227 protein-coding genes and 2 riboswitches (1 of these 229 running past the window's edge) are annotated in these 230,686 nt (G+C 52.0%); of the genes, 170 read left to right on the top strand and 57 right to left on the bottom strand.

Annotated features, from left to right (window positions below):
- Positions 1-80 precede the first annotated feature (80 nt).
- Together M2108_RS00225 and M2108_RS00230 are read left to right on the top strand one after the other, a co-directional pair.
- A complete protein-coding gene (locus M2108_RS00225) occupies positions 81-1,175 on the top strand; it encodes an NADH:flavin oxidoreductase (RefSeq protein ID WP_277469031.1) in 1,095 nt (364 codons plus the stop codon).
- A gap of 169 nt (positions 1,176-1,344) precedes the next feature.
- Positions 1,345-2,535: a beta-ketoacyl-[acyl-carrier-protein] synthase family protein gene (locus M2108_RS00230; protein WP_277469032.1), complete on the top strand. Its 1,191-nt coding sequence runs from the start codon at positions 1,345-1,347 to the stop codon at positions 2,533-2,535.
- A 16-nt stretch (positions 2,536-2,551) separates the two neighbouring features.
- Here the strand turns inward: M2108_RS00230 and M2108_RS00235 are convergent, their stop codons facing one another.
- Positions 2,552-4,168, bottom strand: coding sequence for an alpha/beta hydrolase (locus M2108_RS00235; protein ID WP_277469033.1), 1,617 nt, complete (start codon positions 4,166-4,168; stop codon positions 2,552-2,554).
- A gap of 430 nt (positions 4,169-4,598) precedes the next feature.
- Here M2108_RS00235 and miaB point away from each other — a divergent pair, with 430 nt between their 5' ends.
- The 9 genes from miaB to M2108_RS00280 all read left to right on the top strand — a co-directional run bounded on the left by miaB (position 4,599) and on the right by M2108_RS00280 (position 14,580).
- Entirely contained in the window at positions 4,599-6,206 is a 1,608-nt protein-coding gene (miaB, locus tag M2108_RS00240; protein WP_277469034.1) for a tRNA (N6-isopentenyl adenosine(37)-C2)-methylthiotransferase MiaB, read from the top strand.
- Positions 6,207-6,230: 24 nt separating this feature from the next.
- Positions 6,231-6,683 (top strand): YlbF/YmcA family competence regulator, encoded by a 453-nt coding sequence (locus M2108_RS00245; protein WP_277469036.1) that lies wholly within the window; start codon positions 6,231-6,233, stop codon positions 6,681-6,683.
- A gap of 141 nt (positions 6,684-6,824) precedes the next feature.
- The gene (locus M2108_RS00250; RefSeq protein ID WP_090713630.1) at positions 6,825-7,595 is read left to right on the top strand and encodes an NUDIX domain-containing protein; all 771 of its coding nucleotides are present in this window, start codon (positions 6,825-6,827) and stop codon (positions 7,593-7,595) included.
- Positions 7,596-7,642: 47 nt separating this feature from the next.
- The gene (locus tag M2108_RS00255; RefSeq protein ID WP_277469037.1) at positions 7,643-8,191 is read left to right on the top strand and encodes a cysteine hydrolase family protein; all 549 of its coding nucleotides are present in this window, start codon (positions 7,643-7,645) and stop codon (positions 8,189-8,191) included.
- Positions 8,181-9,665: a nicotinate phosphoribosyltransferase gene (locus M2108_RS00260; RefSeq protein ID WP_277469258.1), complete on the top strand. Its 1,485-nt coding sequence runs from the start codon at positions 8,181-8,183 to the stop codon at positions 9,663-9,665. Before M2108_RS00255 ends, M2108_RS00260 begins: the two co-directional genes overlap by 11 nt.
- Before the next feature lie 411 nt (positions 9,666-10,076).
- Positions 10,077-11,087: a 2-oxoacid:acceptor oxidoreductase family protein gene (locus M2108_RS00265; RefSeq protein WP_277469038.1), complete on the top strand. Its 1,011-nt coding sequence runs from the start codon at positions 10,077-10,079 to the stop codon at positions 11,085-11,087.
- Positions 11,088-11,113: 26 nt separating this feature from the next.
- Positions 11,114-13,420 (top strand): thiamine pyrophosphate-dependent enzyme, encoded by a 2,307-nt coding sequence (locus tag M2108_RS00270; RefSeq protein ID WP_277469039.1) that lies wholly within the window; start codon positions 11,114-11,116, stop codon positions 13,418-13,420.
- Positions 13,421-13,616: 196 nt separating this feature from the next.
- Positions 13,617-14,222 carry a DUF1349 domain-containing protein gene (locus M2108_RS00275; RefSeq protein WP_277469259.1) on the top strand — a complete coding sequence of 202 codons (606 nt, stop codon included), beginning with the start codon at positions 13,617-13,619 and terminating at the stop codon, positions 14,220-14,222.
- A 118-nt stretch (positions 14,223-14,340) separates the two neighbouring features.
- Positions 14,341-14,580 carry a hypothetical protein gene (locus tag M2108_RS00280; RefSeq protein WP_277469040.1) on the top strand — a complete coding sequence of 80 codons (240 nt, stop codon included), beginning with the start codon at positions 14,341-14,343 and terminating at the stop codon, positions 14,578-14,580.
- Positions 14,581-14,657: 77 nt separating this feature from the next.
- On the opposite strand, the gene M2108_RS00285 is transcribed toward M2108_RS00280, so the two are convergent.
- From M2108_RS00285 to M2108_RS00295, 3 genes are all read right to left on the bottom strand, one after another.
- Entirely contained in the window at positions 14,658-15,173 is a 516-nt protein-coding gene (locus tag M2108_RS00285; RefSeq protein WP_277469041.1) for a MogA/MoaB family molybdenum cofactor biosynthesis protein, read from the bottom strand.
- A 62-nt stretch (positions 15,174-15,235) separates the two neighbouring features.
- Positions 15,236-15,694, bottom strand: coding sequence for a DUF6198 family protein (locus M2108_RS00290; RefSeq protein ID WP_277469042.1), 459 nt, complete (start codon positions 15,692-15,694; stop codon positions 15,236-15,238).
- Positions 15,691-16,137: a GNAT family N-acetyltransferase gene (locus tag M2108_RS00295; RefSeq protein WP_277469043.1), complete on the bottom strand. Its 447-nt coding sequence runs from the start codon at positions 16,135-16,137 to the stop codon at positions 15,691-15,693. Before M2108_RS00295 ends, M2108_RS00290 begins: the two co-directional genes overlap by 4 nt.
- Before the next feature lie 185 nt (positions 16,138-16,322).
- Here M2108_RS00295 and M2108_RS00300 point away from each other — a divergent pair, with 185 nt between their 5' ends.
- The 5 genes from M2108_RS00300 to M2108_RS00320 all read left to right on the top strand — a co-directional run bounded on the left by M2108_RS00300 (position 16,323) and on the right by M2108_RS00320 (position 20,176).
- The gene (locus M2108_RS00300) at positions 16,323-17,354 is read left to right on the top strand and encodes a CobW family GTP-binding protein (protein WP_277469045.1); all 1,032 of its coding nucleotides are present in this window, start codon (positions 16,323-16,325) and stop codon (positions 17,352-17,354) included.
- Between the two features lie 148 nt (positions 17,355-17,502).
- Positions 17,503-17,850 carry a four-helix bundle copper-binding protein gene (locus M2108_RS00305; RefSeq protein ID WP_277469046.1) on the top strand — a complete coding sequence of 116 codons (348 nt, stop codon included), beginning with the start codon at positions 17,503-17,505 and terminating at the stop codon, positions 17,848-17,850.
- A 189-nt stretch (positions 17,851-18,039) separates the two neighbouring features.
- Positions 18,040-18,963, top strand: coding sequence for an ATP-binding cassette domain-containing protein (locus tag M2108_RS00310; RefSeq protein WP_277469048.1), 924 nt, complete (start codon positions 18,040-18,042; stop codon positions 18,961-18,963).
- Positions 18,960-19,670 (top strand): hypothetical protein, encoded by a 711-nt coding sequence (locus M2108_RS00315; protein WP_277469050.1) that lies wholly within the window; start codon positions 18,960-18,962, stop codon positions 19,668-19,670. The genes M2108_RS00310 and M2108_RS00315 overlap by 4 nt, the downstream gene beginning before the upstream one ends.
- Positions 19,671-19,708: 38 nt before the next feature.
- Entirely contained in the window at positions 19,709-20,176 is a 468-nt protein-coding gene (locus tag M2108_RS00320) for a hypothetical protein (RefSeq protein WP_277469051.1), read from the top strand.
- A 91-nt stretch (positions 20,177-20,267) separates the two neighbouring features.
- Here the strand turns inward: M2108_RS00320 and M2108_RS00325 are convergent, their stop codons facing one another.
- From M2108_RS00325 to M2108_RS00335, 3 genes are all read right to left on the bottom strand, one after another.
- A complete protein-coding gene (locus M2108_RS00325) occupies positions 20,268-21,551 on the bottom strand; it encodes a winged helix-turn-helix domain-containing protein (protein WP_277469052.1) in 1,284 nt (427 codons plus the stop codon).
- A 113-nt stretch (positions 21,552-21,664) separates the two neighbouring features.
- On the bottom strand, positions 21,665-23,752 hold the full coding sequence (locus M2108_RS00330; RefSeq protein ID WP_277469053.1) for an ABC transporter ATP-binding protein: 2,088 nt from the start codon (positions 23,750-23,752) through the stop codon (positions 21,665-21,667).
- 80 nt (positions 23,753-23,832) lie between these two features.
- Positions 23,833-25,581: an ABC transporter ATP-binding protein gene (locus M2108_RS00335; protein WP_277469054.1), complete on the bottom strand. Its 1,749-nt coding sequence runs from the start codon at positions 25,579-25,581 to the stop codon at positions 23,833-23,835.
- Positions 25,582-26,107: 526 nt separating this feature from the next.
- On the opposite strand from M2108_RS00335, the gene M2108_RS00340 reads away from it, so the two are divergent.
- Positions 26,108-26,425 (top strand): HesB/YadR/YfhF family protein, encoded by a 318-nt coding sequence (locus M2108_RS00340; protein ID WP_277469260.1) that lies wholly within the window; start codon positions 26,108-26,110, stop codon positions 26,423-26,425.
- Positions 26,426-26,554: 129 nt separating this feature from the next.
- Here M2108_RS00340 and M2108_RS00345 read toward each other — a convergent pair whose 3' ends face one another.
- On the bottom strand, positions 26,555-27,070 hold the full coding sequence (locus tag M2108_RS00345; RefSeq protein WP_090713648.1) for an ADP-heptose synthase: 516 nt from the start codon (positions 27,068-27,070) through the stop codon (positions 26,555-26,557).
- A gap of 125 nt (positions 27,071-27,195) precedes the next feature.
- Between M2108_RS00345 and M2108_RS00350 the strand changes: the two genes are divergently transcribed.
- Positions 27,196-28,944: an ABC transporter ATP-binding protein gene (locus M2108_RS00350; RefSeq protein WP_277469055.1), complete on the top strand. Its 1,749-nt coding sequence runs from the start codon at positions 27,196-27,198 to the stop codon at positions 28,942-28,944.
- Positions 28,945-29,142: 198 nt separating this feature from the next.
- Here the strand turns inward: M2108_RS00350 and M2108_RS00355 are convergent, their stop codons facing one another.
- Both M2108_RS00355 and M2108_RS00360 read right to left on the bottom strand, forming a co-directional pair.
- Positions 29,143-29,586, bottom strand: a complete 444-nt coding sequence (locus M2108_RS00355; protein WP_090713652.1) for a DUF441 domain-containing protein — start codon at positions 29,584-29,586, stop codon at positions 29,143-29,145.
- A 20-nt stretch (positions 29,587-29,606) separates the two neighbouring features.
- Positions 29,607-30,590: a YpdA family putative bacillithiol disulfide reductase gene (locus tag M2108_RS00360; protein WP_277469056.1), complete on the bottom strand. Its 984-nt coding sequence runs from the start codon at positions 30,588-30,590 to the stop codon at positions 29,607-29,609.
- A 192-nt stretch (positions 30,591-30,782) separates the two neighbouring features.
- Here M2108_RS00360 and M2108_RS00365 point away from each other — a divergent pair, with 192 nt between their 5' ends.
- The 4 genes from M2108_RS00365 to rsgA all read left to right on the top strand — a co-directional run bounded on the left by M2108_RS00365 (position 30,783) and on the right by rsgA (position 34,422).
- Complete coding sequence (locus tag M2108_RS00365) at positions 30,783-31,382, top strand: DUF2087 domain-containing protein (protein ID WP_068720883.1); 600 nt, start codon at positions 30,783-30,785, stop codon at positions 31,380-31,382.
- 138 nt (positions 31,383-31,520) lie between these two features.
- Complete coding sequence (locus M2108_RS00370; RefSeq protein ID WP_277469057.1) at positions 31,521-31,976, top strand: DUF3939 domain-containing protein; 456 nt, start codon at positions 31,521-31,523, stop codon at positions 31,974-31,976.
- A 148-nt stretch (positions 31,977-32,124) separates the two neighbouring features.
- Positions 32,125-32,796, top strand: a complete 672-nt coding sequence (locus M2108_RS00375; RefSeq protein ID WP_277469058.1) for an HAD family hydrolase — start codon at positions 32,125-32,127, stop codon at positions 32,794-32,796.
- 528 nt (positions 32,797-33,324) lie between these two features.
- Entirely contained in the window at positions 33,325-34,422 is a 1,098-nt protein-coding gene (rsgA, locus tag M2108_RS00380) for a ribosome small subunit-dependent GTPase A (protein WP_277469059.1), read from the top strand.
- Between the two features lie 297 nt (positions 34,423-34,719).
- Here the strand turns inward: rsgA and M2108_RS00385 are convergent, their stop codons facing one another.
- Positions 34,720-35,346 (bottom strand): FMN-dependent NADH-azoreductase, encoded by a 627-nt coding sequence (locus tag M2108_RS00385; RefSeq protein WP_039873862.1) that lies wholly within the window; start codon positions 35,344-35,346, stop codon positions 34,720-34,722.
- Between the two features lie 327 nt (positions 35,347-35,673).
- On the opposite strand from M2108_RS00385, the gene M2108_RS00390 reads away from it, so the two are divergent.
- Complete coding sequence (locus tag M2108_RS00390) at positions 35,674-35,811, top strand: hypothetical protein (RefSeq protein ID WP_277469060.1); 138 nt, start codon at positions 35,674-35,676, stop codon at positions 35,809-35,811.
- 160 nt (positions 35,812-35,971) lie between these two features.
- On the opposite strand, the gene M2108_RS00395 is transcribed toward M2108_RS00390, so the two are convergent.
- Positions 35,972-36,211 carry a hypothetical protein gene (locus M2108_RS00395; RefSeq protein WP_039873859.1) on the bottom strand — a complete coding sequence of 80 codons (240 nt, stop codon included), beginning with the start codon at positions 36,209-36,211 and terminating at the stop codon, positions 35,972-35,974.
- Positions 36,212-36,382: 171 nt separating this feature from the next.
- Here M2108_RS00395 and M2108_RS00400 point away from each other — a divergent pair, with 171 nt between their 5' ends.
- Entirely contained in the window at positions 36,383-37,057 is a 675-nt protein-coding gene (locus tag M2108_RS00400) for a hypothetical protein (RefSeq protein ID WP_277469061.1), read from the top strand.
- On the opposite strand, the gene M2108_RS00405 is transcribed toward M2108_RS00400, so the two are convergent.
- Positions 37,044-38,777 carry an alpha-amylase family glycosyl hydrolase gene (locus M2108_RS00405; RefSeq protein ID WP_277469062.1) on the bottom strand — a complete coding sequence of 578 codons (1,734 nt, stop codon included), beginning with the start codon at positions 38,775-38,777 and terminating at the stop codon, positions 37,044-37,046. The genes M2108_RS00400 and M2108_RS00405 overlap by 14 nt on opposite strands.
- A gap of 371 nt (positions 38,778-39,148) precedes the next feature.
- Between M2108_RS00405 and M2108_RS00410 the strand changes: the two genes are divergently transcribed.
- The 7 genes from M2108_RS00410 (at position 39,149) to M2108_RS00440 (ending at position 46,987) form a co-directional block, all read left to right on the top strand.
- The gene (locus tag M2108_RS00410) at positions 39,149-40,171 is read left to right on the top strand and encodes an ABC transporter substrate-binding protein (protein ID WP_277469063.1); all 1,023 of its coding nucleotides are present in this window, start codon (positions 39,149-39,151) and stop codon (positions 40,169-40,171) included.
- A gap of 9 nt (positions 40,172-40,180) precedes the next feature.
- On the top strand, positions 40,181-40,960 hold the full coding sequence (locus tag M2108_RS00415; protein WP_277469064.1) for an ABC transporter ATP-binding protein: 780 nt from the start codon (positions 40,181-40,183) through the stop codon (positions 40,958-40,960).
- Positions 40,961-40,980: 20 nt separating this feature from the next.
- Positions 40,981-41,793, top strand: coding sequence for an ABC transporter permease (locus M2108_RS00420; protein WP_277469261.1), 813 nt, complete (start codon positions 40,981-40,983; stop codon positions 41,791-41,793).
- Between the two features lie 94 nt (positions 41,794-41,887).
- Entirely contained in the window at positions 41,888-42,874 is a 987-nt protein-coding gene (locus M2108_RS00425) for an aromatic acid exporter family protein (protein WP_277469065.1), read from the top strand.
- A 109-nt stretch (positions 42,875-42,983) separates the two neighbouring features.
- On the top strand, positions 42,984-44,075 hold the full coding sequence (locus M2108_RS00430) for an HD-GYP domain-containing protein (protein WP_277469066.1): 1,092 nt from the start codon (positions 42,984-42,986) through the stop codon (positions 44,073-44,075).
- A 291-nt stretch (positions 44,076-44,366) separates the two neighbouring features.
- Positions 44,367-44,924 carry an outer spore coat protein CotE gene (locus M2108_RS00435; RefSeq protein ID WP_277469067.1) on the top strand — a complete coding sequence of 186 codons (558 nt, stop codon included), beginning with the start codon at positions 44,367-44,369 and terminating at the stop codon, positions 44,922-44,924.
- Positions 44,925-45,478: 554 nt separating this feature from the next.
- Positions 45,479-46,987, top strand: a complete 1,509-nt coding sequence (locus M2108_RS00440) for a putative amidoligase domain-containing protein (protein WP_277469068.1) — start codon at positions 45,479-45,481, stop codon at positions 46,985-46,987.
- Between the two features lie 141 nt (positions 46,988-47,128).
- Here the strand turns inward: M2108_RS00440 and M2108_RS00445 are convergent, their stop codons facing one another.
- On the bottom strand, positions 47,129-47,938 hold the full coding sequence (locus M2108_RS00445; RefSeq protein ID WP_277469069.1) for a GNAT family N-acetyltransferase: 810 nt from the start codon (positions 47,936-47,938) through the stop codon (positions 47,129-47,131).
- A gap of 205 nt (positions 47,939-48,143) precedes the next feature.
- On the opposite strand from M2108_RS00445, the gene mutS reads away from it, so the two are divergent.
- From mutS to M2108_RS00510, 13 genes are all read left to right on the top strand, one after another.
- Positions 48,144-50,972 carry a DNA mismatch repair protein MutS gene (gene mutS / locus M2108_RS00450; RefSeq protein WP_277469070.1) on the top strand — a complete coding sequence of 943 codons (2,829 nt, stop codon included), beginning with the start codon at positions 48,144-48,146 and terminating at the stop codon, positions 50,970-50,972.
- Between the two features lie 310 nt (positions 50,973-51,282).
- Positions 51,283-53,367 carry a DNA mismatch repair endonuclease MutL gene (gene mutL, locus M2108_RS00455; RefSeq protein WP_277469071.1) on the top strand — a complete coding sequence of 695 codons (2,085 nt, stop codon included), beginning with the start codon at positions 51,283-51,285 and terminating at the stop codon, positions 53,365-53,367.
- A 37-nt stretch (positions 53,368-53,404) separates the two neighbouring features.
- On the top strand, positions 53,405-54,184 hold the full coding sequence (locus M2108_RS00460; RefSeq protein WP_277469072.1) for a class I SAM-dependent methyltransferase: 780 nt from the start codon (positions 53,405-53,407) through the stop codon (positions 54,182-54,184).
- Positions 54,174-55,124, top strand: coding sequence for a tRNA (adenosine(37)-N6)-dimethylallyltransferase MiaA (gene miaA / locus M2108_RS00465; RefSeq protein WP_277469073.1), 951 nt, complete (start codon positions 54,174-54,176; stop codon positions 55,122-55,124). Before M2108_RS00460 ends, miaA begins: the two co-directional genes overlap by 11 nt.
- Before the next feature lie 394 nt (positions 55,125-55,518).
- Positions 55,519-55,758 carry an RNA chaperone Hfq gene (gene hfq, locus M2108_RS00470; protein WP_068724967.1) on the top strand — a complete coding sequence of 80 codons (240 nt, stop codon included), beginning with the start codon at positions 55,519-55,521 and terminating at the stop codon, positions 55,756-55,758.
- Between the two features lie 138 nt (positions 55,759-55,896).
- The gene (locus M2108_RS00475; protein WP_277469074.1) at positions 55,897-58,551 is read left to right on the top strand and encodes a transglycosylase domain-containing protein; all 2,655 of its coding nucleotides are present in this window, start codon (positions 55,897-55,899) and stop codon (positions 58,549-58,551) included.
- 299 nt (positions 58,552-58,850) lie between these two features.
- A complete protein-coding gene (locus M2108_RS00480; RefSeq protein WP_068724970.1) occupies positions 58,851-59,405 on the top strand; it encodes a ribonuclease FAU-1 family protein in 555 nt (184 codons plus the stop codon).
- A 2-nt stretch (positions 59,406-59,407) separates the two neighbouring features.
- Positions 59,408-60,064, top strand: coding sequence for a YdcF family protein (locus M2108_RS00485; RefSeq protein WP_277469075.1), 657 nt, complete (start codon positions 59,408-59,410; stop codon positions 60,062-60,064).
- Between the two features lie 103 nt (positions 60,065-60,167).
- Complete coding sequence (locus tag M2108_RS00490; protein ID WP_277469076.1) at positions 60,168-61,127, top strand: AAA family ATPase; 960 nt, start codon at positions 60,168-60,170, stop codon at positions 61,125-61,127.
- A gap of 80 nt (positions 61,128-61,207) precedes the next feature.
- Positions 61,208-62,497 carry a GTPase HflX gene (gene hflX / locus M2108_RS00495; protein WP_277469077.1) on the top strand — a complete coding sequence of 430 codons (1,290 nt, stop codon included), beginning with the start codon at positions 61,208-61,210 and terminating at the stop codon, positions 62,495-62,497.
- A gap of 150 nt (positions 62,498-62,647) precedes the next feature.
- Entirely contained in the window at positions 62,648-63,901 is a 1,254-nt protein-coding gene (locus M2108_RS00500; protein ID WP_277469078.1) for a methionine gamma-lyase family protein, read from the top strand.
- 167 nt (positions 63,902-64,068) lie between these two features.
- Entirely contained in the window at positions 64,069-64,368 is a 300-nt protein-coding gene (locus tag M2108_RS00505; protein ID WP_277469079.1) for a hypothetical protein, read from the top strand.
- Positions 64,343-64,600, top strand: coding sequence for a hypothetical protein (locus M2108_RS00510; RefSeq protein ID WP_277469080.1), 258 nt, complete (start codon positions 64,343-64,345; stop codon positions 64,598-64,600). The genes M2108_RS00505 and M2108_RS00510 overlap by 26 nt, the downstream gene beginning before the upstream one ends.
- 89 nt (positions 64,601-64,689) lie before the next feature.
- Here M2108_RS00510 and M2108_RS00515 read toward each other — a convergent pair whose 3' ends face one another.
- Entirely contained in the window at positions 64,690-65,139 is a 450-nt protein-coding gene (locus M2108_RS00515) for an NUDIX domain-containing protein (protein ID WP_277469081.1), read from the bottom strand.
- Positions 65,140-65,577: 438 nt separating this feature from the next.
- Between M2108_RS00515 and M2108_RS00520 the strand changes: the two genes are divergently transcribed.
- On the top strand, positions 65,578-65,988 hold the full coding sequence (locus tag M2108_RS00520; RefSeq protein WP_019910684.1) for a MerR family transcriptional regulator: 411 nt from the start codon (positions 65,578-65,580) through the stop codon (positions 65,986-65,988).
- Between the two features lie 32 nt (positions 65,989-66,020).
- Positions 66,021-67,349 carry a type I glutamate--ammonia ligase gene (gene glnA / locus M2108_RS00525; protein ID WP_090712169.1) on the top strand — a complete coding sequence of 443 codons (1,329 nt, stop codon included), beginning with the start codon at positions 66,021-66,023 and terminating at the stop codon, positions 67,347-67,349.
- A gap of 540 nt (positions 67,350-67,889) precedes the next feature.
- On the opposite strand, the gene M2108_RS00530 is transcribed toward glnA, so the two are convergent.
- Complete coding sequence (locus tag M2108_RS00530) at positions 67,890-68,087, bottom strand: hypothetical protein (RefSeq protein ID WP_277469088.1); 198 nt, start codon at positions 68,085-68,087, stop codon at positions 67,890-67,892.
- 752 nt (positions 68,088-68,839) lie between these two features.
- Between M2108_RS00530 and M2108_RS00535 the strand changes: the two genes are divergently transcribed.
- From M2108_RS00535 to M2108_RS00570, 8 genes are all read left to right on the top strand, one after another.
- Entirely contained in the window at positions 68,840-69,532 is a 693-nt protein-coding gene (locus tag M2108_RS00535) for a hypothetical protein (RefSeq protein WP_277469089.1), read from the top strand.
- Positions 69,533-69,770: 238 nt separating this feature from the next.
- A complete protein-coding gene (locus tag M2108_RS00540) occupies positions 69,771-69,968 on the top strand; it encodes a hypothetical protein (RefSeq protein WP_068724987.1) in 198 nt (65 codons plus the stop codon).
- Entirely contained in the window at positions 69,961-71,220 is a 1,260-nt protein-coding gene (locus M2108_RS00545; protein ID WP_277469090.1) for a DNA polymerase IV, read from the top strand. Before M2108_RS00540 ends, M2108_RS00545 begins: the two co-directional genes overlap by 8 nt.
- A complete protein-coding gene (locus M2108_RS00550; protein ID WP_068724990.1) occupies positions 71,217-71,696 on the top strand; it encodes a YhjD family protein in 480 nt (159 codons plus the stop codon). Before M2108_RS00545 ends, M2108_RS00550 begins: the two co-directional genes overlap by 4 nt.
- A gap of 284 nt (positions 71,697-71,980) precedes the next feature.
- On the top strand, positions 71,981-72,367 hold the full coding sequence (locus tag M2108_RS00555; RefSeq protein WP_277469091.1) for a hypothetical protein: 387 nt from the start codon (positions 71,981-71,983) through the stop codon (positions 72,365-72,367).
- Positions 72,368-72,599: 232 nt separating this feature from the next.
- Positions 72,600-72,791 carry a sporulation protein Cse60 gene (locus tag M2108_RS00560; protein ID WP_068724993.1) on the top strand — a complete coding sequence of 64 codons (192 nt, stop codon included), beginning with the start codon at positions 72,600-72,602 and terminating at the stop codon, positions 72,789-72,791.
- Between the two features lie 269 nt (positions 72,792-73,060).
- A complete protein-coding gene (locus M2108_RS00565) occupies positions 73,061-73,282 on the top strand; it encodes a hypothetical protein (RefSeq protein WP_068724995.1) in 222 nt (73 codons plus the stop codon).
- 75 nt (positions 73,283-73,357) lie between these two features.
- Complete coding sequence (locus M2108_RS00570; protein WP_277469092.1) at positions 73,358-73,576, top strand: hypothetical protein; 219 nt, start codon at positions 73,358-73,360, stop codon at positions 73,574-73,576.
- 92 nt (positions 73,577-73,668) lie between these two features.
- Here the strand turns inward: M2108_RS00570 and M2108_RS00575 are convergent, their stop codons facing one another.
- Complete coding sequence (locus M2108_RS00575) at positions 73,669-74,007, bottom strand: L,D-transpeptidase (RefSeq protein WP_277469262.1); 339 nt, start codon at positions 74,005-74,007, stop codon at positions 73,669-73,671.
- Positions 74,008-74,127: 120 nt separating this feature from the next.
- Positions 74,128-74,754: a transcriptional repressor LexA gene (gene lexA / locus M2108_RS00580; protein ID WP_090712146.1), complete on the bottom strand. Its 627-nt coding sequence runs from the start codon at positions 74,752-74,754 to the stop codon at positions 74,128-74,130.
- Between the two features lie 230 nt (positions 74,755-74,984).
- On the opposite strand from lexA, the gene M2108_RS00585 reads away from it, so the two are divergent.
- From M2108_RS00585 to M2108_RS00605, 5 genes are all read left to right on the top strand, one after another.
- On the top strand, positions 74,985-75,398 hold the full coding sequence (locus M2108_RS00585) for a LysM peptidoglycan-binding domain-containing protein (protein WP_277469093.1): 414 nt from the start codon (positions 74,985-74,987) through the stop codon (positions 75,396-75,398).
- 121 nt (positions 75,399-75,519) lie between these two features.
- The gene (locus tag M2108_RS00590; RefSeq protein WP_277469094.1) at positions 75,520-75,723 is read left to right on the top strand and encodes a DUF896 domain-containing protein; all 204 of its coding nucleotides are present in this window, start codon (positions 75,520-75,522) and stop codon (positions 75,721-75,723) included.
- Between the two features lie 48 nt (positions 75,724-75,771).
- On the top strand, positions 75,772-76,299 hold the full coding sequence (locus M2108_RS00595) for a hypothetical protein (RefSeq protein ID WP_277469096.1): 528 nt from the start codon (positions 75,772-75,774) through the stop codon (positions 76,297-76,299).
- Between the two features lie 40 nt (positions 76,300-76,339).
- Positions 76,340-77,125 (top strand): HAD family hydrolase, encoded by a 786-nt coding sequence (locus M2108_RS00600; protein ID WP_277469097.1) that lies wholly within the window; start codon positions 76,340-76,342, stop codon positions 77,123-77,125.
- A gap of 146 nt (positions 77,126-77,271) precedes the next feature.
- A complete protein-coding gene (locus M2108_RS00605; RefSeq protein ID WP_277506170.1) occupies positions 77,272-77,472 on the top strand; it encodes a hypothetical protein in 201 nt (66 codons plus the stop codon).
- A 238-nt stretch (positions 77,473-77,710) separates the two neighbouring features.
- Here the strand turns inward: M2108_RS00605 and M2108_RS00610 are convergent, their stop codons facing one another.
- Entirely contained in the window at positions 77,711-77,938 is a 228-nt protein-coding gene (locus M2108_RS00610; protein WP_280776825.1) for a hypothetical protein, read from the bottom strand.
- Between the two features lie 216 nt (positions 77,939-78,154).
- Between M2108_RS00610 and M2108_RS00615 the strand changes: the two genes are divergently transcribed.
- The 15 genes from M2108_RS00615 to M2108_RS00685 all read left to right on the top strand — a co-directional run bounded on the left by M2108_RS00615 (position 78,155) and on the right by M2108_RS00685 (position 94,224).
- Complete coding sequence (locus M2108_RS00615; RefSeq protein WP_277469101.1) at positions 78,155-78,577, top strand: FixH family protein; 423 nt, start codon at positions 78,155-78,157, stop codon at positions 78,575-78,577.
- A 179-nt stretch (positions 78,578-78,756) separates the two neighbouring features.
- Positions 78,757-82,134, top strand: a complete 3,378-nt coding sequence (metH, locus tag M2108_RS00620; protein ID WP_481856889.1) for a methionine synthase — start codon at positions 78,757-78,759, stop codon at positions 82,132-82,134.
- A 207-nt stretch (positions 82,135-82,341) separates the two neighbouring features.
- Positions 82,342-83,271, top strand: coding sequence for a ribonuclease Z (gene rnz / locus M2108_RS00625; RefSeq protein WP_277469104.1), 930 nt, complete (start codon positions 82,342-82,344; stop codon positions 83,269-83,271).
- A 331-nt stretch (positions 83,272-83,602) separates the two neighbouring features.
- Positions 83,603-84,391, top strand: a complete 789-nt coding sequence (locus tag M2108_RS00630) for an HAD-IIA family hydrolase (RefSeq protein WP_277469105.1) — start codon at positions 83,603-83,605, stop codon at positions 84,389-84,391.
- A 47-nt stretch (positions 84,392-84,438) separates the two neighbouring features.
- Positions 84,439-85,254: an Fpg/Nei family DNA glycosylase gene (locus M2108_RS00635; protein WP_277469106.1), complete on the top strand. Its 816-nt coding sequence runs from the start codon at positions 84,439-84,441 to the stop codon at positions 85,252-85,254.
- Positions 85,244-86,092, top strand: a complete 849-nt coding sequence (locus M2108_RS00640; RefSeq protein ID WP_277469108.1) for a deoxyribonuclease IV — start codon at positions 85,244-85,246, stop codon at positions 86,090-86,092. Before M2108_RS00635 ends, M2108_RS00640 begins: the two co-directional genes overlap by 11 nt.
- A 2-nt stretch (positions 86,093-86,094) precedes the next feature.
- Entirely contained in the window at positions 86,095-86,439 is a 345-nt protein-coding gene (locus tag M2108_RS00645; protein WP_277469109.1) for a cyclic-phosphate processing receiver domain-containing protein, read from the top strand.
- Positions 86,436-86,768 (top strand): thioredoxin family protein, encoded by a 333-nt coding sequence (locus M2108_RS00650; protein ID WP_277469111.1) that lies wholly within the window; start codon positions 86,436-86,438, stop codon positions 86,766-86,768. Before M2108_RS00645 ends, M2108_RS00650 begins: the two co-directional genes overlap by 4 nt.
- Positions 86,769-87,545: an ABC transporter ATP-binding protein gene (locus M2108_RS00655; protein ID WP_277469112.1), complete on the top strand. Its 777-nt coding sequence runs from the start codon at positions 86,769-86,771 to the stop codon at positions 87,543-87,545.
- Between the two features lies 1 nt (position 87,546).
- Positions 87,547-88,614 (top strand): SAM-dependent methyltransferase, encoded by a 1,068-nt coding sequence (locus tag M2108_RS00660; protein ID WP_277469113.1) that lies wholly within the window; start codon positions 87,547-87,549, stop codon positions 88,612-88,614.
- A gap of 124 nt (positions 88,615-88,738) precedes the next feature.
- Complete coding sequence (locus M2108_RS00665; protein ID WP_277469114.1) at positions 88,739-90,265, top strand: serine/threonine protein kinase; 1,527 nt, start codon at positions 88,739-88,741, stop codon at positions 90,263-90,265.
- Between the two features lie 102 nt (positions 90,266-90,367).
- The gene (locus M2108_RS00670; RefSeq protein WP_277469115.1) at positions 90,368-91,921 is read left to right on the top strand and encodes an ABC-F family ATP-binding cassette domain-containing protein; all 1,554 of its coding nucleotides are present in this window, start codon (positions 90,368-90,370) and stop codon (positions 91,919-91,921) included.
- Between the two features lie 78 nt (positions 91,922-91,999).
- On the top strand, positions 92,000-93,055 hold the full coding sequence (locus M2108_RS00675) for a ThiF family adenylyltransferase (protein WP_277469116.1): 1,056 nt from the start codon (positions 92,000-92,002) through the stop codon (positions 93,053-93,055).
- Between the two features lie 17 nt (positions 93,056-93,072).
- Entirely contained in the window at positions 93,073-93,405 is a 333-nt protein-coding gene (locus M2108_RS00680; protein ID WP_277469118.1) for a Dabb family protein, read from the top strand.
- Between the two features lie 111 nt (positions 93,406-93,516).
- Positions 93,517-94,224, top strand: coding sequence for a winged helix-turn-helix domain-containing protein (locus tag M2108_RS00685; protein WP_277469120.1), 708 nt, complete (start codon positions 93,517-93,519; stop codon positions 94,222-94,224).
- A 34-nt stretch (positions 94,225-94,258) separates the two neighbouring features.
- Here the strand turns inward: M2108_RS00685 and M2108_RS00690 are convergent, their stop codons facing one another.
- Entirely contained in the window at positions 94,259-94,765 is a 507-nt protein-coding gene (locus tag M2108_RS00690; RefSeq protein ID WP_277469121.1) for a C40 family peptidase, read from the bottom strand.
- A gap of 275 nt (positions 94,766-95,040) precedes the next feature.
- Positions 95,041-95,682: a thiamine diphosphokinase gene (locus M2108_RS00695; protein ID WP_277469122.1), complete on the bottom strand. Its 642-nt coding sequence runs from the start codon at positions 95,680-95,682 to the stop codon at positions 95,041-95,043.
- A 180-nt stretch (positions 95,683-95,862) separates the two neighbouring features.
- Here M2108_RS00695 and M2108_RS00700 point away from each other — a divergent pair, with 180 nt between their 5' ends.
- Positions 95,863-96,327: a low molecular weight protein-tyrosine-phosphatase gene (locus M2108_RS00700; protein WP_277469263.1), complete on the top strand. Its 465-nt coding sequence runs from the start codon at positions 95,863-95,865 to the stop codon at positions 96,325-96,327.
- 176 nt (positions 96,328-96,503) lie between these two features.
- On the opposite strand, the gene M2108_RS00705 is transcribed toward M2108_RS00700, so the two are convergent.
- The gene (locus M2108_RS00705) at positions 96,504-97,235 is read right to left on the bottom strand and encodes an alpha/beta hydrolase (RefSeq protein ID WP_090712098.1); all 732 of its coding nucleotides are present in this window, start codon (positions 97,233-97,235) and stop codon (positions 96,504-96,506) included.
- A gap of 265 nt (positions 97,236-97,500) precedes the next feature.
- Between M2108_RS00705 and pdhA the strand changes: the two genes are divergently transcribed.
- From pdhA to M2108_RS00765, 12 genes are all read left to right on the top strand, one after another.
- A complete protein-coding gene (gene pdhA, locus M2108_RS00710) occupies positions 97,501-98,568 on the top strand; it encodes a pyruvate dehydrogenase (acetyl-transferring) E1 component subunit alpha (RefSeq protein ID WP_277469124.1) in 1,068 nt (355 codons plus the stop codon).
- A gap of 15 nt (positions 98,569-98,583) precedes the next feature.
- Entirely contained in the window at positions 98,584-99,561 is a 978-nt protein-coding gene (locus M2108_RS00715) for an alpha-ketoacid dehydrogenase subunit beta (protein WP_277469126.1), read from the top strand.
- A 121-nt stretch (positions 99,562-99,682) separates the two neighbouring features.
- Positions 99,683-101,335, top strand: coding sequence for a 2-oxo acid dehydrogenase subunit E2 (locus M2108_RS00720; RefSeq protein ID WP_277469127.1), 1,653 nt, complete (start codon positions 99,683-99,685; stop codon positions 101,333-101,335).
- Between the two features lie 3 nt (positions 101,336-101,338).
- Complete coding sequence (gene lpdA, locus M2108_RS00725; RefSeq protein WP_090712092.1) at positions 101,339-102,751, top strand: dihydrolipoyl dehydrogenase; 1,413 nt, start codon at positions 101,339-101,341, stop codon at positions 102,749-102,751.
- A 123-nt stretch (positions 102,752-102,874) separates the two neighbouring features.
- Positions 102,875-103,051, top strand: coding sequence for a hypothetical protein (locus M2108_RS00730; protein WP_277469128.1), 177 nt, complete (start codon positions 102,875-102,877; stop codon positions 103,049-103,051).
- Positions 103,039-103,149 (top strand): hypothetical protein, encoded by a 111-nt coding sequence (locus M2108_RS00735; RefSeq protein WP_277469129.1) that lies wholly within the window; start codon positions 103,039-103,041, stop codon positions 103,147-103,149. Before M2108_RS00730 ends, M2108_RS00735 begins: the two co-directional genes overlap by 13 nt.
- A gap of 202 nt (positions 103,150-103,351) precedes the next feature.
- Complete coding sequence (gene thyA / locus M2108_RS00740; protein WP_277469131.1) at positions 103,352-104,146, top strand: thymidylate synthase; 795 nt, start codon at positions 103,352-103,354, stop codon at positions 104,144-104,146.
- Between the two features lie 43 nt (positions 104,147-104,189).
- Positions 104,190-104,681, top strand: a complete 492-nt coding sequence (locus tag M2108_RS00745) for a dihydrofolate reductase (RefSeq protein WP_277469132.1) — start codon at positions 104,190-104,192, stop codon at positions 104,679-104,681.
- Positions 104,682-104,914: 233 nt separating this feature from the next.
- Positions 104,915-106,402: a glutamate synthase subunit beta gene (locus M2108_RS00750; protein ID WP_277469133.1), complete on the top strand. Its 1,488-nt coding sequence runs from the start codon at positions 104,915-104,917 to the stop codon at positions 106,400-106,402.
- A gap of 556 nt (positions 106,403-106,958) precedes the next feature.
- Complete coding sequence (locus M2108_RS00755) at positions 106,959-108,668, top strand: proline--tRNA ligase (RefSeq protein ID WP_277469134.1); 1,710 nt, start codon at positions 106,959-106,961, stop codon at positions 108,666-108,668.
- 113 nt (positions 108,669-108,781) lie between these two features.
- Positions 108,782-109,357 carry a GNAT family N-acetyltransferase gene (locus tag M2108_RS00760; RefSeq protein WP_277469135.1) on the top strand — a complete coding sequence of 192 codons (576 nt, stop codon included), beginning with the start codon at positions 108,782-108,784 and terminating at the stop codon, positions 109,355-109,357.
- A 203-nt stretch (positions 109,358-109,560) separates the two neighbouring features.
- The gene (locus tag M2108_RS00765; protein WP_277469136.1) at positions 109,561-111,861 is read left to right on the top strand and encodes a type IA DNA topoisomerase; all 2,301 of its coding nucleotides are present in this window, start codon (positions 109,561-109,563) and stop codon (positions 111,859-111,861) included.
- Positions 111,862-111,962: 101 nt separating this feature from the next.
- On the opposite strand, the gene M2108_RS00770 is transcribed toward M2108_RS00765, so the two are convergent.
- From M2108_RS00770 to M2108_RS00780, 3 genes are all read right to left on the bottom strand, one after another.
- Positions 111,963-112,724, bottom strand: coding sequence for a DsbA family protein (locus M2108_RS00770; RefSeq protein ID WP_277469137.1), 762 nt, complete (start codon positions 112,722-112,724; stop codon positions 111,963-111,965).
- 100 nt (positions 112,725-112,824) lie between these two features.
- Positions 112,825-113,577: an HAD family hydrolase gene (locus M2108_RS00775; protein WP_277469138.1), complete on the bottom strand. Its 753-nt coding sequence runs from the start codon at positions 113,575-113,577 to the stop codon at positions 112,825-112,827.
- A 55-nt stretch (positions 113,578-113,632) separates the two neighbouring features.
- Entirely contained in the window at positions 113,633-114,556 is a 924-nt protein-coding gene (locus tag M2108_RS00780) for an ArsR/SmtB family transcription factor (RefSeq protein WP_277469139.1), read from the bottom strand.
- Positions 114,557-114,699: 143 nt separating this feature from the next.
- Between M2108_RS00780 and M2108_RS00785 the strand changes: the two genes are divergently transcribed.
- From M2108_RS00785 to M2108_RS00805, 5 genes are all read left to right on the top strand, one after another.
- Complete coding sequence (locus tag M2108_RS00785) at positions 114,700-115,875, top strand: MFS transporter (RefSeq protein WP_277469140.1); 1,176 nt, start codon at positions 114,700-114,702, stop codon at positions 115,873-115,875.
- 90 nt (positions 115,876-115,965) lie between these two features.
- A complete protein-coding gene (locus M2108_RS00790; protein WP_277469141.1) occupies positions 115,966-116,691 on the top strand; it encodes a phosphonate ABC transporter ATP-binding protein in 726 nt (241 codons plus the stop codon).
- Positions 116,692-116,721: 30 nt separating this feature from the next.
- Entirely contained in the window at positions 116,722-118,011 is a 1,290-nt protein-coding gene (locus M2108_RS00795; RefSeq protein WP_277547224.1) for a hypothetical protein, read from the top strand.
- Entirely contained in the window at positions 118,004-118,702 is a 699-nt protein-coding gene (locus M2108_RS00800; RefSeq protein WP_068725065.1) for a response regulator transcription factor, read from the top strand. The genes M2108_RS00795 and M2108_RS00800 overlap by 8 nt, the downstream gene beginning before the upstream one ends.
- A complete protein-coding gene (locus M2108_RS00805; protein ID WP_277469143.1) occupies positions 118,699-120,144 on the top strand; it encodes a sensor histidine kinase in 1,446 nt (481 codons plus the stop codon). Before M2108_RS00800 ends, M2108_RS00805 begins: the two co-directional genes overlap by 4 nt.
- A 90-nt stretch (positions 120,145-120,234) precedes the next feature.
- On the opposite strand, the gene M2108_RS00810 is transcribed toward M2108_RS00805, so the two are convergent.
- Positions 120,235-121,458, bottom strand: a complete 1,224-nt coding sequence (locus M2108_RS00810) for a glucose-1-phosphate adenylyltransferase (protein ID WP_277469144.1) — start codon at positions 121,456-121,458, stop codon at positions 120,235-120,237.
- Positions 121,459-121,677: 219 nt separating this feature from the next.
- Between M2108_RS00810 and glgB the strand changes: the two genes are divergently transcribed.
- Positions 121,678-123,606, top strand: coding sequence for a 1,4-alpha-glucan branching protein GlgB (gene glgB / locus M2108_RS00815; RefSeq protein ID WP_277469145.1), 1,929 nt, complete (start codon positions 121,678-121,680; stop codon positions 123,604-123,606).
- 30 nt (positions 123,607-123,636) lie between these two features.
- The gene (gene glgA / locus M2108_RS00820; protein ID WP_277469146.1) at positions 123,637-125,061 is read left to right on the top strand and encodes a glycogen synthase GlgA; all 1,425 of its coding nucleotides are present in this window, start codon (positions 123,637-123,639) and stop codon (positions 125,059-125,061) included.
- A 502-nt stretch (positions 125,062-125,563) separates the two neighbouring features.
- Here glgA and M2108_RS00825 read toward each other — a convergent pair.
- Genes M2108_RS00825 through M2108_RS00835 form a run of 3 tightly spaced genes read right to left on the bottom strand, consistent with a single transcriptional unit; the run spans position 125,564 to position 127,929 of the window.
- On the bottom strand, positions 125,564-125,737 hold the full coding sequence (locus tag M2108_RS00825; RefSeq protein ID WP_481856888.1) for a DUF4334 domain-containing protein: 174 nt from the start codon (positions 125,735-125,737) through the stop codon (positions 125,564-125,566).
- Positions 125,738-125,769: 32 nt separating this feature from the next.
- Entirely contained in the window at positions 125,770-126,123 is a 354-nt protein-coding gene (locus M2108_RS00830) for a GXWXG domain-containing protein (RefSeq protein ID WP_277469147.1), read from the bottom strand.
- A gap of 48 nt (positions 126,124-126,171) precedes the next feature.
- On the bottom strand, positions 126,172-127,929 hold the full coding sequence (locus M2108_RS00835; RefSeq protein WP_277469148.1) for an alpha-glycosidase: 1,758 nt from the start codon (positions 127,927-127,929) through the stop codon (positions 126,172-126,174).
- A 392-nt stretch (positions 127,930-128,321) separates the two neighbouring features.
- Here M2108_RS00835 and M2108_RS00840 point away from each other — a divergent pair, with 392 nt between their 5' ends.
- From M2108_RS00840 to M2108_RS00855, 4 genes are all read left to right on the top strand, one after another.
- Entirely contained in the window at positions 128,322-129,140 is an 819-nt protein-coding gene (locus tag M2108_RS00840; protein ID WP_277469149.1) for a transporter substrate-binding domain-containing protein, read from the top strand.
- A 154-nt stretch (positions 129,141-129,294) separates the two neighbouring features.
- The gene (locus M2108_RS00845) at positions 129,295-129,954 is read left to right on the top strand and encodes an amino acid ABC transporter permease (RefSeq protein ID WP_277469150.1); all 660 of its coding nucleotides are present in this window, start codon (positions 129,295-129,297) and stop codon (positions 129,952-129,954) included.
- Positions 129,941-130,663, top strand: coding sequence for an amino acid ABC transporter ATP-binding protein (locus M2108_RS00850; RefSeq protein WP_277469151.1), 723 nt, complete (start codon positions 129,941-129,943; stop codon positions 130,661-130,663). Before M2108_RS00845 ends, M2108_RS00850 begins: the two co-directional genes overlap by 14 nt.
- A gap of 130 nt (positions 130,664-130,793) precedes the next feature.
- On the top strand, positions 130,794-132,323 hold the full coding sequence (locus M2108_RS00855) for a Ppx/GppA phosphatase family protein (protein WP_277469152.1): 1,530 nt from the start codon (positions 130,794-130,796) through the stop codon (positions 132,321-132,323).
- Here M2108_RS00855 and ppk1 read toward each other — a convergent pair.
- Positions 132,271-134,385, bottom strand: coding sequence for a polyphosphate kinase 1 (gene ppk1 / locus M2108_RS00860; RefSeq protein ID WP_277469153.1), 2,115 nt, complete (start codon positions 134,383-134,385; stop codon positions 132,271-132,273). The genes M2108_RS00855 and ppk1 overlap by 53 nt on opposite strands.
- A gap of 303 nt (positions 134,386-134,688) precedes the next feature.
- Here ppk1 and M2108_RS00865 point away from each other — a divergent pair, with 303 nt between their 5' ends.
- Positions 134,689-135,363, top strand: a complete 675-nt coding sequence (locus M2108_RS00865) for a 3D domain-containing protein (RefSeq protein ID WP_277469154.1) — start codon at positions 134,689-134,691, stop codon at positions 135,361-135,363.
- Between the two features lie 70 nt (positions 135,364-135,433).
- Here the strand turns inward: M2108_RS00865 and M2108_RS00870 are convergent, their stop codons facing one another.
- The gene (locus M2108_RS00870; protein WP_277469155.1) at positions 135,434-136,309 is read right to left on the bottom strand and encodes a polysaccharide deacetylase family protein; all 876 of its coding nucleotides are present in this window, start codon (positions 136,307-136,309) and stop codon (positions 135,434-135,436) included.
- A gap of 193 nt (positions 136,310-136,502) precedes the next feature.
- On the opposite strand from M2108_RS00870, the gene M2108_RS00875 reads away from it, so the two are divergent.
- The 10 genes from M2108_RS00875 to M2108_RS00920 all read left to right on the top strand — a co-directional run bounded on the left by M2108_RS00875 (position 136,503) and on the right by M2108_RS00920 (position 144,147).
- Positions 136,503-137,543, top strand: coding sequence for an NADH:flavin oxidoreductase/NADH oxidase (locus M2108_RS00875; RefSeq protein WP_277469156.1), 1,041 nt, complete (start codon positions 136,503-136,505; stop codon positions 137,541-137,543).
- Positions 137,544-137,629: 86 nt separating this feature from the next.
- On the top strand, positions 137,630-138,334 hold the full coding sequence (locus M2108_RS00880; RefSeq protein ID WP_277469157.1) for a dihydroorotate dehydrogenase electron transfer subunit: 705 nt from the start codon (positions 137,630-137,632) through the stop codon (positions 138,332-138,334).
- Positions 138,335-138,338: 4 nt separating this feature from the next.
- Complete coding sequence (locus M2108_RS00885; protein WP_277469265.1) at positions 138,339-139,271, top strand: dihydroorotate dehydrogenase; 933 nt, start codon at positions 138,339-138,341, stop codon at positions 139,269-139,271.
- A gap of 63 nt (positions 139,272-139,334) precedes the next feature.
- Positions 139,335-139,673, top strand: a complete 339-nt coding sequence (lpdD, locus tag M2108_RS00890) for a prenylated flavin chaperone LpdD (RefSeq protein WP_277469158.1) — start codon at positions 139,335-139,337, stop codon at positions 139,671-139,673.
- Positions 139,674-139,743: 70 nt separating this feature from the next.
- On the top strand, positions 139,744-140,412 hold the full coding sequence (locus tag M2108_RS00895; RefSeq protein ID WP_277469159.1) for a PspA/IM30 family protein: 669 nt from the start codon (positions 139,744-139,746) through the stop codon (positions 140,410-140,412).
- A gap of 126 nt (positions 140,413-140,538) precedes the next feature.
- Complete coding sequence (locus M2108_RS00900; RefSeq protein ID WP_068725298.1) at positions 140,539-140,949, top strand: DUF350 domain-containing protein; 411 nt, start codon at positions 140,539-140,541, stop codon at positions 140,947-140,949.
- A gap of 57 nt (positions 140,950-141,006) precedes the next feature.
- A complete protein-coding gene (locus M2108_RS00905; protein ID WP_090712033.1) occupies positions 141,007-141,513 on the top strand; it encodes a DUF4178 domain-containing protein in 507 nt (168 codons plus the stop codon).
- Positions 141,514-141,673: 160 nt separating this feature from the next.
- Positions 141,674-142,960 carry a molybdopterin molybdotransferase MoeA gene (locus M2108_RS00910; RefSeq protein WP_277469160.1) on the top strand — a complete coding sequence of 429 codons (1,287 nt, stop codon included), beginning with the start codon at positions 141,674-141,676 and terminating at the stop codon, positions 142,958-142,960.
- Between the two features lie 23 nt (positions 142,961-142,983).
- A complete protein-coding gene (mobB, locus tag M2108_RS00915) occupies positions 142,984-143,640 on the top strand; it encodes a molybdopterin-guanine dinucleotide biosynthesis protein B (protein ID WP_280776829.1) in 657 nt (218 codons plus the stop codon).
- A 156-nt stretch (positions 143,641-143,796) separates the two neighbouring features.
- A complete protein-coding gene (locus M2108_RS00920; RefSeq protein WP_277469162.1) occupies positions 143,797-144,147 on the top strand; it encodes a cupin domain-containing protein in 351 nt (116 codons plus the stop codon).
- 24 nt (positions 144,148-144,171) lie between these two features.
- Here M2108_RS00920 and M2108_RS00925 read toward each other — a convergent pair whose 3' ends face one another.
- Positions 144,172-145,053, bottom strand: a complete 882-nt coding sequence (locus M2108_RS00925; RefSeq protein WP_277469163.1) for a pentapeptide repeat-containing protein — start codon at positions 145,051-145,053, stop codon at positions 144,172-144,174.
- Between the two features lie 59 nt (positions 145,054-145,112).
- Positions 145,113-146,195 (bottom strand): tyrosine recombinase XerS, encoded by a 1,083-nt coding sequence (gene xerS / locus M2108_RS00930; RefSeq protein ID WP_277469164.1) that lies wholly within the window; start codon positions 146,193-146,195, stop codon positions 145,113-145,115.
- A gap of 124 nt (positions 146,196-146,319) precedes the next feature.
- Between xerS and M2108_RS00935 the strand changes: the two genes are divergently transcribed.
- Both M2108_RS00935 and M2108_RS00940 read left to right on the top strand, forming a co-directional pair.
- Positions 146,320-146,829, top strand: coding sequence for a GNAT family N-acetyltransferase (locus M2108_RS00935; RefSeq protein ID WP_068725105.1), 510 nt, complete (start codon positions 146,320-146,322; stop codon positions 146,827-146,829).
- Positions 146,830-146,851: 22 nt separating this feature from the next.
- Positions 146,852-147,955, top strand: coding sequence for an AbrB family transcriptional regulator (locus tag M2108_RS00940; RefSeq protein ID WP_277469165.1), 1,104 nt, complete (start codon positions 146,852-146,854; stop codon positions 147,953-147,955).
- Between the two features lie 389 nt (positions 147,956-148,344).
- Here M2108_RS00940 and M2108_RS00945 read toward each other — a convergent pair whose 3' ends face one another.
- A complete protein-coding gene (locus M2108_RS00945; RefSeq protein ID WP_277469166.1) occupies positions 148,345-149,292 on the bottom strand; it encodes a Gfo/Idh/MocA family protein in 948 nt (315 codons plus the stop codon).
- A gap of 229 nt (positions 149,293-149,521) precedes the next feature.
- Between M2108_RS00945 and M2108_RS00950 the strand changes: the two genes are divergently transcribed.
- Positions 149,522-150,484, top strand: a complete 963-nt coding sequence (locus M2108_RS00950; protein ID WP_346780552.1) for a helix-turn-helix transcriptional regulator — start codon at positions 149,522-149,524, stop codon at positions 150,482-150,484.
- A gap of 205 nt (positions 150,485-150,689) precedes the next feature.
- On the opposite strand, the gene M2108_RS00955 is transcribed toward M2108_RS00950, so the two are convergent.
- On the bottom strand, positions 150,690-151,919 hold the full coding sequence (locus M2108_RS00955; RefSeq protein WP_277469167.1) for an MDR family MFS transporter: 1,230 nt from the start codon (positions 151,917-151,919) through the stop codon (positions 150,690-150,692).
- 148 nt (positions 151,920-152,067) lie between these two features.
- Between M2108_RS00955 and M2108_RS00960 the strand changes: the two genes are divergently transcribed.
- The 3 genes from M2108_RS00960 (at position 152,068) to M2108_RS00970 (ending at position 156,028) form a co-directional block, all read left to right on the top strand.
- Entirely contained in the window at positions 152,068-153,864 is a 1,797-nt protein-coding gene (locus M2108_RS00960; RefSeq protein ID WP_277469168.1) for an ABC transporter substrate-binding protein, read from the top strand.
- Positions 153,865-153,967: 103 nt separating this feature from the next.
- A complete protein-coding gene (locus M2108_RS00965) occupies positions 153,968-154,855 on the top strand; it encodes an aldo/keto reductase (protein WP_277469169.1) in 888 nt (295 codons plus the stop codon).
- 177 nt (positions 154,856-155,032) lie between these two features.
- Entirely contained in the window at positions 155,033-156,028 is a 996-nt protein-coding gene (locus M2108_RS00970) for a cation diffusion facilitator family transporter (RefSeq protein WP_277469170.1), read from the top strand.
- 92 nt (positions 156,029-156,120) lie between these two features.
- Here M2108_RS00970 and M2108_RS00975 read toward each other — a convergent pair whose 3' ends face one another.
- On the bottom strand, positions 156,121-156,288 hold the full coding sequence (locus M2108_RS00975; RefSeq protein WP_167347615.1) for a hypothetical protein: 168 nt from the start codon (positions 156,286-156,288) through the stop codon (positions 156,121-156,123).
- A gap of 150 nt (positions 156,289-156,438) precedes the next feature.
- Here M2108_RS00975 and M2108_RS00980 point away from each other — a divergent pair, with 150 nt between their 5' ends.
- Positions 156,439-157,014, top strand: a complete 576-nt coding sequence (locus M2108_RS00980; RefSeq protein ID WP_277469171.1) for a histidine phosphatase family protein — start codon at positions 156,439-156,441, stop codon at positions 157,012-157,014.
- Positions 157,015-157,085: 71 nt separating this feature from the next.
- Here M2108_RS00980 and M2108_RS00985 read toward each other — a convergent pair whose 3' ends face one another.
- A complete protein-coding gene (locus M2108_RS00985; protein ID WP_277469172.1) occupies positions 157,086-157,502 on the bottom strand; it encodes a hypothetical protein in 417 nt (138 codons plus the stop codon).
- Positions 157,499-157,702: a helix-turn-helix transcriptional regulator gene (locus M2108_RS00990; RefSeq protein WP_277469173.1), complete on the bottom strand. Its 204-nt coding sequence runs from the start codon at positions 157,700-157,702 to the stop codon at positions 157,499-157,501. The genes M2108_RS00985 and M2108_RS00990 overlap by 4 nt, the downstream gene beginning before the upstream one ends.
- 350 nt (positions 157,703-158,052) lie before the next feature.
- Between M2108_RS00990 and M2108_RS00995 the strand changes: the two genes are divergently transcribed.
- Positions 158,053-159,276 carry an aminotransferase class I/II-fold pyridoxal phosphate-dependent enzyme gene (locus tag M2108_RS00995; RefSeq protein ID WP_277469174.1) on the top strand — a complete coding sequence of 408 codons (1,224 nt, stop codon included), beginning with the start codon at positions 158,053-158,055 and terminating at the stop codon, positions 159,274-159,276.
- Between the two features lie 49 nt (positions 159,277-159,325).
- On the opposite strand, the gene M2108_RS01000 is transcribed toward M2108_RS00995, so the two are convergent.
- Positions 159,326-160,075: a DUF4184 family protein gene (locus tag M2108_RS01000; protein WP_277469175.1), complete on the bottom strand. Its 750-nt coding sequence runs from the start codon at positions 160,073-160,075 to the stop codon at positions 159,326-159,328.
- A 27-nt stretch (positions 160,076-160,102) separates the two neighbouring features.
- A complete protein-coding gene (locus M2108_RS01005) occupies positions 160,103-161,458 on the bottom strand; it encodes an outer membrane protein assembly factor BamB family protein (protein WP_277469176.1) in 1,356 nt (451 codons plus the stop codon).
- A 179-nt stretch (positions 161,459-161,637) separates the two neighbouring features.
- Between M2108_RS01005 and M2108_RS01010 the strand changes: the two genes are divergently transcribed.
- Entirely contained in the window at positions 161,638-161,994 is a 357-nt protein-coding gene (locus tag M2108_RS01010; protein ID WP_277469177.1) for a hypothetical protein, read from the top strand.
- Positions 161,995-162,062: 68 nt separating this feature from the next.
- Here M2108_RS01010 and hisC read toward each other — a convergent pair whose 3' ends face one another.
- Positions 162,063-163,139: a histidinol-phosphate transaminase gene (hisC, locus tag M2108_RS01015; protein ID WP_277469178.1), complete on the bottom strand. Its 1,077-nt coding sequence runs from the start codon at positions 163,137-163,139 to the stop codon at positions 162,063-162,065.
- Between the two features lie 150 nt (positions 163,140-163,289).
- Complete coding sequence (locus M2108_RS01020; RefSeq protein ID WP_277469179.1) at positions 163,290-164,240, bottom strand: alpha/beta hydrolase; 951 nt, start codon at positions 164,238-164,240, stop codon at positions 163,290-163,292.
- A gap of 171 nt (positions 164,241-164,411) precedes the next feature.
- Here M2108_RS01020 and M2108_RS01025 point away from each other — a divergent pair, with 171 nt between their 5' ends.
- Positions 164,412-164,990 (top strand): hypothetical protein, encoded by a 579-nt coding sequence (locus M2108_RS01025; protein ID WP_277469180.1) that lies wholly within the window; start codon positions 164,412-164,414, stop codon positions 164,988-164,990.
- Positions 164,991-165,082: 92 nt separating this feature from the next.
- On the opposite strand, the gene M2108_RS01030 is transcribed toward M2108_RS01025, so the two are convergent.
- Positions 165,083-166,396, bottom strand: coding sequence for an amino acid permease (locus M2108_RS01030; RefSeq protein ID WP_277469181.1), 1,314 nt, complete (start codon positions 166,394-166,396; stop codon positions 165,083-165,085).
- A 119-nt stretch (positions 166,397-166,515) separates the two neighbouring features.
- On the opposite strand from M2108_RS01030, the gene M2108_RS01035 reads away from it, so the two are divergent.
- The 3 genes from M2108_RS01035 (at position 166,516) to M2108_RS01045 (ending at position 169,584) form a co-directional block, all read left to right on the top strand.
- Complete coding sequence (locus M2108_RS01035; protein WP_277469182.1) at positions 166,516-167,430, top strand: LysR family transcriptional regulator; 915 nt, start codon at positions 166,516-166,518, stop codon at positions 167,428-167,430.
- A complete protein-coding gene (locus tag M2108_RS01040) occupies positions 167,427-168,359 on the top strand; it encodes a tyrosine-type recombinase/integrase (protein ID WP_277469183.1) in 933 nt (310 codons plus the stop codon). Before M2108_RS01035 ends, M2108_RS01040 begins: the two co-directional genes overlap by 4 nt.
- A 253-nt stretch (positions 168,360-168,612) precedes the next feature.
- Positions 168,613-169,584, top strand: coding sequence for a glycoside hydrolase family 113 (locus M2108_RS01045; RefSeq protein ID WP_277469184.1), 972 nt, complete (start codon positions 168,613-168,615; stop codon positions 169,582-169,584).
- 227 nt (positions 169,585-169,811) lie between these two features.
- Here M2108_RS01045 and M2108_RS01050 read toward each other — a convergent pair whose 3' ends face one another.
- Positions 169,812-170,738 (bottom strand): L-lactate dehydrogenase, encoded by a 927-nt coding sequence (locus tag M2108_RS01050; protein ID WP_068725145.1) that lies wholly within the window; start codon positions 170,736-170,738, stop codon positions 169,812-169,814.
- A gap of 230 nt (positions 170,739-170,968) precedes the next feature.
- Between M2108_RS01050 and bcaP the strand changes: the two genes are divergently transcribed.
- The 16 genes from bcaP to murB all read left to right on the top strand — a co-directional run bounded on the left by bcaP (position 170,969) and on the right by murB (position 187,720).
- Positions 170,969-172,351, top strand: a complete 1,383-nt coding sequence (bcaP, locus tag M2108_RS01055; protein WP_277469185.1) for a branched-chain amino acid transporter BcaP — start codon at positions 170,969-170,971, stop codon at positions 172,349-172,351.
- A gap of 24 nt (positions 172,352-172,375) precedes the next feature.
- On the top strand, positions 172,376-173,671 hold the full coding sequence (locus tag M2108_RS01060) for a WD40/YVTN/BNR-like repeat-containing protein (protein WP_277469186.1): 1,296 nt from the start codon (positions 172,376-172,378) through the stop codon (positions 173,669-173,671).
- 138 nt (positions 173,672-173,809) lie between these two features.
- Positions 173,810-174,436 carry a pyridoxamine 5'-phosphate oxidase family protein gene (locus M2108_RS01065; RefSeq protein WP_277469187.1) on the top strand — a complete coding sequence of 209 codons (627 nt, stop codon included), beginning with the start codon at positions 173,810-173,812 and terminating at the stop codon, positions 174,434-174,436.
- Positions 174,437-174,598: 162 nt separating this feature from the next.
- On the top strand, positions 174,599-174,775 hold the full coding sequence (locus tag M2108_RS01070; protein ID WP_167360582.1) for a hypothetical protein: 177 nt from the start codon (positions 174,599-174,601) through the stop codon (positions 174,773-174,775).
- A gap of 206 nt (positions 174,776-174,981) precedes the next feature.
- Positions 174,982-175,374 (top strand): DUF2500 domain-containing protein, encoded by a 393-nt coding sequence (locus tag M2108_RS01075; protein WP_277469267.1) that lies wholly within the window; start codon positions 174,982-174,984, stop codon positions 175,372-175,374.
- 155 nt (positions 175,375-175,529) lie between these two features.
- Positions 175,530-176,285, top strand: a complete 756-nt coding sequence (locus tag M2108_RS01080; RefSeq protein ID WP_277469188.1) for an SDR family NAD(P)-dependent oxidoreductase — start codon at positions 175,530-175,532, stop codon at positions 176,283-176,285.
- A gap of 188 nt (positions 176,286-176,473) precedes the next feature.
- Positions 176,474-176,896 carry a cell wall hydrolase gene (locus M2108_RS01085; protein ID WP_277469189.1) on the top strand — a complete coding sequence of 141 codons (423 nt, stop codon included), beginning with the start codon at positions 176,474-176,476 and terminating at the stop codon, positions 176,894-176,896.
- 94 nt (positions 176,897-176,990) lie between these two features.
- Entirely contained in the window at positions 176,991-177,452 is a 462-nt protein-coding gene (gene gerQ / locus M2108_RS01090; RefSeq protein ID WP_277469190.1) for a spore coat protein GerQ, read from the top strand.
- Positions 177,453-177,762: 310 nt separating this feature from the next.
- Positions 177,763-179,079 (top strand): hemolysin family protein, encoded by a 1,317-nt coding sequence (locus M2108_RS01095; RefSeq protein WP_277469191.1) that lies wholly within the window; start codon positions 177,763-177,765, stop codon positions 179,077-179,079.
- A 170-nt stretch (positions 179,080-179,249) separates the two neighbouring features.
- Entirely contained in the window at positions 179,250-181,166 is a 1,917-nt protein-coding gene (locus tag M2108_RS01100) for an ATP-binding protein (protein WP_277469192.1), read from the top strand.
- Between the two features lie 92 nt (positions 181,167-181,258).
- Positions 181,259-182,011 carry a DsbA family protein gene (locus M2108_RS01105; protein WP_277469193.1) on the top strand — a complete coding sequence of 251 codons (753 nt, stop codon included), beginning with the start codon at positions 181,259-181,261 and terminating at the stop codon, positions 182,009-182,011.
- Positions 182,011-182,442, top strand: coding sequence for a disulfide oxidoreductase (locus M2108_RS01110; protein ID WP_277469268.1), 432 nt, complete (start codon positions 182,011-182,013; stop codon positions 182,440-182,442). The genes M2108_RS01105 and M2108_RS01110 overlap by 1 nt, the downstream gene beginning before the upstream one ends.
- A 225-nt stretch (positions 182,443-182,667) precedes the next feature.
- Positions 182,668-182,827: riboswitch (cyclic di-AMP (ydaO/yuaA leader) on the top strand.
- A gap of 135 nt (positions 182,828-182,962) precedes the next feature.
- Complete coding sequence (locus M2108_RS01115; RefSeq protein ID WP_277469194.1) at positions 182,963-184,780, top strand: APC family permease; 1,818 nt, start codon at positions 182,963-182,965, stop codon at positions 184,778-184,780.
- Between the two features lie 210 nt (positions 184,781-184,990).
- Positions 184,991-185,797: an ABC transporter ATP-binding protein gene (locus M2108_RS01120; RefSeq protein WP_277469195.1), complete on the top strand. Its 807-nt coding sequence runs from the start codon at positions 184,991-184,993 to the stop codon at positions 185,795-185,797.
- A gap of 36 nt (positions 185,798-185,833) precedes the next feature.
- Complete coding sequence (locus M2108_RS01125) at positions 185,834-186,652, top strand: (2Fe-2S)-binding protein (protein WP_277469196.1); 819 nt, start codon at positions 185,834-185,836, stop codon at positions 186,650-186,652.
- Between the two features lie 156 nt (positions 186,653-186,808).
- Positions 186,809-187,720 carry a UDP-N-acetylmuramate dehydrogenase gene (gene murB / locus M2108_RS01130; RefSeq protein WP_277469197.1) on the top strand — a complete coding sequence of 304 codons (912 nt, stop codon included), beginning with the start codon at positions 186,809-186,811 and terminating at the stop codon, positions 187,718-187,720.
- A 94-nt stretch (positions 187,721-187,814) separates the two neighbouring features.
- Here the strand turns inward: murB and ymzB are convergent, their stop codons facing one another.
- Complete coding sequence (ymzB, locus tag M2108_RS01135) at positions 187,815-188,156, bottom strand: protein YmzB (protein WP_277469198.1); 342 nt, start codon at positions 188,154-188,156, stop codon at positions 187,815-187,817.
- 179 nt (positions 188,157-188,335) lie between these two features.
- On the opposite strand from ymzB, the gene M2108_RS01140 reads away from it, so the two are divergent.
- The 10 genes from M2108_RS01140 to M2108_RS01185 all read left to right on the top strand — a co-directional run bounded on the left by M2108_RS01140 (position 188,336) and on the right by M2108_RS01185 (position 196,411).
- On the top strand, positions 188,336-189,076 hold the full coding sequence (locus tag M2108_RS01140) for a ZIP family metal transporter (RefSeq protein WP_277469199.1): 741 nt from the start codon (positions 188,336-188,338) through the stop codon (positions 189,074-189,076).
- A 76-nt stretch (positions 189,077-189,152) separates the two neighbouring features.
- Positions 189,153-189,196: riboswitch (PreQ1 riboswitch) on the top strand.
- Positions 189,197-189,274: 78 nt separating this feature from the next.
- Positions 189,275-189,775 (top strand): preQ(1) synthase, encoded by a 501-nt coding sequence (gene queF / locus M2108_RS01145; RefSeq protein WP_277469200.1) that lies wholly within the window; start codon positions 189,275-189,277, stop codon positions 189,773-189,775.
- Positions 189,776-189,806: 31 nt separating this feature from the next.
- Positions 189,807-190,469, top strand: a complete 663-nt coding sequence (queC, locus tag M2108_RS01150; RefSeq protein WP_068725175.1) for a 7-cyano-7-deazaguanine synthase QueC — start codon at positions 189,807-189,809, stop codon at positions 190,467-190,469.
- Complete coding sequence (locus M2108_RS01155; RefSeq protein WP_277469201.1) at positions 190,469-190,951, top strand: 6-pyruvoyl trahydropterin synthase family protein; 483 nt, start codon at positions 190,469-190,471, stop codon at positions 190,949-190,951. The genes queC and M2108_RS01155 overlap by 1 nt, the downstream gene beginning before the upstream one ends.
- Positions 190,944-191,666 (top strand): 7-carboxy-7-deazaguanine synthase QueE, encoded by a 723-nt coding sequence (queE, locus tag M2108_RS01160; RefSeq protein ID WP_277469202.1) that lies wholly within the window; start codon positions 190,944-190,946, stop codon positions 191,664-191,666. Before M2108_RS01155 ends, queE begins: the two co-directional genes overlap by 8 nt.
- A 216-nt stretch (positions 191,667-191,882) precedes the next feature.
- Positions 191,883-192,404: a cysteine hydrolase family protein gene (locus M2108_RS01165; protein ID WP_277469203.1), complete on the top strand. Its 522-nt coding sequence runs from the start codon at positions 191,883-191,885 to the stop codon at positions 192,402-192,404.
- On the top strand, positions 192,401-193,246 hold the full coding sequence (locus M2108_RS01170) for a VanW family protein (protein ID WP_277469204.1): 846 nt from the start codon (positions 192,401-192,403) through the stop codon (positions 193,244-193,246). The genes M2108_RS01165 and M2108_RS01170 overlap by 4 nt, the downstream gene beginning before the upstream one ends.
- 99 nt (positions 193,247-193,345) lie before the next feature.
- Entirely contained in the window at positions 193,346-194,482 is a 1,137-nt protein-coding gene (locus tag M2108_RS01175; RefSeq protein WP_277469205.1) for a zinc-dependent alcohol dehydrogenase, read from the top strand.
- A 130-nt stretch (positions 194,483-194,612) separates the two neighbouring features.
- Positions 194,613-195,527, top strand: coding sequence for a DMT family transporter (locus M2108_RS01180; protein WP_277469206.1), 915 nt, complete (start codon positions 194,613-194,615; stop codon positions 195,525-195,527).
- A gap of 47 nt (positions 195,528-195,574) precedes the next feature.
- Positions 195,575-196,411, top strand: coding sequence for a class I SAM-dependent methyltransferase (locus M2108_RS01185; protein WP_277469207.1), 837 nt, complete (start codon positions 195,575-195,577; stop codon positions 196,409-196,411).
- A 102-nt stretch (positions 196,412-196,513) separates the two neighbouring features.
- Here the strand turns inward: M2108_RS01185 and M2108_RS01190 are convergent, their stop codons facing one another.
- A complete protein-coding gene (locus tag M2108_RS01190; protein WP_277469208.1) occupies positions 196,514-197,410 on the bottom strand; it encodes a LysR family transcriptional regulator in 897 nt (298 codons plus the stop codon).
- A 252-nt stretch (positions 197,411-197,662) separates the two neighbouring features.
- Between M2108_RS01190 and M2108_RS01195 the strand changes: the two genes are divergently transcribed.
- The 7 genes from M2108_RS01195 (at position 197,663) to M2108_RS01225 (ending at position 203,457) form a co-directional block, all read left to right on the top strand.
- Positions 197,663-198,616, top strand: a complete 954-nt coding sequence (locus tag M2108_RS01195) for a phosphate ABC transporter substrate-binding protein (RefSeq protein WP_277469209.1) — start codon at positions 197,663-197,665, stop codon at positions 198,614-198,616.
- 144 nt (positions 198,617-198,760) lie between these two features.
- Complete coding sequence (pstC, locus tag M2108_RS01200) at positions 198,761-199,612, top strand: phosphate ABC transporter permease subunit PstC (RefSeq protein WP_277469269.1); 852 nt, start codon at positions 198,761-198,763, stop codon at positions 199,610-199,612.
- On the top strand, positions 199,609-200,505 hold the full coding sequence (pstA, locus tag M2108_RS01205) for a phosphate ABC transporter permease PstA (RefSeq protein WP_277469210.1): 897 nt from the start codon (positions 199,609-199,611) through the stop codon (positions 200,503-200,505). Before pstC ends, pstA begins: the two co-directional genes overlap by 4 nt.
- 22 nt (positions 200,506-200,527) lie before the next feature.
- On the top strand, positions 200,528-201,301 hold the full coding sequence (gene pstB / locus M2108_RS01210; RefSeq protein ID WP_277469211.1) for a phosphate ABC transporter ATP-binding protein PstB: 774 nt from the start codon (positions 200,528-200,530) through the stop codon (positions 201,299-201,301).
- 126 nt (positions 201,302-201,427) lie between these two features.
- The gene (locus tag M2108_RS01215; protein ID WP_277469212.1) at positions 201,428-202,150 is read left to right on the top strand and encodes an MBL fold metallo-hydrolase; all 723 of its coding nucleotides are present in this window, start codon (positions 201,428-201,430) and stop codon (positions 202,148-202,150) included.
- Complete coding sequence (locus M2108_RS01220) at positions 202,151-202,726, top strand: TetR/AcrR family transcriptional regulator (RefSeq protein WP_277469213.1); 576 nt, start codon at positions 202,151-202,153, stop codon at positions 202,724-202,726.
- Positions 202,727-202,776: 50 nt separating this feature from the next.
- On the top strand, positions 202,777-203,457 hold the full coding sequence (locus M2108_RS01225; protein ID WP_277469214.1) for an AlkZ-related protein: 681 nt from the start codon (positions 202,777-202,779) through the stop codon (positions 203,455-203,457).
- A gap of 88 nt (positions 203,458-203,545) precedes the next feature.
- On the opposite strand, the gene M2108_RS01230 is transcribed toward M2108_RS01225, so the two are convergent.
- The 3 genes from M2108_RS01230 to M2108_RS01240 all read right to left on the bottom strand — a co-directional run bounded on the left by M2108_RS01230 (position 203,546) and on the right by M2108_RS01240 (position 206,396).
- Positions 203,546-203,719, bottom strand: coding sequence for a hypothetical protein (locus tag M2108_RS01230; protein WP_277469271.1), 174 nt, complete (start codon positions 203,717-203,719; stop codon positions 203,546-203,548).
- A 181-nt stretch (positions 203,720-203,900) separates the two neighbouring features.
- Positions 203,901-205,130 carry an aminopeptidase gene (locus M2108_RS01235; RefSeq protein WP_277469215.1) on the bottom strand — a complete coding sequence of 410 codons (1,230 nt, stop codon included), beginning with the start codon at positions 205,128-205,130 and terminating at the stop codon, positions 203,901-203,903.
- 33 nt (positions 205,131-205,163) lie between these two features.
- Entirely contained in the window at positions 205,164-206,396 is a 1,233-nt protein-coding gene (locus M2108_RS01240; RefSeq protein ID WP_277469216.1) for an aminopeptidase, read from the bottom strand.
- A 167-nt stretch (positions 206,397-206,563) separates the two neighbouring features.
- Between M2108_RS01240 and M2108_RS01245 the strand changes: the two genes are divergently transcribed.
- Positions 206,564-206,839, top strand: a complete 276-nt coding sequence (locus tag M2108_RS01245; protein WP_277469217.1) for a hypothetical protein — start codon at positions 206,564-206,566, stop codon at positions 206,837-206,839.
- Between the two features lie 58 nt (positions 206,840-206,897).
- Here M2108_RS01245 and M2108_RS01250 read toward each other — a convergent pair whose 3' ends face one another.
- Positions 206,898-208,244: a TrkH family potassium uptake protein gene (locus M2108_RS01250; protein WP_277469218.1), complete on the bottom strand. Its 1,347-nt coding sequence runs from the start codon at positions 208,242-208,244 to the stop codon at positions 206,898-206,900.
- 152 nt (positions 208,245-208,396) lie between these two features.
- Between M2108_RS01250 and M2108_RS01255 the strand changes: the two genes are divergently transcribed.
- Genes M2108_RS01255 through M2108_RS01265 form a run of 3 tightly spaced genes read left to right on the top strand, consistent with a single transcriptional unit; the run spans position 208,397 to position 209,772 of the window.
- The gene (locus M2108_RS01255; RefSeq protein WP_277469219.1) at positions 208,397-208,750 is read left to right on the top strand and encodes a VOC family protein; all 354 of its coding nucleotides are present in this window, start codon (positions 208,397-208,399) and stop codon (positions 208,748-208,750) included.
- 46 nt (positions 208,751-208,796) lie between these two features.
- Positions 208,797-209,225: a GNAT family N-acetyltransferase gene (locus M2108_RS01260; protein WP_277469220.1), complete on the top strand. Its 429-nt coding sequence runs from the start codon at positions 208,797-208,799 to the stop codon at positions 209,223-209,225.
- Positions 209,226-209,265: 40 nt separating this feature from the next.
- Positions 209,266-209,772, top strand: a complete 507-nt coding sequence (locus M2108_RS01265; protein WP_277469221.1) for a GNAT family N-acetyltransferase — start codon at positions 209,266-209,268, stop codon at positions 209,770-209,772.
- 91 nt (positions 209,773-209,863) lie between these two features.
- On the opposite strand, the gene M2108_RS01270 is transcribed toward M2108_RS01265, so the two are convergent.
- Complete coding sequence (locus tag M2108_RS01270; RefSeq protein WP_277469222.1) at positions 209,864-211,180, bottom strand: hemolysin family protein; 1,317 nt, start codon at positions 211,178-211,180, stop codon at positions 209,864-209,866.
- 115 nt (positions 211,181-211,295) lie between these two features.
- On the opposite strand from M2108_RS01270, the gene M2108_RS01275 reads away from it, so the two are divergent.
- Positions 211,296-212,063, top strand: coding sequence for a DUF1836 domain-containing protein (locus M2108_RS01275; RefSeq protein ID WP_277469223.1), 768 nt, complete (start codon positions 211,296-211,298; stop codon positions 212,061-212,063).
- 81 nt (positions 212,064-212,144) lie between these two features.
- A complete protein-coding gene (locus tag M2108_RS01280; RefSeq protein WP_277469224.1) occupies positions 212,145-213,359 on the top strand; it encodes an MFS transporter in 1,215 nt (404 codons plus the stop codon).
- Positions 213,360-213,427: 68 nt separating this feature from the next.
- On the opposite strand, the gene M2108_RS01285 is transcribed toward M2108_RS01280, so the two are convergent.
- Positions 213,428-213,862: a hypothetical protein gene (locus M2108_RS01285; protein ID WP_277469225.1), complete on the bottom strand. Its 435-nt coding sequence runs from the start codon at positions 213,860-213,862 to the stop codon at positions 213,428-213,430.
- A 291-nt stretch (positions 213,863-214,153) separates the two neighbouring features.
- Here M2108_RS01285 and M2108_RS01290 point away from each other — a divergent pair, with 291 nt between their 5' ends.
- From M2108_RS01290 to M2108_RS01325, 8 genes are all read left to right on the top strand, one after another.
- Positions 214,154-215,953 (top strand): TerB N-terminal domain-containing protein, encoded by a 1,800-nt coding sequence (locus M2108_RS01290; RefSeq protein ID WP_277469226.1) that lies wholly within the window; start codon positions 214,154-214,156, stop codon positions 215,951-215,953.
- On the top strand, positions 215,954-217,273 hold the full coding sequence (locus tag M2108_RS01295) for an ATP-binding protein (protein ID WP_277469227.1): 1,320 nt from the start codon (positions 215,954-215,956) through the stop codon (positions 217,271-217,273).
- On the top strand, positions 217,270-219,468 hold the full coding sequence (locus M2108_RS01300) for a DEAD/DEAH box helicase (RefSeq protein WP_277469228.1): 2,199 nt from the start codon (positions 217,270-217,272) through the stop codon (positions 219,466-219,468). The genes M2108_RS01295 and M2108_RS01300 overlap by 4 nt, the downstream gene beginning before the upstream one ends.
- A 694-nt stretch (positions 219,469-220,162) precedes the next feature.
- Positions 220,163-221,548: an extracellular solute-binding protein gene (locus M2108_RS01305; protein ID WP_277469229.1), complete on the top strand. Its 1,386-nt coding sequence runs from the start codon at positions 220,163-220,165 to the stop codon at positions 221,546-221,548.
- A gap of 160 nt (positions 221,549-221,708) precedes the next feature.
- A complete protein-coding gene (locus tag M2108_RS01310; RefSeq protein ID WP_277469230.1) occupies positions 221,709-222,599 on the top strand; it encodes a carbohydrate ABC transporter permease in 891 nt (296 codons plus the stop codon).
- Between the two features lie 17 nt (positions 222,600-222,616).
- On the top strand, positions 222,617-223,441 hold the full coding sequence (locus M2108_RS01315) for a carbohydrate ABC transporter permease (RefSeq protein ID WP_277469231.1): 825 nt from the start codon (positions 222,617-222,619) through the stop codon (positions 223,439-223,441).
- Between the two features lie 81 nt (positions 223,442-223,522).
- Positions 223,523-225,289, top strand: coding sequence for a cache domain-containing sensor histidine kinase (locus M2108_RS01320; protein WP_277469232.1), 1,767 nt, complete (start codon positions 223,523-223,525; stop codon positions 225,287-225,289).
- Positions 225,286-226,494: a response regulator gene (locus tag M2108_RS01325; RefSeq protein WP_277469233.1), complete on the top strand. Its 1,209-nt coding sequence runs from the start codon at positions 225,286-225,288 to the stop codon at positions 226,492-226,494. The genes M2108_RS01320 and M2108_RS01325 overlap by 4 nt, the downstream gene beginning before the upstream one ends.
- Before the next feature lie 87 nt (positions 226,495-226,581).
- Here the strand turns inward: M2108_RS01325 and M2108_RS01330 are convergent, their stop codons facing one another.
- The 5 genes from M2108_RS01330 to M2108_RS01350 all read right to left on the bottom strand — a co-directional run bounded on the left by M2108_RS01330 (position 226,582) and on the right by M2108_RS01350 (position 230,520).
- On the bottom strand, positions 226,582-226,935 hold the full coding sequence (locus M2108_RS01330; RefSeq protein ID WP_277469234.1) for a DUF4190 domain-containing protein: 354 nt from the start codon (positions 226,933-226,935) through the stop codon (positions 226,582-226,584).
- Positions 226,936-227,037: 102 nt separating this feature from the next.
- The gene (locus tag M2108_RS01335; protein ID WP_277469235.1) at positions 227,038-227,823 is read right to left on the bottom strand and encodes a GNAT family N-acetyltransferase; all 786 of its coding nucleotides are present in this window, start codon (positions 227,821-227,823) and stop codon (positions 227,038-227,040) included.
- An 81-nt stretch (positions 227,824-227,904) separates the two neighbouring features.
- Complete coding sequence (locus tag M2108_RS01340) at positions 227,905-229,167, bottom strand: MFS transporter (RefSeq protein WP_277469236.1); 1,263 nt, start codon at positions 229,165-229,167, stop codon at positions 227,905-227,907.
- 88 nt (positions 229,168-229,255) lie between these two features.
- Positions 229,256-230,191, bottom strand: coding sequence for a LacI family DNA-binding transcriptional regulator (locus tag M2108_RS01345; RefSeq protein WP_277469237.1), 936 nt, complete (start codon positions 230,189-230,191; stop codon positions 229,256-229,258).
- 158 nt (positions 230,192-230,349) lie between these two features.
- Complete coding sequence (locus M2108_RS01350; protein ID WP_277469238.1) at positions 230,350-230,520, bottom strand: hypothetical protein; 171 nt, start codon at positions 230,518-230,520, stop codon at positions 230,350-230,352.
- 155 nt (positions 230,521-230,675) lie between these two features.
- On the opposite strand from M2108_RS01350, the gene M2108_RS01355 reads away from it, so the two are divergent.
- On the top strand, positions 230,676-230,686 hold the beginning of the coding sequence (locus M2108_RS01355; RefSeq protein WP_277469239.1) for an MFS transporter. It continues 1,210 nt past the right edge of the window; only the first 11 of its 1,221 coding nucleotides appear in the window; the start codon lies at positions 230,676-230,678; its stop codon lies beyond the right edge, outside the window.

The raw sequence follows: 230,686 nt of genomic DNA on the forward strand, positions 1-230,686 counted from the left end.
CCGCGCTATTTGCTTTTGATCCCGCCAGCCATCATAATATACTTACTTAAAGTAATTATATTATGTATTGGAGGACCGATATGAACACAGACCTATTGTTTACTCCTTTTCAGGCAGGAACGTTGTCCCTTGATAACCGGATTGTTATGGCTCCGATGACCCGTGCTTTTTCGCCGGAAGGTGTGCCCGGTCCTGATGTGGCTGCCTATTACCGCAAACGGGCGGAGGGCGGAGTCGGACTGATTGTTACCGAAGGTACGGCTATCAATCACCCGGCAGCTGTCAGTCATCCCAGCATCCCGAATTTCCACGGCGAAGCCGCGCTTGAGGGCTGGGCGGAAGTAGTCAGAGAAGTACACGCAGCCGGCGGCAAAATCATTCCGCAGCTCTGGCATGTCGGCATGGCCCGTTCCATCGGCGATCTGCCGAATGCGGATGCGCTGCCGGTCGGGCCGTCCGGGCTGAGCCTCTCCGGCGAGCCGGTGACAGAGCCGATGACCAGGCAGCAGATCGACGGCATTGTTGCAGCCTTCGCGCAAGCGGCAGCAGATGCCAAGCGAATCGGCTTCGACGGAATCGAGCTGCACGGGGCGCATGGTTATCTGATCGACCAGTTCTTCTGGGAGAAGACCAATCAGCGCATAGATGAGTACGGCGGTGATCTGGAAGCCCGTACGACCTTTGCTGTCGACATTATTGACGCCTGCCGCCGTGCTGTGGGTCCGGATTTCCCGATCGTGCTGCGGTTCTCGCAGTGGAAGAGCGGCGACTATACGGCCAAGCTGGCCCGTACACCGGACGAACTGGCCCGGTTCCTGACACCGCTGAGCAATGCCGGCGTAGACATATTTCACTGCTCCACGCGCCGCTTCTGGTTGCCTGAGTTCGAAGGCTCCGAGCTTAATCTGGCCGGCTGGACGAAGCAGATTACCGGCAAACCGGTAATTACCGTAGGCTCTGTAGGCCTGAACAGCGAATTTACAGGCGGTGCAGCAGACCAGCATGAGGAGGATAACCTCGACCGTCTGCTGGAGCGGCTGGAGAAAGGCGAATTTGATCTTGTAGCTGTAGGCAGAGCGCTGATCAGCGACCCCGAGTGGCCGGCCAAAGTACAGGACGGACGCAAGGATGAGATTATTCCGTTTACTCCGGCTGCAACCCGAACATTAAGCTAATTTATTTTCCGAATGCGTAAACAGCAATGAATAACAGCATCTGCGAAAAGAGCTTTAACCGTTTGCTTAAGATTCTGATCAGCCAGATCCCGGATCTGGCAAGCGGCGAAAGCTCTTTTTGGCGTGGTTCCCTAATAAAATTATTCTCCGGGAAAAAGGGTGAATCTGGATGAAGCAGCGTATAGCTGTAACCGGGTTTGGGGTTAAGGTGCCTAATGGTGAAAATTGTGATGAACTGCTGCAGAATCTGCTGAGCGGAGATTATAAGTTTACAGTACGGAAGGATCTTACCCCTGACGGGGCGGCGCTTACGGTTGGTGAAGTTAAACAGCCTCTCGGCTTATTGGATGATAAACAGTACCGGGTGCTGCCGCGGATAGCCAAACTTGCGATCAGCACCCTTACGGAAGCGCTCGAAATGTCACAGCTGGACCTTAAAGATCCAGAGACAAGTACAGGAATATTTATGGGAACGACCATGGGAGGGACCACAGAACTTGAGGAGATGGTCAGACTTTCGTCCGGAGATCTGTTCAAGGAAATGCCAATCTACTGCTGCGGCCTGGTGCACTATCACAGTCTGGCCTCGGCGGTTGCGGGTTATTTTCAGCTGGACGGGATTACCAAAACGGTGACCACTGGCTGTACCGCCGGTATAGAAGCTATTGAAGATGCAATGATGTATCTGCAAAACGGCCGGATCAATACAGCAATTGTCGGTGCAGCGGACAGCAGCAGCAATAAAGTAACCGTCTTCGGTTTTGGCAAACTGCGGGCCCTGCCGTTCAATCAGCGGGTGGAGGCGGCAGGGGCTCCTTTCAGCAAAAAGAGCAAGGGTTTTATTTTATCGGAAGGAGCTGCGGGCCTGATCCTGGAAACAGAAGAGCATGCGAAAGCCCGAAAAGCAGTGATCTACGGGTATATTGATGCTATAGCGACTAATAACGACAGTAAATCGGTAAACGGATATGATCCGGCAGGCATTAAAATGAAGCAGGCAGTAAGCCGTGTACTGGGCGGAAGAATACCGGATTATTACAACAGTCAGGCTCTCGGTTATGCTCCGAATGACAGTATCGAGGACATAGTCTCGCGGGATGTGTTCCAACACAAGGTTCGTCTGACTTCCATCAAAGGCCTGATCGGGCATCCGTTCAGTGTAAGCGGGCCTGCACAGATTATTGCCTCGCTGCTTGGTTTCCGGGAGCAGTTCATTCCCCGGACGATCCGTACGGACCAGTCAGGGTATGAGCATCTTCCGCTAATCACGGAGACCCTGCTGCAGCCATCCGCTAAAGTGCTGATCACGAGCCACGGTTACGGCGGCAACAATGCAAGCATGTATTTGACGAGAACCTGAGCCGAACACAGCCGTCCTACCGGGATCCGGGCTTCTCCGACGCAGGCTGCAGCATGGCCAGCTTGCTGCGCCATGTCCTGGCTTCCTGCTTTTGCTGGTTCAGCTCATAGAGCGCTGCAATCCGTTCATAGGCATCATACTCTTCCGGGTTGAATAGGACGACATATTTCAGGCAGGCGATTGCCCTTGTATATTTACCGAGTTTAGCCAGCACATCCGCCTCATAATGGGCCAGAGCAACCAGATCAATCTCCAGACGGGTCCGCAGATTCAGATTCCAGTCCTGATCCAGATTCCGGAAAAGCTCATCATCAACCTGCTGGAAGATATCCTGGATCAGGCTGTCTTTACGTACTGGGTCTGTTTCCTTAACCGCCAGCCTGGTATTCTCCAGCAGAGTCAGCAGGTCACAGTCTACCGGAGCCATCAGTGAAATCTGCTGGTTATCACTGTATAGCAGCTGCGTTTCTTCATTATTAAGCAGCTGCTTCAGGTGATTCAGGCAGACGCGCAGCTGGTTCCGGGCTTTGGTGTTCTCCATGTCCTTCCAGAGGTCCTCACACAGCTGATCCCGGGCAGCGGCCGGGTGCAGCAGCAGGTAAATCAGCAGATCTTTGGCACTTCTTCTCCCCCAGCCGCCCAGCACCTGTGTATCATCAAGGAAGACTTGAAAAGATTTCAGCAGCGTTACCTTTAGACGGACAACAGGAACAGCAGGGGCAGCAGGGGCAGCAGTGTCCTCAGGCTGCAACTCCCCGTTCACCAGTCCGATAAAATCGGAATGCAGCTCCAATAGATAAGGATCAAGCGGTGCCCGGTTACTTGTCTCAGTGTCAAAAAACATCCGGATTTGCTTATATGTCTCCTCCGGCTGGTCATAAAACAGCATGTTGGATGCATTGTAGACGGTCATAAAGCGGCAGTTCGGATTCGCCGAGGCAATCAGGCCGGACAGGTACGGCGGATACATCGGATCGCGTTCTCCTGTCAGCAGAAGAAGTGGTCCTGTATGCTTCTTGAACATCTCCATGATCTCATCGTGGGCCCCCGCAAAAAAATCCAGCAGCTCAATATAGCTATCAAAGCTTACTCTGGCGAATGCTGCATACAGCCTGCCGATTTCCGGTGTTCCAGGCTGAAAAAGCGTTGCATTCGGAATGACATGGCCTGCCAGGGCGCTCATGGACTGATGCTTCAGCAGATTTTTGCGGTAGTCTGCATACTTGCCGGCAGTGCTGCTTGAATTGAATAACGGCAGTGACAGCATGACATTGCTGCGTACTTTTGCAGGATATACTTTGGTATAGTAGAGGCCAATAATGCATCCTGCACCATGGGAGATGATATCAAATTGTTCAATCCCCAGCCGGCGCAACAGGCTGTCCAGATGATCTACATAGATCCAGGCCAGTTTGGACGGGGCGATGCTGTCTATGCCGCTTTGTCCGTGTCCGCGGAAATCGTATCTAAGCAGGTGGAATTCATCTTCCAAATAGGGAAGGATCCGGTCCCATGAGGTCAGGTCAAAGCCCATCCCGTGAATCAGGACAAGCGTACGGGTATTTTCGTGAGCCTGTTTGGCTTCTTTATAATCGTAATGCAATTGTAAACCGTTCTCCAAAGTATGCTTCATTTCAGTGCTCCTCTGTCTGACCGATTAATCTATGTATCTATATTGAACGAAAAAAAGCAGTTATTTTATCATAATATGCGGTTTTTTGTAGAAAAGTGTAACGTTAATGTAACGGTATGCTGATAGAATGGGATAAAGCTGAATTCACGGGGAGATGATTTGCTGAAATGAAGATGTTTTTCATCTGTGTCAAAAAATCCAAACTTGAGATGGTGTACCTGCGAATGTACATCTGCCGCAAATAATGATGCTCCGCACACTTCATATATCATTCTGAGCCTTCCTGCTGACTCCGGCCGGAAGGTTTATTCATTATGCCTGCATTGCCGGATGGATTGGCCTCCAACATTTATGCTATAATTTTTTATTGGCGATAATAAAATTAACCGATTTGATTACTGAAGCTTTCATTCATAAAGGACGTGAAAACATGACAATGGGGAATAACTCACCGGACTTAAAATCCGGCAAGGGCGGTTCGAAGGATTACTCGAAGTATTTTGATTTTTCTGATGCCAAAGTCATCAGTGAAGAAGAGGGAAAAACGACTTACCGGATAAAGGGGCGTACTGTACAAATCAACTCCAACCCGGATTATAAGGAAGGCAAGCGCCGGGGCAAGCAGGAGATCGAGGTTATTAATTTTGAAGATGCGGAAACCATCCGGATTATGGAGGAGTTCCGTGAAATGAACAGCCATAAACAGCAGTATTATTTCATTGCGACCTACGGCTGCCAGATGAATGAGCATGATACCGAAACGATGAAGGGCATGCTGGAGGAAATGGGCTATCAGCCGGTGGAAGACCGGAATGAAGCGGATATTATTCTGCTGAATACGTGCGCGATCCGCGAAAATGCTGAAGATAAAGTGTTCGGCGAGCTGGGTCACCTCAAAACACTGAAGCTGGAAAAGCCTGGGCTGCTATTGGGCGTCTGCGGCTGTATGTCCCAGGAAGAAGGCGTTGTGAACCGGATTATGGCCAAGCACGGGTTCGTGGACATGATCTTCGGTACGCATAATATTCACCGTCTGCCGCAGATCATCAAGGAATCGCTGTTCAGCAAGGAGCTTGTGGTCGAGGTCTGGTCCAAGGAAGGCGACATCATTGAGAATCTTCCCAAGAAGCGTGAAGGCATGCGCGCCTGGGTTAACATCATGTACGGCTGTGACAAGTTCTGCACCTACTGTATTGTACCGTTCACCCGCGGTAAAGAGCGCAGCCGCCGTCCGGAGGACGTAATCACCGAAGTACGCGAGCTGGCCCGCCTTGGCTTTAAGGAAGTAACGCTGCTCGGACAAAATGTGAACGCCTACGGCAAGGATTTTACGGATATTGACTATACATTCGGGGATCTGATGGATGATATGCGGGGGATTGATATACCGCGTATCCGCTTCATGACCTCGCATCCCCGCGATTTTGACGATAGATTAATAGAAGTGCTAGGCAAAGGCGGCAATCTGACGGAGCATATCCATCTGCCGGTGCAGTCCGGAAGTACGGCGGTGCTCAAAAAAATGAGCCGCAAATATACGCGTGAGGCTTATCTGGAGCTGGTCTATAAGCTGAAAGCCAGTGTGCCGGATGCCGTGCTGACCACAGATATTATCGTCGGCTTCCCCGGCGAAACGGAGGAGCAGTTTGAAGAGACGCTGTCCCTCGTCCGTGAAGTAGGTTATGATATGGCATATACCTTTATTTACTCGCCGCGTGAGGGTACGCCGGCTGCAGCAATGGAGGATAATGTTCCGCTTGAAGTGAAGAACGGGCGGCTGAAACGCCTGAATGATCTGATTAAGGAACAGAGCCGGGTAAGCAACGACCGGATGCTCGGTGAACTGGTGGAAGTGCTGGTGGAGGGGGAGAGCAAGAACAACGCTAATGTACTCTCCGGACGCTCCCGTGCCAATAAGCTTGTTCATTTCGAGGGTCCCAAGGAGCTGATCGGCAGCTTTGTGCAGGTAAGAATTACCGATACCAAAACCTGGTATATCAAAGGGGATTATGTAGCAGAGGCTGCAGCAGTCCTCTAATCATAGAGAAATGGGGCGAGAAGCATGAGCCAGGAGAGCTCGAATGTGAACAAATACGGCATGCAGAGCTACGATACCCGTGATCTGATTGTACGTGAGGATATTATGGGCAAAGCCAAGGAGCTTGCTGCACTGATCTCCACCAGTGAAGAAGTGCGGCATTTTCAGCAGGCGGAGCTCAAAATCCAGAATCACGAGCGGGTGCAGGGGCTGATTGCCACCATTAAGAAGAAGCAGAAGGAGATTGTCGCCTTTGAAAGCTTCGGCAATAAAGCAATGGTTGCGAAGATAGAGCAGGAAATTGAAGCGCTGCAGGATGAGATCGACGGCATTCCGGTGGTGAATGAGTTTCAGCAGAGCCAGAGCGACATCAATTACCTGCTGCAGCTGGTTGTTTCGGTCATCAGGGATACCGTCTCGGAGAAAATAAGCGTGGAGGCCGGCACGGATGCGCCGCCGTCTACCTGCGGAGATTGATTCGGGTTTAAGAGGGGGCGGATGAAGATCCGCCCCTTTATCTGCATCTGGTTCGCCCGGATTTGTTGATTTTAGAAGAGCGGGTTGGTACATTAAAGGATACGAACAGTAAACAATGACAGCGGCAAAGGATGATCTAAAGTGAGCGAGAACGTGGAACAAACCTACAACGCCAAAAAGTACCGCACCCCGGACGGAGTTCCGGCCGACATTGTGATGTTCACTTTGACGAAGCGGGAACGGAAGACGGTCACGAAGACGCTTCCCCTGCGCGAGCTGAAGGTAATGCTGATCCGGCGCAAAAAATGGCCGTGTGCCGGCATGTGGGCGCTGCCCGGAGGCTTTTGCCAGGAGGATGAGTCCATCTATGATGCGGCCACGCGGGAGCTGAAAGAGGAGACCGGGGTGGACGGCGGACATCTGGAGTATCTCGGTGTGTACAGTACCCCCGGGCGTGATCCGCGCGGCTGGATTATCAGCCATGCTTTTTTTGCGCTGGTGGAGGAATGGATGCTGGAGCAGAGACAAGCCTCGGATGATGCCGGCGAGGTCGGCCTGTTTACACTGCAGGAAGCGCTGGAAGAGCTTGAGCTTGCTTTTGACCATCGTGATATTATTAAGGATGCTTATCTGCGGATTCAGCAGCAGATGCTGCAGACGACGATTGCCCGGCAGTTTTTGCCCCGGCATTTTACACTAAGCGAGCTTTATCAGGTTATCCAGACGGTAGTGCCTGAGTTCAAAGAGCCGAATTTCATCCGCAAAATCACTTCAACACGCAGCAGGCAGGGTATATTAAAAGAAGTGCGTGATGAAGCAGGTAACCCGGTCAGCTCGAACCAGTATTCCCAGCGGCCTGCACAGCTCTACATGTTCACTGACCATGAGCCTTTATTATCTATTTATACTTGATATAGCGCTTCAATCACCGTCTTACTACACTAAAGGAGGCTTATCCAATGAAGGCATTGATCGTGATAGATTTCACCAATGATTTTGTTGACGGCAGTCTGCCGGTCGGACAGCCGGGAATCGATATTGCACCCAGAGTCAATAAATTGACGGAGCAGTTTGTACAAAGCGGCGATTACGTGGTCATGGCCGTTGACCTGCATGAGGCGGCGGATCCTTATCATCCCGAGAGCAGGCTGTTTCCGCCCCACAACCTGCGGGATACACCGGGACGGGAGCTGTACGGCGGTCTGAAGGCTGTCTATGAGGAACACCGGGAATCTATCTATTGGATGGACAAAACACGCTACAGCGCCTTCTGCGGCACCGACCTGGAGCTGAAGCTGCGTGAGCGCGGAATACAGGAACTGCATCTGATCGGAGTCTGCACCGATATTTGTGTGCTGCATACTGCGGTCGATGCCTACAACAAAGGATTCGGAATTGTGATCCATGAGGATGCAGTGGCCAGCTTTAACGCAGACGGCCATGCATGGGCGCTCGGGCATTTCCGGGGCAGCCTCGGAGCACAAGTGGTACGTGCCGATGCAGAATAAGACAGGTCTAGGAGATGAGGATTTGAGGAGAGAGCTTGCTCTACATACAGACAAGTATCAGATAAACATGATGTATGCCCATTGGGTGAATGGCACGCATAAGCGCAAGGCAGTATTTGAGGCGTACTTCCGCAAGCTGCCCTTCGGGAACGGTTTTGCCGTTTTCGCCGGACTAGAGCGCATAGCCCAATATATCAGAGACCTGCGGTTCACGGAAGATGATATCCGTTATCTGTCGGAGCAGGAGGAAAATTATGCGCCGGCCTTCCTGGAGGAGCTGCTGCAGTTCCATTTCAAGGGCGACATCCATGCCATGAAGGAAGGAGCGCTTGTCTTTCCGGATGAGCCGCTGGTACGCGTTGAAGGAACAATAATGGAAGCGCAGCTCGTGGAGACGGCGATTCTGAACTTTATGAATTACCAGACGCTGATCGCCACCAAGGCTTCACGGATCAAGCAGGTGGCTCCGAATGACATTCTGCTGGAGTTCGGTACCCGCCGGGCGCAGGAGGCGGATGCGGCTGTATGGGGCGCACGGGCGGCCTATATCGGCGGCTTCCACGCCACCTCCAACATGCTGGCCGGGCGGATGTTCGGCATCCCGACCAAAGGCACGCATGCCCATTCCTGGGTCCAGAGCTTCAGCAGCGAGCAGGAAGCATTCGACGCCTATGCCAAGGTGCTGCCGGACGGCGTTACTCTGCTGGTAGATACCTTCGATACCCTTCGCAGCGGTGTGCCGCATGCGATTAATACCGCCAAGAAGCTGGAAGCCGCGGGCAAGAAGATGAATGCCATCCGCCTGGACAGCGGCGACTTGGCGTACCTGTCCATCCAGGCGCGCAAGATGCTGGACGAGGCAGGACTTAATTACGTGAAGATTGTAGCTTCCAATGATCTGGACGAGAATACGATCATGGACCTTAAGCTGCAGGGTGCGGCGATCGATACCTGGGGTGTCGGTACGCAGCTCATTACAGCTGCTGATCAGCCTTCGCTGGGCGGGGTGTATAAGCTGGTAGAGATCGAGTCGGCTACCGGTGAGATGATCCCGACCATCAAGATCTCCTCCAACCCGGAGAAGGTGTCCACGCCCGGGAAAAAGGATGTGTTCCGCATTGTCGGCACAAACGGCAAGGCGATGGCCGATTACATCAGCTCTCCGGACGAGGCTGCCCCGCGCAACGGTGCCCGGATCAAGCTGTTTAATCCGCTTCATCCTTATTTGCGCAAGAATGTTGACAAGTACGAGGCGCTGCCGATGCTGGAACCGATCTTTGTGAACGGGTTCCAGGTATATTCCCTGCCGCCGCTTGAGGAAATCCGCCGCTATCATGAGCAGCAGCTAGACCTGTTCTGGCCGGAATATCTGCGTAAGCTGAACCCCGAGGTGTATCGTGTTAACCTCAGTGAGCAGGTATGGAACCGCAAGCAGCAGCTGATTGCCGAGCATATGCAGCTGGATCTTGAATAGCCTTGTTTTGCCCCAGAAGCCCATCCATCCGGATGGGCTTTTTAAGTTATCCTGACCGCCGGCTGAGGCTGGCTCTTGTGATAAAGATCATGTTTTATGTGACAAATTTAACATCTTAATTTTTAATTTTATAGCTAAATTAAGGGTGACATTGCTTCCGCGGGGAAGCCCGAAAATGACGGATTACACATAATTTTCACATTTTGCAATTTCTATGGCAGGTTACCTTCTGTTCAGGTGACGCAGCTCTGTCGCGTATAAAGAAATCGATCAAAATCTATAAATTATTGTGATTCCCGAACCCGTGGAAATGCAAGATTTGTCACATTCGTTATCATCAATATCACGTTACAATCATTGAAAAAGTCAAAAGGATTGTTTTATTCTTGACACTCGAAAGGGGTTATGTAGGTGGTACAACTACCAAAAGTAAACAGTCTGGGATTCTTTGAAATCCGGCTGGAATCCATTGGAGGGCTCGGGGCTAACCTGGCCGGTAAAATGCTCGCAGAAGCAGGTGTTGTCGGAGCAGGCTTGAACGGGGTCAGCTTCTCATCCTATGGCTCGGAGAAAAAAGGCTCGCCTGTCAAAGCCCATATCCGGTTCTGTGATCTGGAGACGCATATCCGTGATACATCTCCGGTAGAGCGTCCGCATGTGGTTGGCGTATTCCATGAAGCGCTCGCCAAGACTGTTAATGTAACAAGCGGGATCAGCGAAGACAGCACCGTTCTTGTGAACTCGGCCAAGACGCCGGAAGAACTCAAAGAACTCCTGAAGCTGAAAGCCGGAACCATTGCTGTAATTGATGCAACAAGCATTGCACTGAAAGAGAAAAACCGTGTAAATATGGCTATGCTGGGCGCGCTGTTCCGGCTCTGTCCGTTCCTTGACACGGAGACGATGAAGGGCGTTATCGAGAAATCGCTCGGCAAGAAATATCCGCAGGCTGTACAGTCCGCCATTACAACCTTTGAGCGCGGCTACAACGAAGTGAAGTTTATGCACTTTGAGCTGCCTGAAGGAGAGAGCATGCCTGAATACGTGCGCTCTGACATTTCGGCACTTGGATACGAAACCCAGCCGATGGGCGGATCGATTGTGAATCCAGGCAACAGCTTCCTGAAGAACCTCAGCATTTCCCGTTCCGGCATGATTCCGGCTTATGAGAACGAGTCCTGCATCAATTGTGCACAGTGCGATACCGTCTGTCCTGACCAGTGCTTTGTCTGGGAAGAACGGCTTGACCGCAAGGGGCGCTCGCAGATGTTCCTGCTGGGTATCGACTACCAGTACTGCAAAGGCTGCCTGAAATGTGTTGGCGCCTGCCCAACCTCGGCACTGTCCAGCATCCTTGAGAAGGAAGGCTATGCCGACAGCCACACTGTGAAACATACCTTTGATTTGGTCTCGCAATTATAAATCCGGTAAGAAGGGCGGAATGAACAATGGCTATTGATTATGAAAAAGAAATAGGCTCTGCCAAGGTAGAGCAGAAATTCCTGTATGAATCAGGCAATGAAATGGCAGCCTACGCTGCCCACCAGATCAATTATCATGTTATGGGATATTTTCCGATCTCGCCATCGACGGAGGTAGCCCAGTTCCTCGATACGATGAAAGCAAGCGGACAGCATGATATTATGCTCGTTCCTTCAGATGGTGAACACAGCTCGGCAGGGATCTGTTACGGTGCCTCGACAGCGGGCGGACGCGTATTTAACGCAACCAGTGCGCAGGGCTACATGTTCATGCTGGAGCAGCTGCCTGTACAAGCAGGTACGCGTATGCCTATGGTTATGAACCTGATCTGCCGCTCGATCTCAGGGCCCCTGAACATTCACGGTGACCACTCTGACTTGTATTTCGCACTTAATACCGGCTGGCCGATCCTGATGTGCCGTGACCCGCAATCGGTCTACGACATGAACCTGATGGCACTGAAGCTGGCAGAACATGCGAAGGTCCGTCTTCCGGTTATGGTTGCTTCGGACGGTTATTTCACTTCCCATCAGAAGCGCCGCGTACAGGCTTTCGCCCACCGGCAGGATGTCCACAAGTTTGTAGGTGAACAGCCTCCTGTAGGCTTCACCGATACGCTTGACCGGAACAATCCGGTTACGGTTGGTCCTTACATGAACGAACCGGATTATATCAACAACCGTTATCAGCAGTCCGTAGCGATGTACAACGCCGGTGAGGTGTTCGAAGAAATCGCCCAGGAATTTGCTGAACTGACCGGACGCCATTATGAGGTGATCGAGCAGTACCGGATGGAGGATGCCGATGTTGCCGTCTTCCTGATGAACTCTGCGTCCGAGATCATCAAGGATGTTGTCGATCAGCTGCGCCTGCAGGGCATCAAAGCCGGAGCGATCTCGCCTAACATGATCCGCCCGTTCCCGCAGAAGCAGATTGCGGAAGCGCTGAAGAATGTTAAAGCTATTACGGTCGGTGACCGTGCGGATTCCGTCGGCGGACACGGCGGTAATATGGTCAACGAAATCAAAGCGGCCCTGTTCACCTACGGCAATACAACAACCAAGGTCATCAGCCGGATCTACGGGCTGGGCGGCAAAGACTTCTATGCAGAAGACGGCCATCACTTCTTCCAGCTGGCTATGGATGCAGTTGTTGCTGACCGTGTGGAAATACCGTTTGATTACTACGGCCACAATCCGGGCGAAGCGGACAAAGCACCTAAGCGCCTGCTGAAGCCGATGGATTTTGATTCCCTGAAGTCCGGTCTGATTACCGTTACCAAGAATGAAGAAACCGGCAAGCTGGCGGTTAAGGTTCCGCCGGTGCGCAGCCTGATGAAGAAGCCGAGACGTCTGTCTCCGGGGCATGGCGCATGTCCGGGCTGCGGTATTTTCTCTGGACTCGAGCTGTTCTTCAGAGGGATTGAAGGAGATATCGTCGCACTGTATCATACCGGCTGTGCCATGGTTACAACAACCGGTTATCCGTATTCCTCCCACAAATCGACGTTTATTCATAACCTGTTCCAGAACGGTGCCGCTACCCTGTCTGGTGTAGTAGAGATGTTCTGGGAACGCAAACGCCGCGGTGAGCTGGACGGACTGGGCCTGAAAGACGACTTTACCTTCGTAATGGTCACCGGTGACGGCGGTATGGATATCGGGATGGGGCCGGCCATCGGTGCTGCCCTGCGCGGACACAAGATGATAATCCTTGAGTACGATAATGAAGGCTACATGAATACCGGTGCGCAGCAGTCGTATTCGACCCCGCTGGGCCACCGCACCTCCACATCCAGCATCGGCAAGACACAGCAGGGTAAAGTCACCCAGCACAAGGATACCGCGCAGATTATGGCGGCTACCAACATTCCTTATGTGTTCACCGGCTGTGAAGCCTATCCGCAGGATCTGCTGAAGAAAGCGGCGAAGGCACAGTGGTATGCGCAGAATGAAGGCCTGGTTTACGGCAAGATTCTGATTGCCTGCCCGCTGAACTGGATGAGCGAGGACAAGGAAGGAACGAATATCGTATCCCTGGCCGTTGAATCCTGCTTTTTCCCGCTGTATGAAGTGGAGCAGGGCGTTACTAACATTACCTACAATCCGGAAGAGAAGAACAAGCGGGTTGAGGTGTCTGCATGGCTGAAGACGATGGGTAAAACCCGCCATCTGCTCAAGCCGGAGAACGAGCCTGCACTGCGCAGCTTCGAGAGTGAGGTTCAGCGCCGCTGGAGCAAGCTCAAAGCGAAGCATGAGCATCCGGACCTGTAAGTAACTGCGGATTCATAACTTTTCATATCTCACAGCCTGACAGCATATTTGTCAGGCTGTGTTTGTGCTATCATGGCTGGCCTTAAATCTGATGCAGGGGAGTAGCTGCATTTTCGGCTGCATTTTGATAGAGTAGGATTGATGAATAGAGGAAGGCTTGGATATTCTATACAGCTGAATCCGGTAAAGGAGCGTGTTGGTGATGAAAAGGGTGGACTGGCAGGACGGAATCTGGAGCAATGAGCCGCATTCGGTTGCAGAGCAGAACGGTAAGCTGATTGTTCAGGCTGTGGAGGGCAGTGATTACTGGCAGAAAACCATGTACGGCTTTCAGCATGATAACGGGCATGCGCTGCTTGCTGCTTGGACAGAAGGGACTGCGGTAGAGGTCAGTTTTGATGCCGGAAGCCTTACCGAGCTGTATGACCAGGCGGGAATTATGCTGTGGCACAGCCCGCTGCAGTGGATCAAGGCAGGGGTCGAAATCAATGACGGCGTGCCGCATATAGGTGCTGTGGTAACAGATCAATACTCTGACTGGTCGCTGTCACCTGTTCCGGAATGGGCCGGGCAGATTGTGACCATCCGCGCTTCACGCCTGAAGGATGCCGTCATCCTCAGAGCCAGAACCGGCGCGCATCCATGGCGCACGATCCGGGTCGCCAGATTCCCTTATACGGGTGAGGTACAGGCCGGCCCGATGCTCTGTGCGCCGACCAGGCCCGGGCTCAGGGTGGAGTTCACAAGCTGGATCTCTACTTCGCCGGATACAGATGTTCATGATGAGCCTCCGGGGGAATGAGCTTGTCACCTGCTACTCTCTTTTGGATGCTTTCAGGATAGGCGGTATTTTACGTTTGCATAATTACCGTTTCTCTCAGCCATTCTAAGCATAAACATCCTGCTGGGAGGAAGCTTTGATGAGATTCCAGATTATACTGCTGGCTGCTGCACTGGCTGCCGGATTAGGAAACGCGGGTAATATCCCGCATAACTATATCAAGCAAGCATATATAACATCACCTGGAAGCCTGGAACAGTTCCCAGAGGGTTCTGCTGCCAGACTGTATACCTCTTTGAAGAAAGAGAAGGGCAAATACACGGATAAAGTAAAAGCACTGCTTAATCAGCTGATGGACGGACTGCATGCCTCACATTAGCCGCATGCGGGAAGCTCCATAATAAACAGGCCGGTAACTGCATCGACTGATGCGTTACCGGCCTGTTTGGGCTTCTGCTATTCCTTCTTATAAATCTCCCTCATCACATGCCGCAGTTCAGGAACGATCAGCCGGCTCATCGCCAGCCTGATGGCCCCCGTAGAGCCCGGCATCGAGAAGACCGCCGTATTGCCGATCGTGCCGGCGATAGCCCGGCTCAGGATGGCAGCAGAGCCGATATCCTCGGTAAAGCTGAGCAGCCGGAAGATTTCGCCGAAGCCCGGCAGCGACTTGTCGAGCAGCGAGGCGACAGCCTCATACGTGGTATCACGCGGTGAAATACCCGTGCCGCCGGTCAGCAGCACCGCTTCGATGCCGGAATGTACGGAGCTTTTGTAGACCAGCTCACGGATGTCCTCATAATCGTCTTTGACGATGGTGCGGCCAACGACCTGATAACCGGCCTCCTCCAGCATCGATACAAGGAGCTGGCCTCCGGTGTCTGTCTCCATGGTACGGGTATCCGAGACGGTGATGACATAGCAGGCTACGGTCTGTGGTGCTTGCTTACGGTGTTCTTCTACAGATGACATATAATACACTCCTAGAGTCCAAATCTATTCCCTATGTTCTTATTTACCCATAATACCAGTCTTTATAAGGGCTGTTCCAGTGAAATGCGGTTTAAGGCCTTCTCTGTAAGCGGCATAAAGAAATGAAGGATGAATCCGCCCAGACAAACGGTGAGCAGGGTACCGATCCCGATGGGCCCGCCAGAAATAAAGGCCGTCAGCAGGAACACAAAATAAAGGAGCGTACGGGTAAAAAAGATGCTGCGGACCGTCAGCTTTTGCAGCAATAGGGTTAGCCGGTCTAACGGGGAGGGAGCGAATTTGGCCTGCAGATACAAGGCCGTTCCCAGTCCTGTGACGATTAAGCCTGATGCAAAGCAAACCAGTCTGCCGGCCGGCTGTCCGGGTTCAATCCAGTCATTCAGCAAGTATAGCCATACATCGATCCCGAGGCCGGACTGTATGGTCAATGAAATTCCGAGCGTCAGTATTAATAATCCGCCGATGAACAGGAAGGCTGACGTCAGACGTGATCTGTTCATATATGTGAAGCAGAAATAGCTTTGGTCATTAAAAAGTGCGGGATGCCGTCTTCCATAAATTCTGCAGACAGGGTCTGATAGCCAAGCTTCTCATAGAATCCCCTGGCCTGTGACTGCCCGTGCAGTTTTACCCCGGAATAACCGTTTTGAACAGCGATTTCCTCAAGTGTAGCAATGATTTGTTTGCCTATTCCGAATTTACGGAAGGGTGCCAGAATGCAAATCCGCTCCAGCTTCCCTTTCCCCTCAAAAGCGCGAATCCGCCCTGTGCCCACCGGCTGTCCCTCATAATAGGCCAGAACATGCCGGCACTGACCGTCCAGTGTATCAAAATCATCAAATTCGTCAGCAAGCGGGACTCCCTGTTCCGCAACAAATACCTGCTTTCTGATCGAAAAAGCAGCTTGTAACTCCTCCGGCAGCATGATGGCCTGTACGTTCATTTTTCCCCAACCTTTCTCATCAAAAATCATTAGCAAAGTATATACAAAAATAGTATTGTTGTAAATGCAATAAAAATAAATGGGTCCTAAGCCTGCTTTAGGCGCTCTCCGCCATGTATCTTGCTTGTACACTCAGACTGTAGTACACTCGCTACCATACGGAATTTTTGGGGGAGCGATGAAACATGGAACAACAGGCCTTGCCGGTTTATATATTATCCGGATTTCTCGGAAGCGGTAAAACAACACTGCTGCAGCGGCTGCTGGATCACTGGAAAAGTCAGAATCTGCGTCCTGCGGTCATTATGAATGAGCTGGGAGAAGTGAATCTGGATGGGTTGCTGGTTGAGCAAGAGGTTCCGATGGCTGAAATGCTGGGCGGGTGCATCTGCTGTACAAGCCGCGGTGATCTCAGTACAGAGCTGACTACACTGGTCAAAAAAGAAAAACCCGATGTCGTGGTGATTGAAGCGACTGGTGCCGCGAATCCGCTGGAAATTGTTGATGCTGTAACGGAAACTTCACTGTATCAGCAGGTGGAGCTGAAGGGGCTGATTACTGTCGTTGATGCGGCGCATCTGCTGGAACTGTACCGCTCACAGCAGGGAGCCACCTACCGGCTGATGCAGGAGCAGATCCGCTGTGCATCTGTTCTGATTCTCAATAAGACGGACCGTATTACAGCAGAAGAAGCTGAAGAAATCTCAGCCATTTTGCGGAAATGGAATGCATATGCCGAGATTTTGCCGGCTGTGCGCTGTGCCCTTGAACCGGAAGATCTGCTTGGCGGCCTTGGCGGAGTGCATCTGGATGGAGAGAGTGCGGATGCAGGGACTTCTGGAGAGGATGAAGACCTAAGCGGGCAAGCTGCCGGACAACAGGTCAGGGCTCACCATACCCATGACCATGTCATGGCGTACACTCATTACTTCAAAAATGCGGTGGACAGTGAAGCGTTCGAGCAGTTTGTAAAAGAGCTGCCGCGTGATGTATACCGTGCGAAGGGTATCGTTACGTTCAGTGACACTGCAAGCCGTTTTTTGTTCCAGTATGCCTACAGGGAAGCTGATTTTATGAAAATCACTCCGCAGGGAGAGGTGCCGGATGTAGCTGTCTTTATCGGCGAGCATTTCTCGTCAGGCGAGCTGCGTACCCGGCTGCTGCAGCTGGAAAAGCGCTACTTCGGCCGGCCGGCGGCAGTCAAGCGGAGCCTGTAACCGGATCTCCCGGCAGGTCAACCGGAGCGGAGCAGCTAACTCCCGGACCTCCGGCAAAAAGCCTGTTCAGCGGTGAACTTGGTTCGTTCCTTTTCTTGCAGGTTAATACATAGGCATACCCTATACGAATTGCAGGAGGTTTAAGGCTATGACCCGAATCCAATATCAGGAATGTATCGATGCTTGTATTAAATGTATGAACGCCTGTAACTACAGCTACGTCTCCAGCCTGAAAGAATATGATCTGGCAGCACTACGCGAGAGCATCCGGCTTGACCGTGAATGTGCAGATATCTGTTCTTTTGCCGTGCAGGCGATGACCCGGCAGAGCCCGTTTGTCGTTGAAATCCTGCGCCTGTGCGCGGAGATCTGTGAACGCTGTGCTGACGAGAGCAGCCGCCATATGCAGACACACTGCCAGGATTGCATTGATGCCTGCCGCAGTGCCGCTATGGCCTGCCGTCTGATCAGCGGTGCTGTTGAAGTATACGCCTAATAACCCGAAACTTGAACAAACCAGACCGCCCGCAGTTTCGCCTGCAGCCGGATTCTGGTTTTTTTGTATGTTCATTTGCAGGAATCAGTGTCGGCAGGAAGGAAGGCAGCGCTGTTCTGACGAATATTAGAGAGGACAGCACCGGGCGGTGTCCCGGCTCGGAGTATTCCTGTAAGGAGAGATCACCGTATGAATCCATCCCGTTCTTTGATCAGCTTGACCGGTGCCACCAAAATATATGGAGGTAGAGCTGTGCTGAACGAGGTTTCCCTCACCATCGGAGCCGGGTCCGCTACAGCCCTGATCGGCCGCAACGGCTCCGGCAAAAGCACACTGCTTGCCGTGCTGGCAGGGCTCCTGCAGCTCTCATCAGGTATCCTGAAACGTTCACACCCTAAGCTCAGAATAGGCTATGCTCCCGAGGCTTTTACAGGAATGAAGCTTCCGGCAGAGCAGTATTTGCGTCACATGGGCAGGATTAGCGGAATTTCCCCGGCTGAGCTGGAGCGTCAGATCACAGAGCTGCTGGAGGCGTTTCATCTTCAGCCGTTCCGCAAGCAGCCGGTAATCAGCTACTCCAAGGGGATGCTGCAAAAGGTTAACCTCATCCAAAGCCTGCTCGGTGAACCCGAGCTGCTGCTGCTTGACGAGCCGTTGTCCGGACTTGATCTTCCGGCTCAGCACATTCTGATAGAACGCCTGCAGGAACTGAAGCGGAAAGGGACAGCGCTTGTATTCTCTGTACACGAACCGCTATGTGTGGAAGCGCTGGAAGCGGAGGTACATGTGCTTCAGGCAGGCTGGACTCACATGATTACCAGTGCAGACAAGCTTAGAGAGAAGTCTTCCTCCTGTCTGGTATGCACGCCACTAGAGTATCATGAGCAGCAAATCATGACAGGCATGCCCGGTTTTGTTGCTGCACAATCAGTCCATACCACTTTGGCAGGTAAGTGTACAGAGTGGACTGTCGACACTGCCTATGCGGATGATTTTTTGCGCTATATCCTCCAGTACGGCGGGTCAGTAATCTCTGTAGAGCACCGGAGCGGCCGTAATCGGCTTGAAGAATGGATGGACCCGAAACGCAGCGGGGAGGAGAATACCGGATGAGACCGCTCATTGCCTATATGCTGAAGAGCTATACGACCTCACAACGGTTTTTTGCGCCTGTTGCAGCAGTCGTGATATTATTGCTGTTTCTTTATACATACAAGCCAAATCCTGTAATGGGCAGCTATGCAGCGACCGGTGTGATTCTGTTTATCGGCTGCGCCTGGATGGGAATCAGCTTTCTGAACCATGAGCAGGCCGTGCAGCGGCAGGTCACAATCGTTCATCTGCGCAGCAGCATAAAGTATAGTCTCGGCGGCATACTGACGCTGGCTTTGCTTACAGTGGCGCTTACATTGCTGATGGTGGTTTATCCGCTCTTGACCGGGAGCTTTGCTGAGCCGGCCGGATTGTACAGGGTGATGGTGGCATTCACCGGACATCTGCTGCTGGGTATGCTCGGAGTCTCCATTTCACTGTTTCTGCAAGCTTCCTGGATTCCCAAGAGCAGCTATGCCACCGGCCTGCTCCTGATCATCCTGATTTTGTCCATTAGCGGCCTGAAGCTGGCTGAACTTATTTCCGGCCCGGTTGTGCCGGTGCTGCTGCCTCCTGCGGCGCTGTTAATGAATGCGCTGATGAAGACGGATGAATGGTCAATGCCAGCGGTGCTGGGGACATTTGCCCATGCACTAATTTACATATTGCTGCTCAGCGGAGTGTATTTGTACCGCTCCGGACGCATGGATTATGGCAAGCATTTGTGAGAGAATAGATCAATAAAGAGAGAACAGCGGGAGGAAAGATGAAGGATACACAAATACCGGAGAGTGAGCAATCCAAAGAGTTATTTGCTTATTTCGGACTGGCAGTCTATTACTGTCAGGCTTTGGAACAGCAGCTGACCAATCTGCTGCTGCTCACAAAGCTGTCTCAGGGAAAAACGCCTACAGAAGCAGATCTAGCTGATTTGTATCAGCGCAAACTCAGCAATTCACTCGGCCAGCTCATCAAAGAAATCCAGCATCATTTTCCCTTCTCGGAAGAAGAGACGAATCAGCTGCAGGCTGTATGGAAGCAGCGTAATCATATTGTCCACGATTATTTCAAGGAGCGCATCCAGGAGACCTTTACTCCGGCAGGCAGGGCGCATATGATCCGCGAGCTGAAACGGTTCAAGAATAAGGCCAGCAGACTGGAAATCAAACTGCAGGGATACTGCACGGAAATGTATGCCAAGCTGGGGCTGGAAGAGGAGCAGTTCGTTGAATAGAACAGGCGGGCAAGGCTATCAGTAAAGACTCACAATACACAGCATTTCCTGTGTATTGTGAGTCTTTTGCGGTTGTTATGATGCTCATATATTAATCAGTCCTGCTATTGCACAGATTGTGGACAGCCTCCTCCAGCAGCCCGAGTCCGCCTGTCCGGATGGTCTCCGGAGAAAAAGCGACGCTGCCGGCTCTGTTGCAGCGAGCCAGACTGGCGACTGCGCCGGCAAGTGCCGGGATTATTCCGGCGGTCAGGGCTTCGCCGGGCTCCCACCACCAGCGGAGTATGTTCAGGACTCCGGTTTTCTTGTTCGTGACCGGCTCCAGCCGGGCAATAAACCGGTCGCCGTATAGAAGAGGCAGTACATAATAGCCGTATTCCCGCTCTGCAGCCGGCTTGTACACCTCCCAGCGGTACTGGAAGCCAAACAGCTGGCGGATCAGCTCCCTGTCCCACAGGAGATTATCGAGCGGAGCGAGCACAGCGGCGAATCCGTCTTGCTCCGCAACCTCTGCAGAACCGCCCCCGTCCGAAGTATCCCCGGCCAGTACGGCCTCAAGTCCGGGAACATCCGCCGTCCGCATATACAGCGGCAGCTTCACATCCTCTACACGCACCTCACGGATGCGGTCATTTCGCAGCAGCCGTTCCACAGCAGCCGTCCTTTCCTTGCTCTTTAACCCGGAAATGCCCAGCCAGCCGTCACTCGATTTGTTCCACTGCAGGCCAAGGCTGCCGATCCGCCGCAGCACATACCAGTCGTGGTACTGCTCCTCCAGCGGGTTCGGCTCCCCGGCACTAAGCAGATGCTCCGGCAGCAGCCTGGCTGTGAAATCGTAATAACGGCGGGTATGCACCCGGTGGTGGACGGACACTTCACCCCGGAAATACATCGTTTCCAGCGCAGCGCGGGTCACTCTGGCCGGAGCCCAAGCCCAGTTCATCTTCTCCTTGCCTTCCAGATCAAGCGAGGAGAGCGGGCCCCGGGCTTCAAGGGCTTCCCGCACCTGCTGGATCGTCTGCATCAGCTGCTCATCACCATTATGCCTTGCTGCTGCGGCCTCCCGCCGGCGGCTGAAATACGGCCAGTCCTCTGTGCAATAGATGGACATGTTCTTGTCCCAGCCGTCAATCAGCAACCGGTCCGTGTACAGCAGCTCATTCGCCATGGCGGGAACAAAATCCGGGATCCGCGCCTGGAGCACCAGCTCGTGATTGTGCCCGGCAATGCTGAGCGGGTCATACTGAATGCAGCCGACATGGCGGACATACTGAACAATCCCCGTTTTTCCGCCCGGCAGCATACCGGGAACGAGTCTTTGGTGCCACAGCAGAAACCGCCTGGCCTGCTGCTTGCCGAGTGAATAGGTAATCATTGTTACCACCCCGTTCTTATGTATTATTTTTCATTATATCGAACGAATGTTCTGTGTTCAAGTACAGAAAACCCCTGGCAGCCTAAGCACCGCCAGGGGTCGTATTTAATTCTTTAGCTGTGCTTCAGCGAAGGCTGCAGAACAGCTGCGGGCTTAGCCGGCATAGCAGCATCAGCATCAGCAGCCTGTGTAGCACCCGCTCCAAGCTGCAGCTGGTACATCCGGTAGTAGCGGCCTTCCAGCGCCATCAGCTCCTCGTGGCTGCCGCGCTCCACAATCTCGCCGTGATGCAGCACGAGAATCTGGTCTGCACTGCGGATCGTCGATAAGCGGTGGGCGATGATGAAGGTAGTCCGGCCTTTCTTCAGCACCTCCAGCGCTTCCTGGATAAGGCTCTCCGTTTCCGTATCGATATTGGAGGTGGCTTCATCCAGAATGAGAATCGCCGGGTCGAACGAGAGCGCCCGTGCGAAGGAGATCAGCTGGCGCTGTCCGGCGGACAGCGTACTGCCTTTTTCCACTACAGGCTCGTCGAAGCCCTGCGGCAGGTGGGCCAGCAGCTTATCCGCCCCGACCTCACGCAGTGCGCGTTCCACGCGCTCCCGGCTGATCCGTTCATCGCCAAGGCTGACGTTGGACGCGATAGTGCCGGTGAAGAGATAAGGGTCCTGCAGTACGATCCCCATATGGCTGCGCAGCCACTGCTTGGGAATGGAGGTGACCTCCTGGCCGTCAATGGTAATGCTCCCGCGCTGCGGGTCATAGAAGCGGAACAGCAGATTGATGATCGAGCTTTTGCCTGAGCCGGTGTGCCCGACCAGAGCTACTGTCTCGCCCGGACACGCCTCGAAGGAGATGTCCTTCAGCACGAAATCTTTTTTGTAGGCAAAGGACACGTTGTTGAATTCCACCTTGCCCTTGTAACGCGGCATCGAGCCGTCCGTCACAGCTTCGCCCGGTTCATCCATCAGGGTAAAGACACGGCCTGCGGAGACCATTGAGCTGTCCAGGTTAGCCAGCTGGTTCACCATCCCGGTAATCGGCTGGAACATCCGTCCCAGTACATCGACAAAGGCATACAGCACGCCCAGTGATACAAAGGTAGATCCGCCAAGGCTGCCGAAGCCGAAGTACCACAGCACCAGTACAAAGGAGAGATTACGCAGCGTATTCACCAGATTGTGCGAGGTCAGCGCGTTCAGGTTCAGCATTTTGTTCTGATACTTCATATAATCGTCGTTCAGATGCTCGAATTCGGCGCGGCTCTGCTTCTGGCGGCGGAAAATCCGGATGATCGACATCCCCTGGATGGATTCATTGATAATGGCATTGATCTCACTTAGACGCGAGCGGATGATTGTATTGTATTTGGTTGCCACTTTCCTGTACAGCACGATCCAGAGAATGATAATAGGCACGATGAACAAGCTGATCAGGCCAAGCTTCACATCGAGCAGGAACAGCGCAATGTACACGCCGGTGATATTGATAATCCCGGTGAAAAAGTTGGACAGCACGGCTATGAACAGATCCTTGACGGCTTCTGTATCATTGGTGACCCGGGAGACGACCTTGCCCGCAGGCAAATTGTCAAAAAAGTGCACCGGCAGCCGCTGGATATGACCGTATACATCGGTCCGCAGCTTGCGGATGACCTGGTTGGCTGACGACTGCAGCCAGTAGGTTTTGCCGAATTCGGCCAGAATCGAGATGACCAGGAAGAACGCATACAGTCCTACCAGCTCATAAATCCCGGGAAATTCCGGCTTGTAAAAAGCAAACACTTCCTCTGCGGACAGCTTCACGGCCGGGTAGGCGGTGATTTCATCCCCGTATTTGATCTCAAGTGTCCCGTCTTTAAACGTCCGTTCGCCTTCTGCCTGGGCAACTGCTTCATTAATGAAATAGAAGCTTCTGCCCGACTGCAGCAGCCGGACCTCGGGGCCCTTGGCTTCACCCTCGGCAAAGCGGTCGCCGCGTTTGTAATAATTGTTGTTGTATTCAGCGGCCTCATCAGAGGACGCTGTCTGGAAGTAGGGCTGCTCGATGCCGAGCAGATGGTTGTCGATCATATTTTTGGCGATAAACGGGCCGGCCAGCTCGGCGGCCACGCCGATGGTAAGCAGCAGAAGGGCTGCGATAAAGGTTTTTTTGGCAGTCAGTGCATACTGCAGCAGGCGTTTGCCTGTACTCTGTGTCAACGGTGACACCTCCTAAAGGGTTGTTAAGTCCCGGTGAAAAATCAGGTTAAAATAATGGTTAAGCCAACCGGCCTCCGCGTTTATTCACCGCTCAGGTTGTTCTCCACCTGCTGGCGGTCAAACTGCTCACGGTACCAGCCGTTCATCTCCAGTAATTCCTGGTGAGTGCCGCGCTCAATAATATGCCCGTTATCCAGCACCAGAATCAAATCGGCGTGCTCGACGGCAGAGAGGCGGTGGGTGGAGATCAGAGTCGTTTTGCCGGCGCGCTCCTCGCGGATATTCTCAATGATCCGGGCTTCGGTGCGTGCGTCAACGGCTGACAGGGCATCGTCGAGAATCAGAATGTCAGGGTTCGCGATAAAAGCTCTGGAGATCGAGACGCGCTGCTTCTGGCCCCCGGAGAGAGAAACGCCGCGTTCGCCGACCAATGTATCCAGGCCGTCGGATAAGGTGCCGAGGTCGTTCTGGAACGCTGCGGCCGTAATGGCCTGCATAATGCGTTCATCACTGGCCTTGTCATAGCCGAACTGGATGTTCTCACGGACCGATTTGGAGAACAGAATCTGCTCCTGCGGAACGTAGCCCATCCAGCTGTGTAACTGGTCGAGGGCAATGCTCTCAATGGGGACATCAGCAATCCGGATATCACCCTTGCCGGTTGGGTATTCATGAAGCAGCTGCTTCAGCAGCGTGGATTTGCCGCTGCCGGTGCGTCCGACTACCCCCAGTGTCTGGCCCTGGGACAGGGAGAAGCTGACTCCGCTCAGATTATCAATGGTGGAGGTAGGATAACGGAACGTTACATCCTTGAAATCGATGCGGGTTGGCTGGGCTACCGCTACCGGGCTGGCCACATCCGCCACATCCGGGCGGGTATTCGTTGTTTCGTCGATCCGCTCCAGCGAAGCGCCGCCGCGCTGCATGATGTTGATCAGCTCGCCGATGGCGAACATCGGCCAGACGATCATCCCCAAATACATATTGAAGGAGACAAGGTCACCCAGTGTAATCTGATTACGGAATACGAGATAAATTCCATATGTAAGTGCAATGATATAGCTGAGGCCTACACAGAAACGGATGGTCGGTTCAAAAAAGGCATCTACACGGGCAACCGCCATATTTTTGCGGTACACATCTTCAGTAATGTCGGCAAAACGCTTTTCGTCCAGCCGCTCCTGCACGTAAGCGCGGATAACGCGTATACCGGATACGGATTCCAGCACCTGGTCATTCATATCCCCGAAGGCATCCTGGGCCAGACTGTAACGGTCGTGAATCGCTTTGCCGTAGAAAATCATCGCGATTGCAATCAGCGGCAGCGGCAGCACCGCAGCAAGCGTCAGCTTCCAGCTGACCAGAAAGCCCATTGCCAGCAGGACGACACTCAGATAGACAGTGGAGTCCACAAGCGTCAGCATTCCGAAGCCGACGGTGGTCGCCACGGCGCGGATATCATTGGTGGCGCGGGCCATCAGGTCGCCGGTGCGGTTTTTTTCAAAGAAAGAGGGGGTCATCGTCATCAGATGGTTCATGAACCGGGAACGCAGCAGCCGCTCGACCAGGTTGGAGCCGCCGAACAGCTTATGCATCCAGACATAAGTGATCCAGTAAATAATCAGCATCATCACGATGATTGCACCGATGTACTTCAGCAGTGACCCTGTGGTGATGGAGCCTCGGACAATTTCGTCGATGGCGTTGCCAAGCAGACGGGGGGGCAGCAGCTCTAATACACCTACTACAATTAACAAAATCAGGCCGATAGAATATCGCCTTTTCTCCCGGCGGAAAAACCAGCCAAGATCACGGAGTACGGAGAACAAGGGGAATCGCTTCCTTTCGTGTTTGGGGTGTAGTTGTCGGTTTGTGAATGTGTCTTTGAATGATGATGAAAATAGCGGATGTCTATTAACAGCATGCAAAAAGGCATACCCTCCGTTAAACGGATGATATGCCTGTAAGATACAGTGATAATCATGTCCACGGTGCTTTAGCGCAGCACAGAAGACATGGAAGAGACTTGCCTGGCTAAATTCAAGTACGGTGGATGTACTTGATTCAGCAGGTTTCCACTATTCGGGCTGCTTCGGTATGAGGTTGTGTGTAGTTGCCGACAAAAAATTTAAAATCAACTGGTACAATAGTCAACACCGAGATCACCCTTTCGCTCATTTTTGGTAATTACTTCAAGACGCTTCGTATGTTCAGAGTTTATCATCAGTCTCTGAACAATGTCAAATAGAATTTTGAACAATTTGCGAAGACGGAGTATCATAGATAAGGAACGGCTGATTTGGAATACCGCCGGCTTATAGTATGATAAAAGGAAACGGAGGTGCACTAACAGAAATGGATATGACAATTAGTCCGGAAGCCGCTGGGTGGTTCAAGAAGGAGCTTAACCTGCAGGCCGGGGATTCTATTCGTTTATTTCCGCGTTACAGCTCGGGCGGGGGACTGCATCCCGGATTTTCACTGGGTATCGCTACGGAGCCACCCGCGCGTCCTGCAGTAAAGGCGGAGCAGGAAGGCCTGATTTTTTATATGGAGGAGCAGGATCTCTGGTACATGGAGGGCTACAGCCTGTCCATTATCCATGTGGCTGCTGAGGACGATATCGAGTATGTTTATCAGCCGCTGAGCGCGGCCGGTCAGGCTAAGGAGTAACTCCTGCTGCCTGAAATAGGCGGGCGGGCTGGAGCCAGCTGCAGTTTGCTGAATGGCAGCCTGCACAAAAAGCCTCTGCCGGGCGGCAGGGGCTTTTTGTGCAGTGGCTGGTAAATATAGATAACCGCTTTATTGCGAGCTGCGGAAGGTCTCTTCCTCCATCGCAAACTCAAAATCATCGATGTCATATACCTGTACCGGGATTCCGCCTTCGATGATGCGCTGGATCAGCTCGAACTGGTCGGTCAGTACGGGTACTTTTTCCCGGACGGAGGTCAGCAGCAGCTCTGTCTCAATCGGATCAAAGGCCTCCCCGTAGGCTGCGTTGTCAACGCTGTTGATAATCGTAACCTGCGCCCGTTCACCGAGCAGAATGCCGGAGCTTTTCGCCCAGGGTACGGACAGGCAGCGGTTGATCTTCTTGGAATTGAGCGGCTCCTCGAAATAGGCAATCAGCTCACGTATTTTGCTTTTGACGTGCTGGTCATCGTCGGCCCGGTTCATCAGCGGCTCATCGCTGTCCCGCAGCTCATACAGTTCCATAACCGTTGTATAGGGCACGATATATTCCACAGGGCTTTGCGGTACGAGTAGCTGGCCGTATATGGCCATCATGACCGCTTCCGTCACAAATTGTCTAGACATCATTATCCTCCTGAAGTTCCGGTACTGCACTCGCACTTATGTACCTAAGAAATATAAAAACACTGTAAGCCTCAAATGTCAACAGTACCCAGAGCGGTATAAAAAAAGAAAGGGCGTAACGTTCTGTGAAGCAATGGAAAGCGTATTATACCTTTGTTAGGCCTTATATGAAATGGATTGTGCTGACGCTCTTTATCGGTATGATCAAGTTCAGCATCCCGCTGACTCTCCCGATGATTATGAAATATGTGGTCGATGATCTGCTTACACCCTCAGCGCTGACTGTAGCGGAGCGCATCTCGAAGCTGTTTTATGTACTTGGCGGCGCATTTCTGCTGTTTGTTGTAATCAGGGGGCCGGTGGAGTACTACCGCCAATATTTTGCCCAGCTGATTACGAGCAAAGTGCTGTTCGATATGCGCAACAAGCTGTACAGCCATCTGCAGCGCCTGTCCCTGCGGTATTATCAGAATACGAAGGTGGGCGAAGCGATCTCCAGGTTCATCAACGATGTGGAGCAGTCCAAAAACCTGGTCGAGGTCGGGATGATGAACGTGTGGCTCGATATGTTCACGCTGATTTTTGCGCTGGGGTTCATGTTCTATCTCAATCCGGTGCTGGCGCTCGTCTCGATTGCGGTTCTGCCGCTGTACGGCATTGCCGTTAACACACTTTACAAGCGTTTAAAAGTACTGACCAAGGATAGATCACAGGCACTGGCAGCCATACAAGGCTATCTGCATGAACGGATTCAGGGGATTGCCATCATCCGCAGCTTTACGATGGAAAAGGTCGATCAGAAGCAGTTCGAGGGCATCAACGGCAAGTTTCTGGAAAAAGCGCTGGCTCATACCCGCTGGAACGCGGTTACCTTCGCCATCATTAATACCTTGACCGACCTGGCCCCGCTGCTCGTGATCGGGTATGGCGGCTATGAGGTCATCCGCGGCAATCTGACGCTCGGCACCTTTGTTGCCTTTTTCGGCTACCTGGACCGGATGTATGCGCCGCTGCGGCGGCTGATCAACTCCTCCACCGTATTGACCCAGGCTTCTGCTTCGCTGGAGCGGGTTATGGAGCTGCTGGATGAGCCTTATGATATTGCTGACCGGCCCGGTGCCAAGCCGCTTCAGGATGCGGCCGGAGCCATCGAATTTGACCATGTGTGGTTTAAGTACAGGGAGGACAACGAATGGGTGCTGAAAGAGATAAATCTTAGCATCAGCCCGGGACAGACAGTTGCATTTGTCGGTATGAGCGGGGGCGGGAAATCTTCCCTCATCAGCTTGATTCCGCGTTTCTATGATATCAGTGAAGGACGTCTGCTAATGGACGGACAGGACATCCGAGGACTGACCCAGGAGAGCCTGCGGCGGACGGTAGGCATGGTGCTGCAGGATAACTTCCTGTTCAGCGGTTCGGTGCGTGACAATATTCTGTTCGGTAACCCGGATGCCGGTGAGGCGGAGGTTGTTGCCGCTGCGCAGGCTGCGAGTGCCCATGATTTCATCATGCAGCTGCCTGAGGGGTATGACACCGAGGTCGGTGAGCGAGGAGTGAAGCTCTCAGGCGGCCAGAAGCAGCGCGTCGCGATTGCCAGGGTCTTCCTCAAAGATCCGAAGGTGCTGATTCTGGATGAGGCTACGTCTGCGCTGGATCTGGAGTCAGAGCATCTCATCCAGCAGTCTCTGCAATCCCTGGCCTCTGAGCGCACGACGCTGATTGTCGCCCACCGATTGTCCACTATCACCCATGCGGACCAGATTATCGTACTGGAAAACGGTGCGATTACCGAGCGCGGCACTCATGAAGAGCTCATGCTGCAGGGTGGCAGCTATGCCCGTCTGTTCAATGTGCAGCGGCTGGATGGATAAGCAAATTAATTAACGGCTTCCTTCTCAGAGGAAGCCGTTGCAGTATCGCGTAGACGGAGACGGCGCCATTTAAGGCAGAGAGTGATGAATAAACGGGGCCATGGCACCGGCATCAGAGGGAAATATAAAGGCTGGCATAACCCGCATATTCCTGCGGATGATGCCAGCCTTTTCATGCGGCGGAGTACAGCAAAGCGATTATCCCCTCCCGATAATCAAAGACAGAAGACCCGCGGCAATCAGCGGACCGACGGGGACACCCTTGAACAGGGCGACGCCAAGCACAGTGCCGATCAGGAGACCGGCGACAACCGTCGGCTGGCTGCCCATCAGCACGGCGCCGCGGCCGCCGAGATAAGCGACCAGCATGCCGATGCCGATGGCGGCCAGCGATTTCCAGTGGAAGAAGGACTGCCAGACCGTGTTCAGCGAGATTTTGCCGCTGGCCAGCGGAGTCATCACCCCGATTGTCAGGATGATGATACCGAGCGTCAGGCCGTGCTTTTCCAGCCACGGAAAAGTCTGCTGCAGTCCCAGTACCCTGAGCAGCAGCAGTACAACCATCGCGATAGTAACCGGAGAATTGCTGCTGATAATGCCAAGCGCGGCCAGGCCAAGCAACAGCAGGGAGGTGATATCCATGTAGACGGGCACTCCTTGTCTTATTTGAGCTTTTGTGAAACGATATGGTCTGCAATCAGCTTGCCGTGACCGCGTCCGGTCTCGATGAATACCTCATTGGCGTTGCGGCCGGAGGCGATAACCCCTGCTACATAGAGGCCCGGTATATTGCTCTCCATCGTTGAAGGGTTGAATGACGGTTTGTCCAGCTCATCGTCCATCTGCACACCAGCGGATGACAGCAGCGCCCTGCTCGGACGGAAGCCGGTCATCGCCAGCACAAAATCATTGTCCAGCTCGCTAGTCTCCCCGCTGTTCCCGGTTACGATGACCGAGGATGGAGTAATCTCAGTGACCCGTGATTCCAGATGAAGCGTGATAAGGCCTTTTGTTACCATGCTCTCAAAAATTGGCCGCACCCACGGCTTGATATTGTCGGAAATGCTTGCCCCGCGGTAGACCATATCTACCGCGGCACCGACACGGATCAGCTCCAGTGCCGCGTCCACTGCGGAATTGCTTCCCCCGATAACCGTTACCCTCATCCCGGTATACGGATGGGCCTCGCCAAAGTAATGCGTTACCTTGGGCAGCTCCTCGCCCGGAATGCCGATCATATTCGGCTGGTCGAAATAGCCGGTTGAAATAACGACATGTGCAGCCTGCCGGCTCTGGCGTTCTCCGCGTTTGTTGACAGTATGTACAGTAAAGCTGCCGTCTTCATTCCGTTCCACGCTCAGCGCTTCTTCATACGCTGCAATCTCAAGACCGTGCTGCTCCGCTGCCCGCCGGTAATAGACCAGGGCTTCATGACGAAACGGCTTGTCATTGGGTGAGGTGAAGGGAACACCGCCAATTTCGAGCAGCGCGGTTGTGCTGAAGAACTGCATGCTGGTCGGATACAGATAAATGGAGTGCACGATAAAATTTTTCTCAATAATCAGGCTCGACAGCCCCTGGCGCTGGCATTCAATTGCCGCTGACAGCCCGCAGGGACCGGCGCCGATAATAATAACGTCTTTCATAATGACTTGCGACCTCCTGGTGGATAAGTTCTGTCTCTAAATGTTACCTTAATTTTTAATTTAACGCCAATCCTTGCGTAAAAGATCAGCTGCTGCGGTTGCCGGATATCCTCAAATTTGATATAATTAGATATACATCTAAACATTATTCCTTTTCATCCCAGCTTATATTTGCTACAGGAGCGTGACCCCATGCAGCTTGATAAAATTGTTAATTACCATAAGGCCTTGTCCGATCCGACGAGATTACGCATATTATTGCTGTTGTCCAGAGGAGAGGAGATTCACGGCCAGGCGCTGGCGGAACGGCTCAACCTGTCACAGCCGACTGTAACGCATCATGCCGCGAAGCTGCGGGAAGCTGCAATGATTACAGAGCGGCGGGACAAGAACACCGTTTACTTCAGACTTAATCCCGAGTTTATCAGAGCAGGCTCCGAGGCTTCCTTGAGCTTTATTTTTTCCAAAGGCACGCAGGAGATGGAGGAGCAGTCACCGGAGAACAGCCTGAAGGAATCGGTGCTGCGTAACTTTTTTGCCAAAGACGGAAGGCTGCGCCAGATCCCGGCCCAATACAAGAAGAAGCTGATTGCCCTGCAGTACATGGCGGAGAAGCTGACCCCGGGAACGGTCTACAGCGAGAAAGAGATGAACGAGTTCATCAAGCAATACCATGACGATTACGCCACGATCCGCCGTGAATTCATCATGCATCAGTTCATGTACCGCGAGCATGACAAATATGAACTGAACCCGCCGGAAATGTGGACGCGCTGGGAGAACGTGAAATAATGCAATTTGTCACTTAATGCTCTTATAATTACGGAGATTCTGTGACAAATAAATGCACTGCTGATTAAAGGTTAGAAAAGTGAATAAACTGGAATTGTAAGCGTTATCTGACATATACTTCGAAAGGAGACTTTCAGTATGATATTCAAACGCGCCAAAAAAAATACAATCCCTGAGCCGATCACTGTCACCTTGCCGCAGATCAAGCAGGCTGTAAGGCAATTCGAAGAAGATATGCCTGCCTCAGTCAACCGCACTGTACTGATTATGGAGGATAAAAGCATCGATATGTCCAGGCTGAAACGTTATTTGGGCGGGGTTCCCCAGCAGAAATTCTATATGTCCCGTGAAACCTACGAAATTTTTGAGGAAACTGACAAGCTGGTGCCTTACTATCTAGATCTGGTTCAATCTGCGGTGGATAATTATATCAGCGATACCGGCAAGCTGCCGCTAATCGAGGATGCCTGGCTGCCGGAGGTCCACTACCGTCTGCTCCATTCGGAACGTTATCTGACGGAGACCCCGCCGTTTCCGCTGTACATTACGGAAGAAGAGATGATGCTGACCCACCGTGCGGAGCATTTTGAATAACCGGATTATCCATTTATATGACGTCAGCAGGCTGTTCAGCAGTAAAGGAGGATAAAGCTTCTTTTCTGCAGGGCAGTCTTTTCTTTGTCCGGACATACATAGTACAATTAACCTCTGACATTTAAGCGGATAAGGAGATTTAATCAAGATGAGAACAAAACAGGCATTGCTGTTTGATCTGGACAACACGCTGATGGACCGGGACTATACGTTCCGCAGCTTCAGTACCCGGTTTGTAAAGGATTACCTGGGCCATCTGCCGGAGGAAGAGGCTAAGCGGGTTGTCGAGGATATGATTGTGCGGGATGCCGACGGCTACCGGGATAAGGACGGATTTTTTGCCGAGCTGAGCGAAGCACTGCCCTGGCGGACACCGGTAAGTGCGTCGGACATACGGGCGTATTATGATACAAACTATTCCAGCCACGGGGCGACTATGAAGGATGCGGTAGAAATACTGGACTACTGCCGGGAGAGGGGCTATATCCTTGGACTCGTAACCAACGGTAAAAAGGATCTGCAGGACGGTAAAATTGATCTGCTCGGGTTACGCGGCTATTTTAAGGCGATTGTGATTTCGGGTGAAGCCGGAATCAGCAAGCCTGATCAGGCCATATACAAGCTGGCGCTGGAGCGTATGGGTACCTCTGCAGAGCAGACCCTGTTCATCGGCGATCATCCGGTCAATGATATCTGGGGTGCCGGCAAGGCGGGAATGGACACCGTCTGGCTGAAGCGGAATCACCCCTGGGACGACCGTCTGGATGTGCAGCCTTGGAGAACCATTAATGAGCTGGCTGAGCTGAAGGAAATCATCTAGAGTTTCAGGTAGACTTTATTTATAAAAAATACTTTACCGGGGTGCGGCGTTGACAATGCGCAGCCGGGACGTTTATAGTTACAGCATATTAACCAAGAAGGAGACGATGTAATATGACAGTTTATACAGCACGTTCATTATCGGTAACAACTGTTGTAGATACGTGTCTTCCGGGAACAGCGGCTGCGCAGCAAGTGTGATGCAGCTTAGCAGGTAAGCTCTTAGAGTGCCTTTTAGAGCCGTCCGGGACCGTATGTGTTCCGGCGGCTTTTTTGCGCGGTCAGCGTTATTGAATACGGATCGTACCGTATTTGGTATGCCCGGATCGCGCACAGAAATATGCGGTTCTTCCTTACCCGGGAAGACCGCAGCTTTCTGTATATGATTTGATCGCAGTCCTGCCTTGTAGTAGCAGGTGAGGTCTGTGATCCAATCCGCCGCCGGAACGTTAGGTTCCGGCGGCTTTTTGTGTTCCCGGACAATGTGAGTGGATAAATAAACCAAATACCAGGAGGCAATAACATTACAATGATTATTGAACAATACGGATGGAATGAAAAGTGGCAAGTAAAATGGAACGGGATTATTCAGAATCAGGAGCAGGCAAGGAACAAGCGTGTTCCCGGCCGGATCACAGGGGATTTTGGCAGCAAATACCGGGTCATGACTGATGCAGGCGAAACCTGGGGTGAGCTGTCCGGGAAGCTCCGGCATTCCGTTACAGATTCGGGCGAGCTGCCGGCCATCGGTGACTGGGTCGCTTTAGCTATGCAGGATGGGGGAGAGCATGCTGTTATTCATGGACTGCTGCCCCGTCAAAGTGTTATTTCGCGTAAGGTAGCGGGAAATACGCAGGCAGAGCAGATTGTCGCATCCAATGTAGATACATTGTTTCTGGTCAGTGCCTTGAACGACGATTTCAATGTACGGCGGATGGAGCGGTATCTGATTATGGCCTGGAATAGCGGAGCGAATCCGGTTGTTCTGCTGACCAAGGCCGATCTGTGTCCGGATGCGGATACCAGAATAGCGGAGATGGAGCGGGCTGCCCCCGGCGTACCGGTACATGCGGTCAGCGCCCTGCTCGGTGACGGCCGTGAAGAGCTGCTGCCGTATATCCGCAGCGGGCAGACGGTGGCCCTGACTGGCTCCTCCGGCTGCGGTAAGTCAACGATGGTCAACTGGCTCAGCGGCCAAAACCTCCAGCTGACCCAGGACGTCAGAGAGGGCGACAGCCGCGGGCGGCATACAACGACGCACCGGGAAATGTTCGTGCTGCCTGAAGGCGGGATAATCGTGGATACCCCCGGGATGCGCGAGCTGCAGCTGTGGGAGGATGAGGGCGGGCTTGACCTTGCCTTTGGCGATATAAGCAGCCTGGCGGCAGAATGCCGCTACAGCGACTGCAGTCATGAGCGCGAGGAGGACTGCGCCGTGCTGGCGGCTGTATCCTCGGGCCTGCTGGAGGAGAAGCGGCTTATGAACTACCGCAAGACACAGAAGGAGCTGCGCTTTCAAAGCAGCAAAGAGCAGAGACAGAAGCGGAAGGCTGTTGCTTCTGCCGGCAAAACCAGTGCCCCACGGCCGCGGAAAACGTCATGGGAGCGGCAGCTTGAGGAGTATTGATCCTGAACTTGCAATTCTAACATAAAAAAAGCCATTAGGATGCCCTGCAGCTGTCTGCTCAGGCGCCCTGATGGCATTTTTTTATAAGGATATATTCGGGGTCCCCGCAAAGTACCTGTATCAGCTTCCATGTAAAAGCCTCACTTTGTGGGGGGCTTTATGCTGCAGAGGCACAGCCCGGGGAAGGGCTGTGCCTCTGCTATATATGAATAAAAGTCCGGATGCTGAGTAAAACCGATGCCTGATCTTCTTGCGAATATCTATACTGCGGGCCGGACCTTTAATGCTGGTGCTGTATTAGAACGATGCAGCAGCGGATTTAGCTTCTTCCAGACCTTTTGCAATGATGTTAGCTGACTCTTGCGGGTTCTGGTTGTGGCCTTCGATGATCACCTGTGTGATATCCTGGAAGCCCCAGAAGCTCAGGTTGTTCACGATGAAGTTAACAGCCATTTCAGCGTTTGCTGCAGGACCAGTGGAGTAGATGCCGCCTCTTGCGTTCAGGACAGCCGCTTTTTTGCCGGTAAGCAGGCCTACAGGACCTTCAGCTGTGTATTTGAATGCAGTACCAGCCTGGTTCACGTAGTCGATGTAAGTGTGCAGAACAGCAGGAACAGTCATGTTCCAGAGCGGGAAGCCGAATACAACTTTATCAGCTGCAACAAATTGGTCCAGATATTTCTTAACCAGTGCTGCGCCGGCAGCTTCTTCAGGAGTAGCTTCAAAGCCCTGGGCAGCTTTATAGATACCAGTGATCAGGGTGTTGTCGTAGTAAGGAAGCTCTTCAGCGAACAGATCCAGTTCAGTTACCTGATCTTCCGGGTGGGACTCTTTGTAGCTTGCAAGGAATGCGTTGTAAAGTTGAACACTTACAGCTTGTTCAGCAGGGCGGTTGTTTGCTTTGATGAAAAGTACATTAGACATTATGATTTCTCCTTAAATATATATTTAATACTTACTATATTTAATATAGCATTGAATATTTAGTTTGTAAATATCCGTCGAAAGAAAAATAAATTTAAGCGACAGCAAATGCCTTGGAATTGCACGGCTACCATATCTCCTGATGGATAACAGCATAACCGGACCTGAGGCTCAATATGTAGTAAAGTCGTTTCGACAAGCTTTTTCACCAGAAAATAGAAGCGTTTGAGCTTCCGGGGACCCGGTTATATAGGTGATACAAGGGAGGCAGGAAATGATTTCCTGGGTCCATTAACGGTAAAAGATAATCACAAAGGAGCGATTGACATGTCCATTGACCGTTTTATCATTAAAAAACTGGACAGCTGTCACGAAGAACAGACACGCATCAATTTAGTAAAGTTGTTCAAGCTGCGCATCCAAAAGGCGGAGAAAGAAGAAAATAAAAACCGCCGGACAGGTTAAAAACCTGCCGCTTACCTACAGCTATTCGGCCCGACATATAGCGCAGAGCATCTTCTTTTCAGGCGAAAGAGCGTGCTTTTTTTTTGTAACCTCGCAGAAACGGATACCATCTCTTAAGGATGGTATCCGTTTCTTTTTGTACAAAAAAACAATCCCTCTGCTAGTAGAGGGATAGTGCGAGTGAATCATTTTCACTGTAACTGTGCAATATAGCTTCTGAGCCTTTTATTTCGATACTGATAAGTGAATTCAAACATTTCTGCAGAGCGCTTTTGCCCTTCTGGATCTTGAGCTCCAGTGTATTATTCAAAATTCGGAGTACCTTTTGGGTAGGCTGTTTGTTTTCAGTGGTGAAATATACCGGTACAGACTTGTTCTGAAATGTGATGAGCATTCTCATAATCGAAATCACCTCGCTAAAAGTATTTCATGCTATGATCATACCCGGCATTTCTTAATTTTACCTTAAAATTAGCTTATGATAACATAAAGATTGCAAGTTTGGTAGATTCGAGTTTTTTACTGCTGGGCGATTCCTGATTTCCTGGGAATCCGGGAAGGAAATTGGACTGTGAATAAAGATGAAATGGTATATTTAGCGCGTTTTCTGTTTCCTGAAGCGCCGCCGCACGGAAAGGAAGTATCCGGTTTGCTGCAAATGGCGGGTTCTGCAGAACGAATATGCCGGCTGAAATATTGTGAAGGAGAGCATACCCAGGATCTCTGTGTGCAGGTATTCAAGGAACGGACTATCATCTCCAGCATTCAGGAGGAGGATCCCTTCGGCTATGAGCTTACAGAGCCTGCAAAGGTGAAGCGGGCATGCTTTTATTTGTTCAACTGCCCTGAGCAGATGGAAGGGATCCCCTGTTCAGATGTCCCCGCCCTGCAGATGTCCAGAAGCAGGTTCGAGGAACTGAAAGCCCAGGCGGAAACCTACACGCTGTTCACTTTGGCCGAGTGCCTGAATGCCGAGACAGGAGACCTCCTTCGTTCGGCCCAGCTGGCAAGAGTTCTTAAATACCGGACGGCTGACGGTGAGCTCAGGCTCTGTTCCCGCAGCACGGACAGCTGGATTTTCCAGCACGCCGGATACATAGAAGATGCCTCCGGCGGCTGGCTGCTCCGGATGAGCTGCGAATCCGCAGAAGATTGGATTGTTGCCATACCCGCGAGCAAGGCGGAGGTCTGCTTGGCATTATATGAATGGATGCTGCATGCCTCGCATGCAGTTAATCCAGAATAACAGCAGAATAGGGCGGAAGGGTAAGTTCAGCTCCGCTATATGCTGCTTCCTCCGGAACAGCTTTGATGATGTTTGTATATCCTTTGTCATTCGTTCCCTGCTTCAGGGTAACGGTCTGACTGCTGCCTGTCAGATTAAGCATAACGAGCACCTGCTGTTCGGCTGTTACACGTTCAAATGCCATGACACCGTCATTCCCGGAAGCATAGTCCCTTATATCACCGTTCTGGAGCGCGGGTACCTGGCTGCGCAGGGCAATTAGCTGACGGTACCAGTCCAGCAGTGAGCCGGTGCTGCTGAGCTGGCTCTCCACATTTCCTCCGGAATTCCCCTTGTTGTTAGTGACCGCTTCCCAGGTTGTCTGGCCGGCACTGCCACTGTCCGCAGACCACTGCATCGGCTCACGGATTCCTTCATCCGGTTTGCGTCCTAACATGCCGATCTCTTCCCCGTAATAAATAAACGGATTGCCCGGCAGCGTAAGCAGCATTGCGGCAGCCATTCTGGCATGGTCCGGATTGCCCTCAAGCTGGCTCATTACCCTGTCCTGGTCATGATTGGTCAAGAAGACTGCATCTGTAAAACGGCCCTCAGAAATCTGCGAATATAGCCTGTAAGTACGCTCCAGTGTGAATGCTGCCCCGCTGTCCTTTTCCGTCTTGGCGGAGTTCACCAGCGTCTCGGCCAGCCCGAAGTTAAAGCCGGAATCAAAGGCCTGATCCAGATAAGCGCCTACGGATACGGCGGAGTTCTCCCAAACCTCCCCCACAATATAGGCCTGCGGGTTAACCTCGTTCATGGCCTGGCGGAATTCCTGCCACCAGGCTACATTTTTGGCGGTCGTTTCCGTACTCTTATCCGTTACAAGATCCTCATAAATATGTTTGGCTGCATCCAGGCGGAAGCCGTCGACACCCTGCTCCAGCCAGAACTTTCCGATGTCCTTCATTTCATTGCGCACGTCAGGATTATCGAAATTGAGATCGGGCATCCCGTCCCAGAAGGTGCCCATGTAATGGCTGCCAAGCACCGAATGCCAGGGGCTTCCGCTGCCGGCTGCACTGATGCCGCTGACAGGGCGGTTCTGGTCTTCAGCCCAGACATAGTAGTCGCGGTACTTGCTGTCCTCGTTTTTGGCAGATTCCACAAACCACGGATGCTCCCTGGACGTATGGTTCACAACGAGATCCATGATCACCTTAATTCCCCGCTTATGCGCTTCACGGATCAGCTCCTGCATATCCTCAAGCGTCCCGTAATCGGGATTGATGCTGCGGTAATCGGTGACATCATACCCGTGATAGCTGGGGGAAGGGTTAACCGGCATCAGCCAGATGCCTCCAACCCCCAGATCATCTGCAGTCGAAGGGTCACCGTCATTCAAATAATCCAGCTTGCCTGTAAGCCCGCGCAGATCACCGATGCCGTCGCCGTCTGAATCATAAAACGAACGGACGAACACTTCATAGAATACTGTGGATGGCTGCTCATCAATAGCAGTACGGGAAACTGCAGCAGGCTGCTGAGATTTCAGCGGTGCCGTGCCGGCGTCCGGTGAAGGTGAAGTCTGTGCAGCCGGGACGGTGGAAGCCCTTCCGTTATTGCCGGCAGCGGAATTCCCGTCATTCGTGCAGCCGGCCAGCAGTGCAGCGGTAAGTCCGGTTAAGGCCAGGGAATGCAGGATACGGCGTCCCGGGAGCCGGTTGAACTCTTGTTTCATCTTTAAATAAACCCCTTTCTGATGGTGTTGCTTCATTAATATGTATCCAGTAAGCGCTTTACTAAATATAGTAGTGCAATCGCCCCTTTTGGTAAAACGTTTGCACTTACCTAAATCAGCTAAAATTAATTATTTATAATGATTTATGCTGAATTACAAGCAGATATCTTTACAAATCATAGAATTACTCTTAATTAATCGGATTATCATCATTATTAAACAGAATGATCCATTAATTTCAACAAATTTCTTTCTATGTTTTGCTGAAGTGATAGTGCAAACGGTTTTCCTTCATGCTTTTAACCAAAACATAGGCCCCCGCATATGCTTTAGGTAAGGGCCAAAGACCCGGGAAGAAAGGAGAATGAAGGATGACAATCAAGAAAAAGCTGGCTTTGCCGCTGCTGCTTCTCGTCTTGTGCTTCTCAGTGCTCGCCGGCTGCGGCACAGAGCAGGCGGGAGTAAAGGTGAGAGTCGGCGAAGTAACCCGTTCTGTCTTTTATGCGCCTGAGTATGTGGCATTATCGCAGGGCTTCTTCAAGGATGAGGGGCTGGATGTGGAGCTGCAGACCATTCCTGGCGGGGATAAGACGATGACCGCTCTGCTCTCAGGGGCCATAGATGTGGCGCTTGTCGGGTCAGAGACTTCGATTTATGTAGCCCAGCAGGGAGCGGATGATCCTGTGATCAATTTTGCCCAGCTTACCCAGCGGGACGGTACTTTCCTGTTCGCCCGCAAGGCAGAAGGTGAATTCAGCTGGGATCAGCTGAAAGGGTCGACGTTCCTCGGGCAGCGGGCAGGCGGTATGCCGCAGATGGCCGGTGCATTTACGCTGCATAACAAGGGGATTGATGCGGGCAAAGATCTTACGCTGATTCAAAATATTGATTTCGCCAATATTGCCGGTGCATTTGCGTCCGGAACAGGAGATTACGTGCAGCTGTTCGAGCCGCAGGCTTCGATCTTTGAAAGTGAAGGGCGCGGTGCAGTCGTAGCTTCGTTCGGCGTGGAGAGCGGCTATCTGCCTTATACGGTCTTCATGTCCAAGCAAAGCTATATCAGCAAAAATGGCGATACAGTGCAAAAGTTCACCAATGCGGTCCAGCGGGCCCAGCTGTGGGTGAAGGAGCACAGCGCTGAGGAAATTGCAGAAGCGGTTATGCCGTATTTTGAGAACACCGACCAGGGGATTGTCATTTCTGCAATTAATCGTTACAAGGAGCAGGATACCTATGCTGCAAATCCTGTTATTGATGATAAAGAGTGGAACAATCTGCTGGATGTCATTGAACACGCCGGCGAGCTGCAGGAACGGATTCCGCTGGAAACGATCGTGGACAACAGCTTTGCCGAGAAGGCGGAAGCCGGAATTAAAACTTCATCCGGGAAATGAGGGGCTGATATGCTGCCAGTTGTGCAATTGAAGGGTGTGACGCACGCTTACCTGGGCGACCGTGAGGCTTCACTTGCCATTGAGGACCTGAGCCTGGAGGTGGAAAAGGGGGAGTTTGTCAGCCTAGTCGGACCGAGCGGCTGCGGCAAAACAACCCTGCTGTCGATCATCGCCGGGCTGCTCAAGCCTTCGCTCGGAGAGGTGTCGGTCAGCGGCCGGCTGATCCAGGGTCCTTCACCTGAAGTGGGCTATATGCTCCAGCAGGACTACCTGTTCCCCTGGCGGACCATCCTTGACAATGCGCTGCTCGGACTTGAGCTGACCGGAAACCTGACTGCTGAAGCCCGGCAGAAAACAGTGGACCTGCTGGCAGATATGGGCCTGGCCGGCAAAGAAAAGGCTTATCCGGCCCAATTGTCCGGCGGTATGCGCCAGCGTGTGGCCCTGGTGCGCACACTTGCGACAAATCCGGGGCTGCTCCTGCTGGATGAGCCGTTCTCTGCGCTGGATTATCAGATCAAGCTGCAGCTGGAGGACCTGGTATCGGAAACTTTGCGCCGGCGCGGGACTACAGCGGTTCTGGTTACCCATGACCTGTCCGAAGCGATTGCGGTCAGCAGCAGAGTCATTTTGCTGCAGCCCAATCCCGGCCGGATCCGCAAAATTTTTGAGGTGCCTGAGGAAATCCGCAGCACGCCTCCGCTGTACGCACGGGATCTGCAGGGGTTTGCGGAGCTTTTTCATGAATTATGGAAGGAAATGGAGCTCGCAGGGAGGGAAGGACAGTGAACAGGAACGGGCTAAACGAAATGCCAAACTCCCGCGGGGAATGGCTGCAGCAGAAGCACCAGGACTATAAGAAGCAAAAGCGCCGCTGGAGCAGCCGGGTCATGGCCGTACGGGCCAGTCTGCTTGTGCTGTTCTTTTTCCTGTGGGAGGCCGGGGTAAGACTGGGCTGGATCGATGAGCTGCTGTTCAGCTACCCGACCAAGGTGCTGCGGCAAATCTGGAACGATATGGCCAGCGGCAGCCTGTGGCCGCATCTGGGAATGACGGCCTTGGAAACGGCGATCGGCTTTGTGCTGGGAACACTGCTTGGCACATTGCTTGCGGTCATCATCTGGTGGTCGCCTTTTTTATCAGCCGTGCTTGATCCCTATATGGTTGTATTTAACAGTATGCCTAAGGTGGCACTCGGTCCTATTTTTATCGTGATGTTCGGAGCCGGCTTTACAGCGATTGTCATTACCACCTTATCCATCACCGTAATAATCACTACGCTGGTTGTCTATAACAGCTTCTGCAGCGTTGATCCCAACCTGGTCAAGGTGGTGCGTTCCTTCGGGGCATCACGGGTGCAGGAGTTTAACAAGGTGATTCTACCGGCCTCATTTCCCACAATAGTGTCTACACTGAAGGTAAATGTCGGGATGTCGTGGGTCGGGGTGATTGTCGGTGAATTTCTGGTGGCCAAATCCGGGCTCGGCTATCTGATCATTTACGGTTTTCAGGTATTTAATTTCACTCTGGTGATGTCCAGCCTGCTCATTATAGCCGCTGTGGCTACTGCAATGTATCAGCTGGTAGTTTATCTGGAGAAGCTGTTGCTGTCACGGCTGTGAATTTTATGTCATATTGTGTCTCCCTGAAAAATCCTGTACCATGTCTATATCTTTACAAGCAACCTGAAGCAGAGAGTCAAGGAGAGGTATTTACATGGGATTTAGGGTTATCAAAACAGCGGCCGCCACGCTGCTGTCTATACTGCTGGCAGCCGCTGCGGGAATTCCGAATGCACAAAGCGCCGGCCTGCTGGCCATTCTCGGGGTGGAAACAACGCGGAAAAGGAGTCTTCGCACGATCATTGCCCGTTTTTCCGCCTCGCTTGTGGGCCTTCTTATCGGCTGCTCTTTATTTGCCGTGCTGGGTTTTCATTACTGGGTACTGGGGCTGTATGTGCTGTTCGGCTTTCCGCTGATCGTCAAATCAGGCTTTAAGGAAGGGATCGTCACCAGCTCCGTTATAGTGTTTCGCGTGTTCGGACAAGCTGAGCTGACCCTGCATGTCCTGTTGCAGCAGATTGAGCTGCTGATCATCGGACTGGGCTCGGCCGGTCTGGTTAATCTGATCTACATGCCGCAGACCACCGGTGTTATCTCCGGCATCCGCAAGGAAGTGGACGGCTATTTCTCGGTTGTTTTCAAACAAATGGCCACGACACTCCGTGATCCTGCTTATATATGGGACGGTAAGGAGCTGATCGGGGCGAACGCCGCTATCCAGCGCGGGCTTACAGCAGCCACCAGGGAGATTGAGAATCATGTGATTCATCCGGACGAGGCCTGGAATGTCTACTTCTATATGCGCAAGGAGCAGCTGGAATCGATTCAGAATATGCTGCAGCTTCTTTCCCAGGTCTACCGGCAGCTTCCGCACGGCGACATGGTGGCCGACCTGTTCGACCAGCTGAGCGGGGATGTGCTGGCAGAAGAATATACCGGGCGCACGGAGCGGCTGCTGGCAGGCGTCGAGCAGGAGTTTCAGCAGATGGAGCTTCCTTCGACCCGTGAAGAATTTGAAGTCCGTTCAGCTATTCTGCAGGTGTGCCGGGAACTGGCGTTATACCTGAAAATTGCCAAGCAGCATAAGGTTCCGGTCGAGATCAAGCCGGCAAAACGTCTGCTGCGGGGCCGGAGCGACTGATCATACATAACACGAAATAGGTGACAGGTATTCACATTACCGTGTAAAATTACGATAAGAAATGTAAGCACAAAAAGTGAGCCGGTAATTCTTTTGCCGCTCACCGTTCATGGGAGAAGAAGTTCAATTACTGCAGATTGTTCGCTTATGTGAATTTCTGCTCTGGCAGGTGAGGACAATAAACATCAATAATGAACAATATCTCGGCAAGCAGCTTGCAGTCAATCTTTTTAATCACAAGGGCGTGTTCGTCCTGCCCGCTATGACACTGCTGAACAATGATCATATCCGCCTGATCACCCGGCACAGGATTATGCTGGAGCCCCAGGACGTGGTCCATGTTGACAGCGCCGCCTTTTACCAGATTGCGGTTGATGAGTGTACTGTAGCAATGGAGAGTATTTTTGAACAGCTCCGCTATAACAAAAGCAAACGTTTACCGATGATTGAGCTCAGAAATGAAGTTATTCCTTTTATCCAGCAGGTTAGTGAGAAGAACGATTTCTATGGTATTCTGGCTGCACTCCAGCCGAAGGACGACTATACATACAGGCATAACGTTGCGGTGGGTATCCTGTCCACGCTGCTTGGCAAGTGGCTCAAGCTGAAGCCGGAGGAGCTGGGCATGCTGACGATTGCCGCGACGCTGCACGACATCGGCAAAATCATGATCCCTTCGGAGATTCTGACCAAGACCGGTCCGCTGGACGAGGAAGAAACGGCACTGATGAAGAAGCATACCACCTACGGCTATGAGATGATAAGAGATACGGTAGGTACCAATCACATGCAGGCACTTGTCGCGCTGCAGCATCATGAGCGGATGGACGGCAGCGGCTATCCGTTCGGGGTACTGGGGCACCGGATTACAGATTTCAGCAAAATCGTCGCCGTGGCGGACATTTTCCATGCGATGACCTCGGAACGGCTCTACCGTCCGGCTGCGCCGCTGTACGAGGTGCTCAGACAGATGGAGGATGACGTGTTCGGCAAGCTTGACCCGTATATTTGCAGAGTCTTCATTAATAAGCTGATGCAGTCCATGCTGGGCAATGATGTCGTGCTTACTGACGGACGGACCGGCAAAATCATCCTGATTCTCGCCCATGATCCGCTGCGTCCGCTGGTGAACATCGGGGAGGATTTCGTGGATCTCAGCAGGCAGCGGGATCTGGGTATTGTACGGGTTATTCCGCAATAGCAGGGGAGTATATTGATCATTTTCGGTTAATAGAGCCGGCAGGCAAGTACAATTGCATAATGTACCCCAAAAACACCAGTTCACCCGTTAACGGAGGAGCTGGTGTTTTTTTACGGGGACACAGGCTGGCTATGTATCATAACGCGGTGATTTTAACAATAAAATGGACTATGAAGCTTATAGCGGGACGGGTGGAGGGCTTACCCAAATTTATTTCTACTCTAACAATCAACAAATGCCCAGAACGTGCATACACTTGATAGTGAATGATTGTATGGAGGAGGTTCAAAGATGTCATTAAGCCATAAACGTCAAACAAGGGAGATCATTACGAAGGCAATCTGCGGCAAAGGTCGTAAGTTCTCTACCGCAACCCATACCGTGACTCCGCCACATCATCCGACTAGTATTCTGGGGGCTTGGATCATTAACCACCAGTACGAAGCGGTTGCCGCCGGAAACGGAATTGAAGTAATCGGTACTTACGATGTGAACATCTGGTACTCGTATGACAAAAACAAGCAGACTGAGGTAGCCAAAGAAACAGTCTCCTATGTTGAGCTTATCCCGCTGTCATACCTGGACCCGAGACACCGCGCTTCCACGGCCCAAGTCTCTGCGGAGGCAACGCAGGAACCCAACTGTGTAGAAGCGGGTGTATCGCCAGGCGGCGGCAGTGTGACGCTCCGCGTGGAACGCGAGTTTGAGGCGGAACTGGTGGCTGAGACCAAGGTCCGCGTGTACGTCAGTGATCAGGCCGACGATCTGGAAGACAAGGATTATGATTTCGAAGGCGAGAGCTTCGACTATGATGATCTGGACCCTGACGCCCTGGATGATGAGCTGTAAGGAAGGAGGGCGCCGCCGCTGATTACCGGTGGGTTATAGTCCATTATATGTAGCGGGGGCGGCGGCGAGAGGGCGAACGCCCTCCTTTTTTAATTTTATTTTGGCTGCAGGGGTGCGGATGCGGGAAAGGTACAGTGGGAATGCGGACATAAGTGCAGGGGGAAGCCAGGGACTTAATCTGAAATACAAGCCACTGCCGAACAGGAAAAGTACAAATTTAAGCTAGACTTACGGATACTTTTTAAAAAATAGAGCAGTCTGGTGTGGTACTTCATAAGGTGCGCTTGTTGCATCAGATTCTTAAGAATTAGGTGGGTTTTCCACACTTAATTCCACTCTATTTCTCAATTTCAAACGAATAGTTGTACAATCGCTACTTCATTTTGTCAGAAAAGCCCTTTGAACGCCAAAACAGAGAAATTAAGTGCTATTTTTCCAATTAGTATCCTCTTATCCATAGTAGATCTGAGAATTAGTTGACGATTTTCCATTTCGAATGTGCAGCTGTAAACCAAATGCAGAACGGGTGCAGAAACTGTTGGGAGGGGCAGGTCATGAATGAAGGGCTTAACGTGTTTAACCGGTTAACTCTGCAGCAGCGGGAAGCCCGGTTGCAGCGCTGCGGGCTGAAGGCTGCTATGACTCCTTCCGGCCTGGCGCAGCTGGAGCAGCGAGGAATTTCCCCTGCAGAAGTAAACGCCATACATAGGTATTACTCAAAAGAAATAAGAAGGGTCCACAGACAGCAATATATTGTCCGCATCTTCAATCTGCAGGTAGTGGACATCCTGGCGCTGGGAACCGGACAGGCTATGCGGCAGAAGGCTAATGCGCACCGGTTCGGCAGTTTAGCGTCAATCATTGCGGGAGAACAGAGGCATACCGGGGGCAGGGTCGGCGGAAATGATGCAGGCCGCATAGTGGAAGAAGATCAGCCGGGCAGCCGGGCGGGGATTGGCAGAAGGGATACCGGAAGAGAGGGGCATTTGGCGGAGGGCAGCAGCGCGGAGGTGCAGGCAACTGTGCAGAGTCCATACAACGCCGGGCAGCATAGCCGCCGAAGTTCAGCAGGCCAGCTGTGTGAAACGGCGGTCCGGGCATTGTATGGCCTTGGGCTGGATAGCGGTGAGGTAAGGCTGACGGCTCTGGGCGGCAAACAGTTCGCCGCCCAGGCCATCATACCTCTCTCTATTGCAGACAGCGGCGTTTATCAGGCGGCGTCACAGGCACTGGACGCCGCCCTTGCCCTTGAGCAGCCCGGCCGTCCCGGGCTGCTGATGGGCATGGACCCGGAGTTCCTTCTGCTCCGGGTATCCACCGGCCGCGTCGTGCCCGCGTCGCGGTACCTGCCCCTGGACGGCGTCGCGGGCTGCGACGCCGGGCCCCCGGGAACGCAGGGCGCGTTCCCGGTAGCCGAGCTGCGCCCCCAGCCGCGCGGGGAACCGCGCGCGCTGCTGGCGCAGCTGATGTCCGCCGTGCGCGCGGCGGACCGGCTCATCACCGACCGCACGCTAAGCTTGCGGGCGGGAGGCATGCCGCTGCCAGGCTGGGCCCTCGGCGGCCACCTGCACTTCAGCGGCGTAACGCTCACGGCGCCGCTGCTGCGCGCGCTCGACAACTACCTCGCGCTGCCGCTGATGCTGCTGGAGGACGCCAGGGCTGCCGCGCGGCGTCCGCGTTACGGCGTGCTCGGCGATTTCCGGATTCAGCCGCATGGCGGCTTTGAATACCGGACCCTGCCGAGCTTCCTCGTCTCCCCGGTCATCGCCAAAGGCGCGGTCTTCCTGGCTCATCTGATCGTGAGCCGCTACGAAGACCTTACGCTGCGCCCGCTCGACCGGGAGGACCTGCATGCCGCCTATTACAGCGGCGACAAAACCCCGCTGCGCGCAGCCTTCATCCCGCTGCAGGCGCAGCTGCGGGGACTGCCTGGCTATGCGCAGGCAGCCGCTTACATCGAACCGCTCCTGGGCTATATAGCCCAGGAGCGGACCTGGGATGAGTCGCGTGACATCCGCAGCCTGTGGCAGAGCAAGGCAGGAGCCGGAATAAAGTCAGGCTGAGCCTGGCGGTGGCCTTGTATCAAAAGCCACAGCTATCTGCTCCTTACCTGTTCCCGGAGGCACTCTGATACCGGAGTGCCCCGGCCGGCACCAGCCGGCAAACGTTCTGCGGATGCCGGTCCGAGGCACAGGGAACCGCAGTTAACGCTGCTTTTCCAGATACATCATTGCCCAGGTGCCGATGTCCATGAAGCCCAGCTTTTTGTAAATCTGGCCGGCTTGCGGATTGTTATAGAACAGGCACAGGGATTTCCCCTCGGCCAGCAGATCGGCGCACAGCTCAGCTGTAATGCGGGTAGCCAGCCCTTGGCCTCTATGCTGCGGATGGGTGGCGACACCGACAATCATGGCCGACAGCGAATTTTCGGCAGTGGTCGAGGCTGAGGCGATGACTTTGCTGTCCTGCTCGGCGAAAAAAGTGCGTCCGGTCTTGCTTTCCAGCGCTTTGCGCAGGCTTTTGCGCGAATCTTCGGTGCTGGCGGCGAATTCCTTGATCTGATCGGTGAGCGTACAGATGGCCTCGACATCATGGGCCGTCGCTTTGCGGATGACATGCGGGCCAGCCGCTGCGAAGCGGAGCTGTCCGTTCATGTCCTTCAGCTCAGCGAACAGCATCTGCTTTTCCTCACGGGCAGCAATCTTTCCTCTGAAAGCCTGCACAACCCCGGCATCCCCTGATATCATTTCAGCCCCGGTGTCTTTACGGATCAGTTCCGCAAAACCCTCTGTATCAAAATCTCCTTCCGCATAAGTAAGATAACTGCTGAAAAACCGCAGCATTACTGCCTTCAGAGGCCCGTCCGGCGTATCAGATTCCCCCCACAGCTCCATGAATTCCTGCTCGAATCCGAAGTTTTCCACATCCCCGATAATAAACAGATTAATAGACGGGTTGCGGCCTGTCAGTTCCATCAGCCGTTCCCGGTCAGCCTCGTACAGTCTGCGTATCATAATAGTCCTCCTAGTAAGTATAATTGACGTTTGTTCCTAATCTTACATTATACAAGGGAGATGTTGCAGCCATATTTTTATATCAGAGGGAGTTGTACGCATTTGGAGAGAACGCCTGTTTCTTCCTGCACGCAAGGGGAATAACTTTGCTCTGCGAGTTTCTGCTATAATAGAGAGTACTAGAGAAATGGCATGGAGGTTAACAATGGCTAAATATACGCCGATGATGGAGCAGTATCTGAAGGTAAAGGAAGGGGCGAAGGATGCTTTCCTTTTTTTCCGGCTGGGTGATTTCTATGAAATGTTCTTTGACGATGCGATCCTCGCCTCGAAGGAGCTTGAGATAGCATTAACCGGCCGTCAGGGCGGAGGCGATGAGAAGATTCCGATGTGCGGAGTGCCTTATCATGCGGCCGAAGGTTACATACAGCGACTGATTGAAAAAGGCTACAAGGTCGCGATCTGCGAGCAGCTCGATGACCCGGCCGTGACCAAAGGCATGGTGCGGCGCGATATCGTCCGTGTGGTTACCCCGGGAACCGTAATGGACGGCAAGATTATTACGGACAAAAGCAATAATTATCTCGTCTGCGTTACAGAAAATGACGGGATGATGGCACTTTCGGCCTGTGATCTTACGACAGGTGAATTGTATGTCACCTCTGTCCTGTCTAATGCAGAGTGGCTGCGCGATGAAATCGGCATTTATGAGCCGGCGGAAATTATCGGGGATGCGGCGCTGCTGGAACAACTGCGCAGTGAGGCCTCGCTGCTGGCCAAGCCGGTTGTGTACACCCCCTGGGATAAAAGAGAAGAAGAAATGGCCCGCCGCCAGTTCGGCGAAGCGGCCTGGGTCCGGCTGGAGAAGGAGCGGGGCAGCTGCCTGGCGCTTCTGATATCTTATTTAAGCGAAACGCAGCGCCGTTCACTCGGCCAGCTGAGCCAGATTTCCCCGTATGAGCCGGGCAACTATATGATTCTTGACCCGTTCACCCGCCGCAATCTGGAGCTGACCGAGACGGTCCGCGAACGTTCGAAGAAGGGTTCGCTGCTCTGGCTGCTCGACAGCACCGAAACCTCGATGGGCGGCCGGCTGCTGCGCCGCAGAATCGACAAGCCGCTGCTGCAGCGCGCTCCGATTGAGCGGCGGCTTGAGGCTGTCGATTACCTGTACAACCAGTTCATCGTGCGCGAGGACCTGCGCGGTGCGCTGAAAGAAATTTATGATCTGGAGCGGCTGGTCGGACGGATCGCCTTTGGCAGCGCCAACGGCCGTGACATGAACGCCCTGAAGCTGTCCCTGCAGCAGATACCCGCGCTGAAGGAGATGTGCCTGGCGTCCGGCTCCGCGACACTGCGGGAAATTGCCGGTTCCATGGATGTGTGTGCCGAGCTGTGCGAGGATATTGACCAGGCCATCGTGGAAGATCCGCCGGTCTCTGTGCGGGACGGCGGGATTATCCGGACAGGCTACCATGAGCGTCTGGATGAGCTGCGGGTAGCCAGCACAAACGGCAAGCAGTGGATTGCCGAGCTTGAGGCGAAGGAACGTGCCGCTACAGGCATCAAGTCACTGAAGATCGGTTTCAATAAAGTGTTCGGCTATTATATAGAAATAACCCGTTCCAACCTGTCCTCCCTGCCGGAAGGCCGCTATGAGCGCAAGCAGACGCTGGCAAATGCCGAGCGCTATGTGACTCCGGAGCTGAAGGAGAAGGAAGCGCTGATTCTGGAAGCCCAGGACAAAATGACGGATATCGAATACAGCCTCTTTACCGAGCTGCGTGACCGGATCGCGGCCCAGATTCCCCGCCTGCAGGCTCTCGCCGAGAAGGTGGCGGAGATTGATGTGTACCAGTGCCTGGCTGCTGTAAGTGCCGAGCACCGGTTCGTCAAGCCTAAGCTCTCCGACGGCTATGACCTGCGGCTCGAAGGCGGACGCCATCCTGTCGTGGAGGCGGTGCTGAAGGATGCTGCCTTCATGGCTAACGGCAGTACGCTTACCAGGGATGACGGGAATATTTTGCTGATTACCGGACCGAACATGGCCGGTAAGAGCACTTATATGCGCCAGGTGGCCCTGATCTGCATCCTGGCGCAGATTGGCTGCTTTGTTCCGGCATCGAGCGCAGAAGTGCCGCTGATTGACCGGATCTTCACGCGGATCGGTGCGGCGGATGACCTGATCGGAGGCCAAAGCACCTTTATGGTGGAAATGGCCGATATTCAGGTCATGACCGAAAAAGCCACTGCCCGCAGTCTGATTATCATCGACGAGCTGGGCCGGGGAACCTCGACCAGCGAAGGGATGGCCATCGCCCAGGCGGTTATTGAGTATGTGCATGATACGATTGCCTGCAAGGCGCTGGTCTCGACACATTTTCATGAGCTGTCCCACCTGGAGCAGAGCTTGAAAGGACTGCGCAACTATTCTATGGCTGTCCAGGAGAGCGGCGACAAAGTCAATTTCCTGCGCAAGCTGGTACCGGGAGCCGCTGACAGCAGCTACGGTATTTATTGCGCCCGGCTTGCCGGCCTGCCGGAGGGGATCATCGACCGTGCCTATGGATTGCTTCAGAGCATAGAGCAGGCCGCGCCTCCGGGAAGTGCTGCGCTGAATTACGGAACGGGCGGCTCCGGCAGTGAGCTCAGAGAGAGCCGGGAGCCAGCCGGCCGGCCGCACGGCGGACAGGCTGTGCATCAGCAGCAGCCTTCAGGCCCTTCACACGCGGCGTCCTCCGTCCTGTCCGGCGGGACTGCATATGCCGAATCGGCGGTTTCGCTGGCTTCCTTTGAGGACAGTGCTGACCAGGAAGTGGTTCAGCTATCGATTTTTGGGGAAGAAGAGCCGCGTAAAGGCCGCAAGGGCGGTGCTGAGCCGGCGGCTGCACCGGCAGCAGCATCGGCAGCGAAGGAGAATCCTGTCCTGAAGGAGCTGGTTGCCGCCGTCCAGGACGCGGACCTGATGAATATGACCCCGCTGCAGGCGATGAGCCTGCTGAACGAGCTGAAACAGAAGGCAAAGGGACTATAATATTATTATATAGACTACCAACGGGACCGTTTCGCCCCGACTATGCTGATTCTCTATACCAGAAAACAGTCCTGCAGCGCAGGGCAAACCAAAGGTAAGTGGAATTTCGTCACTTATTTCCGGCTCAACCACCGATTAAGCGAAGCTTAGTGGAAAAACGTCACCTAATTCTACGGTTTTAACGTCTGAACGGGGTTAATGGCTAAATTAGATGTTTATTTTCCACTTAATGCAGATAATTGTGGGGAAGTAATAGAATTAGATAGCATAAATCCAACTAAATTAATATATTACCGCGAGGTGAAGAACCATGGCCAAAATTCACGTGCTGGACGAGCATATTGCCAACCAGATAGCTGCCGGGGAAGTAGTGGAGCGGCCGGCTTCCGTCGTAAAGGAGCTGGTGGAGAACGCCATTGATGCCGGCAGCACCCGCATAGAGGTCACCGTGGAAGAGGGCGGCCTGCAGAGCATCCGCGTCAAGGACAACGGCTCGGGCATTGAAGCTGAGGATTGCGAGACGGCGTTCTACCGCCATGCGACCAGCAAGATTGCCAGCGGCCGCGACCTATTCCAGATTACGAGCCTCGGCTTCCGGGGCGAGGCACTGCCCAGTATCGCGGCAGTGTCAAAGGTTACACTGCTTACAGCCAGCGGCGATGACGGCAAGGGCCGGCAGCTCGCGATTGAAGGCGGGCGGCTGATTGCAAATGAAGATCAGCCGGCCGGCAAAGGCAGTGATATGGCTGTGCGTGAATTGTTTTATAATACTCCGGCAAGGCTGAAGTATATGAAGAGTATTCAGACCGAGCTTGGGCATATATCGGATGCTATGTACCGGATGGCGCTGGCGCATCCTGATATTTCCTTTACGCTCCACCATAACGGCAACCAGCTGCTGCATACACTCGGCAACGGTGATCTGCTTCAGGTCATCGCAGCCGTCTACGGCACATCTGCGGCCAAGGCGATGCTGCCGGTCAGCGCGGAAGATCCCGATTATAAGATCACCGGATACATCAGCCGTCCTGAATGGACCCGCTCCAACCGGAACGCGGTAACAACCATCGTCGGCGGACGTTATATCCGCAGCAACGGGCTGAATGCGGCAATCCTGCGCGCGTATCACACGCTGCTGCCGATTAACCGCTATCCGCTGCTGGTGCTCAAGCTGGATATGCATCCTTCGCTTGTCGATGTCAACGTGCATCCGGCGAAGCTGGAGGTGCGCTTCAGCAAAGAGACGGAGCTGTACGCCTTTGTAGAGCAGGAGCTGCGCAAGGTGCTGCTCGGCCAGAGCCTGATTCCCCGGCCCGGAAGGGAAACGGTCGGCGGGCAGGGCAGCAGCTCCTTTATCCAGGAGCAGTTCGCCTTCTCCAAGGGAGCTGCACCTGCTGCGCAGGTGGAATCCGCTGCAGCCGCCCAGCTATCGGCGGCTGCGCCGCCGCCCGGCCTGTCTGGCGGGAGCTACGCTCCGCCAGCCGCCCCGGGCAGCGAAGGCGGCGCGCCGCCCGTCAGCGGCGGCCTGGCCCTAACGGACGGGCCGTCCGGCGGCGCAGAGGGCCGTCCGCCTGTTGCCGGCGGCAGCGCTGATCCGCTGGCTGCGCGGCCCGGCCAGCTTCAGCCTCCGGCTTACCAGCCGCAGGCCAGGGAGAGTGCCGCTGTTTACAGCGGCAGCTTCCCGCAGGCACCGGAGCGGACCCGGAGTGACGGAGGCGGCAGCTACCGCCAGCCGCCGGCACCGGCACGCGGCAGCCTGCCTGGTGCCGGGGAGCTGTATGCCCCGAGCGGGAATGCCGATCCGGGTCTCCCGCAGTTTCCCGAGCTGAATTACATCGGTCAGCATCACGGCACTTATATTATTGCCCAGAACGACAGCGGGCTCTATCTGATCGACCAGCACGCTGCGCATGAGCGGATTAACTACGAATATTATTATGAGAAGTTCGGGCGTCCGGAGGATGCCTCGCAGGAGCTGCTCCTGCCGATTACACTGGAATTCACGCCGTCAGAGAGCCGCCAGCTCAGCGAGCGGCTGCACTGGTTCGAGAAGGCCGGTGTATATCTGGAGCATTTCGGGGGACAGACGTTTCTGGTCCGCTCCCTGCCTTACTGGTTCCCGGAAGGGGAGGAGAAGGCACTGGTGGAGGAAATGGCTGAGTGGGTGCTCAGCGAGCGGTCCATTGACCTGGCCAAGCTGCGCGAGAAATCCTCGATCCTCTGCTCCTGCAAGGCCTCGATCAAGGCCAACCAGAAGCTGACGGAGCCGGAGGTGGATGCGCTGCTGTCACGGCTGGCGGCCTGCAAGCAGCCTTATACCTGCCCGCACGGCCGGCCGATTGTCGTATCCTTCTCCGCTTATGATCTGGAGAAGCTGTTCAAGCGGGTAATGTAACCTAACGATAGAAGCGAGTACCGGAAATGGAGGCAACATGATTATAACGACGGGCTTTGACCCGATACCGGAAATTGTTCAGCGGGCCAGGGCGCTGGCGGAGCATACCGGAACGAAATTTATACCCCGCGGGAAGCAGTCTGTGAGACGGCTGGTTGAGCGCTACGGGGACGAAGATATCCTGGTCATCCTTCAGGAGGCTGTCCGGCTGATTACGCCGGGCACGCCGCCGATGGAATTCCATCCGAGCATGGGCTTTGTCCGGGCCAAGCGGATTCTCAAGGGCGAACCGGATGCCATGCTGGAAGCGGCCCGGATGGAACCGGGCGACAGCGTACTGGACTGTACGGCCGGGCTGGGCAGCGATTCCCTTCTGTTTGCCGTGCTGGGCGGAGAGAGCTCCGCGGTTACAGCGCTGGAGAGCTCGCTGCCGCTGTATGCGCTGCTCTCCGAAGGCATGAAGCACTATACTTCAGGGCAGGCGAAGGTGAATGAAGCGCTGCGCCGCATCTGGGTGGTTCACAGCGAGCATCTGGAATATCTGCGCGGGCTGCCGGACAAGAGCGTGGACATCGTTTATTTTGACCCGATGTTCCGGGTGCCGCTGATGGATTCGTCAGCCATCTCGCCGCTGCGCCAGTTCGCCAACACCGCAGCGCTCTCAGAGGAGACGGTCGCTGAAGCGCGCCGCGTTGCCCGCAAAACTGTCCTGCTCAAGGAAAAGGCGCTGAGCGGCGAATTTAACCGGCTCGGCTTCACGGAGCTGCTGCGCGGGAGCGCCAAAATATCGTACGGGGTGATCCACATTGACAACTGAGACGAAACATAAGGTGCTCGTGCTGCTGGGCCCGACAGCCGTCGGCAAAACACGGCTGAGTCTGGAGCTGGCTGAGGCCTACAATGCCGAGATCATCTCCGGCGACTCCATGCAGGTGTACCGCGGCATGGATATCGGCACAGCCAAGATCAGCACGGCCGAAATGAACGGAATCCCCCATCATCTGATTGATATTCATGATCCGGAGGAGGCGTACTCGGTTGCTGAATTCCAGGAGCAGGGCAAGCGGCTGATTGCAGAGATCAGCGGCCGGGGCAGACTGCCGTTTATTGTCGGCGGTACAGGCCTGTACATTGAGTCGCTGTGCTACGGCTTCCGCTTCTCCGAGGCGGTGGCGGACGAAGCGTTCCGCGCCGAACAGGATGCCTACGCGGAAACGCACGGGGCTGAGGCGCTGCATGCCCGGCTTGCCGCCGTGGACCCGGCCAGTGCGGAGCGGCTCCATCCGAACGACCGCCGCCGGATTATCCGGGCGCTGGAAATCCATCATCAGATGGGTACCACCCTGTCCGCCAACAAAGCGGAGCAGACCCGGGAATCCCCCTATGAGCTGTGTCTGATCGGCCTGACCATGGACCGGAAGATCCTCTATAGGCGAATTGAGGACCGGATCGACCAGATGCTGGAGCAGGGGCTGATTGCCGAGGTGCAGGGGCTGCTGGATAAGGGCTATCACCGCAGCATGGTAGCCATGCAGGGGCTCGGCTACAAGGAGATCGCCGCTTATCTGAAGGGGGAACTGACCTATGAAGAAGCAGTAACCCTGCTGAAGCGCGACACCCGTCGGTTTGCCAAGCGCCAGCTGTCCTGGTTCCGCCACATGAAGGAAATCGAATGGATTGAAGATTTTAACGAGCAGAACTATCCCGCCAATCTTGCTAAGATACGTGAGATTATCTCCCGCAAGCTTGATAGATAAGATGGACACGGCGTTTGCTTCAATCCCTTTATGCACCGTGAACAGTCCCGGGGAGTATGTTTCATACATGCTCCGGGGCTGTTTATTTTGGCGGGCCTGATTCAATCCCAGCTGATTTGCGGTAGAAAAATGAGGGGGCCTTCAGCACTAACCGGAGTGTAAGGAATTGACGGGAAGGGGGCGGAAGATTTAACATGTATTCTAGAGAGAACGGACGCTGCATGCTACCGGAAGCTGCCCCGGCTCCGTCAACGTTCATGTTATATACCTTAACTTCACTCCAATTCAGCGAATTGCTGTAACTGCAGATTGCGTGGTATAATAGCAGGAAAGTTTCTCTCAGGTGTTGAATATACTTACGAACAATCTAATTGAACCATTGGGGGTACGTCATATGAACAAGTCCATTAACATCCAAGATACGTTCTTGAACCAGCTGCGTAAAGAGAATATCCCTGCCACAGTATATTTGACCAACGGCTTTCAGATCCGGGGAATCATCAAGGCATTCGATAATTTCACGATTGTGATCGACAGTGACGGGCGCCAGCAGATGGTGTACAAGCATGCGATCTCGACCTTCACGCCGCAGCGCAGTGTCTCACTGATGCAGGACAGCGGAAGCGACGAGTAACATTTTACTGCCTTAAAGCGAAACTTTTTTGTTTATAAACCGTTTGAATAGAGTGCGCGAGAGCAACCTGCGAAGGTTGTTCTTTTCATTCGTGCCTACAAATTTCAGGATATTTCCGCAAGGGAGTCAGGAGGCAGCATGTCCAGAGACGAAATATCAAGGACAAATAACAGACACAGACAGACGGGCTCTGCGAAATCCACAGGTAAGCCCAAGCCGAAGAAAAAGAAAAAGTTTTTAACCAAAAAGCGCGTACTATGGAGTTTATTTTTTGCGATGGCCCTGGCCATTTTTTGTGCGCTAGGCGGTTATCTGTTCATTATGCTGAACGGGCAGAAGCTGCTTAATGAGAACCAGGATAAGCTGACGGTCAATCCGCCGACACAGATTTTTGACCGCAATGCGAACCTGATCGGCGAGCTGTCACTGGAAAAAAGCGATCCGGTGGAGTATGAGGATATTCCCGAGCAGCTGATCAACGCCTTCATTGCCACTGAGGATAAACGCTTCAGGGAACACTCGGGCGTCGACTTCTGGTCGATCGGCCGGGCAGCGGTGAAGGATATCGCAGCACGCAGTATGGTGGAAGGCGGCAGTACCATTACCCAGCAGCTGGCCAAAAATATCTTTTTGACCCGGGACAAAACGTTCTTCCGCAAAGCGACAGAGGTATCCATTGCGGTTGCACTGGAGAACTCCAGAACGAAAGATGAAATTATTACGATGTACCTTAACCGGATCCCGTTCGGGGGCACGATCTATGGAATCAAGGCGGCTTCCATCCGTTATTTCGGCAAGAGCAACCTGCAGGACCTGGATCTGTGGGAAATGGCTACACTGGCTGCAATGCCGAAAGGGCCTTCCCGTTACAATCCGCTCCGTAACCCCGAGCTCTCCAAAGAACGGCGCGGCGTAGTGCTTCAGCTCATGTATGAGCAGGGCTACATCACCAAGGAAGAGATGGATCAAGCCAAAGCGGTGGAATACAGCTACAAGCCGCCGGAGAGCAAGCAGCGTTATCAGGCTTTTATTGATTTCGCGATTGATGAAGCAGAAGAGAGATTCGGGCTGACCGAAGACGATCTGAACATCGGGGGCTACAAAATCTACACCACCATGGATAAGCATGCCCAGGAGACGGTGGAGGATGCTTTTGCCGACAGCGACAATTTTGAAAAAAGCGTCGACGATGAGCTGGTTCAGGGCTCGATGACAATCATCAATCAGGAAAACGGCAGTATTGTTGCCCTGATGGGCGGGCGCAATTATGAGAAAAAGGGCTTCAGCCGCGTGAACGGCAGCCGCCGTTCTCCGGGCTCGTCGATTAAGCCGATTGTTGCTTATGCACCGGCTCTGGAATCGGGCAAGTTCACCAGCTCTTCCATGCTTAGTAACGAAAAGCAGTGCTTCGGCACCTATTGCCCAAACAATCTGCACGGTTACTCGTCTACCATCAGCATGAGCACAGCCATCACGAAGTCGGAAAATATCCCGGCGGTCTGGCTGTTGAATGAAATCGGTGTGAATACCGGCTTCCAGTTCGCGAAGAAGCTCGGCATTAATCTTAGCGATGACGACAAAAACCTGGCGCTGGCGCTCGGCGGCGTGTCGCAAGGCACGAATACGCTGGAGATGGCCCAGGCCTACAGTGCCTTTGCAAACGGCGGGGAGCTGCGGGAGGCCTACTCGATCAAGTCGATTGAGAACAGCGACGGGGATACGGTCTATAGAGCCAATACCACGCCTGAGCGGGTAATGAGCGAGCAGACAGCCTATCAGATGACCGAGATGATGCAGGAGGTTGTAACGGACGGGACCGGTAAAAAAGCGAAGATCAACCGTCCGGTTGCCGGTAAAACAGGCACCACTCAGAGCGGATACTCCGGAATCAGCTCCAACCGTGACGTCTGGTTCGTCGGCTACACGCCGGAATGGACAGCGGCGGTCTGGATGGGCTATGACAAGCCGAGCAAGACCCATCTGCTGAAGAACAGCAGTCCGCTGGCAGCGGCATTCTGGGGCAAGGTGATGGAAGAGGCGCTGGATGGTGTTCCGGCCAAATCCTTCCCGTCACCGTCAGGTTCCAATGAAGTAGAGCCAACCGCTACACCTGAGACTGTGCAGCCAGTAAGCGGGCTGTCAGCTGCTTATGATCCGTCCACGATGACCGTCAATCTGAGCTGGGCACCAGCGCAGGCTGAAGGCGTGGAATACCGGATTTACCGGCGCGAGACTTCGGAGAGCGAGTTTACGGCGCTTCTGAACACGGTGTCGCCGACTGTGGGCGATATCAGCGCCATGCCGGGCCTTACCTACGAATACTATGTGACAGCCTATTATCCTGAACTGGATCAGGAAAGCGAACCTTCCGACACGGTTACTGTAGCCGTGCAGGATGAGATGCCGACCATGGAGCCTGAACCGACACCGGATCCGAATCTGCCGACTGACGATCCCGGAGGCGGCAATCACGGCAACGGGAACGGTAATGGCGAAGGGAACGGCAACAACAGCGGTAATAACGGAAACGGGAATGGTAACGGAAACGGCAATGGCAATGGCAATGGTAACGGCCAAGGTAACAACGGTAACGGAAACGGCAATGGCGGAGGCAACGGCGGTTTGCCGGTGAATACGCCTGAAGCCCTGCCGACACCGCCTCCTGCCACGCCGGTGCCAACCTCTCCGCCTGAAACGGTGCCGGGCAGCGGCAATGCCGGACCGGATAGCGGAGCCGGGGCTGTAACTGATCCGGCGGCAGGAATGGCAGAAGGAGACGGCAGTACACAATAAGGTTGTTCTAGCAGATTACAGGGTTCAAGAGACTATACAGGGCAGGCAGGCTTCCTCTAATGAGCGGATGTCTGCCTGTCTTTTTTTGAATGCGGATTAGCACGGACAGGGCGTTGTCGTTATTTGAAAGAATAAGCAGGTGTATGTTTCATGTTATCCAGTATCCTTATCTTTCCCGCAGAAACGGGTACTGTCCTGATTAGGACGGCGTAGCCGTTTTCTACTTGGTAAGTCTTGTTTTGAGTGTATCTGCCAAATGTGTTAAGCTGGATACACCATTATTCGAGAGGGTTATTCATATGAAACGTAAATTCGGAGACCGGGCCAACTGGCGCCGGATTACGCGCCGCCATTTTGCCTGCCGCTATGTGGAGACCCGGGAATTCAGCGGTTATATTACACTTTATACGATTTACGGGCTGAAGGAACCGCTCTGGAAAAGCTATGGCAGGCATACATACCGTATCGCGGACAAGGGATATTCCTGGCTGCAGTATTTTCCCAAGGACAGCCATTATATTGTAACGGCCATGTTTGACGAACGGCAGAATATCATACAATGGTACATAGACACCTGCAAGGTCCAGGGTGTCACGGATCAGGGAGTCCCCTGGTTTGATGATTTGTATCTGGATGTGGTGGTGCTGTGGAACGGGGAAGTGTTTTTGCTTGATGAGGATGAGCTTGAAGAAGCGCGTGAACGTAATGATATTACAGACAGCGACTATAAGCTGGCCTGGACAACAGCCAAGGGTATTCTGCGCAGCATTGATGCACACTCCTTTCCTTATTTTGCTCTTTCTCTGAAGCATCGTGCCGAATTGTTTCATCACGGAGAATTCAGGAGGAAATAGAAATGGAATGGTATGTTTACCAAAAAGACTCGTCACCTATCCGCAAGGTATCGCGGAAACGCCGCCCGCGCATCAGACGCAGGCTGCTGCTTGTTTGTACCGTTGCAGTAGCAGCAGGCTTGCTGTGGTGCGCGGTTGCGTTTAACAAGATCAACAGTGCCGCTACAACATCCCCGATGATCAAGGCTGATGCCGGTATTATTCTGGGGATGTCCATGTGGGGGGACGAGCCCAGCCCCGGCCTCAGGGAACGTCTGGATTACGGGCTGCAGCTTTATAAGGAAGGAAAGTTCAGCCGCTTTATCGTCTCGGGCGGGCTCGATCATCCCGACTACCGGTACACAGAGGGCCAAGGGATGCGAAACTATCTGGTGGAGCATGGCGTGCCGGACCAGGTTATCCTGATGGAGAATGAATCTACCAGCACCTACGAGAATCTGAAGTTCAGCCAGGAGATTATGCAGCGTGAAGGAATGACAACCGCCGTTATTATTACCCACACCTTTCACGGGCAGCGGGCACTCGAGACTGCGAAGGAGTTTGGCTATATTTCCCCGCAGCTGGGTGTAACGGAGTCCAAGACGATGTCCATGCTCAAATATAAATCGCGGGAGATTCTTGCCTACAGCAAGTGGAAACTGCAGCAGCTGTTTATGTAATCAACAAGGAAGCTATAAAGTTCCCGAATCTGCTAATAACACCCCGTCAGCCGGAATAGACTTGAGTTAGAGCAAGTCAGCCCTGGATAATGAGGTGAACAAGGTGAACGGACGCGTAGCAGCGGCAAGTGGCCGGGATGATGGCCGGCCGTCACGGCAGATCAATATTGTGCTGCGGAATCAGGAGCCGCCTGCGGCTGGTATAGCTGCAGGCGAACCTGTGCCTGCCAAAAATCAAGGCCGCAGCGGGTTATTCCAGGAATTAAGCCGGGAGCTTGATGCCCTTGTGGGCCTGGACAATATCAAGGAGCTTGTATTCGAAATCTATGCCCTGCTGCAGGTTGCCCAGATGCGCAGCGAGGCGGGGCTGGCCAGCGGCGGCCAGGCCTACCATATGGTATTCAAGGGGAATCCCGGAACCGGGAAAACCACCGTTGCCAGAATCGTCGCCAAGCTGTTTCAGCGGATGGGGGTGCTCAGCAAAGGGCATCTGATTGAGGTGGAGCGTGCAGACCTGGTCGGCGAATATATTGGACATACCGCCCAGAAGACGCGTGATCTGGTTAAGAAGGCGCTGGGCGGCATCCTTTTTATCGATGAAGCCTACAGCCTCGCCCGCGGCGGGGACAAAGATTTCGGCAAGGAAGCGATAGATACGCTTGTAAAAAGCATGGAGGACCAGCGCAGCCAGTTTGTGCTCATCCTGGCCGGATACTCGGAAGAGATTGACTATTTTCTGATGAGCAATCCGGGCCTGCCTTCAAGATTTCCGATCCAGGTCGAATTTCCCGACTATACGATCGACCAGCTGCTGCAGATTGCCGAGCTGATGGCCAAGGAGCGCGATTATATTTTGATGCCGCAGGCCATACTCAAGCTAAAGCAGCATCTGCTGATCGAGAAGACCGAGAGTCTTCACGCCTTCAGCAACGCCCGCTATGTCCGTAATTCTATTGAAAAGGCAGTGCGGGCACAGGCAGTTCGGCTGCTGAACCAGTATGAGAGCACCAGCCCCGGCAAGCAGGAGCTGATGACGCTGCGGACTGAAGATTTCAAGCTTTAGCCCACGCACCTGCTGCAAAGCGTTGCGGACACACACAGACAGACATTTCAACAGGTATAAGAAGAAGGAGCATTCAATTCATGTCACTGACCCATGATACACAGACAGATGTACAGGACCGGGCGGTTCTCGTCAGTCTCGTTACAGACAAAATCAAGCGCACGGGCATCGACCCCGAGCTGTCCCTGCAGGAGCTGGTTCAGCTGGCCGAGACAGCCGGGGTTGAGGTGGTGGACGTTCTCCGCCAGAACAAGGAAACTCCTGACTCCAGGTGGTTCATCGGCAAAGGCAAGGTGGAGGAGCTGCGGATGGCGGCAGACGGGCTGGGCGCCAACACGGCAATCTTTGACCAGGAGCTGTCCGGAGCCCAGGTGCGCAATCTGGAGGAAGCGCTTGACCTGAAAATTATTGACCGCACCCAGCTGATCCTGGATATATTCGCCGGCCGGGCCAAGACGAGAGAAGGCATCATACAGGTAGAGCTGGCACAGCTCTCCTATCTGCTGCCCCGCCTGTCCGGACACGGCAAAAATTTGTCCAGGCTCGGCGGCGGCATCGGTACCAGAGGTCCCGGCGAGAGCAAGCTGGAGACCGACCGCCGGCATATCCGCGGCCGGATCACGGAGCTGAAGCGCCAGCTTGATGATGTGGTCAAGACACGCGAGCTGCACCGCGAACGCCGCCGCAAGAGCGGGGCAGTGCAGGTGGCGCTGGTCGGTTATACAAATGCCGGCAAATCGACGCTGCTGAAGCAGCTGACCGATGCCGACGTCTATATTGAGAACCAGCTGTTCGCTACACTCGACCCCACTTCACGTGTGCTGCAGCTGCCAGCGGGCAAAGAGGTTGTGCTGACGGATACGGTCGGGTTCATTCAGAACCTGCCGCATGATCTGGTGGCTTCCTTCCGGGCGACTCTGGAGGAGGTCAATGAAGCCAATCTGGTGCTGCATGTTGTGGATGCCTCCTCTCCGATGCGCGAGGAGCAGATGGAGGTTGTCGATTCCATTCTTCAGGAGCTCGGCGCTGCCGGCAAGCCGCGGGTGGTCCTGTTCAACAAAAGCGATCTCTGCCAGCCGGAGCAGCTCGAGATGCTGCCTTCAGGACGGGGATATCTGAAGATCAGCGCCTTTAATCCTGACGATCTGGCCCGTGTCACCGGGCTGATTGCCGATGAGCTGGCCGGAGATACGCTGGTGTTCCGCATTCCCGGCGACCGGGGGGATCTGTCCTCGCTGCTCTACCGGGTGGGAGAGGTGCAGGATACCCAGTATGAAGAAAACGATGTGCTCTACAGCGTCCGCCTGAACAAAGAGGATTATGAAAAGTGGGGCTATAAGCTGACAGAGTTTGTGGTGCAGCAGGACTAAGCTATCGTTAAACAGCTGCCTGTTAAGTATCATAAGAATAGGCTTCCCTGCCCGGCAGCCCTGTCTTTAACGTTAGCGGAGACAGGGCTATGCTGTGCGTGGTGACTGCTTAAGTTAAGTAAATGTAATGTTAGGAGCGAATAAGGGGAAATGGCTGTTTTTGCAGAGGATATTTTACAGGCGGCAGAGGCCGCAGAGCTTGAAATTGAAAGTGCGGTAAAAGAGCTTGACCGGATTGTGGATCACAATCAGTGGAAGGTCATTGAGGCGTTCCAGCGCCAGCAGGTCAGTGATTTTCATTTTGCCGGGTCTACCGGATATGCCTACAATGACCGGGGCCGCGAGGTGCTGGATCTGGTGTATGCCGAGGTGTTCGGTGCGGAGAGCGCCCTGGTGCGCCCGCATTTCGCTTCGGGAACGCATACCATCTCTACTGCGCTCTTTGGTGTGCTGCGGCCCGGAGACGAGCTGCTGTATATCACCGGCCGTCCATATGACACCCTGCATAAAGTAGTAGGCAAGCCGGGAGACGGGACGGGCTCCCTGGCCGACTTTGGGATTGGCTATAAGGAGACTGCGCTCACGGCAGACGGGAAGATCGACTGGGACGAGGTGGAGCTGTCCATTAATGAGCGGACGAAAGTAATCGGTATTCAAAGATCCCGCGGCTATGACTGGCGCTCCTCCTTTACCGTTGCCGAAATCGGCGAGATGGTGACCAGAGTCAAGGCACTGAAGCCGGAGCTGATCGTATTTGTAGATAACTGCTATGGCGAGTTTACCGAGAAGCTGGAGCCGCCCCAGGTTGGTGCGGACCTTGTGGCCGGCTCGCTGATCAAAAACCCCGGCGGCGGCATTGCCGAGACCGGCGGCTACATCTGCGGCCGCAGCGACCTCGTGGAGCTGGCTGCCTACCGTCTTACGGCACCGGGCATCGGCGGTGAAGTGGGCGCGATGCTCGGAACGACCCGCGGCCTTTATCAGGGGCTGTTCATGGCGCCGCATACGGTCGGACAAGCCGTGAAGGGCAGCATCTTTGCCGCTGCAGTGTTCCAGCGCTGCGGCTTCACCACCAAGCCGGCCTGGAATGAGCCGCGTACGGATCTGATCCAGGCGGTCTCTTTTGACAGTGCCGAGCACCTGATCGCCTTTGTTCAGGGGATTCAGCGCGCAGCTGCTGTTGACAGCCACGTCGTTCCTGAGCCTTGGGATATGCCGGGCTACGAGCATCCGGTCATTATGGCGGCCGGCACCTTCATTCAGGGCGGAAGCCTGGAGCTGTCTGCAGATGCCCCGATCCGCGCGCCGTACATCGGCTACATGCAGGGCGGACTGACCTACTCCCACGTGAAATTCGGCGTCCTGATGGCGCTGCAGAGCATGCGGGAGCGGAAGCTTTTGTAGAGTAAAAGAGTATGAAATTTGGCGGTTAGCCCGTTTAACGGCGTGAGATTTGATAATATTGCCCTGCTTATTTAAGCGGGGTTATTTTTTTGCCTGCAGATGCTATCGCTGAACGAAAAAAAGCTCTATAGTAAAATGGAAATTATTGCAGAGGAGGGATTCGGATTATGCAAAGACGTACAGCCAAATATGCGGTTCCGGGGATTTTGAAGCAGCTTGAAGCGTTTGATGTATTGATCCGGCAAGAAACGGGCAACACGCTAGATGACTATATGGGGATTCAGTTCCAGTATGATGAGGCTGAACGGGAGCCGGATTTTGCCTACCCTTGTGATCCGGTCGACAGTATTCTGATGGCTTCAACGGGATGGGACGGCCTGCATTTTTCTTTTCTGACCGATTTTGGAGCGGTGAAGGACTTGGATAATGCGCCCATAGTATTTGTGGAGCCGATACGCTATCTCTGAGGACCATGAATACATATCCCGCAGGCTGGCCGAGTATTTTGTACTGTCGCCCTTTGAAGATCCGGTGGCTTACCGCAGAGAATTCCTGGAACGCCGGGAACGGGCGGTAGTACTTCCTACAAGAAACGGTGTCGGCGTAGTGCAGGTATCCTCTGATCCGGCTCATATCTCCTTAGAGGTTGATGAAGAGGGGGATGTTGAGCTGGAGGAACGGTTTTGTGGAGGAAGGTAAACGAATGAAAGTTATTGCAGAGTTGCCTTGAGTGATGCACAGGAATGTTGATTAAAAAGATAACGGTCAGCTATCCAAGCTGCTGCCTTCTACTTGGATAGCTGACTGACAGCGCTTTTTACCGCCCATGAATGATGCTCATGAAAAAATAAATAGTCAGTTTCGCTCCTATGCACCCACTGTAACTCATGATCGTCTTCAACGGGCCTGTTTACCTGCGCAATCAATCTCGCTGTAAAGAAATAGCCAAGGTTTAAAATCGGCATGTTTTGTGGGCTGATGAAATATCTCTGTGCTCTCCCTAAGTAGTGATCGATCTCTGCTGTATGTCCCGTTTCTTCTAACAACTCACGGAGTAAGCTTTGTTCCGGTGTTTCGCCGTTTTCGATCCCGCCGCCGGGTAAAAAGCTTCCCTTAGCAGTAAGGATTGTCGCGATGCACTCATGATCATCAATAACCGCGTAGCTGCTTTCTCTGCGCTGATATTCCAGCCGGCAGTCCTTTACGCCAAAAGTCAGTATGTTGTCCGTGATCTTCACCTCAAGCTTTTAGTATATTAAGGCTATCATTTCTACATTAATGCAGGGTTATCCTTTAAGTGAGGCTGACTTACTGGGATATTAGCCGGAAAAAGGGGAAACATATCGCTGAAGGTGCCGGATAGACTCCGGACCTGCTTTGGAATGCTTTGGCTGAATTGGGCATGAATGTGTGCAAAAGCTGTTCCGGGGGATTCCTGTTCATTCCGGTGAATCCAGGTTTAAATAGCGGTAACCATATGATAGCGCTTTTTGCTTCCGGATTGTCCGATGTGATATACTGCGGTAGACTTCATTCTTTTGTAGCTTACATCCAGGTAACCTCCTGTTTCGCAGTAGTCTACTAATGTTGTAAAGAAAACTTACATACCATTGACACGCCAAATTAAGAAATGTACAATGAGATGAGAAAAAGATCATTGGAAGGTTGGATGAGTCATGGGTGATGAAATCCGCAGAAATATGGCATTATTTCCTATAGGAATCGTAATGAAGCTAACCGATTTATCTGCTAGACAAATTCGTTATTATGAGCAGCACAGCCTGATCGTACCTGCGCGTACCTCCGGCAACCAGCGTTTGTTCTCGTTTAATGATGTTGAGCGCCTATTGGAGATCAAGGCACTGATTGAGAAGGGGGTTAACATTGCCGGCATTAAGCAGGTGATGAATCCAGTCTCGAAGGAATCCGAAGAAGCTACGGTTATTACCCCTGACACAGAGGTTAGACGTAGAGAGTTGTCTGATTCACAGCTTCACCGTTTGCTTAAGCAGGAACTGGTTTCCGGTAAAAGACCGGGACAAGTATCTCTTATTCAAGGCGAGCTATCCCGGTTTTTTAATAAATAAACTAATTAGAGTGTTGAAAGGGAGAGGGTATCGTGAGCTTTTCTAAAGAGGATATTATGCGCATTGCCAAGGAAGAAAACGTCCGTTTTATTCGTCTGCAGTTTACCGACCTGCTGGGAACGATCAAAAACGTTGAAATTCCCGTGAGTCAGCTTGAAAAAGCGCTTGACAATAAAATGATGTTTGACGGATCTTCCATCGAAGGTTATGTGCGTATTGAGGAATCTGATATGTACCTGTATCCGGACCTTAGCACCTGGGTTATCTTCCCGTGGGTGACTGACAGCCGGGTGGCACGTCTGATTTGTGATGTGTACATGCCTGACGGAACACCGTTTGCCGGCGATCCGCGCGGTATTCTGAAGCGTTGTCTTCAGGAAGCCGAAGAGATGGGCTTTACAGCCATGAACGTTGGACCGGAGCCGGAATTCTTCCTGTTCAGAACCGACGAGAAGGGCAACCCGACGCAGGAACTGAATGACCAGGGTGGATATTTCGATTTGGCGCCGATGGATCTTGGGGAGAACTGCCGCCGCGAAATCGTATTGACCCTTGAGGAAATGGGCTTTGAGATCGAAGCCTCCCACCATGAGGTAGCTTCCGGCCAGCATGAAATTGACTTCAAATATGCGGATGCCATCAAGGCCGCTGACCAGATTCAGACCTTCAAGCTCGTCGTGAAGACGGTAGCCCGTCAGCACGGCCTGCATGCAACTTTTATGCCTAAGCCTCTTTTTGGTATGAACGGATCCGGTATGCACGCACACCAATCCTTGTTCAAAGGCAATGAGAATGTGTTCTACGATGAGAGCGATACGTTGGGCCTGAGCAAAACGGCACGGTACTATATGGCGGGGATCCTGAAGCATGCACGTGCTTTTGCCGCTATTACTAACCCTACCGTTAACTCTTACAAGCGTCTGGTTCCAGGCTACGAAGCTCCTTGTTATGTAGCATGGTCTGCAAGCAACCGCAGCCCGATGATCCGTATCCCGGCTTCCAGAGGCCTCAGCACACGCATCGAGGTCCGCAATCCGGACCCTGCTGCTAACCCGTACCTTGCACTGGCTGTAATGCTTAAGGCAGGTCTGGACGGAATCAAACGCCAGCTGGATCTTCCTGCACCAATCGACCGCAACATCTATGTGATGTCTGAGGAAGAGCGGATTGAAGAAGGCATCCCGAGCCTGCCGGCTGACCTGAAGGAAGCATTGAACGAAATGATCCGCAGCCATGTCATCACCGAAGCCCTCGGCGAACATGCGCTGGCTCACTTCTACGAGCTGAAGGAAATCGAGTGGGATATCTACCGGACCCAGGTTCACGAGTGGGAAAGAGATCAGTACATGACGCTTTACTAGGATGAAGCAGCCCTTGACGCCGTTGGCGTTGAGGGTTTTTTGTTGTGTGGATGTGGAAGCGGAGAGGGGCGCTGAGATTCGTGGTGCCCACAAAATGCCCGCGAAATAATGGGGGGTATTCGAGGGTGGTTTTCATATGTGCTTCAATCTTTTGGAAATGTGGGCATATACATCTGATGTAACTTTTTGCTGCTGTGTTCCAATCGCTACTTCTTCTTTTTAAAGAAACCAAACACAAACAAGAGAATTAAAACAACGATTATAAATTTCATCGGTATCACCTCTTTTTTGGGATTATAGCATGATCATTTGATATAGGGAATAGATAGCTGCGGTGGATCAAGCAGATGCAGCAGAAGGCCGGAACAGCTGGAGTAGAGAAAGAATACGATTTGTCCATGACTGAAGTAAATGCCTTATAGATTGGTACGATGCCGGCGTAGGCCCGACGAAATATGCATTCACCAAAACATGAGTAGGCAGCAGACGAAGAATAATAATCATTAATTTCAATTAACCCGCCGGTCTTATGTCTGATGGTTACCTGCAATCAAAAACATATGAAATAATTTTTATTGACTCCTTAGCGATAGTGAGCTTACCAAAGCCGGTATCTAAATTTATGTAATTGTAGTTAAAACCATATACCAGCCAGCCTGCGAATATATCGCCATTCACTAATTGGATTTTTACCGGTTCTTGTTTCATAATGGCTTCTTCAATGAGCTTCATGTCCATATGATTTCACCACCCGTATATTTTGGGATAAATTTCAATTCTGATAAAAAAAGAACCTTTAACAAAAGGTTCTTTAGTAAATCTCAAACCCTACTCTTTGCATGTGCCTCTAACAACTCAATAATTCATCTGGTAAATATTATAAATAATTGATATGAATTTGCAATATATTTCACGGTTTGTTTACAAAAAAATTTTGAATATGATTATCAAAGCGAATGTGTCTTTCGTCCGTGCTAAAACCTGGTGGATCCCCCGCCGAAGATTGGGATTTACACATTGTTCCAGAGCCGATAAAATAGTTTGGAGAAGGGTTTATCGGAAAAGGACGGGAATCTGACATGAAAAAAGATAATCTCCACAAAACATTCCGTACACTGCTTCCCCTTGCTTTTATTCTCACACTGATATTTGCTCTTCAACTGACAACCTTTCTGATAGGCGTTATGGAGAATTTAGCTAAGGAATCGTATAGGATCGGCTATAGGTTCGGAAGTTTCCTGGAATGGGTGATTTAAACCCGCTGTCTTGCTTAAAGTTGTCCAGCAACTCCGGATCGCTTTCTTTGCTGTACTAAAATACTGCGTACATCACAAATCATCGTCAGGCGTAACATTCTGGCGATTTTTTGCGTTTAGTTAGAGTGTGGTATTAATGCCGCCGTAGTACTGTGCACCGGCACCGTCAATCCCGTATAGATAAAAATGTCAGCTGTTCGGGTAATGAGTGTTATCCAGACGAGGAGGTATAACATGGAAAAATCTATGCTAGCGACAGCAGCAAGTGTTCTTCTCTTGTCCGCCTTAATTCTGGGCGCATGCAGCAATAATGAAACAGGAAGTGAGGCTGAGCCGACAGCTTCCAGTGCAGCCGCAACGCCTGTGAACGAAGCTACAGCCAGTCCGGAGCCTTCTGCATCCCCTGAAGCTACTGCTGCGGCGCAGGCGTCCGCCAGTCCGGAGGCAAGCGCCCAGCCGTCATCCGGGCGGCCGCAGACGCAAAGCTTTGGTGAGCAGGAGGGTGGTGTCCCGGGACAGGAGGGCACGCTTGAGCAAGGGGACGGGTACTCCCTGTATATATTTGACGGCTATACCTTTGATGCACAGACCGGCCGTTTAGCGTTAACTGCAGATCCTAATTATTATGCAGAGATCGAACCGCTGCCTTCCGGTTACGACCTTGCCGCTCTGAAGCAGCAGGGCCAGACTGAGCTGTCTGCTGCCGGTAAACCTAATGATTACAGCGGGGAATTATTTGAACATCCGCTGCGGTATGCAGAGCTATATTTACAGGTAAGCGGCGAAAAGGGTGTAGAAGATTATATGGTGTGGAAAAATGAGGCCGGAGAGGCGTATCTGCTCCGGGTGCACAACCCGAAGGGAGAACTGTCGGATCAGTTTGCTCCCTGGATGACAGTATCGCTGTCGACCATAGAAGGTAATTAAAAATGAAGCCGGCTGTACTGATCCGTCCGCAAGAAGGCTCCTGTGACAAGCAGGCGGCCGCTTGCGGATTTTTTTATGCAAATTTTCCGGATAAATGGTGCAAAATATAGAATCTGCAGTCCCCGTTCAATCAATATACATAATAATGACAGTTGAGGAATATACTCATGATTGATTAGGGAACGTATGTTTGGTTATAATACAAACAAATGTTCTTATTTGTTGGAGGCGATCTGTCATGAGAATGGCTATTGGTCAAACCATTGAAATCGTGTATCTGGACAGATCCGGCAAGATCTCCCAGCGGAAGATCGAAGTACTTGCCATCCGGGACGGGCGCATCCGGGCGACCTGTTTAACGGCGGGGGCACCGCGGGTATTTCTGCTCTCGAATATTCTGGCCTGGCACCCGGCGCGGGGGAAGAGGTATGCCTAAGGAGCGAATTATTCTGCTGTCGGACTGCCAGTCCTTTTACGCAAGTGTCGAAAAGGCCGCTCATCCGGAATATAAGGATATGCCTGTTGCAGTGGGCGACCCGGCGCGGATGAACGGGATTGTACTGGCTGCCTGTCCCCTTGCCAAAGCCCAGGGTGTCACCACTGCCTCACGTGTAGGCGAAGCAATGACCAAATGTCCGGGGCTGGTCGTAATCCGGCCGCGGATGCGGACATATATTACGGTTTCCCTGCTGATTTCGCAGATTTACCAGGGGTACACGGATATGGTCGAGCCGTTCAGTATCGATGAGCAGTTTCTGGATGTGACAGGCTCACTGAGCTTTTTTGGGGGAGAATTACAGAGGGTTATTTCTGCAATACAGCAGCATGTGAAGCTGTCTACCGGGGTCTGGACCCGGGTAGGGGTCGGACCCACCAAGATCCTGGCCAAAATGGCCAACAACCTGGCCAAGAAGCAGACGGACGGTATTTTCCGGCTTGGATACGACAATTTGGATGAGGTACTCTGGCCGCTGCCGGTTCATGATATGTTTATGGTCGGCGGACGGATGACCAAAAATTTTTTCCGGATGGGCATAACGACGATTGGTGACATTGCCCGGATGGAGCTGGGTGAGTTCAAGCGGAGAATGCGGATGACGATGGGCAAGCAGAGTGATATCCAGGCGGAGTATTACTGGCAGACGGCCCGCGGCATCGACCCAAGCCCGGTCGTTACGGGAATCCGGCACCAGATCAAATCGGTGGGCCACGGCAAGGCGCTGCGCTGGAATCTGTATACGAGGCTGGCGGACATCGAGGTGGTGCTGCTGGAGCTTGTAATTGAGGTCTGCCAGCGGGCGCGGCGGTACCGTTATATGGGCTCGGTGGTATCCATCGCGGTGTCGGAGACGGACGGCAACACCTCGCATTCATACAGCCGGCAGATGACGCTCCCGGAGCCGTCATTTCTGACTCATGAAGTTGCATCGGCAGCCTACCGTCTGTTTGTGGACCACTGGACCGGGATGCCCTTAAGCCGTCTGGCCATATCCATCTCCCAGCTGACCGATGACAGTGTCATGCAGCTCACCCTGTTTGATGACCGTATCCGTACCTACAACAAAGAGCGGGCTATTGACCAGATCAAAACCAGATACGGCAGCCGGGCACTCATTCGGGCCTCCTCCTTGCTTGAGTCCGGGGTTGCTCTGGAACGGGCCGAACAGATTGGGGGTCATTATAAATGAGCAAGTTAGACGGAAATGAGCGATGGAAGACCAAAATGCTGATGAGTGAGCATGTCGACCAGTATGAAGAGCAGGGTAAGGGTGAAAATGACAGCAGAACCATGCTCACGAATGCGGAACGCACGATGGTCCGTGACCTTATTCTGCTGCCCTACATAGATACTATGGTGAGCAAGAGCATCGAGGAGATCGAGCGGTCGGGCAACATGCTTACCCGGATGTACTTAATGGCCGGACGTTATATCCAAAATAGGGTAATGCAGGACACCTACCGGCTGCAAAAAGAGCTCAAGCAGCGCAATATCAAGGTTCTGGCCGATGAGCAGGAGGATTTTCTGATGTATTATAAAATCTTTTTCCGCGGCTACCAGGAACGATTCGGACTTACGCGTGACATTATGCGGACGGAGATCAGTCTGCGGCTTACCCGGTATACGTCTGAACTGGGAACTGTACTGAAGGAGCATCTGAAATAAACAGTTCTAACTCAATAGCCGACGTTCAGACAGGCGGCGGATAACGTGCTGAGCAGCCCTTCAGGCTCTCTTGTAAGGTATTTTGCTGTAAATGGAGCTATGAGCTTATGCCTGGCAAGCAATTTCATTGTTTTATGTAAAAAGTAGTAAATAAGGTATACATTAAGCCTGAAATGGGTTATGGTTATGTTAACTTATTTGTGTAATTCCCATCCGGAGGGTCGTTCACTGCCTAAGCGACAGAAAGGCCTTTCTTGCATACTTTAGGTTAGAGGGAGTGTTAAATGTACTATGACCCGGAAATGATTTTGCGCTATGAGGCGATTGAAGAGAGGGTTGTCAGGTTTATCACCAATCATTCAGGTGTTGAATATATGAAGGGTTCGGAGCAGGTTGTTGAGGGCGGAGTCTTTGCCTGGGCGAAATTAAAATCCGCGGATACAAGCATTCAGACACAGCTGAGGCTTGATTATGTGGAGATTGTTGAACTGGCCAGACAGAGCATAGAGCATGCTGAGAGCGAACATTTGATTGATTTTGACCGCAGCAGTGAAGCGGTGCTTAATTATATAAGGCAGGATTCGATCCTGTGGATTCCGTCTCTGGAGGCAGCCGCTGAGGCGGTCACGACCGAGCTCGCGCTTCAGAAGTTCCTTCTTACTCAAACTTAACGATATAATATTTGTATAATTGTGTAAAAAGTATTTGACCATTCGCATGCCCGGTGTTAAGCTAGGCACATAGTAAGGCATTTCGCAGACCGCTGCGGAATGCCTTACTGTTCATTTAGGGATATTTTACATTAAATGTTAGTCAAGGGGTGATGCGCCATGTGCATTTCGCTGCTATCTAATACATGTGTTCCAATATAACCGAGAATGCGAAGCATAAAAGGAGAATACTATGATACAGGTAAAAGAGTTTGTAGACGGGGATAATTTCTATGCCGAGAATAAGGCGAATGAATTCCTCAAAGGACTTACGGAGGAACAGGTCGTAAATATCTGTTACGGGTCTGTAGTGAAGTCCTCACGCGACGGCGCGGAGCATCAGCGGAGCACGATTTTGGTGGTATACAAGACAGATGAAAAATAAATTCTGGGAGCGGCTGTTCACCTGGCTGTCTTTTGCTTCAACGTTAACCATTGTAATTCTGGCGTTTTTTTATACTCTGGACTGAACATGGAAGAGGGGAAGGGCATTATCTGCGGCTTTCGATAAAAGGAGAGCTTAAGGGTAATGCCTTTCCTTTTGCCGGTCTAAGGGAATTGCCGCATACATAGATTACCAATTGTGTTATATTTAAAAGGGAATGTTTATGATATCCGTACCAAGTATGAATTAGACTACAAGGGGGAAGCGGATTGAACACGACTTACAAGGTGCTGTTATGTGATGCTGATTTATTTGCAGCAGCGCTTGCAGAGGCAGATATATATGTATTGCAGCTGCAGGAGGGCAAACCGCCGGTCTTTGCTGACTGTGCAGGTCCGCTGCAAAAATGGACACCGGAATACATAGAGCTGGGCGGGATGACTTACAGACGCAAAGATTTTGAATTCCGTGTGCGTATACCCGAAAAATAACAACTGCCTGATCACACAGGCCGGAAGAGCCGTCTCGGCATCTCTTATACTATAAAACGTAAAAGAGGTGTTAATATGGCAGAAAGAGATCGGTTAAGAATCCGCAGAGCAATTCGTGCTCTGCTGGCACAGCGGGCCATTCTTCTGGAGCGGCTTGAAGAAATTAATGAGAATCTGCGCAGATTGCGGAATCCGAGCCGGGCCAGACGTGAATTGCTGGCAGCGCGGGCGTCTATCCGGGAAGCCCTCCGCTTGAACCGTATCGCAATCAGATTGTTGCGCAGTGTACTGTAGAGAATGGCAAGCACAGAAGGATAAAGAATGCAGAAAGGACACCCTCCGCCCGCGGAGGTGTCCTTTTTGCATTCTAGGGGGAATCTGCGGTGCTACTTCCTGATGGTGACCTGAGTGCCGATAGGAACGATGCGCGACAAGGCAAGAACATCCGCGTTATACATCCGGATGCAGCCGTGTGAGACCATATGACCGATCGAGGCAGGGTCATTGGTTCCGTGGATGCCGTAATGGGGTTTGGACAGGCCCATCCAAAAGGCGCCGAACGGCCCGCCGGGATTGGGCTGCTTGTTAATAATGGTATATTCGCCTTCGGGTGAGGCTGTCAGCATCGTACCGATTCCTACAGGGAAGCCGCGGGTCACAATGTTATTATCCAGCAGGTACAGCATACGCTGTGACAGGTCAACAATAATCCGGTAATTGGGCATCGTCATCAGCACTCCTTCTGCAATCAGAATATGTACGCAGTGCCGGGCCCGTGAACTTGAATTTCAGGACAGAAAAAAGGCTGTTGCACAATGGATGCGCAACAGCCTCAGGGGGATTAATTAATGGATATCACGGAAAAGTCCAATGACTCTGCCTAAAATGGTAACCCGGTTCAAGCGGAGAGGTTCGTAAGCCGGGTTCTCCGGCTGCAGGCGGATATGATCACGTTCTTTATAGAAGGTCTTAACAGTAGCTTCGTCTTCTTCAGTCATTGCTACAACGATATCACCGTTATCTGCTGTTTGCTGCTGGCGGACAATAACATAGTCGCCATCCATAATTCCGGCATCAACCATACTGTCTCCGAGCACGGAGAGCATGAAGACCTTGTTGTCACCGACATAATGGGTAGGAAGCGGGAAGTAATCTTCAATATTCTCGGTAGCGGTAATCGGCACCCCGGCGGTGACTTTACCTACAACAGGAATACGGGTGACCGTCTGTACGAACTGATGTACATTCTCTGAATCTTCCTGGCCAAGCAGTTCTATAGCGCGGGGCTTCGTAGGGTCACGGCGGATCAGACCCTTCTTCTCTAGACGGTCCAGATGACCATGCACGGTGGAACTGGAGGCAAGACCGACAGCTTCCCCGATTTCCCGGACAGACGGAGGATAACCCTTGCTGCGGACTTCGTTACGTATGAATTCTAGGATCGCCAGCTGACGACTCGAAATCTTTGACATTGGAATCAACCCCATATAGTATGTTTGGGAAAATTATAACATAGAACTTCCGTTCGTACAAACATAAGTTCTAACTATTTCATAATAACATTTGGATGATGCTGTCAGGAGAGGTAGAGTAGAGCCGAAAACCAAGGGGAACAATTGTTCGAAAAAATCTATTGATCAAAACACATGTTCGTGTTATATTTATCTCAAATTTAAGAACACGTGTTTGGAGGTCGATGATTTTGTTAAAGTACAGTACTTACCGCAGCATCTACGATGAGACCCGTGAGGTTCAATCTGCCGGAGATGATTCTGTTTTAGAATATGTGATCCGTATGAAAAAATCTGCAGCAACCCTGTTCGGTACATTAATGAACCTCTCCCGCAGAGGCCAGCTGGTGAAGCTTGCCATGATCCTGATGCTGGCGGTTTCCGGCTTCACGGTAGTAGGTAATGTATTTGCGGGATCAGTATCGTCAGTGATGCCGGCTGAACGCGTGGTAGTAGAACGCGGCGATTCCCTCTGGAGCATTGCGCTTGCACATAAACCGTCTGACATGAGGACGGTTGTATATATAGAAGGAATCAAGAAAGCGAGCGGACTCAAGGGCAGTGACATACAGGCCGGGGATGTGCTGACACTGCCTGCATATTAATCATGATTGCTATAATTATCAGCCATAGTTCATGCCATGAAGAGCTTGCAGGGAGGAGACCTTGACAAGCTCTTTTTCTCATGGCAAAGTTAGAATGAATTTATAGGGGGAGGGGAAAGCATTGAATATAGACGAATTGGTCGCACGCATCAATGAATTGGCACGCAAGCAGAAGAGCAGCGGCCTGACAGAAGACGAACTGGCGGAACGCGCCCGGCTCCGCGAGATCTATCTGGGCAACATCCGCAGAAATTTCCGTGCACAGCTGGATACCATTGAGATTGTGGACAACGATGATCAGGGCAACAAGGGGCTTACACATTAGTCCCGTGGCTTTGTCATAGATATTTTAGGACGACTAGGGGGAACTCACATGGCCCGTTCTTGGGAAAGAATGGTAGAGCGCAATACCAAGCAAATCAATAAGCAACGAAAGAAGCAAGGCAAGGAAACGATTTATGCTTCCAAATCATCTTCGGCTGCCGGAAACAGTGATGTTTTTAAAGGCCGCAACATTGTATTTCCGATTGTGCTGCTCTTGCTCGGAATTATGTTCTGGGTAGTGGGCTCCATCGATGAAGCCCGGGGGCAGGGAATACTGGCCAACTGGCTGGGCGTTGTACTGTACTTTTTACTGGCAGCCCTTATCTTCTTCCGCCGTCCTTTCCTGAAGGTTGAGCGGGCCAGAGTTTCTACCATTAAATATAACCGTGAGCGCTGGCTGCAGGCATCCGAGATTGAGAAGATTATCCTGTCCCGCAGCATGGTTGCCCTGAAATATAAAGGTAAACGCAAGCAGTGGGTGTTCTCCAGATTGCTGAACCGTTATGATACCGCAGCAATGGGAGCGCGCCTCGAGCAATTCGCCAAAGCTAATAACATTGAAGTAGTGCACGAGTAAAAAGATAAGATAGACCAGCATAGGGAGAGGGAGCGTTATTATGCCGATTACCGCCGTACTATTTGATCTTGACGATACACTGCTCTGGGATGAACGGAGCGTCGAGGAAGCATTCCGTGCCGCCTGCGAAGCAGCAGGTGACACTGTTGACCCTCATGAGCTTGAGGCTGCAGTCCGCAGGGAAGCCAGAAGCCTCTATGAATCTTACGAGACATTTCCGTTTACGAAAATGATCGGGATTAATCCGTTCGAGGCACTTTGGGCGAACTTTACTGCCGGGGAGCAGCCGGAATTCCGCCAGCTGGAGCAGCTTGCTCCGGCATACCGCAAGGAATCCTGGCGCCGCGGCCTGGAAGCGCTGGGTATTAAGGATGAAGTGCTGGCTGAGCGGCTGGCTGCGAAGTTCGGTGAAGAACGGCGGAGCCGTCCGTATATGTATGAAGAGACGCTGCAGGTTCTGGATGAGCTGCGCGGCAAGGTGAAGCTGCTGCTGCTGACCAATGGCTGCCCGGCCCTGCAGCAGGAGAAGCTGAACGGTGTTCCGGAGCTTATTCCTTACTTTGACCATGTAGTGATCTCCGGAAGCTTCGGCAGAGGCAAGCCGGATAAGGCGATTTTCCAGCATGCGCTTGAACTGCTTGATATCACACCCGAGCAGGGGATCATGGTGGGCGATAAGCTCACAACGGATATTATCGGCGGCTTGTCCGCAGGCCTGACGACCGTCTGGATCAACCGGACAGAGAAAGAACCGGATCCCGACATTCAGCCGGATTACAGAATCGGTCATCTCTCCGAGCTGCTTCCGCTGGTGGAATCATTATAAGTCTTTTCAAGCCGGTCTCCTGTAGAGGGGGCCGGTTTTTTATGTACATAAGTTTTTTTGGACTAAGACCCGCTATTTCGCACATACATATTGTTCCAAATGAGGTATACTCGGTTAATACTTTCTGGAAGGAGCTGAGTTACACAATGGTGAGTCAACCCGGATTTTTTGTTGGCGGTGCATTTAGTATCTTTTTCTTTTTAATATGGCTGGCATGTATAGGAGCAGGGATTGTTGCGTTTGTTCTTTTTGTAAAGCTTGCGCTTAGGGCTATTACAGCCCTGGATTTATACAACCATTCCAAAAATCTGGAAATCCGCGAGCGCGAAACGATCAGGAAGGAATAGGAATGACGGCAACGGATAGGCGGCATCAGCGCCAATTCAACCAGCCCAACCTGTAACCGGCGATGAAAAATAAAACAATGCATGCCCATAACATCAGCTTGCGGAAAGACCTGGGTATAATCAGATACTCGGAGTATGGATTATTCAGTAATTTCAGTTAAATCACTCCTTTTATGTCTATCTTAACATGAAATACCCGTAGTCCTGAGGATTACGGGTATTTGTGCTGCTATTCGGCTTAGTTCCGGCTGTCATGGGTTCTTCGCTCATAACCGTTAATATAGTCCAGTCCGGTTTGACTGAGGCTGTTCCCTTTTCTGTCCGTATAACCGGCCTCCTGGATGTGCTGCAGCGCCACAATAAAATCTCTTTCATCCATGCCGGTTTGTCTGAAGTGAGGCCCTCCCTGTTCTTGCAGCAGTTTTAAAATGTGATACACAGGATCTTTGTTAATCAATGTATTCAACAACCCTTCTGAAGTCATTATGGCGACAGCTTATGCTGAGAATGGCCTCATGGTTACATGGGGAGCGTTGGGACGGAAAATGAATATGCCGCTTTTAATCCTGTTAACGATTAATACCGGGGCAATATTTAAAATTATATGTATAATAGAAGCAGAATGGATTACTCGCGCTGTAAGCTTCGAATGGAATTCACTATCCAATCGGGAGGATGCCGGATGATCAAACCTAAGCAGCTGGCTGCTGCACTATTTATTATTGCTGCGATTTCACTGGGAGGCTGTTCAGCAAGCAGTACAGAGCATGAACACATGCATGCTGCGGCAAATGTCTCTATGGAACCTATCAAGGTGGAGCTGGGCTGGAGTCCGGAGCAGGGCAGGGTAAATGAGCCGGTCCTTTTTCAGGCGGTGGTTACCCAGGCCGGTGAACCGGTGGATGATGCCCGGGAAGTGCTGTTTGAAATTGTCAGCACAAATGATGAGACGGTAAAGCTTGAGCTTAAGGGAACAGCTGCCGGTAATGGCGTATATGAGGCGGAGACGGTGTTTGAACAGGAGGGCGGGTATAGCGTAACTTCGCATGTAACGGCCCGTACGCAACACTCCATGCCGAGCAGGGAGTTGACGGTTGTACCTTAACGGTGCTCCCGCTCCCGGAACCGCCAAATAATAACAATTATGCAGAGTGGAAAGCAATGCTTTCCGATTTCGCTTTATTCTGCTAAACTAACTCTAATGTTTTTCGGGGGGGATATGAAGTGGCTAAATATACACTTGCTGAGAGCTTGCAGCAGCGCATACTGATTCTGGACGGAGCAATGGGTACGATGATTCAACAGGTTCCCCTTACCGGAGAGGATTTTGGCGGCGAAGAGCTTGACGGCTGTAATGAAATGCTGGTGCTTACGCGCCCGGAGGTCATCCAGAGTATACATGAGAAGTATCTGGAGGCCGGTGCAGATCTGATTGAGACCAATACCTTTGGTGCGACCTCGGTCGTGCTTGCGGAATATGATATCCCGCAGAAGGCGCGGGAGATTAATCTGGAAGCGGCCAGGCTGGCCCGGAATGCTGCAGATAAATATGATACGCCGGAGCATCCGCGTTATGTGGTGGGAGCGATGGGACCGACGACCAAGACGCTGTCCGTAACCGGCGGCGTGACCTTCCAGGAGCTGGTGAGCAGCTATCAGGAGCAGGCAGTAGCCTTGATCGACGGCAAGGTGGATGCCCTGCTGCTGGAAACCTCGCAGGATACGCTGAATGTAAAAGCGGGCAGCATCGGAATCCGCAATGCTTTTGAGCAGACCGGCATTGAGCTGCCTGTTATGATCTCCGGTACGATTGAGCCGATGGGCACAACACTGGCCGGTCAGAATATCGAAGCCTTCTACATTTCACTGGAGCATCTGAAGCCGATCTCCATCGGACTGAACTGTGCTACAGGACCGGAGTTCATGCGCGATCACATCCGTTCGCTGTCGGAAATTTCTTCGGCGGCGGTGAGCTGTTATCCGAATGCCGGACTGCCGGATGAAAACGGGAATTACCATGAGTCGCCCGATTCGCTGGCCCGCAAGCTGGCGGGCTTTGCCGAGAAGGGCTGGCTGAACATTGCCGGGGGATGCTGCGGAACAACCCCGGATCATATCCGGGCTATGGCCGAAATGATCACGGCGTATCCGCCACGCCAGCTGAACGGGACTCACCCGCCGGCCTTGTCGGGGATTGAGCCTGTATATGTGGAGGATGCCAACCGCCCGTACATGGTCGGGGAACGTACAAACGTGCTGGGCTCGCGGAAATTCAAACGACTGATCGTCGAGGGCAAATATGAGGAAGCTTCAGAAATTGCCCGGGCACAGGTCAAGAGCGGCGCGCAGGTGATCGATGTCTGTGTACAGGACCCGGACCGCGATGAAAGCGAGGATATCAAGAAATTCCTGGAGCTGGTGGTCAAAAAGGTCAAAGTTCCGCTGATGATTGATACAACAGATCCCAAAGTTATTGATCTGGCACTACAATACTGCCAGGGCAAGGCGATAATTAACTCCATTAACCTTGAAGACGGTGAGGAGAAGTTTGAGCATGTTACCCCGCTGATCCATAAATACGGGGCGGCCATTGTTGTCGGGACGATTGACGAAACCGGACAGGCCATCAAGGCGGATGATAAGCTTGCAGTTGCCAAACGTTCCTATGACCTGCTGGTGAACAAATACGGCCTGCAGCCGGAGGATCTGATCTTTGATACCCTGGTGTTCCCTGTCGGTACAGGGGATGAGCAGTATATCGGGTCAGCCAAAGAAACGATAGATGGAATCCGGCTGATCAAGGAAGCCCTTCCCGGAGTCCACACCATCCTGGGCATCAGTAACGTCTCCTTCGGGCTGCCGGAAGCGGGACGTGAAGTGCTGAACTCTGTATTCTTGTATGAGTGCACCAAAGCGGGTCTGGATTATGCAATTGTAAATACTGAAAAGGTAGAGCGTTATGCCTCCATCCCGGAAGAGGAGCGCAAGCTTGCCGAAGAGCTGATCTACAATACAAATGATGAGACGCTGGCTGCCTTTGTCGCTGCCTTCCGTGAGAAGAAGGTTGAGAAGAAGGAGAAGATCTCCAATCTGTCCCTGGAGGAGCGGCTGGCTTCTTATGTTGTCGAAGGGACCAAGGAAGGACTGATTCCCGACCTGAATGAAGCTCTGACCAAGGACAGTCCGCTGGAGATCATCAACGGGCCGCTGATGGCAGGCATGTCCGAAGTGGGGCGGCTGTTCAACAACAATGAGCTGATTGTTGCTGAAGTGCTGCAAAGCGCTGAGGTGATGAAGGCGTCAGTTGCCCATCTGGAGCAGTTCATGGAGAAGGATGAGACCGCTGTGAAAGGCAAGATTATGCTGGCAACCGTTAAAGGTGATGTTCATGACATCGGTAAAAACCTGGTGGAGATCATCCTGTCCAACAACGGCTATCAGATCATCAATCTGGGGATCAAGGTGCCGCCGGAGAACATTATCGAAGCCTTCCGCCGTGAAAAAGCGGATGCCATCGGCTTGTCCGGCCTTCTGGTGAAATCGGCGCAGCAGATGGTCACCACTGCGCAGGATCTGCGTTCCGCCGGCATTGACGTGCCTATCCTCGTAGGAGGCGCGGCTCTGACCCGCAAATTCACCAAAACCCGGATCCGGCCGGAATATGACGGTCTGGTCCTGTACGCCAAGGACGCAATGGACGGCCTTGATATTGCCAACAAGCTGATGAATCCGCTGGAGCGGGTCAAGCTGGAGGAAGAGGTGCGCCAGGAAGCTGAGGCCGCAGTGGCAGTTGCTCCGAAGCAGGAGCTTCCGGAACTGACCCGGGCTGTGCGCTCGAAGATTTCGGCGGATGCGCCTGTGTTCACTCCGCCGGATCTTGAGCGGCACATACTGCGGAATTATCCGCTCGGCCACATCGTTCCTTATGTGAATATGCAGATGCTGCTCGGCCATCATCTCGGCCTGCGCGGCTCGGTGGAAGCCCAGCTCGCTGCCGGAGACAAGCGTACGGTTGAGCTCAAGGAGACGGTCGATGATATTCTGCATCAGGCGATGGTTGAGGGGACAATTGCTCCTCATGCGATGTATCAGTTCTTCCCGGCACAGTCGCGCGGCAACGACATTCTGATCTACGATCCGCAGGACCAGTCGAGCGTGCTGCATACCTTTACTTTCCCGAGGCAGAATGTAGAGCCTTATCTGTGCCTTGCCGACTTCCTGAAGCCGGTGGACAGCGGGGTAATGGATTATGTCGGCTTCCTGGTTGTAACGGCGGGACATGGAGTCCGTGAATTGTCAACCGAGCTGAAGGAGAAAGGGGATTATCTCCGCTCCCACGCCCTGCAGGCAGTCGCGCTGGAGGTAGCCGAAGGACTGGCCGAGCGTGTCCATCACATGATGCGGGATACATGGGGCTTCCCTGATCCGGCGGATATGACAATGAAGCAGCGGCACGGCGCCCGCTATCAGGGTATCCGTGTATCCTTCGGATATCCGGCCTGCCCGGACCTTGAGGATCAGGGGCCGCTGTTCAAGCTGATGAAGCCGGAGAACATCGGCGTTCAGCTTACAGACGGCTTCATGATGGAGCCGGAAGCCTCTGTCTCGGCGATGGTGTTTGCCCATCCGGAAGCACAGTATTTCAATGTGGAGAAGCAGTAGTCTCCCGTATTGAACCTTTAACTTAGCGAAGGAGGAGAGATCCTTCTTCGGCAGCGGACCTCCCGTAACCGGGAGGTTTTTTGCTGGTAATGTAAGGCTCTAGAAAGAAAATGTGCTTTCAGCGCCTAAAAAGGGTAAAATTCAGTTCAGAGACTAAGCGGCTACGGCTGCTGTGCATATTAAAGAGTGAAGAAGGGAGGATCTGGAATGGAAATCTATTTTCTTGGCACCAATGCCGGAGTGCCTACAATACAGCGCAATGTAACCTCAGTGGCCCTCAGGCTGATGGAGGAACGGCGCAGCTTCTGGATGTTCGATTGCGGGGAAGGGACACAGCATCAGGTGCTGCGGTCGCCGCTGCGGCTCGGCAAGCTGGAGAAGCTGTTCATTACCCATCTGCACGGTGACCACCTGTTCGGCCTACCCGGCCTGTTGTCCAGCCGCGGCTATCAGGGAGGTACGGCCCCGCTGACGGTGTACGGGCCGCCAGGGCTGAAGGCTTTTCTGGATGTGTCCCTGTCAGTCAGCCAGTCCCGGGTTCCCTACAAGCTGGAGATTGTAGAGCATACGGGCGGACTGATCTTCGAGGATGACACCTTCAAGGTAGAAGCGGGTCTGCTGGAGCACCGGATTGACAGCTACGGATACCGGGTAACAGAGAAGGACAGTCCCGGCAGCCTGAATACAGAACTGCTTCTGAGTTACGGGCTGAAGCCGGGCCCGTTGTACGGAAGACTGAAGAAGGGGGAGGATATCACGACTGAGGACGGAACAGTCGTCCGGGCGGCTGAGGTGATCTGTGAGCCGAAGAAGGGGCGGATTGTAACTGTGCTGGGCGATACACGTCCATGCCCGGGCAGCCTGCCGCTGGCCCGGGGGGCGGATCTGATTATCCATGAGGCAACCTTCGCCCATGATCTGGCGGATATGGCTTATCAGTATCATCACAGCACGGCTGCCCAGGCGGCGGAGCTGGCGAGTCAGGCGGGCGGCCGTGAGCTGCTGCTGACCCACTTCAGCTCACGTTATGTAACACAGGAGGAGCTGGCCCCGCTGCTGGCAGAGGCGCAGGCGATTTTCCCGCAGACTCTGCTGGCCGAGGAGTTCTGCACATTCCCGGTATACCGGAGAAAGTAAGCGGACGTTAGGGACGGAAAATAACCGGGGAAATCAAAATTATTTTCCGGGAAAGCGCAGGAAATGACAGAGAGCTGTCAAAAAAACACCGTCACTGCAGCCGTTCGCTAACGTTCGACCGAGTGCGTTAAATTTTAAGTAAAGAGATGCCGTTTACTCTACGAAGCAGTGGAGATTATGACGAAACCGGGACGGCGCTGAGGGGCTAATGGTACATTGTGACTAGTGTTATCCTCGGGCAAAAGCAGCGGTTTTGAGCTGTCTAGCCCAATTTAATTATATTAATAATTAATGACGTTAATGAAAAATCAAGGAAGAAGGAGGCTGCTGTATGAAGAATATCGGAGGCTTGCTGATAGATCTGGACGGAACGCTGTTTCACGGCGGGCAGATGATACCCGGGGCGGATAAGCTGATCGAAGGGCTGCGGACGGCAGGAATTCCTTTTTTATTCGTAACGAATAATTCGTCACGGACAGCGGCCGGCGTGGCTGCGCATTTGCGGGGAATGGGGATTGCGGCAAAGCCGGAGGAGGTGTGTACCTCGTCGCTTGCGGCTGCGCGTTATATCGCCGGGGAATTACCGGAGGCACGGGTGGCGATACTTGGGGAAGAGGGACTGATTGATGCCTGTGCGGCGGCAGGCCTGAAGATTGTTGAAGATGATCCGCAGTATGTCGTTCAGGGCATTTATAGAGCTTTTACATATGATTCACTTGCAAGGGCTTCCCGCTGGATTATGGGCGGGGCAAAGTTCGTGCTGACCAATCCGGATTTAATGCTCCCGTCGGATGACGGGGTTATGCCCGGAGCAGGGACGATTGGCGCTGCAATTGAGGCGGCAAGCGGTGTTGCACCGGTGGTGATCGGCAAGCCGGAAGCGCACCTGATTACCTTTGCGGCGTCTATACTTGGTATCAAACCGGAAGAAGCGGTTGTGGTCGGGGATAATATGCGGACAGATATTTCGGCAGGAGTGAATGCCGGCTGCAGGACGGTGCTTGTGCTGACAGGCCTGACTACAGCGGAGAATCTGGAGCATTATAAAACCGTTACAGGTGTGACTCCTGACGAAATTTGCAGTGATTTAGCTGAACTTAGGGCAATGCTCGGTGTATAATGGCAAAGGTGTGAGTTTTTTTACCAACCTCGAAGGGACGATGATCAATGCCGGAATTGCCGGAAATGGAGAACTACAGAAGGCTGCTTAGCCAGCATCTTATAAATGTACCGATTACGGGTGTGACCGTAAACCGCGAGAAAACGATCAATATGGAGGCGGAAGCCTTCAAGAATGCCCTGCTTGGTGCCCGTATTGTATTTGTGGAGCGCCGGGCGAAGCATATTCTGTTCCATCTGCATGACGGGCGCAGGCTGCTGCTGCATCTGATGCTGGGCGGGCTGCTGTATTACGGGACAGAGGACGAGCGTCCGGACCGGACTACCCAGGTGGAGCTGGCCTTCGGTGACAAGATCCTGTATTTCATGGGACTGCGCCTGGGGTATCTGCACCTGCTGTCGGTGAAGGAGAGCGAGGCGGCGATGGGCAAGCTGGGACCGGAGCTGCTGGACCGCCGGATGACGGCGGAACGGTTTGCGGCGCTGCTGAAAGGACGCAGAGGTGCGCTTAAGACCCTGCTTGTGAACCAGCAGGCGATGGCCGGCATCGGCAATTGCTATGCGGATGAAATTGCTTTTGATGCAAGGCTGCTGCCGTCGGCCCTGGTGCAGAATCTGTCCCCGGAGGCCGTTAAGCGCCTGTATGACAGTGTGCGCAAGGTACTGACGGAAGCGACCGAAATCGGCGGATACATGGAAATACCGTTTATGGCCGGCGACACCGTAACCGGCTCGTATAATGACCAGTGTAAAGTGTATGACCGTGAAGGTGAACCGTGCCTGCGCGGCGGGGGAAACATTGTTAAAGTTGAGCTGTCCGGCCGCAAGGTGTTCTACTGCCCGGACTGCCAGCATGAAGGATAGCCCCAAAATCGGGGCGCATGTCAGCATCCGCGGCGGATACGGCCGTGCGGCCCGGTTCGCCTGGGAGAGCGGTGCAGCATGCTTTCAGTATTTTCCGAAGAACCCGCGCAGCCTGAAGCTGAAGCCGCTTGATGTGCGGGATGCAGAGGATTGTGCGGACTTTTGCCGCAAGCATCAGATGGTGTCCATTGCCCATACCCCTTATCCAACCAATATGGCTGCCGGTGCTTCCCCAAGAAAGGTTATTGTGGAGTCACTGCGCAACGATCTGGAGATCGCCGAAGCCTGCGGCTCACTGGGCATTGTTGTGCATTTCGGAACCTTCGGCACGCTTGAGCCGTTACAAGGTTACCAAAATATTATACAATGTATGAATGAAACGCTTGATTCATGGGAGGGCCGTGCCAAGCTGCTGATTGAGAACCAGGCCGGCAATCACGGGCGTGAAGGCATGACGCTGGAAGAGCTGGTCAAGGTCCGCGAGCTTAGCCGTTATCCCGGGAAGATCGGCTTCTGCTTCGATACCTGCCATGCTTTTGCCGCAGGGATCTGGAACCCTGAACAGACAGAGGACCTGCTGGGGCGGGGAACAGAGCTAGGGTACTGGCCTCATCTTGTGGCGGTTCATCTGAATGATTCCGTGTTTCCTTACGGGCTGCGCAGGGACAGGCATGCTGGTATCGGGCAAGGGCATATCGGTGAAGAGAAGCTTCGGGAGCTGATGCTCACAGCACCTTTTCGCCGGGCGGCAGTCGCCATGGAGACAGCCAAAGGGTCTGATGGCACCCACCGCGGTGAGATTGCCGCTGTACGGAAATGGTATGAAGCGGAGGGTTAGCCGTGATTAACATATTTATGGATGATTGCCGCAAGCGGCCTGTGGGTTTTGCGCTGGCAAGAACGACAGAGGAATGCCTGCTGCTCCTGCGGGAGTGTGAGGTCAATATTCTGTCTCTGGATTATGATATGGGACCGGAGGATTACAGCGGGGATGAAGTGGCAAGGCGGATCGTGCTGGAAGGGTTGTATCCGCGCGAAATCTATCTGCACAGCTCAAGTTCCGCGGGCCGAAAAGCTATGTATGAACTGCTCTATTCCGCAGTACCTGCAGGGACCGAGCTGCATAATGGCCCGCCAGATCATGAGCTGCTGGCAGAAATTGCTACAGGAGTGACTGCAATATGAAGGTATTTAAGCAGATGAATGAACAGGAGCTGACGTTAGCGCTGGAGCAGCCTGGCGAACCGCTGGTAGTCTTTCTGCATACGCCGTTGTGCGGGACCTGCAAAGCCGCCCGCCGCATGCTGGAGGTGGCAGCGCATCTGCTGCCTCCCGGCCTCCTGATTGCGGAAGCCAATGTGAACATGCTTCCGGGGATCGTCAGCCGCTACCGCATATCAAGTGTGCCGGCGCTGATGACAGCCGGGGCAGACCGGACTGGCGGGCCGGAAATTCTGTATTCGATGGGCTCTGTAGAGCAGATGCTGGATTACATAAGGAGAGTGGCCTCATAAATGATATCATTACAACATCTTACCCTGCGGAGAGAGCAAAGCCTGATTCTTGATGATGTATCCCTGGATATGAAGCCGGGTGAAAACTGGGTCATCCTGGGACGGAACGGCTCCGGCAAAACAACGATTCTCGAAATGATGACAGGCTATCTGTTCCCGAGCAGCGGATCGGTCGAAGTGCTCGGATACAAGTTCGGACAGTGCGATGTCCGTGAAGTGCGCAAGGAAATCGGTTATATCGGACCATCCCTGATGGAAAAGCTGTCACTGAGTGATCCCGTCTGGGAGGTGGTGGCTACGGGTGCCTATGCTTACCTCCGCTTCTATCAGGCGATTCCGCAGCAGGTGAAGGAGCAGGCGATCAAATTGCTTGAAGATATGAATCTGGGCGGGCTGGCCTATCATCCGTTCGGCACCCTGTCCCAGGGTGAGCGCAAGAAGGCGATGCTGGCCAGATGCCTGATAGCTGAACCGAAGCTGCTCATTATGGACGAGCCTTGCGCCGGTCTTGACCTGTATGAACGGGAGAAAATGCTTGCGGAAGTTGACAAGCTAAAGCAGCGCAATGTTTCGGTCGTCTATGTTACCCATCACGTTGAAGAGATCGTACCGCTCTTTACTCATGTGGCGCTGATCCGTGACGGCAAGCTGGCCGGCTCCGGACCCAAAGAAGAAGTATTAACAAAGGAAATGATCATGGCTACATTTGATATTCCTGTGGATGTTGAATGGGATGGCGGTCGTCCCTGGATAAAAATCAGACCTGGAGGCAATTGATTTGAACGATTTAACACAAGAAACCGGAGCGCAGGCTGCTGCTCCTGAAGATAAAATCCTGTCCCGCTATATCTGCACCGCCAATCACGGCTTTGCCCCCTATGCCCAGGAGGAGCTTCGCCGTCTGTTCGGGGCGGTGAAGAGCACGCTGCTGCTGCCGGGCGAGATTTTTCTCGCTACGCTGGAGGGCGAACCTGCTGATATAGCAGAGGCGCTGAGCAGTAATCCGCCCATCTTCCTACGGCATATCCAGCCGGTCCAATTTCAGGACCAGGGCGATATGTCTGCGTTGGAGCGGCTGGCAGTTTATCTGAGCCGGCGCAGTGAGCTGGAGGGCCAAAAGGTGTCCCTGCACGTCCGCAAGGGTACCGCTTCCTTCTGGCCGGATAGTCCGGGTGAGCTGCGGGAGTGGCTGCAGGAGCGGCTTTCGAACCTGGAAGCAGACTTTACTGTACAGGAGCCTTCCTGGATTATTTCCGTTTATGCGGACGGAGATGCGCTGTATGCCGGGGTCTCCCGGCCGGAAGATAACCTGTCCAGCTGGAACGGCGGGATGATCCGCTTCCGCAAGGAGGACGGGCAGATCTCGCGGGCCAAGTTCAAGCTGATGGAAGCCGAAAAGGAATTTGCCATTCCGTTCTCAAGCTTCCGCAATGCTGTGGATATCGGCGCTTCGCCCGGCGGCTGGACTTCGTTCCTGCTGAAACGCGGCCTGAAGGTTACAGCGATCGATCCGGCGCTGATGCATGAATCGCTCCGCAATCAGCGTAACCTGAAGATTCTGCGCAAGAATGCCGGCGAAGTCAAATTCAGTGACAATGAATTTGATCTGCTGGTATGTGATATGAGCTGGAGTCCCAAGCTGATGGCTAAGCTCGTCACGGGTCTGCTGCACAGTCTCGCACCGGGCGGAACGGCCGTAGTCACCGTGAAGCTGATGCACAAGAAGCCTATGGCAGTGATCAAGGAGATCATCGCCATGTTCGAAGGGGAACGGATGCAGCTCCAGCGGGCAAAACAGCTGTTCCATAACCGGGATGAAATAACACTTTATATGATTAAGTATTAATGCAATTAAACAGTGTAATGAACTGGGAAAGCCTCCCGTTGTCTGCGCCGCCGGCCTTGTGCCGGCCCGGCTGCAGCGCGGGAGGCTTTCTTTTTTATAATCCAAATCGAAGGGGAGACGGGGAATGATTTATGAATCGAGACTTGCTGCAGGCTTTCTTCTGGGCAGACGGTACAGGATTGTACGAAAGATTGCCTCTGGGGGAATGAGTCATGTCTATCTGGCTGAAGATATACGCCTGCCGGGCCAGTACTGGGCTGTTAAAGAGAGCATTAGCCAACGTGAGACATTGGGGAACGTAGCGGCTGAGGCAGAATTGTTAATCTCATTAAATCATAGTTTACTTCCGCGGGTTGTTGATTTCTTTCCTCCGGATGAGCAAAATTACTGCTATCTGGTAATGGATTATATAGGAGGGGTTACCCTGTCGGATTATATAAAGGAGCAGGCTGCCCCGCTTGATGGAGAGCAGATCGCCTCATATGCGCGCCAACTGCTTGGGGTCCTTCATTATCTACATAGCCATCATCCCCCGATTATCTACCGCGACCTGAAGCCCTCCAATATTATGCTGACCGGAACAGGTGAACTTAGGCTGATCGATTTTGGTATTGCCCGCAGCTACAGACAGGGAGCTGCGGAAGATACCGAAAAGTTCGGCACTGCCGGCTTTGCTGCGCCCGAGCAATACGGCAGCGGGCAGAGCAGCCCGGTCTCGGATCTATATGGTCTGGGAGCACTTATGCTGTACATGGCTTCCGGCGGGCTGTACAGCCGCTGGGAGCCGGGGATGGAGGCCAAGCTGGACGGCAGAAACATGTCAGGGCTGATCCCGGTCATTCGCCGGCTGCTGCGTTACCATCCGGAGGAGCGATATCAGAGCGCGCAGCAAGTGCTGCTGGCGCTTGAGCAGGCAGCGGAGTCCGGCAGCAAGCCTGATAAACGGGATACCCGCAGCAGACTGGAGACAACTTCAGACATCTCCGTGAGCTCCCAGGCCACGGTCGTCGCCTTGCTGGGCATAGCTGCAGGTCTCGGTACAACACATACCTCCCTTGCAGCCGCCAGCTGTCTTGCTAGGAGAGGGAAAACAGCGTGGGTTGGCTTCAGTCCTGATTCTACCGTGTACGGGCGGATATGCAGCCTACTGGACTATCCTGCCGGTTCAGAAACAGCGGATTCTCAAGATGACCCAGTCAGCTGGAAAGGAATAGATTACTGGCCGCGTCCTGCCGCCGGTAATTTAAGCAGCCTCCTTGAAAAACACTACAGCTATATCGTCGTGGACCTTGGCACAGGCAGTTTTGACGGGGCTCAAGAGGTATTTGTTAACAGCGGCATTCCGCTGCTGCTGTCTTCCGGGGCTGACTGGCGGCTGGAGGATACCCTGTACTGGCTGCGGCGCAGCCGGCTCACGCCCACTGCGGATTGGCGCATCTGCCTGCCGCTGGCCGGCCATTCAGCAGCCGGACTGCTGGCAGCTGCACTGCACGGGCGGGTTAAAGTTTGCAGCCTGCCGCTGCAGCAGAATCCTTTTCAGCGTAAAGGCAAGCTGATTCACGTGCTCGACCGCCTGCTGACGGAGACGGGAAGGCTCCATTTGCCTGTAAAATGCAGTGGAATATTTCAGAAAAAGGGGCAAAACCGCTAAATTCCTGTTTCAGCGGGGTAGGCTCCTGTGCTAAAATGGTCGTTATATGCACAGACAGATATGTCGTCATGTTATAAATAGATAGGAGCTTAACGAGAATTTATGAGTTTACTTACTGTAGAAGATGTTTCACATAATTTTGGTGACCGGCAGCTATTCAAGAATGTGTCCTTCCGCCTGCTTGACGGCGAGCATGTCGGATTTGTTGGGGCGAACGGTGCGGGCAAATCGACGCTGATGAATATTTTAACCGGAACCCTGCTTAAGGACAGCGGAAGAGTGGAATGGACGCCGCGGGTACGGTACGGTTATCTGGATCAGCATACCAATCTTGCACCGGGCAAAACTGTGCGGGATGTGCTTAAAGACGCCTTTCTGCCACTGCTGGAGCTGGAGAAGGAAATGATGGCGATTACGGATAGAATGGGCAAAGCTTCACCGGAGGAGCTTGAACTGCTGCTGGAGCAGATGGGTGAAATCCAGGAACAGCTCGATATCGGTGATTTCTATCTGATCGATGTTAAAGTGGAGGAAATGGGCAACGGCCTCGGACTCTCAGCGATCGGGCTGGACCGTGATGTAGCTTCACTGAGCGGGGGACAGCGGACTAAGGTGCTGCTGGCGAAGCTGCTTCTGGAGAAACCGAATGTACTGCTGCTCGATGAGCCTACCAACTACCTGGATGTTGAGCATATCGACTGGCTGACGAACTACCTGAAGCAATATCCGTATGCTTTTATGCTGATTTCCCATGATACCGAATTTATGAATAAGGTCGTTAATGTCGTGTATCATCTGGAATTCGGCAAGCTTACACGTTACACGGCTAACTATGAGAAGTTCCTGGATATGGCCGAAATGAACAAGAACCAGCATATTGAAGCCTATGAGAAGCAGCGTGAATTCATTAAGAAGCAAGAGGATTTTATCCAGAAAAATAAAGCGCGCGCCTCTACTTCGGGCCGGGCGAAGAGCCGTGAAAAGCAGCTCGACCGCATCGAGCGAATCGACCGTCCGGAGGAAGCGGCCAAGCCGAGCTTCTCGTTCAAGGAGAGCCGCTCCAGCGGTAAAACCGTGTTTGAGGGGATTGACTTTGAAATCGGCTATGACCGCCCGCTGCTGCCGAAGCTGAATATGATGATTGAGCGCGGTGACAAAATTGCGATCGTCGGCAGCAACGGAGTGGGGAAATCTACACTGCTGAAGACCATTCTGGGTGTGATTCCGCCAATCAGCGGAAAAACCTATCAGGGAGATTACCTGAATACTGCTTATTTCCAGCAGGAGGTGAAGGCTGCCAACGTTACGCCGATTGATGATGTCTGGAATGAATTCAGGGGCCTTACCCAGAATGAGGTGCGCGGCCATCTGGCCCGCTGCGGGCTGAAAAACGAGCATATTACCCGCCCGCTGAGCATGCTCAGCGGTGGCGAACAGGCTAAAGTACGCCTGTGCAAGCTGATGATGCGCGAGAGCAACTGGATTCTGTTTGATGAACCGACCAATCACCTTGATATTATTGCCAAGGCTGAGCTTAAGCGGGCATTACAGGAGTACAAAGGTACTGTGCTGCTCGTCTCCCATGAACCGGAATTTTACGAGGATTGGGTAACGAAGACCTGGAATGTTGAGCAGTGGTCTGCACAGAGGGTATAAAATAATTTCAGAGATCCGGGTAAAAGCGGCTATGAAAGCTGCTGATTCCCGGATTTTAGTATAGGAGGTTGTTCAGGAATGAATGACAGCAATCATACCCAAGTTACCGGGCAGAACGGTCGCTATTCCAGGCAGGTCCGTTTCACGCCGTTTGGCGCCGGAGGACAAGCAGGACTAGCTCGGGCCAATGTATTGATTGTAGGTACAGGGGCGCTGGGAACCGGCATTGCAGAGACTCTGGCCCGCTGCGGTGTCGGAAGGCTGATTCTGGCTGACCGGGATTATGTGGAGTGGAGTAATCTTCAGCGCCAGCAGCTCTATACGGAAGAGGATGCCCGTTTGCGCACCCCCAAAGCCGAAGCGGCCAAAGTCAGGCTGCAGCAGATTAATTCGGAGATTCAGATAGAAGCCCACGTGATGGATGTGCGTGCGGAAGAACTGGAGAGCCTGTTGTCCCGGGTAGATCTGATCATGGATGGCACTGACAATTTCGACACCCGTCTGATCATCAACGATATGGCTCAAAAATACGGCATTCCCTGGATATATGGGGCCTGTGTCGGCAGCTACGGCGTTACATACACCATTCTTCCGGGAGAGACACCGTGCCTGAACTGCCTGCTGGGAACCGTTCCCCTGGGAGGAGATACCTGTGATACTGCGGGCATTCTGCCGCAGGCGGCACAGCTTGTAACGGCCAATGCAACCGCAGAGGCGATCAAGCTGCTGGGCGGCCGGCGCGAGCAGCTGCGCGGGAGACTGCTGAGCTTTGACGTGTGGCGTAATGAACACCAGGAAATAGGAGTGAAGGCGGCCAAAAAAGCAGATTGTCCGTCATGCGGCAGCCATGCGGTCTATCCTTATCTGACCGCAGTCAACACGGAGCGCAGCGATGTGCTCTGCGGCAGGGATACCGTGCAGATCCGGCCGGCGCAACGCCGGCAGCTTAATCTGCAGGAGACGGCTGCCAGGCTGGCCAAGCTGGGCACCGGCAAGGTGGACAGCAATCCGTATCTAGTCTCGTTTACAGAGGACCCGTACCGTCTGGTCATCTTTGCTGACGGGCGGGCCTTGATTCATGGAACCAGTGATATTGCCGCAGCGCGCAGCGTATATCACCGGTATTTTGGCTGACGAAGGGAGAAGATAGGATGGAGACAGGAACGATCCGGCATATGGCGCTTTTTACGCTGAAGGTTCCGGCAGATTCCAAGGAGGCCCGGGCCTTCCTAAAAGACGGCGAAGAGATTCTTAGCGGCATTCCGGTTGTGCGCCAGTTTGAGGCGTTGCGCCAGGTAAGTGCCAAGTGTGAATATGATTTCTGCTTTTCGATGGAGTTTGCAAATCAGGAGGATTACGACAGCTATAATAATCATCCGGATCATCAAGCTTTTGTAAGCGAGAGATGGGAAACAGAGGTTGCGAAATTTCAGGAAATTGATCTTCTGAAATCATTCTTTGCAGCAGACTGCAGGCACATATAGAGCAGGAAAGACCCTTCCTTCCGGAATGGTCTTTTTGCTTTGTGGGGACTCTAAGCTTTATCTGCGGCGGGATTACCGCTCTGCAAGGCTGATGGATGCGGGGTAAAAACGATGAATGAAGCAATCGTTTGGTTCAGGGCTGGGGGAAGAGATGGCGGGCAGAGGGAAGCACAGCTGAGTGAGCTGGGGCTTCAGACGGCAATAAGCGAAGATCCCGAGGATCTTCGCTTATTGTTAACCAGGATGCAGCCTGTCCTGCTGCTTGCGGAAATTAGTGATGCCGGGGCATGGCCGGGGTGGGAGATCATCTCGGAGTACCGGTCCCAGGGGACCTTTATGCCGGTAATGGTAATAGCAGGCGAGGGGAGCAGCGAGGAGGCAGTTGCCGTATTCGAAGCAGGCGGAAATGAATATATGACAAGCCCGCTCCATGACGAAGAATTCCGATGCAGGGTGAAGAACCTGCTCTGGCTCACCGGACACCGGCGCAGCTTTGAATCATTGATCAAAATCGACGGCCTGATGCTGGATGCAAGCCGCAGGCTGGTCAGCCGGGACGGGATCAGGCTCAGCCTGACCCCCAAAGAATTTGACCTGCTGTATTATCTCGCTGTTAATCAGGGAGAAGTCTGTCCGCGGGACGAGATTTTACGGCATGTCTGGGGATACCACTTTCATGCGGATACCAATGTGGTCGATGTGTACATCAGACATATCCGGATCAAAGTGGATAAAGGTTACCGGAACAAGCTGATTCATACGGTGCGCGGCACCGGTTATGTACTGAGGGCGCCTGGCGGCAGCCCCTCAGGTGTATAACTGTATTTTCAATACACGGAGCATATATAGCTTCCTACAGTACCCGGCGTGCTTTCAGATACGTTCTTTTCCAGTTGCCGGAATTCAGGTCTGAAACGGTTACGCCCGGGGATCCGTAAGTGTGCAGGATTTTGCCGTTGCCGGCGTATACCGCCACGTGTGTAACATTCTTGCCGTTAGCCCGGCTGCCGCTGGAGAAGAACACAAGGTCGCCGACACGGAGATTCGCTTTGGAGACCGCTTTTCCGACCTTGGATTGGGCTACAGAGGTACGCGGCAGGTTTACACCGTATTTTGCAAAGATATATTTAGTAAAAGAGGAGCAGTCAAAATATTTAGTAGTCGACGTGGAAGCGCCGAATTGATAGCGGGTGCCCAAATATTTTTTACCGAAGCTAACGATGCTTTGTCCGGTAGAGGCTGTCACAGATGCGGCAGCAACGGGGGCTGTGCCGGCTCCTGTAGCCATCAGAGTACTCAGTCCGATTGTAGTGCACATTCCCACGACAACCGCTTGTTTGAACCATTGGTGCTTTTTCATGTTGTAAAACCTCCCAGGTTTATATCTTTCTTGTATGTTTCTTTCTCTGTTTCGTAGTATAGCAGTTTATAGGAATCCTATATTTTTCCATAAATGTCTCGGATTCAAGCCGGGCCTATGTTGGAAGCGTTTTATTAAAAAAAGATTAAAAGTTACAAAAAATTAATAATTATAAGAAAATGCCTAACAAAAAAACCGGAAATCCCTTATGCATCAAGGGAATCCCGGTTTTATTCTTTTGAATCAAAGGTTACAGCGATGTCTCCGGATATGTATTAATCCTTGCTCTGGATTATAAGCAGCAGGCCACTTTCGATGGTAACGGTTCCTGTCTCTTCCAGCAGCCGGTTGCTGACAGCAAGGGACTGGCCAAGCTTGAGCGTTGCATTGTCCAGCGGGTACTGAAAGCCCTGCAGGGTAATACCGGTTACTTCAGGAGTCAGCGGGAGCAGGGAGACATAGGTGAAGCCCTGTTCATTAACATGTACCTGAGATCCGGTAAGCGTGATAAAATTATTGGAATCCATTATAGAACAGATTACCTGGCGCTGCAGCGCCCTCGTCATCATCTGAATGCTGGCCAGCGTGTGGTCCATTCTTGTGCCTGTTACGCCCATCATCAGGATCGATTCAGGCTGGGTGTTCAGCGCCAGATCAAGCGCCAGTTCACTGTCAGTCAGGTCCTTGTCAACAGGATCGCAGGTAATCGTCTCTTTACTGCCTGCTCTGATCTGCTCCAGCGCCTCAGGGCTTACCGAATCAAAATCCCCGACAGCGATATCCGGCGTAATCCCGTGGCTGACAAGAAATAATGCACCGCTGTCAGCCCCGATAATAAAATCCTCTTCATCTATATGGTGCAAAAAGTCCTCGGATAGCAAACCTCCGGCAAAGATAACAACGCGTTTGGATGGCAAATTAATTTCCCTCCCTCTATTGGTATTATAGTTTGTCATCCTTCACAAAGTATAATGCAGGATCTAAAAGTTGTACAATTACAGATGATAACGCTAAAATGAAGATAGCGGATTTTTTCTACTATAGAATAAATCCTTCAATCTTCAGAACAGAATCAGGAGCTGCGGGAGGTGAGAGAAATCGTAAACGTATTATTCGTATGCCTGGGCAATATTTGCCGTTCGCCAATGGCGGAAGCGGTTCTCCGCAGCAAAATTGCCAAGCGCCGCCTGACGGAATCCATCAAGGTGGATTCAGCGGGAACAGGAGACTGGCATATTGGAAAAGTGCCGCATGAAGGAACCCGGCGGATTCTCGATCAAAAGGGGATCAGCTATGCCGATATGACTGCACGCCTGGTCGACAGCAGCGATTTTGACAGCTTTCAGTACATAATCTGCATGGATAACTCTAACGCTGAGAATGTCCGCAAGCTTCCCGGAGGGGATAAGGCGGAGCTGCTGTTCTTTATGGATCTGCTTCCGGACGAGGAGTTGCGTGAGGTGCCTGATCCTTATTTCACCGGCAATTTCGAACAAGTCTATGACCTTATTGATGCGGGCTGTGATGTGCTGCTGGACAAGATTATTCGGGAGAAGCTATAGCAGCCTACAGGCATAAGCAATGGATTGGCATTTTGTTCAAAATTAGCCGGCCGGTAACCGTCCTTAAAAAAGAGGACGGGCACCGTGTGCCCGTCTCGGAATGGAAGCGCAATCAAACGGCCTGCAGCTATACATAAGTTGACTGATTGTTCACTGTTTCGTCATTTTAAGCTGTTTCATGGGGTTAAGAAATAGAGTAATGATTCTGGGAGCTCTTTTTGCCAAAATCCCCAAAGATGCTTGCCGTCCTTCTCGCGGTAGGAGACGGTGGCTCCACGGGCTTCAAGCAGCGCCTTTGTATCACGGTTCATCTGGACGAAATCGTATACGCCGGTGTCTGTCTGATAATCGGTCTCCTGCAGGCCTACCACCATATTGATATTCAGCCAGGACAAGTCATCCTCCCGGGCAATCAGTTCACGGGATTCGGGATAATAAGCTCCCGACAGGCTTAACACACGGCTGAAAAGGCCGGGATAGGCGAGGGCAAGATGCAGTGAGACGCTGCCGCCCAGCGAGTCTCCGGCGATGATCCGCTGATCAGGAGTGCGGCGGACCGGATAATTATGTTCAATGAAGGGAATAATTTCTTCGGCAAAGCAGGCAAGGTATTGCTTGAAGCGGCTGCCGAAGGGGGCATACTCCTGTGTCCGGACGGCCACGTTCACCTCGACGCCTACAATAATGAACGGCTCGATGTCTTCTTCAATAATGAGCTGTCCGGCAAGGGTGGCGATCCGCCCGAAATTGAAAAATTCTTCACCGTCCTGGCAATAAATTACGGGATAGCTGAGTACTTCGTTGTAGCCCGGGGGAAGATAAATGCGGAGCTTGCGTTCCTCCTGCAGCTGCTCACTCCATAGGGTTTGCTTAACGATTGTACGTTTCAGAAAAACAGGTTCGCTCATGACTGAATCGTCGCCTTTCTTGTCGAATTTTGCATTACACATGCGGTTGCGTTAAAATTACCCAAGCGGCAAATGTGTGAAAAATCATTTACATGCTTGAAAAAAACAAATCTGTTATAGGATATTCTAAAACCTGTTATACATACAAAATTTATGAGAACATAAATTTTATGCGTATTTCTTTGACGAATCAGATAAAACAGGTGTATAATAATTCTATAACAGATACCACTGATGTTCAAATTTTTTTATTGAGGTGAAAATGATGACTAGAGTTCCTTATGAAGTTTATACAGAGGACGTGGAGGCCCTTTCGGTGCTTTCTCCGGATGGAGAGGTTATCAACAAAGAGAAGATGCCTGCACTTACCGATGATCAGCTGAAAGAAATTATGTACCGTATGGTCTTTACCCGCACTTGGGATGACCGTGCAGTTAATCTTGGCCGTCAGGGCCGCCTCGGCTTCTATGCTCCGGTATCCGGACAGGAAGCAACCATGATCGGCAGTGAGTTCGCACTGCAGAAAGAAGATTTCGTATGCCCGGGCTACCGCGATATTCCTCAGCTGGTATGGCACGGACTTCCATTATATCAGGCTTTCCTGTATTCCCGCGGTCACCAGCACGGCGGACAGATTCCGGACGGTGTTAATGTACTGATGCCGCAGATCATCATCGGCGCGCAGATCCTGCATGCTACCGGGATTGCAATGGGCTTCAAGCTGAAGAAACAGCAGAATGTTGCAATCACCTATACTGGTGACGGCGGTTCTTCCGAAGGCGACTTCTATGAAGGCCTGAACTTTGCCGGACGCTTCAAGCTGCCGGTTATCTTCTTCGTACAGAACAACGGTTATGCGATTACGACTCCGTTCTCCAAGCAGACGGCTTCCAAATCCATTGCCCACAAAGCAGTAGCAGTTGGTATTCCGGGAATCAAAGTAGACGGCATGGATGTCTTTGCTGTAATCGCTGCGGTTCAGGAAGCTGCAGAACGTGCACGCAGAGGCGAAGGTGCTACGCTGATTGAAGCTGTAACTTACCGTTTCCGTCCGCACTCCCTCTCCGATGACGCCAGTAAATACCGTTCCAAGGATGAAGAAGGCCAATGGAACGAGAAGGATCCTATCGCCCGTCTTGCCAAGTACTTGGAGAAGAAAGGCCTGTGGACTGAAGAAGATACGGCTCGCGTAAGAGAAGAAGCGAAAGCGACTGTAAACGAGCAGATCAAAAAAGCAGAGCAAACCGAAAAAATGACCGTTTCAGGCTTGATCGACAGCATGTTCGAGGTAACTCCGAAACATCTGGAAGAGCAAAAAGCCGATTTTGAATAAGGGGGATATCAGGCAATGGCACAAATGAATATGAAAGAAGCAATTCGTGACGCACTGCGCGTTGAACTGAATCGCGACCCTAATGTTATGATCTTTGGGGAAGACGTTGGTAATGTGGGCGGCGTTTTCCGTGTAACTGAAGGACTGCAGAAAGAATTTGGCGAAGACCGTGTATTCGATACACCGCTTGCCGAATCTGCCATCGGCGGTTTGGCTTTTGGTCTCGGGATACAAGGTTTCCGGCCAATCGCTGAAATCCAGTTTATCGGCTTCATCTATGAAGCTCTTGACCAGATCGTTATCCAGGCTGCACGCCTGCGCTACCGTTCCGGCGGTAAATATAATGCACCAATCGTATTCCGTACTCCATTCGGCGGCGGCGTTAAGGCAGCTGAGCTACACACGGATTCCCTTGAGGGTCTGATCGCTCAAAGCCCGGGGATCAAGGTGGTTATTCCTTCCAACCCTTATGATGCCAAAGGTCTGATGATCGCATCAATCCGCGACAATGACCCTGTATTCTTCATGGAGCATCTTAACCTGTATCATGCATTCCGTGATGAAGTGCCTGAAGGTGAATACACTGTTGAACTGGGCAAGGCTAATGTTGTTCGCGAAGGTTCTGATGTAACCATCGTCGCTTACGGTCTGATGGTACATACTGCAACCAAAGCGGCTGACCAGCTGGAGAAGGAAGGCATCAAGGCTGAAATTATCGATCTGCGGACCGTTAGCCCGATTGATATTGATACCATTGTAGCTTCCGTGAAGAAGACTAACCGTGCAATTGTAGTACAGGAAGCACAGAAGAGCTCCGGCGTTGCAGCCGAAGTTATTGCGCAAATCAACGAAAAAGCGATTCTGCACCTTGAAGCGCCTGTACTTCGTGTAGCAGGTCCGGATACCATCTATCCGTTCGCACAAATCGAAGATAGCTGGATTCCTACACCGGCACGCGTAGTGGCGGCTGTGAAGAAAGTTCTGGAATTCTAATAAAGATTTTATCTGCCGTCCTTGCACAGAGGGCGGCACCACTTTCTGCATTATACTTAAACTTTGAGCGAATGCTTTCGCTATCCAAAATGAAGCAAAAAACTTATAGGAGGTTATCAAGGTGGCAAAATTTGAGTACCGGTTCCCTGAGCTGGGCGAAGGATTGCATGAAGGCGAAATTATCAAAATGCACATCAAAGCCGGCGATAAAGTAACCGATGACGATATCGTAATGGAAGTACAGAACGACAAGGCGGTAGTAGAGGTTCCTTGTCCGGTTAACGGCACAGTGCTAGAAGTATTCACTAAAGACGGCCAGGTATGCCGCGTTGGTGAAGTTGTAGCTATCATTGATGCAGAAGGCGATGTTCCTGAGCAGGAAGGCGGCCATCCGGCAGAAGCAGCTTCCCAGGAAGCAGACGCAGCTAAAGGCGGAGCAGATACTACTTCTTCCCCGGCAACCAGTGCTCCTTCGGCCGGCGGCGCTGTAAACTTCGAATACCGGTTCCCTGAGCTGGGCGAAGGTCTGCATGAAGGTGAAATCATCAAGATGCACATCAAAGTCGGCGACAAGGTAACCGACGATGATATCATCATGGAAGTACAGAACGACAAGGCAGTAGTTGAAGTACCTTGCCCGGTTAACGGAACTGTAACTGAAGTTCGCGTTAAAGACGGACAGGTATGCCGTGTAGGCGAAGTTGTGGCGATTATCGCTGCAGAAGGTGAAGTTCCACAGCAGGAAGGCGGCCACGCTGAAGCTCCTGCAGCACAGGAAGCGGCAGCAGCGCCAGCCGCTGCACAGGCTGCTCCGGCACCTAACCGTGACATTCTGGCTACTCCAAGCGTCCGCAAAGCGGCACGTGAGCAAGGTGTTGACCTTGCGAAGGTGAACGGCAGCGGCAAGAACGGCAAGATTACCCATGACGATATCGCAGCCTTCCTGAAGGGTGGCTCCGCAGCTCCGGCTGCAGCAGCACCAGCAGCGGCGTCTGCACCAGCAGCAGCAGCTGCTCCACAAGCAGAAGCTAAAGCGCCTGCGGCAGCACCTGCAGCATCCGGCAATGTCAGCCTGGAAGAAGAGCGCGTACCATTCAAGGGTATCCGCAAAGCGATCTCCAATGCCATGGTTAAATCGGCTTACACAGCGCCGCATGTTACCATCATGGACGAAGTGGATGTTACCGAGCTGGTAGCTTTCCGTACCCGTATGAAGCCTGTTGCCGAGAAGAAGGGCGTGAAGGTTACTTACCTGCCATTCATCGTTAAGGCTCTGGTTGCAGCATCCCGTCAGTTCCCTGCGCTTAACGCAATGATTGACGAAACCACTAACGAAATTGTGTACAAAAAGTACTACAACATCGGTATCGCTACAGATACAGACAACGGTCTGATCGTTCCTGTAATCAAGGATGCTGACCGCAAGAGCATCTGGATGATTGCAAGTGCAATTACAGATCTGGCTGTACGCGGACGCGACGGCAAGCTGAGCGCAAACGAAATGAAGGGCAGCACGATCTCTATCTCCAACATCGGCTCTGCCGGCGGTATGTTCTTTACTCCGATCATTAACTTCCCTGAGGTTGCGATTCTGGGTACAGGCCGCATCACTGAGAAGCCAGTAGTGAAGAACGGCGAAATCGTAGCAGCTCCTGTTATGGCCCTGTCCCTGAGCTTTGACCACCGCATCATTGACGGTGCGACTGCACAGAACTTCATGAATTACATTAAGACCCTGCTTGCAAATCCTGATATGTTAGTTATGGAGGTGTAATAAATGGTAGTCGGAGACGCTTCAATCGAAATCGACACATTGGTTATTGGTGCAGGTCCCGGCGGGTATGTGGCGGCAATTCGTGCCGCCCAGCTCGGCCAGAAAGTCCTTATTGTAGATAAATCGGAACTCGGCGGTGTCTGCCTGAACCGCGGCTGTATTCCTTCCAAAGCGCTGATCTCTGCAGCCCACAGCTATGAAGCTGCACAGCACGGCGATGTTTTCGGTGTTACTGCCGAGAACGTAAAGGTAGACTGGGCCAAAACCCAGGAATTCAAGAACGGTGTAGTTAAGAGAATGACCACTGGTGTAACCAGCCTGATGAAGGGCAACAAGATTGAAGTATTCAGCGGCGAAGCGATGTTCATCAGCACAAACGAAGCCCGTTTGTTCAATGACCATGAATCCCCGCGTTACAAGTTCAATAACTGCATCATCGCGACTGGCTCCCGTCCGATTGAACTGAAGCCATTCCCGTTCGGCGGACGCATCCTGTCCTCTACAGAAGCTCTGGAGCTGCCAGAAATTCCTAAGAGCATGATCGTAATCGGCGGCGGCTACATCGGTGCTGAGCTTGGCCAGATGTACTCCAAATTCGGCACAAAAGTAACGATCATTGAAGGTCTGGATACTGTACTGCCAGGCTTCGATAAAGATATGACCCGTCTGGTTGCCAAGAACATGGCGAAGACAGGCATCGAGATCGTAACCAATGCCAAAGCGGAAAGTGCTGTTCAGAACGACAAGGAAGTAACCGTTAAGTACTCTGTCGGCGGCGAAACCAAAGAAATCACAGCAGATTACCTGCTGGTAACTGTAGGCCGCCGTCCAAATACTGACGGTGAGCTGGGTCTTGATCTGATCGGCGTTGAGCTTGACGAACGCGGCCTGATCAAAGTTGACCACCAGGGCCGTACCAACATCCCTAACATCTACGCTATCGGGGATATTGTTCCTGGTCTTGCACTGGCACACAAAGCATCCTACGAAGGCAAGATTGCTGCTGAAGCGATCTCCGGCCACAAATCCGTGGTTGACTACAAAGTCATTCCGGCCGTTGTGTTCACAGATCCTGAATGCTCCAGCGTAGGCTTGACCGAGAAGGAAGCAAAAGACAAGGGCTACAAGGTAAAAGCAGGCAAGTTCCCGTTCGCGGGCAACGGCCGTGCAGTTTCCCTGAATGCTCCGGAAGGCTTCATCAAGATTGTAGCTAACAGCGAGAACAATCTCGTACTGGGCGCACAAATCGTTGGTCTGGAAGCTTCCAATCTGATTGCCGAGCTGGGTCTGGCGATTGAAATGGGCGCAACGCTCGAAGATATCGCTCTGACCATCCACGCGCATCCAACCCTTGGCGAAATCGTCATGGAAGCGGCTGAGCTGGTAGAAGGCCATCCAATTCACGTAGTGAAATAATACATTACCGTCTGCTCTAAGGCAGAATCATCATAGAAGAGGCTCCCAATGTCATGGTAATGGCTGAGGGGGTCTTTTCTTTTATTTTTATTTATATAAGATGCATTAGAGGAGGTTCTAATTATGAAGGCCCCTAAACTGCAGGCAGGCGACGGAATCCGTATCATCTCGCCGTCAAACAGTCTCGGCATTATCGCACCTGAGCAGATAGAGGCTTATGCCAGGGTGCTGGAGAGCTACTGGAAACAATCATCCGTATCAAGAAGGAGCTGCTGCATCTTCCGGTTGTGGCTGACGTGAACTTCGGCCATACCTCGCCGCTGATTACTCTTCCTGTTGGAGGCCGGGCCAAGCTGAGAGCAGATGCAGATACTGTAGAGCTGAGAATCTGGGAATAGCAGGAGAACCAGGTGCAATCAGGATCACGGAGTAAACCGTAATATAGCCGGTCCTCCCACTATTTTCGTGCAAAGGAAATCACTGTGCGGAGGAGGGCTGGTGAACGACGGGAAATTGCATTTTCTGCGCTTATTTAAGTTACAAGGGTGGTCAGGTCATGGTAAACTGGGATAAGAAAAAAAGGGGAGAGGAGTTTAAACTTTGCGCAACTACTTAGATTTACTTCAGGATGTACTGGATCACGGCACGCCCAAAAGCGACCGCACCGGAACAGGCACCATTTCCGTGTTCGGGCGTCAGCTCCGCTTTGATCTGTCCGAAGGCTTTCCGCTGGTTACGACCAAGCGCATTCATCTGAAATCCGTTGTTCATGAGCTCCTGTGGTTTTTAAAGGGAGACACCAATATCTCTTATCTTAAAGAAAACGGTGTTTCGATCTGGGATGAATGGGCCGATGAGAATGGTGAACTGGGACCGGTGTACGGCTCGCAATGGCGTGCCTGGGAGAGCAGTGACGGCCGTCATATTGACCAGATCGCTGCGGTCATTGATTCCATCAGGAATAATCCGGACTCCCGCCGTCATATTGTAAGCGCGTGGAATGTCGGGGAGATTGAACAGATGAAGCTTCCACCGTGCCACTTTGTGTTTCAGTTTTATGTAGCTGACGGCAAGCTGAGCTGTATGCTGACCATGCGTTCTGTGGATACGTTCCTCGGCCTGCCTTTTAATATTGCAAGCTATGCCCTGCTCACCCATATGGTCGCCCAGCAGACAGGTTATGAGGTGGGGGAGTTCATCTGGTCCGGAGGCGATGTGCACATTTATACAAATCATCTGGAGCAGGTGGCCACCCAGCTGTCCAGAGAGCCGCATCCGCTGCCGAAGCTGAATATCCTCAGAAAGCCGGATAGCATTTTTGATTATACCTTTGATGATTTTGAGTTTGAAGGGTATGTCTATCACCCGGGGATCAAAGCACCGGTTGCCATTTAATCTTTCCGGGACATGATGATTCTTGGAAAAGGAGGGCATAAATATGAGTATCAGCATGATTTGGGCCATGGCGGAGAACGGTGTAATCGGTAAGGATAACGATATGCCGTGGCATCTGCCGCTGGATTTTGCCTATTTTAAGGAACAGACGCTGGGTAAAAGAATGCTTATGGGCCGCAAAACCTGGGAATCGCTCGGCGGAAAGCCGCTTAAGGGCAGAACGAGCATCGTTATTACGAGAGATACCGGATTTCAGGCGGAGGGAGCACAGGTCATCCATACGCTGGAGGAAGCGCTGGCTGAAGGACGTAAGGACGATGAGCTTATGATTATCGGCGGAGCTGAAATCTACGGGATGATGCTGCCGTACGCCGACAAGCTGCTTGTGACCCGGATTCATGAGGATTTTGAAGGTGAGACGAAGTTTCCGGATGTCCGCTGGGAAGAATGGAAAGAGGTCTCCAGCGTTCAGGGGATCCGCAATGAGCAGAACCCGTATGATTACCGTTTTTACGTTTATGAACGTACGGTTTAAGGAAAAAGCGTTTTCTCTGACACAACATGTGAAATAGTACAAATAATCAGCAGATTAATCCATTACAGTGCGAAAGTATAGAATGCTACTATAGTTAAAATTACAATTGCTAAACTTAAAAATAGTATAGAATGTGCAGGTACTTCATTGCGCTGAATCGACACGAATCTGCCGCAGTATGCTACAATGTACTATACATCAACACGAAGAGAACGGATGGGGGAAACGTAAATATGTCTACACCTACTGGATTTATGGAGTATAAGCGCCAGCTCCCAGGTGACCGGGATCCTGAGCAGCGCGTTAAAGACTGGGAAGAATTCCATCATCACCTTACCGAGGACGAGCTCCGCACACAGGGCGCGCGCTGCATGGACTGCGGAACCCCCTACTGCCATACCGGCATTGATATGACCGGAGGCACATCTGGGTGCCCGGTTCACAACCTGATTCCTGAATGGAATAATCTGGTTTACCGCGGCCTGTGGAAGGAAGCGCTGGAGCGTCTGCACAAGACGAATAACTTCCCAGAATTTACAGGCAGCATCTGTCCTGCACCTTGCGAAGGCTCCTGTACCGTCGGTCTGATCGGCCAGCCGGTTACGATCAAGACCATCGAGCTTGCCATCGTGGATAAAGGCTTTGAGGAAGGCTGGGTTGTCCCTAATCCGCCCGAGAAGCGTACCGGCAAGAGAGTAGCCATCGTCGGCTCCGGACCAGCAGGACTTGCTGCAGCAGCCCAGCTGAACAAAGCAGGACACACTGTAACTGTATTTGAACGCAGTGACCGCGTCGGCGGTTTGTTGACATATGGCATCCCTACAATGAAGCTGGATAAGCGCGTCGTTCAGCGCCGGGTGGATCTGCTGGCCGCTGAAGGTATCAGCTTTGTTGTGAACACCGAGATCGGCAAGGATATTCCGACCCAGCAGCTCGTCGATGACTATGATGCGGTCGTACTGTGCGGGGGAGCAACCAAAGCACGCCAGTTCAATGTCGAAGGCAGTGAGCTGAACGGTGTCATGTACGCGATGGATTACCTGACCGGCACGATCAAGAGCTACCTCAACTCCAATCTGGAAGACGGCAATTTCGTATCGGCCGCTGGTAAAGATGTGGTCGTACTGGGCGGGGGAGATACCGGTTCCGACTGTGTAGCAACCTCTCTGCGTCATGGCTGCAAGAGCATTACCCAATTCGGCACGCATGATAAAGCACCGCTTGAGCGTGATCCGATTGCCAATCCGTGGCCGCAGTTCCCGAACGTGTATACACTCGACTATGCTCAGCAGGAAGCCAAAGCCATCTTCGGCGACGACCCGCGTGAATTCTCGATCATGACCACCAAGTTTGTTGGTGATGATGAGGGCAGCCTGAAAGAGGTGCACACCGTGCAAATCCGCCGTATGGTGGATGAGTCAGGCCGCAAGATCTATCAGCCTGTACCGGGTACAGAAGCTGTCTATCCGGCTCAGCTGGCGCTGATCGCAATCGGCTTCGACGGACCGGAGCAGGATATCATTCAGGAGCTGAACCTGGAAACGGACCGCCGCAGCAATGTGAAGGCCCGTTACGGCAAGTTCAACACCAATGTGGATAAAGTTTTTGCTGCAGGTGACATGCGCCGCGGACAGAGTCTGGTGGTCTGGGCAATTAACGAAGGCCGCGCAGCAGCACGTGAAGTTGACAAATATCTGATGGGATCGACCGTTCTCGTCTAATTGATAGCCCGTGGAGCACAAAGAGCCGTCCTTCCAGCATTTGCTGGAGGGGCGGCTCGTGTTATAGATAACACGAGATGCCGTGTGTTAAGTGCAGAATCTTTTTAAGGAGTCCTCTAATCCTCCAGCTTATGTTTATCTGAAACATTTAATTTATAAATGGGCAGCAATAGTGTAAACGTATACATAAAGGTAGCTGGAATCGGTACAAACATGGCAAATTCATGACAGGCTTGACGCATTATGTAATTTCGGATACATTAAATAACAATTCAATAACGCAGCAGCGTTGACCAAGGATCTGCGTCCCAAATATCGCCAGAACAGAGAGAGGATTCACCGGCTGAAAGGTCCTCCGAGCCGCGAAGGGAGCGCATCCTGCCTTGAAAGCTGCAGCAATAGAGGGAAGCCTTTATTTGCTGCCGGCCCCGGCCGTTATCCGGATAGAGGACTGCCGGGCATAGCCAGGCGGTTGAAATAGGGTGGTATCACGACGCATTCGTCCCTGACGGATGCGTCTTTTTTGCGTTTCAACTAACCAGAGGAGATGATTTAAATGCGCCAAAGCCAGCTTTTACTGACAACACTACGCGATGCACCTGCGGATGTGGAGACGGCAAGCCACCAGCTGCTGCTGCGTGCCGGCTATATCCGGATGCTCGCAGCAGGAATATACAGCTACCTGCCGCTGGGCCGCAGGGTGCTGCGCAATATTGAGAATATCGTCCGCGAGGAAATGGATGCCGCCGCTGCTCAGGAGGTGCTGCTGCCATCTTTGCTGCCGGCTGAGCTGTGGAAGGAGTCGGGACGATTCGAGCCATACGGCAAGGATCTGATGACCCTTATGGACCGTCATGAGCGTCAGTTTGTACTCGGCCCGACCCACGAAGAAGCAATAACAGCCCTGGTCCGGGGAGAGATCAGCTCCTACCGCAAGCTGCCGGTTACGCTCTATCAGGTTCAGACCAAATTCCGCGATGAACGCCGCCCGCGATCAGGTCTGCTGCGGGGCAGGGAGTTCCTGATGAAGGATGCTTATTCTTTTGACACGGACTGGGAAGGGCTGGATGCTGCATACAATCGAATGTTAAAGGCCTATGAACGCATCTTTACCCGTTGCGGGCTGAACTTCAAAGCGGTTCAGGCTAATGCCGGTGCAATGGGCGGTGAGGGCGGAAATCACGAATTTATGGCGCTCGCGGAGGTTGGTGAGGACACACTCGCTGTATGCTCGAGCTGCGATTATGCTGCTAATCTGGAGGAAGCCGAGGCGGGCAGGACGTTAAACGATACCGGTAGGGATCAGACCAGCGAGCCGGCCGCAGAGAAATTTCACACACCAGGGCTACGGACGATCGACCAGCTGCGGGAGCAGCTTCAGCTTGCACCGCACAGCATTATCAAAACACTGATCTACAGCGGGGACGGCACCCTATTTGCCGTGCTGGTCCGCGGGGATCATGAGGTGAATGAGCTCAAGCTTGCGGCTGTTGCGGGCGTTACCGCAGTGTCTCTCGCAGATAATGAAGCCGTCAGGGCAGCTGCCGGAGTAGAGAGCGGATATGTCGGGCCGGTCGGCCTGCAGCTGCCGATGATCATTGACAAAGCCGTGGCAGCGATGGAAAGCGGGATTGCAGGCGCAGGAGAAAGAGATTACCATCTGCGGAATGTGGTGCCTGGACGTGACTTTTTGCTTAAGCATGTGGCTGATATCAGAAACGCTGCCGAAGGGGAGACTTGCCCGAAATGCGGAAAGGGTGTATACCATTTTCATAAAGGAATCGAGATTGGCCACATCTTTAAGCTGGGTACAAGGTACAGCGAGAAGCTCGGAGCAGTCTTTCTGGATGCCTCAGGCAGAAACCAACCGATGATTATGGGCTGTTACGGCATTGGAATCTCCCGGCTGTTGGCAGCAGTTGCCGAACAAAGCCATGATGATGAAGGCTTGCTCTGGCCAAAGGAGCTTGCGCCTTTCCAGGTGCATATCCTTCAAATGTCTGCTAAGGATCAGGAGCAGGCGCTGCTGGCTGAATCGTTATACAGTGAGCTAAATTGGGCAGGTATCGGGACACTTTTGGATGATCGGGATGAGCGGGCGGGGGTCAAATTTAAGGACGCCGGACTGATCGGCATTCCGGTCGTGCTGGTAGTCGGCAAGTCGGCCGGCGAAGGCAAGGTTGAATACTGGGACCGGAAGAGCGGTACGAAGGAGGTTATCTCCAGCAGGGAGGCTGTTTCCCGGATTGCAAGGAGAGCGAGATAAAGGAGTCGCGGCAACATTCACATCATTCTCCAGGTAGAAGTTACTTATAAGAATTGTCTACATTCCAGCCCAATGACCCTAATGTTAGAATTTAGTTAAAGGGGGCTGGTTGTATGAATATACCGGGGAATTACTTCTGGCAGGGCACGCTGGTCAGACTCAGAGCAACAAGGAGAAGTGACTGGGAAGTGTGGCGCGAAGAGCAGGAGGACAGTGAAGCTGTCCGGCTGATGGAATGGAGTGTTGAGCTGCCCAAGAATGAGGCGAATGAACTGGCGATGTCTGAGGAATATGATAACTTCAAGAGCGAAATACGCTGGATGTTTGCTGTTGAGACTTTTGATAATGTCTTGGTGGGCTTTGTAAATCTGAGTGCGCCGGATTATAAGAACGGTACATTCGGTATGTCCTTCTGTATGAACAGGCAGTATCGGCAGAACGGCTACGGGCTGGACGCGGCGCGGATTGTACTGAGGTATGCGTTTCATGAGCTGAGGCTGCAGAAATGCAACAGCGGCTGTGTCTCCGTCAACGCTGCATCCAGAGCGCTTCACCTGAAGCTGGGCTTCAAGGAAGAAGGCCTGCGGCGCAGAAGCATTTTTATGAACGGCCAGTATTATGATGATCTTATGCTTGGACTGCTGCGTGAAGAATTTGATGAGGCGGAAGAAATGCGGAGCAAATCTTAATATATTTTCATCAAAAAATTTGGAGTGCTTCCGGTGTAAGCTGGCGGCAACTCCATTTTTTTAGCACTGCATATGGGTTAAAAAGAGAAGATCGTACTTTTTTGCTGAGTCACTTCTATTAATAGCAGGTAATTATTTTTGCAAAATGGTATAATAAAAAACTGGACGTGTTTTGGAACAACGATAGGTAAGGAGCGATATTTTTGAAAACACTCATTATTGCGGAGAAACCGGACATGGGGCGGAATATCGCCGCCGCAATAGAACCGAAAGCCAAAAACTACCGTTCCTATTTAGAAGGGGAGCAGTACATCATCACCTGGGCGATCGGACATCTGATTGGGCTTGCCGAGCCGGAAGCTTATGATGGCAAATACAAAAAGTGGAACATTAACGATCTGCCGATTATACCCGACCAGTTCAAGCTGGTGCCGAATGCGCGCACAATTGATCAGCTGAAGGTGATCGGCGAGCTGGCCAAACGCAGCAACTTGCTGGTCAACTCCTGTGACGCCGGGCGGGAGGGGCAGCATATTTTCTCGCTGATTCAGCGGCATTTGAAGCTCAGCCAGCCGGTAAAACGGCTGTGGATATCGGACCTGACACCGGAGACAATCCGCAAAGGCTTTCAGGAGCTGAAGGACGGCTCGGAGTATGAAAATCTGACCAAAGCGGCCAGAGCGCGCAGTGAGGCTGATTGGCTGATCGGGATGAACGGCTCACGCGCTTTTACTACGAAGCATAATGTGCTGCTGTCCGTCGGCCGCGTGCAGACGCCCGTGCTGGCGCTGATCTACGACCGGCAAAAGACGATTGAGGCGTTTTCGTCGCTGAAATTTTTTGAGGTCGAGGGCCATTTTACACAGAATGAGGTTGTCTATAAAGGCATGTGGCAGGGGGACCGCCTGACCGACAAGGAGAAGGCTAATGCGCTCGCAGCCAAGGTCAAAGGCAAACCCGGAAGGATTGCTTCCTATGAGGTTAAGGATACGAAAGAGTATCCCAACAAGCTGTATGATCTGACGCTGCTGCAGCGTGAAGCGAACGGGAAATACGCATTTTCCGCCAAAAAAACGCTGGATATCGCCCAGGCGCTCTACGAAAAGCACAAGGTCATTTCGTACCCCCGGACGAATTCCAACTATGTTACCGAGCAGAACATTCCGGAGATGCACAAGACGCTGAATGCGCTGCAGGGTACCTCTTACGATGAGCTGGTTAAAGGCGCCAACCGCAGCCTGGTCCATAAAGGCAATAAATTTGTCTGCAATCCGTCCAAGGTGGAAGACCACCATGCGATTCTGCCGACCAACCGCAAGGCTTCGGGGCTGAGTGCGGATGAGGCGAAATTATATGATCTGATTGTGCGCCGTTTCTTGTCGCAGTTCTATCCGGCCGCCGAGTATAAGGTACACACTGTCATTACTGAGGTGGAAGGCGAGAGCTTCAAGACTACGGTCAAGGAGCTGCTGAGTCTGGGCTGGAAGGTGATCTATGCCGACCAGAAGAAGGATAAGGCGAAGCCGTCCAAAGGAAAAGGCAAGGATGAGGAGGAGGAAGAGGAGATCGAAGTGAACGAGCCGTTCTCTATCTCCCCTGCGGATGAAGTGCTGTGCAGCGATGCGGTCGTCAAAGAGAAGGATACGCAGCCGCCCAAGCACTACACCGAAGGCACCCTGCTCAAAGCGATGGAAAGCGCGGGCAAGCAGATTGAGGATGAGGAGCTGCGCGATGCGATGAAGGATTCCGGACTCGGAACTCCGGCAACCCGGGCGGCTACCATAGAGCGGCTGAAAAATGTCGGCTACGTCGAAATGCAGGGTAAAAAGATTGCTATCACCCAGAAGGGGCGGACGGCGATCGAACTGATCCGCGGAGCGGGCATCGAGCTGCTGACCTCACCGGAGATGACCGGGCAATGGGAACGGCGGCTTAATGAAATCGCCAGAGGCACGGCGGCAGACGGGCAGTTCATGGAGAACGTGAAGCGCTTCGCTTCCATGATCGTCGACAAGGTGAAGGTCCAGTCCCGTGCGGCCAAAACCTCCTTTGAAGGCGAGACGCCTTCAGTACGGTCCGGCTCCAGAGGCCGGGGCAGCGGTTCTGCTTCCAAGGATGGCGCGGACAAGCCGGCCGGCGGTACACGCAAACGCAGCAGTGCCGGCGACGGCGGGGCTGGCGCCAAGCCGGCCGGAGCAAGAGCGGCGAAGCCCGCAGAGCAGGGGGACGGCGGGCCGAAGATTATCGGCAGCTGCCCCCGTCCGGGCTGCGGCGGCACCATCTTCATGGGCCGCAAGGGCTACGGCTGCTCCCATTACAAAGAGGGCTGCAAGTTTGTCATCTGGAAGGAAACCCACGGCCGTACGCTGACGGACACCCAGGTTAAGGCGCTGATTGAGAAGGGGAAGACCGGCAAGCTGAAGCTGGCTGCCGAGGACGGCTCGCCGCTGGAAGGCAAGCTGGTGTTAGCGAATATGGATACGGGACAGCTTAGTGTAGAATAATGCCGCACTGTTTATGCAGGCACCACGAATAAAAAGAGGATGCAGCCTGACCGCGGGATCTCCCGGCAGGCTGCATCCTCCTCTTTTGGATACATATATGCTTATTTCGCTGAATCAGCCAGACTGCCCTCAATGGCGGCCGTAAGCCCCTCATATGAGGAATCCGGCAACAGAACACCGTTCACCATAAATTTGGGAGTGCCGTTAACACCATAAGCTCCGGCAATCTTGAAATCTTCCTTAACATCATACATGTAGGTATGATTCTTCACATCCTGCTCGAACCGGGCATAGTCTATGCCTTCGATGTTGTCTTTGACAAACTGAAGGATGAACTTCTGGGTGGCCCAAATGGTACTCTCATCACCCTGATTGGCGTAGAGCTCATGAACATATTCCCAGAACTTCTCGTTGCTCTGCTTATAGATTGCTTCTCCGGCGCTGGCAGCCAGGTAAGAGTCGCGGTCAATGAAAGCGAAGTTCATGAAATAGAGTTCCGCTTTTCCGGTGTCCACGTAGTCTTTAATGAAGATATCCAGATTGGCTTCGGTCCATTTCTTGCAGGCCGGGCATTTGAAATCGGCGAACTCAATGACCTTGACCTTGGCGTCCGGACTGCCCAGATGCGGCTGCTTCTCAACCTTCAGGCCGTCAACGACAATTGTACCTTTGACATCCGTATAGTTAGGCAGACCCTCGAGCACATTCTCCTCTTTGGATTTGCCGTATGTAAGGACATAGATAAGTACAATTGCCAGAATGACCGCGATGATACCAAGCAGCATGGGCAGCAGCCGGGAGCCGGCGGTCTTCCGGGCAGACTGCTTATTCGGTGTGCGGTTAAGATTTGCTTGCTTGTTCATTCCGAACCTCCTGAATGAGATGAAAAATCTACTCAAACAGTATAAACACTGCAGCTGCCGGATGCCTATGGCATTTGTAACAGGGGGCCTGCCTGTATGATCAGCCGTGGCTTTTCAGCTTGGAAGCCGTCCGGATAACCGGCGGTACCTCGCTGATGGAGGAGATTGTCATGACCGAATGCTGCATCTCCCGCTGAAGCTCAATGAGGTTATACAGCCACTCATTCTGCTGCTTCAGATAGATGCTGTTAATGCCGGCGGTCAAGGCCGGAAGCACATCGGTGCGCAGGGAATTGCCGATCATCCAGGTGCGCTTGCGTTCAAACGGATGGGACATCAGAATATTTTCCAGTGATTCAATATTTTTATGCTGGCGGATAAAGATCCGGTCGTCAAAATAGACACCGAGCTTCATCTGATCAATTTTGCGCTGCTGGATGGTGTCATCTCCGCCAGTGTACAGGTAGAGGTTATGCCCGTCATGCTTTAGCGCATCGAGGGTTTCCACCATGCCGGGATACGCCTCGACCTCCTGGTCGTAGACGCTCAGCCCGAGCTTCATTAATTGCTGCTCATGATAAGGATCGGCAGTCCGGTTATATTTGGCACAGAAAAAGCGGTAGGTGGCGATCAGCGATTTGGGGAAGTTGTCGCTGGCCAGTCCGCTGGTGCTGACGGTTTCCACATCGATTTCCACTTGTTTGCTGCGGAATTCTCCGGTTGTCGGGCCATATTCCCCGAACCATTCGGACATCAGCTCGAAATACTGCCCCAGAATAAGGTCAAAATATTTGTTGCAGTGTACCAGGGTGTCGTCCAGATCAAAAATTACTTGTTGCGGCAAATACTTCATAACGCTCACTCCTAAGCCTGTAAGTTTGTCAGCAATCTCTTTTTTTGAATTGTTATTATAAACGAATATAGGACTCAAGGAACATCTGCAGATCCGATGCGCCGTCCGGACGGACACTGTAGCGTTCATTGCCTTCGCCTTCACTGCCCAAATGAACCCGCAGCAGGCCGGCTACTCGTAGCATCAGCAGATGATGCATCATGATGTCACTCGTCTGGCCCAGCACAGACTGAAGCTCCCACAGCGTTTTGGGTTCATGAGCCGCGTAGCGCAGCAGCCGGAGCCGGGTGGGATCAGACAGTGCTTTGGTCAGGCGCAGCAGAACGGTAGGGGGCTCATCCTCATTGTCGGACGGGACATCTACAGGATACTGGATTATCATGAGTGTATTATAGAAGCAATACATATTGATCGGCCGGTTATGAATGGTCGGCAGCAGCACAACCGTCTGCAGATCAGGAATATCCTCGATGACTACACCTCCTGAAGCATACTCAATCAGCGCTGCTGAACCCATTTTGCTCTCGAGCAGCTTTTTCTCCGACGCGTCCTCGATCAGGAGAGGCAGCAGCTTCTGCTCGACATGGCGGAAATACTGCTCATACCACAGCCGCAGGAGCGGTGGATAATCCCGCTTGATCCGTTCGCATTCATGAATTGTAAAATTTGGGAATAGCGGAGCAGTCTGCTCAAAGCACGCTTCCAGTGACTGCATTTCCAGTTCATCCAGGAACTGCAGCACCTTCGATGCAGGCCGGCGGCGGTAAGCCCAGACGTACAGGACATCATAATCGGTAAAAGGCCATTCGGCTGCCTGCCTGAGCGCGGATACCTGCTGCGGAGGAATGCGGCCGTCTATATCGCGGATCCAGTCAGGACCGATGTCCAGGTTGGAAATCCATTTCCTTGTTACATATAACATGAAACTGTCGATCAGTTCATAGACAGGCGAGACATCAATTTTGAGTTCATAAGTCATGAAGCTTGCACCCCCAGGAAATCGGTCACTTCTATATATTATCTCTTGTTTTGAAGAAGGTTGTCCACTATAATGTTCCATGTTTGCCTGCAGGGCAGCTTTTGTCCGCATTTGCCTGATAAACGTTCAAGGAGGATTCACCTGTGTCAGACCAGCTTTTGCTTAAACGTTCCAACAGTAAACTGAATTATTTTATTCTCATTACCGTCATTATTGCCGCAGGCCTGAGCCAGGGGCTTCTGCTGCCGGTGCTCTCGATTCTGCTTGAACAAAAAGGGGTTTCCTCCTCGCTCAACGGACTGAATGCCGCAGCACTTTATGTCGGCTCGTTCGCAATGACTCTTGTTGCTGAACGTGTGCTCGGAGCTATAGGCTTTAAGAGACTGATAGCCGCCGGCATCAGCCTTGTCCTGGTAACGCTGCTGCTGTTCCCGCTGCTGCCGGGAATCAAGGTCTGGTTCATCCTGCGCCTGCTGGTCGGCATTGGCGACTCGGCGATTAATTATGCCGCCCAGCTCTGGGTGCTGCTGATGGCACCTGCAGAGCACAGGGGGCGCAATCTCTCACTCTACGGAATGTCCTACGGACTGGGCTTCAGCCTGGGCCCGGCCGGCATCAGCCTGCTGCGCTTCGGCGAGGCCGCTCCTTTTCTGATCCTGGCCGGGTTATTTATGCTCGCGCTCCTCTTGGTGCTGTTCAAGCTGCCGAACTCCCGGCCTGACAAAGTAGAGCACAGTGAGGGGCAGGCCCGCCGGTTCGGCCGCAGCTACAGTCTGGCCTGGTACGCGTTGATTCCGGCGCTGCTGTATGGTTATATGGAAGCGAGCCTGAACAGCAACTTCCCGGTCTACGGGCTGCGTTCCGGGTTCACGACAGACCAGATCGCCACCCTGCTGCCGTTCGCGGGCATCGGAGGCCTGCTGCTCCAGCTGCCCCTGGGCTTGTGGAGCGACGAGTACGGACGGAAAAAAATCCTGATTTTTGCCGGCACTGCCGGCGGTCTGGCCTTTACGCTGCTCCCGCTTGCGGGCGGGCATTTTGTATTTACGCTGCTGCTGCTGCTGGCAGCCGGCGGCCTGGTCGGCTCCTTCTTCTCGCTGGGGCTCAGCTATGCCGCAGACATCCTGCCGCGTAATCTGCTGCCTGCAGCCAATGTCGTTTCTTCTTTTCATTTCAGTATAGGCAGCATTATCGGGCCGGGCATCGGAGGCCTGCTGCTTGAATTCGGCTGGGGCAGCGGTGTATTCGTGCTGCTTGGCGGTTTCTATATTTTGTTCGGGCTGACCGGGTTATTATTCTCGCCACAGCAGATGAATTGAGGTAAAATAAGAACGGATGTGCGCATGGAAATGGATCCCGCTTTCAGAGTACACTATAGAGTAGAGACGTAAACAGGGAGAGGCTGAACTATGATTACAGTAGAACATCTGGCCAAAGCAGTCGGAGAAGACAAATTGCCGGTATTGCAGGATATAGGTTTTCAATTAGAGCCCGGGGAGCTAGTAGTGCTGGTGGGAGCCAGCGGAAGCGGAAAGTCCACGCTGCTGCGCTGCCTGGCGCTGCGCGAGAAATGGGATAGAGGCAATTTCCGGGTAGACGGGATCGACATTATGAAAAGCCCGCTCGCCGGCAGACGCAAGATCCGCCGTGAATGGACGTACCTGGAGCAGAACGCCGAGCTGAATCCGAACCGGACCGCACTGAAGAATGTACTGATCGGCCAATCCTCGCAGACACCGCTGTGGCGGATGGTGACGGGGATGGTGCGGCAGGATGATTATATGGGGGCAATGGACGAGCTTGATACGCTCGGCCTGCTGGACAAGGCCAAGCTGAAGACAAGCCAGCTCAGCGGGGGCGAGCGCCAGCGCGTAGCCATTGCCCGCGCGCTTGTGCACGGCGCCAAGGTTATTCTAGCCGATGAGCCGGTAACCGGTCTGGACCCGCGGACAGCCGAAGGCGTCCTGGAGACGCTGCGCAGACTCTGTAAAGAAACAGGGTTAACAGTAATTACCGTACTACCGCTGGAACTGGCGGAACGTTATGCAACAAGGCTGTGGGTACTGGAGAACGGCAGAATCAAGCATGATGTCAGAGGACGCCGCCTGACTTCCCAGGAACGCCAGAACCTGTAGCAGATTAGAGCATGAAACAAGGAAAGAGTGATGAAGTTGAATCTTAGTGTTCCCAGACGTCTGGCGGCGGCTGTCCTGTCATTGTCCGTATTGTCGGGCTGTACCTTCATCAGCGATCCTGTTTCGAAGATGAAGTCTCCGGAGCTGACAGCCGACAAGGCTTCACTGATGACGGCCATCAAGTCACAAATGCCGGCCAGCGCCTCGCTGATCCGCCCTTCCGGGGATGAGGACAGCTCCATATTCACAGAGGATATAGATAAAGACGGCACGATGGAGACGCTGGTCTTTTACTTGACCGAGAATGAATCCGTCCTGATCCACGGCATGATTCTGGAGAAGACGGAGGACGGCTGGGTGAAGAAGCTTGTCTTCGACGGTGACGGCACGCAGCTGGAATCCGTTGACCTGGAGGATGTAACGGGTGACGGCAAGCTTAATATTATTACCGGATATTCGCGCGGGGAGGAGAAGGGAGTAGTCGTCTATTCCTATTCCGGCGGCGAGCTTGAAGAGCTGCTGGCCCAGCCTTATACAAAATATATGATCGATGATCTGAATGAGGATGGGACTGCAGATCTTACCCTGGTCTATTTCAAACGCAATGAGCTTAACAAAATTACCACGTACCAATATAATGACGGCTTTAAGGTACTCGATCAGCTGGACGACCTGGACCCGTATTTTAATAATTATTACAATATTGTCTCAGGAAAAGTGGCCGAGCATAAAGAAGGTATAGTTCTGGATTCGGCTGTGGATTCCCGCTCGGCCTATACCACTGTGGTTGTAATGGAGAACAACAAGCTGCGGGTGGTCATTCCCGGGGATGCCAATACCTTTAAAGACAGAAAAATTGTCAGCGAGGACATCGACGGTGACGGTATTATCGAGATTGGCATGCTGGAGCCGCCGGCAGGCTGGGAGTATTTTGACCCTGAAGCCATTCCGTACTTCACCTCTTATTACAAATGGGACGGCAAGGACGGTCTGAGCTTTACCTCGCAGAAGTACCGTGATCCGGCGGACCGCTTTATCATTGACTTTCTGCCGGAATGGCACGGGAAGATAACGGTAGACACCAAATCCGTACAGGATAAATCCCTGAAGTTCATCATGTCGGATACGGGGGAGACGGTTGTTGAGGTAACCTTCTTCACCCAGATGGAATGGGACCGTGTCAAGAGCAACGGCTGGAAGGTGCTTGGAAGGGATATGGACAAAATTATCGGCTACCGGGGTGAGCTTGTACAGAGCACGGGCGGGGACGACAATGATAAAATAACCGCTCCAATTGAAAGGAAGGGAATCGATGAGTAAAGTACTGATACTGGAGGATGAAGAATCCATCCGCAGTTTTATTGTGATCAATCTGAAACGTAACGGATTCGAAGTGCTGGAGGCGGCTGACGGCAATGAAGCGCTGCACAAGCTGACCACCGTTCCGGATATTGATATTGCACTGCTGGATGTTATGGTGCCGGGCATTGACGGTTTTGAGGTATGCCGGCGCATCCGTGAGACCAATGAGCGGCTCGGGATTATTTTCCTGACGGCCAAGGTGCAGGAGCAGGATAAGGTATATGCACTTTCCGTAGGTGCCGATGACCATGTCAGCAAGCCGTTCAGCCCGACCGAACTGATTGCGCGCATTCAATCTCTGCTTCGCAGGGTTAACGTGCACCGTGAGCAGTCGGCCAAGGTCTCCTTTCACTCCGGCCCGTTTACGCTGGATCTGATCTCCAAGCAGTTCAAGCGCAGCGGGGAGGCGATCGAGCTGACGCCGACAGAATTTTCGCTGGTGCAATTTTTCCTGGAGAAGGAAAATACGCCGCTCAGCCGTGACTCCCTGCTGGATCATGTCTGGGGCAAGGAGTATATGGGCGATCCCAAGATCGTCGATGTAAACATCCGCCGGCTGCGCCAAAAAATCGAAAACAATCCGTCCGAGCCCGAATATCTGCAGACTGTATGGGGGCACGGCTATAAATGGAAAGGCCAGGGACAATGATCAAGAAGGGGATGCGCAGGCAGATTGTACTGCACTATATTTTAGTAGTCTTTGTGGCGCTTCTCCTCGTAGAGGTTATCTTCCTGCTGGCGATACGGACGTATTATTATGACAGTGTGTACAGCAAGATTACGACCCATATCAGCACGGCGGAGGAGTTCCTGAAATACGAAATTTCGGGTGAGCGTTCGCCCAACCAGCTGCAGAAGGTGCTCGATTTCTTCAGCATGGATTATACGGAGCTAGAAGTGCTGTCCACCAGCGGGGATATCCTGACCAGCTCCACCGGCTTTCAGCCTGACCGGACCATTACGACCAGCGATGTTCCTGAGGCTGTAGGCGGAAGCATAGGCAAATGGGTTGGCAGGCAGGCGGGAACGAATGAGAGCGTCATGGCGGTCTCCAAGCTGATTCAGGTGAACAGCCGTGATAAATATGTGATCCGTTATCTCACCTCGATGGAGCGGATTGACAAAGATCTGCTTAACCTTACCCTGGCGTCGATCGGAATCGGTGCGGCTGTCATGGTGATCGTTGTCCTGTTCAGCTTCGGGCTGGCGAATTCCATTGTGAAGCCGCTGAATAATATAACGGCGGTCTCGGCGCAAATGGCCAAGGGAAGGTTCACCGCCCGCATCAAAGGGAATTACAAATATGAAATTGGCGATTTGGCAACTACGCTGAATTATATGGCCGATGAGATTATCCGCAGCAATCAGATCAAGGATGATTTTATCTCCTCAATCTCCCATGAGCTCAGGACTCCGCTGACCAGCATCAAGGGCTGGAGCGAGACGCTGATTTCGGGCGGTTATGATCCGGAGGAAACGAAGCTCGGCGTGGGAATTATCTCCAGGGAAAGTGACCGTCTGATCGGCCTGGTGGAGGAGATACTGGACTTCTCCAAGCTGCAGCAGAATGAAATGAAGCTCTCCATAGTGCTTACTGATATCAAGGTAGTGCTGCAGGAGACCCTTCTTAACATCTGGGCCAAGGCAGAGAAGAAGCGGATACATTTGGTGCTGGAATGTGAGGATACCATTTACATTAAGGGTGATCCGAACCGGCTTAAGCAGGTTTTTCTTAACCTTGTAGACAATGCCGTCAAATTCTCCCCCGAGGATTCCAGCATAGTCCTGTCTGCTCATCGTCTGTCAGGGACCGAAATGGCGGTAATCGTAAGGGACAGCGGGATCGGGATCAGTGAAGCGCATCTGTCCAGGGTAAGAGACCGCTTCTTCCAGGTTGATGCGCTGAATGGCGGAACCGGCCTGGGGCTTGCTATCTCCCAGCAGATTGTTGAACTGCATCACGGCAAGCTGGAGCTGGACAGCGAGCTTGGCAAAGGCACACAGGTTACTGTTATTTTGCCGCTGACCGATGAGCGTCCGCCGGCGGCTGAGCAGCTGCTGACGGAAGAAGGGGACGATTACGAGTTATAAGGAGTCCCTAACCTCTGCACACGGAAAAAGGGCTGCAATACGGTCATATGACCAGTATTGCAGCCCTTTTTATATACAAGTGATAAGGGTTTAAGACGGGAGTCCTTCAGCCCGCAGTCTGCCTGTCTTCTCGTAGACCTCCTGCAGCAGGCGGGAAGGCTGTGTCCGGATGACCGGTTTGGCAGCTACAATCTCATTAGGGCCGACAACGACAATGTTGTCAGGGCTGCCTTTGATGACAGCTCCATCTTTAATGACAGCACCCTCACCGATAATTGCATTTTCAATCAGTACACCGCGGCCGATATAAACACCCGGCATTACGATGCTCTGATGAATCCGGCTGAGCTTGCCGATCTCCACGCCGCCAAAAATAACGGAACGCTGCAGGCTGCCCTCCAGCAGGCAAGTTTCATTTATGAGGCAGTCGTCTGCTTGAGTGGGGATACGGGGCTTAACAGCCGCCGGTTTGGTGCGGCGCGCACGGCTGTACATCGGCCAATGAGCATTATTCAGCTTGAAGCCGTTACCCTCCTGCAGCAGATCCATGTGAGCTTCCCACAGGCTGTCAACCGTACCCACATCTCTCCAGTAGCCCTGGAAACGGTATGCGAACAGATCATCGTTGCTGTCCAGCATTGCCGGGATCACATCTTTGCCGAAATCATGACTGGAAGACGGATTAGCGGCATCCTGCAGCAGGTAGTCCTTCAGATAGGCCCATTCAAACAAATAGATGCCCATGGAAGCGAGGTTGCTCTTGGGCACCTTAGGCTTTTCGGCGAACTCGGAAATCTTCAGATCGTCATTGACATTCATGACGCCAAAGCGGCTTGCTTCATCCCAGGGAACCTCCATAACCGAAATCGTTGCTTTGGCTGATTTGCTGATATGATAATCCAGCATTTTGCGGTAATCCATGTGGTAGATATGATCGGCAGAGAGGATCAGCACATGCTCCGGATTTTGACTGTCGATAAAATCAATGTTCTTATAGATGGCATCTGCTGTCCCGGTATACGTGCTCCGTCCGTCCACACCTGAAGGCAGCAGTCTGACACCCTGATCAGGTTTGGAATGCAGCCCCCATGGCTCACCTGACCCAATATGCTGATGCAAAGAATTGGCTTCGTACTGTGTTAGTACCCCTACAGTATCAATGCTTGAATTTACACAGTTACTGAGGGGAAAGTCAATGATTCTATACTGTCCTCCGAAAGGGACTGCAGGTTTTGCCATCGTGGTGGTTAAGGGGGCCAGTCTGCGGCCTTCCCCGCCAGCCAGCAGCATGGCGACACATTCTTTTTTACTCATTTGTTATCCCTCCCATATTTTTAGTCAATGCTTGTAATATAAACTCACCACAAGCGCTTGAAACGACATAAGTGAAATATATTGAGGTCCCGCTGTAAAAATTACAATTATATTTTCGTCATTCAGAAAAAACCTATATTTTCCCTAAAATGCATTTTCAAAAGCCTGACATTCGGGTAATGTTATAGGTGCATCCTATACCAATAAGGTGGTGATGATTTGCCTGACATCCAACAAACAGTAAACCTCCTGTCAACTGAAGATATTTATCTATTCCATGAAGGCACGAATTATCGCAGCTATATGATGCTGGGCGCGCACATTGCCGCTGAAGAAGGAAAGAAGGGCGTACGTTTTACCGTGTGGGCTCCTCATGCGACATATGTAGGACTGGCTGGTAATCATAACGGCTGGGATGGAACACAGGAAGCTGATTCATTCATTAAGATACCCGATTCAGGATTTTGGAGTCGTTTTTTTCCGGGAATCGAGCCGGGAACTTTTTACAAATACAGGATTATATCAGCTGGCGGCGAAAGCTTCCTGAAGGCGGATCCTTATGCCTTTAAAGCTGAGGTGAGACCGGCGACAGCATCAGTGGTGGCGGATCTGACCGGCTATCAGTGGGGGGACAATCTGTGGAGACGCAGAAACAAAGCCCCTTATAACGGGCCGATGAACATTTATGAAATGCATTTTGGTACCTGGAAGCAGAAGGATGACGGTGAATTCTATACTTATAAAGAAATGGCCGATCTGCTGATCCCGTATCTGGTGGAGATGAGCTATACACATGTTGAGTTTATGCCGCTTGCCGAACATCCTTATGATTTATCGTGGGGGTATCAGGGAACCGGATATTTTGCTGCCACCAGCCGTTACGGTGAGCCTCAGGAGCTGATGTATCTGATCGACCAGCTGCATCAGGCCGGTATAGGTGTGATTCTGGACTGGGTTCCGGCGCATTTTGCCAAGGACGCACATGGCTTGCGGATGTTCGACGGCTCTCCGCTATATGAATATGCCGATCCGCTGCTGGCCGAGAAGCCGGGCTGGGGCACCTTGTCCTTTGATTTCAGCAAGCCGGAAATTTCATCTTTCCTTATTTCCAACGCGCTTTTCTGGTACGATGTATACCATATAGACGGTATGCGGGTAGATGCTGTAACAAGCATGCTGCGTCTTGATTTTGAGAAGCAGAGCCATCAGTACAGACGTAACGTCAACGGCGGACTGGAGAATCTGGAAGCGATCCGGTTTATTCAGCAGCTGAACAAGACGATATTTCACTATTATCCAAAAGCATTGATGATGGCCGAGGAATCCAGTGCCTGGCCTGGCGTTACTGCTCCGGCGCACGAAGGCGGCCTTGGGTTCAATTACAAATGGAATATGGGCTGGATGAATGACACGCTGGGTTACATAGAACATGATTTCGGGGCGCGTCCCTATCATCATAATTTGTTGACCTTTCCGATAGCCTACGCCTATTCTGAGAACTATACACTGCCGCTGTCCCATGATGAGGTTGTACATGGCAAAAAATCGCTGCTGGACAAAATGCCCGGCTCCTACGAACAGAAATTTGCCGGCTTACGCCTGCTGCTCGGTTATCAAATCTCCCATCCCGGCAAAAAGCTGCTGTTCATGGGCGGTGAATTCGGACAATTCATCGAGTGGAAGGATCAGGAGCAGCTGGACTGGCTGCTGATGGACTATGAGGCTCACCGCAGGATGCTGGCTTACACTGCAGCGCTTAACAAGCTCTATGTAACCGAGAAGGCGCTGTGGGAGCTTGACCATGATTTAGAGGGCTACCAGTGGATCTACGCAGACGATAACCATCAGAGTGTGCTATCTTATATCCGCCGGGGCAAGAAGCCGGTTGATACGCTGGTCTTTATTATCAATTTTCAGCCGGTGGAACGGAAGAATTACCGGATTGGCGTTCCCCGTCCGGGCACTTATGAAGAAATATTCAGCTCGGAGAGCGTTGAGTTTGGCGGCTCTGGTTACCATAACGGTCCGCTGAAGAGTTCCAAAAAAGAATGGCATAATCAAGTGAACAGCCTGGAGCTGACGATCCCGCCGCTGAGCTTTCTGGTTCTCAAGAAGGCAGGACGCAAGCCCAAAGCAGTTGTGGAATAGAGAATCCGTACTTTTAAGGGGGAAATCTGCATGAAAGTATTATTTGCTGCCGCTGAAGCCCATCCGTTTATCAAAACGGGAGGCCTGGCCGACGTCATTGGAGCTCTGCCCAAAGCCCTTAAGGGAGCCGGGGTAGATGTACGTGTAATTTTGCCAAAATACAAAGGGATTCCCGAAGCCTATACTGCCCAGCTGGAGCAGGTAGCTGTAGTGGACGTGCCGGTCGGCTGGCGCAACCAGTATTGTGGAGTTGAGCGGCTTGTATATGACGGTATTCCGATCTATTTCATCGACAACGAATATTACTTCGGCCGGGATGGCATTTACGGATATATGGATGACGGTGAGCGGTTCGCCTTCTATAACCGGGCTGTGCTGGAGTGCCTGCCGGCGATCGGCTTTCAGCCGGATGTGCTGCACTGCCATGACTGGCATGCTGCCGTCATTCCGCTGCTGCTGAAGGCACATTACCGTTATGATGAATTCTACAGCGGTATGCGTACCGTATTTACGATTCATAACCTGCTGTATCAGGGGGTATTTCCGTACTCGGTGCTGGGTGAGCTGCTGGGTCTGGATCACAGCTATTTTGACAGCGTGGAGTATTATGGCAATGTGAATTATATGAAGGCCGGGATTGTCCACAGCGATCATGTCACTACGGTCAGTCCGACCTATGCAGAAGAGATCCGGACCCCGTATTACGGATATGGTCTCGACGGCCTGCTGACCCACCGGGCGGACAGCCTGAGCGGAATTGTTAACGGAATAGATACGAAGAGCTATAACCCTAATACGGACAATAAGATTTTTACGAAATACCGTTCGAATCTGGCTAAAAAAGCGGAAAACAAGCTCGGTCTGCAACAGGAGCTGGGCTTGCCGGTCGCACCTTACATTCCTATGGTAGCCATGGTTACCCGTCTTGTGGACTCAAAAGGACTGGATTTGCTGACCCGGGTACTCGACGAAATCCTGTATTACGACGATATCCAGTTCGTTCTGCTCGGCACCGGGGATGAATCATATGAGCGCTGGTTCCGTGAAGCGGCGTGGCGTTATCCGACCAAGCTGTCGTCACAGATTCTGTTCAATGATGCATTATCCCGCAAAATTTATGCGGCCAGCGACATTTTCCTGATGCCATCCAAATTCGAGCCGTGCGGAATCAGCCAGCTGCTCGCCCTGCGCTATGGCAGTATTCCGGTCGTACGCGAGACAGGCGGGCTGAACGACACCGTCCAGTCCTATAATGAAGATACGGGTGAGGGGAACGGCTTCACCTTTAAGGATTACAACGCCCATGATATGATGTTCACCCTCCGCCGGGCCGTCTCGCTCTACAACAAGCCGGAGCACTGGAAAAAGGTAACCAAAAACGCCTTCGCCGGTGATTACAGCTGGAACGTTTCTGCCCAGCAGTATATGGATATTTACAATAAGATTGGTGAATAAAGAGTACAGGCTGTATAAAAGGCAGTACACCAAAACACTCCGCAAAGCGATAAGCTTTACGGAGTGTTTTTGGTGTTTTGTGCAGTTGGTAGCTCGGCTGAGCGGGGAGGAGAGGGTGTAAGGAGGGGATTCCATTAACGCGAGCCATTTCAGGGGGAAACGAGCGAAATGAAAGGCAAAAATGCCCTTGATTTCAGCCCAAAAGGCGAAATGAGCAAACTGAAAGGCAATTAGCTGTCTTAGGACAGCTTACATTCTTTGCCTCATTGGTCGTTTGCATACATCTACAATATGCCATTATACAAACTAACTATAATTCGTAATCTTTCACCGGACCCATTCAGGCCACCAACCAGCCACCAGCAACCCACCAGCAACCCCGACCTATAAGTAACTTATTGTCATCACAGTCAGTAACTACCCATCTATCAAGTACCAATCGTCCATCAGCCATCAGCAGCCCCGGATCTGTCAGCCACTAACTCGCTTCTGGAGTAAACTACTAGCTTTTTACTCCGTCACCCTCCGCAAAATAAAAAAAGAAACCCAGCTCATGCTGGATTTTAAAATCCATCACTCCAAGCAGCGTATCCTCATCGATCCGCCGGAAATGGTCGATAATCGCCTTCTGGTCGTATATCATGGCGGCACTGATCTTTCCCCGGTACCCGATCATCCGCAGCCAGGCTTTACCAGAGCTGGTCCTGATCAGCGGTGAAACCGGCCTGAAGAGGGGCTGATTACCCGCCGGGGGATAAGCTGAAAGGGCAGCGTTAGCGGGAGAAGCCCGGGATTCACGCGGAAGAGCCGGCCATTACGCTTTTCGAAGAGGAGAGGATGTACGGTCTCAACGTCCAGAAACTCTTTTCCGTACCAGCCGGTCAAATGAAGCAGGCCATCCATGGGATGGCCGGAGGGAAGCTCGCTGCCGCGCCATCTGCCCCAGATCTGGTCCATCTCCACAGTTTCGAGCAGATCGAACCAGGTGAAGGCTTCCTCCTGCGTCAGCTGCCCTTTTTGCAAGCATAGCTCCTGAAAATCGTTTGCACTAAACTGCGGCACAACTGATCCCTCCGATTAAATAACAATATCCGCATGTGCATATGTGCTTCAGACCTGATATTGCTCCAGATTCCTGCACAGAATCCGGTAGCCGTAAGGGTCCAGAGAGATATGCATCATTCCGTCTTCAGGTGCCACTCTGTCTCCGGTCAGCGCATCCTGCCAGTCGTCGGTCTCCATCGGATGGCTGAGTGTGCGGGGAACGGGGGAGTTATTCATCCACACTGTAAAATGGATCTTCTCGTCAGCCCGTTCGTACACAATGCAGGGATCGTTCTCACAGGCCTGCAGGATGCGAAAACGGCCTTCCCGCAGTGCTTTGTGCTGCTTGCGCAGTGCAATCATCATCCGGTAGAAATCATACAGCTCCCGGTCCTGCTTGGCCTTGTCCCATTCCATACATTTGCGGCAGTCGGGATCTTCATGACCGGTTAAGCCGATCTCATCGCCGTAGTAAATGCATGGCGTCCCCATAAAAGTAAAAAGAAACACAACTGCAAGCTTCAGCCGCCGTTTATCCTCACCAACCACAGTTAGCAGGCGGGGAGTGTCATGGCTGCCGAGCAGATTGAACACGACCTCGTTAGTCTGCTGAGGATAACGCATCAGCAGGCCGCCGATCCGGTGCCCGAAGGTGATGCCGTCCATACCGCCGTTGAAAAATTCCAGCACAGTCCCGGAGAACGGATAATTCATGACAGAATCGAACTGGTCACCGAGCAGCCACGTCAGGGAATCGCTCCATACCTCTCCTACGATATAAGCATCCGGGTTGGCTGCCTTAACAACCTTGCGGAAATCACGCCAGAAATGATGATCCACCTCATTAGCCACATCCAGCCGCCAGCCGTCGACCTTGATCTCCTTGATCCAGTATTCCGCGACCTCCAGCAGGTAGTTTTTGACCTCGCGGTTAGCTGTATTGAATTTGGGCATATTGCCAAAAAAGCCGAAAGTGTCATAGGTAGGAATACCGTCGACAATCTCAGCGGGAAAGGAATTCATATGGAACCAGTCTTTGTACACGGAATATTCACCCTTTTCCAGCACGTCCTGAAACGGCGGGAACTGGTCACTGCAATGGTTGAATACGGCATCAAGCATCACACGGATGCCGCGGCTGTGGCATTCTTCGACGACACGCTTCAGCAGCTCATTATCCCCGAAATGCGGGTCGACCCTTTTATAATCCACAATGTCATATTTATGATTGGAAGGGGAGACAAAGAGCGGCGTAAAATACACAGCGTTGATCCCCAGCTCCTGCAGATCATCCAGATGCTCCAGAACACCCTGCAGATCCCCGCCAAAAAAATTGCCAAACTCCGGCTTTCCACCCCATGCTTCAGTACCTTCAGGGTCGTTGTCCGGATTACCGTTGGCGAAACGCTCGGTCATAATCTGGTAGAAGACCGCATCCTTGGCCCATTTGGGAACCTGAAACAGGTCAATCTGATGGATATAAGGAAATTCATAAAAATGGCTGGGCGGCTGAGGACATTCCGGACGGATGCTGTTATCCAGCAGATAAACATTTTCCGAACCTTTGCTGACGCGGAAGGTGTAGCTGAGCCGTTTGTATTTTGGCCGGACGGCACATTCCCAGTAATCGAATTTGTCATCTGAGGCTGCTTTTTCCATCATAATTTCATATGAGGTATGGTCCCAGTCATATTTGTCACCGGTGAGGGCTGTAATACAGTCCACATCGTCCCGTTTGGTGCGCACACGCAGATGTATAGTTTTTGTATCGTAAGCATAGGCCCACTTGTCACGGGGCACATGGTACATAGCTTCCAGCAGCATGATCGCACCTCCTCAAAGTTTTGTGAGCATAACCTGCCTGAGACACTACGTGCAAAACTTGCTTCGAAAGCATACGCTTAGTTTTGTGAGCATAACCTGCCTGAGACACTACGTGCAAAACTTGCTTCGAAAGCGTTAGGTAAATATTACCACCCCAGATGCGGCTCTGAATCAGTCTGGTTATTTTGTGAACGGCTGGAGATAGTAGTAGTATACCCCTCTTTTCCTGGAATGTGCAAAAGCGCCGGGACTGTCAACAAACTGATAGCGTTTTCCTGTCAAAATACCTTTTGATGATAAAAAATGTCTTTGCATATTCATACGCAGTGATTTATAATAAATCGGTCATGACAACCTAGATAACTTAACGAGAGAATAGGGGAGATATAAAGATGAAAAAATGGGGTAAACTTTCACTAGGAATGCTGCTTGCAGTTGGTCTTTTGGCAGGCTGCGGCAATAACAACGATAATGCTGCTTCAACAGATAACGCAACAGGCAACACCGGAGCTGCTGCTACCAAGACGCTGACACTGGGAACAAGTGCAGACTTCCCGCCATACGAATTCCACAAAGTCATCGACGGTAAAGATACCATCGTAGGCTTTGATATTGATATTGCCAAGGATATTGCAGCTGACATGGGCGCTGAGCTTGTGATCAAGGATCTGCCGTTCGATTCCCTGCTTAATGAGCTGTCCAGCGGCAGAATCGATCTGGTTATTTCCGGCCTCAGCCCGACTGAGGAACGCAAAAAAGCTGTTGATTTGTCTGATATCTACTACAAAGCAGAGCAGGCTGTAGTTGTACGTGAAGCGGATAAGGATAAATTCGCTACCATGGATGCCTTGAAGGGAGCCAAGATCGGTGTTCAGACCGGCTCCATCCAGGAAGAAATCGCTAAGGGCATTGAAGGCGCACAGCTGACCTCCCTGGGCAAAATTTCTGAAATCGTCCTGCAGCTGAACTCCAACCGTGTTGATGCTTCTATTATGGAAGGACCGGTGGCCAAGTCTTTTGTCAAAAATGTAGAAGGGCTGGTTATTACCGATGCTAAGCCTGAGGTTGAAGATGACGGTTATGTAATCGGCGTGAAGAAGGGCAATACAGAGTTGCTTGAACAAGTGAATACGACCTTGAACCGCCTCAACTCTGAAGGCAAGATTGAAGAGTACGTAGCGGCAGCAAGTGAGCTTGCTGAGAGCGAATAAGCTTTTGCCAAAAACTAACCTGCAGTGCAGACCATCCTGAGTCTGTGGTATAGATAGTTGCAGGGCAATTAATGCTCTTTAAGTAGAAAATAGCGGTAACACGCTGTTTTCTATTTTTTTGAAAAAGGATAAGAAGAGGAGGTTTTGCCGTCAAATGAATATTTTTGATATGGCCTATGAATACCGCAATTTTTTCATTGCAGGTCTGAAGTATACATTGCTGCTGGCCGTGCTCGGCGTGTTCTTCGGCTTTGTGCTGGGGATTATCGTTTCGCTGCTGCGCATGTCCAAGTGGAGAGTCCTGCGTTTCATCTCAACCGCCTGGGTTGAATTTTTACGCGGTACGCCAATGCTGGTACAGCTGTTCCTGATCCACTACGGCTTAACAGAGCTGGGACTGGAATTTACACCGATTCAGTCGGGGGCGATTACGCTGACCATTAACAGCTCTGCATATCTGGCAGAGATTTTCCGCGCAGGTATTCAGGGGGTTGACCGCGGCCAGGTCGAGGCAGCCCGCTCGCTCGGGATGAAGCAGGGGATGACAATGCGCTATATCGTCCTTCCGCAGGCGCTGAAGAATGTGCTGCCGGCAATCGGGAATGAGTTCATTACGATTATTAAGGAATCTTCAATTGTATCCATGATCGGGGTAGCGGATTTGTTCTTCCAGGCCAAGACGATTACAACGATTACTTACGAGGGACTGACACCTTATGTCATCATTGCGTTAATGTATTTTGTACTGACCTTTACCTTGTCCAAGCTGCTGGGCATACTGGAACGGAGGCTGAATACCGATGATCACCGTTAAGAATCTGCAGAAGCATTTCGGCAAGCTGGAAATCCTGAAGGGTATTGATTTGGAAATCAAAAAGGGTGAGGTTGTCGTCGTGATCGGCCCCAGCGGTTCGGGCAAAAGCACCTTCCTGCGCTGTCTGAACCTGCTGGAAGAGCCCACCGGTGGAGAGATCGCCTTTGAAGGCCAGTCGATCACGGCTAAGAAGCACGACATCAATCAGACCCGTGAGAAAATGGGGATGGTGTTCCAGCAATTCAACCTGTTTCCGCACATGTCGGTGCTGCAGAATATTACGCTTGCCCCGCTGAAGGTGAAGAAGCAGCAGGCTGCGGAAGCGGAGAAGATCGCTGTCGATCTGCTGCGCACCGTAGGGCTTGAAGACAAACGTGATGCTTATCCGGCCCAATTGTCCGGCGGACAGAAGCAGCGCATTGCCATCGCGCGGGCGCTGGCGATGCAGCCGCATGTGATGCTGTTCGATGAGCCTACCTCGGCGCTTGACCCTGAAATGGTCGGAGAGGTGCTTGAGGTTATGAAGAAGCTGGCTGAGCAGGGGATGACAATGGTCATCGTGACGCATGAAATGGGCTTTGCCCGCGAAGTAGGTGACCGCATCCTGTTCATGGACGGCGGATACATCGTTGAGCAGGGGACTCCGGCTGAAGTATTCGGCAATCCGCAACATGCCCGGACCCAGGATTTCTTGAGCAAAGTGCTGTAATTATCCAAGTAACGGCCTCCGGAGATACTCCGGAAGCCGTTTTTATTTAAATGCATATTATTTTGGCGTCAGGGCAATTGGTGATATAGTATAACAAATGGCCAATCAACTTGAAAAGGAGTACATACAGATGAGAGATGAACTTTGCCGGATTGGCATCATTGATATTGGTTCCAACTCCATCCGGCTCGTAATCTACGATACGACCCCGGAAGGCGGCTTCAAAATTATTAAAGAATGCAAATACTCTGCGCGCCTGAGTGAGAAGATTACGAAGGAAGGCAGACTGGAGCGCGAGGATATGGATACGGTGATTCCGGTCCTGCGCCAGTTCAGGGAAATCTGCAGCGCCTTCAGTGTCGAGAAGATCCGTGCCGGAGCAACCGCAGCAATCCGCAATGCAGCCAACTCTGCCGAGATCATAGAATATCTGTCTTCAGCCTCTTCCATTAAGATTGAGATCATTACAGGCTATCAGGAGGCTTATTTCGGATTCTTGGGAGTGATTAATGCCTCTGATGTCCAGGACGGATTCGTGATAGATATAGGCGGTGGCAGCACGGAGGTTACCCTGTTCCGCGGACGCCGCTATCAGCATAGCATCTCGTTCCCGTTTGGTGCGGTCAACACGAATCTGCTGTTCAGCCATAACGGGAACTGGAACGCGGAGCAGGTCAAGAAGCTCCAGGCTTATGTGACCGGCAGGCTGGTCGAGCATGACTGGCTGGGAACCGGCGAAGGGCTGCCGCTTTACGGCCTCGGCGGCACTCTGCGTTCCCTGGGCAAGCTGGACCAGAAGAACCGGGATTATTCACTGCCTAATTCACACGGCTATACCATATCCGGTGAAACGATCAACCGGTTCATGGAAGTCCTGCCGGCCACGCCTTTTGAGAAGCGCAAGGAGCTGGACGGGCTGTCCAAGAGCCGCGCGGACATTATCGTTTCCGGACTGATCATTTTCCATACGGTATATCATTATATCAAGGCAAGCCAGGCTGTAATCAGCGGAGAGGGGCTGCGTGAGGGCATGCTGCATGATCTGCTGCGGCCTGAGCAGCCGGTATGTGACAGTGCACTCGAATTCAGCCTGGACAGGATTATCCGCTTTGACATTCACACCTCCAAGCAGCATCTCGATCATATCAACAAGCTGGCTCAGCGTTTATTCAGCGCCTTTGAGCTGGGCGGGGACAGGGCGGAGCAGGAGATGCTGATCTATGTCTCGGTCATGCTGCACCGCACAGGCTCCAACATTAACTACTACCAGTCCAAGCGGCATACCCGCTACTGGCTGATGAATTCGCCGATCCGCGGGCTGAGCCACCGCCAGCTGATACTTTGCGCCCTGATCGCCTCCTACAGCACAAAAAGCCGGAAGCAGAAACTGTCCCAGGCGCATAAGGACATTTTGCTGGCTTCCGACGAAGATCTGATTCATAAGCTGGGTACGCTCGTTCAGCTGAGCATTGCGCTGGACAGCACCGAGATCGGCATCATCCGCGATCTGAGCGTCCACCTGCACGGCGGAACGCTTGATCTGGAGCTGCATGGCACGTCAACAGTGCTTATCGGCCAGGAGGACATTGAGAACGCCCTGAAGGCGTTCAGGAATGCTTGGGCGGTGAAGATAAAGCTCGGCTACCTTTCCAACGTCTGACATCCATAGCGGCGAACTGGCTCCGGAACGGAGCCTTTTTGTCGTCCGGGCGTTCATAATAACCGTTGGGCTGAAGGAAGCTTGCTTTTACATTGTCATTTAACGACATATCCAGAACCTTGACAATCTGCTTCTTGATGACATTGTCCTTCACCGGGCACATCAATTCAATCCGCCGGGTTAAATTACGCGTCATCCAGTCTGCACTGGACAGGTACACTTCCGGTTTGCCGCCGTTCTCAAAATAGTAAATCCGGGAGTGCTCCAGGAACCGGTCGACGATGCTGCGCACCGTGATCCGCTCGCTGAGCCCTTCAATGCCGGGACGAAGGCAGCATACCCCGCGCACGATCAAGTCAATGGATACACCGCTTTGGGCTGCGCTGTACAGGCTGTCGATGACCTCCTGGTTGGACAGGGAATTCATCTTGGCAATGATCCTTGCCGGCCGGCCGGCCGCCGCATGTTCGGCTTCGCGCAAAATCAGCTTCTGCAGCGATAGGCTCATATTGGTCGGTGCAACGATAAAGGCATTCCAGTTATAGTTCGCCGAATAGCCGGTCATTTGATTGAACAGCTCGGAAGCATCCAGCCCGATTTCATCATTCGCGGTGAACAGGCTAAGATCCGTATAAGCCTTGGCAGTGCTGTCATTGTAGTTACCGGTGCCTACGTGCACATAACGGCGCAGTTCGTTGCCTTCCTGGCGGACGATCAGCGTAACTTTGGCATGCGTTTTGAGGCCGACAAGGCCATACACGACGTGACAGCCGGATTGCTCCAGCTTGCGCGCCCAGGCGATGTTCCGCTCCTCGTCAAACCGGGCTTTCAGCTCAACGACGACCGTAACCTGCTTGCCGGACTCTGCGGCATGGGCGAGTGCAGCAATCATCGGGGAGTTGCCGCTTACGCGGTACAGCGTCATTTTGATGGCCATGACGGATTCATCCTCTGATGCCTGGGTAATAAAATCGACCATGGCGTCAAAAGATTCATATGGATGATATACGAGCACATCGCGTTCTCTGAGTACCTCAAAGAAATCTTCGTTCTCATCGAACTCCACCGGATACTGCGGTTCAATCGGCGCGTCAAACAGGTAGTTGAAGCCCTTCAGACTGCCTGCAAAACCTCGCAGGAATCCCAGATCAAGCGGCCCTTCAATTTCGAATACGAAATCCTCCAGTTCAAATTCAGCCTGCAGCTGCTCAAGTGCATAAGGGTGTATGTCTTTTTGTACTTCCAGCCGGGCAGGCACGCCGCGGCGGCGTTTGCGCAGCTCCTTTTCAATCTCCTCCAGCAGATCCTCCGCACCTTCCTCATCAATAGTCAGGTCTGAATTGCGCGTGAGGCGGAATTCGTTAACAGCGACAGGATCATAGCCGCTGAACAAGGTCTGGATATGATGGCGGATTACGTCTTCTATGAACACGAACTGCCGTTTTTTGCTGTTTGAGCGGTGGGGGAGAGGAATACATCTTGGCAGGTTGGACGGAATTTGCAGAATAGCAAAATAAGGCTCTTCCTCCTGCGTGTTCTTGCGGGTCAGCACGACAGCAAGATAGATAAACTGGCTGTGCACTAGCGGAAACGGTCGGCTCTGGTCAACGGCCATCGGCGTAAGCACCGGGAAGATAATATCCCGGTAATATTCCTCTATGGACTGCTCCTGCGCATGGGTGAGGTCTTCATAATTGACGAATACAATGCCTTCCTTGTGCAGATTCCGGGACAGGTCGCGGAAGGTGCGGTACTGGTCGGCGATTATTTTGGTGACACGTTTGATCAGACGTTTGTATAAGCCTGAAGGCGTATAGCCGGTAAAATCCTTTTTGGTATAGCCTGCTCTGATCTGATCCTGGATTCCCGCAACACGGACACTGATGAATTCATCAAGGTTACTGGACACGATCGCCAGAAATTTTGCCCGTTCCATCAGCGGATTCTCGGGATCCTGCGCCTCCAGCAGTACCCGGCGGTTAAATTCAATCCAGCTGAGATCACGGTTAAGATAAGCGGTAGCAGGGCTGTTGTGGATATTTTTTTTGTCTTCTGTACTCACGTTGATTGACCCTCCAAGTATGCTTCAATGTCTAAATGGTCTCATTTTTTAACCTATTCTATTATTCTACTATTTGCCAAAGCTAGAAATGTTAACTCTGTGTAAAATTTTTGCCGGTGTCTTGCGGGCTTCCGTATTTTTTTGGCGCTGCAAAGGCAATTCTAACAGAATGGTAACATTTTCTTAGGCATTGGTTACAAAATTGTGATATATTCGATACTGTCATTTAACACAATAGGTTCAGAATTATTTCGGTGTGAGAACGGTAAATTCCTGCACACCCCCTTATTGAAGGAGGAACACATGAAGAACAAATCCAAAGCTTTTGCCATTTTTGCTGCCGCTTTCGGGATCAGCACAATGCTGCATACAGCCCCCGTTCAGGCAGACAGCGTACATATTGCAGGCGCAACTACTACTTATTATACTCTATCTAACTATTATGGCATTAACATCAATGAAATTATGAATGCCAATCCGAAAGTAGCTGCGGGTAATATTTATCCCGGCCTTAGCCTCACCATCCCCGGTGTTACTGCACCCAAGGATACGGTCTCGATAAAAACATCCGCCATTTCCGAGGCTTCCATTATCACAGCCAGCCTGAACGTTGAGTCTGCTACAAATACTGTAGAAGCATGGGGCAAGGCATTCAGCTATGAAAAAGTGATCCAGGTCAAAGCTTCCGCCTATTCGTCAGCGGCAAGTGAGAATGGTGTATGGGGCGCTGTCGATTATTTCGGAAATCCGCTGAAGCTCGGAACCATAGCTGTTGATCCAAGCGTCATCCCGCTCGGCACCAGGGTTCTGGTGACCGGCCATTCACACCCGGGACTGCCCAAGATGGCCTTCCTGGCCACGGCAACGGATACAGGCAGTGCTATAAAGGGTAACCGGATCGATATATTTATACCGGGCAGCCAGAGCTCAGTAGCAGAATTCGGATATCAGTATGTAAATCTGTTTATCATTGACTAGAACGGCAGTATATATCCTCTCAGAAGCAAAACGGATACCAACCTGTAATTTAGGAAGGTATCCGTTTTTGTTATTTGTTTTTGGACACCTGGAGCATATGAGGCACGGTAACGAAGGTATAGCCTCTTTTACGCATGATGGTAATTACTTCGGGCAGCGCCTGGATGGTGCCCTGCAGATTGCTGCCTTTTCCGCCGCCGCCGTGCTGCAGAATGATAGCCCCTTTACCTGCGTGCGCCACAATATTGTTTCTGACCTGTGACTTGCTCAGGCCCCGCCAGTCCAGAGAATCCACATTCCAGTTCACCAGCTTGTATCCGCGTGCCTTGGCCCACTTGAGCTGCGGTTCACTGATATCCCCGTAGGGGGGACGGATCAGCCGAGGCTTGTAACCGGCAAGTGCCGAGATAATATTTTCAGTCCGGATGATCTGGGTACGGAACTCATTCATGCCCAGCTTGCCAAATTCCGGATGGTTGTAGGAGTGGTTACCGATAACATGGCCTTCTCGGATAATCCGGCTAACAAGCTCCGGATGCTTTTCAGCTCGGCTGCCTACGACGAAGAACGTAGCCTTGACCTGGTATTTGTTGAGGACATCCAGCAGCTGCGGAGTGAACCTCGGGTCAGGCACATCATCAAAGGTCAGCGCGATCATCCGGGTTCTTGGGCCCTGTGTTAGGAACGTCTCCGGGTATTTGCGGATCAGCTGGCTGAGGGTCAGGCTCTTGCTGCGCTTATTGCGCCGTGCTGCGGCTTGGAGCGCAGAGCCGGCGGGGATGGACTGCTCCGGTTGTTCTTTAATATCCTGCTGTTGTTCGCGGCCGGGGGCCTGTGCGAATAAACCTCCGGAAGCTGCGACAGGCGGGGGAGAGCTTTGAGCAACAGCCGCGATCAGCAGACAGAGCAGTATATATAATTTCCTGTACTTTAACAGATGCTCCATGCCGCTTTGCCTCCTTATATACAGCCTTCAGCCAATGACTGTTTCTCTTGTTATCCCCCGCCTGTAGCATATTTATGCCGGACTCTTGTCCGGCGGACAAAATTACAACACCGCCAAAAATCCGTGTATACTAAACGTATTCGGGAGACTTACCCGGCCAACAAACATAGCTCAGAGAAAGAAGGGGACGGAAATGTCTGAATTGTTTACGCCATATGAAATTAAAGCGCTGGTTTTGAAAAACCGGGTTGTCATGCCGCCAATGTGCCAATATGCAGTTGTACAGGAAGACGGCGTACCGGGTGACTGGCATTTCGTGCATTATGTCAGCCGTGCTGTCGGCGGTACCGGCTTCATTATTGTAGAGATGAGCGGCGTACATCCGGATGGGCGGATTACCAATAAAGATACGGGAATCTGGGACGACGGGCAGATCCAGGCGTACCGCAGAATAACAGATGCTGTACATGCCTATGGAGCCAAGATTGCGATTCAGCTGGGTCACGCGGGACGCAAAGCGCTTGATGCCAATCCGCCTGTCGCCCCTTCTGCCATTCCCTTTGATGAACGCTCCAAAACGCCTCAGGCACTGAGTGCAGAAGGCATCACTGAGATGATTAATGCATACCGTGAGGGTGCAAGAAGGGCGGTGGAGGCCGGTTTTGATACGGTGGAGCTGCATGGTGCTCACGGTTATCTGATTCACCAGTTCCACTCTCCGCTGACGAATATCAGAGATGATGAATACGGGGCGGATCCGATCCTGTTCGGTGAACAGGTGGTGCAGGCTGTTAAGGAAGTCCTTCCGCCGGAGATGCCCCTGATCATGCGGGTGTCGGCCAAGGAATATGTGGCAGGGGGTTACGATGAATCCTATGCGCTGGAGTTTTGCCGCCGTTACAAGGCTGCCGGAGTGGACATGTTCCATGTTTCCTCGGGCGGTGAGGGGCCGATTGGCTCGAGCGGGGGCCCTAACGCCGGACCCGGTTATCAGGTTGACCTGGCAGAGCATATCCGCAGCGGGCTTCAGATCCCGGTAATCGCAGTCGGCCGGCTGGATGATTACAAGGAAGCACAGGCTGTTATTGAGGAGAAAAAGGCAGAGCTGGTAGCCGTCGGCAGAGGAATGCTCAGTGATCCTTATTGGACGCTTCATGCGGAAGAAGCGCTCGGCGGAGTAGACAAAGCAAATGTACCTGTTCCGTATGAACGCGGGATATGGAAAAGAAAATAGATCGTTAATATTGTGAAGTATGTCACAGATTTTAAGCTCCTTCTAAGGCATGGTTAATAAGATAAAATTTGAAGGAGCTTGATAACGTGGCGACGGTAATAAGTAACGAGCGGCTGTCTAATGGAGTGTACCACCTTCGGGTGGAGGGAGATTACGGCGGTAAAATGGGTCAATTCTACATGTTGCGGGCATGGGGAGCCTATCCGCTGCTGTCTAGGCCCCTTAGCATACATCAAGTGAACGATGATGGTGTGGAATTTCTGTATCACGTTGTAGGTGAGGGGACCGAAATTTTTGCGGAGCTGCATCCGGGGGATCCGATTCAGCTGGAAGGACCCTTCGGCAACGGATTCCCTGAAGTGGAGGGGAAGATTGCCCTGATCGGCGGGGGAATCGGAATTGCACCGCTGTATTATTGCGCCCGGCAGCTTCCGGCCAGTGATGTGTATCTGGGCTTCAGCAGAGAGGCCTTCCGGACAGAAGCCTTCCGGCCGCTCGCGGCAGAGCTTACTGTTGATGTCGGCGGACTGATTCTGGACAGCGTGGACTTTGACAGCTATGACCATATTTTTGTCTGCGGACCGCAGCCGATGCTGAAGGCGGCACAAAGGAAGGGAGCCGCTGCAGGTGCGGCCGGCAGACGCCCGAATGTTTATCTGTCGCTAGAGAACCGGATGGCCTGCGGTATCGGGGCTTGCCTTGTCTGCAGTGTATCCTGTCTGGACGGCCAGCGCAAAGCCTGCGCAGACGGCCCTGTATTCCTTGCCGAGGAGGTTGTTTTCCATGATTAATACGATGGTTAATACTACAGCGACAATCGCTGGCGTTCATTTCAAGAACCCGGTCGTAATGGCTTCGGGTACGTTCGGCTTCGGCAAGGAATATGGCAGGCTGTATGATGTTTCCATGCTGGGCGGCATTTCCGGCAAAGGCCTTACTCTGCAGGCCAAGGCAGGAAATCCGGGAATCCGCGTCTACGAGACTCCTTCCGGGCTGCTGAACAGCGTTGGACTGGAGAATCCGGGTGTGGAGGCATTTCTGAGTAAGGAGCTGCCTTACTGGGAGACCCTGGATACGGCACGGATCGTGAACCTGGGCGGCAATACCCTGCCGGATTATGTGCTGGGTGCTGAGCTGATCCAGCGTGATGCCGATGAGCGGGCGCAGGCGGGCAAGCAGGCCGTTGATATGATTGAACTCAATATCTCCTGTCCTAACGTCAAAGAAGGCGGTATTGCCTTCGGGGTCAAGACACCTGCCGCGAGGGAGGTTGTGCGGGCTGTGAGGGCCGCCACCCGTCTGCCGCTGGCCGTGAAGCTGTCCCCGAATGCCGAGGATATTGCGGAAATGGCGGAGATGTGTGAGGCCGAAGGAGCCGATGCCGTATCGCTGATTAACACGATCTCTGGTATGAAGATCGATGTCCGCCGCCGCCGCAGCGTCTTCAATAACCTGTATGCCGGCTTGTCCGGACCGGCTATCAAGCCTGTGGCACTGCGCATGGTGCATCAGGTAGCACACAGGGTCTCTATTCCTGTAATCGGAATGGGCGGAATCACCTCCGCCACGGATATCATTGAATTTATTATGGCCGGTGCAACGGTTGTCCAGGTAGGAACCTACAATTTCATGAACATGCGGGCGGGCAGTACGCTGGTTGAGGAGCTGCATCAGTTCATGCTGGAGGAGAGTATCACATCACTTGATGAGATACGCGGAATTGTCTAGAATTCTTGCCTGCCTGAGATACTGGTATGTACCGGGGTTAATATAAGGTAGGGAGGGATCGGTTTGTCTTTGGAAGATGCGGGATTTGAGGATATTGAGCTGTCAGCTACGGATGTCGGGAATGATCTGCTGCTGCTCATTACCGGCGGTGTCCGTCATATCGGTGCTTCTAGCACTGCCTATCTTGACGGCGGAGCTGTCCGTGCATCAACAACGGCGGTTCCCCACCATAAGGAGCATACGATCAGCGAGAATATCGCGCTCAGAGCTGCCGCTGCACTAAACCGGACGGTCACAGTGGTAATGGGTATCCATTATGACAATCTGAGTAAAGAGGGCATAATGCAGGTTGTCAGAATTGTTAATAATAAAGTGGATCAATATTTAGCAGAGCAAAAATGAAACGAGATTGGCATTTCCTACGTAAAAGATACCAAATGAGCAGTTAACTTTTATTTTGGAGGAATGAACCATGTCTATATTTAAAAGATTGCGTGATTTGACCATGTCCAACGTAAATGCGATTATTGACAAGGCTGAAGACCCGATTAAGATGACCGACCAATATATCCGTGACATGACCGAAGATCTGGAGGATGCCGAGAAGGCCGTGGCCGCCCAGATTGCCATCGAGAAGAAATTCAAGCAGCTGTATGAAGAGCAGGAGGCGCTTGTAGCCAAGCGTAACCAGCAGGCCCACACTGCCGCTCAGGCCGGTAACGTTGATCTGGCCCGCAGAGCGCTGGAAGAGAAGAAATCTGCTGAAGCCAAGCTGGTTGAATACAAAGCAAGCTTTGACCAGAATAAGGCATCTGCTGACAATCTGCGTGCCAAGCTGGATGAAATGCGCAAGCAGCTTACCCAGATGAAGAACAAGCGCGAGACGCTGGTTGCCCGTTACAACGCGGCTAAGGCACAGACTGAGATCAACAAAGCAATGAGCGGATTCAGCTCCGACTCGGCGTCAGCCGGTCTGAAGCGCATGGAAGAAAAGATGCTCGCCGCAGAAGCACAGGCTGAAGCCAGCAACGAAATGAACTCCGGCAACAAATCGCTGGATGATGAATTCGAGAAGCTCGGCAAGGATCAGGCTGTTGAAGATGAGTTGGCAGCACTGATGAAGCAGTACGACAAGCAGTAATATAGCAGAGTTCACCGGTTTCTTGGCCGGTGCCTACAGGCGGAGGAGAGACAGAAGCGTTTCTCCTTCGCCTTATCTATGCTTGCTGTACCGGTCAGGTAAAATGAACAAGCGGGGGCTAAAGGAATGGATTTCCATACTCTGGTGTCCATGGTTGTGTGGACGGTGAGCGGCGCAGTGCTGCTGTTTGCGCTAATGTTCGTGGATTCGCTGTTTACCCGTTATAACGATCTGGAGGAGTTAAAGGCAGGTAACATGGCGGTGACAGCCCGCTTTCTGCTCAAGCTGCTGGCACAGGGCTATATCCTGTCCTGTTCCATTGCATCATCCAGCAGTCTGGGAGACGCACTTGTTGTATCCATCGTCTCCTTCTGGCTGCTGTTTATAGTGGAGAAGTCTGTGGAGCTGCTGCTTGGCAGATGGGGCAAAATCGATCTGGATCATGGAACCCGGCTTGGCAAAATCGGTTACGGTCTGCTGGCGGGCTCCCTGCATCTGAACGGAGCTCTGATTATCGCCGCATTTATCCGGGGATAAAACGGACGGGTCAACGATGGAAGATACTAATATCTTTTTCAAAAGGAATGATGGATAGTGAGCATCTGGAAAAGAATCGGCAATATCTTCTCCAAGCCTCCGGCACCGCAAGCGCCCAAAAGTATGCTGAATCTCGCGCCCGGGGATATCTGCGAGGTTTCATTGGTTACCTATGAGGTAACCGGTCGGACGATGACCAGCGGACGGAATGCAGTCGTTCTGACGCTGCGTGACGGCAGCCGGATTGCTTATCTGCATGTGGAGGAGAGGGAACAGCTGCAATATGCGCTATATGAGCCTATAGATGGACGTCTGGACAATCCGGCTGAGGTGCCGGCAACACTGGAGCTGGATGATTATACCTTTTACCTTGAGGAAGAATACGAAGGCTATGCTGCAGTTACTGGCCAGACTCCTTATATGAACGGGGGAACCCAGCATGTCTGGCAGTACCAGTCTGATAATTACCGGCTGCTGCGGGTGGAGTGGCAGAACGGACGGTTTATGCTGTATGAAGGGGAAAAGATCATTCCGGGCGATGTCCGGGTCATCCGGGCATCTTAAGAATCACTCACTTACTTTGAATTTAAAGAATAGGATGCCTGTGCGGCTCAGCGCGGGCGTCCTTTTTTGTGTTTCATGAGCTTTATGACAGCAAATTTAACTTTACAGCGTCCCATGTTACTATAGTGTAAGTAAATCATCATGGTCAACGGAGGTATACATGGACAGACATCGCGATATGGCGGATCAGAAATTCCAGCGCAAAGCGCTGCAGGTACAGGAAGCCCAAGCACGGGTTATGCAATATGCCAAGCTGCTTGGTACAGAGGAGGTGCCGCTAAGCCAATGCTGCGGACGTGTTCTGGCGGAGCCGCTCCGTGCACCGCATCCGTTTCCGGCGTTTAACCGTTCAGGGATGGACGGATATGCACTAAGAGCAGCTGATACTATGTCCTGTAACGCCGATGAGCCGGTATGGCTGGAGGTTATAGACAATATACCGTGCGGAGCAGTAGCATCTGCAGAGATAACAAAAGGAACGGCAGCGCGGATCATGACCGGGGCACAGGTACCCGAAGGTGCAGATACGGTAGTCATGATTGAAATCACGGAATCCAGAGAGTCTGATGGTAAAACCTATGTGGGCCTCCGTAAGCCGCAGCAGCCGGGCAGCAACATTACACCTGCTGGCTTTGAATTACAGGAAGGTGAGCTTATGCTGCCGGCCGGAAGAACCATTGCTGCAGGCGATATTGCTGTGCTCGCCGCATTCGGCTTCCCGGTGGTAAAGGTGCAGCGGCGGCCGAAGGTAGCCATTTTTGCCACCGGGACAGAGCTGCTGGAGGTCGATGAACCGCTGCAGCCGGGCAAAATCCGCAACAGTAATTCCCCGATGCTTGAAGCATTAGTAAGAGAAGCCGGAGGAGAGCCGGTTATGCTGGGCGCGATTGCTGATGATCTGGAGCTGGCCCGCAGCAGGGTGCAGATGGCGCTGGAAACCCATGATCTGGTAATTACAACCGGAGGAGTCTCTGTCGGCGATTACGATATTATGGGGGATCTGGTCCGGGAAAAAAGCAGTGAAATGCTGTTCAATAAAGTCACGATGCGCCCGGGAAGCGTCACTACGGCTGCTGTACGCGGTGGCAAGCTGCTGCTTGCATTGTCGGGTAATCCCGGAGCAAGCTTTGTAGGCTTCCACCTGTTTGCCCGGCCGGTTATTTCGCTGATGCTGGGAACGAATCAGCCTTTGCTGCCGGAATGGAGCGCTGTTATGGGGGCCGACTATAGCAGAGTAAACAACTATACCCGGTTTGTACGCGCCAGGCTGGCAATCCGGGACGGGATGATTCATGCCTATCCCGCGGTAATTGATGAATCCTCCGTCATGGTAACCATTAAGGACAGTGACTGTCTGATTGTTGTTCCGCCGGAAGCACGCGGATTAAAAAGCGGGGACAAGGTGAAGGTGCTGAAGCTTCCGGGCGAACTGCGCGGGCAGGAATGAGAGGGGGGAGGTTGATGCGGCACTTGAATAACAGCACCGCGGGAGGAAGGCTGCGCCCGCAGAAGAGCTCTAGTCGTCGCGTCCCCGGAGTGCAGAGAAGGAGAGTAAGCCCGCCTGCTGCTCCAGGAAGAGACAACGACCAGGCCGTATGCATTAAACCGGCTGTCTGCCAGATCATCGGCTATAAAAACAGCGGCAAAACATCACTGGTCTGTGCGCTTATCCCTTTACTGAAGCAGGGAGGTACGCGCGTAGCGGTTATTAAGCATGACGGGCATGAATACGACATGGATCATCCCGGGACGGATACGTGGAAACAGCGTCAGGCCGGCGCCATGGCGGTTGCCATTACAAGTACGGCACGAACGTCTGTAATTGAAGAACGTGGCAGCAGCTTATTCGAGCTGATTAAGGGTTTTTCCGGTTACGATTATGTTCTCGTGGAAGGATTCAAGCAGGAAGCTTACCCGAAAATCGTGCTGATCAGAAGGCCGGAGGATCTTGAATTACTGCAAAATACCGCGAATATTGCGGCAATTGCCGCATGGGAACGAATGATCCCATATATCCATTCGGCAGTGCCGCAGCCGCAGGCACAGGTTTTTGAAATCAACGATAGCGCAGGCATGGCCAACCTGTTACACCAACAACGATCTAATTTTCAAAATTTCAACATATGAAAAATTCACAATAGAATGCTATTAAATCACAGACATGCTAATCATCGGCTTTTTTTATACAGGGATAAAGGAAGGGCGGCGCCACACCCTAAGGGGAGAAACGGCGCCGCCCGCACTGCGGAAAATGAGGCCTACATAGAAAGGAGAGAGCTACAATTGAAAGTAAGCAAACATAATGCAGAGCACTATATTTGGGGAGATGGCTGTGACGGTTGGCATTTAGTCCAGGATGAAAAGCTAAGTATCATCCATGAGCGGATGCCGGCGGATACAGCGGAAGTAAGGCATTATCATGAGAAGTCCCGGCAATTTTTCTTTGTGCTGTCCGGTACGGCTACGCTGGAAGTTGATGGCGTTGAATATACCCTTAATTCACAGGAGGGAAAGGAGGTCCAGCCCTTTGTTCCGCATCAAATGCTAAATAAATCTGGTAGAGACGTTGAGTTCCTGGTTACTTCTCAGCCGCCCAGTAAAGGCGACCGTATATTAGTAGAGCAGGTTGATTAATTAAGTGATTACAGCACCCAGAGGTTAGTGCAGCTTACTGCCGGACCAGTGATCAGGTCTCGTTAACGTTGCGGGGAGCTTTGTGGCCGCATCTCCCCTGGCGGCATTCACCTGAAATTGGGTCAGGAACAGACTCGTGGAAAGATCGGCTCCGCAGATATTCGTGTCCCGGAAATCGGCCCCGATCAGGTCGGCTGCGCGCAGATCAGCTCCGCTGAGGTCGGCAGCGATCAGGTAGGCGCCGCGCAGGCTGACACAGCGCAGATCGGCCTTTTTCATCCGGGCACCGATCAGATCGGCACCGCGCCCGTAGTTTTTCTGCCGCGGCGGCGCCGGCTTCAGGCTGCTGCGCACGGCCTGCCTGGTTAGCTCGCTTGCCTGCAGCAGCAGCACATTTATTTCATAGCGCAGGCCCGGTATATCGAGCTTTAGCACAGCCTCCGGCTCCTGCAGCGTAAGCTGCTCTGTTGTACCCCTTGCTGCTGATAGAGCAGCATGGACAGGCGCCGCTGCAGGCCAGCTGAGCGCCTCGGTCATATACCACAGCAATTCATGCAGCTGGCGCATTACAGGGAAGACCTCGAACATCTGGCTGGCAGTGGATGGGGCTTTATGCCAGTCAGCTCCGCTGTATGTAACCTGCGATACCTTTTGTCCTGCGCCAAAGCAGTCGTAGACTGTACAGCCGCGCATGCCGGAATCTCTCAGCCGGCTATGAATGCCGCAGCGAAAATCCTCCTTCAGGTTGTGACAGGGCTGACCGGCTGCTTTATCCATCGCAAAGTCGGAAGACAGGGTAAAAGGCAGTGCCGCACAGCAGAGACCGAAGCATTGCCCGCAGTTTGCACGCAGGCGCAGCAGCTCATTTTCAGCAGAAAAGCTTATATAATCTTGTTTATCAGACAACTAGAATTACCTCCAGCATTAAGAATAAAAAGTACAGAGTGCTTACAAGTAACCTTACCTCAGCTATCCTGACGGCGCTCGATCGCTTCAGACATCGTTTTGTCTGTCAGGTGGGCGTAGACCTCAGTGGTTTCTGTTGAGGCATGTCCAAGCTGCTCTTTTGTCTTGTAGATATCATTCTGCAGATAATAGTCTGTAGCGAAGGAATGGCGCAGCTTGTGGACAGTCAGATAAGGCTTCCCGAAACGTTTGGCGTATTTAATGATCATCTCCTGAATAGCCCGTTTGGTCATACGCTTGCCTTCCTGGGCGCCGTTGGGAAGGGCGATAAAGAGGGCTTTTTCACGTTTGGGTGTTTTATAACGGGTCTGACGGAGGCTCAGATATTGCGCCAGGTCATCTTTGGCCTGCTCCCGGAAGTAGACGGGCGTCTTGAAGGTCTCATCGTTGTTGCCTTTACGGTACACGTAAAGCAGCTTGTTGTTGATATCCAGATCGTCGATGTTCAGATTGACCACCTCGGATACCCGCAGGCCGGAGTTCAGGATAAGACTGGCTATGCAGGCATCACGTTCGCGGTTCTGCTGGAACGAATAGTAAGCCTGTTTGTTGGATTCTACATCCCGTCCATAGCCTTCATAAATGTAGCCTACGAACTCCTGCAGCTCCTCTTCTTCGAGAATTTTACCTTTTAGCTTGGCGGCCGTATCTTTAGGCTTGTGGATGCGTTTAATTTCAACCTTGGCCATAATATTACGCTTCAGCAGCGGATAAAAGTTCTCATCTTCGGCTATCTGGCTCAAATAATGGAACAGGGAGCGCAGGGCAGACAGCTTGCGGGATACCGTAACCCGGGAGTTGGCGCTTTCGGCGCGGGTTGTCAGATACAGGCGGTAACCAACGATACTGTCCATGTGCAGAGTCTCAAGCTCCAGCAGAGTTATGTTTGCATTGCTGTCCGCAGCGGACAATCCTTCAGCCCGGAGCCAGCCGAAAAAGGATTCATAATCCCGGATATACTCCAGCAGGGTGGAGGGGGAAAGATCAGGGCGTTTATAGTCAATGAACTGCTGGACAAACCATGGCATGTGGACTACCCGCTGATCCAGATGCTTGCGGTCGCTGTTTTTTTGTATGCTCATGACGTTCACCTTCTTCTGAGTTAGCATGATTAGGAAAAATGGGTTGTATGTATACCGGCGTTTGTCTATTTTATCATAAAGTTATATGATGTGTAGTAAAACGTGAAGCACAGAGGTGAGCCTAATGGAACTTGGAATCGAGCTGGTTCCCAAGGAGCAGAAGCAGATTATCAGCAGGCTGATGCAGTTTTATCTTTATGATTTTACCCGCTATCTGGATATTCAGGTGGACCGTGAGGGCAATTTTCCGGCCTATCCCGGCCTTGAGGCTTACTGGAGCAGCGGTAACAATAAATTTGCTTATCTTTTTACTGCAGACGGGAACATCGCCGGCTTTGCGCTGGTGGACCGTCTGCTGCGGGACCCGGAAGGGCAGTTTTATATGACTGAATTTTTCGTAATGCAGAAGTATCGCCGCAGCGGAGTAGGCACATGGGCAGCACACAGGCTGTTTGATATGTTCCCGGGGGACTGGAAGGTCTCGCAGATCCGCGCGAATACACCGGCCCGCAATTTCTGGCACAGGGTAATCGGGGCGTACACGAACAATGAGTTCAAGGAACGCTTCAATTCGCGGCAGGGCAATCCAAGCCAATACTTCAGTACCGTTAATGCGGCCAGGGTCAAAAAATAACAAACATGGCGTGAGGTTAAATATGAAAGAATTAACAACGGTTCCGGGTCCGCTTAAAATGGCGGTTACACTGGCCACTGCGCTGGCCGGCGGAGGTCTGTTTATGCTGCTGGGCCTGCCGGTTCCATGGCTGCTCGGACCGATGATCGCAACACTGATCGGTGCAAACCTGAAGAAGCAGTACTACACCTGGCCCGGCCCGCTCCGAAACAGCGGGATGATCATTGTCGGCTATACCATCGGACTTTCGTTGACTGCACCTGCACTGAAGGAAATGGCAGGGCAGCTGCCGTCGATGCTGCTGCTGACAGGGCTGCTGCTGCTTTTTTGTGCAGGAATTGCGGTCATTGTATCCAAAATATCAGGGATGAATTATAAAACGGTTCTGCTCGGCAGCATTCCCGGCGGCCTGACGCAAATGATTGTGCTGGCAGAGGAATCAGAGGATGTTAATCTCACTGTTGTGACCGTTATCCAGGTTGTCCGCCTGATGATGATCATTATTTGCGTGCCATTGCTGATTTACAGCCCGCTTTTTGGCCACAGCTCAGGAGCAGAGGCGGCTATGCCTCTGGTATCGGTAGTCTCACCCTCTTTGGGGCAATTACCCCTTAATTTCTTCATATACGCCTTTGCCTGCACGTTTTGTGCCATTGCCGGACAGAAGGTGAGATTTCCGACAGCCTATCTGCTGGGCCCGGCGCTTGTAACCTCGGTGCTTCAGCTAAGCGGACTTACCGGCCCCGTACTGCCAGACCTGCTGCTGAATGCAGCCCAGCTGATGATAGGTGTGTTCGTAGGGCTGCTGCTCGATCCGCGCAGACTGAACAATAAGCTGGTAACCTTACTGCTGGCCGTTCTAAGCAGTGTGGTGCTGATAAGCGGTGCTTACCTAATGAGCCTGCTGTTTGCTTATTTTGATGAGGTATCCGTTTCTACTGCGCTGTTAAGCCTGGCGCCGGGCGGGATGGATCAGATGAGCCTGATTGCCCATGAAGTGGGGGCCGATCTGCCGACTGTGGCGGGTTATCAGCTGTTCCGGACGTTTTTTATCTTTTTTGCCGTTCCGCCGCTGTTCAAGCTGATTTTCCGGGGGAAGAAGAGGCAGGCTTCAGCAACAGGTTAACATAGCTATAGTTATGTTAACCTTATTTGTGTAAATGGAGCTAATTGGAAATGGGAGCTAAGGAACGAACAACTTTACCCTAAATAGTTAACATAAAATTTAATATGTTAACTAGATTTATTTGATGAATAAATAACCATAATATACCATACTGGAACGTAACCTCCTCAAACGAATATTCTCATTATTTACCTTATTACAACATATGAAAAATTCACATTAGTAACCCCCAAATAAACCATTCGCACTGCCACAAACTACTCCCAAGATACACTTCTCCTCTCCCTATCCACAAAAACAAGTAAAAGGAAGGGGCCAACCCCTCCCGGAAATATCACGAAAAGACCAGATAATTAAATCTGGTTTATCCCGATAAAATCTGCCTGCGGCTAGTGGACCAAGTTTGTTAATCGTTTTTTCAGATCAATTGCAGTGTTAATAGCAGACAGGGCGTGATTCAGCGAGAGCACGGATTCTTTTCCGTCCCTGAAGCATTGCAGAGCATGCCGCAGGCTGTGCTCATAAGGGTTGACCTTGTCCAGCAGGATCTCCTGCCGGCCGGCATGGCCGTATACGTAAAGAGCTGTATCTATGCCTCCCTGCATATCATCTTTTTCATAAAATTCAAGCTTGGCATGCTCAAAATAAGCCTCATACCCTACAGTAAACGGATAGGCTGAAGGCATTAAAGAGACTGCAGTAACCTGCGCATTAATCTGCGGTGTATTGAAGGTGGCCTGTACAAGTGCCTGGCCTGCTTTTGCGTCCTGTGTACCCCAGACACTCGTCACAGCTGCGCCATTCAGCAGCCAATTTATAAAATCCAGCTCATGAATCATCAGGTTGGTCGTAATGTTTTCCAGCCCCAAATTGCCCCACAAAGGCGGGGTTTCCCGGATCAGGCTCACTTTTAACAGACGGCCGTATTTCTTTTGCTGAACGGCTTCATACAGATATTGATAGGCCGGTTCGAATTTAATGAACTGGTTGACCAGCACTCTTTTTCTATAATGGGTTTCAGCGCGCTTCATCGCTAAAGCATCCTCGGCCGTCAGGCAGACTGGCGTTTCACAGAAGACATGCTTCCCGGCTTCAAGCGCCATCACAGTAAACTGTTTATGTAAGGCTGAGGGCAGACATATGTCAATGATATCAAGACCGGGATCATTAATGACTTCTTCAATCGAGGTGCTGGTTTCCACGCCTAACTCTTCCTGCAATTTCTTTAGCTTCTCTTCATTTCGTCCAAAGACGACTATGCGTCCGGCAACTCCGGATTGATGGAACAGGCTGGCATGGTAAGCGCCAAACCCGGTCCCGAGTATCCCAATATTCATAAATAACAGCTCCTTTTGTATGATACAATCATAATAAATAACTATTGTTGACAGCAGAGTGGCAAGAATGTATATGAACAATTTACAGACTCCTGGGAAGTGCAAGTTCCGTAAAAAAAGTGATCCCGCAAACTCAGCTATACAGTGTATAAAGGTCACGGGGTCTGATACATTGAATATAAAAGCTCTTATTGACAGAAGAACGGCAAGAACTAAGGTTGAGAGGCTGATGGCAGTGCGTGTACACCGGTTAATTGCAATTATGCTGCTGATTGAATCCCGGGGAAGAATCAAGGCGAATGAGCTGGCAGCTGCTCTGGAAACCTCCGTCCGGTCCATATACAGGGATATCGATGTTCTGGCAGAGGCTGGTGTTCCTATCGTGACTACAACCGGTCCGAACGGGGGGATTTCCCTCATGGAGGGCTATACAGTCAATCTGCGCCAGCTGAACGGGGACGAGCTGATCCATCTTTATTTTACCGGTCTGGGGTTTCATCAGGGCATGCAGAAGGAATCCACACTGAAGCTCAAGAACGCATTATTGAAGCTGGAAAAGACAATGCCGCCGGCTTACCGGGAGGATATTACCAAGGCCAAAAATGTCTTTTACTTCGATGAAACGCCGTGGTGGAACGAGCGTCCTGCAGTTCCTTTTCTGGAGAGGCTCCGTGCTGCTCTGTGGCACTCTCATAAGCTCAATGTGGAATACCGTAAGGTTAACGGGGAACGTTCCAACCGTACGCTGCGGCCTTACGGGCTTGTGGTAAAGCAGGGGGAATGGTATCTGGTCGGTTACTGTGAAGCGGCTCAAGGACTGCGTACATTTAAATGTGAACGGATTACAGCGGCAGAACAACTGGAAGAAGGGTATACGATTCCTGCAGATTTTTCGCTGGAGCGACACTGGAGAGGTACGGAGAAGAATTTTAGACAAAACCGCAGAGCAGAGGAGTATTATCCTGTAACTCTCCGGTCGGACAAACCTCATCCTGAGCTCGTTAACCGGCTGGAGGTATTGAATAACGTGGCAGATTATAAGACCTTTATTCTGACCGTTAACATGTACAGCTATGAACAGGCTTGCGACAAGGTGATGCAGCTGCCTGGTGACATAGAGGTTCTGGAGCCCTTAATACTGAGGGAATACATAATGGAGAAAATTAAGCTGTTACGGAAAATGTACTTTTAGGAATGGAAATTACCGGATAAAGAAATGAAAATCCGGCTTTAGTTAACATATATAATGTTATGTAAACAACAGTGTGTCATTGCTGTATCTTATCAGTGTGACTGACACGATTTCAAAACTTTTTTAATTAATTATCCATTGAGGTGGGCAGCCCAGGACCATGAAGTCCTGAGCTGCCGCTGTTTGCATGCGGTGAATGTCCGGGTTAAGCGCAACTTTTGGCCTCTGCCAGTTCTCTGGCTTTCAGCCTTTTATGGGCGGTAATCAGAAACGGCAGACCGAGAGCGGTAGTCAGTGCCAGCGGGACAAATACAGCGGGGCCGCTGGAAGCGCCGAACTGATCCAGCAGCAGGCCGCCGAGGATGGGGGCCATAACACCGCCAAGCCCGTTGAAGCCGATTGTTCCGAAATAGGTGCCTTTCCATTCCGGCTTGGCAATCCGGTCAATTAGCATATCCATCATCGTGAACAGCAGCACTTCGCCGATGGTGAACAGGATGACTCCGGCCATCATAAGTCCGACTCCGCCGGCAGCGCCGAACAGCAGCATGCTAAGGGCGACGCAGATATTGCCGAGAATCAAAGGAACAATTGGTGAAAACCTGCTTGCCGTGCGGACAATCGGGTATTGGACTACCAGTACGGTGACCGCATTGAGCGACAGCATATAGGAGAAGACCTTGCCGCCGTCGGTGAAATGAGTGTTCATCGCCAGGTACTGGGCCAGTGTGGAACTGAAATGCCCATAACCAAGGACACAGAAAATAGTACCGAGCAGCACAGGCAGGAAGACCCGGTCCCGGCCTGTGACGGCCAGTGCTGTGCTGAGTTTGGGTGCTGTGACCTCCGAACGTCCGGGCAGCGTGCTGTGGTGAATCCGGAACTGCAGAAACAGTACAAGCCCGTAACCAATATAGACAATGCCTGCGATCACGAAAGGAAAAGTCGATTCGGCGGAGCCGAGCTGCAGGCCGATAATCGGGCCGAATACCACGCCAAGGTTAACTGCGGCATATCTCAGGTTGAACACAAGCAGCTTATGCTCAGGCGGCGTAATATCGGACAGCATGGCCCGTGAGGTGGGCTCAAACACTGCACGGCAGATCCCGTTCAAGGTATTCACAAGGAAAAAGACCCATAAATGCTGGGCGGCAGCAAAGCCGAAGAAGACACAAGCCCATCCGAAGACGGAGACCAGCATCACGATTTTGCGGCCGATCACATCGGAGATGTAGCCGCCGTAGAAGCTGATCATCACCCCGGCCAGTGAGCTGACCGCTACGGTAAAACCGGTCTGGGTAGGTGAAGCCCCAAGCACCTGCGTCAGATAAATGGACAAAAACGGAATACTCATGGAGGTAACCAGCCGGCCGAACATCGTCCCGATAATAATGGTCCAGGCGAGCGGATGGATGTGCTGTAGATATTGTTTCATAAGTCAGGGAATCTCCTAATCTGCTGGATGAATTTTGAGGACTGCCTATTTCAGGCGATGTCATATATAATTAATTGTAATATGTAAAGGGGGAAAGAAAAGTGTAAGGTTTCCCCTAATCCTTTCACCTTTAATAGGAGCATAACCAATGGATAACCATATCGTACACTATCTCCGGATATCGGCGGGGTTCAACAGCCTCTCCAGGCTGCAGGAGCCGCTTCCGGCAAGCATTGAGGGGCTGGCGGAGGTGCTGTGCTGCACCCCGCGCAACGTCAAATTCATATTGCGCCGGCTTGAAGAGAAGGCGCTGATTCATTGGCGGCCGGGCAGAGGCAGAGGCCATTTCTCGGCTATTACTTTTCTGCGCAGTGAGGAAGATGTACTGGAAGGGCTGCTGCAGGAGCTGGTCAATAACGGAAAAATCAAACAGGGGATCGAGCTGATCGGGCTTCCCGAGGTCAGTAGTCCGCTGAAGGAACGCCTGTTGGCCGTGCTGAATAAGCAGATGGGCTACCACAGTGAAGCGGAGTCTACAACCGGTCTGGACGTCCTGAGGATCACCAGCAACCGGCGGATGGAGGAGTTGGACTCCGCTTCTGTGTATACCGCCTTTGAGGCTTTTTTGCTCGGGCAGATCTACAGCACCCTGTTGACCTACGAGGCTTCCAGCGGCAGCTTCACCCCGGGCCTAGCCCATATGTGGGAAACGAACGGGGAGTATACCAGCTACATTTTCTATCTGCGCAAAGGGGTCCGCTTTCATCACGGCCGGGTTATGACATCCAGAGATGTAAAGGATACGCTGCTGCGGCTCAAGGATAAGAACAGCCCGGCGATCTGGCATTTCCGCGACGTAGCCGGTATAGAGCTGCTAGGAGATCACCGTATACGGTTTGATCTGTCGCGTCCGAACCGTTTTTTTCTGCATGCGCTTAGCTCCGTCTATATGTCGGTTCTGCCGTGCGACCAGGAGTTTAATGCTGCCCGTCCTTCGGGCACCGGACCTTACCGGGTAATCAATCTGAGCAATGATGTGCTTGAGCTTGCAGCATTTGATGATTATTACGGAATCCGTCCGCTGCTTGACCGGGTAGAGATATGGTCATTGCCGGATAAGTGGGCCAGTGTACGCCAGTACCAGCTGCCCGAAGCAGGGGAGATCCGCCCGTCGCCGGCGCTTTGTACCAATAACAGCATTGACTATCCGGCTCTGGGGTGCAGATATCTCCTTACGAATTTCCGCAAAAAAGGGCTTCAGCATGACCCGCATTTCCGTCAGGCCATGAGTCTGCTGTATCACCCGCTTGCCTTGATTAATGAGCTGGGCGGGAACCGGCTTACTCCGGCTGCCAGCTTTTTACCCTGGTTAAGCCGCCGGACGGACTGGACCGAACCCGGGATGGCTCCAATCAGGGAACAGCTGCAGTTAAGCGGCTACAACGGTGAAGTCATCACTATTGCCTATACAGTGAAGAAAGAGGAACGTGAGGAGGCTGAATGGCTGCAGCGTCGCGGAGCCGCCGCCGGTATAAGACTCAGTCTGCTGGAATATAAGGATTTTCAGCTGGATGAAATTATCGGGAAGGCAGACTTTGTATTTGCGGAGGAGGTGCTGGAGGATGACTGGCAGTGGGGGATGATTAATTATTTTGTCAACCGGTCGAATCATTTGCACAGACTGCTGCTGGAGCATCAGCTTACGGAAATCCGGCAGGCCGTCGACTGCTTTGCGGGACTGGATGAGGATAGCAGAAGCAGTCTGCTGGAGCAGACAGAATCCATTCTCCGGGATCAGGCATGGGTGCTGTACGGCTGTCATCTGAACAAAAGAGCCCAGCTTAATCAGAGCCTTTTTGGCCTGCATACCGGCTCCTTCGGCTTCCTGGATATCTCCAAATTGTGGATTAAATCAAGCTTTCCGGAGTCTGGCGGCCGTCCATAACGTTTCCTTTTTGTACCGGGGGGTATAATGTATAAGATGTGCCAGCTTCATAGACAGTTCCCGGCTCTCGCATTCATACCCACCGCTAAAGGAGGAAACTACTATGGAAAAACGCAAATACGGCAATACGGACATGGAAGTAAGTGTACTGGGCTTCGGAGGATCAGAAATCGGCAGCTCGGACCAGAAATCGGTAGACCGGCTGCTGGGAAGTGCAGTGGACGCCGGGCTTAATCTGATTGACACAGCGGAATGCTACGGCAACAGTGAGGAGCTTATCGGCAAGGCGCTGGGCTCACGGCGGAGCGATTATTATCTGTTCACCAAATGCGGCCACTCTGCCGGTCTGGATTATCCGGACTGGGATCTGGTGCTGCTGGAAAAGACTATTGACCGCAGCCTCCAGCGCCTTCAGACCGACTATGTTGATATGATCCACCTGCACAGCTGCCGGGAAGAGGTGCTGCGCGACGGGGCGGTCATTGAAGTGCTGCAGCGGGCCAAGCAGGCCGGCAAGACCCGTTATATCGGTTACAGCGGAGACCGGAAGGATGCCCTGTATGCGGTGCAGACCGGCGTATTTGACAGTCTGGAAATCTCGGTCAATATCGCCGATCAGGAAGCCATTGACCTGACCTTGGGCGAGGCAGCTAAAAGAAACATGGGCGTAACTGCAAAACGCCCGATTGCTAATGCAGCCTGGATGTTTGAGAGCATGGATGAGAGCGATTACCCTTTTATCTACTGGAACCGGCTGCGTGAATTGTCTTACAGCTTCTTGGCCGACCCGCAGGAAAGTGTGGAGAAGGCCCTGCGCTTTACTCTCAGTACACCCGGTGTGCATACCGCTATCGTCGGAACCACCAAGCCGGAGCGCTGGCAGCAGAATGCCGGATTGCTCAGCATTGGTGCACTGCCGGCTGACCAGTACGAGGAGATCCGCAGCATCTGGCGTAGCATCGCCGGAGCAGACTGGGTAGGACAAACCTGATCAGCCTGTATTAGGCCACCGGATGATAGAATGGATAATCTTTACCTTGCTGAAGCTCACGCCTGTTTAAGGGTGTGGGCTTTTTAAGTTTCGAATGAAGAAGTTAAGCCTGATAGAAATCTGATCCTTTAGGTTAAGTAAATACATATGCAGACGTGTGAGGAGGCATCATGACCTATGGCAGAGAATTCGGAAAGTCTGGCAAGCTTGATCAAGAAAGGAAACAAGTCTTCAGGATCCGCAGCAATCGGCAATACATGCATCGCTGTTGTTAAAGGAGTCGCCTTTGCGCTGACCGGCAGCGGCTCGATGTTTGCCACGATGATGCATTCGATCGCTGATGCCGTTAATCAGCTGTTCGTTTTTACCGGCAGTGTACTCGCAGAGAAGCGGCCGACCCGCCGGTTCCCGGACGGCTTCGGACGGGTCATTAATCTTTTTTGTATGATAGCGGTAATAGTCGTTACCATTATGGCGTATGAAACGATGCTCGAAGGCTTCCATCTGATCCAGCATCCGGCTGAAGAGGCAGGCGGCTACTGGATCAATGTGCTGGTACTGGTGCTGTCGATCGGGGCGGACGCCTTTGTCTGGGTGAAAGCGATGAATGAAGTGCTGCACGATGCCCGTGTGGAAGCCAAGGGCTTCCGTAAGTTTACAGCCTCACTCAAGAACGTTAAACGGGCCGCACCGCCGACCCGGCTTGTTTTTTACGAAGACCTTGTTGCAACAACCGGGGGATTCCTGGCGCTAATTGCTGTACTGGTGACTGCGCTGACCAGTTTCCATCTGCTGGACGGGATCACAAGCATCCTGATTGCGTTGATGATGATCGGGGTAGCCTTCCGTGTCGGTTATGACAATATGGTCGGATTGATCGGTGTAGCGGCTCCGCCAGAAATTGAGGAGAAGGTGGCGAAGATTATTTTTGAAGAGCCCCAGGTTACCGACATTTTCCAAATGCGTATTCTGCAGGAGGGCCGGTACTACCATGTTGAAGGCCTGATCGAGCTCAAGACCGGACTGACGCTGGCTGATGCCGATGACATCAAATTTAAGGTGAGGGACAAGCTGCTGGCTGATTCGCATATTTCGGATGTGACCTTAGGCATTCTGGAGGATAACGGAGTCCGTAACTGGATGCCGCAGAATGAATTGCAGGACTTGACTTGACCGGATAAAGAAAAGGGGAGTGCCGTATAAAACGGTGCTCCCCTTTGTTATGAATGCTTTTTTACAGCTGGAGCTACATTTGCCAAAGTGCTCTAGACTGCCTGCTTGCCGTCACACTTTTTGCAGACATCCAGCTTGCCGCCGTCGGCGCTTTTGCCGATATAGAGCAGTTTGATCCGTGTGCTTCCACAGATTGGACAGGTTCCTCTGCTGCGGGACGGCATCCGCCAGAGTGCTTTGCCGCGTTTATTCTTGGACATGAGTATTCCCACCTTCACTCGTAATACCCTATCCTATGCCTGTCCAGCCGGGACTATTACTTTGTATATTTGACATTCCAGTTATTTCTAATATAGTGTGAGGGTTGTAATTCATTAATCATCCGGAAAACAGGAGTACAGGAGGAAGCTATGCACACTTCGATTTATATGGTGAGACATGGTGAATCACCAACGAATGAGGGGAATCATAACGAAAGAACCAGAGGTTTAACCGAAAAAGGAAAGAGGGATGCGCTTCAAGTTGCGGAGACATTGAAACAAGAAGAGATAGAGGTTTTTGTCTCAAGCCCTTATCTAAGGGCCATTCTAACCATTGAGGATTTGGCAGGGGCCAGTGGCCAAGAGGTGCTATTATACGAAGACCTTAAAGAAAGAATCTTCCTGAATGAAGACAAACGCTTACCAGATGAGGAGTTAATCCCATTATTGGAGCTGTCTTTTGTTGATCCTGATTTTGCTTTGCCGGGCGGGGAGTCTAATGCAGATTGTCAGGGCAGGGCTATAGCCGTCGTAAAGGAATTATTGAAAAATTATAAGGGACGAAAGATAGCTTTAGGGACACACGGGGCGGTAATGACTTTGATCATGAATCATTATGACAAAAAATACGATTTGGATTTCCTGCTAAACATGTCCAAACCTGATGTGTACAGGCTGGATTTTAACGGGGAAGAGCTGGTGAATGTCTTCCGGTTATGGAAGTAGGGTTTAATAATTGAAGTACAGCAGCGCCAGCCGCAGGACTATCGTACATTTGCGGGCTGGCGCTGCTCTGTTCACATGCTTTTCTGGTATTGGACCATCAGATAATGACTCATGAAATGGTAGATCAGAAAGACAACAACTACAGCAAGTGTCACCCACAAAGGAGCCGAAATAAGAATCGTAACATAGGCGATCGCCATGATCAGCCATTGGGTAATATCTGCAGCCTTGGCTTTGGCACGATTGCGGATTACCGTATTCCGTTCATCGTTATAATCAATGATGGCCCGCTTTTCAAGCTCGGGGTTTTTGCGTGCTGCACGAATCATCAACAAGTTGGATATACTGACCCCCGCACTGCCGGCTCCAATGCCGATCAATGTACCCGATACAGCCTTGAATTCCTCATTGTTAAAAAAGAAACTCGCCGTAATGGCGCAGATCCCGACGAACAGCAGTATTACGTAGAAAGCTGGTGATCTTCTCATTTCTCCTCCTCCTCATAGATAAAAATCTCCTCAACGGACAGATTGAAAAAACGGGCGATTTTGAAAGCCAAGATGATGGAAGGGTTGTATCTACCGTTTTCGAGTGAGCCAATCGTCTGTCTGGATACCTCCAGTGCTGCGGCAAGCTCTTCCTGTTTAATGCCGTGCTGCTTGCGTATTTCCTCCAGCCTGTTGTTCAAAGGATCACCTCACTGTGAAAGGATGGAAAGTATACTTTCCATAATTAATATATCATTAAAAGCGGTAAATGTAAAGCCTGCTTTCCATTTTGTTGAGGAGGCTATGGAGAGAATCATTTTGCTTAAAAAGTACGTCATTTGGATCAAAAGCGGGTAATTCCGGCCTGAAAAAACAGCGTATAACATAAATTATACGCTGTTTTCGTTTAAATCGTTTTTTATAACTGTTCACGGACAAGATTCCAGCTTAAATCAAGTGTTTTTTACCAGTATCAACCAGTTGCAATACACTGCATCCGTATCAGCCCCACACATGCTATAATGATTCAAAAACAGACAGGTGGAGAGATATGACAAACAGCAATTCAGGCTCCGTCCAAAAGTGGAGATCGGACAAGCTTTCCCATTTAGGCTCATCCATTTTTGCAGAGGTGGCGGAATGGAAGGAGCAGGCACGAAAGTCTGGACTCGAGGTTATTGACCTTGGCATCGGCAGCCCCGATCAGGCGCCGGCCCCGGAGATCCGTGAAGCATTGAGTGCAGCCGTGCTCCGTGATGACAGTTATTCTTATCCTGCTTCCAAAGGAAGCGGAAAGTTCCGCGAACAGGCTGCAAAATGGATGAACTGGCGGTTTGGCGTAGAAGTGGACCCGGAGGAGGAGCTGGTATCTTTGATGGGTTCCCAGGACGGGCTGGCCCATCTGGCCTTGGCCGTATGTAATCCCGGGGATCTGGCGATCGTGCCTGACCCGGGATATCCCATTTATTCAGGCTCACTTGCTATCGCCGGTGTGAAGGCCTGGCCTCTGCCGCTGCTTGCGGACAATGATTTCCTGCCCGATCTGGACAGCATTCCGGACGAGGTATGGCAGAAGGCTGTTTTTATCCTGCTTGCCTTCCCAGGGAATCCGATTTCGGTTACTGCGGACTATGCATACATGGAGAAGCTGGTAGGGCTGGCCCGGAAGTGGGAGGTGCTGGTTATCCATGATCTGGCTTACTCAGAGATGGGCTTTGACGGTTACCGGCCGTTAAGTATTCTGCAGGTGCCTGGAGCGATACATACGGCAGTGGAGTTTCACTCTTTTTCAAAAAGCTTTAATATGGCCGGCTGCCGCATCGGTTTCATGACCGGTAACCGTGAAGCGGTGGGGGCACTCCGTGAACTCAAGAGCAATGTGGATTATGGTGTTTTCAATCCGGTGCAGGAAGCGGCAATTCTTGCTCTGGAGCTGGCAATGCAGGGGGACGGACGGCTGGAGGTCGCGCCGCTCTATGAACACAGACGGGATGTGTTCGTGCAGGCGCTGGCAGAGGAAGGCTGGACTGTACCAAGCCCGAAGGCCACGATGTTTATCTGGGCGCCGCTTCCCAAGGATTATTGTGCCGGTCAGACGGGGCGGTCGCGGCGGTTTGCTCAGGAGCTGCTGCTTAAGACCGGGGTGGCGATTATCCCGGGGGATGCTTTTGGCGTACAGGGCGAAGGGTTTGTGCGGATTGCACTGGTGGAGGATGAGGCGAAGCTGACGGAGGCGGCCCGGAGAATCGGCGGGTTTGTGCGGGCGTTGCGGTAGAGAGAAGCGAAACAGGACTTCCTTGGGAGAAGTCCTGTTTGTGTTGGTTTTATGTGCTGCTGATCCGGTTCTGGCGGTATTTGGGGAGCAGGCAGACCCCGAGCAGACCCAGGCACGAGGCATTGACGATCCTTACCACATGTACGCCATAGCTTGACAGGGACACTGGCGCAGCTATATACCAGAGGAGCAAAAGGAAAGCGGCCAACAGGCATACAGAGGACCAGAAAAGATATTTTTGCTTAACGGATTTGCTGGAAGGCTCCTGCTTACCGGAACGGCTCCTGAGAACCAGGTATCCGAAAATCAGACTAAGCCCGAAGATTGTGCTGCCATGCTGCAGGAATTTGTATAAAGGAATATCATGGCCGTAGACGCTAAAGATGTGGTTGAACAATCCAGCAAATTTAGTCACCATAAACCCCTGCTTGTGGGTGAAGGCATCCCAGGCCACATGCGTAAGCATGCCGAAGAGTGCTGAATAGATGAAGACGAATATCCGGATAACAGGACTTGCAGCTGTTCTATGAGTGTAGGTGTCTTGAAGAAAATGCGGCAGATGGCTCAGCAAAGTCCGGTGTACAAAATAATGATAGACCAGACAGATGACGGCAACCAGCGGCAGATTGAACACAAGAAATCCGGTGAAGGTATGCCCAATCTCGGCGACAGGCCTGCCTCTGACAAAATACTCGAAATCCGGGGACATGCTCCCCAGGACCATGGCGGAAAAGTGTACATAAGTGCTTTTACGGGAGAAAGGTAAAATGATTGCCGGGTGTGCAAAGGTTAAAGGCATGATCTTAGTCTCCTGGTTTGTTTATTATTATAACAACGAATGGGGCAATTCCAGTGCAAAGGTTTTGTTCTCAAAACGCACCAGCGCGGTTGTTCCGGAGATGATGATATCGCCAAAATAGGTGTAGGTTAATCCGGTGTCTAATTTACCGGCTATGTCACCGGTGCTGGCATCCATGATGAGGAAGCTGCCGTTATCATAGCTGGCAAATACAGCATTTCCCCGCTTTTGAATCAAAGTAATCCCCTGGGCCGGAGCTGCAAAGGTAACGGTCCGGTCATCCGCCAGAAAAACACCGGTCAGCACATCATTTTGATTGAAAAAGGCCATTCCTTCTGCAGGACCAGCTACCCATGCGCCGTAATCATCATAGGTTTTGACGCCTGAGCCATTGGATTGACCCAGTGTAAACCGGGTAAGATAGCTATCTGCCTGATCCAGCTTGCCGTCAACCGTATATACATAGGGCTGCTCAATTAGGGCCAAGCTGCTTCCCATCATGCGTACATCCTCCAGCGGCTGATATTTTTCTTGCCCGGTCAGTTGTCCTGTTGCAGAATCCAGCCTTACAAGGTTCAGGCGGTGACCGGATACCGGTGATTCCCCGGGGATGTATTGCTCAGCAGCCGTCTCGCGCAGTATCATGTCATCTTCATGTGTAGCAACAGGGCTTAAGATGCCTTCCGTGCGCCACACCTGCTGTCCGGTCGCCGGGTCCAGACCAAAGTATTGCGAGCGTATATTATCAATGGTACTGGACACGATCAGCACCCCTTTATGCTCACCATGAATAGTGCCGGCATACATCGGAATCTCAGGGTTTGACCACAGCTGCCTGCCTGTTTCAGGATCGTAGGCGGCTACACCGCCGCTTTCATTGGCAAACAGGATTCTATCACCGCTCAAGCAGGCGTGTCCGCCTACTTCCATAGGCTGCTTGGCAACTTGCTTACTCCAGAGCTGCTTTCCGGTGTCCGCTGACAGCTTAACGAGGTGAGCACTGCCGCTTATAGTATAAATAGCGTTATCAGTGATGATTTCTGGCGTTCTGGCGTTCTCATAAGTCCAGGTGATTGCCCCGGATGAGATGCTGGCGGCATTTAGAGTATTATTGTGCGAATAGTAAAAAAAGCCGTTTGAGACAGGCGGATCATCCGAGTACATGCCACTGCCGTCAGTCTCAGTCTCCCATAAAATCTGAAGGGGTGTGACAGCTTCCGGAGACGGTTTTGGCGTTATTTTTGCTAAAGCAGCTTCTTCTGTAACTTCATTCGGTTTCTGGTTGTTTTGACTGGAATTCGCTTCATGCGCAGCAGTGATTAGACCGTATGTAAGCAGGCCGGCGGCCAGCAGCAAAGCGAGCCCGAGAGTGGTTTTGGACACAGGGATCAACTCCTTGAAAGGGATTATACTTTATTGACCCCCGGATCAGGCGATTAGTTGCTGTTTGGTTATGAAAATAATACATTAATAGTTTACATAACAATATATATGTTAACTATATTCGCAATTAACCGATTTGGGTAATTAAAAAGCAACTACAACTCAGAGGAGGAACAATCATGGGATTTAATCTCGGAGGACTGGGCGATAAGGTTCAGGGCCTTATGAATTCAGTCAAAGACGGTAATATCGGTGAGCTGCTGCAAAAGCTTCCGCTTGATCAGCTTCCGCTGGATCAGCTGTTACAAAAGCTGCCGGTCGACCAGCTGCTGTCCAGCTCGTTCCTGCAACAATTCACTCCGTTTCAGTCACTGAAGGAGCTGCTGCAGAGCGGGGGCTTTACGGGCTCCTCAGCGGAGGATTTGAAATCCCTGCCTCAGGATCAACTAAATGAGCATGTGAATCAAACGACCTCGTTCGGTTCATTGAAGGATATGCTGGTGAAGGCAGCCGAGTTTTATACCCAGAGAAAATAGCGGACAAAAAAGTGGCAGTGGGGGACGTATTTCGTTCTTGGCTGCCACTTTTTTTGATAAAAGTATCTTTAACTATCCTTTCTAGCTTCATAAATAATACTGCGCAGCTGTAGCACAACCTCTTCCATTTCTTCCTCTGTCCCGATGCTGATCCTCAGAAAGTTGTCAATCTTCGGCAGAGCGAAATACCTGACCAGAATACCCGCATTGCGAAGCTGTTCAAAGATATATTTTGCCCCTACAGCGGGGTGGGAAATAAAGATGAAATTAGACTTTGAATCGGTGACATAGAAATTCATTGCTGTAAGTCTGCGCATCGTTTCATTTCGGGTATGGATGATTCTGCTAACCGTTTGCTTATAGTAATCTTCATCATTAATAGCCGCTTGCGCTCCAGCCAATGCAAGTCTATCTAATGTATAAGAATTGAACGAGTTTTTGACGCGGTTCAGTCCTTCGATTAGCTCAGGATTTCCAATAGCATAACCTACACGCAAGCCGGCTAGGGCATACGATTTGGAAAGAGTGTGTATCACAAGCAGGTTGGGGAATTCGTCCACCAGGGAAACCGAAGATTCACTGGCAAAATCGATATATGCTTCATCAACGATTACAATGTGTTCTGTATGGGCTGTGAGCAGAATTCGAATATCCTCCGTGCTCAGGGCTAGAGCAGTTGGCGCATTAGGGTTGGCAATGATGCTGCTGCTGTTTTGAACTGCAAAGAGAGTTACGGGTATAGAGAAATCTTCGTTTAGGGGAATGAGCGTATAGGGAACTTTATAAAGTTCAGCATAAACGGGATAAAAGCTGTAGGTAATATCAGGAAAGCAGACAGGACGATCTTCATCAAAAAAAGCCTGAAACGCAAAAGCCAGTATCTCATCTGACCCATTGCCAACAAAAACATGATCAGGACTTACTTTTCTCGCTTTGGCAATGGCCTCAATCAACTCGCGGCAATGTGGGTCAGGATACAGCCGTAAGTCTTCATTAGCTGCACAGGAAATAGCGTTTATTACGCTTGGAGAAGGGGGATAGGGATTCTCGTTAGTGTTAAGTTTTATGTATCGGCGGTTATGGGGTTGTTCTCCCGGCACATATGGAGTCAATGAGCGGGTATTGTGATTCCAAAATTTACTCATCAGTCAGATCCTCCTATATTCTCTATCAGGAAATAATACCTAATAAATCGCAAAAAAAGTATTAAAAATATTGCAACAAGCCCGCACGGATCATTCTCCGGATGCGGGCTTGTTTCTGTTTCTGTATATGAATCCCCAGTAAATAAAGCTTTAGTTCTTCAGCCAGGCGGTTGCCAGCAGCAAGGCACCCTTTTTCGCTTCGGTATCTGCCATTGCATTCAGCATCACGAAGTCATGGATGATTCCCTGGAATCGTACAGCGGTAACAGGTACTCCTGCTTCGCGCAGCTTATTGGCATAGGCTTCGCCTTCATCACGCAGCACATCCGCTTCTCCGGTTATAATCAGCGCTTCCGGCAGACCGCTCAGCTGCTCCAGGCTGGCCCGGAGCGGAGAGGCGGTGATCTGCGCCCGTTCTTCGGGGTCAGTTGTATATTGATCCCAGAACCATTGCATGCCTGTACGCTGCAGGAAATAGCCTTCAGCGAACAGATGATACGATTCTGTATCAAATGCGGCATCCGTCACCGGATAGAACAGCAGCTGCTTGGCGATCTTTGGTCCGCTGCGTTCCTTGGCCATCAAGGTAATGGCAGCTGTCATATTTCCGCCGACACTGTCACCGGCCACGGTCACATTCCCGCTGTCCAGCCCATTTTTCCCGCCGTCCTTGGCAACCCATTCCAGAACGGCGTAAATTTCTTCAATGGCGGTAGGATATTTTGCTTCCGGCGACAGGCTGTATTCAGGAAAAACAACTGCAGCTTCAGCACCGACTGCCAGCTCACGGATCAGCCGGTCATGCGTGTGGCTGTTGCCGAACACCCAGCCGGCGCCATGAATATAGAGGATGACCGGCAGGTCGTCACCGACTCTGTTCAGCGGACGGATAATCCGCACCGGCACACTACCGCCGGGGCCGCCAGAGACGGTAAGATCCTGAATGTCGACTGCTGGTTTATCTATTTCGCCGGACTGAACACTGTTTACTGTTTCCCGGCCCTTTTCCGGACCAAGGTCAGGCAGAAAAGGAGGCTCTGAGTTGTCATTCGCAAATTGCAGGGCAGCTGGCTCCAGTACGATTTTGTTATAATCAGACATATAGTATCTCTCCTTCTCGTTATAAATTTTGGTATGCTCTCTTCCATCCATAACCCGCTGCAAACATTCTGAAACGATTCACTCCGCCCGGCAACGAAAAGGGACTGTTAGAGAAATGATAAAAAAGCAACTTTTTACCAGGGCAACCGTCTATACAGGTGAGGTGATATTGTGAAAACATACCTGAAAGTAATTTCTATTGCTCTGCTTGTCATGATGTTATCTGCCTGCAGCCGGCATAACACAGCAGATAATCCAATGAATAGTGCGCCGACACCAGAACCGAAGCAGATAGCTGAACCCATTAAATCGGGTGAGCCAGCGGGTACATCTGCCGTTGAGACAGCGGTCAAAGCAAATAGATCCTACAGGGCCCAGCCCCCGCTGCCTGTAATTACGGCTGGAGCTGCGGCGATTCCGGCAGTACAGAGCGGCTATTGCTGGGATTATCTGGGGTGTGCAGATATTGCTATAGGAGCACAGAGGTATGAAGGCATGTCACTGACGGTTGTTCAGCCGGGTGAAAGAATCGGTATCGTCCTGAATTATGAGCCGCAGCCGTCAAGTGTTGTAGTAGCAGCAGTCGGGGATGATAATGCATATGATCCGGTTCCTTTAATAGAAGGCGGTATTTCAGCACCTGAGGAGAAGGGCGTTTACTACTATATGTATTTTGCCAATTGGACCACCGAAGACGGTGTATATACTTTGAATCAGACCTCGGCGGTGTTTGCTTTTGAAGTTAGGTAGCTTGGAACGAACATTAAAGGCCGCGTTTCCCTATAGATTAAGGGATTTCGCGGCCTGTGTGTGTGTGACCCTTGCACACATAACCATTTGGTTTAAATCACATTGGACTTGTTCTGTTGCGTTTCCTTCTCCGGCAGGTCAGGTAAAGAGCGGCGGCTGTTCCGAAGCCAGACAACGGCCGTAAAGCATGCCACAATCACAATCGGGTAGCCAATTGCCCAGCCGGTAAACGGAAATACGGCCACAGTAGCGCTGAAAGAAATCCAGCTGATCACAACACCGAGACGGCTGCCTTTCAGAAGTCGGATGCCTGCGGCACAGCCTCCAATATACGTCAGGATGAAGGTGGCGTTCGGAAACTGGATTAGAGTGGTGATGGACAGCAGGCCACTTCCATAAAGGAATAGTACCACTGCATAGCAGCCCATAAGAAATATTGTGGCACCCGATGGTGTATGATACCGTGCCGTCAGTCGGCTCATCCACCGGGGGGCATAGCCCTGGCGGGCTAAAGCAAACGCCACGCGCGAAGCGGCACTGGTGTAAGCGATGATGGTCGCAGTACAGATGAACATCCCCGTAAGTCCCGCGATAAATCCGCCCCATGCTCCCAGCGGCTGGCTGATGATCCATACCAGTGAGGAGTCGGCGCCGCCGCGCAGATAGCTCTGTGTACCGACTGTCGCCAGCGCAGACAGGAAGTACAGAACCCCTACAATAACCGCGGCAACGGTTACCCCTTTAATCGCAGCCCGCTGCGGGTCTTTAAATTCTTCTGACAGGTGGGACACGGCTTCCCAGCCGATAAAGCACCAGAACAGGATCGCCGCGGCCTGCCCGATACTGGTCCAGCCGCGAGGTATAAATGGAGTAAAATGTGCGCTTTCCATCCGGGGAAGCGCTGCGGCGAATGAGAAGACCAGCACGGAGACAATTGCGATCACAACGGCGATTTGCACTTTGCCGGCGACCTGCATCCCGATCCAGTTCGTGATCAGTCCAACTGCCAGCATAGCGGAAGCCAGGGCAATTCTTGCCCCATCACCCCAGCCCATTGCGGCAGTCATATAGCCCGCTCCCGTCAAGGCAGCTACCGGTCCGCCGATCGGGACGGACATCAGGAAGAACCAGCCGACCATTGCCCCGGCCCGCGGCCCGAAGGCCAAAGTGACGAAATGAGAGACTCCGCCGGCGTTTGGATACTTGGCCGACAGCAGTCCCATCGACAACGCCAGCGGAAGAATAAGCAGGGTCATAAAGCCCCAGGCCAGCAGGGATGCCGGTCCGGCTATTTCTGCCGCCAGGCCTGGCACGATCAGCACCCCGGATCCGAGCACGGCTCCAATATAGAGGGCAATGGCCTGCGGCATGCCGATATTACGTTGTAAGGAATGATTTTGCTTCATCAAATTATCCTGCTTTCCTTGTATTTAAATATAGAATATCAGATAATAGATCCATTGGAAAAACGGAATTATCGAATAACATCCATTCAAAATACCGATAGGAGGCCGGATAGTTAGTTATGGAATCACGGCATTTATTTACTTTCCTGGTTGTAGTCGAGGCTGGCAGCTTTACGAGGGCCGCCCAGAAACTGGACTATGCGCAATCAAGCATAACGGGACAGATTCAGGCGCTGGAAACGGAGCTCGGCCAGCCTTTATTTGACCGGATCGGCAAAAAAATTATTCTGACCGATGCCGGGCGCCGCCTGCTGCCCTATGCCCAGGAAATCTCCCGGATGCATACCCTGGCCCAGGATGCGCTGCGCTCCGAAACAGAGCTGTCAGGCGTGCTGCGCATTGGTGCACCGGAATCGCTGGCTGCCTTTCGCCTGCCCGGAATTATCAAGGAATTCCGCGGCAGCCATCCGAAGGTGCAGATTACCCTCAAGCCGGGGGCCTGCTGGGAGCTGACTGAGTTTGTCCGTACCGGCGAGCTTGATCTTGCTTTTCTGCTCCAGCCCGAAACAGAATATAAGGACTTAATCTGCGAAACGCTGATTCATGAAGCTATGACCCTGGTTGCGCCGCTCGATCATCCGCTTGTACGTCTGGAGGAGGTGGTCCCGCTTGATCTCAAGGACCAAACGATCCTGCATACAGAGAAAGGCTGTACCTACCGTTTATTATTTGAGCGTCATCTCAACAGCCATGGCGTTTTTCCTGATCCCAATCTGGAATTCTGGAGCATTGAAGCGATTAAGCAGTGTGTGATGTCCGGTCTGGGCATTTCCTTCCTGCCGCTGATCACGGTCCGAAACGAGCTGGCAGAAGGTAAGCTGGCGCGGCTTAACTGGAATGATGAATCCCAGCGGGTAGCTACACAAATCGTTTATCATAACAAAAAGTGGATGTCACCTGCACTGCAGCAGTTTTTGCAGATGGTTCAGAACCATGCAGCCAAATGGCGCAATAACGGAGGTGAACAGCAGTGACTGAATACGAGAATGATTATGAAGAGGAGCTGGAGGCTTTTCTGATCTGGATGAAGGATGCCGGATTTACGGCGTACACCCAGAAATCTTATATGGCGGATGTGCGGGAATTTCTCAACGGGCTTAACGGGAAACGGCTGGAATCCGTCAAAAAACTGCATGTGGTCTCGTATCTGACCTCTGTACGTGAGCGGGGGGTTAGTGACTCAACACGTAACCGCAAGCATGCGTCTATTAACTGCCTGTTCCGGGCGCTGATTGAGCTTGAGCTGCTTACTGTCAACCCGGCGGCAGGCATCAAAAAATCTAAAACCGAAAAAAACCGTGAGCCGGTTTATCTGGATGAAGGCGATCTGCAGCAGTTTTTGTCAGCCGTCAGCGGTAAATACCGCAGCCGCAACCTGGCAGTCTTCCTGCTAATGTCGTACATGGGTTTACGGGTAGGAGAAGTGCATACGCTTAATCTTAATGATTACAGTCCGGACCGGCGCTTGCTCCGTGTGTTTGGTAAGGGGCGCAAATGGCGGAATGTCCCTGTTCCTGATGCTGTCGCACCTTATCTGGAGGAGGCGATTGCCGGGCGATTGTCACCGTGGCGCAGCAAGGAAGAAGCCATGTTTATCTCGCAAAAAGGCCGGAGGCTATCGATCCGCGGGATTCAGGGCATCGCAGCCGGTACGTTTGAGCGTTTCCAGCAGAGTGTGCCCGAGGCGCACCGCAGGCCGTATTCCAGCCATAAGCTGCGTCATTCCTTTGCTACCATGCTGCTGCGTAAGGGAGCGGATTTGCGCACGGTACAGGAGCTGTTGGGTCATTCTTCGATTCAGACAACGACTGTCTATACGCACATTACGAGCCGGGAGAAGGAAGAGGCGATGGCTAAACTTGAGATTAGCATGCCGGAGAAGGAAGCAGCAGTTACGGAGTAACTGAATTCCTAATCATACAAAGCAGAGTTCAGCTTATTTTTCGCTACAACCCTAATTTTTATCAGCCGGAGGACGTGTACGTCCACGGTTTTTTTGCTTTCTTACAGCATAAGTATTTGTTAGTATAAAGTTTTCTTTAAGTATAACTTGTTATTATTTTGTTTTTCAATTATCCTAACAAAAGATAGACAGTAGTTATAAATGTTATACAGCGGAGAGAAGCTGATGACTTTATCAATGGGAGGATACAGCGGTGAACGAAACATTTTTTAAAGGAATGACTTATGGCTGGGAATCAACCAGAGGGGCGTACAGACAGCCCTATGCCGAGGATTCTCTTAGAAAGCTTGCGGAAACGGGAAGTGAATGGATTGCGCTTTCCTTTTGGACATGGCAGGATACGGTGCATTCCACAGAGATTTATTTTGACTACGGATATACGATGACCGACCGGGATATTGAGCATACCGTGAAGCTTGCCAAGCAGCTGGGGCTGAAAGTCTGCCTTAAACCTGTGGTTAATTCCAGAGACGGGATCTGGCGGGCGCGGATCGGCTTTCCTGAGGATGGCGACGTTTACTGGGCAGCCTGGTTCAAATCCTATACGAACTTTATTAAGCATTATGCTGAGCTGGCGGAGGAGCTGGAATGCGAGCTGTTCTGCATCGGCTGTGAGATGGTGGCTACAGAGTCGCGGGAGACAGAATGGCGCAATCTGATCAGTGAGGTCAAAAGCTTATACACCGGTCCGATCGTATACAATGCCAATCACGGAAAAGAGGAAGGGATCGAATGGCTCGACGAGGTAGATTATATCGGAACAAGCGCCTATTATCCGGTAGCCTCTGTTCCGGGGGATACCTTCGAGAATATGCGGGCCTCCTGGGAGCGGCAGAAGCCGCGGCTTAAGGCACTATCTGAGCGGTTCGGCAAGCCGCTTGTCTTTATTGAAATCGGCTGCCGCAGTGCGCTGGGCTGCGCAACTATGCCTTGGGATTTCTCGCATAAAGAGCTTCCCGTTTCCCAGCAGGAGCAGGCGAATTTCTACCGGTCGGCGCTGGAGACCTTCTGGGACGAATCCTGGTTTGCCGGTTTCTTCTGGTGGGACTGGAGCACCAAGCTGTATCCGGCAGAAGAAGCTGCAGCTAACGTCGGATTTGACATTTACGGCAAAGAAGCGGAACAGGTATTAAGAGACTACTATAAGCGTCCTGTAATCCGCTAAACTGGTAATCGCAACCATGATACTTAATTCATTGTCAGGCAAAAATGTTTCATGTTATATTAACAAAATGACATGGTAAGTAAACTCCGTCCCTTGGCCGCGGCGATACTCGATCCCCGCTGAAGGACGGATTCTGTTGTGTGCAGGCTGCATACAACAAGGGCTATCTTCCGGTCCGAGTAATGCGACCGGGAGATAGCCCTTTGTTAATAACCGGGGATATTAACTTACAGCTCAAGCTTGGAAATCTCTGATTTCAGCTTGTCCGCAGATTTCTGGAACAAAGCCTGTTCCTCCTCATTGAGCGGCAGGTCCAGAACTTCGCGTACACCGGAGCGGTCAACGACACATGGCGCACCGAGGAACACATCGGAAACTCCATTGTAATTGTTAAGCAGGGTCGAGACGTTGAGCACAGCGCCTTCGTTATCAAGAATGGATACGACAATCCGGTCCAGCGCCAGCGCAATCGCGTAGGACGTAGAACCTTTGGCGTCTATAATTTCATAGGCGGCATTTTTGGTGTCTTCAAAAATATCCTGGCGTTCAGCTTCATCGAAGCCCAGATCGGTCCCGGCAATATTGGCGAGACTCCAGACCGGCAGCTCGGAATCCCCGTGCTCACCGATAATCTGTCCGTGAATGCTGCGCGGATCGATTTCCTTATGCTTACCAATCAGGTAACGGAACCGTGCGCTGTCCAGCACTGTACCCGAACCGATGACGCGTCTGCGGTCAAAGCCGCTGATCTTCAGGGTGGCATAAGCCAGTATGTCTACCGGATTCGTGGCAATCAGCAGGATGGCATGATGATTGTATTTGGTGATTTTTTGGATGATGTCTTTGAATATGGAGATGTTTTTGCGCAGCAGATCGATCCGGGTTTCACCGGGCTTCTGCGATGCCCCGGCGGTTACGATAATGATATCCGCTTCCCGGCAATCTTCATAGGTTCCTGCCCATAACTTCACGCCTCCGACAAACGGCATGCCGTGATTCATGTCCAGCGCTTCTCCTAGCGCCTTCTGATGATTGACATCAATTAGTACTAATTCTTGCATACGTCTGCGAAGCAGCAGGGTATAGGCAGTTGTTGTTCCTACTGCACCGGTGCCGATGACTACGACACGATTGGGCTTAAATGGGGGGGCCATTGATACATCTCCTCCGAAATTCGAATTTTTTGTGTCCAATCTTAACCATCATAATCGTTAAATGTAGTGTTTTCAAGCATCCTGTTTTTAATCCATTACCCCGGAAGCGGGCATGCTAATAACAACTTTTGGCAGAAATGAGTCTGCTGTCCGGCTAAGGCTTTGTTGTTGCCCTGCGAACCATTCGTCACTGAGCTACACCATTATTATTGACAGGAGAGAAAAGAAGTATGGATTTATTCCGCAAGAAACCGCTGACTGCACCCCTGAGTGACAATGCCGGCAAGCTCAGCAAAACCTTGGGAGCCCTTGATCTTACTGCCCTTGGGGTCGGTGCGATCATCGGTACCGGTATTTTTGTTATGACAGGGGTTGCTGCTGCAGAGCATGCCGGTCCCGGACTGGTGCTTTCCTTCGTGCTCGCGGGAATCGCCTGCGTGCTGTCCGCACTTTGCTATTCCGAGTTCGCTTCTGCCATTCCAGTATCCGGGAGTGCTTATGCTTACAGCTATGTTGCGTTCGGAGAGCTGCTGGCCTGGATTCTCGGCTGGGATCTGGTGCTCGAGTACGGGGTTGCGGCGGCAGCGGTCAGCAGCGGCTGGTCCGGTTATTTTCAGGGGCTGCTAGAGGGCTTCGGAATCCATTTGCCCACAGCGCTGTCCGGGGCTTATAATGCGGACAAAGGAACTTTTATCAACCTGCCTGCCGTGATTATTATCCTGCTGATTTCCTATTTGCTGACCCGCGGCGTCAAAGAAACGGCACGGTTCAATGCCATTATGGTTGTGGTGAAGCTGTCTGTAGTCCTGCTGTTCATCTTTACCGGCATATTCTATGTTAAACCGGAGAACTGGACACCTTTTCTTCCATTTGGTTTTCACGGGGTAGTGAATGGGGCGGCAACCGTATTTTTTGCCTACATCGGCTTTGATGCCTTATCGACTGCTGCAGAGGAGGTTAAGCGCCCGCAGCGCGATTTGCCGATCGGGATTATTTCATCTCTGGCCATTTGTACAGTCCTTTATATTTCAGTATCGCTTGTGCTGACCGGTATTGTACCTTATCAGAATCTCAATGTCAGCGACCCGGTATCCTTTGCTTTGCGTTTTGTCGATCAAAATATGATCGCCGGCCTGATCTCAGTCGGAGCCATAGCAGGGATGACTACTGTTCTGCTGGTTTTACTGTTCGGACAGACCCGTCTGCTGTTCGCCATTTCACGGGACGGGCTGCTTCCTGAAAGTCTGGCCAAAGTTAATCCCAAAACACAGACCCCGGTGCGGAGCACCTGGATGGTCGGCGGAATCATTGCCGTGTTCAGTGGCTTCGTCCCGCTTGACCGCCTGGCCGATTTGACAAGCATAGGTACGCTGTTCGCATTCCTCGTCGTCTCATTGGGTGTGATTGTGATGCGCCGTACGCATCCTGATCTGAAGCGGGGATTCAGAGTGCCTTGGGTACCGGTCATTCCGCTGTTAAGTGCGGCGGCCTGCGGGTATTTGATGTATAATCTGGGCAGGGAAACCTGGACCGGCTTCTTCATCTGGCTGATCCTCGGACTTCTGATCTACTGGCTGTATGGATACAAAAACAGTAAACTGTATAAGAAATAAAGCTTTACGAAAGGAGAGAGGGCGTTGTCATCCAAAACTGCAGGTTATAAAACGCTGAGAATGGCCGCTGCTTTTCTCTTCATCCTGCTGATCCTCCCGGCCTGCTCTTCGTCTCCGGCGCCGGTGCCTACCCTGCCGCCCCAGCCGACCGAAGCGCCGGAGGAAGGGCAGACGATCACGCTGATTACACCCGGCGATGCCAAAAATGTAACCAATGAGAGCACACCGAAATATCAGATCCAGACCCGTCTGACGGATTTCCGGCTGCTGAATGAGTCGGTAGGGCTTGCCTGGGGAGTGACCAAAAAGGAACTGCGGATCTACATGACCATGGATAATGGCGGAACTTGGGTAAACATTTCGCCCTCGACCAATGTCCAGTTTATGGCTAATCCGGTTTACGGTGAAGAGATCTTTTTCACCGATCCGGATAACGGCTGGATTATCCGCAGCGCCTTCGGCATGACGGAAACGGTTGTCCTGCGGACAACCGACGGCGGCCAGAGCTGGAAGGTATCTTCTTTTCCGGATTCCAATACGGTGTCGTCCATCTATTTCAGCTCTCCGCAGTCCGGCTGGCTGATGACCTCCTGGGATGCCAATACGACGAAATCCAGCAAAGCGCTCTATGCCACCAAGGATGGCGGGGCGACCTGGACCATGGTCATGCAGAATGAACAGTATAATCCGAACCTGCCGAACAATACGATTCCGATGGCCGGAATAGTGACCGGAATGATCTTTAAGAATTCGACCCACGGGCTGGTTACCCTGCAGACCGGTGCGCTGCCCAAAATCTTTATGACCAGCGACAGCGGGGCGACGTGGCATCCGGGTCAGGAGATCCTGGTGAATAAAGAGTGGGAAGGCTGTGACAAGGTTATTACCGGAGAACCGGAGTTTTTCGGCGGTGACAATACAACCGGCTTCCTGCCGGCAGCTTGTCAGACAGACAAACAAAACAGCGTCTCCTATAACGGTTACTTTACTGCAAACGGTGGAGATAACTGGAGATTTGTTGATTTTGCGCTGAACAGCCAGACCGGAATTAACCGCTATCTTCCGCCCGTGTTTATTAATACTTCAACCGGGTGGATGCTGAACGGGAACCTGATTTACAAGACCTTGAACCAGGGCCAGACCTGGACCCGGCTGCCGGCGAGCAGTGTTCTGCAATCCAAGCTTTTGGAATATCCGGAGATTGTAAAGCTCCAGTTCATTTCCGCTGATGTGGGCTGGCTGCTGATCCAGAAAGAGGAGGACCGCAGGTCTATCCTCTTGCAGACGACCAACGGCGGGATCAGCTGGCGGGTGATGTAACACTTAAACAAACATTTGGTAAGAGGAAGGCTGCTGCGTGCAGTCTTCTTTTTTTGTCCGGAGGCTTCTTTGGAAGCAAGGCTGTGATACAATGGTAGGCAGATTTATTCGCGAAATATTTACATACGGAGGAAGCTTATGACTGATTATCAGAGCATTGAAACGGAAGCAGAGCTGCGCGAGTTACTGGGTTTTCCGGGAGAGCTGGTGCAGCATAAAGTAATCGGGATTATTGATGAGCATTGCCGGCGTTTTATCGCCCAGTCTCCGATTCTCATGCTGGCGACTTCGGACGAGGAGGGACACGCCGATGTTTCGCCCAGAGGGGATGCCCCCGGATTTGTATTGGTTCTGGATGAGCACCGTCTGGTTATTCCTGAACGCCCCGGTAACCGCAGAATGGATTCGCTGATCAATCTTTTGTCCAACCCGCGGGCAGGGCTGACTTTTATGATACCGGGGCTTGAGGAAACCTTGCGGGTTAACGGGCGGGCAACGGTCATCCGGGACGAGCAGCTGCTTCATAGGATGGAGGCTCATGGCCGTACACCGCTGGTCGGAATTATGATAGAAGTAGAAGAATGCTATACCCACTGTGCAAAAGCGTTTAAGCGTTCCCGCCTGTGGATTCCGGACTCCTGGCCGGCCAGGGATAGTCTGCCTGACATTCCGGAAATGATAGCGGATCATGTAAAGCTTCCTGGCATCGGTGCGGAACAGGTGAAGAGCTCATTAAACGAGAGCTATACTAAACGGTTATATTAGAAGAGGCTTTGTCTAAAAAATGAACAAAATCACGTATTTTAAATTTTCCTTAAAAATGTGAAAAAAATCACATGACAAACAATAATGCTTGTGATATATTTAACACATAGAAAACAAGTTCATTTTTTCACAAACTTTCATCCACGAATAGGAGAGATTATAATGAAAACTTTTGAAACGGATTATGTGACTAGAAACCTTCTGCAATTGTGCTATAACTGCGATGACGCTCACCTGTGTGAAACAGAAGAACAATGCAGAGCTTGCTGGGCTGAGAACGGCATGATGCCGGCTGAAGAGAATGAAACCAAACAATTCCTTGATCTCGTACATGCATAATAGAATAGAGTGGCAAGACGCTGTCAAAGACCACATACGTTCTCATAACTGAGGACAGAGTGGTCTTTTTTGCTGTTTGGCCCAGGACAATTGTGTTTTTTGTGATGCTGTAATGACAGGATGAGGCATATACATGTACAGAAGCAACCGGCAGGAACGCCGGATGCAGCAAGTACTTGGGGAATAAGGGGGAATAAGTCATGGGAATGGGCTCGGATCCTTCTTGGATGTTTGATCTTACCGGGACGGTAATACCGATCTTTCTTGTGGTTATGATTGGAATAGTCGCGGTATCTGCAGGCAGAGGCTTGTTTCAGTGGAGCCGGAACAACAGTTCACCCATGCTCACTATCCCCGCCCGTATTGTCAGCAAACGCAGTGAAGTCCGCCAGCAGCAGCTGCAGGATGACAGCCAGTCCAGCCGGACCAGCACGACTTATTATCTGACTTATGAGCTGCAGGACGGGGAACGGATGGAATTCAAGGTAGACGGCAGCGAATTCGGCATGAGCGCAGAAGGGGACAGAGGTCTGTTAACCTATCAGGGAACCCGGTACCATGGCTTTCAGCGCCATCCACATTACTCGACTGCGGAGTAGGCATGGTTCGTAATAATGAGTATAGGCAGATGTTAATCCTGCAGCTTGTTTACTATATAACAGGATTTGCTGTACAATCCCCTTGTTTCCATTACCGGAAGCAGGGGGATATTTATATTATGCACAAATTGCGAATACAAGGAGGAGAAGCATTAATGACATATGCAGATAAAACCGTTATAGTCACCGGCGCCGGCCGCGGGATCGGCAGGGCTGTTGCGGCGGCTTACGCGGCTGAGGGAGCAAATGTAGTGGTGGCTGAGCTGGATGCTGCTCTAGGCCAGTCGGCCGCGGAGGAAATCATTGCAGCAGGCGGGCACGCCGAATTTGTGGCCTGTGACGTCAGCAGAGAAGAGGAGATTGTAGCGCTGGTAGCTCACACGGCGGACCACTACGGCACTGTTGACATATTGATCAACAATGCAGGCATTGCCAATCCGCATTCTGCCGGATTCTATGAGCTGTCTGCCGATGTATGGGACAAGGTACTGAATACAAATGCCCGCAGTGTCTTTCTTGCGACCCGGGAAGCGGCCAAATTTATGAGGAAGAATCCTGACGGCGGGGCTGTTGTCAATCTGTCCTCTACACGCTCGCTGATGTCTGAGCCGAATACAGAAGCCTATGCGGCTTCTAAGGGAGCCATCTCGGCGCTGACGCATGCGATGGCTGTTACTTTAGGGGAGGACGGGATTAGAGTGAACTGCATCAGTCCGGGCTGGATTGAGACCGGGGATTACAGTGAACTGCGTGAGGCTGACCATAAGCAGCATCCGGCTGGCCGGGTAGGCAAACCAGAGGACATCGCCCGGGCCTGTCTATATCTGACAGCGCCAGAGAATAACTTCATCACCGGGGCACAGCTGGTGATTGACGGCGGTATGACCCGCAAGATGATCTATGAGCCTTGATATGCTGTCAGGTGGGGCGGGAAGAAATTAGGCCCTGACTGTCACCTCTTGGGCGGATGCACATACAATACAGCGAGCAGTACAGAAAAGTGGAGACTTGCGAACCAGGTTGTGACTGCACGCCGGTATCAAAACGATGCTGGCCGCAGAGCCTGACCTGAACTCGGCAAGTGCAAGGAGGAGAAAGCATGGCCGTCATCAAGGCTAATTCGGAAGATGTGAGGGTGCTGGCACGGCTGATGAGGGCGGAAGCTGAGGAGGATGGGGATTCCGGCATGCTCATGGTCGGCAATGTCGGTGTGAACCGGATTCTCGGGAATTGTCTGGACTTCAATAACATCCGGAATGTGAATGATATGGTGTATCAGAGTCCGGGCGGCTTCGAAGCCCCGCAGAAGAGTTACTTCTACCAGCGTGCCAGGGAGTCAGACATCAGGCTGGCTAAACGGGTTATAGCGGGTGAAAGAACCTGGCCGGCCTCTAATGCATTATGGTTCTTCCGTCCTGTCGGCGCCTGTCCGGAGCAGTGGTATAACCAGCAGAATACCGGACGCTACAAGGCCCATTGCTTCTTTACCCCGACCGCTCAGGATTGCCCGGCTGTATATTAGGCATCGCGGGCTGCAGGAGACAGATTGGCGGTACGAAGACCGATTGCCGGTACTGTCTCCTTGAGCCAACAATTACTTAGGAGGTTTTTAACAAATGATTAGTCAACCTTACCGTCCCGTAACTTATATGATCGGCAGCAATCCTTCCGGCAATATGATGCCTATGGGAACAATGCAGCCTGCTGGAACCATGACTCCTGTGAGCGCCATGCCGCCTCAGGTTACAAGCGGCAGCCCGATGACTCCAAGCGGAACAGTAGTGCCTACAACCGCGCCGGTCTTTGAGCAATCCTACATCGAGAATATCTTTCGACTGAACCTTGGCAAGGTCGGTACATTCTACTACACATACGAAAACAATAAAGAATGGAATGCCAAAATATATAAAGGCGTGCTGGAAGCAGCAGGCCGCGATCATATCATCATCAGTGATCCGGCTACCGGACAGCGCACTGTGCTGCTGATGATCTATTTCGACTATGCCACCTTTGATGAGCCGCTCGCTTACCAGTATCCGGGTGTTATCGGCAATCCGCTTACGCGTAACTGCCGCTAAATTTCGAATCCCATTATCCATACGGAAGGCAGATCCCCGGCCGCGGGGACTGTCTTTCTTTATGTTATCTAGCACCATTGAAGACGGATTGGCAACGAAATCATATTTTTACACTAATAATACCTGTTTTTGTGCTGCGGATAATACTATAATACAGTATATCTTTAACATTCGTGATTGAAGTCGGGAGATGAAGACATTGGGAAATTGATGATGAAAAGAACAGCTGAAATGACGCAGGCTGATACTCTGAATAAACGAAGGAGGTGGGCCTATCCGCCGACAAGGACTCGGTGGGTAGGATGATAATTTGAGTGACCCTTTACCCGGTATATTACATGTAGGTCTCATTATTTTGCTTGTGCTGTTTAACGGCTTTTTTGTTTCGGTTGAGTATGCAATGGTCAAGGTACGCAGCGGCCGCATTGAATCGCTGATTGAAGAAGGCAGCAAAAGAGCGCTCGCAGCTAAAAACATCGTGCACAATCTGGACGCTTATCTGTCTGCCTGCCAGCTTGGCATCACACTTGCCTCGCTTGCCCTGGGCTGGCTTGGAGAGCCGGCTGTTGCTACGATTGTTGGGCCGCTTGTAACAAGCTTAGGCTTTGGCGATGCAGCCGTTTATGTCATTTCACTTATTATTGCTCTTATGTTTATTACGGTTCTGCATATTGTCCTCGGTGAGCTTGCCCCGAAGACGATTGCGGTGAACAAGGCGGAAGCGGTACTTCTGCTAACCTCAGGGGCCATGAATGTCTTTTACCGGATCATGTATCCGTTTATCTGGATCGTGAACGGATTGGCCCGGGGACTGCTGCGTATCTTCCGCCTGTCACCCGCTTCGGAGCTGGCCACGGCGCACACCGAGGAAGAGATCCGCATCATCATGCAGGAGAGCAATAAGAGCGGGCTCATCGATAATACCGAAATGACTCTTGTAGACAATATTTTTGAATTTGCCGATACAATGGCACGGGAAATTATGATCCCCCGGACCGAAATGATCTGCCTGAACAGCCATCTCCCGGTTGAGGAGAACCTGGAAATAGCCTTTGACGGCATGAGAACACGGTATCCGGTCTGTGACGGCGATAAGGATCATATCCTTGGATTCATTCATATCAAAGATCTGATCCGGGAGAATACGCCCAAATACTCCGATTTGATCCGTCCTATCCTGACGGTTCCGGAGTCCATTCAGATTAGCGCCCTTCTGAAGGTTATGCAGCGGGCAAAGACGCAGATCGCGATTCTGATTGATGAGTATGGCGGAACCTCCGGTATGGTGACCCTTGAAGACATCATGGAAGAGATTGTCGGGGAAATACAGGATGAATTTGACGAAGAACGTCCCGGCATCGAGAAGCTGGGGGAGGACGAATACTCCATCGATGGTCTCATGCTGATTGAAGAAATCAATGATTTGCTGGGACTTCACATGGAGACTGATGATTATGATACGGTCGGAGGCTGGATGTATTCCAAGCTGGAGGTCAATCCTCCGCAAAAAGGCCAGAGCGTCGAGTTTGGCAGCCATCTGTTTGTCGTGGAAGAAACGGAGAACAAACGCATTTCCCGGATCAAGCTGCTGAAGCTGCAGATTCTGTCCGAGGAAGCAGGAGCTTGATTCAAGTCTTATGAGGCATAGTGCATAGTTTGTGCGCTATGCCTTTTTTTGTCTGTAAAACTCCTTTTGATGTAAGAATATACCTTTTTTTGCCGATTCGTGCTGTTTCTTAGAGGGTATAAATAGTGTAAATACATTAGTTATACTCAGTAAAGAAAGGAGAGGGGCGCATGCTGCAACACCCGGATCATTACAATGACCTGCTGGTGCTCTTTTCTGTTGTTATAGCGCTGCTTTCCTGCTTCTCCTCTCTGGATCTGGCAGAACGTCTGATCAGGGAAAGCAGAGGCCATAAATTCATCTTTATGCTGTCTTGTATTTTAGGCACAGGCATGTGGAGCATGCACTTTATCGGGATGAGGGCAATGCGGATGGAAATGACCGTGGCTTACGACTTGCCGCTCCTGCTGTTGTCGCTGTTTGTACCGATTGCAGCTTCTTATGCGATGTTTCTGCTGTTAAGCAGCCCTTTTACACGCAGCCGCTTTTTTTTGGCGTTCGGCGGGGTTCTGTTCAGCAGCGGGCTTGTGATCATGCACTATTGCGGCATTCTGTCGATGAAATTTAACGGAAACTATGAGCAGACCCTGCTCTCCATCCTCAGCCCCTTTTCCCTCGCCCTCATTGTTCCGGTGGTGGCATATTTCTACAACCCAGGCTGGATCGCAGGTCCTTATAATATGTTCACTCTCAAAAAAGTACTGCTTGTGCTTGCGCTAACCGCGTGTCTGAGCGGATCACACTATGCCGCAATGGCCGGTGCATCGTTCTCGAATACAAGCGCTTATAATTATACAGGAACTGTCCTGCTGCTGTCGGATTCTCTTCTGGGCGTATTGTTGGGAGGCTCGTTTTTATTGATTGTGACGCTGGTTCTGATTCTTATGTACAGGGACCGGCAGCGTGTTCTGTTCTCTGCAAGCTTTAATGAGCAGCGCTATACAGCTTTATTCGAATCCAGTCCCGACATGGTGCTGTGTATAGATCCGGCCCGCAAAATGGTTATAAGCTCCAACCCTTCACTTCAGCATATGACCGGCTACCAAAAGGAAGAGTTAAGCGATTATAAGAGCATTCTCTGCACTCCTAAGGATAAAGCTACACTTAAGGAAGCGGTGAAAAGAGCGGTGGACGGGTATTCTTCCAAGCTTGAGCTTGAAATCCGGCTAAAGGACGGCGGCACCATGATCTGCAGCACAACCGTTTTCCCGCTTGTTCATGACACCCAGAAGCTGGTTTATCTGGTTGCTGAGGACATTACAGCCTTTATTCAATTCCAGCAGCAGCTGATTGTCGCCAAGGAAGCGGCAGAAAGCGCTGACCGGATAAAAAGCGAGTTCCTGACGACCATGAGCCATGAGATCCGTACGCCGCTGAACGGCATTATCGGCATCAATCAGCTTTTAGCAGAGGATATAGACAATCAGGAGCTGCAGGAGCTGCTGCGGCTGCAGTACAACAGCAGTCAGGCGCTGCTCAGTGTAATCAATGATGTGCTCGACTTTTCGCGGCTCGTCTCGGACGGGCTGAAGCTGCAAAACGAATTTTTTCCGCTGCAGACGCTGCTCGGGGAATGCTCCAATCTGTTCGAGGCAACTGCCAAGGAGAAGGGGCTGGAGCTGAAGCTCGGGATTGCAGCAAATGTTCCTGAAATGGTAAGCGGCGACAGTGTGAGAATCCGCCAGATTCTGGTTAATCTGATCGGGAATGCAGTTAAATTCACTTCTGGCGGTGAGGTATCGGTAGAAGTGGCATACAGCGATAATCAAGCCGGTGAGGGTGAATATACATTTAAAATTAAAGATACCGGTATCGGCATTTCGCCCGATAAGCTGCCGCTGTTATTTCAGCCTTTTACACAGCTTGATGCGGCGCATAACCGGCATTATCCCGGCACAGGCCTTGGGCTTGCGATCTGCAGGAAACTGGTTGAGCTGATGAATGGCCGGATTAAGATCGAATCCGAACCCGGGAGAGGGACTGAGGTCATATTCTGCCTTACGCTCCAGTCCGGCGACAAGAATTACAGCAGTGAAAGAGAGAGCAGCGAAGCGGCAACTCAGCCGCTAAAAACAGAGGCTATGTAAGCATAAGTTTGCCAAAGAGAGAAGTTTAATTATATAATTTTAAATTATATGATTTAAATTTATTGTCCCGCAGGACAGAAAGGAACTCTCACTTGGGCAAAAACAAACGTAAAAGCGCTGCTCTTCCCCAAAAGAGTAAAAATGAGAAGCTTGTAGCGCAAATGGAACAGCAGAAGAAGAAAACATTAATAGTGATTGTTGCGACGATTGCCCTGGTTGTCATTATTTTTGTGGGACTATTTATACTAGCCGCAAGAGACTCATCGACAGGAACTTCAGCCGCACCGGTTGAATTCAACTACAGTGAAATGACTAGACTTGGCAGTGAGGATGCACCTGTCAAAATCGTTGAATTCGGTGACTACAAATGTCCCGCTTGTGCACAGTTCGCAGGTGTCATTAAGCCGCAGATTGTACAGGAATATGTAAATCAGGATAAGGCCGCTTTATATTTTGCAAATCTGGCCTTTATCGGGGATGACTCCAAAACTGCTGCTCTTGCTGCCTTGTCTGTCTACCATCAGAACAGCGATGCATTCTGGACATACTACGATGCTATCTATGCCAATCAAGGCGATGAGAACAAGGAATGGGCAACAGCGGACTTCCTGGTTGAGCTGGCGCAGAAAGAGGAGCTGCCGATCGATTACGATCTGCTCCGCAAAGACATTGAAGACAAGACCTATAGCAGCCAGCTGGAAAGTGAGATTCAGCTAGCCTCGGCTTCCGGTGTTTCTTCGACTCCAAGCCTTTTTGTAAATGGGGTAATGGTTGATGAGCCATTCAACATGGAAGCTATTGACGCCCAGATTCAGGCCGCTTCCGAAGCGGTGGATGCCGAGTGATGAAGTTCACTGCCTTCTGCCGCCGCCATTGTCTGTATCTGGCCTGGTTTGTGTCGATCATAGCTGTAGCCGGCAGCCTGTACCTGAGCGAAGTACTGAAATATGAGCCCTGCAAGCTGTGCTGGTTCCAGCGTATCTTCATGTATCCGCAGCTGTTTCTGCTGGGAATTGCCACGTACCGGGGGGATAAAAAGATTATTCCTTACGTTCTGCCGTTAAGCATTATCGGCGGAAGCATCTCCATTTACCACTATGCTGAGCAGAAGATTCCTGCGCTGAGCAAGGTGCTTCCATGTACAGTAGGCGTTCCCTGCAATCAGGATTATATTAATCTGTTAGGCTTCATTACGATACCTTTGATGGCCCTGACCGCCTTTACGCTGATTACAGTTTTACTGTGGACAGGACGCAAAGAGACAGACGGGGAATAGGCAGCAGGCAGGCGAAATTCCAAGCAAAAAATTCCTGATTTTTTTGTCACAATTAACATCCAAAACACGCTAAAACCACGGTACAGAGGGATAATGTAAGAGAATGAAAGATCGACTTATCCCTTATCATGGAATTGCGTGTTTTGGATGTTTTTTCATTCCTTTTCATTTGTTTCACAGCTTTACTGGGAGTGCTTTGTAGACTATCATTAAGCCTTGTGAGAAGTTGAATACGCGCTGAATTTTCCGCAGGGAAATCGGGGGAACCAAACTCGGCCGCAAGGCCGACGGGGTGAATCGGAAACAGGCTATAAAGGCTGTAACCGTAGGGCTTTCCACAGTCCGAATCCGCCAGCTAACCTCGTAAGCAAAGGTGGGATAATGACCATGCTCATGGCATGCGGATCATTTCCGTATGCTTATTTTTGTGCCTGCATTTATGAAAACCCACCTATGAAAACGATGAAAACAGCGCACGGTATAACCGGTTCAACTAACAAAGAGAGGAACTGTTACAACAATGGTAAGCAAGGTAAAACGACTATTGATCGGACGTCCGATGAAGTCGAACGAACTCGATCATGAAAAGTTATCCAAGGTGAAAGCACTGGCTGTCCTGTCTTCTGATGCGCTATCATCTGTAGCCTACGGAACGGAACAAATTCTCCTGGTACTTGTGGCTGCAGGCTTCACTGCCATCTGGTACTCCCTGCCAATCGCGCTTGCCGTATTGGGCCTGCTGGCCATACTCATTTTGTCCTACCGGCAGACGATCTTTGCCTATCCGCAAGGCGGCGGGGCTTACATCGTGGCCAAAAGCAATCTGGGTGTTCCCACCGGCCTGTTAGCCGGCGGCTCTTTATTGGTTGACTACATTCTTACCGTTGCGGTTAGCGCCTCGGCGGGGACTGACGCGATTACATCGGCTTTTCCAAGTCTGCATGACCACACTGTTCTTATTGCGGTTTCCGTTATTATACTGCTTACAATCGTCAATCTGCGCGGAGTTACTGAATCCGCCTCGTTTATTGCAATCCCGGTATATCTGTTTGTCGGCTCGATCTTTTTTCTGATTGCTGCAGGTGTGATCAAATACCTGACCGGCGGCGCCCATGCCAGTGTACCTGAAATAGGCTCAGCGGTATCCAATGTCAGCCTGTTTCTGCTGCTCAAAGCGTTCAGCTCCGGCTGTTCGGCCTTGACCGGGGTAGAGGCGGTATCCAATGCCATTCCGAACTTCAAGGCTCCTGCGGAAAAAAATGCCGCCAAAACGCTGATGATGATGGGACTGATCCTTGGCATAATGTTTACAGGCATTACCCTGCTGGCTTACTGGTACGGTGTTACCCCGGATGAAAAAGCTACAGTAGTGTCCCAAATTGCCGAGTCGACCTTAGGCCGCGGCGGTTTGTACTTCTTCATTCAAGGGATTACGGCAGTCATCCTGTTCCTGGCGGCAAATACCGCCTACTCGGCGTTCCCGCTGCTCGCTTTTATGTTCGCCAAAGACAAATATTTGCCCCATGCCTTCATGGTCCGCGGAGACCGGCTGGGCTTTTCTAACGGTATTATTTTCCTCGGGGTCCTGTCGGCAGTACTGGTAGCTGCATTTCACGGGAATACAGAAGGACTGATCCCGCTGTATGCTGTCGGTGTGTTCATTCCGTTCACCTTATCCCAGCTTGGAATGATGGTACACTGGTATAAAACCAGACCAAAGGGCTGGCAGAACAAGTTTGCAGTGAATACGGTCGGTATGCTGACCACGCTCACCATTACGCTGATCTTTATTATTACAAAGTTCTCCAGCGTATGGATGGCCTTCATCTTCCTGCCGGTTGTAATGCTGGTATTCCACCGGATTCACCGTCACTATCTTAATACTGCAGACCAGCTGCGGATTTGTCCGTCAACCGACAAGCCTTGCATTAAGGGCAGTACGGTAGTAGTCCCTGTAGCCGGTGTAACCCGTGCTGTATTGCATTCCATCAGCTATGCCAAATCCCTTACGGACAATGTCGTAGCTGTATATGTAGGCTTTGATGAAGAAGAGATTCACAAAATGGAACAGAAGTGGGAGGAATGGAATCCTGGCGTGCGCCTGATCGTCCTCCGTTCCCGCTACCGGAGCATCATCCGCCCGCTGGTCAAGTTTATTGATACAGTGGAGTGGAAGACCGCTTCAACGGACCATATCACGGTACTGATTCCGCAATTTATTACGAAGCACTGGTGGCAGGCCATCCTGCATAATCAGACCAGCCTGTTCATCCGTTCTTATCTGATGAACCAGAAGGATATCGTAGTAGCAACAGTTCCTTATCATTTGCATAAATAGTCAGGCAACTTGAAGAAGCGGCTGCTTCCGTTAAAAACGGGGGCAGCCTTTTTGTGTGAATGCTTGTACAACTTTCATATATTTGCGATAATGATAATTGAGAACTAATATCAGTTGAGTGATAAACAATATCAGTCACACAAATGCCGGACCAATGTGCTTAACCCCGCTGAAGTCATACATACATTAGAATATTAAGGAGTGGAGATTATGTCAGAACGTTTAAACACGGAACAGCTAAGTATCGGGTATGCGGAAGCAACGATTGTCAAAGGTCTGAACCTGTCACTGCCGACAGGAAAAATTACAGCGCTCGTTGGAGCTAACGGCTCCGGCAAGTCTACGATTCTAAAAACAATGGCCCGGATTATGAAGCCGAAGAGCGGAAGTGTGATGCTGGACGGCAAATCAATCCATACCTTGTCCACCAAAGAAGTAGCCCGTCAGCTGGCGATCCTGCCGCAGAATCCAACGGCTCCGGACGGACTGACAGTGTCTGAGCTTGTTGGTTACGGCCGGTATCCGCATCAGAAGGGCTTCGGCACGATGACGCCTGAAGACCGTGAGATTATCGCTAAGGCGATTACGGTAACCGGTATGGAGGAATTTCATGACCGCCCGATTGACCGTCTCTCCGGCGGCCAGCGCCAGCGCGCCTGGATTGCGATGGCCCTGGCCCAGCAGACAGATATCCTGTTCCTGGACGAGCCGACTACGTTCCTCGATATGGCCCATCAGCTGGAAGTGCTGCAGCTGCTGCAGAAGCTGAACCAGGAGGAAGGCCGTACGATCATTATGGTCGTGCATGACTTGAATCATGCTTCCCGTTATGCGCAGCATATGGTGGCAATCAAAGCCGGCACAGTTGTCAGTGAAGGGACTCCTTCCGAGGTTATGACACCTGATGTACTCCGCAAGGTCTTCGGCATTGAATGCGATATCGTTGCCGATCCGCGTACGGGTGTCCCGCTGTGCCTGCCGTATGAGCTGGCAGCATATAAGGCCGCCGGATTGTAATCAGCCCAGGGATGAATATAAAGAGGAGGAAATGTAATGAACGATGCACAACAAGAGCAGATACAGGACTTCGGCAGCAAGTTTGATCTGCATCCCGGCATTCCGGAAGGAACGGTGTATTCCTTTAATGCCGCTGAGATGGCTAATGAAGCGGGAATGAGAGCTTTTGTCGAGTGCTATAGGCCGCTCATCAAAGGAATGGATGACAAGGTGGCCGCCTCTTATTTTGCCGGTGCCTTCGGTAATGTGGCCCTTGCATTCCAATATGCTCTTTCTGTCTATTCTGCCAGTCCTGATGTCAGTCTGCCCGGCTTGTCTGTGCATCTCGTCCCGGCCAATGGATATTGGCGTGTAGCCTTCTCTCTGAACGAATGGTCATTCATACCGGCTCCTGCGGACGCCAAGGAGCGGACGGACTGGCGCAATGAACAGCTGACACAGTTCTACCGGAATACAGCTGCTCCGCTGCTGACTACGTTATCCGGCGTTACCGGGCTTGCCGGGGGAGAGATTTGGGGCCAGCTGCCAACCAAATTCAATTATTACCTGGAGGTTTTTACCTCCGGAGAGGTTACCGCAGGCCTGCTGGAGACATTGCAGGGAGATTACCGGTATCTGCGCGAAGAAATGCCGGCGGCAATATTCGGCTTGAAGAGAAATCCGTTTCACGTTCAGGTGCGCAGGATCGAATCGCTGGCTGATCCAGATAAGACCGTGAATATGCGCAACTGCTGCTGCCTGTATTACCGGACAGAAGGCGGAAGCTATTGCTACACCTGCCCTCGGCTGAAGGAAGAAGAGCGGGCGGCCCGCCGGACCGAATTCCGCAGAACTGCCTCTGCAGGTCAGGCTTAGATATATTTCGGCGGATTGCCGCATAAACTGAATACATGCAGCATCAGCAGCAGGCTCCCGTCATTGACAAGGGAGCCTGTTCGTTGTTACAGTTGGGGATGCCATTAATTCAGGCTGATAGCCGGCTCATGTATTGATTGTAAAGGAGCATGAAACATGAATATAAGCCAAGTTGAACAGGATTTGCAGCAGCTTCTTCCGGACGGAACGGTGAGAAGCCGGGAAATGCTGAAAACTTATGTATTTACGCAAATCGGCGGGATCGCCGATATTCTGGCTGTACCTGCAAGCTATGAGGAAATACAAATTGTGGTTACATACGCCCGTGAGCGTAATATCCCGTTAACCGTGCTGGGGAACGGGTCAAATGTCATTATACGCGACGGCGGCATACGCGGAATCGTGCTGTATACTTCAGTTTTGGATAAGATGACCATTCAGAACGGGCTGCTGGTTGCCCAGTGCGGCGCCAAAATTATTGATGCCTCGGCCTATGCGCTGGAGCAGGAGCTGACAGGTCTGGAATTTGCCTGTGGTATTCCCGGAACAGTAGGCGGCGCGCTTTATATGAACGCCGGTGCCTACGGCGGTGAGGTCAAGGATGTGCTGCACAGCGCCCTTGCCGTTAACAAAGAAGGGCAGCTCGTAACGCTGCAGGGGGAGGAGCTGCAGTTTGGTTACCGGCACAGCATTTTTGCCGGAGGAGACTATATCGTGCTTGAGGCGCGCTTTGCCCTGCAGCCGGGAGACCCGGCGGCAATCAAAGCGAAGATGGATGAGCTGACCTATCTTAGGGAATCCAAGCAGCCGCTCGAATATCCTTCCTGCGGCAGTGTGTTCAAACGGCCGCCGGGCAGGTTCGCCGGGCAGCTGATTCAGGAAAGCGGTCTGCAGGGCGTACGGATCGGCGGGGCGGAGGTGTCCCGCAAGCATGCCGGATTTATTGTAAATGCGGATAATGCAACGGCTAATGACTATATTGGGCTAATCCATCATGTCCGCGCAGCGGTTAAGGATAAATTCGGGGTAGAGCTGGAGACGGAAGTACGAATTATCGGGGAAGACTGAACAGGAGGCCGCAGACTAGTTGACTAGTGCTGCGGCCTCCTGTTTTTAATATGGCACCTGTTGTTTAAAGCTTAATGCAATTAACTATCACGGGTTAAGCTTCACCTATAGTAATGGTGTACCGGGCACGCTCAGTCTGCAGCTCAGCCTTATCTGCTTCCGCTGAATGCACCTGCAGTCCGCTGACCGCCAGTTCATAGTTTGGCTGAGGCAGGGGGACAAGTTCTCCGTCTCCGTTCAAAGTGTTGCCGGTGCCTCGTAGTATAAGGGCATCGCCCAGATAATCGTCAATCACATCCTCGGAGCTCCGGTAATCCACGCTTTCGAGGCTGAAATGAACCGTGTCCACATCCTCAAGCTCCTGCTTTTCTATGACAATTGTTTTACCTGCCAATGAGGCTAGCCATTCTTGAAGCTGCTGTACCGCTTGTTCCATAAGCTGATCCCATCCTTGTATAGGAGATTATATTTTAAGTTACCCCTTTATGTGCAATTGAATCCATCCCTTATAATCTGCTCCAGGCAATAGCCGGAATGTTTGCTGCAAGCATTAAAAGTGTACAATAATACTATGCGTGCAGAGCGCAATTCTTCTGACAAAAGAAGGTGAAGCAGATGTGGAATGCTCTGTTATGGGGAGCGGTATCCGGTTCGGCGGTGCTGATTGGTGCGCTGGCAGCCCTATTTTGGCGTATCCAGACCAAGTGGATTGGCTTCATTATGGCGTTCGGGACAGGCGTGCTGATCGGCGCTGCCGCCTATGAGCTGCTGGATGATTCCGCACATGACGGCGGACTGGTTCCGACGATCATCGGTTTTATTGCCGGTGCGCTGGTGTTTACAGGGTTTGACTGGTACATTTCACGCAAGGGAGGATCAGGACGGAAGCGTTCGGTCCGGTCAGATAAGAGCACAAAGCCGCGGAGCGGAAGCGGTCTGGCGATATTTGCCGGAACTGTGCTGGATGCTATTCCTGAGTCCATTATGATCGGGGCAAGTCTGATCTCGGGAAAAGGGGTAAGCCTCCTGCTGGTGATTGCCATTTTTATCAGCAATATTCCTGAAGGGCTGTCCAGTACAGCCGGACTCAAGCAGGACGGATACAGCAAAAGCAAAATAATCCTGCTGTGGCTCAGTGTGCTGGTTATATCTACTGTAGCTTCAGGAGCAGGCTATGCGTTTATGGATCATGCGGGCGGGTATACAACAGCGCTGATTGCCTCTTTTGCCGGAGGAGGAATTATTGCCATGGTGTCTTCCAGTATGATGCCCGAAGCGTATGAAGACAGTGGACCGCTGACCGGTTTGGCTACCGCGCTAGGAATGCTCTGTTCACTTATTCTGGATTATCTGTAAAGCTTGCCAGAAGACCGTGAAACATGGTATAGTTCAAGGCGCTAATACAAGCATAAGAAGAATTCTGTGCGTCTGCACAGGAGAGGTTCGCAAACTCCCTCTATAAAAAACTATTTAGTAGAGCCAAGTTTTCGAAATCTCGTTCTTCTTTCCTGTTTCCGGCAGACAGCCGGAGGGAAAAGAGAGGGGTTTTTTGTCATGTCAGAAGGCAGACTGAAAGAGGAAATGCCTGAGGTCACCCTATTGGGCAACCAGGGAACCAAGTATAATTTCGGATACGATCCAAAAGTGCTGGAAGCGTTCGATAACAAGCATCCCGGCCGCGATTATTTTGTCAAATTCAATTGTCCGGAGTTCACCAGCCTGTGTCCTGTAACCGGGCAGCCGGATTTCGGCGTGATGTACATCTCGTACATCCCCGATATCAAGATGGTGGAATCCAAGTCGCTTAAGCTGTACCTGTTCAGCTTCCGCAATCATGGTGATTTTCATGAGGACTGTGTCAACATTATAATGAATGACCTGATCTCCCTGATGAATCCGCGCTATATTGAAGTGTGGGGTAAATTCACACCGCGCGGCGGCATCTCCATTGATCCTTACTGCAACTGGGGGCGTCCGGGGACCAAGTATGAGGCCATGGCCGAGCACCGGCTGATGAATCATGACCTGTATCCTGAAAAAGTGGACAACCGGTAGACGGAAGGCAATGGGAGGAGAGAGTAAACGTATGAATAAAAAAGCACTCGTCGTGTTCAGCGGCGGCCAGGACAGCACTACCTGCCTCGTATGGGCGCTCAAGCATTTTGAAGAAGTACAGGTGGTCACTTTTAACTATAATCAGCGCCATGCGGCCGAGATTGAAGTTGCGAAAGAAATTGCCGCTAATTTCGGCGTGAAGCAGCACATCCTGGATCTGGGACTGCTCAATCAGCTGGCACCCAACGCGCTTACCCGTGATGATATTGCCATTGAAGCCGGGGAAGACGGGGAGTTGCCGAGCACATTCGTGGACGGGCGCAACCTGCTGTTCCTGTCGTTTGCAGCAATTATGGCGAAGCAGCTGGGCTATGCGAATATCATAACCGGTGTGTGCCAGACTGACTTCAGCGGTTATCCTGACTGCCGGGATGTGTTTGTAAAATCACTGAATGTGACGCTTAACCTGTCAATGGATTATGAATTTGTCATTCACACTCCGCTGATGTGGCTCGATAAAAAAGAAACCTGGAAGCTCGCCGATGAGCTTGGCCAGTTCGATTATGTCCGTGAGCATACCTTGACCTGCTATAACGGCATTATCGGCAGCGGCTGCGGCACCTGTCCGGCCTGTCTGCTGCGCCAGCGCGGGCTTGAACAGTACGTGGCGGAAAGAAAGCAGGGTGATTTGTAATGCTGGGTGAAGTAACAGTCTGCAAAATTTTCACCTTTGACTCTGCACATCAGCTGGTCGGCCACAAAGGCAAATGCAGCAATCTGCACGGGCATACGTACAAGCTGGAGGTTATGCTCAAAGGCAAGCCCCTGGCAGAGGCCGGGCATTCGGATGAGGGCTTCGTCATTGATTTCAGCGATATAAAAGCGACCGTACAGCAGCAGCTGGTGGACCTGCTGGATCACGCTTTTCTGGCCATGGGCAATGAGCCTGTACTGGAGACGTTGAACCAGACCGGCTCCAAGGTGGCGCTGCTCGGCTTCCGTACAACAGTAGAAAACATGTCTGCATATATTGCCCATCGGCTGAAGCTGGCAGACCTGCCATTGTATTCTGTTAAGCTGTGGGAGACACCGACCTCCTGGGCGGAAGTGCTGGCTGCAGATATTCCGGAAGACGGGCCTGCCTACCGGATGCACGGAGGCTGTGACTGTGAGTAAAATTCCGGTAATTGAAATTTTCGGCCCTACGATTCAGGGTGAAGGCGCCGTTATTGGCGTAAAGACGATGTTCGTGCGCACTTACGGCTGTGATTACCGCTGCAGCTGGTGCGATTCGGCCTTCACCTGGGACGGCTCTGCCAAGGATATCGTGCGGATGCTGGAGCCGGAGGAGATTATGAATGAGCTGCTTGCCCTGGCCGGCAGCAATTTCGACTCCGTGACCATCTCAGGAGGCAATCCGGCACTGCTCGGTGACAGCATGGGGCAATTTGTTGATCTATTGCATGAGCGCGGCATCCAGGCAGCAATCGAAACCCAGGGGAGCCGCTGGCAGGACTGGTTCTATGAGATTGACGCGCTGACGATCAGTCCCAAACCGCCAAGCTCAGGCATGAACACGGACTGGGCGATGCTGGACAGTATTCTCGAGAAGCTGAAAGTGCTTGGCAAAGGAACACACAGCCTGAAGGTAGTGGTATTCAATGAGGAAGACTACGCCTATGCCAAAACGGTACATCAGCGTTACCCGGGAGTACAGCTGTTCTTGCAGCCTGGTAACGATGATGTGACGGAGCCGGGAGATATATCGGCCCGCCTGCTTGGATGCCTGGAATGGCTGTTCAATCTGGTTATTGCCGATCCGGCCATGAACCGGGTAAGAGTGCTGCCGCAGCTGCACGCGCTAATCTGGCACAATAAACGGGGAAAATAGCTGGCACTGTTTTAAGAGGCAACTGTGATTATCTGATGATAATTGGAGTTGCCTCTTTTTGCTGATCTTTTACACTATAATAAATGCTAAGATAATAGTGGGTTTAATAGCAGAACTTGTTATAGAATAGATTTGAATATGGGAGAAATAGGATGGAGTTCGAAGGGCCGCCATTGACCGGAATCAGAATTATTTTATACAGGGAGGATTTTAGAGATGACTAAGGCACTGCTGATTATTGATGTACAGGAAGCCATGTTTTCTTATCCGGGAATGAGTCTGTTTGACGGGGAACAGGTGATGGACCGGATTGTTTCCCTACTGGACAAAGCCCGTTCGGCTGGTGCTCCTGTTGTGTATATCCAGCATACAGAGGATGAGGAATATACCCGGGGGCTGCCAACCTGGGAGATCAGCAGCCGGATTACGCCGCGTGAAGGGGAAACGGTTGTAGAGAAGCCGACCTGGGATGCGTTTCACCGTACCGGACTGCATGAGGAGCTTCAGCGACAGGGCATTACAGAGCTGGTTATCTGCGGGATGCAGACGGAATTCTGTCTCGATACCACCTGCCGGCGTGCTTACAGCATGGGCTACCGGAGTATTCTGGTACAGGATGCGCACAGTACCTTCGATAACGGAAATCTCACCGGGGAGGAAATCGTTCGGCACCATAACGGGGTGCTCGGCGGAAGATTTGCCAGACTGCAGCGTGCGGACGAGATCGGGTTTTCATGAGCCGGGCCAAGTCGGCAATGAAGCCAATCCGCCGTTCCAGGCTGCGTTTGTATGCCGGTAAGCGGTACTTTATCTGTAAAAGATATTGGCAGTGGCTGATCTCTCCCGGCAATAGGGCAAAGACCTTCAGCAAAGATACACTTACATTTAAGGCAGCAGAGCATTCAACCCCTTTGCTGCGGATGCTGCGTAATGTAGACATGCAGCTGCAATACAATAAAATCACCAACCTGACGATCGCTGCCCGCCGACTGGATGGGCTGCTGATCCGTCCGGGTGAGACCTTTTCCTATTGGCGGAGTATCGGGAAGCCTACCCGCCGCAAAGGTTATCTGGACGGGATGGTGTTATTCTATGGCGGCTTCCGCTCCGGAACAGGCGGCGGATTATGCCAGCTGTCCAATCTGATCTACTGGATGGCATTGCATACTCCTTTGACAGTAACGGAGCGTCACCGGCACAGCTACGACGTGTTTCCGGATGAGCGGCGCACCCAGCCGTTTGGCAGCGGGGCCACTTGTGCCTATAATTATCTTGATCTGCAGCTAACGAATCATACAGATCATGCTTATCAGCTGAAGCTGCACCTTGATGATACGTTTTTGCACGGGGAATGGCGCTGTGACAACGAGCCGTTGTACACCTATGAGGTGTATGAGGCGGATCATGTCATCAGCCTTGAGCCATGGGGCGGATACATCCGCAGTAACCGTATCCGCCGCAGAGTGCTGACCCGCAGCGGAGAAGTTGCCGGTGATGAGGCTGTAGCCGAGAATCATGCCCTGATGATGTATTCACCGCTGCTGTATCCGCCTGCCGGAACGGAAAGCGGCTCGTTATAACATTGGCAATTTTTTTGACTAGGGGATGATTCGGGGGATTTTTGGGTTATAACTTAATAGGTTTAGTTATACTCTACTTTCGAAGGAGTGGTCCTCATCATGAGAGCTGTAACGTACCAAGGGAAGAAGAAAGTGGAAGTCAAGGATGTCGCCGACGCCAAGCTGGAGAAGAAGGACGATATTGTCGTCCGGATCACCTCAACTGCCATCTGTGGTTCCGACCTGCATATTTATAACGGTGAAATTCCGGGCATGCATGATGATTATGTGATCGGACATGAACCTATGGGGGTGGTTGAGGAAGTGGGACCCGAGGTGACCAGGGTAAAAAAAGGCGACCGCGTCATCATACCGTTTAATGTGGCCTGCGGCCAATGTTTCTTTTGCCAGCATGAGATGGAAAGCCAGTGTGATCACGCGAATGATGCGAAGGATACCGGGGGTATGCTCGGTTATTCCGATTCTTACGGCGGTTTTGCTGGTGGGCAGGCGGAGCTGCTTCGAGTGCCGTACGGCAACTTCGGACCGTTTGTGGTTCCTGAGGACGCGGAGATGGAGGATGAGAAGCTGCTATTCCTTTCTGACATTGTACCGACTGCCTGGTGGGGCGTTGAGCATGCAGGGGTCAAACCGGGTGATACGGTAATTGTACTGGGCTGCGGTCCGGTCGGGCTGCTGACCCAGAAGTTCGCTTGGATGAAGGGAGCTGCCCGGGTTATCGCGGTCGATCATGTGCAGTACCGGCTGAATCACGCAAAACTGACCAACAATGTGGAAATTTTCAATTTTGAAGAGATTAAAGACTTTGAAGTGCATATGAAAGAAATCACTCGAGGAGGAGCAGATGTTGTTATCGACTGTGTCGGCCTTGACGCCAAGAAGACAGTGGTGGAAAAGGTGGAGACAGCGCTGATGCTCCAGGGCGGTTCGCTTGGTGCTTTCCGGATTGCCTCTGAGGTAGTGCGCAAGTTCGGCACCATCCAGCTCGTCGGTGTATATGGCCTGAACTATAACATGTTCCCGCTGGGTCATCTGTTTGAGCGCAACATTACCCTCAAAATGGGTCAGGCTCCGGTTATCCATTACATGCCGCAGCTTTATCAGATGATTAAGGAGAATAAATTCGATCCTACGGACATTATTACCCACCGGCTTCCGATCAGCAGAGCAGAGCATGCCTACCAGGTGTTTGGCGAGAAGGAAGAGGATTGCATCAAGGTAATACTGAAGCCGTAGCAGCCGGAATGGATAAGGACAGCCCGCTTGGAATAACCGGCGGGTTTTTTGGTTGACTGAAAGGGCAACCAGGATATAAGCTCTAATATGGCTTGAAATTTTGTCTTTAGATCTGAAAGGAAGCTGCCCTGTGAATATCAAAAAACCGCCGGTTCCGGTTCCGCTGCTGATGCTGGTCGGAATTGTGGCCATCTCGTTCTCCGCCATTTTTATCAAATGGTCATCTGCCCCGGCCTCCGTACAGGGTATGTACCGGCTGCTGTTCACCTCACTGCTGATGCTGCCCTTTGCCCGGCCTTACAGCGGAGCGGCCTTCGCGCTGAAAAGGAAAGACTGGCTTCTGCTCGGATTCTCCGGTTTCATGCTGGCACTGCATTTTCTTCTGTGGATGGGCTCGCTCAAGTTCACCTCTGTAGCAAGTTCAACCATGATTATGGCGCTGGAGCCGGTATTCATTATGATCGGTTCATATGTACTGTATAAGGAAAAAAGCACAAAATCAGCAATTCTCGGCCTGGGAATTGCCATATTCGGAACGGTATTCATCGGCTGGGGCGACATCGGGCTGTCAGCTGATAATATAAAGGGCGATTTGCTGTCGGTCGGCGGTACGGTCGCTGTCTCTGTACATATGATGGTAGGCCAGCGACTGGTCTCCCGTATGCCGTCTTATTTGTACAGCCTGATCGTTTTTATTTCTGCGTCCTTAGTTTTTGCCGTTTATAATCTGGCTGCCGGAATACCTTTCTTTGATTATCCGCCTAAGGAGTGGGGCATTTTTGTGCTTCTGGCTATTGTGCCTACGGTATTCGGCCATATCCTGTTTAACTGGCTGTTGCAGTATGTATCAGCTACAACAGTCTCCATGAATATTCTCGGCGAGCCGGTTGGTGCCAGTATTCTTGCCTTTCTGCTGCTCGGGGAGAAGCTCAACAGCCTGCAGTGGGCCGGAGGGATTCTTGTCATGGGAGGACTGGCAGTCTACCTGTATGCCGGGCGTAAAAAAACAGCACCGGCTGTGGAATCTCTGCCATCGGCATCATAATGATTACGGAAAACATAATCTGATTGTTTAAAGGGGGATTTAATATAATGAATGAACAAAATTTGGATGAACAACGAGATCCGCAGGTTGTGATTGCGTCCAGTGAAGAGACATGGAACGAGGATACGTATGCTGCCTGGACAAGCAGGTTCGGGAAACCGGCTGAAGCAGCAGCGAAGCTGGCGAAAGACCCGCAGGCCAGGCTGTTTCCGCTTCAACCTTATCTGGGTGAGGTTGCCGGTAAAAAGGTAATGAATCTGATGGGTTCAAACGGAATGAAGGGGGTAGCACTGGGCCTGCTTGGAGCAGAGGTAAGTATAGCCGATTTCTCTGAGGCAAATGCCAGATACGCAGTTGAACTGGCGGAAGCAGCAGGCGTGCAGCTGAATTATATTGTGTCCGATGTGTTGAAGCTACCTGAAGAAGTGCTGAACAGCTCATACGACATTGTTTTTGCCGAAATGGGGATTGTCCATTATTTCACCGATCTTGCACCGTTTATGGATACGGTCAACAGGCTGCTTGCTTCTGGAGGCCGTTTTGTACTGCGTGATTTTCATCCCGTCACTACCAAGCTGATCTCGTCAAAAGGCTCCACCGCCAAAGTACGCAAGCACAAGGTGGATGGAGATTATTTCGACACCACGCTGGAGGAGAAGAAGGTATCCTACTCCAAATACCTCCCGTCTGCAGGGCGGCAGCCCGGAAGTGATGTGAAGCACAGTGTTGTATATTGGCGCCGCTGGACATTGGGTGAGCTGGTAACAGCAGCGGCACGCAGCGGGCTTGTCATCTGCGAACTGGTTGAAGAGCCCAATCTGTCCTCGGACGTCTATGACAAGGGCATTCCCAAAACCTTTACCTTGGTGGCCGAAAAAAGATAATCTGAAAAAAGGAACAAGCAGACAGTGCTTCGAGGGTGCTGCCTGCTTGTTCCTTTTTTGTTGCAATGAAGTTAATGGCGTTAATTATAGTGGTCAATGCCATTAATTATTCTGCAGATCCCTACCTGCAGCCATATCGATAAAAGCCTGCTGCAATGGTGACAGTGTATGATCCTTACGCCAGGCAAAAGCAAACCGTGCTGCCTGCACAGTTCCCGGAAGCGGAGCCCAGCGCAGGCTGCCAAGCGCCAGTTCGGTACGGATTCCCGCCAAGGAGAACACGCCTACCGTCCCGCCCTCCATAACCATTCTTTTATATGCTTCCGTATTATTTACAACCGCATGGTTCCATAGACGTACAGCATTGGATTGTGCCCAGCTGTCAGCAGCATTGGACAGATAGGAGGCGGATTCATGCTGAATCCATGGTTCAAGGGCTATGCTCTCCGGGGTAAGCCGGGCTTCCCGGGCGAAAGGATGGTCAGGAGCAAAAATAAGTACAGTGTCATCCCCGCTAATATCCTGCGTCTGAAAGGACTCATCTTCATTCTCCGCCATATGAAGCACCGCCATCTGGATATCCCGGCTGCGCAGCCGTTCCCTGACTGTACTATCGTTATGGACGCCGAGCACGGCATCGATACCCGGATGCAGATTTATGAATTGGGACACTATTTTTGGTAAAACATATGTACCAGGTATATAGGAAGCTTCCAGCTCCAGATTACCCGAATTGAGGGAAGAGAACTGCTTGAGGCTGCGTTCCGCTTCAACGGCCAGCGACACGATTCGTACGGCATACTGATACAGCGCCCGGCCCGCCTCTGTCAGCAGAACGCGTCCGCTGCGGTACTGGAAAAGGGAAGTGCCAAGCTCAGACTCCAGGCTTTTCATATGAAAGGAGACGGTCGGCTGTTTCAAGCCGAGTTCGGCGGCCACATCTGTAACCTTTTTATATTTTTCAATAAGAACTACAATTTGCAGTTTCGTTATATTCATGATTTCCTCCGGCTGAATGGTGATCAAATGTTAGTTTATCTCTCTAATATAGATTATATCTATAACAATATACATTTTCTATTAGTATTTTTATCTTTCGCTTTACAAAACGAAGACTTTTCTCTAATGAACGAGCTCTAGAATAAGAAGAGTAAAGCGGAGAGACAACATAGAGGAAGCTTCCAAAGTGAGTTTTGTAGAAGCAGATTCAATGGTGCACTAAAACACAAACTTTAGGAGGAACAAAAGAAAATGCAATTCAGAAAATCGTGGATCATGGCTCTGGCACTAACAAGCGTAGTAGCACTTTCGGCATGCGGTAACAGCAACAATGCGGCAACGAATAACGGGGGCAATAACGCAGCTGCGACAAACACACCTACAGAAAACAGCAGCGGTGCAGAATTAAACGGCTCGATCCTGGCTTCAGGTTCTACAGCATTACAACCATTGGTTGAACAAGCGGCTGAAAGCTTCATGGATGCTAACAGCGGTGTTGATATTCAAGTACAAGGCGGCGGCAGCGGTACTGGGCTTACCCAGGTTGCTGAAGGCCAGGTAGATATCGGTAACTCCGACGTATTTGCAGAAGATAAATTGAAGGATGCCGATGCTGAAAAAGCAGCTGCACTCGTTGACCACCAGGTAGCGGTTGTTGCCATTGCAGCAGTAACTAACCCTAATGCAGGCGTAGATAACCTGACTCAACAGCAGCTGGTAGACATTTTCACCGGTAAGATCACGAATTGGAGCGAAGTTGGCGGTGCTGACCAGGCGATCCAGATCATCAACCGTCCAAGCAGCTCCGGTACACGCGCTACCTTCGAAGCTTTCGCACTGGGAACTAAGACTGAAGACCTTCAGGGTTCCATACAAGAGGATTCTTCCGGTACGGTTAAGAAAATGATCGGCGAAACTCCGGGAGCGATCGGTTACCTGGCGTTGTCCTACCTCGATGACACTGTAAAAACACTGAACTATGACGGTGTTGTGCCATCCGTAGACAACGTGGTTAGCGGAGAATATCCGGTATGGGCTTACGAGCACATGTACACTAACGGCGAACCGAATGAAGTTGTAAAAGCATTCCTCGATTACATGCTGACTGACGAAGTACAGAACGGTGATGTGGTTGAGCTGGGATACATTCCGGCGAATGCAATGCAGGTTTCCCGCGATGTTGACGGCAACGTAACCAAGAAATAAATACAGCTTTAACACAGGATAAGATCCATTAGATCAGGTGATTAGAGGCGGAACTCTTCTGCCTCTCTTTTCACTTTAGAAAGAGGGAGCATCTTGCGGGGAAAAACAAATACAAAAAAGATCGAAAAACATCATATTGAGGATATGGTTGGGCGTATATATATGTCCCTTTGCGTACTGCTCCTGATCGTGATCATTGTTTCAATGGTCTATTTCGTAGCGTCCAAGGGTATCGCCAACTTCATCAGCGGTGAAGTGAAATTAACCGATTTCCTGTTCGGCACCAAATGGGCGCCTACAGCAGACACACCGTCTTACGGAGCTTTGCCATTTATCAGCGGTTCCTTCCTGGTTACTTTACTTGCTGCACTGATCGCCAGTCCGCTCAGCATCTGTGCTGCGCTATTCATGACTGAAATTGTTCCAGGCTGGGGGAAAAAGCTGCTGCAGCCGGTAATCGAGCTGTTGTCCGGTATTCCGTCAGTTGTATACGGCTTTGTAGGTCTTAGCGTTATCGTTCCATTCCTGCGTGACACATTTCCCGGCCAGGGCATCGGGGTTGCTGCAGGCGCGCTTGTACTTTCGGTCATGATTCTGCCGACCATTACAAGCGTGGCTGCAGACGCGCTTGCTTCTTTGCCGCAAAATTTGAAAGAATCCTCATTTGCGCTCGGTGCCACCCGTTGGCAGACGATCTCGCGTGTTATCCTCCCGACTACAATGCCGGCCATCATGACCGGGGTAGTTCTGGGGATGGCCCGTGCGTTCGGTGAAGCTCTTGCTGTTCAGATGGTTATCGGTAACGCGCCTTTCGTACCGCGCTCGCTCTTTGAATCGGCCTCCACGCTGACCAGTGTCATCACACTCAGTATGGGGAACACAACGATGGGCTCGACGATTAATAACGCGCTGTGGAGTATGGCGCTGGTTCTTATGCTGATGACGTTCATATTCGTCCTCCTCGTAAGAATGCTCGAAAGGAGAAATAAGATTTGAAGCCGAAGACAGCAGACAAAATTGCCACGACCCTTATCGTATTTTTCGCATTGCTGATTGTAGCTATCCTGGTTGGACTGTTAGGTTACATTCTGGTACGGGGACTCAATCATATCAGCTGGGATTTCTTAACCTCGGCTCCGCAGAAGATCCGCGCAGGCGGCGGGGTAGGGCCGCAGTTATTTAACTCCCTATACCTGCTGGTGCTGACATTGCTCATCACCATTCCGCTTGGACTTGGCGCCGGTATTTTCATGGCGGAATATGCCCGTCCCGGCAAGCTTACGAACTTCATCCGTCTGATTGTAGAAGTGCTGTCGTCCTTCCCGTCAATCATTGTCGGCTTGTTCGGCCTCTTGCTGATCGTTAACTATTTTGACCTTGGTTTCTCATTAATATCAGGTGCTATTGCCCTTACATTCTTCAATCTGCCGCTGATGGTGCGGATCACCGAGCAGGCTTTCCGTACCGTGCCGAAAGCGCAGAAGGAAGCGGGCTTTGCCCTTGGACTATCCAAATGGAAGATCGTAACTTCTGTATTGCTTCCGGTAGCGCTGCCTACCATCATTACCGGAACGATCCTGTCTGCAGGCCGTGTCTTCGGTGAAGCAGCAGCGCTGATGTTCACAGCAGGTATGAGCAGTCCGCGTCTGAACTTCTCAGACTGGAATCCGCTGCATTCAAACTCACCGCTTAATCCGTTCCGTCCGGCTGAAACGCTGGCGGTGCACATCTGGAAAATCAACAGTGAGGGTCTGGCGCCGGATGCTATCCAAATTGCAGCCGGAGCTTCAGCCGTTCTCGTAATCATGGTATTGCTGTTCAACCTGCTGGCCCGGTATTTCGGCAGATTCATTTACCGCAAGCTGACAGCATCCAAAAGAATAAATTAGGGATAAACAGGAGGAGTAAGAGATGGGAACAGCGGCAGCGGTGCGCGAATCATTTCAAACAGAGAACCTTAGTATTTTTTACGGGACTTACGAAGCGGTTAAGGGAATTAGCCTTCCTTTTGCCCAGAATACAGTTACAGCGCTGATTGGCCCGTCGGGCTGCGGTAAATCAACGTTCCTCCGTTCGCTGAACCGGATGAATGACGATATCTCCGGCTCAACAACCAGAGGCAGCATCTGGATTGACGGAGTGGACATTAACGCACAGGGGACGGATGTTATCAAGCTGCGCCAGAAGATCGGTATGGTCTGGCAGAAGCCGAACCCGTTCTACAAGTCCATCTACGAAAACATTGCGTTCGGTCCAAAATATCACGGCGTGAAGGGTAAAGCAGCTCTGGACGAAATTGTGGAGAGCAGCCTGCGCCGTGCCGCCCTGTGGGATGAGGTTAAAGACCGGCTGAAGGATTCCGCGCTTGCTCTATCCGGCGGACAGCAGCAGCGTCTGTGCATTGCCCGTGCATTGTCTGTTAACCCGCAAATTCTCCTGCTGGATGAGCCGGCTTCCGCGCTTGACCCTGTATCAACAGGTAAGGTAGAGGAGCTGATTAAGGAATTGAAGGAAGACCTGCGAATCGTCATTGTTACTCATAACATGCAGCAGGCAGCCCGCATTTCGGATTACACTGCGTATTTCTACCTTGGTTCGCTCGTTGAATATGACAAGACCGAGAAGGTATTCAGCAATCCGGAGAACCAGATGACTCAGGAATACATTATGGGCCGTTTCGGCTGATAGTTAATAGGCATGAGAGCATCCTTCGGGGTGCTTTTTTTGTTCACAGCAATGATAACACTTGAAAAACTAATTGTATTAGTTTATATTATAACTAATATCATTAGTTTTGGAGGAGGAATCAGCATGAGAGTAACACAAAATGGAAATTTGCTGCAGCTTACCTGGTTTCCGCATTTTTTTCCCGTTAATTGTTATCTTGTTATCGAGGACAATGAGCTGACCCTCATTGATGCGGCGATGCCGTTCAGCGTAAAAGGGATTGTGGCTGCTGCCGCAAAGCTGCAGAAGCCGATTACGCGCATAATCCTGACTCATGCCCATGGCGATCATGTAGGGGCGCTGGATGAGCTGAAGAGGCAGCTTCCGGCGGCCAAAGTCTACATCTCTGAGCGGGACGCCGATCTGTTAAGAGGGGACCGGACATTAAGGGCGGATGAACCGCAGATGCCCCTGAAAGGTTCAGTGCCCAAGAATATTACTACAGTGCCTGATGTCCTGCTGCAGGAAGGCGGTCTTATCGGCTCCCTTCAGGCCATTAGCACACCTGGACATACACCGGGATCAATGTCCTTTATGGACCAGCGAAGCAGGGCGCTGATTGCGGGAGATGCGTATCAGACTTTCCGCGTTACAGCTGTAGCTGGTACGATAGTCCCGCTGTTTCCTTTTCCGGCGATGGCTACCTGGCATAAAGAATCGGCACTGGCAAGCGCCCTTAAGCTTGCAGAGCTATCCCCGGCTGTGCTGGCGGCAGGTCATGGCAATATGCTGACAGAAGAACCTGTACAGGCGATGAAGCTGGCGATCCGGCAGGCTCAGAATTCTTTGAATAAAGGAGGCCGCTAAATGTCGCCAAGAGCCGGTTTGGATAAACGGACCCTGGTGCTTGCAGCAGCGGAACTTGCTGATGAGCACGGGATGGAGGGGGTGACGCTGGCTCTGCTGGCTGCAAAGCTGGGCGTGCGTTCCCCCTCCCTGTATAATCATGTTAACGGGCTCAAGGAGCTGCGTACACTGCTGGCTATTTATGGGCTGCAGCAGCTCTATGCTGTCATGTCAGCCTCAATAGAAGGCGTCAACGGCGGGCCGGCCGTCCACGCCATGAGCAGGGCTTACGTGGCGTTCGCGCAGCAGCGTCCGGGATTGTATGAAACTACACTGCAGGCGCCGGAGGAAGGAAATGCCGAGCTTGAAGAAGCCGGCAACAGGACGCTGCAATTAATCATCAGCGTCTTGTCCGGCTATGAGCTGGGCAGAACCGGCGGACTGCACGCAGTCAGGGGCTTAAGAAGCATTCTGCATGGCTTCGCCGCACTCAGGAACAAGGGCGGCTTCGGGATGCCGCTGGATCTGGAGGACAGCCTGACCCGGCTGATCGATTCTTATCTTGCCGGAATCGGCTGCATGCGGACCGGGGATTAAGCTGCACGTGAACTGTCGGATGAAATCTAACTAAGGGAGAGATGAGCAGAATGGAAGAGCAAGGTATTGTAACAACCTATGAAGAGATGACAAAGGTAGTGGACAGGCTGGGAATACTGCCGTTGGCCCAGCTTATTCCCGGACATCCTTCGGTAAACGGATTAACCAAGGCCGAGAACTGGCATACCGGATCAGAGCTTGATCCCTGGTCATGGCGGGCCAGGTTCCCTGGAGAGGGGTTAGCCGGATATGGCAAGTTCATCCGCAAAAAAGCCGTCCTGGTCTCGCGGGATTGGTTCCCGGCCTTTGTCAGGACTGTAGGCAGCTCAATGGAGCTTGAAGAACGGTACAATAACGGCCTGGCCAGCAGGGAGGCGGTAGTCCTTCTGCAGATCATCCGCGGCAATGAGGGGATTGAAACACGTGAACTGCGTGCACTGGCCCAGATGAAGGCTAAAGAGCAGAAGACGGCATTTGATAATGCACTGAATGAGCTGCAGGGTACAGCAGATATTGTGATCTCCGGTGTCAAGGCGCGGCTGAATGCAGAAGGGGAAGTTAACGGCTGGAACAGCACCTCCTTCGAAACAACCGGTCACTGGATGCAGGAGAATGATCTGCACAGGTTTGAGGGATCACGCGAGGAAGCATCCGGTTGGCTACATAAGGCAATGGACAGCGCATGGGCGCCAGAAGCGAAAGCCTGGATCAGCAAAGTCTTGTCGATCTAAAAAAACGAAGGATGCTCCTGATGGCCGGGTAACGGCCGGGGAACATCCCGGTAAGCGCTTTCTAATTCGATTATATAAGGAATCAGCTCTACAGCATTGGTGCCAGATAGGCAATCAGGAAATAAAGGAAGCCGAACAGAAGCATGATGTAGGCTGTGTATTTGATGGCATTGGAGGCTACGATGCTTGCGTCCGTGGGTGGATGAACCTTGGTGCGCCCGTTTTCCATACGCTCCGGTTCCTGGGACAATGACTCTTTCATAGTGTTCCCTCCTAATATTTGATGGATCTAAGATTGGCAATACAATCCTTATTTGTATTGTGACATATTTGTGAATATAATTCAACAATATTGTGAATAAAGATTGAACAAAAGTTAAAATTTAAGCAAAAAGCCCCCTGCCATTTTTGAATGGCAGGGGGCTTTTTAAACCTTTTAAGTTTTAGGCCCAGTTTCCGGCACGGAAAATCGGTTCGACCTTGCCGTCATCTGTAATTCCGTCGATATTCATCTCCGGTGAACCCATCATAAAGTCCACATGGGTAAGGCTGTGGTTCATTCCATGCTCGGCAAGCTGATCCTTGGTCATATTAATGCCATCCTGGAGGGTGAAGGCGTATGCAGCCCCCAGCGCCAGGTGACAAGAGGCATTCTCATCATACAAGGTTGTGAAATAGAGTATGCCGCTCTCGGAGATCGGCGAATGATAGGGAACCAGTGCCACTTCACCGAAGTATGCGGCACCCTCATCCATGGTGAGGAGTGAAGCCAGCGCTTCATAGCCGACTTCTGCGGTAAAGTCAGTTACTTTACCATTATTCAGGGTCAGGGTGAAGCGGTCGATAATATTCCCGCCGTAGCTAAGCGGCTTGGTGCTGCTAACTGTTCCGTTCGCGCCGGTCTTGAGCGGTGCGGTGAAGACTTCCTCTGTCGGGATGTTGGCGAGGAAAGGAACACCGCGCCCGTTGACCGCACCGGCCTGACACCAGATATGCCCTTCAGGCAGTTCTAGGGTAAGATCCGTGCCGGGAGCTGTGTAATGCAGCTTACGGTATCTGCGCTCGTTGAGTATATCGCAGCGCTGCTTCAAGCCGCCCAGGTGCTTGCTCCAGGCTTCCACCGGGTTTTCCTGATCGGCACGGACTGCCTTGAAGATGGCGTCCCAGAGCAGGTCCACCTGATTCTCAGGTGCCGCATCCGGGAATACCTTGGCTGCCCAGGAGACCGACGGATAGGCTACGATGCTCCAGCTGATCTGATTGGACATCAGCATCTCACGGTAAGGGGCCATGGCTATACCTGCTGTACGCTGATTGTCGGCAATCCGGCTGGCTTCAATGCCGTTCAGCAGATCCGGATTGGTAGACACCACGTTCAGGAAGGCTGCACCATTGCGGCCAAGGTCCTCCAGTTCGTCTGCATGCCATTTTGGCGGCTCGAGAAAACTCTCGGCAGGCGCGAGCTCGTAACGGGTCCGTGTCACAAATTCATCGCTGTAATTGACTTTGACCAGCTTTGCGCCTGCTTCATAAGCCTTACGGACAATCAGTCGGACCAGTTCTGCGGAGACGATATCCGCGTTGATGACCAGAGTTTGTCCGGGTTGGACATTGACCCCGATTTTCACCGCTAGCAGTGCATAATTCTCCAGCTTTTGCTTGAAATCCAGCATAGGTTCAGCTCCCCCTTAAATGTCTCTGTAAAATTAGAATGCCCAGTTACCCTTCAGGAAGACAGGCTCCTGTGATCCGTCTTCATTGATCCCGTATATATCCATCTCACCGGAGCCGATCATGAAGTCAACATGGGTCACACTTGTGTTCAGGCCGCTCTCAACCAGCTGATCCTCGGTCATTTCTTTGCCGCCTTCCAGACAGAAGGCATAGGCTGTGCCAATCGCCAGGTGATTGGAGGCATTTTCGTCAAACAGGGTGTTGAAGTACAGGATATTGGATTCGGAAATCGGTGATTTATGCGGTACGAGCGCTACCTCACCCAGGTATTTGGCTCCTTCATCAAGGCCGATCAGATATTCCAGGGAATCCTGGCCTTTCTCAGCGCTGACACTGATAATGCGGCCGTTCTCAAAGGTAATGGAGAATCCGTCAATGATGTTGCCGCCGTAGCTGAGCGGCTTGGTCGCTCTGACGGTCCCGTTGACACCGGTTTTAAGTGGTGCGGTAAAGACTTCCTCAGTCGGCATATTAGCGACGAACGAATGTCCCTTGGCGTTAATGCTGTCACCCTGGGCCCACAGGTGGCCTTTAGGAAGCTCGATGGTCAGGTCGGTACCTGGTGCTATGTAATGCAGGCTCTTGTATTTTTTGGCGTTGAGGACATCAGCCTTCTGCTCCAGGGTATCCAGGTGCTCCTGCCAGGCGGCAACAGGATCTTCACGGTCCAGGCGTACCGTACGGAAAATGGCCTCCCACAGCTTATCTACACGTTCCTCAGCAGGTGCATCCGGGAATACCTTATCGGCCCAAGCCTGCGACGGAATCGCAACGATGCTCCAGCTGACCTTGTCGGACATCTGCAGCTCACGGTATTTTTTAAGTGCTGCTCCGCGTGTCTTCTGGAAGTTCGCAATCCGCTCCGGGTCAATGCCTTTCAGCGCATCCGGATTCTCGGCGATTACATTCAGGAAGGCTGCTCCGTTCTCGGCGAATTCAGTCATTTCACCGGCAAACCAGGTCGGTGCTTTGGTGAATACTTCAGGAGCGGCATGCTCAAACTGCTGGCGGGTGATGAATTCATCGCTCCAGTTCACTTTTACCAGGCTGGCTCCCAAGGCATAGGCTTTGGCAGTAATCAGACGGACGAATTCCGCTCCGGCAATCGGCGCATTTACAACCAGAGTCTGGCCCGGCTGGACATTGACTCCGACTGTGGCGGCGAGGTCCGCATATTTACTGAGCTTTGCTGCAAAATCAGTCATTGGTTTTCCTCCAGTTTATTCTTTTTTTTAGTGCTGGAAAGCATTGTACTAAATTATTAACCGCCGGATGAAAAAAGTCAATTGCTCCAGTAAAGAGAGGAAATATAATGGTTATAAATGCTATACTATGGTGGTGTGATTCATCAGAAGAAAGGCAGGAAAACAGCATGAACGTTGAAATTATCAAAGCCCAGCTGAAACAGGAGGAAGATAAGAGCTTTGTGGGAAGAACGGTATTCACGGTGGAGCAGCATAAGCATCCGTATGAAATTACCTTTTTCAGCAAAAAGGGCAGTGAATGGGATTACAGCCTCAGCTTTGCCGGTGAACCGGGAAGTGAGGAGCAGTTCCTTGAAGTGGACGGGCTGCTGGAGAACGATGATGATTTCTTCAATCAGCTGCTGGACGCCGCACTGGATACTCAAGAGGATACCGAAGAATAGTACAACACAAAAATGCGACCGCTTAGGGCAGCAGCTGCCTCCCAAGGGTCGCATTTTTTTAACCGATTGTAATATTGCCTTCCGGATAGCGGAACAGCTCTTTGTTCTTCTTCGGTTTAATGGCATAAGCCAGAGTCAGCGGTCCGGTACGGCCGACGAACATCAGAATGATGACCAGAATTTTGCCGGGGGTGGTCAGCTCCGGAGTCAGGCCCATTGTAATGCCCGAGGTACCGAATGCCGATACAGCCTCAAACAGCACGGTCAGAAAATCAGCACTTTCGGTTACAGACAGCAGCATTGTAGCAATAAGGATAAGCATCAGCGACAGCAGGGTCATTGTAATAGCTCTGTAGACGTTATCCTTGGAGATCCGGTGTCGGAACATAACGATGTCTTCCTTGCCGCGGATTTTGCTGTAGGCGGTGACGACCAGGATGGCAAAGGTGGTAATTTTGATCCCTCCGCCGGTCGATCCGGGTGCTGCCCCGATAAACATCAGCAAAATCATGAGAAACTGGGTTGATTCACGCAGCAGCGGGATTTCAATCGTTGTCACTCCTCCGGAGCGCGGTGTAATGGCCTGCAAAAAGGAAGCCATAAGCTTGCCGCCGGCGTGCAGCGGTTTAAGCGTTGTATTCAGCTCCAGCCAGAAAAAGACAGCCGCCCCGATCAGAATCAGCACCGCCGAAGTGGAGAGGACAACCTTGGAATGCAGGGTCAGGCGCTTGCGTTTGCGAAAATCCACAATATCCGACAATACGATAAAGCCGATACCGCCGAGGAAGATCAGCAGCATAGAAGTAATGTTGACGATCGGGTCTTCCACATACCGGGTAAGCCCGCTGAACGGCCCGTGAACATCACCGAACAGGTCAAAGCCGGCATTGTTGAAGATAGACACACTATGAAAGAGTCCGTAATAAACCGCTTTGCCGGCCGGCATATCCATAATAAATCTTACAGTAAACAGCATGGCCCCAATTAGCTGAATAACGAGTGAATAGATAAGCACCCGGCGGATCAGCTTTACTATTCCCTGCATGGAATTCTGATTCATCGACTCCTGCAGCAGCAGCCGCTCCTTCAGGGAAATCCGTTTGTTCAGCACCAGCGTAATCAGCGTTGCCATCGTAACGAAGCCGAGGCCGCCGAACTGGAAAAGCACCAGCAGCACAATCTGGCCGAACACGGTGAGCTGGGTGCCGGTATCAATCACGGCAAGCCCTGTTACACAGGTTGCAGATGTCGCCATGAACAGGGCATCTATGAAGGAAATCCGCCCGCTTGTTGAAGCAGCAGGCAGGCAAAGCAGCAGGGTTCCGACTGCAATCAGCAGCACGAAGCCGAGCGATAATATTTTGGGCGGTGTCAGTCTTAAATGCCCCAGCGATATATTAGCCAATCCATCAATCCCCCGAAGTCTTGTAATGATCCTCCAAGATTATAGCATAATTTGCTGCCGCTTCACTAAAGAGGCAGGGAATTGGCAGATTTTATCGAATAGGTAAAGCTGTGAATCCAATTCTGCAGATAATAGAGGAGGCTATACTTGCTGTGACAAGTCCGATTATGAATCAGATTGGTGCCGTTTTCGTCCCTGTAAGTGACATTGAAAGATCGAGAAACTGGTATTGCAGCTTACTGGGACTTCCGGCAGACGGGGAAGTGTTGTTCGGGCATTTATATGTGATTCCGATGCAAGGGCCCGGAATTGTTCTGGACAGCAAAATTTATTCATCCGAATCCGTACTGAAAGTGCCGGCCTTTCATTTTAACACAGAGGATATTGATGCCGCCTATGATTTCGTCAAAGCAAGCGGCGCAGAGCTTCTGACCGATATCGAGCATGACCATTGGTTTAATTTCAAGGATCCTGACGGAAACGTCCTGATGATCTGCCGCTGCTGACAGTGGCTTTCCGCTGACAGGTAAAGTTGAAAAGGAGCCTGATGTAATGATTAGAGAAGCATTGCCGCAGGATGCCGGCGCACTTGAAGCCCTCTACCGGCAGCTGCTGCCGGACCATCCTGACATCCGGGTAACTCCGGACAGAATAAAGGCCATCCGCACAAATCCGGACAGCTTTTTGTTTGTCTATGTCAGCAACGGGGAGGTGGCGGGGACAGTGCACCTGCATCTGTGCATGGATGCTCTCAGCGGCGACCGCCCGTTTGCCGTTATTGAACGTGTCGTGACCGCCTCACATGTACGTGGTCAGGGTTTCGGAGCCGCCCTTATGCGCCATGCCGAAGAAACGGCAATGAGCCGGGGAGCCCTTAAGGTAATGCTCTCCAGCAACGCCCGCAGGCAGGAAGCCCACCGTTTTTATGAACGTCTGGGCTATGACGGTGAAGGAAGCCGGCTGTATAAGAAATATCTGTAGAAGTAGACAGATGACATGAAATCATTGGGGGACCTTGCTTATGAATGTATTATTCAGAAAGCTTGTCCCGGAGGATGCCGGCAGGCTGCTCAGCCTGCAACATTCCCTGGATGAGGAGACTGCTTTTATGCTGCTGGAGCCGGATGAACGGCAGACGAGTGTGCAGCAGGTCAGGGAGCTGATAGAAAGCAAGGAGAGGTCGGTTAATTCCATTCTGATCGCTGCCGAAGCAGATGGAGAGCTGGCCGGATACATATCGGTGAGCGGCAGGGATCTGAAGCGGATCAGACACTGCGCCTATATTGTCATCGGCATCCGCCAAGCCTTTCAGGGTCTGGGGATCGGCAGCGGATTGTTCCGGGAGATGGAGGCTTGGGCGCGTATAAGCAGAATTGTCAGACTTGAGCTTACCGTGATGGCCCATAATGAACGCGGAATTGCACTGTACAAGAAATGCGGCTTCGAAATTGAGGGGATGAAGAAGAAATCCCTGTACATAGACGGAGAATGGATTGATGAGTATTACATGGGCAAAATTCTGGACTGAATGTAGTTCAGCAGCGGCCCAAAGTACTGATCTTAACAAACAAAGGCGCCCCTTGGCAGGAGCGCCTCTTGTTATTTATATATAAACAGAATTATTCCGTTGGCTGTCCATCTGCGTCTTTCTCGCCAATAAACACTTCAACTTTGCGAATCCGGTTCTTGTTCATCTCACGGACGGTAAGTGTAATATGCTCATGCTCCATACTCTTGCCGATCGCAGGTTCTACCATGTGACTGTAGAGCCAGCCGCCGATTGTAGTGACTTCGTCGTCATGCAGATCAATGCCGGCCCGTTGCTTAAGCTCGATCAGCGATACCTTGCCGTCGAACAGGTAGCGGGATTCATCAAGCTGTTCGACGTTTTTACTCTCGTCACCGTCGAACTCGTCTCGGATTTCACCGACAATTTCCTCCAGAATATCCTCAATTGTGATAAGGCCGGAAGTGCCGCCGTATTCATCAAGCAGCAGAGCAATATGTACACGCTCCACCTGCATACGGGTCAGCAGTGTCTTAACCGGGGTTACCTCGGATACTGTCAGCAGCGGAAGAATCAATTTTTTGAAATCAAAATCAGGATCGTTATCATACTGCAGATAAAGCTGCTTCGTATTGATCATCCCGATAATGTTGTCTTTGCTGCCGTCGGCCACCGGGAAACGGGTGTACTGCTCTTTACGGATAATATCAAAATTCTCTTTAAGCGTATTATCGGTGAACAGGCAGATCATGTCGGTGCGCGGCACCATAATTTCCTTCGCCAGCATTTCGTCAAAATTGAAAATACGGTTCACATAGCCGTATTCTGCTTTGTTGATCTTGCCGTTCTCGTAGCTCTCGGAAAGAATCAGGCGGATTTCTTCTTCGGAGTGCGCATCCCCGTGTTCACTGGCCGGCTTCATGCCGAACAGGCCTACCAGCAGATTAGCCGAGCCGTTCATCAGCCAAATTAAAGGGTAAAGAATTTTGTAGAACCAAATGATCAGCGGTGAGGTAAATTGACCGATTTTTTCCGGAATGTTAATTGCAGCTGTCTTCGGAGCAAGCTCGCCCACAACAACATGCAGGAATGTGGCAATGATAAATGCCAGTGCGAATGCGATGGGCTCACTTACACTGTGGCTGATATTTGCCATATCAAACAGCGGCAGAATCAGCTGCTCAAAGGCCGGTTCGGCAAGCGCCCCGATCCCGAGTGCTGTAATAGTGATCCCGAGCTGACAGGCGGAGAGATAACCGTCAAGGTTGGCAGCCACCCGCTGCACAGCCAAAGCATTCTTCTTGCCGTCGAGGACCATCTGGCTTACCTGGCTGCCTCTAAGCCGTACCACTGCAAATTCCGTCGCTACAAAAAAAGCGGTTAATACAATCAAAATAGCCACCAACGTCAAACTAAGTCCTATACCCATAAAATCTTTACCATCCCTCTCGTCGTTAAAATAGGTTATACTCATATTATGAGTTCATATGAACTCATTGTACGAACTTTCGTTTGAAAAATCAAATGGCGGAGGGGTGCCATCAATGCAAGCTTTCACATTAAGCCGTAAGGAAATGTCTGCTCTCCTGCTCTCCCTGACGGAAAAAAGTGAACAGAAGCCGCTACACATCCTGCAGGAGGCGTGGGCGAAATTCCATCAGGAGGAAGTGCGGAAAGGGAGATCTCTCACTGCTTTTTTGTCTACCGATATCCCGCCGGTTCTGCAAAAAATCATCAAAGGCAACAGAATTAACGGATTCTCGCTCGCAGATATTGCCGCCCTTGGCAAACTCATTGAATATTCAACTTTGTCTGCTACTGCGATGCAGAACTGGGTTAAACGCGATTTCAAGGAATATCTCGGCTCGCCCAGGCTGGGCAGGAAATACTCCGTTAATCAGGCTGCGCTTCTATTTATAATAGACGATTTGAAGGCCTCGCTGGATTTCGAAAGCATCAGACAGCTCTTCCGTATTCTGTTCCTGCAGCCTGAGCGTGACGATGACGATCTGGTTGAACCGGCAGAACTGTATTACGGCTACGCGGAGCTCTTTGAGGACATCAAGCGCAGTCCCGCGCTGCAGGCACAGGGAGTAGCCGAGCGAAGCGCCAGCAATGAATATTCATGGAAAACAGACAGTACCCTCAGGGGGGCGATGGAGAAAATGATGGACAGGCTGACCCATCTTACCCGGTCCCAGAAGGATGCGGTGCGCAACATGCTGATGATTGCGGCGATTTCAGTGCAGACCTGTTACTTTCAGGCGCTGGCAAGACAATACTGCAATGCCGCATTATTCCTTGATTTTTGACTGCTGCAAATTTAGAATGTACAGGAGTAAACAATGGTAACAGGCTACATAGCCGAAAGACGGGAAGAGGTGCATGGGTAGATGAGTCAAATGACGCTGCTGCGCAACCCGAAGCAGCGCAAGCTGCTGCTGAGCGCGGGCTTAAGCTGGATGTTCGACGCGATGGATGTCGGTATGGTATCCTTTGTCGTTGCGGCGCTGGCTAAAGAGTGGTCGCTGGGCCCGGAAAAGATCGGGCTTTTAACCAGTATAAATTCAGTGGGAATGGCTGTAGGGGCTGCTGCGGCAGGTATTCTGGCCGACCGGTTCGGCCGCAAGTCGGTGCTGCTGTGGACGCTGCTGATCTTCTCGGCGGCGAGCGGATTATCGGCATTTGCTACAGGGTTCGCCATCCTGTGTGTTCTGCGCTTTATAGCCGGCTTCGGCCTTGGCGGAGAGCTGCCGGTTGCTTCTACACTGGTCTCCGAGAGCATGCCGGCGGCGGAGAGAGGACGGGCTGTCGTCCTGCTGGAGAGCTTCTGGGCGGTAGGCTGGATTGCCTCAGCCTTAATCGCGTTTTTCATTATTCCGGATTATGGCTGGCGTGTCGCGTTTGCCATTGGTGCGGTACCGGCGCTGTATGCCCTGTATTTGCGGAAGGCGATCGATGATTCACCGCGGTTCACCGAGATGAAGAAGCAGAAGCCTGTGCCGCTGGGCATGAGGATTGCAGCGGTATGGTCTGCGGAATACCGCCGCTCAACCATCATGCTGTGGATTCTCTGGTTCACCGTTGTATTCTCATATTATGGAATGTTCCTCTGGCTGCCGACTGTAATGGTGCTGAAGGGCTTCAGCCTGGTCAAGAGCTTCGAATATGTGCTGATTATGACGCTCGCCCAGCTTCCGGGCTACTTCACTGCCGCATACTTTATTGAGAAGTTCGGCCGCAAGTTCGTGCTTGTAATCTATCTGCTGCTCACCGCTGTCAGTGCCGCCTGGTTCGGCAATGCGACAACAGAAGGCATGCTGATGGCTGCCGGCATCTGCCTGTCCTTCTTCAACCTTGGCGCATGGGGCGGCATGTATGCCTACAGTCCTGAGCTTTACCCGACAACGGTCCGTTCCACCGGTGTGGGGCTGGCAACCTCCTTCGGGCGGATCGGCGGGATTCTGGCGCCGCTTCTGGTCGGAGTGCTTGTAGGGAAGGATGTAAGCATCAGCACCATCTTCATGCTGTTCTTCGTAACCATTGTTATCGGGGCACTCGCCGTACTGCTGCTCGGTAAAGAAACAAAGGGAACAGAGCTCACCTAAAACGTTCAGAACATACCCCAAATAATAGCCTGCCGGATAATTCCGGCAGGCTATTATTTTTACGAACTTCATTTTTTTCTTTTCACAACAATAAAAATCGGAATGGCGAGCAGCAGCAGAGCCGCAGCAGACCAAAGGATTGACCAATTGAATGAAGCTCCGCCGGCATATTCTCCGTTATAGTCCGCTCTAATAAACGTTCCATTATCCGGTTCGACCGCAATCGCCTCATTGATGTTAACGCCTTTAATACTGTAATATTTAGTGCCCTTTGGGTAGTAGTTCGAAAAATTACCGGAGTAAGTGCCTTCCACATCCGAATATTTTGTAACCCGGCCGATCATCGAATCCACATCTTCGGCGTCTATCCGTTTGTCCGTAATGATATAAGACTTTCCTTCATTTACAACAAAATTGTTCGCCCAATCGGCATGAACAGCCTTTACTGCCAATAAAGTGCCGGCAAGACAGAACATAATCAGCAGAAACAAAGATTTCTTCATAGGAGCACTCCTTTCTTACCTATTATTAGACGAGTGTATTTCAGTATTGTTGCGCTTTTACAGCTATTGCGGACTTAGCAGTACTATAGTATATTCTTAGTTGGATACACAAACGAACGTTCTCATTGTCCGGCCTTGCGCGTGACAGATGCTCATCATAAGATCTTGAGGCCCGGTGCGCTCAGGGTCTTATTTTATATGCAAACCATGAACCGTTCACCGCTGCATCAGGCAGGCACGCATATGATATAATGTTGAAATGACTATGGTATACGAGTGGGGAGATTACGGATGGCGAGAGACAGACAGGGCCTGCATTTTTCGGAGCTGGTCTGGGAGAGTACAGAACAGGATATGGCGGTTCCTCCGCGGGAATCCGGACACAACCCGTCTGAAGAGCGCAGCTCTGTGCTGAAAAAGACGGCCAAAAACGGACAGGCTGACGGGACTGCTCCGCAGCAGCTGCAGCTGTGGGATCTGGAGCAGGGCAGCCCGCTGGCTTCTACGGAACCGTCGGAACCGTCTGTGCAGAAGGCGGAACAGCCCAAAGAGTGGAATGTGCCGCCCAAAGAACCCCGGATGAAGTCTGCTCCTCCGCTGCCGCGAACAGCGCCATCCGCTTCACCCGCCAAGAAGGAGACAGAGAGCGAGTTCGTACAGCGTGCGGCTGAGCTGGAGGATATGACTGCAGATGAAGCTAAGCTTGTCCCGTTCAAAAGCTACTGGCCGACCTACAGCCATATGACCGCCGAGCAGAGCCGCTGGTATTTCTACTGGCGTAATGAAGTAAGACAGGGACGGTATCCGAAGACGGATCTGTCTTACATTTTTCTGCATGTGTATGAGCTGATTAACGGTATCGGCTGGGGTGATCCAAGTGACGGTTACCGGCAGCTGGGGCTGATCTGGGAAGCTTACCGGTCTCAATATAAACGGCTGGATCAATACCTGGGCAGCTGGATGGCGGACTTTTCGTTTGTCCACAAGCTAGAGGTTCCCCTGTCGCTGATCGTTGCGCGTACACGCGGATTGTCAGGCGATCTGGCAGAGATCGAACTGCTGCGCTGTCTCAGCACCGCCCCGGAGCAGCTGACCTTCGAGGTTCTGACGGTGATGTCCGACTATGATATCAGCAAATCCAAGTTCTATGCCGGTGAGGGAAAAGAAGCGGCTGAACGCTACATACCGCAGGTGGTAGCCTTAATCGACGCGTATGTCGCGAGGAAGCACGGGGCACGGCTGATCGAAAAGTTCCCTCCGGGACCTCCGGTCATGCGGGAGCGCTACCTGTTCCGCAGCGCGGTATATGATATCTCACGTTACGGTTATTCTGTGCTTGTACCTGTCGTGAGGATCAGCAAGCTGCTGCCGCTGCGCAGCCTGATTACCCGCCTGTTCCGGCTGACTGAGAACAAGCTGCGGGAGCTTATGGGCTTCCGCGGCCGGCTGAAGGATATCCGGATAGACCCGGACATGGACGAGCTGATCACCAAATACCTGCAGCGGGAATTCCGCAAAGCGGAGCAGGAGGCCAAAGGCCCGGCAGTTGTGATCGACAGGGCGAGGCTGGAGCAGCTGCAGAGCGATTCCGAGGTTGTCCGGAGCCTTCTGACTGTAGATGTTTATGACGAGCCGCCGACGGAGCAGGAGTATCAACTGGTAATGGATCAGGCTAAGTACGGGGATCAGGACTCAGAGCAGATACAAGCAGCTAAATTGGAACCTGAACAGATTCTAATAGAAACTGAGAACAACGTGGAACAGGATTACGGCCACCCGCTTGAGGACAATACTGCTGCTGAAGGAGAAACTGCTGTTGTACAGACGACTGCCGGTGTTCCTCCGGAATGGGAGGAGCTGAGCGCAGAATTGCTTCCATTGCACCGGGAGGTGCTGCTGGCGCTGGCCGCGGATAACGGGCCTGCCCAGGTTGACAGAATTGCCGCAGCAGCCGGAACGATGGCAGAGCTGCTGTATGATGAGATCAATGAGCTTGCGGTGAATATACTCGGTGATCTGCTAATCGACTGCGGGGAGCTGGCTGAGGAATGGAAGCCGATGCTGGATTTATTTAATGAGGTGAATGATTAAATGGGTGAATTAAAAATACCAAAGCGGATGACAACGGCACTGGTCAATTCCCTGACTGCCGGAGTCGTGCCGCGGATCGGGCTGGAGCATATCGCTGTCGGCCGCCGGCCTGAGGTGGAGGCGATACTCCGGGATATGGAGAACATCGCCGACGGCGGCGCGGCTTTCAAGTTGATTACCGGCAAGTTCGGCAGCGGCAAAAGCTTTTTGCTGCAGATTATCCGCAACTATGCGATGGACCGTGACTTTGTGGTGGCCGATGCCGATCTGTCGCCTGAGCGCAGGCTGGTGGGTACGAAAGGGCAGGGACTGGCAACCTACCGGGAGCTGATGAGCCACCTGTCGACCCGCACCCGTCCAGACGGCGGAGCACTGGAGATCATGCTGCAGAAATGGATCATGGGGCTTCAGCAGGGTGTAATGCAGGAGAAGGGTCTTACAGCCGATGCCCCGCAGCTTGCGGAAGAGGTGGAACAGCAAATCTACAGTGTCGCTTCCGGGATGCGGGGCTTAGTGCACGGCTTTGATTTTGCCAAGGTGCTGGCTTCTTACTGGAACGGCCATAAGCTGGCCGAGGATGAGCTGAAGCAGGATGCGCTGCGCTGGCTGCGGGGCGAATTCGCCACCCGGACAGAGGCACGCAAGGCGCTTGGTGTCGGCGTCATCATTGATGACGATAACTGGTACGATTATATGAAGCTCTGGGCGGAATTCACCGGGGCGATTGGATATAAGGGACTGCTGCTGTTCATTGACGAGGGTGTGAATCTCTACAAAATCACCAACAGCATCTCACGGCAGAGCAATTATGAGAAGCTATTAACCATGTTCAATGATACGATGCAGGGCAAGGCGGAGCGCCTGGGCATCTTTATCGGGGGCACCCCGCAGTTCGTTGAAGACGGACGGCGCGGCCTGTTCAGCTACGAAGCCCTTCGTTCACGGCTTGTGGCTGGGCGTTACGGAGCGGCAGGGCTAAGTAATTTTACCGGGCCAATCATTGCGCTGGAGATGCTATCCCATGAGGAGATTCTGGTGCTGCTGCAAAAGCTGCGGGATATTCATGCTCTGCACTACGGCTATGAAGCAAGACTGACACAGGAGCAGCTGGTGCATTTCATGGAGGAGGCGGTGGGCAGGCTGGGTGCGGACGAGCTGCTGACTCCGCGCGAAATTGTGCGTGACTTCATGGATCTGCTGCACACCTTGAGCCAGCACCCTGAGCTGTCCTTTGAGAAGCTTGTCGGTGAGCGGACGATTAAACCGGACGCATCTGATGAGAATGATTTGGACGGCCTGCTTGCGGAGTTTGACCTATGAGCAGCAACCCGTTCTACAGGCTCGCTCCTTTTATTAAAGAGTTTATTTACACAAACCGCTGGGAGACGCTGCGCGAGGCCCAGGTGGATGCCTGCCGCGTGCTGTTCGATACGCCGCATCATCTGCTGATCGCCTCCGGGACGGCTTCGGGGAAGACGGAGGCGGCTTTTTTTCCGGCGCTGACCGAGCTGTATGAGCGGCCGTCCGATTCCGTGGGCATCCTCTATATCGCGCCGCTCAAGGCGTTGATCAACGATCAGTTCACGCGGTTAAATGATCTGCTGCGTGAAGGCAATATCCCGGTCTGGCACTGGCACGGCGACGTGCCGCAGGCGGACAAGACCAGGCTGATGCAGAAGCCTTCCGGCGTGCTCCAGATTACTCCGGAGTCGCTGGAAGGCCTGTTGATGAACCGGCCGAATGCCATTTTGGCCCTGTTCCATGATCTGCGCTTCATCATCGTCGATGAAGTGCATGCGTTTATGGGCGCGGACCGCGGCATCCAGGTGCTCAGCCAGCTGGCGCGGATCTCGCGGATGGCCGGCTGCCATCCGCGGCGGATCGGGCTCTCCGCTACGCTGAGCGACTATGCCTCCGTGACGGAGTGGCTGGCCGCCGGCACGCGCGAGAGCGTAGAGGTGTCCGCGCCGCAGGGCGGGCGCAAGCTCCGGCTGAGCGTGGAGCATTTCTCGTTCCCGGATGCACGGGACGAGGTGCAGGCCGAACGGCTGGAGCAGGCGCGTCAGGCGTATTACGGGTTCATCTACGACCATACGCATCTGAAGAAGGCGCTGGTCTTCACGAACAGCCGCACGGATGCGGAGGAGACCATCCTGGAGATGCGGCGGGTGGCCGCGAAGCGCGGGGAGCGCGACGTGTTCCATGTGCACCACGGCAGCATCTCGGCGATGCTGCGCGAGGAGACGGAGGCCGCGCTCCGCGAGGGCTCCGGTCCGGCCGTTGCCGCAGCGACGCTGACGCTGGAGCTGGGCATTGACCTTGGCGAGCTGGAGCGTGTGCTGCAGCTCGGCGCGCCTTACAGCTGCGCGAGCTTCGTACAGCGGCTGGGGCGGTCCGGACGGCGCGGCGATGCCGCGTCCGAGATGATCTTCGTCACGCCCGAGGAGGAGGACGAGGAGGCGCAGCTTCCCGCGAGGATGCCGTGGACGCTGCTGCGGGCCATTGCCGTCATCGAGCTGTACGTGCGCGAGAAATGGGTTGAGCCGCTGAATGTCCGTCAGCTGCCGGTAGGGCTGCTCTATCATCAGACCATGAGCATCCTCAAGAGCATGGGCGAAGCTGAGCCGGAGGATCTGAAGGAGGCGGTATTAACATTGCCTTCCTTCCGCGGGATTGATCCGGCGGATTATGATGCTTTTATGGAATACATGATTGCAATGGGACATATCGAAATGATGGATGAGGGCACGGTGCTGATCGGGCTGGCCGGCGAGAAGATCGTGAACAACTTCCGCTTCTACGCGGTGTTCAAGGACGATGAGGAGCATGTCGTGTATAACGGCACCGAGGAGATCGGTTCGATTACAACCGTGCCGCCGCCAGGCTATTGCTTCACCCTGGCCGGCAAGCTGTGGAAGATCGAAGAGGTCGACAACCGCCACAAAGCGGTTTACGTCAAAAGCTCGCGCGGCAAAGTAGACACCCTATGGCTGGGGGCAGGCGGTGATGTGCATACCCGCATCATGACCAAGATCCGCGAGGTGCTGGGCTCGACAGCGATATATCCATACCTTGCGCCAAGCGCCGCCGCCAGGCTGGAGCGGGCACGCCGGCTGGCGAAGGAGAGCGGGCTGCTAACCCGCGAGGTGCTGCCGGCCGGCGGCGATTCGATCTTTATCCTGCCCTGGGCGGGCAGCCGGCAGTTCCGCACGCTGGAACGCCTGCTGAAGAACAACCTCAAAGGCCGGCTCGGCCTGCGTTCCGTCGTGCCGATGGAGCCATATTACATGGTCGTCGCCGGCAAGGTAGACGCTGAGACGCTGGAGGCGGAGATCCTCGCCGAGAGTGCGGCAGCTGCCGACCCGCTGTCACTGCTGGGACCGGATGAAGCCCCATACCTCGGCAAATACGATGAATTCATCCCGCATGACCTGCTGCGCAAGGCCTTTTCCCTGGACGGGCTGGATGTGCCGGGACTGCAGGCCGTGCTGGGTAAGTGGCAGCAGGGGCATTGAGAAGGGGAGGAAACCTCAGCGTGACCTCCCTTTGACGCTACTTGGATAAACAGAAATTTTATTGTGATTGCATTTTGTGCAACAGATTCTGTGGTATACGATACAATTGATCATATGGGTAGCGGTAAGTGTTACTGTAGAATACTGACCCTCAGAAAAAGAGCAGCCGCAGCTGCTCTTTTTGTTGTTCAATTTTGCGATTAGAGGCTGCGATTAAACTAAGTGGAATTTCGTCATCTAATTCCCAGTCATTCGCTCTAAATCAGATTTTAGTTGGAAAAACGCCACTTAATCACAACGTTTTCGCTCCGAAAGCAGGATTCCGGCCAATCTAAGTAACGATTTTCCACTTAATCATCCTCAATCCCGATAAACAGCATATTTAAGTAGCAAAAATCCACCTAATCCCTGCAGGCAAACAATCTGCGAGCCTAAGCCGCCGATACCATCCCGCCCCGTCCCAAACCATCCCGTCTCATACCGCTTGATCCCGCACCATCCCGCTCTATCCCGCTCTATCCCGCTCTATCCCGCTCTATCCCGCTCTATCCCGCTCGATCCCCCCATCGGGGGCACCCCATTCCAGCACTTATGGATATAGAAAAAACAAACCTTTTTTCTGCAGTTCCCACCTTGTTGGAAGCGCTTAATGAGATGATAATTAGCCTATCACGAGTTAGGGGGCATACAAACAATGGTCAAAAGAAACATGCAGAAATCACTGGCAATCGGATTCAGCGCAGTAATGGCACTCAGCTTGGCCGCATGCGGCAACTCTGGCAATAATGCTAACGACTCCGCAGCCACCAATGCACCCAATAGCACAAACAGTACAAACAGCGGCGGAAATGCAGCAGAACCTGCAACGGACAGCGGCAAAAAAGTAACAATTACCTTCCAGAACATTTATCCTGACCCGGCGACACCTTCGCACAAGATGATCAACGAGCTGACTGAGCAGTATATGAAGGACCATCCGAATGTCACGATTGAGCTGGACACCCTGAATACAGACCAGCAAAAGGTTAAGCTAAAAACACAGGCTGCTTCCAAGGAAGTGCCTGATATTACGATTGTGAACCCGGCTGCGCAGATGAAGCCGTTCGTGGATGCCGGGCTGTTCGCCCCGCTGAACGATGTGCTGGACCAGAACGGGCTGAAGGATACCTATCAGGAAGGTCTGCTGGACTATTACAGCTTCGACGGCAACGTGTACGCACTCCCGGACGGCAATAACATTGAGGTTGTGTACTACAACAAAGAGCTGTTCGAGCAGGCCGGTATTGCCAATACGCCTACCACATTCGAGGAAATGCTGCAGGACGTTAAGATCCTGAAGGATAAGGGCATTACACCGCTGGCGATCGGGGAAAAAGACTCCTGGACCGGTTCCTTCCTGTTCATGAATATCCTGCTGCGCACGAACGGTGGACCCGGCTTCCTGCAGGATGTAATGAACGGCAAGAAAACGTTCGAAGATCCTGCGTTCATTGAAGCGGTAGATGCATTCCAGCAGCTGGTGCAGGCCGGGGCCTTCCCGGACGGGGCAACCTCGATTGATGCCAATGCCGGCGGTAATATTTTTAAATCAGGCAAAGCTGCCATGTGGGTGATCGGCTCCTGGGAGACCGGCGCGATCGACGCTTCCTCTGTAGCCGGCAAGGTAGGCGCCTTCCAGTTCCCTACAGTTAACGGCAAAGGCAATCCGAACGAATTCATGCTGGCACCGGGCAGCGCCTTCGCGATCTCCGCGAACAGCGAGCATCTGGCTGAAACCAAGGACTTCCTGAACTTCTTTGCCTCCAATCTGCCGAAAAAACAGTTCGAGCTGAAGAATGCCGTTGGACTCGGCCAGAAGGTGGACGGTGACCTGAAGGCGGCAGGATACTCTGATCTTGCTGTCAACATTGCCGGATTGTTTAACCAGGTTCAGGGCGGGGACCTCGCTTTTGACAACACGATGAATCCGGCCACCGCACAGGTTCACCTGAGCAGCATCCAGAATCTGTTCGTACAGAAGGTGGATTCCGCAGCAGTGGCCAAAGAGCATCAGCAGGCTTTTGAAGCCAACAAGGAATGAGCATTTACAAGCATTAACGGTTTAGTTTTCAGGGGCTCCGGCCCCGCATAATAACACACTCCCCATTTCCGGTGCGGACAGCAGCCACAAAGGAAGCTGCTCCGCACCGGATTGTAATGGGCCTAGATAAAAGAATCTGCTTGATCTGGAGGCGGGAAAGATGAAAGTACTTAAGGTGCCAGCACGTACAATAGCCGTCTTCGTATTGCCGTGTCTGCTCTTATATGTGTGCCTTGTGTTCATACCCATACTGGTATCCGTATATACAGGTCTGCTGAAATGGGACGGCTTGTCGGCCGCAACGTTTATCGGGCTTGGCAATTTCAAGGATATGTTCTTTAATGACCCTGTGTTCTGGCCTTCGGTAAAAAGAACCCTGCTGTACGCCGTTGCTTCCATGGTGGAAATTCCGCTGTGTCTGCTCATGGCAATTCTGCTGAACCGTTATTTGCGCAGAGGCAATACGCTGGTGTCGATCTATTTTACACCGGTCATTCTGTCTGTCGTTATCATTGGACAACTGTGGAAAACCGTCTACAATCCTACCTCCATGGGCGGTATGCTGAACGGGGTGCTGGTCTCCCTGGGGCTGGAGAGCTGGACGCATAACTGGCTGACGGAGCCGCAAATTGCGATGTACGCGCTGTATTTCGTATCCCTTTGGCAATACTTCGGCTATCATCTGCTGATTCAATATACAGGTGTGCAAAATATTCCCGATGAGCTCTATGAAGCAGCCAAAATCGACGGGGCAGACGGCTTCAAGGCCGACCGTTATATCACCCTTCCGCTGATCGTCCCGATTTTCAAAATATCGATTGTGCTCGCTTTTATCGGCTCGCTGCAGGCCTTTGATCTCGTTATGGTCATGACTGCCGGCGGCCCGGCCCATGCCACTGACGTCATTTCCACGCATATGTACAACAGCTCGTTCGGCTCCTTTAAATACGGGTACGGCAGTGCGATCGCGACCTTCCTCGTTGTGGTATGCCTGGTCTTCACCGGCTTTATCAATATGATTTTTAACCGGATCGACCGCAAATTCAATTAGACAAGGGGTGCACGGTGATGCAAACATTCAAAAAAGGAATCGTGTATCTGCTGTTCGCTATTCCGGTAGTAACCCAGCTGTATCCGCTGCTGTGGCTGGTGCTGTATTCACTCAAGACGAATGAAGAGATTATGGACGGCAGCTTTTTTTCCTTTCCCAAAACGTTTCAATGGCATAATTACAGCGAGGCTTATACCTCGGGCAACTATCTGAAGTACCTGGGCAACAGTGTGTTTGTTACGGGGATCACGATGGTATGTGTCATTGTGCTGTCGTCCATGGTAGCTTACGCCATCTCCCGGTTTCGCTGGAAATACGGCGGTGTGGTGATGACTATTTTTCTGATGGGGATGATGATCCCGATGCAGGCCACGCTGCTGCCGCTGATGATTATTTTCAAAAATATCCATGTCCTCAACACGCACTGGTCGCTGATTCTGCCGTACATCGCTTTTTCCACACCGATTGCCGTCTTTATCCTGTCAGGCTTTATGCGCGACATTCCGCATGAGATTGAAGAATCGGCGTTCATCGACGGAGCGAGCGTGTACCGGATTTTTACCAGCATTATTCTCCCGGTGTCGGTTCCGCCAGTTATGACGGTGTGTATTCTGACCTTTATCAATATCTGGAATGAGTATATTCTGGCCGCCACGTTCATCTCTGCCGAGAAGCTGAAGACGCTGCCGTTCGGGGTATACACCTTTGTCAGCCAGTATTCGGTCAACTACGGGAATATCGGCGCTTTTCTTGTCATGGGGGCGTTGCCGGTGATCCTGATCTACTTCTTTCTGTCGAACCGGATTACGAAAGGAATGGTTGCGGGGGCGGTCAAAGGCTAAAAGCCGTTGCTTTTCAAAAAGGGTTGGAATTATAATAGGGAACGGCAGAACAGATCAGGTGGGGCGAGGGAGGAGAGTCTTATGCATAGAGGCTTTCATTCCATCCATTACCGGTTGTTTCTGCTGTTTCTTTTTTGCATGTCCAGTATTCTGCTTAGCGTCAGTCTGCTGTACTATAATCGGACTACAGAGCAGCTGCATGAAAAAATCAGCGATCTGTCGCAGAAGAATGTTGCCCAGACGGCCGGGCTGTTCACCCTGCTCTATAAGGGATATGACGCACTGTCGAAGTCACTCAGCAATAACTTTGAAATGATCCGCCTGCTCAATGAAATAACCGATGAACCGGCGGTGGCCTATATTAATGAACAGACGATTACAAATATAATCGGCTCTATTTTTTACTCGCGTGATGATCTCGTAGGCATACATGTCATTACCGACAAGGGCAAAATCTATAATTACGGCAACTATATGAATGTGGTCGATCCGGATTATAAAACAACAGACTGGTACAAGCAACTACAGGCTTCCTCCGGTAAAATGGTCTGGCTCGGCGTCTATGAGCATTCGCTGATCGACCAGGTTGAGGACAGTCCTGTATTCGCTTTCGGACGGCAGATTTTTGACCTCAATGAGCATAAGCCGATCGGCATTGTCCTGTATGAGACCAATCCCGAGCCGGTGCTGGATGCGCTGGACAACCTGAAGCTCGGTGAGCACAGCCAGGTGTATCTGATGTCGCAGGACGGACGGTTTGTCTCCTCGGCTACTGATCCTACACCTGAGGTAGAGAATCTGCCCGCCCTGCCGGCTTATGAGGATGTGATGGTGAAGCAGGAGACAGACAGGCTGATTGTGGCCTCGAAGCTCTCTTTTTCAGGCTGGTGGGTCATGTCGATTACGCCGGATAAGGATCTCAATGTGGAGCTGGTCGAGATGAAGCGTTATCTGCTGATCGTCATTTCGATTCTAATCCTGGTATCCACGCTGATTGCGTTCATTGTCTCCAGGAGCATTTCTTCACCGCTTAAGAAGGTTATCCGTGAAATGCGGCAGGTGGAGGTCGGGAATTTCCGCGGAATGGTCAATGTGTCGTCCTATCAGGAGATCAACATTCTTGTTGCCTCCTTCAACCGGATGGTACGGCGGATCGAAGAGCTGATTGAGCGCGTAAAGCTGTCGTCGGTCAGTGAAAAAAACGCCGAGCTGCACGCGCTGCAGTCCCAGGTGAATCCGCATTTTCTGTACAACACGCTCGATATGATCTACTGGATGCTGGATGAGGAGGGCAATGAGCAGCTTGGTGAGCTGGTGCTCTCCCTGTCGTCGATGTTCCGTTACAGCAGCCACTGGGAGGACGGGGCCGAGGTGACACTTGCGGAAGAGCTGGAGCAGACCGGCCATTATCTGGCCATCATCTCGATCCGCCTGGAAGGCCGGCTGCAGATCGTAACGGAAATCGGCGAGCGCTGGCTGGGCATCAAGGTGCCGAAGATGACGGTGCAGCCGGTCATCGAAAATGCTGTGAAGCATGGTCTGGAGCCGCTCGGCCGGCAGGGGATTCTCAAGGTGTATACCTGCGAGGAAGACAATAACCTTAAATTGGTGGTAGAAGATAACGGCAACGGCATGACGGAAACCGAGCTGCAGCACCTGCTGGATTCACTGGACGGAAGAGGTCCAAGGGAATCCGGCAAAAGCGGCATCGGCTTGCAGAATCTGCACCGCCGCCTGCAGCATATGTTCGGGGAGAGCTACGGGCTGCAGATTCAGAGCTATCCGGGGACCGGGACCAGAGTTTCGATCCTGCTGCCGCTCACCGGGGAAGGAGACCTGATTACGTGAACATACTCATCGCCGACGATGAACGGGTTATCCGCGAAGGCATCATGCGCACCATCAAGCATCTCTACCCTGATTATGAGGTATATGTTGCGGAACGGGCCGAGGAAGCGGTCAGACTGATGGAGGAGCAGCATATTCACATTGTCCTGACTGATATTCTGATGCCCGGGATGAGCGGTCTGGAATTCATGAAGATCACAAGGCGCAGATTTCCCTACGTGAAATGGGTGGTCATCTCGGCCCACAGCGAATTCGCCTACGCGCAGGAGGCGGTCCGGCTAGGTGCCCGGGATTATCTGCTCAAGCCGATCGGCAAAAGCAAGCTGCAGGAGATTATCAGCAGTCTGACCGAGGAGATTCAGCAGGACAGCGATTTATCCAGGCAGGGGGAGCGGCTGCGGGCCAGCCTCCGCTTCCTCCGGGAAGGGGTATTTCAGCGTCTGGCTTCGGGACTGGATATCGGCAATCTTGATTTGAGCCCTTTTATCGCGGACTACAGCAGCTATTATCTGTTGATGGTACAGCTCGAGCCCGGTGAAGGCGGGGTAAGGCTGGAGCATTTTATCGTGGAAAATGTACTGTCGGAGCTGGTTGAGCGGCACGGGCGCGGTTTTGTGGTCAGCTATGACCGACGGAGCCTGCTGGGTCTGATCACCCTGGAAGAACATGCGCAGATCGGACAGTTTCGGGCGGAGGTGCAGGAGCATCTTAGCCATTATCTGAAAATCCCCTTTCAGCTGCTGCATTCCGGATTAAGCCATGACTTCAGCAGTGTGCCGCAGGTGGTGAAGCGGCTGCGGGAGGCCTCGGCTTCGCAGGCCTTTGAGCTGGAGCCGGTGAAGGGCAGCGGGGAGAAGGCGGTTGAAGTGGCGCTGCACTATATCCGTGAGCATTATGCCGAAGACCTTTCCCTGGAGCGGATGGCTTCAGTTGTTTTTCTCAATCCGGCTTATTTCAGCCAGCTGTTCAAGCAGAAGACCGGACAGGGCTATAAGGAATATGTAACCTCGCTCCGGCTGGAGCAGGCCAAGCTGCTGCTGCTGAATCCGAAGCTGAAGCTGGCCGAAATTGCTGAGCGGGTCGGCTACCAGGACATGAAGCATTTTACCCAAATGTTCCGAAAAAGGACCGGACTTACGCCGACCGAATACCGCCAGCAGGCGAATATCAACATTCAGCTGTCGAAGGGGACACCGCCTCAATGAAAAAGCAGCAGATTCCGGTATCGAAACCGGTGTCTGCCGCTTTTTTCACATTTAGAGTGCGTTTCCCTTTATATTCCGCTTCACTGTTTAGATATTATTGGTGTTGAAATAGAAATTGCTGATGCTGTCCTCTGCTCCGGCGGCAAACAGAATGATTACAACGAACAACAGGATAAGCAGCGCATAAATAATCGTGCCGACAATCCCGCAGACCAGTCCGGCAATCGCCAGGCCCCGGCCGCCTTCATGACGGTTGCGGATTTCCTTCAGGGAGAGAGCAGACAGAATAATGGCCACGATTCCGAACAGGAGGCCGATATAAGGGGTTACGATGGAGAGAATCCCCAGTACCAGAGAGGCGATGGATTTGCCGTTGGTGTGTGCCGGCGGAGGCGGGGGTGGATAGTAATCCTGTTGCTGACCATACGGTTGATAATTCATGAATAAACTCCTTCTAAAAAGTAATGGTTAGTGCGTCTTTTTTTAAAGTTCATACGTCCATTATATTACATCCGTTTCGGGTATAGCAGACCCCAGTTTCACTTATTTCTGCTGCGGGGTGTAATTGATCCAGTGCTCCAGCTTGACTGCCAGAGTAAGCCCGGCAGCTTCAGCAAGCCGGATGGACGCTATATTGGTATCCTGCACCTGATATCTCGGTATGTAACCGCGCGCCATGGTGTGATGAAGCGCCGTCTTGACTATACGGGCAGCCAGCCCCTGTCTCCGGCCGGTTTCCGCCGTATGCACTGCCCCGATCTCCCAGATCTGCTCCCCGTTACGGAAAACGATACAGGTACTGAGCGGAGTCAGCTCCTTAAAAATAGCTACCGAGAAGGCGCCGTCCTCAAAATATTGGGCAAGCTCCTCCGGTGTATAGCCGTTCTCCATCCACAGCGGCAGCAGGCGTTCATCCAGCTGTTCGTTGACGATAGCTTCCTTATCCGGTTTGAATATTTGGCCGGGGGCGGTGCTGAAGGAATAAAAGCTGCGGACCTGCGTAAGCGGAAAATGAGGGGCGACAGCAATCCTCGCTTCCTGCTGGAGCTTGAACACCAGGTTGGCATGTGCAGGAATCCTGCTTATGAGGTCAGGGAGCACTTCCGGATTGCTGTAATCCATGAGTACAACATAATCCGCTTCCGGATATACCCTCCTGTCATAGGCAAAGACATCAGCCGGCAACAGCAGCAGAATCCCCCAATGCTCTGCTTGTTCCACTAAATAACTGTCCATAACCTGATGATAGGCAGTCATCATTTTGAGCAGTGTCACATTTTTCAGCGGATTTCTGCGCAGGTAACGCATGATATCATCGTAATTGTTCAACTTATTTATCACCCCGTTTAATCGGCAAGCACTGCTTGTCTCTGATTCCCCATATTTTACTATAAAACAGCCTGTCTGGCTTTACTTATATTTCCGTATATGCTTGAGCGTTAACACTGCGGCGGTACCGAACAGGCTGAGCAATACTCCTGCAGCGCCCATGACCATGGAGACTCCGAAAATATCCGCACCTGCTGAGAACACCGCCAGACCGAGCGGTGGGGCGACACTCATTAGCGAGCCGAGTACGCCGAACATGCGCCCCTGCAACTCTCCGGGCACCTCCAGTCTGAGGATGATATTAATCAGTAGTGTACTGAAGGAGAAGGTGAAGCCGATCAGCAGAATGACAGGAAGAGCCGCGTTCATCGCTGAGGTGACGGACAGAAGGATATAGAGCGGACCGAGCAGCACCAGGCTTGCAGACACAACGATGCCGCGGTGCTTCAGCCTTTTTCCCGCCAGAATAATCATCCCTGAACCCAGCATATAGCCCAGCGGAATACTGCTCTCCAGCAGTCCGAACTGAAACGGCGTCGCTTTCCAGACCTGAACGGCCATTACCTGGGTAAGCATCAGGCAGGACAGGAAGAACATCGTGAGCACCGGCAGCAGAATGGTAATGGATCTGGCAAAAGCATGGCCCCAGATGTAGCGGAAGCCTCCGGCCACATCCTGTTTAAAGGAGCGGGCCGTATCAGCGGCTGGGATATTGCCAGCAAAAGAGCCTGCGGCCGCAACCAGCAGGCACGCGAGCATGAACGTCATCCCGTCAACGAATACAGCCCAGGCTCCGCCGGCGGCTGCGACAAATATACCGCCCAAGGCATAGCCCAGCGTGCGGGAAATATTCTCGGACAGGGTCATCCAGCCCGCCGCCTGCTGAATGTAATCTTTACCGACGACCGGAAGCAGCGAAGCCTGGAAAGCAGGAGCCTGGAACTGTCCGGCAGCGGTCACAATGCCGGTCAGGCAAATGATAAGGATGTAGGACGGGGAGTGCAGGGTGAGCGTGAAAGCTATTGCCAGCACGGCTATACTCTGGACAAGATAGGAGCACATAATCAGTGTTCTGCGGTTCATCCGGTCGGCAAGCGTACCTGTCACACTGCCCAGCAGCGAGCAGAGGAGGAGATTGCTGATTGTCAGGATGCTCATCATCCTCGCGCTGCCTGTTTCCTGCAGCACCCACAGGCTGAGCGCCAGCGCATGAAAGGCATTCCCCAGAACCGATAAGGTACTCGCGCTAAAAAGCAAAAGAAAGGTCCGGTTTCTGTACAGAGCCGGGTACTTGCCGGATACTTCAGGTACCGTTTGGCCGGAACCGGCAGCAGATGGAATCATGGCATAGCCTCCTATAATAACTTGGTTTAAGTAACAGCCATAAGTTCATTAGCCGCTTAACTTAAACGTTTAAGTTATTATAAGGAAATTAAGGAGAGATATCAACCAGAAATTGGTTGCCGGCGGCAATTGCCGGATCGTCCGGAGCGGATTTCAGAGTCGCCATCAGTTCAAACGCAGTCCGTGCCCGGTCATTCTGAAACCGGATGATCCGTGTATCCGGCTGGACAATTTCCGGAAAACCGCAGGTGCACAGCGCCGTAACCGAGGCGGCGAGCCCGGTGCGTTCGACCGCTTTTGCCAGAAATTCATTAATGACGATAATATGCTTACCGCGGTTCCGCAGCAAAAAGGCTTCAAGTTCCTCCTGCCCCTGATCCTCTCCAGCCGCTATGTAAATATCATCCCTGGCAAGACCGGAGCTGTCCATAATCCAGCTTGCAAGCGCTGTGTTGTGGTGGTTCTCCATAATTAAGCAGGAGGGAGTATCCGCAGCGGATACAGCCGCCTCCAGCGCCTGGGGGTAATTATAATTCACCTGATTAAACATCCGGTCATTGATCAGACTGCCGATCAGAATCAGGGGCACACCATCCACAAAATTAGCAGAAATCCGATAAAACATCTCATCCATCACATCCATCACAAAAACGGCGTCCAGCTTGCGTTCCCGGATGACATCCATCGCCGGGTTCAGCGGATCGAGGCTGATTACCAGTGTATGGTAACCGGCAGAGGTTAGCATTGACTCCAGACTGTCGGTAAAGGACAAAAAGCTTTGGCGCTTCCAGTAGGGAAGCCCCGGGGATTTGTTGATGAGGATGCCGACCATGCCGGTCCGCTGAACAACAAGCGAGCGTGCAGCCAGATTGGGGACGTAATTCAGCTCTTTGGCGATTGCAAGAATGCTCTGGCGGGTGGCGTCCGGAATAGTCTGGTTTTTGACATTATTCAGCACATAACTGACCGTAGCCACCGATACATTAGCCAGCCGCGCGATATCCTTCATCGTTGCTTTCTTCATCCTGCATTCTCCTTTATCTGCAACAGCCTTAGAAGAAAAGACTATCACCCGCAGCATGGGGAAGTCAACGTGTGAAGGGGCTTCAATAGAAATAGTGAGCCTGCAAAAAAGCCGCCCAAGTCATGTATCGACATTGAGCAGCCCGCGGAACAAGTAGCCTAGGTTTCGTTTTTGGTCACTCCGTTTAGACTCGGCACATAATCGTCCTGTTTATCGGGGTCTGTCATTTGTGGAATCTCCGTGATAGATGCGTGATTTTGTTGGTTGTCTTTGCTGTCGGCCTTGTTATTGGCGCGGCTGTATTTGGCATCGGCATTGTTTTTTGGCATAAATGTCACCTCCGTTTGCTACAAGATAGTATGAGTCGGCAGCTGGCATTTTATGCCGGATCATCATGACCATTGACAGGCGCTGCTATACTATTGTTAGTTAATTCATTTTTGCTGCCTGCTGCAGCACCCTTAGATCGGAGGCAACCTTACTTATGTCCAATTC

The sequence above is a fragment of the Paenibacillus sp. PastM-3 genome (assembly GCF_029893965.1).
Lineage (GTDB): Bacteria > Bacillota > Bacilli > Paenibacillales > Paenibacillaceae > Paenibacillus_AQ.

Excerpts from the sequence above, each read along its gene's own strand:
- M2108_RS01345 (WP_277469237.1), bottom strand. The coding sequence starts at position 230,191 with ATGAAGAAAGCAACGATGAAGGATATCGCGCGGCTGGCTAATGTATCG.
- M2108_RS00300 (WP_277469045.1), top strand. The coding sequence starts at position 16,323 with ATGGAACAACAGGCCTTGCCGGTTTATATATTATCCGGATTTCTCGGA.
- M2108_RS00855 (WP_277469152.1), top strand. The coding sequence starts at position 130,794 with ATGAGAGATGAACTTTGCCGGATTGGCATCATTGATATTGGTTCCAAC.
- M2108_RS00745 (WP_277469132.1), top strand. The coding sequence starts at position 104,190 with ATGAGTATCAGCATGATTTGGGCCATGGCGGAGAACGGTGTAATCGGT.
- M2108_RS00945 (WP_277469166.1), bottom strand. The coding sequence starts at position 149,292 with ATGAATATTGGGATACTCGGGACCGGGTTTGGCGCTTACCATGCCAGC.
- M2108_RS01260 (WP_277469220.1), top strand. The coding sequence starts at position 208,797 with ATGATTAGAGAAGCATTGCCGCAGGATGCCGGCGCACTTGAAGCCCTC.
- M2108_RS00730 (WP_277469128.1), top strand. The coding sequence starts at position 102,875 with ATGAAGGCCCCTAAACTGCAGGCAGGCGACGGAATCCGTATCATCTCG.
- hisC (WP_277469178.1), bottom strand. The coding sequence starts at position 163,139 with ATGAGTAAATTTTGGAATCACAATACCCGCTCATTGACTCCATATGTG.
- M2108_RS00635 (WP_277469106.1), top strand. The coding sequence starts at position 84,439 with ATGCCGGAATTGCCGGAAATGGAGAACTACAGAAGGCTGCTTAGCCAG.
- M2108_RS00680 (WP_277469118.1), top strand. The coding sequence starts at position 93,073 with ATGGAGACAGGAACGATCCGGCATATGGCGCTTTTTACGCTGAAGGTT.
- M2108_RS01290 (WP_277469226.1), top strand. The coding sequence starts at position 214,154 with ATGGCGAGAGACAGACAGGGCCTGCATTTTTCGGAGCTGGTCTGGGAG.
- M2108_RS01295 (WP_277469227.1), top strand. The coding sequence starts at position 215,954 with ATGGGTGAATTAAAAATACCAAAGCGGATGACAACGGCACTGGTCAAT.
- M2108_RS00520 (WP_019910684.1), top strand. The coding sequence starts at position 65,578 with ATGGGTGATGAAATCCGCAGAAATATGGCATTATTTCCTATAGGAATC.
- queF (WP_277469200.1), top strand. The coding sequence starts at position 189,275 with ATGTCAGAAGGCAGACTGAAAGAGGAAATGCCTGAGGTCACCCTATTG.
- murB (WP_277469197.1), top strand. The coding sequence starts at position 186,809 with ATGAATATAAGCCAAGTTGAACAGGATTTGCAGCAGCTTCTTCCGGAC.
- M2108_RS00650 (WP_277469111.1), top strand. The coding sequence starts at position 86,436 with ATGAAGGTATTTAAGCAGATGAATGAACAGGAGCTGACGTTAGCGCTG.
- mutS (WP_277469070.1), top strand. The coding sequence starts at position 48,144 with ATGGCTAAATATACGCCGATGATGGAGCAGTATCTGAAGGTAAAGGAA.
- M2108_RS01030 (WP_277469181.1), bottom strand. The coding sequence starts at position 166,396 with ATGAAGCAAAATCATTCCTTACAACGTAATATCGGCATGCCGCAGGCC.
- M2108_RS00595 (WP_277469096.1), top strand. The coding sequence starts at position 75,772 with ATGGCCCGTTCTTGGGAAAGAATGGTAGAGCGCAATACCAAGCAAATC.
- M2108_RS01010 (WP_277469177.1), top strand. The coding sequence starts at position 161,638 with ATGGGATTTAATCTCGGAGGACTGGGCGATAAGGTTCAGGGCCTTATG.
- M2108_RS00535 (WP_277469089.1), top strand. The coding sequence starts at position 68,840 with ATGGAAAAATCTATGCTAGCGACAGCAGCAAGTGTTCTTCTCTTGTCC.
- bcaP (WP_277469185.1), top strand. The coding sequence starts at position 170,969 with ATGGATTTATTCCGCAAGAAACCGCTGACTGCACCCCTGAGTGACAAT.
- M2108_RS01225 (WP_277469214.1), top strand. The coding sequence starts at position 202,777 with ATGGAAGAGCAAGGTATTGTAACAACCTATGAAGAGATGACAAAGGTA.
- M2108_RS00900 (WP_068725298.1), top strand. The coding sequence starts at position 140,539 with ATGGATTTCCATACTCTGGTGTCCATGGTTGTGTGGACGGTGAGCGGC.
- metH (WP_481856889.1), top strand. The coding sequence starts at position 78,757 with ATGGGTACGATGATTCAACAGGTTCCCCTTACCGGAGAGGATTTTGGC.
- M2108_RS00955 (WP_277469167.1), bottom strand. The coding sequence starts at position 151,919 with ATGAAACAATATCTACAGCACATCCATCCGCTCGCCTGGACCATTATT.
- M2108_RS00290 (WP_277469042.1), bottom strand. The coding sequence starts at position 15,694 with ATGAACAGATCACGTCTGACGTCAGCCTTCCTGTTCATCGGCGGATTA.
- M2108_RS01310 (WP_277469230.1), top strand. The coding sequence starts at position 221,709 with ATGAAAGTACTTAAGGTGCCAGCACGTACAATAGCCGTCTTCGTATTG.
- M2108_RS00770 (WP_277469137.1), bottom strand. The coding sequence starts at position 112,724 with ATGAACAAGCAAGCAAATCTTAACCGCACACCGAATAAGCAGTCTGCC.
- M2108_RS00385 (WP_039873862.1), bottom strand. The coding sequence starts at position 35,346 with ATGTCTAATGTACTTTTCATCAAAGCAAACAACCGCCCTGCTGAACAA.
- M2108_RS00600 (WP_277469097.1), top strand. The coding sequence starts at position 76,340 with ATGCCGATTACCGCCGTACTATTTGATCTTGACGATACACTGCTCTGG.
- M2108_RS01120 (WP_277469195.1), top strand. The coding sequence starts at position 184,991 with ATGTCAGAACGTTTAAACACGGAACAGCTAAGTATCGGGTATGCGGAA.
- M2108_RS01230 (WP_277469271.1), bottom strand. The coding sequence starts at position 203,719 with ATGAAAGAGTCATTGTCCCAGGAACCGGAGCGTATGGAAAACGGGCGC.
- pstB (WP_277469211.1), top strand. The coding sequence starts at position 200,528 with ATGGGAACAGCGGCAGCGGTGCGCGAATCATTTCAAACAGAGAACCTT.
- M2108_RS00235 (WP_277469033.1), bottom strand. The coding sequence starts at position 4,168 with ATGAAGCATACTTTGGAGAACGGTTTACAATTGCATTACGATTATAAA.
- M2108_RS01085 (WP_277469189.1), top strand. The coding sequence starts at position 176,474 with ATGGCCGTCATCAAGGCTAATTCGGAAGATGTGAGGGTGCTGGCACGG.
- M2108_RS00475 (WP_277469074.1), top strand. The coding sequence starts at position 55,897 with ATGTCCAGAGACGAAATATCAAGGACAAATAACAGACACAGACAGACG.
- M2108_RS00965 (WP_277469169.1), top strand. The coding sequence starts at position 153,968 with ATGGAAAAACGCAAATACGGCAATACGGACATGGAAGTAAGTGTACTG.
- M2108_RS00755 (WP_277469134.1), top strand. The coding sequence starts at position 106,959 with ATGCGCCAAAGCCAGCTTTTACTGACAACACTACGCGATGCACCTGCG.
- lexA (WP_090712146.1), bottom strand. The coding sequence starts at position 74,754 with ATGTCAAAGATTTCGAGTCGTCAGCTGGCGATCCTAGAATTCATACGT.
- M2108_RS01315 (WP_277469231.1), top strand. The coding sequence starts at position 222,617 with ATGCAAACATTCAAAAAAGGAATCGTGTATCTGCTGTTCGCTATTCCG.
- M2108_RS00430 (WP_277469066.1), top strand. The coding sequence starts at position 42,984 with ATGGGAGAAGAAGTTCAATTACTGCAGATTGTTCGCTTATGTGAATTT.
- M2108_RS01285 (WP_277469225.1), bottom strand. The coding sequence starts at position 213,862 with ATGAAGAAATCTTTGTTTCTGCTGATTATGTTCTGTCTTGCCGGCACT.
- M2108_RS01115 (WP_277469194.1), top strand. The coding sequence starts at position 182,963 with ATGGTAAGCAAGGTAAAACGACTATTGATCGGACGTCCGATGAAGTCG.
- M2108_RS00550 (WP_068724990.1), top strand. The coding sequence starts at position 71,217 with ATGAGCAAGTTAGACGGAAATGAGCGATGGAAGACCAAAATGCTGATG.
- M2108_RS00840 (WP_277469149.1), top strand. The coding sequence starts at position 128,322 with ATGAAAAAATGGGGTAAACTTTCACTAGGAATGCTGCTTGCAGTTGGT.
- M2108_RS01065 (WP_277469187.1), top strand. The coding sequence starts at position 173,810 with ATGACTGATTATCAGAGCATTGAAACGGAAGCAGAGCTGCGCGAGTTA.
- M2108_RS00360 (WP_277469056.1), bottom strand. The coding sequence starts at position 30,590 with ATGAAAGACGTTATTATTATCGGCGCCGGTCCCTGCGGGCTGTCAGCG.
- M2108_RS00255 (WP_277469037.1), top strand. The coding sequence starts at position 7,643 with ATGAAGGCATTGATCGTGATAGATTTCACCAATGATTTTGTTGACGGC.
- M2108_RS00935 (WP_068725105.1), top strand. The coding sequence starts at position 146,320 with ATGGAACTTGGAATCGAGCTGGTTCCCAAGGAGCAGAAGCAGATTATC.
- M2108_RS01100 (WP_277469192.1), top strand. The coding sequence starts at position 179,250 with ATGCTGCAACACCCGGATCATTACAATGACCTGCTGGTGCTCTTTTCT.
- M2108_RS00260 (WP_277469258.1), top strand. The coding sequence starts at position 8,181 with ATGCAGAATAAGACAGGTCTAGGAGATGAGGATTTGAGGAGAGAGCTT.
- lpdA (WP_090712092.1), top strand. The coding sequence starts at position 101,339 with ATGGTAGTCGGAGACGCTTCAATCGAAATCGACACATTGGTTATTGGT.
- M2108_RS00355 (WP_090713652.1), bottom strand. The coding sequence starts at position 29,586 with ATGGATATCACCTCCCTGCTGTTGCTTGGCCTGGCCGCGCTTGGCATT.
- pdhA (WP_277469124.1), top strand. The coding sequence starts at position 97,501 with ATGACTAGAGTTCCTTATGAAGTTTATACAGAGGACGTGGAGGCCCTT.
- M2108_RS00410 (WP_277469063.1), top strand. The coding sequence starts at position 39,149 with ATGACAATCAAGAAAAAGCTGGCTTTGCCGCTGCTGCTTCTCGTCTTG.
- gerQ (WP_277469190.1), top strand. The coding sequence starts at position 176,991 with ATGATTAGTCAACCTTACCGTCCCGTAACTTATATGATCGGCAGCAAT.
- M2108_RS00870 (WP_277469155.1), bottom strand. The coding sequence starts at position 136,309 with ATGGAGCATCTGTTAAAGTACAGGAAATTATATATACTGCTCTGTCTG.
- M2108_RS00505 (WP_277469079.1), top strand. The coding sequence starts at position 64,069 with ATGCAAAGACGTACAGCCAAATATGCGGTTCCGGGGATTTTGAAGCAG.
- M2108_RS00760 (WP_277469135.1), top strand. The coding sequence starts at position 108,782 with ATGAATATACCGGGGAATTACTTCTGGCAGGGCACGCTGGTCAGACTC.
- M2108_RS00500 (WP_277469078.1), top strand. The coding sequence starts at position 62,648 with ATGGCTGTTTTTGCAGAGGATATTTTACAGGCGGCAGAGGCCGCAGAG.
- M2108_RS00340 (WP_277469260.1), top strand. The coding sequence starts at position 26,108 with ATGGATATGACAATTAGTCCGGAAGCCGCTGGGTGGTTCAAGAAGGAG.
- M2108_RS00805 (WP_277469143.1), top strand. The coding sequence starts at position 118,699 with ATGATCAAGAAGGGGATGCGCAGGCAGATTGTACTGCACTATATTTTA.
- M2108_RS00655 (WP_277469112.1), top strand. The coding sequence starts at position 86,769 with ATGATATCATTACAACATCTTACCCTGCGGAGAGAGCAAAGCCTGATT.
- pstC (WP_277469269.1), top strand. The coding sequence starts at position 198,761 with ATGGTTGGGCGTATATATATGTCCCTTTGCGTACTGCTCCTGATCGTG.
- M2108_RS00315 (WP_277469050.1), top strand. The coding sequence starts at position 18,960 with ATGAGACCGCTCATTGCCTATATGCTGAAGAGCTATACGACCTCACAA.
- M2108_RS00440 (WP_277469068.1), top strand. The coding sequence starts at position 45,479 with ATGAATGAAGGGCTTAACGTGTTTAACCGGTTAACTCTGCAGCAGCGG.
- M2108_RS00690 (WP_277469121.1), bottom strand. The coding sequence starts at position 94,765 with ATGAAAAAGCACCAATGGTTCAAACAAGCGGTTGTCGTGGGAATGTGC.
- M2108_RS01275 (WP_277469223.1), top strand. The coding sequence starts at position 211,296 with ATGCAAGCTTTCACATTAAGCCGTAAGGAAATGTCTGCTCTCCTGCTC.
- M2108_RS00790 (WP_277469141.1), top strand. The coding sequence starts at position 115,966 with ATGATTACAGTAGAACATCTGGCCAAAGCAGTCGGAGAAGACAAATTG.
- M2108_RS00750 (WP_277469133.1), top strand. The coding sequence starts at position 104,915 with ATGTCTACACCTACTGGATTTATGGAGTATAAGCGCCAGCTCCCAGGT.
- M2108_RS00320 (WP_277469051.1), top strand. The coding sequence starts at position 19,709 with ATGAAGGATACACAAATACCGGAGAGTGAGCAATCCAAAGAGTTATTT.
- M2108_RS00575 (WP_277469262.1), bottom strand. The coding sequence starts at position 74,007 with ATGCCCAATTACCGGATTATTGTTGACCTGTCACAGCGTATGCTGTAC.
- M2108_RS00370 (WP_277469057.1), top strand. The coding sequence starts at position 31,521 with ATGATATTCAAACGCGCCAAAAAAAATACAATCCCTGAGCCGATCACT.
- M2108_RS01075 (WP_277469267.1), top strand. The coding sequence starts at position 174,982 with ATGGGCTCGGATCCTTCTTGGATGTTTGATCTTACCGGGACGGTAATA.
- M2108_RS00545 (WP_277469090.1), top strand. The coding sequence starts at position 69,961 with ATGCCTAAGGAGCGAATTATTCTGCTGTCGGACTGCCAGTCCTTTTAC.
- M2108_RS00540 (WP_068724987.1), top strand. The coding sequence starts at position 69,771 with ATGAGAATGGCTATTGGTCAAACCATTGAAATCGTGTATCTGGACAGA.
- M2108_RS01170 (WP_277469204.1), top strand. The coding sequence starts at position 192,401 with ATGAGCCGGGCCAAGTCGGCAATGAAGCCAATCCGCCGTTCCAGGCTG.
- M2108_RS01240 (WP_277469216.1), bottom strand. The coding sequence starts at position 206,396 with ATGACTGATTTTGCAGCAAAGCTCAGTAAATATGCGGACCTCGCCGCC.
- hfq (WP_068724967.1), top strand. The coding sequence starts at position 55,519 with ATGAACAAGTCCATTAACATCCAAGATACGTTCTTGAACCAGCTGCGT.
- rnz (WP_277469104.1), top strand. The coding sequence starts at position 82,342 with ATGGAAATCTATTTTCTTGGCACCAATGCCGGAGTGCCTACAATACAG.
- M2108_RS00825 (WP_481856888.1), bottom strand. The coding sequence starts at position 125,737 with ATGATCGGGTACCGGGGAAAGATCAGTGCCGCCATGATATACGACCAG.
- M2108_RS00665 (WP_277469114.1), top strand. The coding sequence starts at position 88,739 with ATGATTTATGAATCGAGACTTGCTGCAGGCTTTCTTCTGGGCAGACGG.
- M2108_RS00555 (WP_277469091.1), top strand. The coding sequence starts at position 71,981 with ATGTACTATGACCCGGAAATGATTTTGCGCTATGAGGCGATTGAAGAG.
- M2108_RS01050 (WP_068725145.1), bottom strand. The coding sequence starts at position 170,738 with ATGGCCCCCCCATTTAAGCCCAATCGTGTCGTAGTCATCGGCACCGGT.
- rsgA (WP_277469059.1), top strand. The coding sequence starts at position 33,325 with ATGATTATTGAACAATACGGATGGAATGAAAAGTGGCAAGTAAAATGG.
- M2108_RS00485 (WP_277469075.1), top strand. The coding sequence starts at position 59,408 with ATGGAATGGTATGTTTACCAAAAAGACTCGTCACCTATCCGCAAGGTA.
- M2108_RS01235 (WP_277469215.1), bottom strand. The coding sequence starts at position 205,130 with ATGCTGGATTTCAAGCAAAAGCTGGAGAATTATGCACTGCTAGCGGTG.
- M2108_RS00415 (WP_277469064.1), top strand. The coding sequence starts at position 40,181 with ATGCTGCCAGTTGTGCAATTGAAGGGTGTGACGCACGCTTACCTGGGC.
- M2108_RS00375 (WP_277469058.1), top strand. The coding sequence starts at position 32,125 with ATGAGAACAAAACAGGCATTGCTGTTTGATCTGGACAACACGCTGATG.
- M2108_RS00670 (WP_277469115.1), top strand. The coding sequence starts at position 90,368 with ATGAGTTTACTTACTGTAGAAGATGTTTCACATAATTTTGGTGACCGG.
- M2108_RS00230 (WP_277469032.1), top strand. The coding sequence starts at position 1,345 with ATGAAGCAGCGTATAGCTGTAACCGGGTTTGGGGTTAAGGTGCCTAAT.
- M2108_RS00895 (WP_277469159.1), top strand. The coding sequence starts at position 139,744 with ATGTCTATATTTAAAAGATTGCGTGATTTGACCATGTCCAACGTAAAT.
- M2108_RS00630 (WP_277469105.1), top strand. The coding sequence starts at position 83,603 with ATGAAGAATATCGGAGGCTTGCTGATAGATCTGGACGGAACGCTGTTT.
- M2108_RS00715 (WP_277469126.1), top strand. The coding sequence starts at position 98,584 with ATGGCACAAATGAATATGAAAGAAGCAATTCGTGACGCACTGCGCGTT.
- M2108_RS00280 (WP_277469040.1), top strand. The coding sequence starts at position 14,341 with ATGAGATTCCAGATTATACTGCTGGCTGCTGCACTGGCTGCCGGATTA.
- M2108_RS01020 (WP_277469179.1), bottom strand. The coding sequence starts at position 164,240 with ATGTCTGATTATAACAAAATCGTACTGGAGCCAGCTGCCCTGCAATTT.
- M2108_RS01080 (WP_277469188.1), top strand. The coding sequence starts at position 175,530 with ATGACATATGCAGATAAAACCGTTATAGTCACCGGCGCCGGCCGCGGG.
- M2108_RS00960 (WP_277469168.1), top strand. The coding sequence starts at position 152,068 with ATGGATAACCATATCGTACACTATCTCCGGATATCGGCGGGGTTCAAC.
- M2108_RS00775 (WP_277469138.1), bottom strand. The coding sequence starts at position 113,577 with ATGAAGTATTTGCCGCAACAAGTAATTTTTGATCTGGACGACACCCTG.
- M2108_RS01300 (WP_277469228.1), top strand. The coding sequence starts at position 217,270 with ATGAGCAGCAACCCGTTCTACAGGCTCGCTCCTTTTATTAAAGAGTTT.
- M2108_RS01195 (WP_277469209.1), top strand. The coding sequence starts at position 197,663 with ATGCAATTCAGAAAATCGTGGATCATGGCTCTGGCACTAACAAGCGTA.
- M2108_RS00685 (WP_277469120.1), top strand. The coding sequence starts at position 93,517 with ATGAATGAAGCAATCGTTTGGTTCAGGGCTGGGGGAAGAGATGGCGGG.
- M2108_RS00325 (WP_277469052.1), bottom strand. The coding sequence starts at position 21,551 with ATGATTACCTATTCACTCGGCAAGCAGCAGGCCAGGCGGTTTCTGCTG.
- M2108_RS00395 (WP_039873859.1), bottom strand. The coding sequence starts at position 36,211 with ATGAGAATGCTCATCACATTTCAGAACAAGTCTGTACCGGTATATTTC.
- M2108_RS00950 (WP_346780552.1), top strand. The coding sequence starts at position 149,522 with ATGGCAGTGCGTGTACACCGGTTAATTGCAATTATGCTGCTGATTGAA.
- M2108_RS00835 (WP_277469148.1), bottom strand. The coding sequence starts at position 127,929 with ATGCTGCTGGAAGCTATGTACCATGTGCCCCGTGACAAGTGGGCCTAT.
- M2108_RS00425 (WP_277469065.1), top strand. The coding sequence starts at position 41,888 with ATGGGATTTAGGGTTATCAAAACAGCGGCCGCCACGCTGCTGTCTATA.
- M2108_RS00295 (WP_277469043.1), bottom strand. The coding sequence starts at position 16,137 with ATGAACGTACAGGCCATCATGCTGCCGGAGGAGTTACAAGCTGCTTTT.
- M2108_RS01340 (WP_277469236.1), bottom strand. The coding sequence starts at position 229,167 with ATGATTCCATCTGCTGCCGGTTCCGGCCAAACGGTACCTGAAGTATCC.
- miaB (WP_277469034.1), top strand. The coding sequence starts at position 4,599 with ATGACAATGGGGAATAACTCACCGGACTTAAAATCCGGCAAGGGCGGT.
- mutL (WP_277469071.1), top strand. The coding sequence starts at position 51,283 with ATGGCCAAAATTCACGTGCTGGACGAGCATATTGCCAACCAGATAGCT.
- M2108_RS00940 (WP_277469165.1), top strand. The coding sequence starts at position 146,852 with ATGAAAGAATTAACAACGGTTCCGGGTCCGCTTAAAATGGCGGTTACA.
- M2108_RS00865 (WP_277469154.1), top strand. The coding sequence starts at position 134,689 with ATGAAGAACAAATCCAAAGCTTTTGCCATTTTTGCTGCCGCTTTCGGG.
- M2108_RS00975 (WP_167347615.1), bottom strand. The coding sequence starts at position 156,288 with ATGTCCAAGAATAAACGCGGCAAAGCACTCTGGCGGATGCCGTCCCGC.
- M2108_RS01125 (WP_277469196.1), top strand. The coding sequence starts at position 185,834 with ATGAACGATGCACAACAAGAGCAGATACAGGACTTCGGCAGCAAGTTT.
- M2108_RS01330 (WP_277469234.1), bottom strand. The coding sequence starts at position 226,935 with ATGAATTATCAACCGTATGGTCAGCAACAGGATTACTATCCACCCCCG.
- M2108_RS00405 (WP_277469062.1), bottom strand. The coding sequence starts at position 38,777 with ATGAAACAAGAGTTCAACCGGCTCCCGGGACGCCGTATCCTGCATTCC.
- M2108_RS00285 (WP_277469041.1), bottom strand. The coding sequence starts at position 15,173 with ATGTCATCTGTAGAAGAACACCGTAAGCAAGCACCACAGACCGTAGCC.
- M2108_RS01270 (WP_277469222.1), bottom strand. The coding sequence starts at position 211,180 with ATGGGTATAGGACTTAGTTTGACGTTGGTGGCTATTTTGATTGTATTA.
- M2108_RS00390 (WP_277469060.1), top strand. The coding sequence starts at position 35,674 with ATGTCCATTGACCGTTTTATCATTAAAAAACTGGACAGCTGTCACGAA.
- M2108_RS01155 (WP_277469201.1), top strand. The coding sequence starts at position 190,469 with ATGCTGGGTGAAGTAACAGTCTGCAAAATTTTCACCTTTGACTCTGCA.
- M2108_RS01000 (WP_277469175.1), bottom strand. The coding sequence starts at position 160,075 with ATGCCTTTAACCTTTGCACACCCGGCAATCATTTTACCTTTCTCCCGT.
- M2108_RS01350 (WP_277469238.1), bottom strand. The coding sequence starts at position 230,520 with ATGCCAAAAAACAATGCCGATGCCAAATACAGCCGCGCCAATAACAAG.
- M2108_RS00605 (WP_277506170.1), top strand. The coding sequence starts at position 77,272 with ATGGTGAGTCAACCCGGATTTTTTGTTGGCGGTGCATTTAGTATCTTT.
- M2108_RS00365 (WP_068720883.1), top strand. The coding sequence starts at position 30,783 with ATGCAGCTTGATAAAATTGTTAATTACCATAAGGCCTTGTCCGATCCG.
- queC (WP_068725175.1), top strand. The coding sequence starts at position 189,807 with ATGAATAAAAAAGCACTCGTCGTGTTCAGCGGCGGCCAGGACAGCACT.
- M2108_RS00530 (WP_277469088.1), bottom strand. The coding sequence starts at position 68,087 with ATGGACATGAAGCTCATTGAAGAAGCCATTATGAAACAAGAACCGGTA.
- M2108_RS00640 (WP_277469108.1), top strand. The coding sequence starts at position 85,244 with ATGAAGGATAGCCCCAAAATCGGGGCGCATGTCAGCATCCGCGGCGGA.
- M2108_RS00970 (WP_277469170.1), top strand. The coding sequence starts at position 155,033 with ATGGCAGAGAATTCGGAAAGTCTGGCAAGCTTGATCAAGAAAGGAAAC.
- M2108_RS01140 (WP_277469199.1), top strand. The coding sequence starts at position 188,336 with ATGTGGAATGCTCTGTTATGGGGAGCGGTATCCGGTTCGGCGGTGCTG.
- M2108_RS00270 (WP_277469039.1), top strand. The coding sequence starts at position 11,114 with ATGGCTATTGATTATGAAAAAGAAATAGGCTCTGCCAAGGTAGAGCAG.
- M2108_RS01280 (WP_277469224.1), top strand. The coding sequence starts at position 212,145 with ATGAGTCAAATGACGCTGCTGCGCAACCCGAAGCAGCGCAAGCTGCTG.
- M2108_RS00225 (WP_277469031.1), top strand. The coding sequence starts at position 81 with ATGAACACAGACCTATTGTTTACTCCTTTTCAGGCAGGAACGTTGTCC.
- hflX (WP_277469077.1), top strand. The coding sequence starts at position 61,208 with ATGTCACTGACCCATGATACACAGACAGATGTACAGGACCGGGCGGTT.
- M2108_RS00570 (WP_277469092.1), top strand. The coding sequence starts at position 73,358 with ATGGCAGAAAGAGATCGGTTAAGAATCCGCAGAGCAATTCGTGCTCTG.
- M2108_RS01215 (WP_277469212.1), top strand. The coding sequence starts at position 201,428 with ATGAGAGTAACACAAAATGGAAATTTGCTGCAGCTTACCTGGTTTCCG.
- M2108_RS00420 (WP_277469261.1), top strand. The coding sequence starts at position 40,981 with ATGCCAAACTCCCGCGGGGAATGGCTGCAGCAGAAGCACCAGGACTAT.
- M2108_RS00435 (WP_277469067.1), top strand. The coding sequence starts at position 44,367 with ATGTCATTAAGCCATAAACGTCAAACAAGGGAGATCATTACGAAGGCA.
- M2108_RS01185 (WP_277469207.1), top strand. The coding sequence starts at position 195,575 with ATGAATGAACAAAATTTGGATGAACAACGAGATCCGCAGGTTGTGATT.
- M2108_RS00675 (WP_277469116.1), top strand. The coding sequence starts at position 92,000 with ATGAATGACAGCAATCATACCCAAGTTACCGGGCAGAACGGTCGCTAT.
- M2108_RS00615 (WP_277469101.1), top strand. The coding sequence starts at position 78,155 with ATGATCAAACCTAAGCAGCTGGCTGCTGCACTATTTATTATTGCTGCG.
- glgA (WP_277469146.1), top strand. The coding sequence starts at position 123,637 with ATGAAAGTATTATTTGCTGCCGCTGAAGCCCATCCGTTTATCAAAACG.
- M2108_RS00800 (WP_068725065.1), top strand. The coding sequence starts at position 118,004 with ATGAGTAAAGTACTGATACTGGAGGATGAAGAATCCATCCGCAGTTTT.
- M2108_RS01265 (WP_277469221.1), top strand. The coding sequence starts at position 209,266 with ATGAATGTATTATTCAGAAAGCTTGTCCCGGAGGATGCCGGCAGGCTG.
- M2108_RS00875 (WP_277469156.1), top strand. The coding sequence starts at position 136,503 with ATGTCTGAATTGTTTACGCCATATGAAATTAAAGCGCTGGTTTTGAAA.
- M2108_RS00910 (WP_277469160.1), top strand. The coding sequence starts at position 141,674 with ATGGACAGACATCGCGATATGGCGGATCAGAAATTCCAGCGCAAAGCG.
- M2108_RS00850 (WP_277469151.1), top strand. The coding sequence starts at position 129,941 with ATGATCACCGTTAAGAATCTGCAGAAGCATTTCGGCAAGCTGGAAATC.
- M2108_RS00480 (WP_068724970.1), top strand. The coding sequence starts at position 58,851 with ATGAAACGTAAATTCGGAGACCGGGCCAACTGGCGCCGGATTACGCGC.
- M2108_RS00705 (WP_090712098.1), bottom strand. The coding sequence starts at position 97,235 with ATGAGCGAACCTGTTTTTCTGAAACGTACAATCGTTAAGCAAACCCTA.
- M2108_RS00245 (WP_277469036.1), top strand. The coding sequence starts at position 6,231 with ATGAGCCAGGAGAGCTCGAATGTGAACAAATACGGCATGCAGAGCTAC.
- M2108_RS00985 (WP_277469172.1), bottom strand. The coding sequence starts at position 157,502 with ATGAGAAGATCACCAGCTTTCTACGTAATACTGCTGTTCGTCGGGATC.
- M2108_RS00310 (WP_277469048.1), top strand. The coding sequence starts at position 18,040 with ATGAATCCATCCCGTTCTTTGATCAGCTTGACCGGTGCCACCAAAATA.
- M2108_RS00460 (WP_277469072.1), top strand. The coding sequence starts at position 53,405 with ATGATTATAACGACGGGCTTTGACCCGATACCGGAAATTGTTCAGCGG.
- M2108_RS01110 (WP_277469268.1), top strand. The coding sequence starts at position 182,011 with ATGAAGTTCACTGCCTTCTGCCGCCGCCATTGTCTGTATCTGGCCTGG.
- M2108_RS01035 (WP_277469182.1), top strand. The coding sequence starts at position 166,516 with ATGGAATCACGGCATTTATTTACTTTCCTGGTTGTAGTCGAGGCTGGC.
- M2108_RS01305 (WP_277469229.1), top strand. The coding sequence starts at position 220,163 with ATGGTCAAAAGAAACATGCAGAAATCACTGGCAATCGGATTCAGCGCA.
- M2108_RS00845 (WP_277469150.1), top strand. The coding sequence starts at position 129,295 with ATGAATATTTTTGATATGGCCTATGAATACCGCAATTTTTTCATTGCA.
- M2108_RS00995 (WP_277469174.1), top strand. The coding sequence starts at position 158,053 with ATGACAAACAGCAATTCAGGCTCCGTCCAAAAGTGGAGATCGGACAAG.
- M2108_RS01175 (WP_277469205.1), top strand. The coding sequence starts at position 193,346 with ATGAGAGCTGTAACGTACCAAGGGAAGAAGAAAGTGGAAGTCAAGGAT.
- M2108_RS00560 (WP_068724993.1), top strand. The coding sequence starts at position 72,600 with ATGATACAGGTAAAAGAGTTTGTAGACGGGGATAATTTCTATGCCGAG.
- M2108_RS00445 (WP_277469069.1), bottom strand. The coding sequence starts at position 47,938 with ATGATACGCAGACTGTACGAGGCTGACCGGGAACGGCTGATGGAACTG.
- M2108_RS00780 (WP_277469139.1), bottom strand. The coding sequence starts at position 114,556 with ATGACTTATGAACTCAAAATTGATGTCTCGCCTGTCTATGAACTGATC.
- M2108_RS00795 (WP_277547224.1), top strand. The coding sequence starts at position 116,722 with ATGAAGTTGAATCTTAGTGTTCCCAGACGTCTGGCGGCGGCTGTCCTG.
- M2108_RS00810 (WP_277469144.1), bottom strand. The coding sequence starts at position 121,458 with ATGAGTAAAAAAGAATGTGTCGCCATGCTGCTGGCTGGCGGGGAAGGC.
- M2108_RS01320 (WP_277469232.1), top strand. The coding sequence starts at position 223,523 with ATGCATAGAGGCTTTCATTCCATCCATTACCGGTTGTTTCTGCTGTTT.
- M2108_RS01165 (WP_277469203.1), top strand. The coding sequence starts at position 191,883 with ATGACTAAGGCACTGCTGATTATTGATGTACAGGAAGCCATGTTTTCT.
- M2108_RS00305 (WP_277469046.1), top strand. The coding sequence starts at position 17,503 with ATGACCCGAATCCAATATCAGGAATGTATCGATGCTTGTATTAAATGT.
- xerS (WP_277469164.1), bottom strand. The coding sequence starts at position 146,195 with ATGAGCATACAAAAAAACAGCGACCGCAAGCATCTGGATCAGCGGGTA.
- M2108_RS00885 (WP_277469265.1), top strand. The coding sequence starts at position 138,339 with ATGGTTAATACTACAGCGACAATCGCTGGCGTTCATTTCAAGAACCCG.
- M2108_RS01070 (WP_167360582.1), top strand. The coding sequence starts at position 174,599 with ATGAAAACTTTTGAAACGGATTATGTGACTAGAAACCTTCTGCAATTG.
- M2108_RS00345 (WP_090713648.1), bottom strand. The coding sequence starts at position 27,070 with ATGTCTAGACAATTTGTGACGGAAGCGGTCATGATGGCCATATACGGC.
- M2108_RS00980 (WP_277469171.1), top strand. The coding sequence starts at position 156,439 with ATGCACACTTCGATTTATATGGTGAGACATGGTGAATCACCAACGAAT.
- M2108_RS01245 (WP_277469217.1), top strand. The coding sequence starts at position 206,564 with ATGAACGTTGAAATTATCAAAGCCCAGCTGAAACAGGAGGAAGATAAG.
- ymzB (WP_277469198.1), bottom strand. The coding sequence starts at position 188,156 with ATGGAACAAGCGGTACAGCAGCTTCAAGAATGGCTAGCCTCATTGGCA.
- M2108_RS01190 (WP_277469208.1), bottom strand. The coding sequence starts at position 197,410 with ATGAATATAACGAAACTGCAAATTGTAGTTCTTATTGAAAAATATAAA.
- M2108_RS01220 (WP_277469213.1), top strand. The coding sequence starts at position 202,151 with ATGTCGCCAAGAGCCGGTTTGGATAAACGGACCCTGGTGCTTGCAGCA.